Here is a 230,686-nt window from a genome sequence, read left to right as displayed (position 1 = left end):
AAGCCAGCCAGCGCACAACGCGAAGACTCACGCCGATTCAAGCTTCCCTTCCCCGCGCCGATAACAAACAGGTGACGATCCACTTTGAAGGAGCGTTCCCGATTTACCGGCTGTCATGGTTCCAACTACGCGCGCTTCTTTTTTCCTTTCTCAACGCCTGGTCGCTTGCTCTGTCGCGGGATTGGCAACGCTCTGTTCGCCGGCAGCTGTCGCCGGTAACGAGCCGCGCGCGAGCGCAGCTTCGACCCCGGACACAGAGGAGTTGGCGGCGATGCCATTGGAGGCGCTGATGCAGGTCACTGTCAGCACGGCGTCACGTTTCGATCAGTCGGTTACCGACGCACCGGCCGCCGTGGTCGTTCTTACCGCCGAAGACATCAGTCAGTTCGGCTGGCGCACGCTTGCCGACGCGCTCGCGTCGTTGCCGGGCCTGTATGTGACAAATGACCGCTCATATGAATACCTCGGCTCTCGCGGCTTTCAGCGTCCTGGCGATTACAACAGCCGGTTTCTGCTGCTGATCGACGGCATGCGTACGAACGACGGCGTATACGGTCAGGCGCCCATCGGCACGGACTTCCCGCTCGACATGGATCTTGTGAAGCGCATCGAGTATGTGCCGGGCCCCGGTTCGGCTATGTACGGCGCGAACGCGCTTTTCGGCGTGATCAACGTGATCACCAAAACCGGCAGCGATCTGGCGGGCGCGGAAGCCGCCGTCGCGGTGGGGAGCTTCGGCGAGAAAAAGGCGCGTGCGTCATACGGCTGGCATGGTGCGCACGGTGCCGACATTCTTGTTTCCGCGACGTCGTATGGACGCAGCGGTCAGGATCTGTACTACCCGGCATTCGACACGCCCGAGCAGAACAACGGCGTCGCCAACCGGCTCGACTACGACCGCGCGCAGAACTTCCTCGGCAAGGCCGCGTATGGCGATTTCCGCCTCACGTTCATTTACGGAAACCGCACGAAGGGCGTGCCCGATGCGCCGTACGGCGCGGTGTTCAATGCGCCTTTCAGCGTGACGGACACACGAAGCTATCTGGATCTCTCGTACCAGCATTTGCTTGCCGACGGCGTCACGCTGGCATCGCAGGTGTACTGGGGCCGCTACGACTACCGGATGCCGTCGGTCTACGGTCCGCAACCGTATGTGGCCAATGTCGACGGCAGCCACGCGCTCTGGTACGGCGCCGACGTGCACGCGACCGTGTCGTCGATCGACAAACATCGAATCGTGATCGGTACGGACTTCACCCGAGACGCGCGCCTGAACCAGTACAACTACAACGTCGACCCGTATGCGCAATTGCTCGACGACCATCACAGCGGCAACCGCGCCGGTGTCTATATCGAAGACGAAATCACGTTGCCCGCGAATTTCACGCTGAATGCGGGCTTGCGTTACGACCAGCAAACGGCCTCGGGCGGCAACCTGAGTCCGCGCATCGGGCTCATCTACAAGCTGACTCCGCGCGATACGTTCAAGCTGCTGTACGGCGAGGCCTATCGCGCGCCGAACGCATACGAGATGTACTACGCGGTAGGCGGCGCCGACGGCCAGTTGGGTAATTCATCGCTGAAGGCAGAGCACATCGCGACGACCGAACTCGTATATGAAAGAGCCGTGTCCGCGATGGCCCGCGCGACACTCTCGCTGTTCCAGTACAACGCGCGCGAGCTGATCTCGACGACACAGCAGAGCGCCGGTCTTTATATCTTCCGCAACGTCGATCGCGCCACCGCGCGAGGCGCGGAACTCGCCTATGAGCAGCAAATGGCAGGCACGCGGGTGCGCGCCAGCTATTCGTACCAGATAGCTCACGACTCCAACACCGGGGCCGCACTCCAGAATTCGCCGAAGCATCTCGCGAAGGCCAATGTCGCTGTGCCCTTCTTCGCGAATGCGTTGGTATCGGGACTCGAAGTGCAATGCACGTCCACGCGACTGGCCGCGGTCGGCGAAACCGGCGGTTTCTGCCTCGCGAACGTGACGCTAAGTTCGCGCCGGCTGATTCGCGGTGCGGACCTGTCGTTTTCCATCTATAACCTGACCGATAAACGGTACGCCGACCCAGTGGGTCCGGGCTTCACCCAGGAGACAGTTGCGCAGCAAAGCCGGACCTTCGTGTTCAAGGCCGTCTACGGGTTCTGACATGAATCGCGTTCGCATCAGGACCATAGCGGCGTGTTTCGTGTTCGCGTCGCCGCTGATCGTGCAGACATCAGTCGATGCGCAGGTGGACCTGTCCGCGCTCGAGGCGGCCTACATCTTCAACTTCGCGCAGTTCACCGACTGGCCAGCGGGACGTTCGGCGGACAACCTGCTCTCGGTATGCGTGGATCAGGAGAGCCCGCTCGGTCAGGCACTCGCCAAGCTCGACGGCAAGCGTTCGGGCAAACAGGGATGGCGCGTTCGGCCGCTGCCTCGCACGGAAAAAGCCGCCGACTGCCACCTCGTCGTGTTAACCGGAAGCACTCCATTGAGCGCGGCAGTCAAGGCGCTGCTGACATCCGACGCGCCCGTCGTGATCGTGAGCGAGGTCGACACCACCGAGCAGGGCTGGGTGATTCGCCTCGTGCGCGACGGCGATCATCTGAAGTTCGATATCAACGTTAGCGAGGCTTCACGCCGGCACATCACGCTCAGTTCGAAACTCATGCGCCTCGCGAGGACGGTTCTATGAAAAGTTTCTCCGCATGGTCACGGCTTGCATGGCCACGCGAGCATGTGAACCTGGTCGGCGTGGCGATCGCGCTGCTCATTTCGAGTGTCGTGCTGCTGATCTATCAGGCGCTTTCGCTGCGCGCGTCGCTGACCGACGACGTCAGCATGCAGGCATCGGTGCTCGCAGAAAATCTGACCGCCTCGGCCATGTTCGGCGACCGCGAGGCGACGGCCGAAATACTCGGCTCGCTTCGCAAGGTTCCGCATGTCGAGAGCGCAACCGTCTATACGCCAGATGGAGAACTCTTCGTGCGCTATGCGCGCCCCGGGCTCCGCCGCGCTGACTACGAAGAAGGCACGCTCGAGAACGTGGGCAACTCGCGCCGTCTTTCACTCGAAGACATCTTCGTCGCGGCGCCCATCATTCATAACGACCGGTTGCTCGGCAGCATCGTCGTCGTAGCAGCAACCGACGCGATAAAAATGCAGCTTGCCCAGTACGGCTGCTTTCTCATTGGCGCGTCGCTGTGTTCGGTATGGATCGCATCGCTCGTCATGAAGCGTATGCGCGAGCGTGTGTCGCGCGCGGAGAAAGACCTCGAATATCTTGCTTCGACCGATCCGCTGACGGACCTGCCTAACCGCCGCGCGTTCTACGATGAACTGAAGATGCGCCTGCACAAGGCAAGCGCCGCCAACAAACGCGTCGCGCTGATGATGGTGGACCTCGACAACTTCAAGACCGTCAACGATACACTGGGCCATGGCGCGGGCGATGAACTGCTCAAGCAGGTCGCCGAGGCGTTGCGCAACGTCGTCCGGCCTCACGACCTGGTGAGCCGAATCGGCGGCGACGAATTCGCTATCGTGCTCGGGCCCGATGCAAGCCGGGTTCGCGCACGCGCGACTGCGGGCCGCGTCGCACGCAACCTGTCACGCCCATTTGTTCTGCACGGTATTGAGTCGGCCGTATCGGCAAGCGTAGGGTTCAGCGTCTATCCCGAGGACACCGCCGAAATCGCGGAGCTGGTGAGCAATGCGGACATTGCGCTGTATTCGGCGAAAAGCAGGGGCAAGAGCATTGCCGTCGAGTTTCAGAGCGAGATGACAGCCGAGGCGCAACGGCGCGCGCGTATCGAAGCCGAACTGCGCAAGGCGCTCGAACAGGACGGGCTCGACATTGTCTATCAGCCGCAATTCGACTGCCTTTCCGGCCGCCTGCTCGGCGCGGAGGCGCTGGTCCGCTGGACGCATCCGACGGAAGGCCCCATTTTGCCGGCCGAATTCGTTCCGATTGCCGAAAACAGCGATCTGATCGTCGCGCTTGGCCGCTGGGTCTTGTGGCGCGCTTGCCGCGACGCCGCGAACTGGAACGCCGGCACGAATGCAGGCGTGCATGTGGCCGTGAACATTTCCGCACGCCAACTGCGAACCGAGGGCTTCACAGACGAAGTCTGCACCGCGCTGAAGAAAAGCGGCTTGCCCGCTTCGCTGCTCGAACTCGAACTGACCGAGAGCCAGTTGATGTCCAATATGTCGGTGGGCATTCAGGCAATGCAGGAGTTGCGCGCCGCCGGCGTGCGCCTGTCGCTCGACGACTTCGGCACAGGCTACTCGTCGCTGTCATACCTGCAGTCTTTTCCCGTGCACAGCATCAAGATCGACCGCAGTTTCATCTGTCCATTGCCCAATGGCGGTCAGCCCATCGTCACCGCGATTATTTCGATGGCGCATAGCTTCGGCCTGCTGGTCGTCGCGGAAGGCGTCGAGTATCCCGCGCAACTCGAATGGCTTTGCGACGCGCGCTGCGATGTGGTTCAAGGCTTCCTGACGGGCCGTCCGATGCGGCTCGAACAATTGCTCGCGATCATTCGCGCGGAAGAAGAACAGAAAGACACGCGTAGCAGAACACCGGTCGCGCCGCGGCCGCACCGTGTGCCAACCGCTTGAGAGACTGACGGTCCACTTGACCCGCGCCATATATGAAGGTAGCCTACACAGGTTACCTTCATATATCCGTCTGGCTTTCTGCTGGCACACATGGGCAAGAACGATCCGCCGCTCGACTCCGATTCGCTTCACACACTCGCCGAAGATCTGCGGGTGCTGACCGGCAAGCTGCGTCGCCGTCTGCGCGAAGAGGCGCATCTGGGCGACTTCACTCCTTCGCAGATACAGGTTCTCGGCCTGCTTGAGCGCGACGGCCCCGCAACGGTCACCGAACTCGCGCGCACCCAGGGCATGCGTCCGCAATCCATGGGCGAGACGCTTTCTGTTTTGAAAGCCGCAGGCCTCGTGAGCGGCGCCCCCGATCCGAACGACGGCCGGCAAACCGTTCTTTCGCTCACGCCCGCCTTCCGCAAGAAGATCAAGGCAAGTCGCGCCGCACGCGAAGACTGGCTGTTTCGCACTATCCAGACGCGCTTTTCGGCAGCCGAGCAGCAGCAACTTGCCGCTGGCGTCGAATTGCTCAAACGCCTGACCGAATCGTAATTCTCACGCAAACCAGAACTGGAGCTCACATGGCACTGACCACGCTCGACGCAAAGACCGCACTGGTGGTGATCGACTTACAGCAAGGCATCGTCGCAATGCCCACCGCTCATCCCACGGTTGAAGTGGTCGCGCGCGCAGCCCAATTGGCCCACGCGTTTCGCCGCCACGGCCTGCCCGTCGTACTCGTGAACGTGGCGGGCGGCGCGCCGGGTCGCGCGGAGCAGGCGCGTCCTACCGGCAATTTCCCCGCGGGATTTGCCGATCTCGTTCCCGAACTGAACCGGCAGGAGTCAGATCATCTGGTGACGAAACGCACGTGGGGCGCGTTCACGAATACTGATCTCGAAGCGTATCTGCGCGAGCAAGGCGTGACGCAAATCGTGCTGGCGGGTGTGGCGACCAGCGTCGGCGTTGAATCAACCGCGCGTTTCGCACACGAGCTAGGTCTGAACATCGCGTTTGCTGTCGACGCGATGACCGACCTGCACCTGGACGCTCACACGAACAGCCTCACGCGAATCTTCCCGCGGCTCGGCGAAACGGGCACCACGCAGGAAGTGCTCGACATGCTCGAACAAACGCGCGCATGAGTATGCGCTGCAGGCCAGACACCATCCAAACATTCGTAGGAGATAAATTCCGGTGAGCAGTACGTTCCGTTCGCTGCGCAACTTCAATTACCGTGTGTGGGCGAGTGGTGCGATCGTTTCCAATGTCGGTACATGGATGCAGCGCACCGCGCAGGACTGGCTTGTCCTCACGGAGCTTACGCAACACAATGCGACTTCCGTGGGTATCGTGATGTCGCTGCAGTTCGGGCCGCAAATGCTTTTGCTGCCGCTCACCGGCTATGCGGCCGATCATTTCGACCGTCGCAAGCTCCTGTTCGTCACGCAGGCGGCCATGGGCAGTCTCGCGCTTGGCCTTGGGCTGCTTACGATCACCGGTCTCGTGCAACTCTGGCAGGTCTACGTTTTCGCAGGACTGCTCGGCTGCGTAACCGCATTCGATTCGCCCGCGCGTCAGACTTTCGTGTCGGACCTCGTCGGCGAAAGCGATCTTTCCAATGCGGTCGCGCTGAATTCCACGTCGTTCAATGCTGCGCGAATGATTGGTCCGGCGGTGGCGGGGCTGCTGATCGCGTCGGTCGGAACGGGCTGGGTGTTTCTGATCAACGCGCTCTCGTTTATCGCCGTACTCGGCGCGTTGCGCATGTTGCGCGCTCGCGAGCTCCATGCAAAGCCTCGTGCAATGCGCTCGCGCGGCAGCTTCGTGGAAGGTTTCCGCTATGTATGGAAGCGCCCCGATCTGAAGGCGGCGCTGCTCATGCAGTTCCTGATCGGCACGTTCGGACTTAACTTCCCTATTTTTATTTCGACGATGTCCGTCACCGCATTTCATGCGGGCGCGGGCGAATACGGCGTGTTGAGTTCGACCATGGCGATCGGTTCCGTCACCGGCGCGCTGCTTGCCGCGCGCCGCGCGCAACCGCGCATGGCGTTGCTGCTCGGCGCCGCGGCAGTCTTCGGTGTGGGCTGCACGGCAGCTTCGTTGATGCCGAACTATGTGCTCTTTGGCGTGATGCTCGCCTTCATCGGCGTGTCGACGCAAACCTTCAACACGTCCACCAACAGTCTCGTGCAACTCTCCACGGAGCCGGCCATGCGTGGCCGCGTGATCGCGATCCTGCTCGCCATTGCGCTCGGGGGCACTCCGCTTGGCGCGCCCGTGGTCGGCTGGGTCGCAGACCGTTTCGGCCCGCGCTGGGCACTCGGCGTGGGCGCGGCGTCGGGCTTCGCCGCCGCGCTCGTGGGCTTGCTTTACCTCGTCAAATACAGGGGCTTTCGCGTGTATGTCGACGCGGGACGTCTGCACTACAGCATTGACGAGCCACGCCAGGCGCCGCCTTATGTGAGCCCCGCGATAGCCGTACAAAACGCCGTCCTGGATGAAGCTGAAGAAGAGTCTTCATCAGGTGTGTAGCGCGAGTTACTTCGCGACCGGCATCGTGAACTCGGCACCCTTTGCGATGCTGTCCGGCCAGCGCTGCATGATGCTCTTGTAACGTGTATAGAAGCGCACGCCTTCTTCGCCATACGCGTGATGATCGCCGAATAGCGACCTCTTCCACCCACCGAACGAGTGCCACGCCATTGGCACCGGAATGGGCACATTGATGCCGACCATACCCACCTGAATTTGCCTGCCGAAAGCGCGCGCTACGCCGCCGTCCGACGTAAAGAGCGACACGCCGTTACCAAACTCATGCGCGTTGATGAGTTCCACCGCGCTGGCGAAATCGGGCACCCGCACCACGGCAAGCACTGGCCCGAAGATCTCTTCCTTATAGATCTTCATTTGCGTGCCGACATTGTCGAACAGCGTTCCGCCAATGAAGAAGCCTGCTTCGTTCGCGACCGGATGCGCACGGCCGTCCACGATGAGCGTCGCGCCCTCTTCTTCGCCCGATGCGATATAGCCCGCGACTTTTGCCTTGTGCTCGGCGGTCACGAGCGGGCCCATTTCAGCGTCGAGGTTCTCGCCGTTTTTGATCACGAGCGACTTGACGCGCGGCACCAGCTTTTCGATCAGCTTGTCGGCGACGTTACCCACTGCCACCGCCACCGAAATTGCCATGCAACGCTCGCCGGCTGATCCGTATGCCGCGCCGATCAGCGCGTCCACGGCCTGGTCGAGATCGGCGTCGGGCATCACCACGAGGTGATTCTTGGCGCCGCCGAGAGCCTGCACACGCTTGCCGCGCTTCGACGCCTCCGTATGGATGTACTCGGCGATCGGAGTCGAACCGACGAACGACAGTGCGGCGACGTCCGGATGTTCGATGAGTGCATCGACGGCCACCTTGTCGCCGTTGACCACATTGAACACGCCGTCCGGCAAACCGGCTTCTTTCAACAAGTCCGCAATGCGCAGCGACGCCGAAGGATCGCGTTCCGACGGTTTCAGCACGAAGGTGTTGCCGCAAGCCAGCGCCACGGGGAACATCCACATGGGCACCATGACCGGGAAATTGAACGGCGTGATGCCCGCGACCACGCCGAGCGGCTGACGCAGATTCCAGTTGTCGATGCCGCCGCCGATCTGGTCGGTGAAATTGGTCTTCAGCAGATTCGGAATGCCGCACGCGAATTCGACCACTTCGATGCCACGCACGACCTCCCCTTGCGCGTCCGTGAACACCTTGCCGTGCTCGCGCGTAATGAGCATCGCGAGTTCGTCGTGGTGCTTGTTGAGCAGTTCTTTGAACTTGAACAGGATGCGTGCGCGCTTGAGCGGCGCGGTTTCGCTCCACGCGGCGAAGGCGGCTTTCGCGGATTGCACTGCAGCATCCACTTCCTCGATCGACGCAAGCGCGACCGCCCCTGTCACCTGACCCGTCGCGGGATTGAACACTTCCTTGAAGCGGCCGCTGGCAGGGTCGACCGCAACCCCGCCGATATAGTGGCCGATCTGCTGCACCGAAAGTTTCGCTTGTTCGTTTGCTGCGTTCATTGATTACCTCGGATTCGGGATGTGCCGCGGCATACGGACCGGGCGGACAGACGGATTGGAGTCCGTCAACTGTATCCACGCTGCGTCGCATATTCCCGATACAGCAAAACAGAACCGCGCCTCACTGTATTGTTTTTTGCGCGGCAACTGTGCTGGGCGCACTGCGCGTGACCGGCGGCGTTTTGCGTTCTGCGGCATCGCAGCATGCACTTGCCGCGAACTTGGCCCCGTCGTACAAATCCTGGCTTGCATAGTTGGCGCGCCCGACGCCAAATGAGGCAGCCGCAGAAGCTGGTCACCCAAAAATCAGGTGAGGAGGCGCAACATGACAACGAATGTATCGGTGGATGACCGCAAGCATCGCGGGCAGGCGCGCAAGGCAACCGCCAGTGGCTGGATCGGCTCGGCACTCGAATACTACGATTTCTTCATTTACGCGCAGGCAGCGGCGCTGATCTTTCCTCAGCTGTTTTTTCCGTCCGGCAATCCAAAGATCGCGATCGTCGCCTCACTGGCGACTTACGGTGTGGGTTATGTCGCACGGCCAATCGGCGCGTTCGTGCTCGGACATTGGGGCGACACGCATGGCCGCAAGAACGTTCTGCTGCTCTGCATGTTCCTGATGGGCTTTTCGACGATGGCCGTGGGCTTCCTGCCCACCTATCAGCATGTCGGCTTGCTTGCACCGGCGCTGCTCGTCGTGCTTCGTCTGATTCAGGGCTTTGCGGTCGCCGGCGAGATCTCGGGCGCGAGCTCGATGATTCTCGAACATGCGCCATTTGGACGACGCGGCTATTACGCCAGTTTCACGCTGCAAGGCGTGCAGGCCGGACAGATTCTCGCTGCTGCCGTGTTTCTGCCGCTCGCCTATTTCATGGAGGAGAGTTCGTTCAATTCGTGGGGCTGGCGTATTCCATTTCTACTGAGTGCCGTGGTGCTCGTGGCTGGCTATATCATCCGGCGCGAGGTCGAGGAAACTCCCGCTTTCGCTAAAGAAGACGCGAGCGGCGGCGTGCCGAAGTCGCCGATTGCCGAGGCGTTCCGCTACAACTGGGTCGACATGCTGCGTGTGGTGGGCTGCTCGCTGATGAACGTGATTCCCGTGGTTGCGACGATTTTCGGCGCTGCCTATGCGGTGCAGGCCGCGTACGGTATCGGCTTTTCGAAAAGCGTCTATCTATGGATTCCGGTGATCGGCAACATTGTGGCCGTGCTCGTGATCCCGTACGTGGGCAATCTGTCGGACCGGATCGGGCGACGCCTGCCGATCATTGTCGGCGCACTCGGCGCGGGGCTTCTCTCTTTTGCGTACCTCTATGCGATCAGTATCCACAACGTAGCGCTCGCGATCGTCATGTCGATCCTGATGTGGGGCATCGTCTACCAGGGCTATAACGCCACATTCCCTAGTTTCTATCCAGAACTGTTTCCAACCCGCTCGCGCGTCTCCGCGATGGCGATCGGGCAGAACATCGGGACGACGATTACGGCGCTGCTGCCCGCACTATTTGCGTATGTCGCGCCGCCGGGATCGCACAATGTTCCGCTCACGATCGGAGCGATAACGTTCGGCATCACGATCATCGCGGCGGTGACCGCATGGAGCGCGCGGGAGAACTACCGGGTCAAACTGTCCGATCTGGGCCAGCCGGGCGCGGTGCCGCTCGACAAGACCAGCTACGACCGGCTGAGGGCAGAAACAATGGCGGAATCGAAAAAGGCCGTGGCTTCTTAGGCAGAAGAACAATCCGCGTTTAGCGCCATTGCGCAGTCAACTCGTTAGCGAGGACCATTTGCTCGCGCACTCGTTCGATGAAGGCTGCTTCCATACCGCTTTGCGCCTTGAGAAATTTTAGCGCTGCGGAATGTACCGCGCGCATCGACCCGCCGTCTATCGCGCCGATGCGCGCCGCGTTGCGTCGCGTTTCCTCGACCAGATCGCGCGCGCCGCTGAAATCGGGCGACAAGCCGCTCTGCGCCTCGAAGCTCGCTCGCAGACGAGCTGCGTATTCGCGCGACTGCCCAAGCTGGTCCATGTCGATGAGCAGATCGACTCCTTGCCCCATTCGCCACGCGCAAAGAATCCACAGCGCGACGAATGCGCGGTATGCATTATTGCCTTCCGCGCTGCGTGCGTACTGTTCGCAGGCCATGGCGTAGGCGTCGTCGGAAGCCGGCATGGCGGGCGGCAACTTCACATCGCACATGTCGATAACCTGCTTCACCACGGGTTCCGCACGATTCAATCCGAGCACGCGAAAAGGCGCGGCCACAAAAAACGGATTACGCCACTGCTGGTTGAGGAGCCAGCCAGAAGCAAATTGCGAAGCGGGATTGCGCAACACACCGACATGCATTGCATCGGGAAAGGCGTGTCTGAGCCACGGCAACCTTCCTGATGACCGGCAGAACTTGAAGACCGGCACGCTGCCTTGCCGCGTCGAGTGCTCGCACAAGTTGCGTAAATACGCGTGCAGCGCGTGGAATCCGGCATCCGGCAAGTCACCAAAACGGTCAATGCTGAATTGCCTGCTGTAGCCGGCCACGCCGCGCTCGCCTTCTTGCAGAAAGGGCGTGTACTCGTCGAAGTAAGGGGCATCGAGCGGCGGATGTCCAGAGGTCAGCGTGGGACGGCTTGCGGCGACATCTGGGAGACTCAAATCAGCCAGTACGTTGCTGAGCGGCTCGTAAAAGGCGGTTACAACGTTGAGCGCCCGAAGACGGGACCACACCCAGGTGCCTGCGCTCCGCCACCCGGTGTGCAAAAATACGCCCTGTTTCAGGGCACTTTTCGGCGCGGCGTCGACCTCATGTGACAACGGCATCGGTGTTCTCTTTTGGTGGAAGCGATAGGGGATCATCTGCGCATACTGTAGCGTTTAGAGCTGTCGTCTGCGTTACAGAAGCACCACTTTACCTTTCATCCTGCACCGCCACTGGAAGCGTGCGGACAAACGCATTAAGCTCCAGGGTCCAGGACTGAAAACAGCACCTTCATGAACGATTCCGCCGATATACGCTTCCTGCTGACCATACGCGAAAGCGGCAGCCTCGTCGCCGCGGCGCGAAAGTTGGGGCTGTCACCTTCGGCAATTACGCAGCGTCTGCAACAACTGGAGAAGAAGCTCGGTGCTCAACTGCTCAATCGCAGCGCGCGCCGCCTTCAATTTACCGAAGAAGGTACGCTGCTCTGCGAGCGCGGCGCGGAACTGGTTCAGCAGTTCGATACACTATTCGAAGATCTGCAGACGCGCCGCGGCGGCCTGATCGGCACATTGAAAGTCAACGCGCCGCTCGGTTTCGGGCGGCGTTACGTGGCGCCCGCGATTGCCGACTTTCAGCAGCAGCATCCGGATATCGACGTCGCGTTGACGCTGTCGGACCAGCCGCTCATGGAAACGGCTGAACGCTTCGACATCGTCGTGCATATCGGCGACCTGCCGATATCCAACCGCGTGGGTTACACGATCGCCCCGAACGCGCGCTTCGTATGCGCGGCGCCCGCGCTCGTCAAGCGTATCGGCGCGCCCGAATCGCCCAACGACCTCGCCGGGATGCCCTGTATCGTGCTTCGTGAGAATAACGAAGACGTCACCCTCTGGCAGTTCAGCCGAGGCCGCACGCGCCGTAGCGTACGCGTTTCATCGCACTTGAGCTGCAACGACGGCGACGTGATCCGTCATTGGGCATGCGAAGGCCGCGGCGTGATCCTGCGCTCCGAATGGGACGTAGCGGACGACATCGCGAAAGGAAGGCTCGTGCGCCTGCTGCCCGCGTGGAAAACTCCGGACGCGAACGTCATCGCGCTCACCCATCAACGTGCTGGCTTGCCCGCGCGTACACGAACTTTCATGCAGCACTTGCAGGCAAGATTCCGGCCACTGCCGCCGTGGCGAATCTCGCATTAAGCCAGACTGAATCTATGAATTCGATCCGTTGAAGTTTCGCGCCGCATGCCGACTTTATAATTGGCGCCTGGTGTCCCGCTCCCACGGGCTTGAGCCGTATCCTCCAAATCCCGCCCATTTCCCGGTGAAAGCATGAAACTCGAACAGATCGAAACGCCCGCGGCCCTGATCGACATCGGCCGGATGCAAAAGAACATTGCGCGTATGCAGGCGCATATGAACACGCTCGGCGTCGCGTTCCGTCCGCATGTAAAGACCACCAAATGTATCGACGTCGTGCGGGCGCAAATTGCGGCCGGCGCGCGCGGCATCACTGTCTCCACGCTAAAGGAAGCCGAAGCGTTCCATGCGGCCGGCGTGAATGACATTCTTTACGCAGTCAGCATCGCGCCTTCGAAACTGCCGCGAGCCTTGGCGCTGCGCCGCCAGGGCTGCAATCTCAAGCTGGTGGTGGACAACCCGACCGCGGCAGCGGCCATCGCCGCGTTCGGCGATCAACACGGCGCAACGTTCGAGGTATGGATCGAAGTAGACACCGACGGGCACCGCTCCGGCATCACGCCGGAGCACGAGAGCTTGCTCGAGGTCGGCCGGATTCTGCACGAGAACGGCATGACGGTCGGCGGTGTCATGACGCACGCGGGCTCCAGTTACGAACTCGACACGCCAGAAGCGCTTGCCGCGCTGGCGGAACAGGAGCGCGCCGGCTGTGTTCGCGCGGCGCAGCGCTTGCGCGAGGCCGGCATTCCTTGCCCGCAGGTCAGTGTCGGCTCCACGCCCACGGCGCTCGCGGCCACACAGCTGGATGGCGTGACCGAGGTGCGGGCGGGCGTCTATGTATTCTTCGATCTCGTCATGCACAACGTCGGCGTTTGTGCGCTCGAGGACATTGCGCTGAGCGTGCTGGCCACTGTTATCGGTCATCAGCCCGAGAAAGGCTGGGCCATACTCGACGCCGGATGGATGGCTTTTAGCCGCGATCGCGGCACGTCGAAGCAGGCGCACGATTTCGGCTATGGTCAGCCGTGTCTGCTCAACGGCACGCCGCTTGCCGGCTATGTGGTGAGCGGCGCGAACCAGGAACACGGCATTCTTTCACCGATCGAAGAAGACGCGCACGAAGCTAACGGCGACATTACGCAACGCTTTCCGCTCGGCATGAAACTGCGCATTCTGCCCAACCATGCGTGCGCGACGGGCGCGCAGTTCCCCGAGTACTACGCCGTTGCGCCAGACGGCCACAGCACGCCCTGGATGCGTTTTCAGGGCTGGTAAGCAACGCCGCGTGCCCCGCTCAGTCGTCTTCTTCCTCCAGACCGGCCAGCAGATCGTCCACGGCGCGATAAACCCGCTCGACGATCTCCGGCCCCACCTTGCGCTCCAGCTCCCGATAGTGCGCCTCCAGGTCCTTGGAGATCACGCGCACCAGCTCGACGCTCGTGTCGGTTAGCGACACGAGCACGCGGCGCTGATCTTCCGCGAAACGCTCCTTCGTCACCAGTTCCATGCTCTCCATGCGTGCGAGCACGCCTGCCATGCTCGGGCTCGAAATCGTGCAGATGTCGGAGATATGGCGCGGCTCCATCGGGCCGTGCTCGTTGAGCGCGCGAATCACGCGCCATTGCTGCTCAGTCAAACCATGCGCGGTAATCAATGGGCGAAAACGCTCCATCATTTTTTCTCGGGCGCGCAGCAATAGCATCGGCAGATTGCGGTGCAAAACTCGTGTGGAAGCGGACGAAGACATAGTGGACGATGGTTGGAAGCAGCCGTCGAAGCTTAAGGGAAAACCCGCGATCAGCCGACTGGCTATTGACCCTGGATCATATCAAGCGCAATACTACTAACATGTTAGTGTTTATGCCAAGTATCTATCCAAGGGCACTGTCAGGTCATGTTTGTACTTGCCGATCATCTGTTGCACCCTGAAGGCGACGCGCTGCCTCGGGATGTCGACGCGCAAGCCGCAGCGGCGATACTTGCGCGCGGCGTCGCCTGCCGTCCGCCGGTTAGCGGCGCGATTTACGGAACATTGCTCAATGACCGTGCGGCGCTAGAGGCGCTAGGCGATGCAATGCACGCAGCGCCGTACAAATCACCGCCGAAAGCGCCGGTTCTTTATCTGAAGCCGCGCAACACGCTCGCGGGGCATCGCGCGCAAATCGTCATACCCGACGACACACTGGGCGTAGAAATAGGCGCGTCGCTGGGCATCGTGATTGGGCGCACCGCAACGCAGGTTAGCGTGGAGCGCGCGTTCGATTACATCGCGGGCTATACGGTCGTGGCCGATCTCAGCGTGCCGCATGCGAGTGTCTATCGACCGTCGGTGCGCTTTCGCGCCCGCGACGGCTTCTGTGTGGTCGGACCCGCGGTTGTTGCGGCGCGCCATGTTGCGAATCCCGACGATCTGGCCATCGCGGTGTCGTTGAACGGTGCCGGTGCTATCGCGGCCAGTACCGCTTCGTCGGTACGCGGTGTGGCGCGACTGCTTGCCGACGTCACCGAATTCATGACGCTCGCGGCGGGCGACGTCATCACGCTCGGCGTTCCGCATGGCTCGCCCATTGCCCACGTCGGCGACGCGGCGACCCTTTCGATCGGCGCGCTGCCGCCGCTTTACGTGTCGTTCATCGGCCCAAAAGAATTAGACGGAGAACAGCCATGATGCGCGGCCGTGTTGCATACGCCGGAGCGATTCACGAAGCCTATCCGCATCCACAAGGCGTGCTGCTTGCAGACGGCCGCGTGTGTCGCGAAGATCAGGTCGTCTGGCTCGCGCCCATTGAAGTCGGCACCATCTTCGCGCTCGGCTTGAATTACGCCGAGCACGCGAAAGAGTTGCAATTCAACAAGCAGGAAGAGCCGCTCGTTTTCCTCAAGGGACCGGGCACGGTTCTCGGTCATCGGGGCTTTACGCGCCGCCCGGCCGACGTCGCCTTCATGCACTACGAGTGCGAGCTCGCTGTCGTAATAGGCCAGGGAGCGCGCCATGTGACGCGCGACAATGCAATGCGGCACGTTGCCGGCTATACGATCGCCAACGACTACGCGATCCGCGACTACCTCGAAAACTATTACCGCCCCAACCTGCGCGTGAAGAATCGCGACGGCGGCACGGTGCTCGGCCCTTGGTTCGTCGACGCCACCGACATTGAAGACGTCACGCAACTGGAGTTGCGTACGTTCGTCAACGGCACGCTGCAACAGCGCGGCAATACGCGCGATCTCGTGACCGATATTCCCGCGTTGATCGAATATCTCAGCAGCTTCATGACGCTCGCACCCGGCGACGTGATCCTCACAGGTACGCCCGAGGGTATTGTCAATGTGAACGCGGGAGACGAAGTGGTGTGCGAGATAGACGGCCTTGGCCGTCTCGTCAATACGATTGCATCCGACGCGGACTTCGGCCGCGCCTGACCGCCAGAAAAAAGCAAAGGACAACGCAATGCGAATCGAACATTTGATCAACGGCAAAGCTGGCGGCGCGAAAGACTACTTCGAAACGGTCAATCCGGCGACGCAAGAAGTACTTGCGGAAGTGGCCCGTGGCACAGAGGCGGAAGTCGATGCCGCGGTTCGAGCCGCAAAGGAAGCATTCCCCGCATGGGCAGGCAAGCCCGCTGCGGAACGCGCAAAGCTGATTCGCAAGCTCGGCGAACTGATCGCGAAGAACGTGCCCGAGATATCGGAAACCGAAACGAAGGACACAGGCCAGACCATTTCACAGACGCGCAAGCAACTCGTGCCGCGCGCGGCCGACAACTTCAGCTATTTCGCCGAGATGTGCACACGCGTGGACGGCCACACGTACCCTACCGACACGCATCTGAACTACACGCTTTTTCATCCGGTCGGCGTGTGCGCGCTCATTTCACCGTGGAATGTACCGTTCATGACGGCGACATGGAAGGTCGCGCCCTGTCTCGCGTTCGGCAATACCGCAGTTCTGAAGATGAGCGAGCTGTCGCCGCTTACCGCGTCGATGCTCGGCAATCTCGCTCTGGAAGCGGGAATCCCAGCAGGCGTGTTGAACGTCGTGCATGGTTTCGGCAAAGAAACGGGCGAGCCGCTCGTCGCGCATCCGGACGTGCACGCGGTGTCCTTTACCGGATCGACTGCGACGGGCAACCGGATTGTGCAGAGCGCCGGACTCAAGAAGTTTTCAATGGAACTCGGCGGAAAGTCGCCGTTCGTCATTTTCGACGACGCCGATTTCGAACGCGCTCTCGATGCTGCCGTATTCATGATCTTCTCGAACAACGGCGAACGCTGTACGGCCGGCTCGCGGATCCTCGTACAAAAGTCGATTTACGCGAAATTCGCTGAACGCTTTATCGAACGCGCGAAGCGTCTCACGGTTGGCGATCCGCTTGCCGACAGCACGATTATCGGACCGATGATCAGCCAGGGGCACCTGGCGAAAGTGCGCAGCTATATCGAACTCGGACCGAAAGAAGGCGCAACGCTTGCCTGCGGCGGCCTCGACATGCCCGGGTTGCCCCACTCCATGCGTCATGGCAACTTCGTAATGCCCACGGTATTCGTCGATGTCGACAACCGCATGCGTATTGCGCAGGAAGAGATCTTTGGCCCCGTTGCGTGCCTGATCCCATTCGACGACGAAGCCGATGCGATCAGACTCGCTAACGACATTTCATACGGTCTGTCGAGCTACATCTGGACGGAGAACACGGGGCGCGCGCACCGCGTGGCGGCCGCCGTCGAAGCCGGCATGTGCTTCGTCAACAGTCAGAACGTGCGCGACCTGCGCCAGCCGTTCGGCGGCACGAAGGCATCGGGCGTGGGGCGCGAAGGCGGCACGTGGAGTTATGAAGTGTTCCTCGAACCGAAGAACGTTTGCGTGTCGCTCGGCTCGCATCACATTCCACGCTGGGGCGTCTGACACGCCGACGTGTCGAGCGCGAGCCGCATTGCGTTTCGCGACATAAACAAGAGGAGACCGCGATGGGCAAACTCGCGCTGGCAGCAAAAGTGACACACGTGCCGTCGTTATATCTGTCCGAGCTCGACGGTCCGCACAAGGGTTGCCGTCAGCCCGCAATCGACGGCCATCGTGAGATTGGCCGGCGTTGCCGCGAACTGGGCGTGGATACGATCGTAGTGTTCGACGTGCATTGGCTCGTTAATAGCGAGTACCACATCAATTGCGCGCCGAAGTTCGAGGGCATCTACACGAGCAACGAATTACCGCATTTCATCAAGAACATGCCCTACGCTTACCCGGGCAACGTGGACCTCGGCAATCTGATTGCCGAAGTGGCCAACGAAATGGGTGTGAAGAGCCGCGCGCATAGCGAGACCACGCTCGAACTCGAATACGGCACGCTGGTGCCCATGCGCTATATGAATGACGATCAGCACTTCAAGGCGGTGTCGGTAGCCGGCTGGTGCATGTGGCATGACCTTGATACAAGCGCGCGCTTCGGTCTCGCGGTGCGCAAGGCGATCGAAGAGCGTTACGACGGCACGGTCGCGATTCTGGCAAGCGGTTCGCTGAGTCACCATTTCGCCAACAACGGCACCGCCGAGCAGTTCATGCATAAAGTATGGAGTCCGTTCCTCGAACAGATGGACCGCAGGGTTGTCGAGTTGTGGCAAGCCGGTGACTGGAAGACGTTCTGCGAAATGCTGCCGCTTTACAACGAAAAATGCTGGGGCGAAGGCGGCATGCACGATACGGCGATGCTGCTGGGCGCGCTCGGCTGGGACCGCTATGACGGCAAGGTGGAAGTCGTCACGCCATATTTCGGCAGTTCGGGTACGGGACAGATCAATGCGATCTTTCCAGTGACTCCACTGACCGCCTGACTTGCGTAAAGGAGACTGACGTGCCGCATCTAACACTCGAGTACAGCGCGAATCTTGCTGACGCAGAAAGTATTAGCCGCCTGTGCAATACCCTCGCTCAATGTCTTGCTGAACAGCGCGATAACGAACAACGTGTCTTTCCGCTTGGCGGCATTCGCGTCCGCGCGTTGCGGTGTGAACACTATTGCATTGCAGACGGACGCGCCGACGCAGCATTTCTCCACGCAAACCTGAAGATCGCTGCGGGCCGCTCCGATGCCACGAAGAAGGCGACGGGCGATGCGCTATTCGCGCTCATCAAACAGCACTTCGCCAATGAGTTCGAACAAAGCGGGCTAGCGTTATCGCTCGAAATCAACGAATTCAGCGAAGCAGGCACCTGGAAGCATAACAACCTGCACGCGCGGCTCAAAGCGCAGTAGCGAGCCGGAACACACTGACAGCGGCTCAATAGAGAACTCATCATGCTAGACCAACAAACCATTCGCGAGCTCGCCGCACAACTCGACAACGCAGAGAAAACACGCACGCAATTGCGCCACTTTTCCGCGGCTTATCCGCACATGACTGTCGAAGACGGTTACGCGATCCAGCGCGAATGGGTGAACCTCAAGCTCGCCGAAGGACATGTGATCAAGGGGCGCAAGATCGGCCTCACGTCCCGTGCGATGCAGCGTTCTTCTCAGATCGACGAGCCGGACTATGCGCCGCTGCTCGACAGCATGTTTATTGAAAACGGTCAGGACATTCGCGCGGACCGCTTCATTGCGCCGCGCGTCGAAGTGGAACTTGCGTTTGTGCTCAGCAGGCCCCTGAAAGGCCCGGGCGTTACGCTGTTCGACGTGCTCGATGCAACGGCTTATGTGACGCCCGCAGTGGAAATCATCGACGCGCGCATCGAGCAATTCGACCGCGAGACGCGTGCCCCGCGCAAGGTCTACGACACCATTTCCGACTTTGCGGCGAATGCGGGCATCGTGCTGGGCGGGCGTCCGGTGCGTCCGCTCGATGTCGATCTTCGCTGGGTCGGCGCGTTGCTCTACAAAAACGGCGCCGTCGAAGAAAGCGGCCTTGCGGCGGCCGTGCTGAATCATCCGGCTACAGGCGTCGCGTGGCTCGCGAACAAGATCGCCCCTTACGACGAAATGCTGAATGCGAACGACGTGATTCTGAGCGGTTCTTTCACGAGCCCGATTCCCGCCAGAGCAGGCGACACCTTCCACGTCGATTATGGTCCGCTCGGCGGCATCGGTTTGAACTTCATTTGAGCACGCACATGTCCCTGCCGCAGAACACATTCAAACGCGCACTGCGTGAAGGTACGCCGCAATTCGGCTTGTGGGCGGCACTGGCCGACGCCTACGTGACCGAGTTACTCGCCACTGCCGGTTTCGACTGGCTATTGATCGACAACGAGCACGCACCGAACGACGTGCGTAGCACGCTCGCGCAGTTGCAGGCGGTCGCGGCTTATGCGTCGCATCCGGTGGTACGTCCTGTGCGAAGCGATAGCGCGTTGATCAAGCAGCTGCTCGACATCGGCGCCCAAACGCTATTGCTGCCGATGATCGACACCGCAAGTCAGGCGGCCGACGCGGTGGCGGCAACGCGCTATCCGCCGCAAGGCATTCGCGGCGTGGGCAGCGCATTGGCGCGCGCATCGCGCTGGAACCGCATCCCCGACTACCTGACCCGCGCCGCAGACGAACTCTGCGTACTGGTTCAGGTGGAGACCGTGGAAGGCATGAACAACCTGGCGGCGATTGCCGCTGTCGACGGCGTGGATGGCGTGTTTTTCGGACCTGCGGATCTGAGTGCGTCGATAGGCTTCCTCGGCCAACCCGGCGAGGCCAGCGTGCGCGAGGCGATTCGCGGCGGCATCGAAAGCGTACGGCGCGCGGGCAAGGCAGCGGGCGTACTGGCGCCGGATCGGGCGATCGCCGAAGAATATCTTGCGGCCGGCGCGACGTTTGTCGCTGTCGGAACGGACACGGGTTTGCTGAGCCGCGCGGCAGCAGATCTGGCGGCATCGTATAAGAACACTGCGGGATCGTACGTCAGCGCGCGGGGCGGGTACTAAAGAGCCGCAAGCAAGGCCGCAACTAGCACCGTAAGGCAACCGCGTTTCGTCATGCCTCGCGGCTTGACATTTATATACTCCGCGAGGTATATAAGCACTATGGACTCAACATTTGCTGTCATCGCCGAGCCGAGCCGCCGCGCTATCCTCAGTCTGCTTGCCTCTTCGGAGCAATCCGTGGGCGATATCGAGGAACAGCTCAAGCTCTCGCAGCCCTCTGTTTCAAAGCACTTGCGAGTGCTTCGAGACGCCGGCTTCGTTGAGTCGCGTGTCGAGGCGCAGCGGCGTGTGTATCGGATCAAGCCCGAGCCGCTTATGGAAATCGACGCCTGGCTCGCTCCGTTTCGCCGTTTCTGGTCGGTTCATCTCGACGCGCTCGAGCGTCATCTCGATCAGACCCATCCCGCACCGCCCCGCAAGGAGAAGAAACGATGAGCAATCGCGAGTCTTACCGGCCCGGTCCTGCCGCCGGAGCCAAAGTTCAGAAAGACGGAGACAGATGGACACTCGTCCTCGTGCGTGAGTTGCGCCATTCGCCGGACAAAGTGTGGCAAGCGCTGACGGATCCTGCCAGCCTGCGCGAATGGGCACCGTTCGACGCGGACCACAGCCTTGGCTCGGTCGGTCCAGTCAAGCTCTCCACGGTGGGCACGCCCACACCGCAAGTGTCCGAGACTCAAGTGACCCGCGCCGACGCGCCCAACCTGCTCGAGTATCGCTGGGGCGAGAACGATCTTCGCTGGCAACTCGAAGCGCTCGGCGACGGCACGCGTCTCACGCTATGGCACAACATCGATCGCAACTTCATATCGATGGGTGCGGCCGGCTGGCACATCTGCCTCGACGTGCTTGATCGCTTGCTTGCCGACGATCCGATTGGACGCATCGTTGCCGGCGAAGCAATGAAATTCGAGTGGCCGCGCCTGAATACCGAATACGCAAAGCAGTTCGGCCTTTGAACCGGAAAGCCGAGGAGAACGATATGAACCGCTCCGCTTCCACAGAAACCCACTCGGCCTCCGAACTGATCGACAAAAGAATTGCGGACCTCGGAGACTGGCGCGGGACGACCTTGAGCGCGATGCGCAAGCTCATCAAAGAGGCTGATCCGGATGTGGTGGAAGAATGGAAGTGGATGGGCACGCCTGTGTGGTCGCATGACGGAATCATCTGCACGGGCGAGTCTTACAAGTCGGTCGTGAAACTGACCTTCGCGAAGGGGGCATCGCTGGAAGACCCGGCGAAGCTGTTCAACTCCAGCCTCGACGGAAACGTGCGGCGCGCAATCGACATTCATGAGGGTGAAGAACTCGATGCGGATGCGTTCAAGTCCCTCATTCGCGCTGCAATCGCGTTGAACACGTCCAGCAAAAAGGCAAAGCCGAAGCGAGCGAAGTAGTCGCGGCTCCGGGCCGTAGTGCCAGCGAGTCGAGACGCGCTTGCGTCGCTCCTTGTTAATTGCGCACGCCGAATCGCGCCACGCACGCCTGCCTCACTCTTTCGACGACCACGGCCCATTCCTCCGCTCGCTCGCGACGAAATAGCCGCAGCGTGTGCGGATACCACGGCGAATCGCTACGCTCGTGCATCCAGCGCCAGTCGACATCTTTTTCCGGCAGGATCACCCAGCAGGGTTTGCCGAGCGACGCAGCGAGATGCGCGATCGACGTATCCACGCAAATCACCAGATCGAGTTGGCCGACGATCGCAGCGCTGTCGTCCAGATCGGTCACCATCGAGCCGAGGTGAAGCAACGGCTGACCGGCAGGCGGATTTCGTGCTTCGTCCTCGCCCTGCCCCTTTTGCAGACTCACGAAACTCACGCCGTCTACGCTCCACAGCGGCGCAAGCGTAGCGAGTGACGGAATCGAGCGGTTCGCGTCGTTATGATGCTTCGCGTTGCCCTTCCATACGAGGCCGATCCTGCGACCCGGCGGCAGCGCGTCGATAACGGGCTGCCACCGTTCGACGAGCGACGGTTCCAGCGCAAGCCGGACCGGTCGCGGGATGGTGTCGACAGCCGTGCGCAGATGCAGCGGCGCACTCAGCAGACTCGTCCAGCAGTCGTAAGCGGAGGCGCGCGCGACGGCCGTGTCGTGGTCGAGTACGGCATCAACGCCGTCTACGCGAGCCATCAGCCTATGCAGCGCAGGCGCGCAGGCGAACGCGATATGCGCTGCGCCCTGCGCCTTCAGCAAGGCGAAATAACGGCTGAATTGCAGCATATCGCCGAGACCGTCTTCCTGCCAGACGAGCAGCGAACGCCCCGACAGCGCGTCGCCCTGCCACTGCGGACAACTCAGTCTCTGAGCAGAGTGCCGATGCACGAAACCGGCTAGTTGATAACGGCATTCGTATAGCCGCCACCCTTCGTCGAAACGCCCCATGCCGAGTAACAACGTAGCTAGCCCGAAGCGCGCTTCGCCGTAATCCGCACGTAATTCAAGCGCGCGACGATACGCACTCTCTGCTTCGGGCCAGCGCTTCAGCTGTGCGAGCGTAGCGCCCAGGTTGTAATGCGCTTCAGCGAGATCGGGATGAACGGATAGAGCCTGCTCGAAGCACTCAACAGCTTCAGGCAAACAATCGAGCAGGCGCAACACGCAGCCAAGATTGTTGTGCGCGGGCGCGATGCCGGGCCGCAGACGAACCGCTTCCCGGTAAGCCTCTGCGGCCTCGGTCAGACGTTCGAGCTTGAAGAGTGTAATGCCGAGGTTGTAGTACGCCTCGGCGTAATCGGCACGAAGCGCGATTGCCTTGCGGTAGGCCGCCTCCGCCTCGGGCAGCCGCTGCAGATCGGTCAGCGTGGCCCCGAGATTCACGTAGGCTTCCGCGTAATCGGGCCGCATGGTCAACGCAAGCCGGCACGCAAGTTCTGCCTCGGTCAGGCGCTGCGCTGCCTTGAGCGCGCCCGCAAGATTGTTCAATGCCTCTGGATACTGCGGCCTGATCCTGAGCGCCTCGCGATAAGCAGCGTCCGCTTGCGTGACGCGGCCAAGGTCCATCAATACGTTGCCCAGGTTGTTGTGTGCTTCCGCGTGCGCCGGCAATCGGACGAGCGTCTCGCGATAAGCGGCTTCGGCCTCATCCAGGCGTTGCAGTGCGTGCAGGACGACGCCGTGGTTATAGTGCGCTTCCGCATGATCCGGGCGTAGCACGAGCGCCCTGCGGTACGACGCTTCCGCATCCTCGTGGTAGCCCTGTGCATAAAGTACTGCGCCTAGCTGATTGTGGGCATCCGCATGGCCGGGCTGCAGAACGATCAATTGCCGGTAGATTGCCTTTGCCGCGGACAGACGTCCACGCGCCTTCAGCAACGCGCCGAGGCTTTCATATACCTCGACGTAGCCGGGCATCATGCGCAAACACCGGCGCCAATAACGCTCGGCATCGTCCGGCTCGCCGAGACGGCACGAAGAAGCGCCCGCAAGGTTGAGCGCGTCGGCCATTGCGTGAATCGTAGCGTCGTCCAGCGCGCTTTCGTCCCGCTCGATCACCGGCATGACGGTCGATAATGCCGCAGCGAATTGATCCGCGGAATAAAGCGCCATCGCCTGCTGGTTCAGTTCGGTAATAGAAGAGGCAAGCGTCTGCGTGAGATTCATGAGTCGGGTTACGTTGCGGTCTGGCATTCGCGCACGGAGTCGCGCATGTTGCACGAAAGCGAACATGTAGCACGCAGATTAAGCGATGCGGCGCGATTGTAACGGCGCGAAATGAGCGGTTTTACACCGTCAATCCGCTGCTATAGCCGGGATCAGGCAGAAAAAAGCGGCGCGCAATGCTAGAATCGCCCGCGTTTCCTTGCTCATCGCCATGACTCCACGTTCCCGCAACCGTCTGACCGCCTGGCTTGGCCTCATCGCCATGTGGCTCGTCGTGTTTGCGCCAGCCGTGAGTCAGGTACTGGCGTCCAATCGCGCGCAGGAGCCGATCGCCGCGTTGTGCTCGGCGCTGCAAACGGTCCAGCCCGGCGCGGCGAATCAGGCAGCCCATGCCAATGCAATGGCGGTGCATCTCAGTCACGACGACGCCTTCGGCGCTTGCGGGTACTGCCATCTCCTGCAACATCACGTGGCAATGCCCACGGTTGCCGCAACGCCCGCGCCGCTAGCCGTTATGGTTGCGGGCACTGCACCGCCTGTTCTCTCCACCCGCTTTACACCGCTCGGCGCGTTCCCGTCCGGGCGCCCAAGAGCACCCCCTGTCGTTTCCTGATTGTCGTTGTTCCTGATCGCGCATTGACCGCATTCGTCGCATCCGTCGACGGCGCGCGCGATCGTCCGTTCAATGCATCAAGGAAACTGTCATGTTCATCTTCGCGTTGCGAAGGTTGCCCGCTCGCGTCCGCTTCGAGCGTGGCGCCGGCGTCGCCACTCGTGCCGTCCACACCTTTCGGGGTTTCACATTCGCGCGATTGCATTGCGCTTCATTTGCGTCGTATTTGCACGCATTCTTCCCGGCTGCTGTGACGGGCCTGGCAGGTTTCGCGGCGTTGTCAGCGTCACCCGCTCGCGCCGATACAGTCAGCGCCGACACCACGTTGCCCACCGTAAACGTGAGCGCGAATAGCGCCGCCGATCAGAGCGCCGCAACGCGCGCGGTCGATCCGGATCTGCCCGCCACGGTCGAAACGGTTACGCGCGATCAATTCTCCAATTGGAATGTTGTCAACACCGAAGACGTGTTGAAGTACATGCCGAACCTTGCGGTCCGTAAGCGTTTTATCGGCGATCTGAATTCGATCATCGCCGTGCGCGGCACAAGCAACACACAGAGCGCACGCAGTCTCGTCTATGCGGACGGCCTGCTGCTCAGCAATCTGCTCGGCAACAGCTTTTCTTTTCCGCCGCGCTGGTCGATGGTCTCTCCCGACGAGATCCAGCGAGTCGACGTGATTTACGGCCCCTATTCCGCGCTATATCCGGGCAATTCGCTCGGCGCAACGGTGCTGATCAGCACGCGCATGCCGAAGAAGTTCGAAGCCGAGGCCGACGTAAAAGCATTCACCCAGCATTTCAGTCTCTACGGCGTGAATCGCAATTTTAACGGCAGCGAAGCGAGCGCTTCGCTAGGCGACCGGATCGGCAAGTTTTCTTATTCGCTGGGCGTGAACCACCTCGAAAACACGAGCCAGCCGCTGCAATTCGCCACACTCGCCAAATCGGGCACGCCTGCGAGAGCGGGCGACACGCCCGTGACCGGCGCCTATTTCTACAACAACCAGACCAATACGCCGACGGCCATACTCGGCATTAACGGCGAAGGCATTGAACATACGGTGCAAGACCAGTTCAAGCTGAAGATGCAGTACGACTTTACGCCGACACTGCAAGGCGGCTTCACGCTGGGCTATTGGCATCAAACGTATAGCAGTCAGACGTCGAGCTTTCTGCGCGACGCAAACGGCAATCCTGTGTACAGCGGAAAGGTAGCCATTGACGGATACGAGTACACCGTTCCAGCAGCGGCGTTTGCACCGAGCCTCGGACATAGTGAGAACTGGCTGTACGGCGTGTCATTGAAAACGCGCCATGCGACGGGTTGGAATGGCGAGGCGATCGCATCGTATTACGACGTGGGCAATAGCGTCGCGCGTCTCGCCAATTCCGGAGCGCCCGGCAATGGCGCGGGCACTGTCACTTTCGGCGACGGTACCGGCTGGAAAACGCTCGATCTGCGCACCACCTACACACCGGCGTCGACGCAGGCGGGGCTGGCCAATCACGCGCTGAGCTTCGGCTATCACTACGACAATTACTTTCTCGACAACGAAAGCTATTCGACGCTCAACTGGCGCGATGGCGCAGCCGCTACGTTTGCCAACTCGTTCGCCGGCAAGACGCAAACTCAGGCGCTGTACGCACAGGATGCATGGCGCTTCCTGCCGCGCTGGAAATTCGTGTACGGCATACGTTACGAAGACTGGCATGCGTACGACGGATCTCAGTCTCTTTCGGGTACCACAATCGCGCTGGGCGACGCGAATCAGCGGCACTTTTCGCCGAAGGCTTCTCTTTCGTTCGACGTGAGCGACGACCTGACGTTGCGCGCTTCAATTGGCCGCGCGTATCGCTTTCCAACCGTTAGCGAATTGTTCCAGGGGCAAATCAATGGTTCGTCAATCGTCAATAACAATCCGAATCTGAAACCGGAAGACGATCTCTCGAAAGAACTGACAGCCGAATGGGCGCACTGGAATGGCATCTTCCGCTTCTCGCTGTTTCAGGACGATGTGAAGAACACGATCTTCAGCCAGACGGATACGACCGTGATTCCAAACGTGACGAACTTCCAGAACATCGGCAAGGTGCGCTCGCGAGGTGTCGAAACGAGTTATGCGGGCGAGAACGTATTCATGCGTGGACTGGATCTGCTTGCGAGCGTCGCTTATACGCAGTCGAAGATTCTCGCTAACGCACAAAACCCCGCAAGCGTCGGCAAGTACTTTTATCGCATTCCATTGTGGCGCGCGAACATTGCAGCGACCTATCACTTCGACGAGCGTTCGGCATTGACGCTTGCCGCGCGCTACTCAGGCCGCCAATACAACACGCTTACTAACACCGACACGAATCCGGACGTATTCGGCGGTACGAGCTCATACGTAGTGGCGGACGCGAAGTTCACGTTCAAGCCCACGAAGCTAAGCGAAGTGGGCATTGGCGTAGATAACATTTTCGATGAGCGCTACTACGTCTATCACCCGTATCCGGGCCGCACCTTCTACGTGGAAGCGAAGCTGCGCATGTAATGCGCGGCGTCGTGCAAATCCGGAAGAACCAGATCATTTTTTCAGGAGGATTTCATGTCCACCACCATTCAGCAAAATGCTGCATCGGGCACCGCGACCAACAGCAGCGGCTATCGCACGCTGTGGCGATGGCATTTCTATGCCGGAATGTTCGTGATGCCGTTCCTCGTCGTGCTGGCAATAACAGGCACGCTGTACTGCTTTCAACCGCAAATTGAACCGCTGCTTTATCCGCAGCTTCTCGTCATCGAATCTCGAACCGCACCGCGTATGCCAGCCGACGCACTGCTTGCACGAGCGCGGGCTGCGATGCCGACAGGTTCCGTTGCGGTGACCACCGTTATCCCGGACACGCCTGAGCGCAGCATGGAATTCATCTTCCGTCTCGCGGATGGAGAAAAGCAAAGCGTGTATGTGAATCCGTATAACGCAGAAGTACTCGGCACGTTGAGCGTCGAGAATCGCTTCATGCAGATCGACCGCATGCTCCATCGCAAGCTGTTGCTGGGCAAGCCGGGCGAGTTGCTGATGGAACTCGCCGCATGCTGGACTCTCGTGATGATTGGCACCGGCGTTGCATTGTGGTGGCCGCGTGGAGCAACGCGGGCACGCGATGCGCTGGTTCCGCGCTTCACACTGAAAGGCCGCCCGTTGTGGAAAAGCGTTCACGCGGTCATGGGCATCTGGCTCGCACTCGGCGCGCTGGCATTCGTGTTGACGGGTCTTCCGTGGTCCGGCTCGTGGGGCAAGCAGTTGAAGGCACTCGCAAGCGCCGCCAATCTCGGCGCGCCGCCTGGCACCTGGGGCGGCTTGCCGTTGCGCTCCGTGCTGCCCGTCGCGGCGCGCGGCGACGTGACGGCGAACACGTCGACAAACACGACGGCGAACGCGACGGAAACAAAAGCTCATGCAACGCACGCCGGACACGCCGGGCACGACACACAGGCCGCGCAGAATGACTCGATGCCCGGCATGGTCATGGACGACTTGCCATTGCCGCAAACGCCGTGGGCCGTCGGCAATGCGCCTGTGCCCGCTTCCACCAATGCAGGAACAACGCCCCCGCTACCGCTCGGGCGGATCGTCTCGCAAGCGGCGGCGCTCGGCGTGACGAGCGGCTACAACATCGCATTGCCCACCTCGGCAACGGGCGTGTACACCGTCTCGTACTTCCCGGCCGATCCGCAAAAGGAACGCACCATTTATATCGACCAATACAGCGGCACGGTGCTCAAGGACATTCGCTATGCGGACTACGGCGCAATATCGAAAGCGGTTTCCTACGGCACGTCATTGCATATGGGCCGCTATTTCGGCGTTGCCAATCAGATCTTGTGCGCCACGATCTCGCTCGGTCTTGCGATGATGGCCGTAACCGGCTGCGTGATGTGGTGGAAGCGCAGGCCGCAGCGCTCGCTCGGAGCGCCTTCGCGGGAAAGAGCCGCACCGTCGATGCGCGGCTGGAAAACCGGCCTCATCATGCTGGGCATCGTCTTTCCGTTGATGGGGGCCACGCTGATCGTAGTGTGGCTCGGCGACCGCGTACTATTCGGACGTGCTTCGCGGCGCGAGGGAGTTACACCGTATGAGTCGGCGGAACGGTAACACCGTACGCCCGAAAGACTTTCAAGCGCACCGTAAGCGGTTCAGTCCGCCTGAATAACGTCGATGCGCAAAGCCGGCGCGCCTGCTGCAATCGCGAGAAGATGATCGACATTCGGATGCGCGCCCGGCCGGTTGCGCGCGTCGGCGGTATGTTCGCCGAACACCGCGAGACCATGTTCGGCCGCTTTGGCGTCGAGCGTGCCGAATGTCTGCTGCAAATAGTTGTACACCGCGAGCGAGCCCTGCTCGCCAGGCTTGTTCTCGATGCTTGCCACCACCGTGCCTTGCGCGTCGATCAAATCGATGCGCACGATACCGTCGATCGCGGGCATTTGCGCAAGGTTCTCTTTGAATACGTTACTCGCCTGAATCACTGAAACCACTCCTTTTAAGCAGGAAAATTGCCACGAGGGCCGTATCTTATCCGATAGCCCCGTTGCATCGCGCCCGCTCACGGAGTCCAGCGGTAAACGATCATGCTCGACCCGTTGTAGTTGTCTTTTGTGACCACGTACTCACCGCTCGCTCGCATGAACGCGCGAAGCCCGTACATCGAATCGACGTCGTTGCCGACATCCACCGTACCGGGACTGTTGTTGATTAGCGTGGTGTCGAGTTGGCCGGTGGTGAGATTGAACGCGTCGATGTTCGGCACCGTATGCACGTACCCGACGAAAAGATAATTGCCCGCTGCTGTAATCGACTTCGGATTGGCACCGGTGAGTTTGATCACCGGCTGCGGCCGCGTGGTATTGCCCGCACTCCAGCCGTGATAAACCTCGACGCGCGATTGAATCGCCGTCCAGTCCCAACTCCCCGCCACGCCTTGCGCAAGAATCATCGTGTCGCTCTCCGGCAGATAGATGATGCGCGTCAACGGCCGGATACTCAGCGGAATGGAAATCGTGATTGCCGGTCCCCACAACGGTTTGCCGTTTCCGTCGAAACCTGTGAGCGGGTAGTGATAGATATGATTGGTCCTGTCGAGGCCGGCCCACACATCGCCGCGGCTATCGATGCAAAAGCCCCCCGTTATCTTCACCGTCGTGTTGAACGCGGGTCCCGGGATCGATCCGTCAGGTATCGCAATGTAGCCACTCGCCGCGTTGAAATGATAGAAGTTAAAGGTATCGGGATTCTGACCTGACGCAACCAGAATACGGTTTCCGCCCACGCTGACGAGTTGACCGAAGTGCTGCCCGCGCTGGGTGTCGTTAATGTTCAGTCGCGGGTCTGAAGGATAGGTGAACGGATCGACGGTATTCGCAACGAAGGTGCCGCCCGCGCTGCCCGTATAAATGTGCGCGCCGCTGTAAAACCAGGCGCCGTCTGTCGCGGGGTCGGGCGCGGCGACGGCTTCGAAGTTCAGTGCCTGCAGCTTCCATTTCAGATTGCCGCCACTGTCGTATGCATGCAGATCCGTCGGGCCGTTGCGGCCGAGATCCCAGCCGCCTCCCCACGGATTGTTCAGCACATAAAGGGTACCGGCTGCGTCTTTGCCAATGCCCGCCACACGCGTGAAGCGCTTGTCGCCAACCTGTCCTTTGATTCCCGTCGTCGTGTCCAGATAGCCGCCCTGAACGCCGAAGGTGCCGGCCAATGTCGGCGTGCCCGCAACGTTGTATATCTTGATGTTCATGTCGGGTCCTTCGTCGCCGACCATAAGTCGTCCCGTCGACATATCGAAATAAACTGCCGAAGGCCGCGATGCAGCAGGCATCTGGATCGTACTCAAAGGCGCACCGCCCGCACTGAACTCGGCTACCACGCCCGCACTTTTTCGCGCCACCCACAAATTGCCCGCGCTATCGAGCGCAAGCGCGCCTGGAGCGGATACGTTAATGTCCTGCTGCCAGACGCCGTCGGTTGTATAGACGCGGACACGGTTGCCATAAAAGTCGCTGACGTAAAGCAGCGTGCCTGCCGTGGCGAGCCCGGTGATGACATCGGCGTGAGGTATGCCGGTCCACACGCTGACGGGAATACGAAGTTCGAGCGCTTTCGTCGCGCGGTTATAGCGCCCCACGGAGCCGCTGCCAAACGACCTGTTGTACTGCAATGCCGTAAAGATCGACGTCGCATTACCTGTTATCGCGCTGCCCTGAAAGTCGGCGTGGGTGCCGATCGAGCCGATGCTCTGGCCATTCTGATAGATGGCCACACCGCCCTCGTTCTCGTCCCACAGCGACGACGTGTAAATCACCCCTTCAGGTGCAACCCACATCGAGCGCGCGCCGTTGCCTACGTGCGCCGCGAGCGTGCCGTAGGTATTGGCGAGCCAGTCGGTCGTGTATTGCGCATGACACACGCAGGCAAGCGCCATCAGCACGAAGCCGAACAACGCGGCAGCGATCCGCTTTGTGATCATCGACGATTGCCTCCAGCGGTACTTCGTTTGCGTCACCGCGCGCATGACGGCATGCGGCCGTTTCAATTCGGGAGTGCCGGCTTACGCCTCGGAGAGAATCTGCTGGATAACCTGCTCGAAGGTCTCGACAGGTTGGCCGCCGCTCACCAGGTAGCGGCGATTGAAAATGATCGCAGGTACTGACTGGATGCCATGTGACTGGAATTCCTCTTCTTCCGCGCGGACCTCGTCCGCGTAGTCGCCGCTTTGCAGCACGTTGCGCGCCGCATCGGCGTCCAGTCCCACCGCTTGAGCCGCTGCGACGAGTACGTCATGGTTGCTCGGGTCGCGGCCCTCGGAATGATAAGCGCGCAGCAATTCGAGCTTGAGCGGCAACTGCTTGCCTTCGAGACCGGCCCAATGCAACAGGCGGTGCGCATCGAAAGTGTTATAGACAAAAGTGCGCGGTCCGAAATTGAAGCCGACGCTTGCGCCGCGCTCGCGAATCATTTCCTGCGTCTGCGCAATCTGCTCGGGCGTGCGCCCATACTTCTTGCCCAGATAGTCGACGATCGCCTCGCCCTCGGGACCCATTTGTGGGTTCAGTTCGAACGGATGCACGACGATCTGTGCATCTACGGCATCTCCCAGGCGCGCCAATGCGAGTTGCAGCGAGGAAAGGCCGATGGCGCACCAGGGGCATGCGATATCGGAGACGAAATCAATTGTGAGCGGTTGGGACATGGCTTTCCTAAAGGCGATGGGGTAACAGGTCGAGACAGTCGGAAACAGGCATATTGTTACCGATCCCGGCTGTCCACGTCTCCCAGCGCGGCGAGGCGCACCGCTGCACGCGTGCGCTCTATGCGCCTCGGCTCTTTCTGATCAGCAAACCGATGCCGCCAGCGATCCCGATACTGGCCAAAGCGCATAAAACGCCGCGGTGCCGAACCGCTAACATTTCGAGGCTTGCCGGCTTCGACTCGCGGTCAAAACGTCCGTGAGCGCCAAAATCGCCGGGTACTGGATCGAAGAGATTGCTGGGCGCGTCGGGGCTGAGCGGTTCGTCGGTGAGTTGTCCCTCGTAGCCCGCCTTTGCCAGATATCTGTCGAGCAATCCGGGTGCGACGCGGTTTGCAAGAATCGCCTTCGCCGTCGGAAATCCCACCCATACCTGGCGTCGTTTATGCGTTGCGGCGAAATAGATGGCACGTGCGGCCACTTCCGGCTGGAAAATAGGCGCGACCGGTTTTGCCTTCCTGCCCATCTTGTTGAGCGCCCAGTCGAACTGCGGCGTATTCAGTGCCGGTAGATCGACCATGGTCAAATGCACATTGAGCCGGTCGTGGATGATCTCGGAACGCAACGCGTCGGTGAAGCCGCGCACCGCGAACTTCGCTCCGCAATAAATCGACTGCAGCGGCACCGAGCGATACCCAAGCGCAGAACCCACGTTGACGATAGTGCCGCGATTGCGCGTACGCATTCGCGACAGCGCGGCCATCGTGCCATGCACCTGGCCGAGATAGGTTACCTGGGTTCCTCGCTCGAATTCCTGTGCGGTAAGTTTCGACACGGGTGCGAAGACGGTGGCCATTGCAACGTTGACCCATACGTCGATAGGACCGAGTTCCGACTCCGTGCGCGTGGCGGCTTCTTCTACGCGTTCAGCATCGGCGACATCCGTCGGAATGGCTAGTGCGCGAACGCCATAAGCATGCTGGATCTCGTTGGCGGCGCGCGCGAGCCGCGCCGGGTCGCGCGATAACAATGCCACATCGTAGCCGTGCCGCGCGAACTCCTCTGCAGCCGCGCGTCCCACTCCGGCGCCCGCCCCGGTTACGACGACAACTTTGTTCATGGCGATCCCTTGTGCTTCGTGCGCACACCACGTCCGCATAGCAGTGCAGCAAAAAGCGAGCCCACTCGATTCGCATGACATGTTGATTCTTTCTGCATGAAAGAACGCGGAACGCGCTTTGCAACGCTGTCTGGATCTACATCGTGATTACTTTTGTGAGGAGCCATCCATGTCCATCACCGTCGGCGACTTCATTATCGAGCGACTACAGGCGTGGGGCGTGCGCCGTATTTTTGGTTACCCTGGCGACGGCATTAATGGCGTATTCGGCGCGCTGAATCGCGCACAAACGGAGGCCAAAAAGCATCGCAAGACCACCGGTCAGCCGGAGCCGATCGAATTCATTCAGGTCCGTCACGAGGAAATGGCGGCCTTCATGGCATCGGCTCATGCCAAATTCACCGGCGAACTCGGAGTTTGCATCGCGACGTCCGGACCCGGCGCATCGCACCTTGTTACAGGACTCTACGACGCCCGAATGGATCACATGCCAGTGCTCGCGATAACAGGTCAGCAGGCACGTTCAGCACTCGGCGGTCATTATCAGCAGGAAGTCGATCTCGTCTCGCTGTTCAAAGATGTCGCAGGCGCGTTCGTCCAGCAGGCCACGGTGCCCGCGCAAGTGCGCCATCTCGTGGATCGTGCGATACGTACCGCACTTTCCGAGCGCAAGGTGACCGCGCTCGTTCTGCCGAACGACTTGCAGGACTTGCCTTACGAGCCGCCCGCTCGCAAACATGGCACGTTGCATTCGGGTGTCGGCTATCGAGCGCCGCGTCTCGTTCCACAAGCGGAAGATCTGCAACAGGCCGCGGACGTGCTCAACGCCGGCAAGAAAGTCGCGATACTCGTCGGCGCCGGCGCATTGCACGCGACCGATGAACTCATCGCCGTTGCTGAGAAACTCGGCGCGGGTGTCGCGAAGGCGCTCCTCGGCAAAGCCGCGCTGCCCGACGATCTGCCGTGGGTCACCGGCTCCATCGGTCTGCTCGGCACCAAGCCAAGCTACGACCTCATGACCGAGTGCGATACGTTGCTGATGATCGGCTCGGGCTTCCCATACGCAGAGTTCCTGCCGAAGGAAGGCGCGGCGCGCGGTGTGCAGATCGACCTGAAGGCCGACATGCTGAGCCTGCGTTATCCAATGGAAGTGAATCTTGTCGGCGATAGCGTGGAAACGCTGCGCGCGTTGCTGCCGTTGCTCGAACACAAGCAGGATCGCGAGTGGCGCAAAACGATCGAAGGCTGGACTGCCGACTGGTGGAAGACGCTCGACAAGCGCGCACACGAGCCGGGCAAGGACGCGGTCAATCCGCAACGCACCGTGTGGGAACTGTCGCCGCGCGTCCCGTCGAACGCGATTGTGACGAGCGATTCGGGCTCCTGCGCGAACTGGTACGCGCGCGATCTGAAAGTGCAACGCGGCATGATGTGCTCGCTGTCGGGAGGTCTTGCGTCAATGGGCGCGGCCGTGCCGTATGCGATCGCGGCGAAGTTCGCTTATCCAGAGCGCCCAGTGATCGCTCTGGTCGGCGACGGCGCGATGCAAATGAGCAACATGGCTGAACTCATTACCGTTTCGAAGTACTGGAAAGGCTGGGCCGATCCGCGCTGGATCTGCATGGTGCTGAACAACCAGGACCTGAATCAGGTGACGTGGGAACAACGCGTGATGGAAGGCGATCCAAAATTCGAGGCATCACAGGACATTCCCTCCGTGCCGTATCACAAGTTCGCGGAGTTGATCGGCCTGCAAGGCATTTATGTAGACGACGCAGAGCAGATGGGCGCCGCGTGGGACACAGCGCTGGCCGCGGATCGTCCCGTTGTGATCGAGGTGAAGGCGGATCCGAACATTGCGCCGTTGCCGCCGCATATCACGCTGGCGCAGGCCAAGGCATTTGCATCGACCTTGCTGAAGGGCGATCCCGACGAAGGCAATGTGATCGTGCAGACCGCGAAGCAGGTGCTTGGCGCAGTGCTTCCGGGTCACCACGACGAGTAAGCGTGCGGCGCTGGCAATTCGCCGCTTTACATGGCGGACGGTAACTCGCATAGCCGAACATTTCGTAGGGCATGCCGAATGCTGCCCTGAAGAGATCGCCAACTAACTAGATGGAGGACCGCATCATGAAGCTCTATTACTCACCGGGCGCGTGCAGTCTGGCCGATCACATTGCCATGCATGAAGCAGGTATGGATTTCGACCGCGTACGCGTCGACCTGAAAACGAAAACCACGGAGACGGGTCAGAATTTCAACGAAATCAACCCGAAGAGCTATGTCCCGACATTGGAGTTCGACGACGGTCAACGGCTCACGGAAAACGTCGCCATCCTGTCATGGGTCGCACAACGCAAGCCGTCAATGTCACCGTCGGGCGAGCTAGGCGCGACACGTCTGGTCGAGATGCTGGCTTTCATTTCAACAGAGTTGCACAAGCAATTCGGCCGCGTATTCAAACCCGCGTCGAATGAAGAAGCAAGTGCCGCGCGGGAGAAACTGGGCCAACGCTTCCAGCTCGTTTCGACCATGCTGAAGGGCGACTATCTGTTCGGTGCAGAAGCAAGCGTCGCGGACGCGTACCTGTTCACCATGCTTCTATGGGCCAAAGAAGCGAACATCGAAGTGCCGCAAAAACTCGCGGACTTCGCACAACGCATGCGGACGCGGCCTGCTGTACAACTCGCGTTGAAACACGAAGGGATCGAGTAAAGGAGCATGCCCGCGTTAGCCGCGGCCGCCGACGTGGTTTTGCATCGGCGGCTGCGAGCGGTCGCGGCTCGCCGTGATATCTACTCGGCGTTCGAACCGTCGAACTGCACTATCTCGATCCAGTTCGCGCCCTTGCCCACCGGGTATTGCCCCAGCGCGCTCAATGCACCGGTCTTCCGGTCGATCCTGTATGCGCTCAGGCTCGTCGACAACTGTCCGACCGCGAGCAGATAATTGCCCGACGGATCGACGTTGAAGCCGCGCGGCTGCTTTTCGGTAGCGTAAGTGCCGATACGTGTCAGCTTGCCCGACGCCCGCTCCACGCGATAAGCAGCGAGCGTGCTCGAAGTGCGTTCCGACGCGTACACGAAGCGGCCATCCGGCGTGATGTGAACATCGGCGCCCCATGGCTTATCGCCGGAAAAATTGGGCGGCAGAATGGAAATGGTCTGCACCGGTTGAACCGAATCACGCTGATTGTCGAATGCGAGCACATGCAGCTTGCCGTCGAGTTCATCGATCAGATAAACAAACCGGTGATCCGGCGAGAACACGAAATGGCGTGGTCCCGATTTGGCGGCAAGCGAATACGCGGGCGCGGCGTCTTCGGTCAATGAACCCTTCGACGGATCGAACTTCAGGCGCAACCAGGCGTCGGAGCCGAGCACCGACGCGAATACATAACGGTTATCCGGCGCGTTGCGAATAGCATGCGCCATTGGGCCTGTTTCGATGATCTGCTGAACGTCTAGCGCCACACCATTCGAGTCGATGCTGTTCACGGCCAGCAGATTGCCGCCGTAAGAAGCAGAGAACAGGTAACGGCCGCTTGCATCGGTAGACACGTAGGCCATGCTTTCCGCGAGCGGCGCCTTGCCCAGTTCGCTGAGGCGGCCGTTGAGCGGATTGATTGCGAAGCTCACCACGCGATAAGGTTTCGAACGCACACCGGCGTAAAGCCGCAAGTGGTTCGGCGACAAAGCCATTGGCATGACGGTGCCGGCGAGCCCCACCGTCTCCACTGGCTTCAGTGCGCCATTCGCTGTATCGAGGCTGAACACCGAAATGTCCTGACTGTCCGCGTTGGACACGTACGCGTAGGTGGCGGCATGTGTAGCGGCGGACATCGTTACACCGGCTAACAGAATTGCGAATACACGCGAGACGGCTTTAACGCCCATGTTTTATTTTCCGATCGAGTTGGATACGAACATCAACCTAGGTTAGCGGAGGCGGAATGCCGACACTGCATCGGTCATCGACTGGGCCTGATGTTCGAGAGCACTCGCTGCAGCTGCAGCCTCTTCAACGAGGGCCGCATTCTGTTGCGTCACCTGGTCCATCTGGCTCACGGCCTTACCAACCTGCTCGATGCCCGCGGTTTGCTCGACGGTTGCCGACGTGATCTCCGCCATGATGGTCGCAACACCTTGAACCGCTCCGACGATTTCGGTCATCGTGTGGCCGGCCTGCGTGACGAGTTCATTACCGTGCCGCACGTCATCTACCGAAGCGGAAATGAGCGACTTGATTTCCTGCGCGGCACTCGCGCTGCGCTGAGCGAGCGTGCGCACTTCGCCGGCAACGACAGCGAAGCCGCGACCCTGCTCGCCGGCCCGCGCCGACTCCACAGCGGCATTGAGCGCCAGAATGTTGGTCTGAAACGCGATGCTGTCGATCATGCCGGTAATCTCCGCGATCTTCTGCGAGCTAGCGGTGATGGCGGTCATGGTCTGCACCGCGCGCTGCACGACGTCGCCGCCACGCTGCGCCACGTCGGCAGCGCTTGCCGCAAGCGTGCTCGCCTGGCGAGCGTTATCCGCGTTCTGCTTCACGGTGGAGGTCAGCTCCTCCATGCTCGCCGCCGTTTCTTCGAGCGATGCCGACTGCTCCTCGGTGCGGCTCGACAAGTCGAGGTTGCCCGCGGCAATCTCACGCGCGCCGCCGTGAATCGCCTCGCAATTGACGCGAACGTTCGACACTGTTTGCGCGAGCCCGGCCTGCATGCGCGACATCGACATGAACAACTGACCGATTTCGCTCTTGCTGCCTTCAGGAATAGAGGTGGTCAAATCATTGCCGGCAATCCGGTCGAGCAGTCTGGACGCCTGCTGTAACGGGTTGATCACGATCTTACGCAACGCGAAGTGCGTGGCAACGATCAATGCGAGAGCGAGTGCGACGCCCGTGACGACCATCGTGACAATCCAGCCGTATTCCCGTTCGTTTCTCGCCGCGGACTCCTTCGCCAACGCACCGGCAAGGTTCTGAAACTTCTCCACGTTCGCCGAATAGACCTGACCGGCAAGCGTAATGTCGCGGTCGTTGATTGCAACGTAGGCGTCGGTGTCGCCACGCTGGAGTGCGTCGAACGACTTCTTCAGTGTTGCGGCCAGCGCATTCGACGAGTCGACAAGCTGCTGTTTCAGCGCATCGTCCTGTCCCACGAATCGGGACGCCGACGCGAAAGCACGCGTTTCGGCGTCCGCGCGATCGAGGGTTCGCTGCGCGCTAGCGAGCGCAGAATCGCGAGTGGCGAGATGGTTGCGCTCCTTCAGCGCCGCGTAGGCGCGAGTGAGAGCTGCCCGGGTACGGGTGCTGTCTTTGTAGCCGTCGTTGGCGAGTATCTCCTGAGTTGCAATCTCCTGGAGCCGTTGCGCGTTCTCGTTCGAGCGGCCAAGCGCGAAGACACCCACCACGCCGCCAAACGTGATCATCGCGGCAAACAGGACCAGTACTGCGAGTAAGCTTTTTCTTACTGTGAAATCGCGCATGCTTTCCGAACCCGTTCGTTGTCTGTCTCTCTGGTTATTAACGGCAGATGATGCGTGAACTTGAATGTGACCGGCCCCGCGCGGTATGGCATCGGCACCCCACTGCATGCGCCGCCTTGCCCTGTCCGGCCTGACGCCGCTCTTTACTGGCGGACCGACTCTGGCGCACAATCTCAGCCGAAACCGCTGTCCATCGCCATTCCCATGATGCCTATTATTCGCATCGTCGTTCCAATCCGGCAGCGTAGCGACGTGCTGCACCGTGCGTCTTTCTAATTGGACACCTCATGAGCGACAAAACTTCTGGTAAGCGTGAAGATCTGCTGGCAGGCGGCAGCCGTCACCACCAGATCTTTCCCAGGCTGAACGACGCGCAGTTTGCGGTACTGGAAAGATACGGCGAGCGGCGCAAGCTGAGCGCCGGCGAGGTACTGTTCACCGAAGGGGACCGCCACGTTCCGATGTTCGCGATTGTGTCAGGCACCATCGAGGCGACGCGCGGCAGCGGCGAGAACCTGCATTTTCTGGGTACTCACGGGCCCGGCAGCTTTACCGGCGAAGTCGGCACGCTGGCTGGGCGCGGTGCGGTGGCGTCGACACGCGCAACGAGCGATTGCGAGGTGATCGTGATCGACGAGGAATCGCTGCGCGCACTCGTGGTTGCCGAAGCGGAACTGAGCGAGACGATCATGCGCGCCTATATCCTGCGCCGCGTCGCGTACATTCAGGATCAAAGCGGCGGCGTAGTCGTCATCGGCAGTTCCGGCTCTTTTCCGACACTCGTATTGCGGCATTTCCTGAGCCGCAACGCGCAACCGTCGGCGTATTTCGACATTGCCGAGCACGAAGAGGCCAAAGCACTGCTCGATCGCTACGGCGCGACTGAGGAAGATCTCCCGGTACTCGTCACGTTGCAGGGCACTATTCTCAAGCGGCCGACGAATCGCGCCGTGGCGGACGCGATTGGCCTGAGCCCCGACAGATTGAATGGCGAGCGATTCGACGTGGTGGTGGTCGGCGCGGGACCTGCCGGTCTTGCTGCGGCCGTGTACGCCGCATCGGAAGGACTGAGGGTTGCGGTTCTCGACACCAAGGCGCCCGGTGGCCAGGCGGGCACCAGCTCGAAGATCGAAAATTACTTTGGCTTTCCGACGGGCATCTCCGGCCAGGCACTCGCCGGTCGTGGCCTGTCCCAATGCCGGAAGTTCGGTGCGGAAGTCGGTGTGCCGATCGAGGCACTCGGTATCGAATGCGACAAGGGACAACCGTTCCATATCCGCCTGAATTACGACGAGCATGTTTATGCCCGCGCCGTTGTGATCGCAACAGGCGCGCGTTATCGCAAGCCGGAGCTTGAGCGGCTCGAGCATTTCCAGGGTCGGGGCGTCTATTACAGCGCAACGTTCATGGAAGCCGCGTTTTGCGGAAATGAAGAACTCGTCATTGTCGGCGGAGGTAATTCGGCGGGACAGGCAGCGGTCTTTCTCTCCGGATTCGCCCGTCATGTGCATATCGTGATTCGCGGCGAAGGACTCAACGCCAGCATGTCCAGCTACCTGATCCGGCGGATCGAAGCGGCGCCGAACATCACGGTTCACGTGCGAACACAAATCGTCGCGCTAAATGGCGAAGAACATCTCGAGTCGATTCAATGGAACCAGCAGGGGCGAATCGAGGAAAAGGCTATTCGCCATGTATTCCTGTTTCTTGGCGCGCAGCCAAGTACCGGATGGCTTGGCGACTGCGTCGAACTGGACAAAAATGGTTTTGTGCTGACGGGCCCCGATGTCGCTCACAAGTGGACGTCGGAACGTCCCGCGCATTTCCTCGAAACCAGCAGACCCGGCATTTTCGCAGTGGGCGACGTGCGCAGCGGTTCGGTGAAAAGAGTCGCGGCGGCCGTCGGGGAAGGCGCGGCCGCGATTCAGTCCCTACACCAGTACCTTGCGCTCGCACCGTGACATTCAATACTCGACGAGTATGGTGACGCGGCGATTCGCAGCATTGGCCGCCGCGTCGTTGCCGATAACCAGCGGAAAATTGTCGGCGCGGCCAATGGCGGCCATACGGTGCGCTTCAATACCCTTGTCAGCGAAGAAGCGCACGACAGCCCCCGCACGAGCAGAAGACAGTTCCCAATTGGATTCGTACTTCGCCGTCGCTATTGGCAAACTGTCCGTGTGTCCTTCAACCAGAACGTTGTTTCTCGCGCGCTCACGCAGGACCTTGGCGATCTGGTCCAGCACAGCGAACGATTCGGGCAAAAGGCGAGCGTCGCCGGAATTGAACAGTACTTTCGCGTTGATCGCAATTTCAACGCCTTGAGGCGTGTGCGAAATCGTGATCTGACGGTTGCCCTGCAAAGGCTCCAGCAACGAGAGAAGCTGCTTCTTCGCAGCTTCTTTTGCATCCGTTACGGCAACGGGCGGCTGCACGTCGACAGCCTCTTTCACCGGGTGATGTTGCAGCGTTTTTATTTGCAGCTCGCTGTTCTTCGCGAGTTGCAACACATACAGCGCGAGAAAGAGCACCATCAGCGTGGTGATCAAATCGGCGTATGAAAGCAGCCAGCGGTCCGACTGCTCGCCGCTATCGTGACCGTCCTGATGCGCTGTCTTGTCCGTCGGAAGACGCTTGCTGCCAGTCGAAGTGCTCATACACGCGAGTCCGCTATGAATTGATGCTCAGGCATTGCCGAGCCATTAGCCGAGCAGTTCGGCGGATCGTTCGCGCACGTCGCCAGCCAGGCGCGTTTCGATGGTGTGCGGCGATTCCTTTCGCGAGATCGCGAGTAGGCCGTCGAGGTACAAACGCCTGAAACGCAATTCGCTGTCCACCTGAGCGCGGATCTTTCCGTATAGCGGCAGAAACACGAGGTTGGCTACGGCCAGGCCATACAGCGTTGCAACAAACGCGACCGCAATGCCCTGCCCCAGTTGCGACGGTTCCAGCATATGGCCCGTCACCTGAATGAGGCCCAGCACCGCGCCCAGGATGCCAAACGTCGGCGCATAACCGCCCGCCTGCTGCCAGATTCGCGCGGCCGCCATGTGATTGCGCTCATAGGCATCGACCTCGCGTTGCAACGCATCTTCAAGCACTGCGGTCGATACGCCGTTTGCCAGCAGCTCAAGACCTCGTTTGGCAAACGGGCTAATCCCGTTTGCGTCGATCGACTCGAATACCAGCATGCCATTGAGTTTCGCCTGATCGCCCCATTCGAGCAGAACGGAAAGGCTCTCGCGATCCACTTGCCGCGCCTTGACAAAAGCAAAGCGCAATTGCTTCACGCCGTCATAGAAGCCCGCCCACGTGTTCTGGATCATCACGGCCCCGAAGGTGCCGCCAAGCACGATGACAAATGCCTCCAGTTGAAAGAGCGACGTGAAGTTACCGCCCTCGAGCGAGAAGCCCGCGACGATTGCCGTCAGGCCGAACACTACGCCAAATATCGTTAGAAGATCCATACGTCCTCGCCACCGGCTGCAGCAGCCTGCGAATTACAGTTAAACGTTCAAGCGTTGCGCCCGGTGTTGCGGACCGGGCGCCGCAGGCTTCAGGACTCAGCCGGAGCAGTATTTGCCACGGGTGACTTCAGCGCTCGCACCGTATCGAGGAACCGCTGCTCGATTTCGATGATCTCGACCGGGTCGATCTTGATCTCTCGACGCATGACCCACGACACCTCTTTCTTCCGGGCTTCCGTCATCACCGATTGCAGGCGTTCGTCAATCGGCTGTCCCTCAGACGCGGACAGCAGTTTCGCGAGGTCATAGGTATCGAAAGCACTCACCGCTTCGAACAACGTGCGCTGATCGACAAACTCCAGATCGTCGAGCGATTTCAACTCGCCCGCGCCACGCGCGGTGCGGCGCGAGAAGTAGCTGAGACCTTTTTCCTCGACGTAGTTGAGTACCTTGGTCTTGCGGAACGCGAAGATGTCCTCGGCGATCTCCGCGTGAGAGAGCTTGTTCAGAATCACTTTCCGGTCGACGCCGATCAGGGCTTCCAGGTCGTCCAGTTCGATCAGTTCGAGTTCGCTGCTGATCGATACATCCAGATCGTGGTCCGCCACCTGCTGCGCGCGTTCAGTGATTTTCACTGCGTCGAACGTGACGAGCTGCCGGCCCGCCGCGCCGTCACTTGCCGAATAGCGCCCAGACGTATTGTTCAGCCGCTCCGAGCGTCCTCCTTCGATGGATACGAGATTGAGCTTCTCCATGCGCTTGAGCATTGCCATCACATGTGGACGCGAGTGGCCCGCTATCGCGTTGCATTTCTTGATGACTTCGGAAAGCGGAATCGAGATTTCCTCGTTTTGAGGACGGCGCGCGCGTCCATCGAATCTGTCGTTCGGTTCGGCTCCGGCCATCAACGAAAGAACGTGCGCGTAGGAAAGGACGCCGGGTAGAAAATCGGCATGGGTATTCGTCGCGAGAATGTCGTCTTTCTTTTTGACGCGACGGATCATCGTGCGCACGATATGGCGCAGCAGCGGCGAGACGCGCTCGAGTTCTTCTTCGACAATGCCGCCCGCGATGGCGGTAAGTTGGCAGAAGCTCAGTGCCTTCGCGGTGTGGGCTCGCGGCTCGGGCGGCAACAACGCCGCTTCGCCGAAAAACTCGCCCTTGCCGAGCGTAGCCAGAATGACTTTTTTTTCATCGCACTGGGTGGAGATTTCGACTTTGCCATCTGCAATGACGTAGATCACTGCGTCACCCAGGAAGCCTTCTGAATAGATGACTTCGCCCGGAGCCGCCGTGCGCGTCCATGGCGTGCGTTGTTGGTTCAAGATTGGTACCCCCGATGAGCTTTTGGTCCAGCGCGTGCCTTCTTCAAGCACGAGTCAGTTCGACGGTCTGACATATTTCACTAGATAACGACAAGCTCATCCCAATCTTTAATGAGGGCAAACGCGACGGCGATCGCGCAAACGTTTGCCGCTCCTACTCTCAACGCTCAATACGCGCGACTCGATTTGCTATTTCTTCGGTCACGTGCTTGCAAGGTCATCGGGTGGCCGCTTTAACCCTTCGTCGCGCCGAATGTCAAGCCTGCGACAAAGTGTTTCTGCATGGCGAAGAACATTGCGACGGAAGGCAGCGCCGCGAGGATCGAGCCGGCGGAAACGAGGTTCCATGCTGTCGTCCATTGCCCCTTCAGCGCGGCCACACCGACGGTGATCGGCGCGGCGTCGTCGCCTTGCGTCAGGCACAACGCCCAGAAATAGTCGTTCCACACGAAGGTGAAGACGAGAATCGCCAATGCGGCGAGCGCGGGCCGTATCAGCGGAAGGACGATTCTGAAGAACACCGTCCACTCGTTCGCACCCTCGATTCGCGCCGCCTCGACCAGTTCGAACGGCAACTGCTTGATGAAGTTGCGTAAAAAGAGAGCGCAAAAACCTGTCTGGAACGACACATGGAAAAGAATGAGGGCGCTCACCGTGTTGAACACCCCTAGCTGCAACGACAGATCGCGTACCGGGATCATCAATACCTGCACAGGCACGAAGTTGCCCGCGACAAAGGTAGCGAACAGCGAGGAATTGCCGCGAAAGCGGTAGATTGCGAGCGCAAAGCCGGCCATTGCGGCGAGCGCAATGGAACCGATCACCGCGGGCACGGTAATCAGCACGCTGTTCCAGAAGTAATGCAACATTGGCGAAGTGGTCAGCGCCTCGCGATAATTGTCGAACAGCGCAAAATGCTTCGGCCATCCCCAATAGTTGCCCTCGCTGAGTTCTTCGCTCGAACGTATCGATGTGACGAGCACTGCGATCATCGGTAGAAGCCAGATCAGCAATGCGATCGGCAGCGTCAGCTTGTAGACGCGGCGCGTTGCCGGTTTCCACTTGTCGATTGGAATTGGAAACATGGTTGGCTCCTTATTGCTCGGCGCGCAGCATCCGCCGCAAGTGATAAACGATGTACACCAGCATGATGCCGAACAGCACGACGGCCACTGCCGCCGAATAGCCGATGCGGTAGTACTTGATTGCCTGGTCGTACATGTAATAGGCGAGCACGGTCGAACTTTCGAAAGGACCGCCGCCGGTCATCACCGAGATCAGATCGAAACTACGCAATGCGCCGATAATCGTGACGACGATTGCCATAAAGGTGGTGGGCCGCAATTGCGGCAGGATCACATGCCACAGCATCGACCAGCCGCGTGCGCCCTCCATGCGCGCCGCCTCGATCTGTTCCGCGTTGAGCGAAGTGAGCCCTGTCAGATAAAGAATCATGCAATAGGCCGTTTGCGGCCATAGTGCGGCGAACACAATGCCTAGCGTTGCGTAGCGCGGATCGCCGAGTACCGGCACGCCGTGGCCGAGAATTACCGCGAGCAAGCCAAACGTTGGATCGTAGAACCACGAGAAGATCAGCCCGACCACCACACCCGACAATACGAAAGGCGCAAAGAAGAGCGACTTGACGATCCGGATGCCTGCCACTGCCTGGTTCAGGTACAACGCGACGGCGAGTCCCATCGGCGGTGCGAGCAGAAACAGCAGGAGCCAGATAAGGTTGTTCTTTAGCGCCGTATAGAACGTCTGCGTATGGAACAACTCGGTGTAATTGGCGAGGCCGACGAAAGTCGGCTCCGTCATGCCGTCCCAGTTGAAGAAGCTCAGGCGTATCGTCGACAGAATCGGCCAGATCACATAAATGGCCACCATCACACAAGCGGGTGCGAGAAACAGAAAGGCGGCGCGTCGTTGACGTCGTGCGGTAGGCGAAGGACGACGCCCGCGCGCGTGGCCCCGCGTGGTGCTGCCCGGCGCAGGCAGCGGCGAGCCGCCTGGTCCAGCGGGACCGCCCACAGTATGACGAGTGACGGAATGCGACAAAATCATTCTCCTGTCGACCAGAGTTAGTGCTTTAGCACTTACTCTGGTCCCATGCAGAGCGGTCGACCAGAGTCAGTGCTTTAGCACTTACTCTGGTCCCATGCAGAGCGGTCGACCAGAGTCAGTGCTTTAGCACTTACTCTGGTCCCATGCAGAGCGGTCGACCGGAGTCAGTGCTTTAGCACTTACTCTGGTCCCATGCAGAGCGGTCGACCGGAGCTAGTGCTTCAGCACTTACTCCGATCCCATGCAAAGTTGCCGTCCAGACACCCCAAAAGGCCCTCAACGGCCGCCACCGCCCACTACTTCTTGTAAATGCGCTTGCGCGTCTGCTCCAGTTGCGCGAGCACGCTGTCCAGTTTCGACGGATCGGAGACGAACTGCTGCATCCCCTTCATGCCTTCATCGGCCATTTCCTTCGTCATGTCGCGGTCGTAGAACTGCGCAATGCCGCCTTTCGTATTGGCAAGAATCTGGAAGCCGATCTTGGAGATCGGATCTTCCGGCTCCGGCGACTTGCTATTCGCCGACAGCGACCCGAGACCGGCAGCAAGCTTCGCGCCGATTTCAGGCGTTTCGACAAACGCGAGGAACGTGTGAGCGTCCGCCTTGTTCTTCGCCTTCGACGGGATATGCAGCGATTCGACCGGACCGTCTTCGGCGGTCGGCACATTGGCGTCGATGATCGGGAACTGGAAGTAGCCCATCTCCGGTTTCACATTCGGCGGAAAGCCTGCGGTGATGAAGGTGCCCATCAGCATCATCGCGGCCTTGCCCTGGAACAGGAACGGCTGCACTGAGTCCAGATCGTACGACAGGGAGTTGTCGATGAAATAACCCGCGTCGATCAACTGCTTCCACGTCGTATAGACCTTCTTCACACGCGGATCGGTGTATGCAATTTCACCCGCCATCAGCTTCTGATGAAACGCATTGCCATTCAGGCGAAGATCGAGATAATCGAACCAGCCGGCGAGCGTCCATGCATCGCGGCCCGCTACGGCAATCGGCGTAATGCCGGCGGCCTTCAGCTTCTTGCAGTCGTCGAGAAACTGATCCCACGTTTTCGGTTCGCCAGAGATACCGGCTTTCTGGAACAGATCCTTGCGATAGAACATGCCCCACGAGTAATACACCGTAGGCGCCGCATATTGCTTGCCCTTATACGACGACGCTTCCTTCGTCGAGGCATACATGTCGTTCCAGCCGTTCTTCGCCCAGTCTCCGCTCAGGTCCTCAAAAAGACCGCGCTGCGCGTAATACGCCATGCGCTCGCCGTCATGCCAGTTGACGATATCGGGCGCGACAGTGGAGAGCCAACCGGGCAATTGCACTTTGTACGCTTCTTCGTCGATAAACGACACCTTCACGTCGATGCCAGGATGTGCCTTTTTGAATTCATCGACAACAGACTGCCAGACCGCGCGCTGACTCGCCCCCTTGAATGCGATATTCGCGGTCAGCGTGCCGGCCTGAGCAGTGCTGGCAACCGACGTTCCGAGAGCCGCCGCAGCCACCGCGAGTGCCAGCAGAACCTTGCGTGGTTTCATTTTCATGCTACCTGTCTCCTTTATTCCTGATTTTGCATCGTTGTCGTTACTGCACGGAATTCCGGTTTGCACATCGTCCCGCTCCCCGCAACCGTCATCGGGCTCGATACACTGCCACGCCTTGTGGCTCGACAGTACGTGAGCCGATCACAAATGCGTTGTCTGCCGCACCGGTGATCGTGTGTACGGTGTCGCCGTAGTTGAACACATAGGTCAGCGCGCCGCGCCGGCTAATGCGGACGCTCTCGCCGAGCTGCACCGTTTCGACGCCGGCGCGTTGTGCGATCTGCTCGAAGAGCCGGGTCGTCAGCGCGTCATCGAACAAGCTGGCGAGGTAATGGAACGCACCGCTACGCACATACGCCGGTTGCCCGTCGGCGAAACGAGCCAGTACATCGAAAGAATTCGTGTCCTTGCTTTCGATGAAGTCGCGCCAGTGACGCGCGACGCCGTCTTCAACACTCGCGTCTTGCGTACCGGCAAGCCGCACGGGCTCGGTCACGTTAGGCCGCATCGATTCGACGCGCCAGACACGCAGCGGCAACACATCGGCGAGCGCACCCGGCGGCAGATTCGCGGGAATCTGCAAGTCCTGAGTCTTCGAGCCAGTGCGCGGCCCAAGCACGACCTGCGCCCCCGAGCTGGCAAGACGCGCGGCCAGATCCGCCGGCACGACCGGCAACGGCGGCACGACGATCAGGCTGTAGCCGTCGAGCGACGCGTCGACCGGCACGACATCGACATCGAGACCTAACGCACGCAATGCCGAGTAGTACTCGAATGCGAAGCGCGGGTAGTGAAAGTCCGCACCCTGCGGATGGATCTCGAACAGCCACTTTGCTTCATAGTCGTAGACGAGCGCCACTTTCGAACGGATCGCGGCATCGGCATGCGCATTAGCCGCGAGCACCGTGTGAATTTCCGACGCCACCTGTGCCGCCTCGCTACCGCCGACGTCGAGTCGGTTATCCGGCGTGTTCAGGCCCGCATGCATCTGCTCCTGCGCGAACGGCGCCTGACGCCAGCGGAAATACGATACGCAGCCCGCGCCGTGCGCGAACGCTTCCCAGCTCCACAGCCGCACCATGCCCGGCAATGGCGCCGGATTCCACTGCGCCCAGTTCACCGGACCCGGTTGTTGCTCCATCACCCAGAACGGCAGCTTCGACATACCGCGATATACGTCGTGATTGAACGACGCGAAATCCGGATGACCGCTGCGCAGCCAGCGCGCTTTCACATCGGGCGCGAACCATTGTTCTTCCAGCGCGCCGAGCGGATAACTGTCCCAAGCGGCAACGTCGAGATCGGCAGCGACCTTGTAGTGATCGAACTCGGTAAAGAGCTGCATGAAGTTGTGCGCAACCGGCCGCCCTGGCGAATGCGCACGGATGATCTCGACCTGCATGCGGTTATATCGCGCAACTTCGTCGGACGCGAAGCGCCGGTAATCGAGCCGATGCGAAGGATGTGCCTCGGTCACAGTCGCCACCGGAGCGTCGATCTCGTCGAAGCTGCGGTACTCCATGCTCCAGAACACGGTGCCCCACGCGCGGTTTAATTCGTCGATTGTTTTGTAGCGTGCCTTCAGCCACTCGCGAAAGCGCGCCACTGCTGCGGGCGAATAACTCACGACTGTGTGATGACAGCCGAACTCGTTATCGGTCTGCCAGTACGCAACGGCCGGATGTTGGCCGTAACGCTCGGCGATTGCAGTGCAAATCTTCTGCGATGCCGCGAAATACGACGGCGACGAGAAGTCATAGTGACGGCGAGAGCCGAACGCGCGCGGTCGGCCATCTGCGCCAATCGGCAAGATGTCCGGATGGCGGTCGATCAGCCACTTTGGAGGTGTCGCGGTGGGCGTGCACATCACGACTTGCAAGCCTGCGGCGCCGAGTACTTCGATTGCGCGATCGAGCCACGCCCAATCGTATTCGCCAGGCGTCGGCTCGATGCGGCTCCACGCAAACTCGGCGATTCGCACCTGCTCGATTCCGAGTGCTTTCATCCGGCGCGCGTCGTCTTCCCACATCGACTCGGGCCAGTGTTCCGGGTAATAACAGACTCCAAGGCGCATCCGAATGTCCTTTATGCGTAATGTTCGACGGATTCAAGCGAAGGAGCGGCGAAGCCGTCTTCGGTGAACAAATGAGTGGCGTGGCGCGGTACGCGCAGGTTCGCGCGATCGCCAGGCGCGAGTCGCGTATCGCCCGGCGCTTTCGCGATGAGCGCGGCGCCGCCGGGTTGATCGAGGTGCACATAGCTGTGCTCGCCAAGCTGTTCGACGAGCGAGACGGTGCGCGAAAGAATGGCGTCGTCGTGAGACGAGGACGAGTCGACGAATTCAAGGTGCTCAGGACGCACGCCGAGCGTCACCGCTTGCGAGACTTGCAACGCGGCACCATCCACAGGCACGCGGACGTTCTCTTGCGTGTGATCGAGCGTCACTGCAACGCCTTGCGCGTCGACAGAAGCGATACGTCCCGGCAGAAAGTTCATGCGCGGCGATCCGATGAACCCCGCGACGAAGCGGCTCCTGGGACGGTGATACAACTCCAGCGGCGCACCGATCTGCGCGATGCTGCCGTAACGTTCGGTGTCTTTCCCCGCATGCAACAAGACGATCTTGTCCGCGAGGGTCATCGCCTCGATCTGATCGTGCGTCACATACACCACGCTCGCCTTCGCGAACTGCTTGTGCAGCCGCGCGATTTCGATGCGCGTCTGGCCACGCAGCGTTGCGTCGAGATTGGAGAGCGGTTCGTCGAAGAGAAACACGCCGGGTTGGCGCACAATCGCGCGGCCAATTGCAACGCGTTGACGTTGACCGCCGGACAGTGCTTTCGGCCGGCGCTCGAGCAGCGCTTCCAGTTGCAGAATGCGCGCGGCTTCCCGCACCTTGCGGTCGATCTCGTCTTTTGGGGTTTTGGCGAGCTTCAGTCCGAATGCCATGTTCTCGAACACGGTCATGTGCGGAAAGAGCGCGTAGCTCTGAAACACCATCGCCACGCCGCGCTGCGCCGCCGGCACGTCGTTCATGACCTTGCCGCCGATGAACAGGTCGCCGTCGGTGAGATCTTCGAGCCCTGCGATCATGCGCAGCAACGTAGACTTGCCGCAGCCCGAAGGGCCGAGAAAAACGCAGAACTCGTTCTCGCCGATCTCGAGATCGACGTCGCGAATCACCGGCGCACCGTCGCCATACGCTTTCTGCACGCCTCTTAACGAAATGCTCGCCATCGTCTCGACTCCGTGATTTAATCGGCTCGACGGCGGAGATTAAGCGCTTAATCAGCAGGGCCTAAAAAATCGATCGCGTGCGATCGTCCGGCCTTGCCTGTCTCCGCTATCGTTTTGTCTGTGCGACAGATGGTGCCGCGCCTTGCCCGCCGATGCAAATGTCGGGCAGCCATCCCAAATAATGAAGAGACATGCCCACACTTAGCGAAGTCGCGCGTCATGCCGGCGTCACGCCTGCCACCGTATCGAATGTGCTGCGCAATCGCGGGCGCGTCGGCGAGAGCACACGTCAACGCGTTCTCGAAGCCGTCGACGCGCTCGGCTACCGGCCGCACCTCGCCGCCCGCGCGCTCGCCGAAGGGCGCGCCCCGACGCTCGCCTTGATGGTGTCGAGCATCGCCAATCCGTTCTATCCCGAGTTTGCGCTAGCCGTCGAACGCGCGGCGCGAACCAGCGGACATTTCGTGATCATTTGCAATACTAACGAAGATCCGCTAACTGGCCGCGCGTACCTCGACCAGATAGCCGGCACGCTCTCGGAAGGGGTGCTCGTGACCAACGCGAACCTGCAGTTCGCAGACCTTCACGTGACGGAATCGCGCGGCACTCCTGTGGTTTTGTGCATGTGGGAGCGACCCAACGAGCCGCCGGGCCTGCCCTGCGTTGCGGTGGATTTTCGTCTGGCCGGCGAGCTTGCCGGAAAGCATCTGCTCGAATTGGGACATCGGCGGATAGGGGCGATTGTCGGCAGCAAGGCTTCCGGTATTCACGCTGCCCGCTATGAAGGGTTCGTCGACGCGCTGCGTGCGGCCGGGGTCCGCAAAAACCGCGTCAAACATGCTGCGGATACGATCCAGGGTGGCTACAGCGCGGCGCGCGAACTGCTCGAGGCCGATCCGCAACTCACTGCGATTTTCGCGACCAACGACCTGCCGGCGCTCGGCGCGATGCATGCCGCTGCCGACCTCGGCCTCGCCGTACCAGCCGATCTTTCCGTGATGGGCATCACCGACATCCAGCTCGCGCGCGAGTCGCGGCCTGCATTGACCACTGTCGCCGTGCCGACCGTGGAAGTCGCCGGGCTCGCGGTTTCGTTGCTGCGCGAACTCATCGAATCGTCGTATGGACACGCCGGTTCTGGCGAGGCCAATGTGCCGATGCGAATTTCGTCGCCGCCGAAACTCGTGGTGCGTGCGTCGACTGGTATCCCGCGCTCTCGCTGAACGCGAAATTGAAGCGAGAAACCTCGTCGTGGTGAGCCGCTTGGGCGTCCCCTACGCTCTCCTCGACGCAGTCAAAACGCACCACACACCTTTCTACCTGCTTTCACTGAAGCCAGGACTTTCCCCAATCCGGCTGTCCGGACGCTGCGACGCACCATCTCGCCAAAACCCCCGCCGCACAAGGCTTTCCCGGACTCTCCAAGGTGCGTCAAGTTCGGTCCACGTCCAACGGGATTCCTTGACGCGCCTCTCCCCGCCTGCTGTACTAAATCAACCAAAGTGATTTAGGCGGCGTCCACGGTCCTACTTCGACCGCCCGGACGTGCCGCATTCCAGGTTGCGCCCGCGCAGCGTTCGCGTGTGCAACCGCCAGCAGTTCCAAGAACGTCATTGCCAATAACCGGAGGAGCGTCCCATGAATCTGAATTCCCGCAGGCTTCCTGTCGCCAGGAAGATCGTCTCGATGTGCGTCGCGGCGTCGGCGGTCTGGTGCGCGAGCGCAAGTCAGGCAGCCGACCAGCCGGTCGTCGGTCTCATCACCAAGACCGACACCAATCCGTTCTTCGTGAAGATGAAGCAAGGCGCGGAGGCGGCAGCGTCGAAAGACGGCGCCAAGCTGATTACCGCAGCCGGCAGATTCGACGGCGACAACGCGAGCCAGGTGACGGCAATCGAAAACATGATGACGGCTGGCGCGAAGGCGATTCTGATCACGCCAAGCGATACGAAGGCGATCGTGCCGAGCATCAAGAAAGCGCGCGCCGCCGGCGTGATGGTGGTCGCGCTCGACACGCCGACGGACCCGCAAGACGCCACGGACGCCCTCTTCGCGACCGACAACTTCAAAGCCGGCGTGCTGATCGGCAAATACGCGAAGGCGGCGTTGAACGGCAAGCCCGCGAAGATCGCCACCCTCGACCTCGCGCCCGGCGTCTCGGTGGGCGTGCTGCGGCATAACGGCTTTCTGGAAGGGTTCGGCGTAAAGCAAGGCGACCCTTCGATCGTATGCAGCCAGGACACCCGCGGCGATCAGGCGAAAGGCCAGACGGCGATGGAAAACTGCCTGCAGAAATCGCCGGATATCAACGTGGTCTACACGATCAACGAACCGGCGGCTGCGGGCGCGTATCGCGCGCTGAAGGCAGCGGGCAAGGACAAGAGCGTGATGATCGTCTCGATCGACGGCGGCTGTGAGGGTGTGCGCAACGTCAAGGCCGGTTCGATCGCCGCGACCTCGCAGCAGTATCCGCTGAAGATGGCCGCGCTCGGCGTAACGGCAGGCGTCGATTACGCGAAGACCGGCAAGAAGGTTTCGGGCTACCAGGACACGGGCGTGACGCTGATCACGGACAAGCCGATGTCCGGCATCGACAGCAAGGACACGACCTTCGGCCTCGACAACTGCTGGGGCAACAAGTAACACGCACTGTACGGCGGCCCGCTCGCCGGGCCGCCGGATGATTCGCCGCGCGGCGCACGCCACGCTCATGTTTCGAGGACATCCATCATGTCGACTCCTTCCGCTCCCGCGGGCCATCCGCGCCATTTCTCAGACCGTCTGCCGTCGCTTGCCGAAGTCGGGCCGCTCATAGCGCTCGTGCTGGCTTGCGGTTTCTTCATCTCGCAGAGCAGCCGTTTCCTGTCGTTCCAGAACCTCTCGTTGATCCTTCAACAGACGATGGTGGTTGCGGTGATCGCAATCGGCCAGACGCTGATTGTGCTGACGGGCGGCATCGATCTCTCCTGCGGCATGGTGATGGCGTTCGGCTCCATCATCATGACGAAGCTCGCGGTGACGTTGGGCTTGCCGCCCGCACTCGCGATTCTGTGCGGAATCGGCGCGAGCACATTGTTCGGCGTGCTCAACGGTGTACTCATTACGCGCATCAAATTGCCGGCGTTCATCGTCACGCTCGGCACGCTGAACATTGCGTTCGCGCTCACGCAGATCTATTCGAATGCGGAAAGCGTGTCGAATCTGCCGGACGCAATCATGTTCTTCGGCAACACGTTCAAGCTCGGACCCGCCGACGTCACCTACGGCACCGTCCTCACATTGCTGATGTATCTGGCCACGTGGTTCGTGCTGCGCGACACGGTGCCCGGCCGCCATCTGTATGCGCTCGGCAATAACGCCGAGGCCGCGCGGCTGATGGGTTTGTCGTCGCAGAAGATCCTGCTGACCGTCTACACACTGGCCGGCGCCATTTACGGCGTTGCTGCGTTGCTGTCGGTGTCGCGTACCGGCGTGGGCGATCCGCAAGCAGGCCAAACCGAGAACCTCGATAGCATCACGGCGGTAGTGCTCGGCGGCACGAGTCTCTTCGGCGGACGCGGATCGATTTCCGGGACGCTGCTCGGTGCGCTGATTGTCGGCGTGTTCCGCAACGGCTTGACCCTGATCGGCGTTTCTTCGGTCTACCAGGTATTGATCACCGGCATGCTGGTGATTCTCGCGGTGGCCGCGGACAAACTCTCTCATCGCCGCGGTTGAGCATTCAATCGCAACCTTATTGCATGGAGCCTGAGTCAGCGCGTGGCTAACTCAGGCCGACAGGAGCCCGTCATGTCGACAACTACTTCCGCTTCCGCCGCGTTGCCCGTTCTGCAGGCGCGTGGCCTCGTCAAACGTTATGGCAATGTGACCGCGCTCGACGGCTGCGACTTCGAAGTGCTGCCCGGCGAGATTCTCGCAGTGATCGGCGACAACGGCGCTGGGAAATCGTCGTTGATCAAGGCACTTTCCGGCGCGACGGTGCCGGATGAAGGCGAAATTCTGCTCGACGGCAAGCCCGTCAAATTCCGCAGTCCGCTGGATGCACGCGCGCAAGGCATCGAGACCGTGTATCAGGAACTGGCGGTCGCGCCGGCCATGAGCATCGCCGAAAATCTGTTTCTGGCGCGCGAGTTGGTCAAACCCGGCTGGCGCGGTTCGATCTTCAAGATGATCGACAAACGCCGCATGCTTGAAGAAGCGACTGCTCATATGAAGGATCTGCAAATCGGCATTCGCTCGATGCGTCAGGCGGTCGAAACGCTCTCCGGCGGTCAGCGTCAAGGCGTTGCCGTCGCGCGCAGCGCGGCATTCGCGCGGCATGTGGTGATTCTCGACGAGCCGACCGCAGCACTCGGCGTGAAGGAAGGCAACATGGTGCTCGAACTGATTCGCCGCGTGCGCGACCGCGGGCTGCCAGTGATTCTCATCAGCCATAACATGCCGCACGTATTCGAAGTCGCGGACCGCATCCATATTCAGCGGCTCGGCCGCCGCGCCGCGCTCGTCAATACGAAAGACGTGCATATGTCGGAGGCCGTTGCGATCATGACTGGCGCAAAAGAGGCCGACGTCAAGGCGATTGCATGATGCAATCACATCGCTGAGGGGCTCATGAGCATGGATACCACAGGCATGCGCCCGCCCCTCAAACGCACGGTCGGCTCGAATCAGGTCGGCATGCGGCAATTCAACGAGCGCATCGTGTTGCAGACGATCCGTCTGCATGGACCGTTGCCGAAGGCAGACGTGGGTCGTCTCACGCGTCTTTCGATGCAGACCGTGTCGATGATCGTCGATCGTCTGATCGACGATGGTCTGCTGGAAAAGCAGGCTCGAGTGCGCGGCAGAATCGGCCAGCCGTCGGTGCCGATTGCGTTGCGTGCGGACGGCGCGTACACGATCGGCATCAAGGTAGGCCGCCGCAGTCTCGACGTACTGGCGATGGATTTCGCCGGCCGCGTGGTATGTCGCGATGTGTTCGAGTACCCGTACCCTGATCCGCGCACGCTGTTTCCCGCACTCGAAAGCAAACTCGCGCGCGTGAATCAGGCGCTAGGCGCGAACGCCAGCAAAGTGGTCGGCGTGGGCGTGGCTGCGCCGTTGTGGCTCGGCGGCTGGCGCGATTTTCTCGGCGCGCCGCCCGACGCGCTAGACGCATGGCACGAGATCGACTTGCGCTCGCGCATCGCGACCATGACGGGGCTGCCGGTCGAATTCGCGAAGGACACGACAGCCGCGTGCGCTGCAGAACTCGTGATGGGCCAAGGGCGCGGCATTCACAACTTCCTGTATCTGTTCGTCGGCACGTTCATTGGCGGCGGCCTGGTAATCGACGGCCGCCTGCACGGCGGGCCGCACGACAACGCCGGCGCGGTCGGCTCTATTCCGCTGCGCGACGGCGGCGCGCGCAAACCTGCGCGGCAACTGTTGCACGCCGCCTCCGGTTTCGTACTGGAACGCCTGTTGAGCGACGCGGGGAAACCAGCAGCCGCCGCGCACGATCATCGGGCGCTGGCGCCGGAAATGTGGCGGCACACCGAGGAATGGCTCGATACCGCGTGCCCTGCGATCGCCAACGCGCTCACCAGCGCCGCTGCGTTGCTGGACCTCGAAGCGGTGGTGATCGACGGCGAACTGGACCGGCAAATGGTGCGCGAAATCATTCGCCGCACGGAGCGCGTGCTGGACCGATTCGAATGGGAAGGCATGGTGCGCCCGCAACTATTGGAAGGCGCAATTGGTGCCGACGCGCGTGCAATGGGCGGCGCAATTCTGCCGCTCTACGCGCACTTCGCGCCGGTGCACGAACTGTTTCTCAAACCTGCGACAGAAGCCGCATATTGATGTTGACGTACCGCGGCCGCTTCACTGCGCGACAACCTTCTCGACAGAGATAGAAGCGGTCTTTGCAGGCGCAGATTCGAGCAAGGGCTGCAACGCGGGCGCCATCGACTTCAGCAGTTGCACCGAAAGCGCACTCGTGAATTCATAGTGCGCCGCATACGGTTCGTGCACCCACGCGGTCAGCGTGCCGTAAAAGCGGTCGCCAATGGCGAATACGAACGTCGCACTGCGGTTCACCTTGCGCGATTCAATGAGGCGCGCGCCCTTGGCGAATACGTTAAAGCGCTGATCGCCCGTACCTGTCTTGCCGTAGACCTCCATGGTCCGGCCGTCCGGGAATGTCATGCCCTGCGCGAGACGCCGCGCCGTGCCGCCCGTCACGACATCGCGCAACATGCCCTTCACGATCCCCGCAATTTCAGGCGAAAGTTGCTGTTGCGGAGCGACGGACGCACGACGGAAATGCGTTTCGTACGGCGTGTCTTTCGCGAAGTCCAGTTGCGTGAGGTTCTCGGTCGGAACCTTGTTGCCGTCGTTTGCGATCAGGCCGATCAGTTGTGCAAGCGCTGCGGGTCTGTCACCCGATGCACCGATCGCAGCGGCATACGAAGGGGTAAGCGTTGCGAACGGATAGCCGAGCGCCTGCCACGACTTGCCGATTGTGTCGTACGCGCGCAGTTCGACCATGCGTTTGATGCGGCGATCCTGCGTTGCGTGATAGCGCGTCTTGAAGAGCCACGAATAAGTCGACAGACGCACATCGCTGCTGGCGTTCTGAATGTCGCTGAGCGTGGCGTTCGGATGTTCGCGCAGATAGTTGAGCGCCCACAGTTCGAGCGGATGCACACTCGATATATAGCCCCGATCGTTCAGGTTGAAGCGGTCGATTGCGTACTTCGCGTAAAGGTTCGCGAGGTCTTCGTCGTCGAGCACCGAAGCGGCTGGCGTATTTTTCAGCGCGGCGCGCATCTTCTCGTTGAACCATGCGTTGGACTCGTCGGGCGCAACGCTACGCAACACCGTGGCGATCTTGGGCGGCGATTTGCGCACGCCGAGCAGCAACAGCGCCAATGCCTGCTCTCGCGTTTTGCCGTGATACTTCGTGTAGAAACGATTCATGTACACACGGCTTTCCTGATCGGCGAAACGCGTCAAGTACATTTTGCGGATCGCCGGATCGCCGAGCCATTGCGACGATGGCCCCGTGGTTTGCACCATCTCGTAGTGGACGATATCGCGCATCAGCCGCACGAACACCAGATTCACCGAATGCTGGAACGCGCGACGGACAGTAAGAATGCGACCGTTGTCGTCGGATTCGAAGTTGTTGAAGGTTTGCGCGCCACCACCCGTGTAAAAGGTTTCGCCGGGACTCGCGGAGTACTTGCGCTCCACGGCCGCGTCGAGCATGGATTGAAGCGAGCGATCCTTGGTGTGCGAGAGATAGTCCAGCGCCCAGCGTGTCAATTGATCGCTCGGATCGGGCTTGATGGTTTTGAGTTCCGCCGCGCTTCGAGCAGCGTAACGCGCATGCAGCTGGGACACGATCTGCAAATACGTCACTACGGTACGCAGTTTTGCAGTGGATCCGAGGTTCAAACGTGCGCCTGAATTAATGTCGAACGGCTGGTTCACGCTGTCCGTTTGCACACGCACGAGATTCGCTCCGTCACGCCGCTCGAATAGCGTGAAGCTGTAGGCGATTTTCGACGGATCGTCCGATGCGCGCAGCATTTCGAAGCCGACAAGGCCCGCGGCCTTCGCGCCGTCGCGTGTGGCGGCAGCAGCGAGCCGTTCGCTCACGGCCTGCTGCACTGCGTTGTTGAGCGTGCCGGTGGCTTGCAAATCGAGCCGGTCCAGTTCGTAAAAGCTCGGAATGCCGAGCGCTGCGAGCAGGTTCGAGCGCATCGACGTAACTGCTTTGCGCGACACGAACGAGCCGGCGTTTTGAACGGGTTTGCCCGCGCGGTGCAAATCGACCGTGGCAGAAAGCGCCGCGTCGCGCAAAGCGGCGGAAATCACGCCGCCATTCGCGAGCAGCCGCAAATAACTGTCGGTCAATCGTTCGAGCTCGGGGTAACCGCGATGCAGGAAATAGGACGGCGCGCGCTGGGCGATCATCAGAGAAAGCACCTGGCGAAATGCCTCGCCTTGCTGCGGCAGGTTCTCTGTGGTTGCAGGAGCGTTCAGTATGCGGTTCACATCCGCGAAATCGCGTCCGTACCACGCGGCGAGACCGTCGCCCATGCCGCTGATTTCGCCGACGCCGGGTTGCGCCGCAAGCGGCACCGAATTCAGATAGTGCATGACGATCTGCCGACGCGCGGGCATGGTCTGCGGACCGTTCAGATAGGCACGCACCGAAGCGGACGCAATCTGCCTCAGCTTCTCCGGCGGCGTCGCGGTGCGGCCGCCAGCCGAGTGACGGAATTTCTCGATCTGCGTGGCGAGCGTGCTGCCGCCGGGCGCCGCCTGGTGATGGTTGAATACGCGTGCGCCCTGATCGGCCAGCGCGCGGCTAAAGCGGCCCCAGTCGATGGCCGGATTGCGGTTCGGTTGATTCGGATCGAGCAGATAACGGTCTTCAATAAACAGAAGCGAGTTGACGATGACAGGCGGAATCGCCTCGAAGCTGTCGTACACTCGCCCCGGAAAACTCGCGCTAAACAGAGGTGCGCCGGTGCCGTCGAACAGTTGCAAGCCGGCTTGGTCCTTCTCGGCGTACGGCAAGAAAAGGCTTCTATCTGCTATCGAAAGCATGCGCTCTGAATCCCGCGCCTGTGCGGTGACTTCGAAGCCGCGCTGCAGCAAGCGCTGCTGGATTGACGGCAGCAATGCGTAGCCGAGGCGGGTGTCGTACGGACCTTTGTCCGCCTCGGGAAAACGGATGGAATGGCTCGGACCATCGTCTACAGAGAAGGCGATGTCACGCGTGAGTTCGGAGAGGTAATGGGCCTGCAGTCGGGAAGTTTCTATTTCAAGTTCGCACAGGCGCACAACCCACGCCAATCCCAACAACAACGCCGCCGCCAGCGCCCATTTGAACCACTTACGCACCGAAGGGGTGCCGGTGGCGCGAAGCGGAAATCGAACCGATGGCCGATTCATGACTGCTCTCCCCGAATGGGCGCCAGCCTTTTCAATCCGACGCCCTCAAAGCAGTGTAGCGCGGGGGCACACGCGCAATTGGTTCGGATTTACCCCCAGTGTCGCCGCTACAACACCCGTCGCAAGAACATAGCAAAGCGCGAATTGCCGTGCGATATTCGACGTCTTGTCACGCCATGAAAAACCGCTGACTCAGGCAAGTTTTCGCTTCGCAGCTGCATGGGCGAATTTGCGCTCCGGCTTTGGCGCCAAGGTAGACGCCGACCGCGGCGCGCGTTGTGACTGACGGTTTTTTTCCGGCAAGTTCTCCTCTACTTGCATCTGCTGCCGCAGCAATTCCACGAAGCGCTCCGCAGGCGGCGACAGCACGCCGCCTTTACGCGTCACGACGCCGAACGTTTGCGAAGGCGACTTGAACGCAACCGGCACGCGACGCAGCATTTTTTGCCGAATAAACATGTCAGCAATGGCGGTCGGCAACAACGACACCAGATCCGCACTGCTTTGCAGCAGCGCGACGGTCACAAAAGTGGATGCAGTGGAGATCGGGTTATCCGGCATGGCCAGCCCCGCGAGATCCATTTCCCGTTCGAGCAGCGCGTGCAACGGCATATGCGATGGATAAACCACCCAACGGTGATCCGCCAGGTCGCTCAGCTGCACATTCTTTCGCGGCAGCGCCGGATGACCGTACCCGACCACGACGGACAACGGCTCGTCGGCGAGCGGACGATACTGGTATTTCGACGGATCCGCAGCCACGGCGGCTCGGCCGATCACGAGATCCAGGCGGCCGTCGTCGAGTTGAGCGAGCATGCGCGCGCTCGTGTTTTCCACCACTTCGATAGAAAGATTCGGCTGCCGCGCATGCAACTGGTTGATGGCCGGAATCACGCATTCGGGAATCGCGCCCATGATCGCGCCGATCGCAAGGCGCCCGCCGTGCCCCGAGCGAATTTCGGCAACGTCCTGACATAGCGCGGCGAGATCCGTCGCTACGAGGCGCGCGTAGCGGATCACGCAATGCCCGAGCTGGTTCGGGATCATGCCGCTTTTCGTGCGCTCGAAAAGCGGCGCTTCGAACATTGATTCGAGTTCCTGCAACGCTTTGCTTGCGGCCGATTGTGTCATGGACATCATGCCTGCCGCTTTATGCAACGACTTCTGGTCGTCGAGCGCGATCAGCAACTGGAGTTGCTTCATGCGCAGTTTGCCCAGCAGAACATTCAACGTATTTTTCATGAAGACGGCGGGTGAGTCGTAAAAGCGATCACGAGATGGAAACAATTCAATATACCTGCGTGCCGCGCAGTCGTATAGTCGGCGGCAATAAGCACCATGAGACCGCTTAACGCACTTCACGCAGTTGAAGCACTTGAAGCGCGAATCGCGACCGTCAGAGACACTTCCACCGCCTCATCACATTCCAAAGCGCCCATATCATGACTCGACCCGTTAATCCCGCGGCAATGCGCGGCGTGTTCCCCGTTGCGCCCACCATTTTCGACGACGCCGGCCAGCTCGACCTGGAAGGCCAGAAGCGCTGCATTGACTTCATGATCGACGCGGGCTCGAACGGTTTGTGCATTCTCGCGAACTTCTCGGAACAGTTCGCCCTTTCCGACGAAGAGCGCGAGACGCTGATGCACGTCGTGCTCGAACATGTAGCGGGCCGCGTACCCGTTATCGTCACGACCACGCATTTCAGTTCGCACCAATGCGCGGATCGTAGCCGCCGCGCGCAAGCAGCGGGCGCCGCAATGGTCATGATCATGCCGCCCTATCACGGCGCAACGATCCGCATCGGCGAGCGCGGCATTGAAGAGTTCTACCGCACGGTGTCCGACGCGATCGATATCCCGATCATGATTCAGGACGCGCCGGTCAGCGGTACGCCGTTGTCCGCTCCGTTTCTCGCCCGTATGGCCAATGAGATCGAACACGTGTCGTACTTCAAGATCGAAGTGCCGCAAGCGGCGAACAAGCTACGCGAGCTCATTCAGTTGGGCGGCGACGCGATCGTGGGACCGTGGGACGGTGAGGAAGCAATCACGCTGATGGCCGATCTCGATGCAGGCGCAACCGGTTCGATGACGGGCGGCGGCTATGCCGACGGTATCCGGCTGATCGTCGACGCCTATGCTGCAGGCGACACCGAAGCTGCCGCCGCTCACTATCAGCGGTGGCTGCCGCTGATCAACTACGAGAACCGCCAGGGCGGCCTCGCATCGTGCAAGGCGTTGATGAAGGAAGGCGGCGTGATTCGCTCCGACGCGGTACGTCATCCATTGCCGGCAATGCACCCGGCCACGCGTGAGGGACTGCTCAAAATCGCGCGACGGCTCGATCCGCTGGTGCTGCGCTGGGCTCACTAGAAGCGATAGCGGCGCCATAGAAGAAGCGGCGCGGCTGGACGCGGACATGCGATTGCCGCTACGCTAGCCGCCATGGAAAGTTTCTACGAAGCCACTGTTACACGCCCGTCCGCCTATGCGCCGCTCGTCGGCCAACATAGCGCGGACGTTTGCATTGTCGGCGGCGGACTTGCGGGGCTGTCGACGGCGCTAGGGCTCGTTGAGCGAGGCGTGAAGAACGTCGCGGTACTCGAAGCGCGGCAGGTCGGTTACGGCGCATCGGGACGCAACGGCGGCTTTGTGTTCGGTGGCTACAGCCTCGATTGTGCCGACCTGCTGAAAACGCTCGGCGCGTCTCGCGCGCGCGAGCTATATGCGCTTACCACCGACGCCGTCGATCTGATGCGGGCCCGCATCGCGCGTTACCGCATAGATTGCGATGTCACCGACGCCGGCGTAATTCTCGCGAACTGGTTCGACGAACCCGCGCGGCTAGAAGCTCAGCGTCGTCTGATGCTCGAATCATTCGGCGTCGACTGGGAACCGGTGGCAGCCGAACATCTGGCGCGCCAGTTGAAGACGCGCCGCTATCACGGTGGCCTGTTCGAGCGCAACGCGTTTCACTTTCATCCGCTGAAATACGTGCTTGGCGTGGCACAGGCAGCGGTCAGCGCCGGCGTGCGGATTCACGAGCAGTCGCCCGTCGTGCATTTGGAGCGCGACGGTGCGGGCTTCGTCCTTCGTACGCCGCAAGGCGTCATCGACGCGCGGCACGTCGTGATGGCGGGCGGCGGGTACGCGCGCAACATCTACGCGAAGGTGGAGCGCGCGGTACTGCCCATCGCCACCTATGTGATGGCGACCGAGCCCCTCGGCGCGCGGCTGCACGATGCGATCGACACGCGCGCGGCCGTCTACGACACGCGTTTCGCGTTCGACTACTACCGGCCTCTGCCCGACACGCGGATTCTCTGGGGCGGACGCATCTCGGTGCGCGACCGCGCGCCCGAAGTCATCGCCCGATTACTGCGGCGCGATCTGCTGAAGGTGTATCCGCAATTGCACGACGTGCGCGTGGACTACGCGTGGGGCGGTCTCATGAGCTACGCGCGTCACAAGATGCCGCAGATCGGTCGCACCGCGGACGGCGTCTGGCATGCGGTCGGCTTCGGCGGACATGGCATGGCACCTACCACCGTGTCCGGCGAACTGCTGGCCGCGGCGATTGCGGGCGAGCGTGCGGTTCCGGAGGCATTCGCCGCGTTTGGCCTCACACCCGCTTATGGCGCACTCGGTCTCGCCGCCGCTCAACTCACGTACACCGCGATGCAAACGCGCGACGTATTCGCCGCGCGCCGCACGCGGGCGCGCGGCTCCGTCTGAAAACACATCGTGTGGGCTGCGGCCGTGCGGCTTTGTCTGCACAGCTTAAGGCGCCGCCGGTGCGGCGTGCCGAGGCAGCACCGCGTCGATGCGGCCGGCTTCCGCGTATGTGCTCCAAACGCCGCCAGACCGCTGCGATATACCGCCTGTTTCGCGTAAAAACCCCGCGCCAGAGGCCATTTTCGCCATGCTAGAATGCGCGGTCACTGCCGCTCGAATACACAATGAAAAAGGGAAGCAAGGCCGCCGAGCCCGATACCAACGGCATCCCGTCCGACGCGCCGCGCAAAGACGCCCGACGTAGCGACGCCCGCCGCAAGTACGATCCCGAGCAGACGAAGCGCAATATCCTCGACGTCGCGACCCAGGAGTTCTCCGCGATGGGGCTGACGGGTGCGCGCGTCGATGCCATCGCGGAGCGCACCAATACCACCAAGCGCATGCTGTACTACTACTTCGGCAGCAAGGAAGGGTTGTACCAGGCGGTGCTGGAGAAGGTGTACGGCGACATTCGCGAGCTCGAACAGGATCTGCATGTCAGCGAACTCGACCCGGTCGAGGGCATGCGTGCGCTGGTCGAATTTACGTTCGACTATCACGACCGCCAGCGGGATTTCGTGCGCCTCGTCACGATCGAAAACATCAACGGCGCAAAGTATGTCGAGCAGGTCAAAAGCTTCAAAGGCCGCAACGTCACCGTCATTCATACAATCGAAGACCTGCTCGCACGCGGTATCGCGGCGGGCAAGTTTCGCAGCGACGTCGACCCGATCGACCTGCATCTGCTGATCAGTTCACTGTGCTTTCATCGCGTCGGCAATCGTCATACGTTCGGCACGGCATTTGGGCGCGATCCGTCACATCCCAGATTGCGCGCACGTCATCGCGCAATGATCGTCGATGCGGTGCTGCGCTTCGTTCGCAAGGAAAATTGACGAGCCTCTTATGGTCCACTTTCACGGACGAATGAAAAAAGGGACGTGGCCTGCGCCACGTCCCTTTTTTTCGCAGTCGAACGAGTGCTCAATCCACCAGCACGATCCGCTTGATATCGCCGACGATAAAGATGTACGACAGCGCGCCAATCAACGCAATCACGCCGATGAACACGAGCGCGCCGACAAACGACCCGGTCGCCGCGACGATAAAGCCGACCACGAGCGGCGTCACGATGCCGGCCAGATTCGCGGCGAAGTTGAAGATGCCGCCGGTCACGCCGAGCAGTCCTTCGGGCGCGATATCGGACACCAGCGTCCAGCCGAGTGCAGCCATGCCTTGCGCGAAGAATGCGACCGACAGGATTGCGATCACCGCGACGTTACTCTCCACATAATTGGCCAGAATGATCGTCGAGGCCAGCAACAGGCCGGCAATGATCGGCAGCTTGCGCGCGACGTTGGCGGACTTGCCGCGGCGCAGCAACCAGTCGGAGAAGAGCCCGCCGAACATCACGCCAATCGACGCCGCGATGAACGGCATGATCGCGAAAAAGCCGATCTTCAGCCAGCCCATATGACGTTCGGTGGCGAGGTAAGTCGGGAACCACGTGAGAAAGAACACGAGCGTCGAGTTGCCGGCGAACTGACCAAGACAGATACCCGTCAATTGACGATGCTTGAGCAGGCGGCCAATGGTGCGCCATTCAAAGCCGCTTTTCGCAGGCGCCGCAGCAGCGCCATTATCCTTGTGACGGTGCGTGAGACCGCCACCTGCCTCGATATAGTCGAGCTCCGCCTGATTCGCGGACGGATGATCTCGCGGCTCGCGATACATCAGCCACCAGATCACACCGAACACGATACCCACGCCGCCCACCACGTAAAACAGCGAACGCCAGCCGAATGCGCCCATCAGCATGAACAGGAACGGGCTGAAAAACGCGAGGCCGATATATTCGCCGACGGTGTAGGTGCCGGTCGCCATCGCGCGTTCGCTCTGCGGGAACCACGTCGCGACCACGCGGCTATTGGTCGGGAAACACGGCGCTTCCGAGACGCCGAGGCCGAGGCGAAACACGAACAGTCCGGCAATGCCGTGCACGAGCCCTTGCGCGAGCGTGCACAGGGACCAGAAAGTCATCGAGAGGAAGTAAGTGAGCTTGCTGCCGAAGCGGTCCAGGAAGAGGCCGCCAGGAATCTGAGAAGCAACGTAGCTCCACGAGAACACCGAAAACAGCAGCCCCATCATTGCCGCGTTGATGCCGAGTTCTTTGGTCAGCTGCGGCGCGGCAATGCCGAGCACCGTACGGTCGAGATAGTTGATCATCGTGCCGACGGCCAGCAACCCCAGTATCTGGTAACGGGCTTTGGAGCGTCGCGCGGTGCTGGCAGTGGTGCTTGCGCCGGCCTGACGCGTCACGTCGGCCGGTCTGGTTTGAGTCGATTGCGGCATGGGGTTGTAGTCTCCTCTCATTGATCGTCTATCGTCGTTTGCCGGTGTGCGCTACCGGTTAGCGTTCCAGCAACGACTGGAAATGCGTGTAGACGCGTTCGGCGTCCGGTTCGAGCCCGGTGAAAATGCGCATTGCGTCGACGGCCTGGTACACCGCCATGCCGCCGCCGCTCAGCGTGCGGCAGCCGAGCGCTTCAGCTGCCTGCAACAGCGCGGTGCGGATCGGGAAATAGACGATGTCGGCCACCCACAGACCGCTATGCAGCAATTCGGCGGGCAAAGGCAGTCCCGGCAACTTGGCCATGCCGGTCGGCGTTGCGTGAATCAGCCCATTGGCGGCCGCGAGCGTCTCTCCGAGCGACGTGCCAGCAGTGACCGTCCGATCCGCAAAGCGCTTTTGCAACTCGGCAGCGAGCGACGCGGCACGAGCAGCGTCGACGTCGAACAGCCTGAGCGTTTGTGCGCCCATGGCGAGGGCTGCGTGAGCGACAGCAGCGCCCGCGCCGCCCGCGCCCAGTTGCACCACCCGGTCAAGCGACACGTCCGGCAAACCGCGGCGGAACGCGCGGGCAAAACCGGACCAGTCCGTGTTGTGCCCGATCCGTTTGCCGTCCTTGAAAAGCACGGTGTTGACCGCTCCCAGCGCACGGGCGTCGTCGGACAATTCGTCGAGTAGCGGAATGACGGCCTGCTTGCACGGATACGTTATGTTCAAACCGTTGTAGCCCATGCGTTCGGCCGCGACCAGCAGATCGGGCAGCGCTGCTACATCGAGCTTCAACGCTTCCAGATCGATTCGGCGGTACACGTAATGCAAGCCGAGCTTGCTGCCCTCTTCCTCGTGCATCGCGGGACTCAGCGAGCCGCCGATGCCCGATCCGATCAGACCGACCAGATAAGAATTTGCACTGGCCTGTGCGTTCGTTTTTGCATTCGCTTGTTCATTCATTGGCACGTTCATTTCGCCGCCCTATTCTTGAGGATGGTGGCCATTCGCTCCAGCGCGAGCACGTAGCCTTGCGTGCCGCACCCGACGATGATTGCATCCGCCACCGCAGACACATACGAGTGATGACGGAACGGTTCACGTCGATGCACGTTTGAAATATGCACTTCGATGACGGGCTTTTCGATTGCGCTGAGCGCGTCGGCGATGGCCACCGACGTGTGCGTGTATGCAGCGGGATTGATGACGATGCCATCGACCTTGGTGCGCGCTGCGTGTAGCCAGTCGATCAGTTGATGCTCGGCGTTCGACTGGCAGAAGTCGATTGAAAGATCGAGGCGTTCACCGGCATCGCGGCAGAGTTTCGCGACATCGTCGAGCGTTTCGGCACCATAGATGGCCGGCTCGCGGGTGCCGAGCAGGTTGAGGTTGGGCCCATTGAGGACCAGTACGGAAGCAAAACTCATGACATCGATCTCCTGTCGGCGAGAGTTAGCGCTTCAGCGCTTACTCCCGCCCCATGCAAAGCTGTCGACGGGAGTTAGCGCTTTAGCGCTTACTCCAGTCCCATCCTACGCAGTTGCAACAAACTCGAACAATGAAGCGGATTGCGACAAGCGCAAAACGCTCCTCAACGTAAAGCGAAGTGTGCTCGCATGAGCCCTCTCCGTCATTCGGGGTTTATACGAATTTGTACCATCTAGTTAGTTTGTATAGACTATCGAAAAATGCGCTTACTATGGACAGTTGCGGCCTGTCGCTTGCTTCACGAGTAACGAACTAGCCCATTTTGCGCGCCGCAACATGGCAGTGGCCGGGCGCGTTGGCTTCAATGGCGCGCGCTCGCAATCTCCGTCCGACTGTTTTTGCAGGAGCTGTTCATGCAACGTTCGATTGCCACCGTCTCGATCAGCGGCACCCTCGTAGAGAAGCTCACCGCGATCCAGGCGGCCGGTTTCGAGGGCGTCGAGATCTTCGAGAACGACCTGCTCTATTTCGATGGGTCGCCCGCCGACGTGAGGCGTATCGCCGAAGATCTCGGGCTGCAAATCATGCTGTTTCAGCCGTTCCGCGATTTCGACGGCGTAAGCCCTGAGCGTCTCGCGCGCAATCTGGACCGCGCAAAACGCAAATTCGACGTGATGCATGAACTGGGCACGGACCGCATTCTCGTATGCAGCAACGTGTCGCCGGACACCATCTGCGACGATGCGCTAATGACCGACCAGCTCGGCGCGCTCGCGGAAGCTGCAGAGGCGGCGGGCGTCGTCGCTGGTTATGAAGCGCTCGCGTGGGGCCGGCACGTCAAGACGTACCGGCACGCATGGAAACTCGTGAACGCAGTGAATCACCGCAATCTCGGACTCGTACTCGACAGCTTTCACACGTTGTCGCTCAACGATACGGTGGACGCAATCGCCGACATTCCAGGCGAGCGCATCGCGTTCGTGCAGATCGCGGACGCACCCAAGCTCGCCATGGACGTGCTGGAATGGAGCCGCCATTACCGCTGCTTTCCGGGCCAGGGCGATTTCGACGTAGCCAACTTCACCGCGCAGGTCGTTAAGACGGGCTACAAGGGCCCGCTTTCGCTGGAGATTTTCAACGATGGCTTTCGCGCCGCGCCCACCAACATCACGGCTGCGGACGGACATCGCTCGTTGCTGTTCCTGGAGGAACAGACTCGCGCGTTGCTGCAAGCCGCGCGGCAGCCGGTCGGCGAGCTGTACGAATCGCCCGCGGCGCCCGCGCACGTCGGCTATCAGTTTCTGGAATTCGCCGTTGACGACACCACACGCGCGCATCTCGCCGACTGGCTCGGCAAGCTGCGCTTTCGCCAGGCAGGCCAGCATCGTTCGAAAGATGTGACGCTGTATCAGCACGGTGCCGCTTCGATCGTGCTGAACGCGGAACCGGATTCGTTCGCCAATGCGTTCTTCCAGCAGCACGGCTTGTCGCTGTGCGCGTCGGCGTTTCGGGTGAATGACGCGAATCAGGCTTTCGAGCGCGCCGCCGGCTTCGGCTACGCGCCGTTCTCCGGTCAGATCGGCCCTAACGAACGCGTGCTTCCGGCCGTGCAGGCGCCAGACGGCAGCCTGAATTATTTCGTCGACGAAACACCCGATCAGCCCACGTTGTTCGAAGCCGACTTCGTTCTCACGGACGTCAACGGCCCGTTCGAAGTCGGGCCGTTGACCCGCATCGATCACGTGTGCCTCGCCGTGCCGGCGAATTCGCTCGATACGTGGGTGCTGTTTCTGCGCACCGCCTTCGGCTTTCAGGCGGAGCCGGGCGTGCTCGTGCCCGATCCTTACGGCCTTGTTCGCAGCCGCGCGCTGCGCAGCCGCGACGGCTCGGTCCGAGTGGTACTGAACGCTTCAGTCGATCACCACACGGCGGTGGCCGAGGCGCTGCATACCTATCACGGCTCCGGTTTGAATCACGTTGCATTCAGCACGAGCGACATCTTCAGCGCGATTCCGGAATTCGTCGCCGATGGCTTGCCGGTGCTGCGCATCCCGCGTAATTACTACGAGGATCTCGCCGCCCGCTACGAACTGCCCGACGACATGCTGGAAGCGCTGCGCGAGCACAATATCCTTTATGACCGCGATGAACGCGGCGGCGAGTTTTTCCACGCTTACACGGAACAGCTCGATCAGCGCTTCTTCATGGAGATTGTCGAGCGGCGCGGCGGTTACGACGGCTACGGTGCAAGCAACGCGGCGGTGCGGCTCGCCGCGCAAGCGCAGCGGCGCAAGTAGGCGGCGCTCGCCGGCGCCTTGCGTGGACGGGGAACGCCAATCGAGAATTGCCAATTGGGATTCACGGCAAGTCGCGTCGCATCGGTCGCCTTGAGAAACGTGGCGGCGCGGGCACGCGTCGTGCGGCATCCGCGGGGAGTACGCCCTACGCCCGATATAATGGCGCCTTAAGTCGCGGTCCGCGCCGCGCGGCCGCGTCGGTACTCGGGTCGGGCGGTTCAAGCAGGTCGGCTAGGGCGGCGGCTACGCGATAGCAGCGCTCGCGACGCCTCTAGCTCGAACCCGCGCCCACCGTCAGCCGAATGAAACGCCAGGAGAGATATGAAGAAGTTTGCCGTAGTCCTGTCAGTTCCCGTGCTTCTCAGCGCTTGCGCCTACTTTCAGAAGAACCCGGATGCCGGCGAGCCGGTCACGGACACCAATACGCAGCGCTCGGTCAACGATGTCATCGCCTGCCTGACGCAGTTGGCGTCGAATCACAATGCCGCGTTCAAATCCACGTCGATTCCGCAAGGCCAGATGCTGGACTTCGGCGATTCGAACATCATCAAGGTGCGCAGCGACAACGGAGCGACCACTTACCGTTTCTATGCGGGCAAGCGCCACGTGAACAATCTGTGGATCGAAACGGCGGGGAAAACCTGCGCGCCGTAAGCCGGGGTTGCCCTAGCGGGCAAAAAAAGCGGCGCTGTTAAGCGTTGGTAAGGTGCGCCGGTGCCATCTTCGTGTCACGGTGTTACAGGACAATGGGTCTTAAGAATCGTTTAAGACTTCGTCCGCATGATGCCTCGGACACGACCCAGCACGAGGTGCGCACCATGAACCAACCCGAACCGAATACCAACGACACGCCCGCGCCGGCAAGGCGTCCGACCATCCTGCGGCGCCTCCTGAGTCATCACGAACTGGCGACGTTGCTGCTTTTGCTGCACGCGCCCATCGACGCGTCCGCCAAACCCGAGATTCCGCAACTGCACGAAGCCGGCCTGATCGAAACGATCTCGAACGAAGCGGGCGGCTCGCGCATCCGCCTCACCCCTGAAGGCAATGCCGTGCTGCGCGGGCTGGGCGTCAAGTAACGCACGCTTTACGCCTGCCACACGCCGTACCCTGCTTCGCGTAGTCCAATCGCCAGTTCCACTTCCATTTCCTGTGCGCCGCGATACGGCATGGGATTGAACACTTCATACAGCTCGGGTACAAGGCGCAAGCCATAGTCGCGCACATAGCGATTTGCCTGAATGCCGGCTTTATGCCGGTCGAAGCGCAGATCGGGATCGAGCCCGGTCATCCCCACATACACGCATGGCTTGTCGAACCGGTAATCCGGATTCGCGCGGCGAAAGCGCGCCTCGTTCCAGACCTTGTCGTCGAGTACGACGACGTACACATAGTAATGATGCTTACGGCGAACCATATGCCGACGCTCAACTCCGCGAAGTGCCGTGCAGCAGCATCCGGTATTCGGTCGGCGTTACGCCGACGGTCGCCTTGAACTGACGCGTGAAGGCGCTGTGGTCCGTGTAGCCGCACAGTGCGGCGACGTCGGTGACCTTGTCGTGCGAGACCAGCAGTGCAGTGGCGGCATCGAGCCGTGTCTTCAGCAGAACCTGGCGCGGAGTCAGATGAAACACCTTGTGGAAATACCGCTCCAGTTGCGCGACGGACATATCCGCCATCACCGCCAACTGCTTGAGATTCAGCGGCTGCACATAGTTTTCCTGGATGAACTGCACCACCGCGGCCAGCCGGCTATAGGCCGGATGGCTGCTTTCGTCCGCCCGCAGATCGCGTGAAATGCCCGCAAGCCCGACGATCACGCCCGTGGCGTCGCGCAACGGCTGCTTGGTGGTCAGACACCAGCCCGGCTGGCGACCAGGATAAAGGTGCAATTCCAGCTGATCGATCATCTGGTTGCCGACGTGGATCACCCCCTCGTCCTGCGCCGTATAGATGCGGCCGAAGCGGCGCGGGAACACATCCTCCGCGGTTTTGCCCAACAGCGCCGTCTTTTCCTTGAAGCCGCAACGCGAAGCCAGCGTGCGGTTGACCAGCGCATAGCGCGCGTCCGCGTCTTTCACAAAGAAAACGACGTCGGGCAGCGCGTCGAACACGGGCTCCAACTGCCTGAAATGCGACAGCATGCCGGACAACGTTGCTTCGTCAGGTGAAAACTGATGAGCCAGCGTGTTCATCGTGCAGGTCCCGTGGGTCCGAGCCGTTTATAAGAGCGCAGGAGTAAGCGCTGCATGCCGGCAGTTGGCTTGCGGTCGATTCGCGCTGCATGCGCGGTCGATTATAAAGCGGCAGGCTGGCCGACAATATCCGCTCGCCGGCGACGCGCGGTGCGAGTCAGTCCACCTGCGGCGACTGTGCGCTTGCCGCGATCAGCGTGCCGATTTGCGTGCGACTGAATGGCGGACGGGGCGTCGCCGACGGCCAGCCGAAGTAGACACTCGCGGCCGGGTCATCGAGCGCCCTCTTGCTGCGTGCGTACCGCCTGGCCGTCGCGGCAAAGCGTCCGACACGCGAACGCGTGCGCGCGGCCGTCGATCGTCACCCTGCATTCCTGGCACACGCAGGAGACGGTGGCGATCTACAAACTGCTGAAAGCAGGACGGCTTGAAGAAGCGCGGACGAGAGCTAACCGCAAAGTTCAGGCGGCCTGCTGCTGCTCATGTATCGCCTCTTCCTGACGCAGATGCAGCAGCCTGTAGCCGCTCTTATAGACCGGCTGCAAGCGGAACTCGTTTTGCGGCTCGATTTCGAGCAACAGGCGCAGCCGCGACACATGGCTGTCGATCGTGCGCGTGAACTCGCGGAATTCACGGCCCCACACCATCGCGAAGATGTGATCGCGCGACATGACGCGGCCAATGTTCGAGAAGAACAGCGAAGCCAGCCGGTATTGCGTGCCGGATAACGAGACCGGCTGACCGCGCAGCATGACGATCTGCCGATGGGTGTCGAATCGGTACGGGCCCACGTCGAAGCTCGAGGTGCTGAAGCGGTCCGGATAGGCGCGCCGCAGCAACGCCGCGACGCGCTCGCGAAACTCCGCGGGCCGAACCGGGAGCGCGGTGTAGTCGTCGGCGCCGTTGACGAACGCGCGAACCATACTTTCTTCCGACGTGTCTCTCGACACGAAGATCACCGGCACGCGGTCGCCCCCGACCGCCCGCGCCGTCCTCAACACCTCGGTGCCCGACAGACGGGTGCCGTGCCAGTCCAGCACGAGCAGATCCACGGTGGACCGCGCCAGCGTTTTCGACATGGTGAGACCGTCGTCGTAGCCCGCGCAGGTATGGCCGGCACTCGTCAGGATTTTTTCAATCGACTGACGCATGACGGGATCACGTTGAAGAATGGCAATGCGCATGGGATGACTCTTAACAGGTGGCGTGGACGCGATTCTCAAAGGCGCCTCACCCCTATCCCATAGGATCAATCCGAATTTGACGCGCGCTCTGACGAATCGCATCGACGAGTGGCCGACGGACTACAGGCACCTTCGCGCGACACGCAGGGTTCGTCGCAAGATCCGGGAAATTGCAGGACAGGCGGAACTTTTCCCAATCTAATTAAGCACTTCCCGAAGCGGATCGCTTTCATCCTGTAAAATCCCGCGCTGGCTTCTTTCGTCATCGCGCCGCCCTACCCGGGCCGGTGCGCCGGTGTCCCGCGCTCTACCCAGCCGCCGCCACACTTCTCGCCCGACGATCGCCGTTTTTCCACGCGACACGTGGTTTCCAATTCAAGACAACGACAAAGCAATGCAAGCGACAAATCTGGGTGGAGCGCAGGCTGTCACCCCACGCCCTCTTGGGCGCAGCGACTACAAGACACTCGGCCTCGCCGCTCTCGGCGGCGCGCTCGAGTTCTACGACTTCATCATCTTCGTGTTCTTCGCACCGGCAATCGGCCAGTTGTTCTTCCCGGCCGCGATGCCGGACTGGCTGCGGCAGGTGCAGACTTTCGGCATCTTCGCCGCGGGCTACCTCGCGCGGCCGCTCGGCGGCATCATCATGGCGCACTTCGGCGATCTGTTCGGCCGCAAGCGCATGTTCACGCTGAGCGTGCTGCTCATGTCCGTGCCGACGCTGATGATGGGCCTGTTGCCCACCTACGCGAGCATCGGCGTCATGGCGCCGGTCCTGCTGCTGCTATTTCGCGTGATGCAAGGCGCGGCGGTCGGCGGTGAAGTGCCGGGCGCGTGGGTGTTCGTCTCCGAGCACGTGCCGCAGCGGCACATCGGCTATGCGTGCGGTACGCTGACGGCGGGCCTCACGGCCGGCATCCTGCTCGGTTCGCTGATCGCGTCGGCGGTCAATCGCAACTTCGCGCCCGCCGAAATCGCGGATTACGCGTGGCGCATTCCGTTTCTGATCGGCGGCGTGTTCGGCATGTTCTCCGTCTACCTGCGCCGCTGGCTGCACGAGACGCCGGTCTTCGCCGAACTGAAGCAGCGCAAGGCGATTGCCGCCGAAGTGCCGCTCAAGGCCGTGCTGCGCGACCACGGCCGCGCGGTGATCGTCTCGATGCTGCTTACGTGGATGCTGTCCGCCGCTATCGTCGTCGTGATTCTGATGACGCCGACGCTGCTGCAGAAGCAGTTTCACATTGCGCCGGCCACCGCTTTGCTGGCCAACTGCGTGGCGACGCTGTGCCTGACGATCGGCTGTGTGTTGGCGGGCTCGATCGCCGGCCGTATCGGCGCGGGACGCACCATCTTCATCGGCGGCCTTGCGCTGGCCGTGACGTATTACGTGATGTTCCAGCAACTCTCCGTCGATGCCTCGGCGCTCGTGCCGCTGTACGGCGTGACCGGGCTGCTCGTCGGCGTGATCGGCGCGATTCCGTTCGTGATGGTGAAAGCCTTCCCGCCGGTCGTGCGCTTTTCGGGCATCTCGTTCTCGTACAACGTCGCCTATGCGATCTTCGGCGGCCTCACGCCAATCGCCGTGTCGCTGATGATGAAGTCCAACCCGATGGCCGCGCCGCTGTATGTCGGCGCGATCTGCGTGATCGGTGCACTGACCACGCTGTTCATCAAGGATGCGCCGCAAAAGCGCTGATCCAGCGCACGCGGTGGTGAAGAGAATGGCGCGCCTTCGGGTGCGCCGTTTTTATTTGCGGCGGCGTTTTCCTGTCCGCTTGTAGACAGCGCCCGACTCGTCACGCCATTTTGGAGACCACGGCAGCCACAGTTTTCGACCGACATCGACACTTCACGCCGGCCCGAAACATGGTGCGCCACATCGCGCCTACGATATAGCGCATGACCTCCACAAAACGTACCGTTTCGCCCGCCCTCGGCCGCGTGCTCGCGACTGTCAGCGTGGGCTTCGTCGTCACGCAACTCGACGTGACCATCGTCAATATTGCGCTGCCTGAAATCGGCGCGAATCTGCACGCCAATGTCGCGGGCCTTCAATGGGTCGTCGACGCCTACACGCTCGCCTTCGCGGTGCTGATGCTGTCGGCCGGTGCGCTCGGCGACCGCTTCGGCGCGCGTCGGCTGTACGCGGCGGGTATCGTGCTGTTCGCGCTCGCGTCGCTCGCTTGCGGCGTCGCGTCCGGCGCGCCGATGCTGGTCGCCGCGCGAGCGTTGCAAGGCATCGGCGCCGCCGCGATGCTGCCGAACTCGCTCGCCTTGCTGAATCAGTCGTACGGACACGACCCGAAACTGCGGGCTCGCGCCGTCGGGCTGTGGACGGCGGCGGGCGCGATCTCCATCGCGGCCGGCCCGGTAGCAGGCGGGCTGCTGATCGCCGCCTTCGGCTGGCGCAGCATTTTTCTTGTCAATCTGCCGATCTGCGCTGCCGGTTTTCTGGCGACCCTGCTGTGGGTGCCACGCCCCGAAGCCGCTGTCCCGGCAACCGCTCATCCTGAAACAGCCGGCCCTGAAACCGCTCCGCCGACGCCGCGCGGCATCGATCTGAGCGGCCAGACGCTCGCCATTGTCGCGTTGACCGCGTTCGTTGCCGCGGTGATCGAATGGCGGCCACTCGGCTTGAGCCATCCGCTCGTCGCGGGCGGTTTCGTGCTTGCGGCGCTCGCCGGCAGCGCGTTTGTCGCGGTCGAAGCGCGCGCGAGCGCGCCGATGCTGCCGCTTTCGCTCTTCGCCGGGCGCAGCTTCAGCGCGGCCGTGCTGTTCGGCATCTGCGTGAACATGACCTATTACGGGATGGTGTTCGTGCTGAGCCTCTACCTGCAGCGGGTGCGCGGCTATACGGCACTGCAGGCCGGTCTTGCATTTTTGCCGTTGACGGGCGGCTTCCTGATCTCGAACGTCGCAAGCGGCTGGGTGGTGGGCCGCTTCGGCGTGCGTGTACCGATGATCGCCGGCGCGATCACCGCCGGGCTTGGCTACGGCCTGCTGCATCTGGTCGACGCGAGCACGCCGCTGATCGGCCTGCTGTTGCAGTTCCTGCTGATTCCGTCAGGCATGGGACTCGCCGTTCCCGCGATGACGACCGCCGTGCTGGCGTCGGCGCAAGCGTCGCGGGCGGGCACGGCGTCGGCGGTATTGAACACGGCCCGGCAGGCGGGCGGCGCGGTGGGCGTGGCCGCATTCGGCGCGCTCGCCAGCGGGGCGGCGGCCACGCAAATCGTCTCGGGGATGCAAGCGGCGACCGCGATCTCGGTCGGCCTGCTCGCGTTCGCTGGCGTGATCAGCTGCCTCGTGCATCCGCAGCCGCATTCGTCGTCGCAGGCAAGGCGTGAGGCGGATTCTGCGCCAGTCGGCAATCCGCGCTGAGCCTGCGCGTCCGGCCGGACGGCCTTTGCCGACGACACATGAAAAACGACCCCCGCGGCTCGGGCGCCTCGGGGGTCGTCGACAGAATTGTCAGCGGTGAATAAGACCGCGTGCGTAAAGCAGCCAGGCGCGCTACAGCGACGCCTCCTGAATCGTTCCGGTATTGATCGCGGCTTCGATCAGCCCTTCGCTTTGCGCCTTGCTGATTGCGTCGGCGATCAGTTTTTCGGGCTCCTCGATCTCGGCCTTGATTGCGCTCAGGAAGCCGGACGCATCCAGCACCACGAGTGTTTTTGCGGACTCGGCGAGGCTGATGATCACGCGATGCGGCGTGGGCCCTTCTCCAAGACTCGCGCACAACTGCAACACTTTGCCGCCAATGGATTGCTCGAAACTTTGAATCATATTTACTCCCTTGTTTGCAGCCGGAATACGTCAGTCAGGCAAAACCAGCGGGGAATCGCTGAGCGTGGTGCGCTCAAAGACCCAACCCGCTGCGCGGCGCGCGCGCACCGTCGATACTGATACGCCCCGCGCCGGTCACGAACAGCAGCAGAAAACCGCCGGCGATCCCAATGTTTTTCCAGAAATGGATCACCATGTCGCGCTGCAAGGCGGCGTCCGTCACGTTCCAGAAGTCGTGGCCCAGCACCGCCGTAGCCACCGTATAAACCGCCATGATCAGCGCGAGCGGGCGCACCTTGAAGCCGACTATCAGCAGGAGCCCACCCACTGCCTCGACCGCGGTGGCGATCGGCGCGGCGATCTGCACGAAGGGCACGCCCTTGGAGTGCAGGTAGCCGACAAAGCCCGCATAGCCCAGCAGTTTCATCACACCGCCCCATAGAAACAGAACAGCGAGCGCAATGCGTGCGATGAGAATAACGCCGGAATCGACGGGACGCGTCATGGGGGACTCCTGTAGATGAATAAGCAGCAGACCCGACTAAAAGGCCGCAGTTCCCTACTTTGCCTCTGAGCATATGTGCATTGCCCGCGCTTTCCAAGACGGGCAAGCATTTGAACGACCCAAAGCGGCAGACTGGCGACTACGAGCGAGGGGCGTCCGGCGCGAGCAGAACGCCTTTTGTGAAGACGAAGCAGCCATAGCCGCGCTCCTCGCCGGTAGCGATCACGCAATACGCCTTGCGCGCGCGCTCATAAAACGCGAACCGTTCGATGGACGCAAACGGCACGTCGCGCCCTTCGGCGGCATTGACCTCGGCCTGCGCCTCGCGCTGCACGGCGGGCATGGTATGCGGCTCGCCGACCACTTCCATGCGCGACGCGGGTTGGTCGATGAACGTATCGAGCGGCATGACCGAGAGCACGGCGCGGATCGCACGCGGCGAGCTCACGCCGTCGAGACGAAGCAGCTTGCCGAGCACCGAGGAGCGCGCGACGGAGTTGGCCGGAAAGTTGGCGTCGCAAATAACGAGCTCGTCGCCGTGTCCCATTGAGCGCAGGGCATGCAGTACGTCGGCGTTGAGCAGAGGATCGAGATTCTTAAGCACTGTGTCTCCATGCAAGTTGCTTGCGGTTATTCGAATGGCTCGCATTGCGGCAATCGATTGTAGCAAGCAACGTTGCGCGTTTCGGGGAGATTCCAGTGAAGAGTGCACGACGTGCCGCCCACGCCTCGCAGCGCGCCGCCGCAACGCCACCGCAACCATCCGACGGCCGCGAGCAGCATCAGCCCCGCGCCGCCCGCCACTGGTTCGCGCCAGCCGAGTAACGCGGTAAACATGAATGCCCGCGGGCCGGCGAGCAGCGCGAAGCCGGCGATCGCGCCGCGCAGCGCGTCGATGGCGTGTGCGTATCGCGCAAACTTGATGACGGGCTCGTGCATGATCGTCTCCACGTAAAGATGACGGTAGCGACGCAGCGGGCGCCGTGCGATCAGGCGCCCGTGGGCACCTGATCGAGGAAGCCGGTCACTGCCTGCAAACGGCCGTGCGCGTCGACCACGCCGAAGTCGGAGCCGTTGACGATCGCCTCGCCGTCGGGCGTGACGAGTGCCCACGAAAAGCGGAGGCGGTTGCCGAAACCGTCCACGTCGGTCGAGCGGCGAAACGTGTGATGTGCAAAGCGCTCCTGGACCGCGCGGATCATCGCGTCGATGCCGTCGTGGCCGGAGCCGGCCATCAGCGGGTCGCGGTAGTCGGCGTCGGTCGCCCATGTCGCCGCGATCAGCTTGCGACGGCGCTCGCCATCGGTCTCGTTCCATGCGTCGAAATAACGGTCGATCAGATCGGTATGCGCGTTCATCTGCAACTCCTTGATTGGTAATGACTGAGCGCTACGCTCGGCATACACGTCGCATGCGGCGGGCTCGGAGTGAAGATTCGCGGTTAGCGGGCCGCGCGTCGATTACGTCGCAGGTAATCATTGCGCGGCTGGTGCCAGCAGTCCCGACGTTCGTGCGCGGCAATGCGTCGAGCGCATTACCTCGCAGGTAATGGATCGGCGCGGCGCTTTAGCTATCATCGTTGGCATGAACACACTTTCTTCTGCGCAAAGCGCCCCGTCGACACGGCCCGCGACCAGCCGCACCGTCGGCGATCTGCTGCGTGAATGGCGGCAGCGGCGACGGATGAGTCAGTTGCTGCTCGCCGCCGAAGCCGACATCTCGACGCGGCATCTGAGCTTCGTCGAATCGGGCCGCGCAATGCCGAGCCGCGAGATGGTCATGCATCTTGCCGAGCGCCTCGACGTGCCGCTGCGCGCACGGAATGCGTTGCTCGTCGCGGCCGGTTACGCGCCGCTGTTTCGCGAGCGTCCGCTATCGGACCCGCAACTGAGCGCCGCGCGCGAAGCCGTCGAACTGGTGTTGAAGGGCCACGAACCGTATCCGGCGCTCGCCGTCGACCGGCACTGGAACATCGTCGCCAAGAATAACGCGCTCGGGCCGCTCCTGTCGGGCGCGAGTCCCGATCTGCTGAAGCCGCCCGTGAATGCGTTGCGCCTGAGCCTGCATCCGGAAGGCATTGCTTCGTCCATCGTCAACTGGCACGCGTGGCGGGAGCACGTGCTCGCGCGGCTGCAACGGCAGATCGACGTAAGCGCCGACCAAACGCTCAGCGCGTTGCGCGACGAACTGGCGGCCTATCCAACGCCGCCGGGCGCGCAGCCGCCCGAGCCCAGCGAGAGCCCGCTCAACCAGATTGCGGTGCCGCTGCGTCTGCGCACGCCGCTTGGCGTGCTGTCGTTTTTCAGCACGACGACGGTGTTCGGCACGCCGGTGGACGTCACTCTGTCGGAACTGGCGATTGAAGCGTTCTTTCCGGCCGATCCGCAGACCGCAGCCGCATTGCACGGCTTGACCGACAACCGGCGCTCAGACGGCGTGCACGGGGCGACCGCCGGCACGTGAGGGGTTGCGGGCGGCGGCGTCGGCGCCATCGGGCGCGGCAGCGGCAAACAGCGACAAGCAGCGGCAAACGGTGACAAACAGCGACGCGCCCCGCGCCTGCGAGGATATGCACTACGTGCTATCTTTTTCGATCCTCATTGCGCTTTCGCTCCTCTGCCAACAACGCTCGCCAGCCGCCCGCCGGGCCGCCGGCGCGCGTGCGTTGACGGTCAATCTCATCATGTCCGAACTTTCCTCTACTCTTTCTCCCGCGCCACGCCGTTTCGACCTCAACCCGAAACCGCTTGCCGCGGCTCTCCTTCTGATCGCGCTCGGTGCCGTGTATCTGGCTCAGACCGTCAGTGGCCGTCAGGCCGCGCTCTATATAGTCGGTGCCCTGCTCGGCATGTCGCTCTATCACGCGGCGTTCGGTTTCACGTCGGCGTGGCGGGTTTTTATCGCCGACGGCCGCGGCGCCGGGCTTCGCGCGCAAATGCTGATGCTCGCCGTGGGCGTCGTGCTGTTCTTCCCGGTACTCGCGTCGGGGACCTTGTTCGGCCATCCGGTGGTGGGGCTCGTTGCGCCCGCCGGCACGTCCGTCCTCGTCGGGGCCTTCATGTTCGGCATCGGCATGCAGCTGGGTGGCGGCTGCGCGTCCGGCACGCTGTACACCGTCGGCGGCGGCAGCACGCGGATGATCGTCACGCTCGCGGCATTTGTAACAGGCTCGGTGGTGGCGACCGCGCACATGCCGTTCTGGACCGCCCTGCCCGCCTTGAAGCCGCTGTCGATGGTCAACACGCTCGGCGCCGGCGCCGCAATCGCGCTGAACCTGATCATTTTCGCGGCGATCGCGGCGCTGACCGTCATCGTCGAACGGCGGCGGCACGGGCGCCTCGTCAACGAGCCGGCGCGTGCGTCGCGCGCATCGCCTTGGCTGCAAGGGCCGTGGCCGCTCTTTGTCGGCGCGCTCGCGCTTGTGCTGCTCAACTTCGCGACGCTCGCGCTGTCGGGCCGTCCGTGGGGCGTGACCTCGGCGTTCGCGTTGTGGGGCGCCAAGCTTTTTGCCGCGCTGGGCGTGGACGTGGCGAGCTGGCCGTACTGGGCGACCCGCGCGAACGCGGGCGCGCTGGCAGCGCCTGTTACACATGACGTCACCACGGTGATGGACGTCGGCATCATTCTCGGCGCCATGGCCGCTGCCGCGCTCGCCGGCCGCTACGCACCGGTCTGGAAAGTGCCGGCGCGCTCGCTGATCGCGGCAATCGTCGGCGGCCTCCTGCTCGGCTACGGCGCCCGCCTCGCCTATGGTTGTAACATCGGCGCCTACCTCAGCGGCATCGTGTCAGGCAGCCTCCACGGCTGGCTGTGGCTCGTCGCCGCCTTTATTGGAAACGTGCTCGGCACGCGCCTGCGGCCCGCGTTTGGGCTCGAAGTCGAGCGAGTTCGCCCGACGGGCTGCTAATTCTTACCGATCCGGTTACAAACTCGCTGAGTTTGTAACCGGGGCGCCATCTTTTCGTTACAAAATCGGTCCGTCCCTGAAACAGGAAATCGGAAGGTAGTAATTACACGACCCGGCGCGCGCTTTTCGCTTCGTTTCCATTCAGTCTTAATTACCGGTTCTCTCCGAACCGCCTCGGTGTTGCGCGGACGACACGGTCTAATCCCCGCCGTACAAGGGTTTTCATGGATCTGACGAAAGCTCGCCAAGGCGGAAAAGGCGTCCAGCACGGCCCATTACAAGCCCATGAAATTCTTACCGAAATTTCATGTACTTTTTCGAGATATTTTTTTGAGAAGGGATTGATTTCTGGTTTTGCCCTTCATACAATTCGTCCCAAGCTGTTACGAAATGTAACGCGATGTATCAAAAGGTCGCCATGTGTATCAGGGACGACTTGTAGCCGAAGGACAACGTTTTCGGCGAGGCATAAAAGACATAACGGCAAAAAGCCGACATAGTAATTCGGGGCTTCGGAAACAGAGAAAATGGACCGTAGCAGCGAGACGCTGGACTCAATCCGCGAGATTAACCTGTCGTACATCATGCTTGCGCAACGTATGTTGCGTGAGGACAAACCGATCGGAATGTTCCGTCTGGGTTTGTCGTCGGAACTGGCTGATCTGCTTGCCGGGCTGTCGCTCGCACAGATCGTCAAGCTGGCCTCTTCCGATCAGCTGTTGTGTTTCTTCCGCTTCAACGACCACTCGATGCTGTCGGCGTTGACGCAAACGACGAAGCACACCGCAGTTGCACCGACTCACGCGGCGATCCTGCTTGCAGGCCAGCCCGCTGAGCAATTTGCCTAATAGGGTGACTGCGATGCTCAAGCGTAGCCTGACGGAAGATGCACAAGAAGTGTTTCGTGCGATCGCGTTGATCGAACTCGGCGCACGCATGCAGGTGCTCGAGAGCGAGTTGACGCTCTCGCGTGACCGCATGATCCGCCTGTACCGCGAGGTGAAGGGCGTATCGCCGCCCAAGGGCATGCTGCCGTTCTCGGCGGACTGGTACATGACGTGGCTTGCGAACATTCACGCGTCGCTGTTCTACAACACGTACCTGTTCCTGAAGAACGAAGCGCGTTGCTCGCATCTCGATGCACTGACCAAAGGGTATCGGCTGTATCTCGAACACTGCAAGCACAGCGAAACAGAACCGGTGCTCGACCTGACGCGCGCCTGGACGCTGGTGCGTTTCTTCGACGCTGACATCCTGCAGTTGACGAAGTGCTGCCGTTGCACCGGCAAGTTCGTCGCACACAAGCACGACCTGCAGCACAACGTCGTGTGCGGCGCATGCCAGCCGCCGTCGCGTGCCGGCAAGACGAAGAAAGCCGCAGCCGCTCGTCAGGAAGCACTCGAAGCCGCGCAGGTCGCCCAGGCCGCCTGAGCCACGCGGCTTGCCAGATTGAAATTCGATGACGGCTGGTCCGCCCGATTCGAATCCGAAGCCTCAAAGTAAAAGGTCCGCCAATTTGCGCGGACCTTTTTTTGTTCGACGTTCGCGCTCTTCGCGCGGCAACGCGGCGATGCATCAGGCCGCGCCGCACTTCGCCCATTCATTCCCCAACGAGTCCCACCGTCTGCACGACGAGCCACAGGTTCGCCGCGGTAATCACCGCGAATAGCGTCCACGCGACGATCCGCGTGAGCAGCGTATTCGCGAACTCGCCCATCAGCGAGCGGTCGCCGGTCATGCGGATCAGCGGATAAAGCGCGAACGGCAATTGCAGGCTGAGCACGACCTGACTCGCGACGAGCAGCTTGCCCACCGCCCCGTTGCCCATCATCTGCACGCCGATCAGTGCGGGAATCAACGCAAGCGCGCGCGTGATGAAGCGCCGCTGCCAGCACGGGATCTTCAGCTTCAGGAAGCCTTCCATGATGACCTGTCCCGCGACCGTGCCGGTGAAGGTCGAACTTTGTCCCGACGCGAGCAGCGTGATCGCGAACAACACCGCCGCGAAGCCGGTGCCGACAATCGGCGCGAGCAGCTTGTAGGCGTCTTCGATTTCGGTGACCTGATTATGGCCGGTCGCATGAAACGCGGCGGCCGCGAGAATCAGGATCGCCATGTTGATCATTAGCGCCAGCAGCAACGACACGATGGTATCGATGCGCGACATGCCGATCGCGGAGCCGATGCTCGCCGGATCGCGCTTCACCGCTCGCGTTTGCACGATCGACGAATGCAGATACAGGTTATGCGGCATGACCGTCGCGCCGAGAATGCCGATCGCGAGATACACCGGTTCGCGCGAGCTCAACGCCTGCCACGACGGAATCAGTCCTTGCGCGACCGACGGCCAATGCGGCTTTACGAGTGCAAGTTCGACGATATAGCCGACGCCGATCGTCGCGATCAGTCCAAGCATGATCGCTTCCAGATCGCGGAAGTTCTTGCCCTTCAGACCGAGCACGATCAACGTGTCGAACGCGGTCAGCAGCACGCCCGTGGTAAGCGAACATTTGAAGAGCAGATGAAAAGCGAGCGCGCCGCCAAGCACTTCCGCGAGATCGCACGCAACGATCGAAAGCTCGGCAAGAAACCATTGCCCTCGCGCGACCGCGGGCGAATAACGCGCCCTCGACAATTCGGCCAGATCGCGCCCCGTGACGATACCCAGGCGCATGCTCAGACATTGCAACGCCATCGCCGCGAGACTCGACAGCATGACGACGAACAGCAGGCTGTAGCCGTAACGCGAGCCGGCTTCAATGTCGGTCGCCCAGTTGCCCGGGTCCATATAGCCGATGGAAACCAGCAGACCGGGGCCGGCGAACTGCAGGATCTTTTTCCAGAAAGGCGCGCCTTGCGAGACGGCGACCGAGCCTTGCACTTCAGACGGGCAAAACGGCGCTGTTGCCGTGGTCGGTAATTTGAACTGCAATCCGGAGATCTCTTGAGAAGGAATAAACGCGGCGCAGACTGGCTGCACCGCGGACCGCCTCAAGTGTACAAAGAAACTTCTGGCAATGTCCCGCTGAGTGCATAACGGCCGACATCGCGCACGCGATAGTCGAGCGGATCGTGCAGCGTGTGCACGCGGGCGTTGCGCCAGAAACGATCGAGCGCGAGCGGCGCATGTGTGGCGCGCGCGCCGCAGGCGTCGAACAGTTTTTCGCTGACGTCGAGCGCCGCACGATGCGCGACGATTTTCGCCTCTGAAGTAGCGAGCGCAACGTGGGCTCGCACTTCGGCGGAAAGCGACGGGCCTTCGCGCCACGCGGCATCGAGCGCTTGCGCGGCGCGCACGGCCAGCGCTTCGGCGCTCACCGCCTGAATACGCATTTCGCCGAAACGCTGGATCAGATACGGATCGTCGGTGGCTTTCGTCACGCCCGAAGTCATCCACGGCTTGCCGTATTGCGAGACGTACGCACGCGCTTCATCGAGCGCGCCTTGTGCGATGCCGACGAACAGATTGGTCATGACCTGCTGCGAGACGAGCGTGCGCAAACTCGCATACGGCGTGTCGCCACGTTGCAAGACTTCTTCAGGCTCGACCCGGACCTGGACAAACGACACGCTGCCGCTGTCGGTCTGCCGTTGCCCGATCGGATTCCAGTCTTCGTTGACGGTGATGCCCTCGCGCGTGGTCGGCACGACTGCGAACATCGTGCTGCCGGTCTGCGGGTCGTGTCCGGAGACCGTCATCATCTGCGAGCCGCGTGTGCCCGAGCAAAAGCCTTTCTCGCCGTTCAGAACATAGCCGCCGTCGCCGGTTGCGTTGGCAACGAGCCGGGTGTCGAGCGGATTCACCGCGTTGCCCCACCACCAGTGCTCTTTTACCGTACCGCCCAGGTAGCGGGCACGCTGCTCCGCGTTACCCCACACATAGACGCTGACCTCTTGCAAGAACGTGAAGCCGAGCAGATGCGCGAGCGCGCTGTCCACCTGCGCGATCTTGCGAATGGTGTCGTAGATTTCCGGCCACGAAGCGCCCTCGCCGCCGAATTCGCGCGGCACGGCAAGCGTGAGCAGGCCCGCGTCGGCGATCCACTGTTTCTCCTGCGCGGCGTGGCCGCCCGCAAGGTCGCGCTCCGCGGCGCTCGCATGCAGTGCCGCGAGCAGGCCGGCGAGATCGCGCACGGCTGGTGCGGCGGACGCCTCGCGCGTCTGCAGCGCCGCGGTCTGGCGAAAATCGTTCATGCTATTTCCACGTGATGATGTTTTCGAGGCGACCCTGCAGTGCAGGTGGAATGGGCTCGCGAGCGGCTTACGGCGCATCCGGCAGCTTTCATGATAGGCGGTGAGATCCGCGACCGATAGGGCGCGCGTCATTCGTCATGCAAATGCACTGTGTCAGCAGGCCGACGCGAACACGGCAGTCAGTATTTGAACTCACCCCTCACGCGCGCTGCGCGAGTCGCCGCACGAAGCGATCGCCCACCAGTTGCACCATAGTTACGATCGCAATCAGCAACACGATCACCGTCACCATCACCGTCGTATCGAAACGCTGATAGCCGTAGCGGATCGCAAGATCGCCGAGGCCGCCTGCGCCAACCGCACCGGCCATCGCGGAAGATCCGATCATCGCAACTACGGTGATCGTGAAGCCGCCCACGATGCCTGGCAGAGCTTCGGGCAACAGCACGTGCCAGATGATATGCCTGCGTTGCGCGCCCATTGCCTGCGCTGCTTCTATCAGGCCGCGGTCCACTTCGCGCAGGCTCACTTCGGCTACGCGGGCGAGGAACGGAATCGCGGCAATGCTGAGCGGCACGATTGCCGCCCATACGCCGATGGTCGTGCCGATCAGCAAGCGCGTGAGGGGCAGCAGCGCGACCAGCAGAATGATGAACGGCGTCGAGCGAAACGCATTGACGAGCGCGCCGAGCGTGCTGTTCACCGCGCGCTTTTCGAAGATGCCGCCGCGCGTGGTCGTGACCAGCACGAGCGCCAACGGAATGCCGACCAGTGCCGCGATTACTGCGGACACGCCGACCATTACAACCGTATCGCGTATCGCCCCGACGAGTTCCGACAGCCAGAGATCAGACATAACCCAATACCTCGACGTGGTTAGCGTGGCCGCGCGCGCGTTCGACCAACGCGGCGACCTGCGCATGCACCGTGGCGCCTTTTTTCGCACGGACCTGCGCGGATACGATGAGGCGCCCTTGCGCATGCCCTTGAATGCGGTCGATTCCGCCATGCACGAAGCTCACGCCGCCTCCGTCGATGCTCAGCGCGGAAGTCAGACCGGCGAGGTCCGGGTCACGTGCATTGCCGCCAGTAAAGCGCACGTCGAGCAGAACGCGCGCGTCGGCTTGCGCGATCCCGGCAAGCGGCTTCACGCGATCGGCAAGATCCGCAGGCAAGTCGTGAACCAGCGTGCGCAGCAGCGCCCGCGTTGCATCGTGCTGCGGCTCGCCGAACACACGCCACACCGGACCCGTCTCCACTACGCGGCCACGCTCGATCACGGCGACCGTATCGCACACCTCACGAATCACCTGCATTTCATGCGTGATCAGAACGACGGTCAGGTTTAACCGACGGTTGATGTCACGCAGCAGCGCGAGAATCGCTTGTGTCGTTTCTGGATCGAGTGCGGATGTGGCTTCGTCGCACAGCAGAATGTCGGGGTCCGTGACGAGTGCGCGCGCAATGCCAACACGCTGCTTCTGTCCGCCGGACAAGCTCGCTGGATAAGCGTCGCGCTTTGCCGCGAGGCCGACCAGTTCGAGCAACGCATCGACCTTCCTGTCGATCGCCGCTTTCGGTACGCCGGCGATCTTCAACGGCAATGCAATGTTCTCGCGCACGGTCTTCGCGGAGAGCAGATTGAAGTGCTGAAACACCATGCCGATGCGACGGCGCAGCGTCACGAGTCCGCGTTCGTCGAGTTCGCCGACATTGATTCCATTCACGCGCACCGCGCCCGAACTCGGCTTTTCGAGTCCGTTCACGAGCCGCAGCAACGTGGACTTTCCTGCGCCGCTGCGACCGATAATGCCGAACACCTCGCCGCACGCAACGTTCAACGTCACCTCTGCGAGCGCCGCGGTCGGGACACCGCTGGACCCCGCGAATACCTTGCCGACGTGGTCGAATACAACGGCCGACTGCGCCGGCGCCGCGTTCGCACGATGATCGGCCGCGGCAGACGGTGCTTCTTCGATAAACTGCGGCACGTCGAAAAGATTAGCCATCGCTTTGTTCCTCTCAGGCTTCCACGGTTTGTTTGATGCCGCTTTGCGGCGCTCGCCGATGCTGTGCGCCGGCATGCACGTCCGGTAAACGCGCGCGGCCGCCGCCGAACAGCTTCTCCCGCAGCGTAGGCGCGGGATCGTAGTCTTCCTTGTAGACGCCGCGATTCTGCAGCTCCGGCACGACGAGGTCCACGAAGTCCTCGAACGATTCCGGCATCACCGTGCGTGTCAGATTGAATCCGTCGACGCCCGCTTCGTCGACCCATGACACCAGTTCGTCCGCGATCTGCTGCGGCGAGCCCACCACCGGTTTTGCGCGACCGCCGAGCGTCATCTGTTCGAGTACTTTGCGCTTGGTCCAGACGCCGCTCACGCTCTTCTTCGAAATGGCTTCGACCGCCGATTGCATGGATTGCGTCTTTACATACGAGATCGGCTCATCCAGCTCGTATTGCGAAAAGTCGATACCTGTCGAGCTGGAGAAATGCGCGATGCCGCCTTCAGCGCTTGCATAGCGCCGGTACTCTTCGAACTTTTCCTGTGCGGCTCGTTCGGTTTCGCCGACCACCACGGTGATGCCCGCGAAGACCTTGATGTCGTCAGGCGAGCGCCCAAAGCTCACGGCTCGTGCGCGAATGTCGTCGACGATCGAACGCGTCAACTGCTTGTTCTGTCCGCCGACAAACACGCACTCCGCATGGCGCGCCGCGAAATCCACGCCGCGGCTCGACGAGCCGGCCTGATACAACACGGGTGTGCGTTGCGGCGATGGCTCGCTCAAGTGAATCGCGTCGATCGAATAGAAAGGACCGTCGTGTTTCACGCGATGCACCTTGCCCGGTTGCGAGAAGATGCGCGAAGCGCGGTCGCGCACCACCGCGTCGTCTTCCCAGCTTTGCTCCCAGAGCTTGTAGACCACATCCATATAGTCGTCGGCACGGTCATAGCGGTCATCGTGACTGATCTGTTGCGCGAGACCCATGCCGCGAGCGGCGCTATCCAGATAGCCGGTGACGATATTCCAGCCGACCCGCCCTTTGGTCAGATGGTCGAGCGTCGACATGCGCCGCGCGAACAGATACGGCGGCTCATACGTCAGATTCGACGTTACGCCAAAGCCGATATGACGCGTCACATGCGCCATCGCGGGCACGATCAGCGAGGGATCGTTGATTGGAATCTGCACGGCTTCGCGTAACGGCGTGTCGGGGCCGCCCTGATACACGTCGTACACGCCGACAATATCCGCGAGAAAGATCCCGTCGAACTTGCCGCGTTCGAGCGTTTGCGCAAGACTCGTCCAGTAGTCGAGATCGGTGTAATGCGCCGAACGATCTCGTGGATGCGTCCACAAGCCGTGATTGATATGGCCCACTGCATTCATGTTGAATGCGTTCAACAGAATCTTCTTCGGCATCGCGTCACTCCTGTTGTTTCTGATCAGCGCGAGATGCGCCGCTTACCAGGCGACCGCGTACAGAGTGCCGAATGCTTTGTCGAGCGCAGCGCGCACAGCCGGCGAATGCTGATAGATCGAAATGAACTTGCGAATGCGCGGATCGTTCACGCTCTCCGGACGCACGACCCACTGGATTGCGTAGTTCTTGTTCTCCAGACCGTCGAATAGCAGCGCGCTATTCGGGTCCGTCGTACCCGCGAGCTTGATGAAGCTCGGATAGCCTTGTGCAAGATCGACATCGTCGAGCGAACGCGCCAGTTGCGATGCTTCGAGTTGAACAATCTTCAGATGCCGGGGGTTGTCGATAATGTCGAGCGTGGTTGCGCGATAGTCGATTCCGGGCGTCAGCTTGATGAGCCCCGCGCGTTGCAGCAGCAACAAGCCGCGCCCGCCATTGACGGGATCATTGGCGATAGCCACGGTCGCGCCGTCTTTCAACTCGTCGAATCGTTTGACCTTCTTCGAGTACAGACCGATCTTCATGATCGTGCCAGGGGCAATTGCGACAAAGTTATAACCGCCCTGCTTCTTCGCGTTCTCGAGAAACGGAATGTGCTGGAAGTAATTGACGTCGATATCCTTATTTGCGAGTGCGGCGTTCGGCGTGTTCCAGTCTGTGAATTCGATGACCTTCACGTCGAGCCCCTGCTCTTTCGCCTCGCGCACGGCTACTTTGAGTGCCTCGATTTGCGGACTCGTGGCCGTGCCGATTTTTAGTGTCGGCGCGTCCGCTGCGAATGCGTGCATTGCGGGCAGAGCCAGTGCGAAGCCGAAGGCGCTGACAAGCGCGAGCGTCGGCGCGTGAAAAAAACGCCGCACGTTTAAAGCGAAATTGCGCATGGTGGACTCTTGTAGTTGATACGTGATGTGGTTCGCGGCGAGCCTGTTCGACAGCCCGCGTCATGGTGCGAATCATCATAGAGTCCACGATACCTACGGGTCTACGAACGGATTTTCGAATGGAAAGTGCTAAAAAAGATTTGCGCAGAAAAAAGCCGGACCGCGCTCATCGCGCGATCCGGCCTGTTTGCAGCACTCGGGGCCAGCCTCAGCAGTAAAACGTCTAGCGCTTGGCCACCTGCTCGGCAGGCGCCGCTGACGAAGCCGGCGTTGCAGCCGGTGCAGCGGAGCCGACTGCGGTGTCGGACGCAGCCACATCGCCCCACCCGCCGCCGAGGGCGCGAATCAGGTTGACCGTCGCAACAGCCTGCGTGCCCTGCAAGTGGCTCGCCTGCAGTTGCGTATTCAACACCTGCCGCTCGCCGTCGATCACGTCCAGATAGCTGACCGCGCCTTCGGTGTACTGCGTGCGCGACAGACGCGCCGCGCGCTGCGAGGCCTGCACGGCATTGTTCTGCTCGCGCATCTGGTCGTCGAGCAGGCGCAGGTCGGCCAGGTTGTCCTCGACTTCGCGGAACGCGACCAGAACCTGCTGACGATACTGCGCAACGTCCTCGTCGTATTTCGCACGAGCCTGCGCGAGATTCGCCTTACGCCGGCCGCCGTCGAACAGAGGCAATGTCAATGCAGTGCCGGCAAACGGTCCGAGAATGAACGCGCGGCTCGACCACATGAACAGATTGCCCAACGTTGCCGACTCATAGCCAAATGCGCCAGTGATATCGAGCTTCGGGAAAAACGCCGACTTCGCGAGACCGACCCGCGCGTTTGCCGCCGCCATCGCGCGTTCGGCTGCCGACACGTCCGGCCGCCGTTCGAGCAGCGCCGAAGGCAAGCCCGGCGGAACGCGCGCCGCTACCGGTACGAGCGGCGCTTCTGCGAACGAGAAGTCTGCCGGCGGCTTGCCGAGCAGAATCGCGAGACTATGCTCCGACGCCGCGCGCTGACGTGCGACGCCGACGGCATCCGCACGCGCACTCGCAAGTTCGTTGCGGGCGCGAGAAACATCGAGCTCGCTGATGTCGCCTTCCTTGAAACGACGCTCGACGAGCTTCAACGTATCTTCACGCAATGCCACTGTGCGGCGGTACAAGTCCTGATCGGTATCGAGTTCGCGCAACTGGAAATAGTTTTGCGCGACGTCGGCCTGCAACGACAACTGCACCGAGCGGAACAGCGCTTCGCTCTGCTGCTCGTCCGCACGCGACGCATTGACGTTGGAGCCGACGCGCCCGAACAGATCCGCTTCATACGACGCGCCGACCTGCGCGCGCCAGATGGTGCCGGTCGTGCCGCCCGCGCTATCCGGCTGGAATTGCGATGCCGCGGACGCACGTTCGCGAGTCGGGCCGAAGCCCGCATCGATCTTGGGGAACCAGTCCGATTTGGCTGCACGCGTCACCGCACGGGCCTGTTGCACGCGCGCTGCTGCCGCCTTCAGGTCCTGATTCGCGGCGGCCGCCTGCTCTTCGAGCGCGTCGAGTTGCGGGTCGCCGAAAATCTTCCACCATTCGCCGCGATGCGCGTCGTCGGCAGGTTGCGCCGTCTTCCACGTGCCGGCGTCCGGTGCCGATGCAGCGGAGGGCGCCGAAGCCGCTACCGGCGCTTCCTTGAACGCGGTGGGCGTATCCACTTCCGGCCGCTTATAGGTGGGCTCCACCGAGCAGGCGGCGAGCAGTGCAAGCAGCAAACCGCTGGCTGCTGCCCGGCCCCATCCACTCAAACTTTCAAAGCGTTTCATTGTTGTTTTCTCCTCAGGCGTCCGTGACCGGTGCGCCAATGCGCGGCGAATCCTTCTGCGCGACATGAATCGTCCCGCCGGCCAACGTACGCAGCACCACATAGAACACCGGCGTGAGCATCAGCCCGAACAGCGTGACACCGAGCATGCCGAAGAACACCGCGACACCCATTGCGTGACGCATTTCCGAACCGGCTCCGGTCGACAACACGAGCGGCACCACACCCATGATGAACGCGATCGACGTCATCAGAATCGGCCGCAGACGCAGTCGGCTCGCCTCAATCGCCGCCGACAATGGCGTATGTCCATCGTGTTCGAGTTCTCGGGCGAACTCCACGATCAGAATCGCGTTCTTCGCCGACAAGCCCACCAGCACCATCAAGCCGATCTGCGTGAAGATGTTGTTGTCGCCGCCCGTGAGCCACACGCCGGTCAGCGCAGACAGCACGCTCATCGGCACGATCAGGATCACGGCGAGCGGCAGCGTCAGGCTTTCATACAGTGCGGCAAGCACGAGGAACACGAGCAACACGCTGATCGGGAACACCCACAGGCCCGCATTACCGGCGAGAATCTGCTGGTACGTGAGGTCGGTCCATTCGAGCTTCACGCCGCGCGGCAGCACTTCGGCCGCCACGCGCTCAGCCGCGGCTTGCGCCTGACCGGACGAGAATCCCGGCGCCGGTCCACCGTTGATGTCCGCTGCGGTATAGCCGTTGTAACGCACGACCATTTCCGGACCGAACGTCGGCGTGACCGACACGAGCGACGACAACGGCACCATGTCGCCCGCGGCGTTGCGCGTCTTCAGTTGCAGGATGTCGTCGGCGCGTTGACGGAACGGCGCGTCTGCCTGCACCCGCACCTGATACACGCGGCCAAAGCGGTTGAAGTCGTTCACATACAGCGAGCCCAGATAGATCTGCATCGTGTTGAACACGTCAGTAACCGGCACGCCGAGCTGCTTCGCCTTCACACGGTCGAGGTCCACGTTCAATTGCGGAACGTTGATCTGATAGCTGGAGAAGGTCGGACCGAGTTCAGGCGTCTGCGCGGCCTTCTTCACGAATGCCTCTGCTGCCTTGTTCAGTTCCGCGTAACCGAGCGCACCGTGATCCTCCAGTTGCATCTTGAAACCGCCGAGCGTGCCGAGACCGAGCACAGGTGGCGGCGGAAACACCGCGACGAACGAGTCCTTGATCGCGCCATATTGCTGGTTCAACGCGCCGGCAATCGCGCCCGCCGAGAGCTTCTTGTCGCCGCGCTCCTTGAACGGCTTGAGCGTGACGAACACAATGCCCGCGCTAGAACTGTTCGTGAAGCCGTTCACCGACAAACCCGGGAACGCCACTGCGCTTTCCACGCCCTTCTGCTTGAGCGCAATCGCGCTCATATCGCGGATCACTTTTTCCGTACGATCCAGCGATGCGCCATTCGGCAACTGCGCGAACGCAATCAGGTACTCCTTGTCCTGCGCGGGCACGAAGCCGCCCGGCACGACACGCGAGATCAGCACCGTTGCGCCGAGCAGGATCGCGTACACCGCGAGCATTGCACCCTTGCGGCGCAGCACGCCGGTCACGCCGCGGCCGTATGCCGTCGAGCCGCGATGAAACACCTTGTTGAAGCCCTTGAAGAAGCGGCCCAGCACGCGGTTCATCACACGCGTCAGCAGGTCTTCCTTCGCGCCGTGGCCGCGCAGCAGCATGGCGGACAACGCCGGCGACAGCGTCAACGAGTTGAACGCCGAGATCACCGTCGAGATCGCGATGGTCATCGCGAACTGCTTGTAGAACTGACCCGTGAGGCCCGTCATGAACGCGAGCGGCACGAACACGGCGACGAGCGTGAGCGCGATGGCGATAATCGGCCCGCTCACTTCCTGCATCGCCTTATAGGTTGCATCGCGCGCACTGAGCCCGCTTTCGATATTCCGTTCGACGTTCTCCACCACCACGATCGCATCGTCCACCACGATCCCGATCGCGAGCACCATGCCGAACAACGACAACGCATTGATCGAGAAACCGAACGCAAGCAACAGCGAGAACGTACCGACAATGGACACCGGCACGGCGATCAACGGAATGATCGATGCACGCCACGTCTGCAGGAACACGATCACGACGATCACCACCAGCGCGATTGCTTCGAGCAGCGTATGCACGACCGCCTCGATACTCGAGCGCACGAACTGCGTCGGGTCGTAGACGATCTTGTATTCGACGCCCGCGGGCATGTCTTGCGCGAGGTCCTTCATCGCGGAGCGAACTTCGTCGGAAATCGCGAGCGAGTTCGCGCCTGGCGCCTGGTTGATCGCGAGCGCAACCGCCGGCTTGTTGTCGAGCAACGAACGCAGACCGTATTCCGACGCGGCCAGTTCGACACGAGCGATGTCACGCAGATAAGTCACGCCGCCATCGGGCGCGGTTTTCACGATGATGTCGCCGAATTCGCCCTCGGTCTTCAGACGGCCGCGCGCATTGACCGACAACTGCAATTGCGTACCGGGCACCGAAGGCGATGCGCCGATCACACCGGCCGCCACCTGAATGTTCTGCTCGCGAATCGCGTTGACTACTTCGGTCGCCGTCAAACCGCGTTGCGCGACCTTCTGCGGATCGAGCCACACACGCATCGCGTAGTCGCCCGAGCCCCACAATTGAACCTCGCCGACGCCCTGAATACGCGCGAGCCGGTCCTTGACGTTCAGCAGCGCGTAGTTGCGCAGATACGTCATGTCGTAGCGGTTATTCGGCGAGATCAGGTGGACCACCATTGTCAGCGTGGGCGAACTCTTGATCGTCGTCACACCGAGCCGTTGGACGTCTTCCGGCAAACGCGGCAGTGCCTGGTTCACGCGGTTCTGCACCAGTTGCGTTGCGAGGTCCGGGTTCGTGCCGAGCTTGAACGTGACCGTCAGCGTGAGATTGCCGTCGCTATTTGCTTGTGACTGCATATACAGCATGTTCTCGACGCCGTTGATCTGCTCTTCGAGCGGCGAAGCGACGGCTTCCGCGATCACTTTCGGATTTGCGCCAGGATACTGCGCGTGCACCACGACCGACGGCGGGACCACTTCGGGGTACTCGGAGATCGGCAGCTTGAAGAGCGAAATGACGCCCGCCAGCAGAACCAATACCGATAGCACGCCCGCAAAGATCGGCCGATCGATGAAGAATTTGGATATGTTCATTGGAAGCTCTTGATGTTGGAGCAAGCGGTTGGAGCAAGGCGCCGCGCGTTCAATGCCGCGGCGGCGACGCTCACGAATTCTTGTCCGCTTTGGCGCGCGTCTGTGCAAGCGGCGCGCTGTTCGGGTCCTGGTCGGTCGTCATGGGCACCATGTGCGCGCGCACTGCATCGCCCGGACGCACACGCTGAATGCCGTTGACGACGATCCGGTCGCCCGCTTTCAGTCCGCCCTTCACGACGCGCAGGTTGCCCTGCATATCGCCGACGGAAATCTCGCGGTACGCAACGTGATTGTTTTGATCGACCACCAGCACGAACTTCTTGTCCTGGTCGGTGCCCACAGCGGCGTCGTCGATCAGCAGCGCGGGGTGCGGCTCGCTGCCGCCCACTTTCACGCGTGCGTAGAGGCCCGGAATCAATGTGCCGTCCTGGTTATCGAAACGCGCGCGAACGCGAATCGTGCCCGACGACGTATCGAGCCGGTTGTCCACCGACTCGATCACGCCGTTGCGGGAGTAGCCGCTTTCGTCGGCGAGACCGAGTTCGACCGGCACCTTGCCGCCGTCTTTTGCACGACGCAGGTATTGCAGATACGTTTGTTCGTCGGCGTCGAACGATGCGTAGATCGGCGAAACCGACACGAGCGTGGTGAGCGGCGTCGAGCTCGCGCCCGCCGACACCACGTTGCCCACGGTGATTTCCGCACGGGACACACGGCCCGAAACCGGCGCAACAATCTTCGTGTAGCCGAGATTGATGCGCGCGGTTTCGAGCGCGGCTTGCGCGGCCTTCAGGTTCGCGCTCGCTTCGCGCGCGGCATTCTGCTTCTCGTCGTAGTCACGCTTCGCGATTGCGTTGTCGGTGATCAGGCGCTGCGCGCGCTCCCAGTCGCTTTGCGTGTAGCCGGTGCGCGCCTGCGCGGCCGCGAGCTGCGCTTCCGCTCGGGCCACTTCCGCCGCATACGGGCGCGGGTCGATCACGAACAGCGTGTCGCCTTTCTTCACGAGCGCGCCGTCCTTGAAGTTGACCGACACGATCGTGCCAGGCACCTGTGAACGGACGTCCACTTTTTCGACAGCTTCAAGGCGGCCCGAATAGCTCTGCCAGTCAGTAATGGTTTTTTGCACCACAGTGGCGACATCGACTTCCGGCACGATGGTCGGCGCGGCAGGCGAACTGGCGTCGACACGAATCGCGCCGAACGTGCCCAGTCCGGCTACGACGATCACGGCTAGCGCGGCTATCGCCACACGGCGACGGGAAAGAGGAAGAATGGTCATTTGAAGCTCCCGGTATCGTTGATTGAAGTTCTGCTTATTTGTGTTTCATCGATGGGCGCGCGCATCGAAGCGCCACTGAAAAAATCGCACCGCTTCCTGCAAGGCGGGCGGATGATCGGCCAACGCCGCATGCGAGACGGCCGGATAGCGGACCACCTGGGTCAGCACACCTGCGTCGATCAGGCTGCTCGCGTATTTCTCCGCCTCGACGTGCAGCACGTCGTTTTGCGCCGTCGCGATCAGCGTGGCCGGAAGGCCCGCGAGTCGCGACGATTCGAGCGGCGCCGCATACGGATGCATGCGTTGCGACGCTTGCGGCAAGTACGCGCGGTAACAAGCCGCGCACTCTCTTGCCGTAATGTCCGAGCCCAGGCGCTTTTCGTCGCCGAGGCGGGTGAGACTCGGGTCCAGCATCGGCCCGAACAAAGCCTGCGCGGCGATCTGCACGTCGCCGCGATCACGCGCGATGAACGCGAGGCAATTGGCCAATTGACCGCCGGCGTCATGGCCCGCTACGCCAACCTTTCTGCTATTGCCGCCAAAAGCGCGCGCCCGCGTCTGTACCCACAATGCCGCGCGGTGCGCGTCTTCGGGCGCGGCGGGAAACGGAAACGCCGGCGCGAGCGAATAACCGACCGACACCACCAATGCCGGTAAATGTTCTGCGAAATAACGCGAGGCGAAGTCGGCTTGATCGATAGATCCCTTCGTAAAGCCGCCGCCGTGAAAATAAAGCAGTACTGGCAGTGCGGTTTTCTTTCCCTGCCGGTACAAACGCAATGTGATGTCCTGAGCGTGCCCTTCTATCTGCACGTCAGTGACTTCGAGTGCCGTGCTGTCGGCCTCTACCGGTGCACTGCCGGTGGGCTCAAAGGAGTACGGCGGTTTAAATGCTTGCATGTCGAGCCGCGCAATGCGCAAAGAACTTCAATGGTGCGAATTGTGGGTTCGGCAGACTCGTAAATAAATGCCTATAATCCGGCAACACAATTCGGCGCCCCTGAACAATCCATCCGATTGCTCCGCGGATTCGAATCCTGATCAGTACGCCTGCCCCTTCTGGAGGTTTGCAATGGACCGGCTTCAGGCCATGCAAGTGTTCACACGCGTTGTCGACACCAACAGCTTTACCCGTGCGGCGGAAACGCTCGACCTGCCCCGCGCATCGGTTACCACGATCATTCAGAACCTCGAAGCGTTCCTCGGCACACGGCTCATGCACCGCACTACGCGGCGCCTGTCGCTCACGCCGGACGGCGCCGCTTATTACGAGCGCTGCGTGCGCATTCTCGCGGACGTCGAAGAGACCGAGGCCAGTTTTCAGAGCGGCAATAAAAAACCGCACGGCAAGCTGCGCATCGACATGCCGGGCTCGATCGGCCGCTTGCTGGTGATTCCTCAACTATGTGAATTCCACACGCGCTACCCGGACATCGACCTGCAACTCGGCTTGTCGGACAGACAGGTCGACCTTTTGCAGGAAGGCGTGGATTGCGTGGTGCGCGTCGGCGCACTCCAGGATTCTTCGCTGGTGGCGCGGCGTATTGGCCTATTCGAGGGCGTGACGTGCGCAGCCCCGGAATACATTGAACGGGCCGGCATGCCGACTTCGCTCGACGACCTGGAAAATCACAAAGCAGTCAATTACTTCTCCAGCCGTACGGGACGCACGCTCGACTGGGCGTTTATGGTTGATGGCAAAGAGGTTGAAGTAAAAATGAAGGGCATTGTGTCGGTCAACGACGCCGATGCCTACGTGACCTGCGGGCTGGAAGGTTTTGGCCTGATTCAGCCGGCTCGTTTCATGGTGCTGCCGCATCTGCGTTCAGGCCAGCTGGTTGAAGTACTGCCAGAACTCAAGCCTTTGCCGATGCCGATTTCCGCAGTCTATCCGCACAGTCGGCATCTGTCGCCTAAAGTCCGTGTTTTCGTAGACTGGATCGCCGAAGTATTCGATCGCTGCCCATTACTGAGCGGCCGCGGTGCGCTCGATGCAACATGCTCGCAACGCACACTGGAAGAACGCGAATCGGCTCCCGCACTCGACACGCCGATTATTTCCGAATGGGTCGCGTAATTCAATTAGATTGAAGTACAAAATCTGGAACAGTGAATTCCAACCGCGGCGCTAATGCCGCGGTTGTTGTTTGAGCCCGTGTTTATAGGGGTCGTCGCGCGATTGTTCCGAAATCGCGACAATTCATTTCGCGAAAGCGCGATTTATCGAGGCCGGCTCGAAGTCTACATTTCACCCTGTCGCAGCGCCCCTCGTGCTGCAAACGAATCGACAGGAGTGAATCATGAAACGCAATCTTCTCGCAGGTCTTGCTCTCTCGCTGCTCGCCAGCGCGCCGGTATTTGCACAAAGCAACGGCGGCGGCAACGGCATTGGCCACGCCGGTTCTTATCAGACTCAACCCACTTCGACGACGAGCGGAAAAACGCGCGCCGAAGTGCAGGCCGAGCTGGTTGCCGCATATCGTGACGGTTCGTTGCCCGCGCTCAATCGCACGAGCTACCCGAACAAAGGTCTGATCGGCCAGACGCAGGCCGCGCGCATCGCGTTGCAGGAAGGCACGAGCGGCGACGTCACGCGTGTGGCCAATGGCCAGTAACGGGCAATAAGCAAAGCACGAGCGGAGCAACAAGCGGGGCATTGAGCAAAAAGGAAAGCAAACGCCAGAATCGTTAGTTTTCCGGAATAAATGCGAATCGCCACGCTAGCTTTCCAGTTTTCATAAAGGAGCACATCATGACACCATCGGAACTCGATCATTGGGATACGGACGCCGCCGTCTGGACACCGTATCGCGCACCACAACATTGAGTGTCGCGCGCCATTGCAGTGGGGGCCGCATGAAGCGGCCCGCACTGCAATTAGCTGGTTAGCGTTTTGGCACACCCTCGCGCCATTCGCTCCAGTGCGTGACAATGTCCTGAACGAGCGGATTACCCGAGCGGTACAGATTCTCGAGAGCAATCGTGAAGCCGCCTTGCGCGGAGTAGTTCAGCAGATTGTCGGCGCTGGTCTGTCCGTCGTACGGACGGTCGAAATCAGAGCCGGCACGCACCACGGCAACGCGGTTCAAATCCACCTTGTGCACCGAAGCCGCGCGTTTTAGCGCTTCGTACGTGGCATTGTCTTCCTGCTGCGTGGTGCAATACACGCCTTTTTGATCCGTCAGGATCTTGGTCCAGTCGCGAGCCCGTTGCCCGAGCAGCGTGCCCGACCACCAGGTATCGCCGGCGAGCGTATCGCATTGAATGACAGTCGGCGGACGATTAGCCGGCGCGTATGAATACTTCGCCCGCGCGGCCTGCGCCTGCGCGTTGTCCGAAAGCACCACATTGCGCGACAGGGCGAATGCGGTATCGGCGAGTTGCGTATTGAGCTGGAACACTTCGGTCCGGTAATCGAGCGGCGGCTTTTCTGACGGGCTCTTTGTGTTGATGCCGAGATAGCCAGTATTCCAGCCGGCCGGAATCTCGCGCCCGTCGATTTCCCATTGAATGCCGAAGTCGACGAGATATTTGGCCCACGCAGCGGAGCCGACCGTGCCCTGTTGAGGATCGATGCCGGCAATACCCGCCACCATGAAATACGTGTGCCGCAAATCGAATCGCGGTGAGAACGTCAATGCCATGATCGACGCGGCGGCGTTCGTGTGACCCATGCCGGTCGTCATTACGCATACGTCCTGGCGGTTGCAATGTACCGCCGGGTAATCGGGTGACAAACCGTCTACCGGAATATCGCACCATGGCCCGAGCTTATCGAGCCACACCTGGCCCTCCGGACCAAACATCGAAATAATCATCACCTTGACTGGCCGCCCGCGCGAGCCGCCGCCGTCATGCGAGAAAGCGTCGTTGTCGTCCGCGCTTGCCGGCCCGGAAGTAAAGGCTGTGCATGCCGCGAGTGCAATGACCGAGAGAGCGTTAAACGTGCGAGTCAGCATCGTGATCTTCCTTTTGCTTGTGATGCAGTTTGGGAGAGTGCCGCCTTCAAGCCGAAAGAAGTATAGATGCGAAGAAATTATTTTCCACTACATGAAGTGTCGATTGCGTAACTCGCGCAAAGCCCTGCGCGAGTTACGTGCGCGGAAAAAGCACGGTTAGACGCGCGGCACGTCCGGTTCAAAAAATACCCAGCGCACCTGCGGAAATGCGGCCTGCAGATCTGCCTCGATCACGTTGATCGCGTCGACCAGCGCGCGGCCGCTCGCGTAGTCAATCATCTCAGCCTGCACGGCGACCACCACATGGCGTCCCCATTGCAGGGTAATCATGTTGATGATGCTGCGAATCTCACCGCGGGCGCGCAAATGCGCCTCGATTGCGCGGCGCACTTCGGGGCTTGCCGATTCGCCGACGATCATTGACTTCACCTCGCGCGCCACGAGGCCGGCAATCACCATCAGCAGCAAACCAACGGCGATGGAACCCAGCGCGTCATAGACAGGATTGCCGGTCACCAAAGTGAGCAGCACGGCCACGAAGGCCATTCCCAGGCCGGCCAGCGCGGCAATATCCTCGCCCGCGACCACCAGCAACTCAGACTCGCGCGTTTCCCGGAACCAGCGCCAAAGCGACTTCTCGGGGTGCACCTTGCGGATCTCCTTCATCGCGCCCCACAGCGAGAAGGCCTCCAGCACCACGGAGACGCCGAGCACTACGAGCGCGACATACGCATACTGCAGTGGCTCCCGCGCGACCAGGCGATGCACGCCTTCGTACACTGAAAATGCGCCGCCGACGAAGAACAGCAACAGCGCGACCAGCAGCGAATAGAAGTTGATCTCGCGCCCGCCGCCCATCGGATGCAATGGGCTTGCCGGCCGGCGCGCCTGGCGCAAGCCGAAAAGCAGCAGCAGTTGATTACCGCAGTCGGCGGTGGAGTGAATAGCTTCGGCGAACATCGAGCCGGAGCCGGTGAACGACGCAGCGGCGAACTTGCAGACGGCAATGCCAAAGTTGGCGGCAAGCGCATAAATAATGGCTTTCGGCGATTCTTCTTTCATCGTCGTGGAGGGCGTTAGTTGATTTTCAAAAGGCTTTCACTTGCCGGGAATCCGTATTATGGACATGCCGGGCAGCGTGCGTCCAACCGCGGTGCTATGCGCACCGCGTGCGTGGACCTTTGGCCAGCCTTTCTTTACCGCTTCCTCCACGCAATGCTCATGCCCTCTCGAGCACAGCCATTTCCCGAACAATCACCAGCAGCATCGACAGGCTCGCTCCGCCAGTGGCCCTGAGGTCGGCAAGCAGGCGCGCATAACGCTCGAGTTGCGTGGCGCGCTTGTCGCGCCATGCCTGAACCAGCGAGTCCGGCGTGGCTGCATCGTCGGCGCCGGCAAGCGCGCTCATCGTGAGCGCGCGTTTGAGGCGCGCAAGCTCCGCCAATGCGGACGCGCGCGCCAGCATGTCCCAGTGCGACGGCGCGGGCAGCGCAGCCGCGCGTTCGCTGATCCAGTTGTAGTTGAGCAGCGTGCCGAGCGCGAAGTACACACCCGCCACCAGTTCGAGCTTGCGCTCGCACGTGGACGCCACTTCCGCGATGTCGAGCAGCGCGGCCGAAATTTCGCCGCTCGCAATGCGCACCGCGAGTTCACTATCAACCCCGGCGTCGACCAGCACACGCTGGCGTTCAGATAGCGCTTCGAGATCGGCAGCCGGCAGCAAAGCGGGCCACTGCGGCGCGAGACGCTGCGCGGCGTCGCGGCAACGCGCGAGCAGACCGGTCACGTCGTCGCTGTTCACGCCCGGCGACGACAGATGCCGCAGGAACCACAACGCCGATCGTTCGACGAGCCGCGCGACCTCGACAAACATGCGAGCCTGCACGTCGTCGGCGACGCGGTTATCCAGCGCGTCGATGCTGCGCCACACATCGTCGAGATCGAAGACATCGCGAGCCATGATGCAGGCCCGCACGATGTCGCCGGGTTGCGCATCGGTTTCCTCCATCAGCCGATGCACGAACTCGCAGCCCACGCGGTTCACCAACGCGTTGGTTAGATGAGTCGCAAGGATTTCGCGGCGCAGAGGATGACGCTGCATCGGCTCACTGAAGCGCTGTCGCAAAGGCCTCGGAAAATATTCGATCAACATGTCGCTGACAAGCGGGTCTTCGGGCACCGAAGAATCGAGTAGCGCGTCGTACAGCCACATCTTGCTGTACGCGAGCAGCACCGCGCGCTCCGGCGTGGTGAGCCCTTGTTTCGCGGCCTGCCGCTCGGCCACTTCTTCGTCGTTCGGCAGAAACTCGATCGCGCGATTCAGGCGGCCGGCGCGTTCCAGATAGCGCATGAGGCGCGTTTCAGCGTCGAGCAGTTCGACACCATAACGGCCTGCAATCGAGAGCGCCTGAGTCTGGTAATAGTTGTCCGTCAACACGAGCAGGCCGACTTCGTCGGTCATTTCCGCAAGCAACGCGTTGCGTTGCTTGGCGGTCATCTCGCCGTCGGCCACCACGAGTCCCAGCAGAATCTTGATGTTGACTTCATGGTCGGAGCAGTCGACCCCTGCGGAGTTGTCTATTGCATCGGTATTGATGCGGCCGCCGCGCTGCGCGAACTCAATACGGCCGAGTTGCGTGAGCCCCAGGTTGCCGCCTTCGGCTACGACCTTGCAGCGCAGGTCCGCGCCGTTCACCCGGATCGCATCGTTCGCGCGATCACCAACCTGCAGGTGCGTCTCACGTGAGGCCTTCACATACGTGCCTATGCCGCCGTTGTAGAGCAGATCGACGGGCGCCTGCAGAATCGCGCGCATCAGTTCGGCCGGCGAGAGCGCCGCTGCGCTGATGCCGAGTACCGATTGCACGGCCGGCGAAAGGGCAATGGTCTTGGCCGTGCGCGGAAACACACCGCCGCCCGCTGAAATCAGCGAAGGGTCGTAGTCGGCCCAACTCGATCGATCGAGAAGAAAGAGACGTCCGCGCTCGGCAATACTGGCTGCCGGATCGGGATTCGGGTCCAGGAAAATATGCCGATGATCGAACGCGGCCACGAGCCTGATATGCGGCGACAACAGCATGCCATTGCCGAACACGTCGCCGGACATATCGCCGATACCGACCACCGTGAAGTCCATCGTCTGCGTATCGACGCCCATTTCGCGGAAATGCCGCTTGACGGACTCCCAGGCGCCGCGCGCCGTGATCGCCATTTTCTTGTGGTCGTAGCCGACCGAGCCGCCCGACGCAAACGCGTCGTCGAGCCAGAAACCGTATTCCTGCGAGATCGCGTTCGCGTAGTCGGAAAACGTGGCCGTGCCTTTGTCCGCGGCGACCACCAGATACGGATCGTCGGGGTCGTGCCGCACTACGTCGCGCGGCGGCACGACCGTCGTGCCCGCGAGATTGTCGGTCAGATCGAGCAAACCGCGCAGGAACGTTTGATAGCACGCAATGCCTTCGCGCATCCATGCGTCGCGTTCCGATTGCGGCGGCGGGTTCTTCACGACGAAGCCGCCTTTCGAGCCGACCGGCACGATCACGACGTTCTTCACCATTTGTGCCTTCATCAGACCCAGCACTTCAGTGCGGAAATCCTCGCGACGGTCCGACCAGCGCAAGCCGCCGCGCGCCACACGTCCACCGCGCAAATGCACGCCTTCGACGCGCGGCGAGTAGACCCATATCTCGAACATCGGCTTGGGCTCCGGCAAGCCGGGCACCTGCGCCGGATTGAACTTGAACGATAGATACGGCTTGGGCTTTCCGTCAGCATCGAAGACGTAATAGTTGGTGCGCTGCGTGGCCTTGATGACGCCGAGAAACTGCCGCAGTATCCGATCCTCGTCGAGATTGGGCACCTGGTCGAGCGCGCTGTCGATCGTCTTCAGCAAATTCTCCACGCGCGTCTCACGTGTGCCGGCCAATGACGGATCGAAGCGCGCGACGAAGAGTTCGACCAACATGCGCGCAATCGCGGGATTGCCGGTCACCGCGCGTTCGATATACGCATCGCTGAAAGTCGAGCCCACCTGACGCAGATACTTTGCGTACGCACGCAGTATCGTCACTTCGCGCGCGCTCAGTTGCGCGCGTAGAACGAGGCGGTTGAAGTCGTCGCTTTCTATCGCGCCGGTCCACACCTGCTCGAACGCATCTTCGAAAAGATCCTTCACGCGCTCGATATCGAACTCGGCGTCGTCGACCACTTCGAGCCCGAAGTCGTGAATCCAAGCAGGTGTCGCGCCCAGCGCTTCGATCAGATACGGCCGCTCTTCATCGACACGCACGCCCAGGTGTTCGAGCATCGGCAAACTGCGCGACAACGCGATCGGCATTCCCGCTCGATAGACCTTGAAGCGGAATGCGCGCGGCCCGGCTTCGATTGGGCGATACAGGTTCATCGCGAGGCGCTCGCTACCTTGCACGCGCTCGATCAGTTCGATGTCGCGCACCGCCGTGCGCGCGGCGTAGTCGTCGCGATATCCCGGCGGAAACGAATCCGCGTAGTGCTGCAGCAGACGATTGCCCTGCTCTTCACCGAACGCGTCGAGCAGCGCATCGGCGAGATCGTCCTGCCAGCGGCGCGACACCTGCACGAGACGTGCTTCGAGTTCGCGCGTATCGACATCGGGCATGCCGCCCGGCTTTGCGTGCACGACGAAGTGAATGCGCGCAAGCGTCGATTCGGAAAGCAGCGGCGTGAACTCGACGCTCGCTCCGTTGAATGCTTCAGTAAGCAGATTGGCGATACGTTGCCGCAAATCGGTGTTGTACTTGTCACGCGGCACGAACACGAGACACGACACGAAGCGGTCGAAGCGGTCGCGCCGCACAAACAGGCGCGTGCGCTGATGCTCCTGCAAACGGAGCACGCCGAGCGCGATATCGTAGAGCTGGTTCTCGTCGGCCTGAAACAGTTCGTCGCGCGGATACGTTTCCAGCACCGTCACGAGCGATTTCGCCAGATGACCTTTCGGCAAGAATCCGGCCCTCCTCACGATGTTCGCGCACTTGCGCCGAACGATCGGAATCTCGGCCGCCGACACAAAATACGCGGTCGACGTATAGAGGCCGATGAAGCGCCGCTCGCCGACCACCTTGCCGTCAGCACCCGCGAGTTTGATGCCTACATAATCCAGATATCCGGGCCGATGCACGGTTGCCCGCGAATTGGCCTTGGTCAGGAAGATCGGCGAGGCGCTCGAAATGATTTCGGCAGCGGCCGGCGGTAAGACCGTCACCTCTGGCGACGCTGCGGCGCCATCCGTTGCACGCAGTTCATCGCGCATGATGCCGAGGCCCGAGCCGGGCACCGCGCGCAGTCCGTAGCCCGTGCCCTGCTGCACGAGTTCGTAGTCGCGATGGCCGAGAAAGGTGAAATGGTCGGCGACCATCCATTCGAGAAACGCGCGCGCTTCCATCGCATCCGGCCCGCTCTCGCCGACTTTCATGGCCTTGATCGTGGCGCGTGCGAGTTCCACTATCTTCGGCCAGTCTTCAACCGCGGCGCGCACGTCGCGCAGCACTTTCGCGATGTCGTCGCGCAGCGCGTCCAGTTTCGCCGCGTCGCCGCAACGGTCGACTTCGAAGTGAATGAACGAAGCCAATTGCGAGCGCGTGTCGGCAGCTTCTTCCGAGCCCTGCGTCACACGCGCGATGTCGCCGTCGGGTCCACGCCAGATGCGAAACACCGGATGCACGACCGAATGCAACGCGAGACCTTGCCGATTGACCGCCATCGAAACGGAGTCGACCAGAAACGGCATATCGTCGTTGACGATTTCTATTACCGTGTGATCGGAGTGCCAGCCATGCTGCTCGAGAATCGGGTTGTAGACGCGCAGCCTTTCCCTGCCGGGCACAAAGCGTTGCGCGGTCTGCCAGTGGGCAAGCGCGGCGCCGTACAGATCGGGAATGGAGCGGCTTTGCAGATCGTCGACGTCGACGAAATCGTAGTAGTGCCGCAGAAAGGGCTCGACGATGTGAAACGTCGGCTCGGGCAAGCGCGCTCGTGCAAACTCGACGACATCGTTCAGCAAGTGCGTGACGGCTTCTTCGTTCTTTGCTTGCATGATGAACTCCCCGGCTGTCGGCAGTGGCGGGTATCGCCCGGATCGCATGCATCGTCTGAACAAGGATTATGCGCCTGCATGCCGCAATGCGACCCATGCACCGACTTAGGTTATACCCGCTGCCCGGCCTTATGCTGCAAGCGCGCAATCGCCATTTGCCGTACGTGGTCCGCTTCGGCGGCTTCGTGCGCAAGCCATGCACTCACCTGTTCGCCGACCCACGCGGGATCGTCGTGCGGCAGGTCGTGGCCTGCCCATGCATGTTCGCGATGACGCGCGCCCCACGCTGCGGCCAGCTTCGCGGAGCAAACCGGATCGACGAGCCGGTCTTCATGCGAAGACAGAATCAGCAGCGGACAAGCCGGTTTGGCCGCGCCTGCGGTAAAGCGCGCCGCCGCCGATAACTGGCGCAACGCATTGCCGCGGCTCACCGGCGCGCTGCGACGAATCATGCTCCATGATTGCAGATCGGCTTCAAGGGTATCGACGTTGTTGCACGTCAATCGATGAATGACGGACTCAGCGCGCACCGCGTCGTTCCAATGCATGGCGATTGTCAAAAGACCCGGCCATGCGGACGGACGCAGCCGTTCGTGAACGCGGCTGAACGGACGCATGCTCGTGTTGATCAACACAAGGCGCCCGATTTCGTCGGGGTACCGTTGCGCCCAGGCAGTCGCGACCATGCCGCCGAGCGACATCGCCAGCGCGTTGAATGGGCCGCGCGTGGATATATCCGTTGGATCGGCGCCGACCGTGTTCGTGCCGTTCGCCCCTCCTTGCACAGCAGCAATGCGCACGAAGTCGACCATTCCGGCGACCGTCGCTGGCGCGCGCAAGTGTGCAAATTCGCCGTTGCCCGGCAAGTCGATCAAGCTCACGCGAGAAGCGCCCGCGGCTTCACGTAACACATCGGGCAAACGGCCCCAGTGACGTGTCTCGCGTGTCAGTCCGCGCAGCAAGATCCACGTGCTCATGCGCTGTCCGGTCTGTACCAGTGATCGATCGCGCTTTGCAGCAATTGCTCGCGGCGATTGCCTTGCGGCAGCCAGCGCTGCGCCGAAAAAACGGCGCGCGCCAGAAAATCGAGCAGGTTCGCGTGGCGCCGCAGAACACGCGCCGTGCGATGCGCCTTCACCGGATTGAAGATTCCCTGACGCGAGAACAATTGCCGCGGGTTCTTCTTGATCCATAGCCACGAACCGAGTTCGAGCGTCATCGGCAGAAAGACGTTGGGTGCGGGCGCGCGGTCGTACGCGAAGTCCCACAGATCGCCGTGCAGCAGATATTGATGGCTCTGCGGCTCGAACGTATAGCCATGATGCGGATGCGAACGCTCGAACATGGTTTTCAGCACGTACATTTCCGGCAGATGCGGCATCAGCTTGCGCGTGCGCGCATACGGAAACCAGATGCTGTCGTTCCAGCCGTAACCCGAATGGCAATCGAGCGCGATGCTCAAGGGCCGCGCGGCCAGTTCCGTTTCGACTACCTGCAGCAGCGCGGCGGCCTCGGCTTCCATCGGAGCGCCGCGGCGTCCGCGATACCACGGCAGCCACGCGCCGACGCGCTGGCCGCCCGCCAGCAGCGGCACGCGCTCGTCCGCGTTTTGCGGCCCGTTGCGCATGAGGTCGACGCCGTTCGGATTGGCTCGCGTGGCCGCCCACATGCCGCCCGGATTGACGATCGGCACGAAGATAAGGCGAATCGACTGAAGTTGCCGGACCAGCAGTTCGTCCCATTCGAGCCGCGCAAGCAGCGCGCGCATGTAATCGAGCACGAGTTGCGAGCCGATTCGCTCGAGTCCATGAATGCCGCCGAAGAAGCCGATGGCCGGCGCGCGCGGATCGGTCGAACCGATGCTCGCGGTATGCACGCCGAAACGCCGGCCGCGCACCGTCGTCTCGCAGAGCGTGCGGATCGCAAAGGTCGCACTGCCCTGATCGAGGATCGCCTTGAGATCTTCGTACTCGGCAAAGCTGTCGGGAAGGAAGCTCAAAGGCTGCATGGGGCGTCGCGAGGAGTGCTGGGTGTCGGGGACGGCACGGCGAATGAAGCAATATAGCCTGGCCGAAGGTCGGGATGCGTGACGGTTGCGCAGCCGGGAAATGCTGACATACGCGCGTCATATTAACGTCGCATGGACGTCATCATGACGTCATCCGGCGCGCCACAAATCGCCTCCTTTTTCCCCATAAAGCCCCTCCACTTTGGTCGTGCACTCATCCATTTGCGTCTTCTGCTGGAATAATCACGGGCTTGCGGCCGGCAGTCAGGCCAGCCAACCCAGCCCTGTCCTGACCTTCGATGGAAACCCTTGTCGTCTTGCTGGTCCTGCTGTCGGCGCTCCTGCACGCCACGTGGAACGCCTTCCTGCATTTGTCCGAAGACCGTGTGTGGCTGCTCGGCATGATGGCGATTCCGTACATCGCCGTGAGCGCGGTCGGTGTGATCGTCCTGCCATTGCCGGCGCCCGCCGCGTGGCCGTATATCTTTGCGTCGGTGGTCCTGGAGTTCGGCTATCTGCTGGCGCTGATCCGCGCCTATCGAAGCGGCGACTTCGGGCAGATCTATCCGATTGCGCGCGGCCTGTCGCCGATGCTCGTCTTCGTCGGCGCGCTGGTTTTCGCGCATGAATCGCTCAAACCGCTCGCCGCGATAGGCGTCGCGCTGGTGTCGATCGGGATTGTCTCGCTCGCGTTTCGCCGCGGCATGCGCTTCTCCGGCGAGAGCGTGCCGTTCGCGCTGTTGACGGGATTTTTCATCGCGACATATTCGGTCGTCGACGGAATCGGCGCGCGCGTCGCAGGCAATGGCCTTAGCTACATCATGTGGGTCTATCTGATCTGGAACGTGCCGCAGTTTCTGCTCGCATGGCATTGGCGCGGCGGCGCCAAAGGGCTTTTCATCGGCCGCTCGGTGGTGCTCAAAGGCATGGCGTCCGGCGCGCTCGCGCTCGTCGCGTATTGCCTGATCATCGAGGCGTACCGTTACCTGCCCATCGCGATGGTCTCCGCGCTACGCGAGTTGAGCTCGATCTTCGCGGTGTTGATCGGCTGGCTTTTCATGCAGGAAAAGCTCACTGCGCGGCGCATCGTTGCATGCGCACTGGTGACGTTGGGTGCGGTGCTGATCCGGATTTGATGCGCGTGCGGCTGCGCGGCCCTGCGCTGGCGAGTTGCCGCTTCGGAACCGCAAATTCTCAATCTCGAACTTCGCCTGGCGTGCTCACGCAGGCGCCGCCCTTCTCCTCAGCGCCCCCAATTGGCTCCACCGTTTTCATTTAAATGGCTCTGAAGCTAAGAGCCAAATCTAACTATAGTCGCTCCATGTGCCGCGCGACGCGCGGCGTCCGCCGACACAGAGGAGCCACGCGATGAACCTGAAGAACGCAGAATTGAAGAGCCGCAAGGATGTCGCCACGCCGCGCGGCGTCGGCGTGATGTGCGATTTCTATGCAGAGCGTGCGCAGAACGCGGAACTATGGGATGTGGAGGGTCGCCGCTTCATCGACTTCGCTGCGGGAATCGCAGTGTGCAATACCGGCCATCGTCATCCAAAGATCGTCGCCGCCATTCGCGACCAGCTGGACCGTTTCACGCACACGGCGTATCAGATCGTGCCGTATGCGTCGTATGTGGAACTCGCGGAAAAGCTCAACGAGCGCGCGCCCGGCGATCATCCGAAAAAGACCGCGTTTTTCACAACCGGCGCGGAAGCTGTCGAAAACGCGATCAAGATTGCACGCGCCGCCACCGGCCGTCCGGGCGTCATCGCCTTCACCGGCGGCTTTCACGGCCGCACGCTGATGGGCATGGCGCTGACCGGCAAGGTCGCGCCGTACAAGGCGGGCTTCGGTCCGTTCCCGTCCGACGTATTCCACGCTCCGTTCCCCAATCCGCTGCATGGCGTGAGCACGGCCGATTCGCTGAAGGCGATCGAATTTCTCTTCAAGGCCGACATCGATCCAAAACGGGTGGCCGCGATCATCTTCGAACCGGTTCAGGGTGAAGGCGGTTTCTATCCCGCGCCGGCCGAGTTCGTGCGCGCGCTGCGCAAGCTCTGCAACGAGCACGGCATTCTGCTGATAGCCGATGAAGTGCAAACCGGCTTTGCCCGCACCGGCAAGCTGTTCGCAATGCATCACTACGACGTGGTGCCCGATCTGATGACGGTTGCCAAGAGTCTCGCGGGCGGCATGCCGCTATCGGGCGTGATCGGCCGCGCCGACGTCATGGATGCGGCGGCGCCCGGCGGGCTCGGCGGCACCTACGCGGGCAACCCGCTGGCGGTGGCCGCCGCGCTTGCGGTACTCGACATCATTGACGAAGAGAAGCTGTGCGAGCGCGCCACGATCCTCGGCGACCGCGTCAAGGCGAAGCTGATCGCGCTGCAAAACGAGGCGCCGCAAATCGCCGACGTTCGCGGCCCCGGCGGCATGGTGGCCGTCGAGTTCTGCAAACCCGGCAGCACGGAACCCGACGCTGAATTCACGAAACGCGTGCAAACACGCGCGCTCGAACGCGGCTTGCTGCTGCTCGTGTGCGGCGTCTATTCGAACGTGGTGCGCTTCCTGTTCCCGCTGACGATCGAGGACACAGTCTTTGACGAAGCGCTGGCGATTCTCGAAGACGTCATCAAGGACAGCGTAGCTGTCGCAGCTTGAGGAAACGCCCAATGACCACGCTCACTCTCAAAGACCCGGCTCTGCTGAAGTCCCACGCCTATCTCGCGGGCGAATGGCAAGGCGCCGACGACGGCTCTACCTTCGAAGTTGTGAATCCCGCAACCGGCGAAGTCGTCGCGACGGTGCCGCGCATGGGCACCGCGGAAACGCGCCGCGCCATCGACGCCGCCAACGCCGCATGGCCCGCATGGCGCGCGAGCACCGCCAAACAGCGCGCGGTGATCCTGCGCAAATGGCATGACCTGATGCTGGAGAACGCCGACGACCTCGCGCTCATTCTCACCACCGAGCAAGGCAAGCCGCTTGCCGAGGCAAAGGGCGAAATCCAGTACGCGGCCTCGTTCCTCGAATGGTTCGCGGAAGAAGGCAAGCGCGTGAACGGCGACACCATTCCGACTCCCGCAAACGACAAGCGCATTGTCGTGACGAAGGAGCCCGTCGGCGTTTGCGCGGCCATCACGCCGTGGAATTTTCCGGCCGCCATGATCACGCGCAAAGTCGGTCCGGCGCTCGCAGCGGGCTGCCCGATCATCGTCAAGCCGGCTGAAGCGACGCCGCTTTCCGCGCTCGCGCTCGCCGTGCTGGCCGAACGCGCGGGCGTTCCGCGCGGCGTGTTCAACGTGGTGACGGGCGAGCCGAAAGCGATCGGCGCGGAAATGACCGGCAATCCGATCGTGCGCAAGCTGTCGTTCACCGGCTCGACGCCCGTTGGCCGTCTGCTGATGGCGCAGTGTGCGCCAACGGTAAAAAAGGTGTCGCTCGAACTGGGCGGCAACGCGCCGTTCATCGTTTTTGACGACGCCGATCTCGACGCCGCCGTGGCCGGCGCGATTGCATCGAAATATCGGAATAGCGGGCAGACCTGCGTTTGCACGAACCGCTTCTACGTGCACGACAAGGTGTACGACGCGTTCGCCGCGAAGCTGCGCGCCGCCGTCGAGCAACTGACCGTGGGCCGCGGCACTGAGGCAGGCGTCACGCAAGGTCCGCTGATCAACGAGGCGGCGGTGCTCAAGGTGGAGTCGCATATCGAAGACGCGCTCGCCAAAGGCGCGCGCGTCGTGACGGGCGGCAAGCGTCATGCGCTCGGTCACGGCTTCTTCGAGCCGACCATACTCGCGGATGTCACGCCCGACATGAAAGTGGCGCGCGACGAAACCTTCGGTCCGCTTGCGCCGCTGTTCCGTTTTTCATCGGACGAGGAAGTCATCGCGCTCGCGAACGACACCGAGTTCGGCCTCGCATCGTACTTCTATAGCCGCGACATCGGACGCGTCTGGCGTGTCGCCGAAGCGTTGGAATACGGTATGGTCGGCATCAATACAGGACTTATCTCGAACGAAGTCGCTCCGTTCGGCGGCGTCAAGCAGTCCGGCTTGGGGCGCGAAGGCTCGCACTATGGCATCGACGACTACGTGGTCATCAAGTACATGTGCGTCGGTGGCATCTGAATGCAAAAACGGCACGCAAAAGCGTGCCGTTTTTTTTCGCGCGGCGAAAGGCGCCGCGCCGCTGTTCCGTTACTGCCCGACGTAGACCGGAGCCGAATACGAGCTCGACGTCACTTCAGCGCGGTTGCCTGCTTGCGACGAGCCGTTCGTTGCCGAACCGTAGCCGCTCGTTTGAGCCGCACGGTTCTGTGCGGCGACGCGCGCTTCGGCAGCCTGAATATTTGCCGGGTAATCGTAGTCGTTCGACGTTGCCGGGTTATATCCCGCCTTCTCCAGCTGGATCAGTTCGGCGCGGACCTGAGCACGGGTAACCGGCTGGTTCGATTGCGCGAAAGCGGCGAGCGGTGCAGAGATAAGAGCGGCGATAACAGCAGCTTCGATCAGGGATTTCATGATTACTACCTCCAGAGATTGTTTTGTGCTGAGCTGAAGGCGGTTTGTCTTCAGCAGATGGACACAGTTTAGGAGGCCAGGAACCTAGGGTAAACCCCAGATCATAGAATTCACTGTTGTCGTATTTGTGATAATTCGGCAGCGTGCGCGCTGATTAGCGCGTTCTTCGACACGAGACCGCCGGTCACCTGACGGTCACTGCGCGGGCTTGCGCCGAATCGCGCGCGATAGGTCCGCGAGAAGTGCGACGGTGATTCAAACCCGCAAGCGACGCAAATCGACGTAATGGACATGTCGGTCTGCTGCAGCAACTCACGCGCGCGAGCAAGGCGCAACTGCAGATAGAAATGCGTCGGCGTGTCCTTCAGCGACGCGCAGAACAGCCGTTCGAGCTGCCGGCGCGTCACGCCGATCTCCTGGGCGAGCCGGTCGGGCGTCAACGGCTCTTCCATGTGCTGCTCCATCACGCCGATCACCTGAATCAGCTTGCGGTTGTGCACGCCGTAGCGTGCTGCGATCTCCATGCGTTGATGGTCGGAGCGCTGACGGATGCGGCTCACCACGAACTGCTCGGACACCGCCGAAGCCAGCGCCGCGCCGTGCTTGCGGCCGATCAGGTCGAGCGTCATGTCGATCGACGCGGTGCCGCCTGCGCATGTGATACGCCGCGCGCCGATTTCGAAAAGTTCCTGACTGGCATTCAGCGACGGATAACGCTCGCGAAACGCCGACAACGCCTCCCAATGCACGGTCACGTTGTCCTCGCCGCCGAGCAGCCCCGCTTCCGCGAGAACGAAGCTGCCCGTGTCTATCCCGCCGAGCGTCGCGCCGGCCCGGTCCAGGCGCCTGAGCCACTCGGCCAGTTCGCGCGTGTAGCAGGCGAGCGGCTCGAAGCCCGCCACCACGAACAGCAGCCGCGCATCGTTCACTTCGGCGATGGCGGCGTCGGCGTTGATCGAAATGCCGTTGCTGGCTGCGACCGGTGTGCCGTCGAGGCTCACGATGCGCCAGCGGTAGAGCTCGCCGCGAAAGCGATTGGCAACGCGCAACGGCTCGACCGCCGACATGAAGCCGATCGCCGAAAAACCAGGCAGCAGCAGGAACGATATCTCTTCAGGCATTGCGCGGGACCCGGTCAGATGCGAAGACGAAGATGCGAGACGACAGCGGCAAGCGCAAGCCGCCCCGCGGTTCCGGGCGAGCGTAGCAAGCGCGTCGCGGGCGGGCAAGGCGTGCCAAAAATCTCCCAGCCAATTGCTGCGTTGCAACCGCACGGCAACGTCGGCGCATGCTGGTTTTCCCTTGTTGTCGCGTGGAAGCAAGAACGGGTCGCTGACGGTCGCTTTGGCGGCAATATGGGGCATTAACGTTAGGGCATCGAGGCAGGCGATTTCGTGAGATAGCAGCCGTGCCTTGCAGCCTCACCGGTAAGCGGTCCATTCGACAACGCGCGGTTAAACGCGCACAAGCGTCAATAGGGAAACGTCATGGAATTACGCATCAAAATGCGGCTGGCCCGGCTTGCGTACCTCGCCGCCGCCGTTACCGCGCTGCCTGCGTTTGCGCAGGACCCGGCCGCCTGCCGCGCCGTGCATTTCGCGGACATCGGCTGGACTGACATCACGTCGACAACTGCACTCGCGTCCACCGTTTTCGAGGGGCTCGGTTACCAGCCGGTCACCACCGTCGCTTCCGTGCCGATTTCGTTCGCGGGCCTGAAGAGCAAGCAGCTCGATGTGTCGCTCGGCTACTGGTGGCCGGTGCAGGAAAAAGCCATCGCGCCGTTCGTCGAATCGAAATCGATCCAGGTGTTGCAGCCGCCCAATCTGACGGGCGCAAAGGCGACCTTCGCGGTGCCCGCTTATGCGTATGACGCGGGCCTCAAAACATTCGCGGACATCGCCAAACATCGCGATCAGCTCGACGGCAAGATCTACGGCATCGAACCCGGCAGCAGCGCGAATGCAGCCATCCAGAAAATGATCGCGACCAACCAGTTCGGTCTCGGCGGATTCAAGCTGATCGAATCGAGCGAAGCGGGCATGCTCGTTTCCGTGGACCGCGCGATCCGCGACAAGAAATGGGTGGTGTTTCTCGGCTGGGAACCGCATCCGATGAACATTCAGATCGACATGAAATACCTGTCCGGCAGCGAGGGCGTATTCGGTCCGAACGACGGCGAAGCGCGCGTTTATACGCTGACGTCGCCCGATTATCTGACGCGTTGCCCGAACGCCGGCAAGCTCGTGAGCAACCTGCGCTTCTCCACGCAACTGGAGAACCTGGTCATGCAATCGGTGATGAACAAGCAAAAGCCCTCGGATGCCGCGAAGGCTTATCTGAAGAAAAACCCGCAAGTACTCGACGCATGGCTCGCCGGCGTAAAGACCTACGACGGCAAGGACGGTTTGCCCGCGGTCAAGGCCTACCTCGGGCTATGAGTCGGCGCGCGAGTCGTGACACTTTCATTTACAGGACCTGGTAAGCATGAACCATGAAGTCATCGTGACCTGCGCGGTCACCGGCGCGGGCGACACAGTCGGCAAGCATCCCGCCATTCCTGTCACGCCGAGGCAGATCGCCGAGGCCGCGATCGAAGCGGCGAAAGCGGGCGCCACGGTCGCCCATTGCCATGTGCGCGATCCGAAAACCGGACGCGGCAGCCGCGATCCGCAGTTGTATCGCGAGGTAGTCGACCGGATTCGCTCGTCGGGCACGGACGTCATCATCAATCTGACTGCGGGCATGGGCGGCGACCTCGAAATCGGTCCCGGCGAAGACCCGATGCGCTTTGGCGCGAACACGGATCTGGTCGGCGGCCTGACGCGCCTCGCGCACGTCGAAGAGTTGCTGCCGGAAATCTGCACGCTCGATTGCGGCACGCTCAATTTCGGCGATGGCGACTACATCTACGTTTCGACGCCCGCGCAACTGCGTGCCGGAGCAGCGCGCATTCAGGAACTCGGCGTGAAGCCGGAACTGGAAATTTTCGATACCGGCCATTTGTGGTTCGCAAAACAATTGCTGAAGGAAGGCCTGCTCGACGCGCCGCCGCTGTTTCAACTTTGCCTCGGCATTCCGTGGGGCGCGCCCGCGGACACCACGACGATGAAAGCCATGGCCGACAACCTCCCGCCTGGCGCGCAATGGGCGGGTTTCGGCATCGGCCGCATGCAGATGCCGATGGTCGCGCAGGCGATGTTGCTCGGCGGCCATGTGCGAGTCGGTCTCGAAGACAACATCTGGCTCGATAAGGGTGTGCCCGCAACGAACGGCACGCTCGTACAGCGCGCGGTGGAAATCATCGAACGCCTGGGCGGACGTGCGCTGACACCCGCCGAAGGACGACGCAAGCTCGGCCTGCCCGCGCGCGGAGAACGGCAACTCGAACGACGCGTGGTCGGTGAATACGTTTAAGCGTGCGGCGTTGCATGCTCACAAACGGCTAGGGCATCGAAGAACTCATAGGCAAACAAGGAAACGTCAGCAATGGCAGTAATCGTCGATATCAAAACATTTGCCGCGATCGGCGCGGGCGTGATCGGCAGCGGCTGGGTGGCGCGCGCGCTCGCGCACGGGCTCGATGTGATCGCGTGGGACCCCGCACCGGGCGCGGAAAAGCAGTTGCGCGAGAACGTCGCCGATGCGTGGCCCGCGCTAGAACGCGTCGGTCTCGCGGAGGGCGCGTCGCAGTCGAGACTGCGCTTCGTCGATACGATCGAAGCGTGTGTCGCGAACGCGGACTTCATTCAGGAAAGCGCGCCCGAGCGGGAAGAACTGAAGCTCGCGTTGCACGAGCAGATCAGCCGCGCCGCGAAGCCGGACGCGATCATCGCTTCGTCCACTTCGGGGCTATTGCCGAGCGACTTCTACGCGCGGGCTGTGAATCCGCAACGCTGCATCGTCGGGCATCCGTTCAATCCGGTGTACCTGCTGCCGCTCGTCGAGGTGCTCGGCGGCGAGCGGACGGCGCCCGAAACCATCGACGCCGCGCTACACATTTACCGCTCGCTTTCAATGCGCCCGCTGCGGGTTCGGAAGGAAGTGCCCGGCTTTATCGCGGACCGGCTGCTCGAAGCGCTGTGGCGCGAGGCCCTGCATCTGGTCAACGAAGGCGTGGCGACCACCGGCGAGATCGACGACGCCATCCGCTTCGGCGCCGGCATCCGCTGGTCGTTCATGGGCACGTTCCTTACTTACACCCTTGCAGGCGGCGATGCAGGCATGCGCCACTTCATGCAGCAGTTCGGTCCCGCGCTGGAGCTGCCGTGGACTAAACTGGTGGCGCCGAAGCTGACCGGCGAACTGATCGACCGCGTCGTGGACGGCACCGCCGAGCAGGTCGGCCCGCGCTCCATCAAGCAGTTGGAGCGTTATCGCGACGACTGCATCACGAGTGTGCTGGCCGCAATCGGCGAAGCCAAGGCGCGGCACGGATTGACGCCGGCGGATTGACGCGAGTCGCGCAACGCGCGGCACCGCACCGTGCCGCGCCGCTTCCGTCATGTACGCCGCAAAGCGCGATGCAGGCGACGAACCAGACAAGGAGACTCCGCAACATGCTGCAAACCGCTGCCCTGCCCTGCTATCGCGACACGGTGCGCGCTGATTGGGTCGATTACAACGGCCATTTACGCGACGCGTTCTACATGCTGATCTTCAGCTTTGCGACCGACCAGCTGATCGACCAGATCGGTTTGCCGGACGCCGTGCGCAAGGAGCGTGGCCGCTCGATCTACACACTCGAAGCGCACATCAACTATTTGCACGAAATCAAGGAAGGCACGCGCGTGCGGGTCGATATGCGCGTGCTCGGGTGCGACGCCAAACGGCTGCAACTTTACCTGGAGATGTTCGCCGAGGGCAGCGACACGCCGGTCGCGGCGGGTGAGCAGATGCTGTTGCACGTCGACACGAGCGGGCCGCGCTCGGTCGCGTTCGATGCCGACGTGGCCGCTCGCGTGCAGGAATTGGCCGACGCTCATGCCGCGTTGCCGCCCGCGACCTACGCGGGCCGCATGATCGGCCTGCCCGCCGCCGCACAACGTAGCCGGAGCCAACATGCTTGAGCCGCAGATGGCTGAATTTATCGCGCGAGCCGCCGCGGTCTATCCAGGGCATAGCACCTCGTTGACGCCGCGCCAGCAGCGCGAAATCTACGACCGCTATGCGGCTGCGCTCACTCCGCCTTTGCCGGCAGAAGTCGTCACCGAAGACGCGCAATTCCTGTCCGCGGCTGGCCATTCGATTGGGCTAAGGCTGTATCGCAACGGTGAAAATGCGGGCGCGATGCCGCGCGGCACTGTGTTGTACTTCCACGGTGGCGGCTTCGTGCTCGGATCGCTCGACAGTCATCAGGTCATCACGGCGCGCCTTGCGGCGGATACCGGCCTCGATGTAATCGCCGTCGATTACCGGCTCGCGCCCGAACACCGCGCACCGGCCGCGCATGACGACTGCATGGAGGTCACGCTCGCCGCGCTGGAACGGCGGCTGCCCTTCGATTCGCCTGCCGGCGCCACGCTGCAACTCGTGGGAGATAGCGCCGGCGCCACGCTCGCTGCCAGCGTGGCGATGCGATTGCGCGACGAGGGCATCGAAGGAATAAGCGGTCTTGCGCTGATTTATCCGATGCTCGGCACCGACCCGCAGCCGCCCTCACGCGATACCGAAGCGCAAGCGCCCATGCTCACGCTCACCGACGTCCACGCGTTTCGCGACATGTATTGGGGCGAAACGGCGCCATATCCCAAGTGGACCATCCCGCTCGACGCCGCGCGTTATGACGCACTTCCGCCCACGCTTGCGATAGGCGCCGAACACGATCCGCTGAGAGACGACGCGCGTGTGTTCACCGAACGCATTCAGGCTGCCGGCGGAGAAGCGCACCTGTGGATCGGCACAGGACTCATACATGGATGCTGGCGCGCTATCGAATCGAGCCCTGGCGTGCAGGCGATGCATGGCGAAGTCTGCCGCTTTCTGTCCGCAAAAGCCCACGCGGTGTGAACGGCAATCGCCGCGTCATTTATGCGCTTTCGATAAACGCCGTTTGTCAATCGGTCATTAAACCTGAAACGCGCTGCATAGCGGGTTTCCTTCCCGCTGATACCCATTTCCGCATTCGGCATCGCAGTTCGATTTGTTCTGTTGGCTGACCCACTGAATAAAAGAATCGCTGCATCAACACTGTCGTCGGACTGATGGTCCGTTCACCAGGGCCCCGTCGTGCGAGCCGCGCACGAATTGCGGGCTCTTGTTGCGCGCGAATAGCCATATCAGCCATTTCCCCAAGAGAATGGGATGTGCCCGCCGTGCTGGCCGGCATGTGTGGCTGCCACAAGCAGCCGTTCCTGTAAAAGGAAAATCGTATGTTGATGCGAGAAGCTATCCCTCACGCTTTGAATCGTGGCAATGCTCATCTTTCGGACAGCCCGCTGGTAATGGATTCGCCGAAAACCTTTGTCCATTCTTTCGACATCTATCTAAAAGATTCGAATGCGTTCATGAACACGTATTTCGCCCGCTATTTCGAGTGGCAAGGCGTTTGCCGCGAGCGGTGGTTCCACGAGTGCATTCACGACAACCTGCTCGGCTCGGACGGCATGTTCGTGACCAAGCGGGCGCACCAGGAATACGTGCATGAAACCTTTCCGTTCCAGCGGGTCGATTGCTACCTGAACACGGTGCAAGTGAGGCAGTGCTCGGCGTACTTGCTGTTCCGCTTTTGCGTCGATGGACGCAAGGTGTCGCAAGGCTATCAGCAGATTCTGTATGCCGGGCGCGACCGGAAGATCCGCCGCTTTCCGGATGGAATCGTCGACCGTGTGAAGGAGTATGAGTTGCCGTTGTCGGCGCTGACGGAATAAGCCACAGCGCTCAACCGAAGTCTCAACGCCGGCGCGCTTCGCGTACCGGCGACCTGGACAATGCCCTGTCCGCTGCCGAGCCCGGCAGCGGCAGACGCACGATAAATGTAGTGTGCGCACCGCGCACCGACGTGCATTCGATACTGCCGCCCAGCAGCTCCGTCGCGCGGCGGCAGAACGCGAGTCCCATGCCCGCGCCGCTGCCGTGCCGCTTGGTCGAGAAGAATGCGTCGAAGATGTGCGGCAGAACGTCCGGCGCAATGCCTGGGCCCGTGTCGCGAAACTGCAGCATGCAGAAATCCTGGTCTTCCAGCGCGCTGATCGTGATCTGGCCTTCGCCGTTCACATGAATCGCATGCAATGCGTTTTTCAGCAGATTGAACAACACGAAGACCACCACCGTATCGGAGCCGGAAAAGCGCAGCATCGGATCGATCGGCAAGATCGTGATGCGCTCGCGTTCGTCGGCGCGAAACGGGTAGCGTTCCAGCGCGGAGTCCACGCACTGCCGTACCGGATGGGCACTGAAACGGCTGCGGTCGAGCCGGTCAAGCGTGTATGAAGCCAGCGCCATTTCGACCATCGCGCTCGTGCCGGACACCTCGCGTCTGATCGCCGTGGCAAGCTGGCTGATGCGCTCGGACTGGCCGGAATGTTCTTCGTCGTCATACAGGCCGTGCGCGACGGCGAGGCGATAGCCTTTGAAAACATGACTCCAGACGCTCGCGATCTCGTCGGCGTGCATGCCGATCGTGGCCAGCGGGGTGGCGATCTCGTGCGCGATGGTAGCTGCAAGCGCATACGGGTGGATCAGGTGGTAGCGGACAATCGTGATGGCAAGCAGCCCCAGACTCAGCGCGATGAACAACACGCCAGGCGGATAGAACGGGTAGCCATAGTTGACCGCATAGTCGACGGCGGCAAACGAGTAGAGGCCAAGCGCCGCGAGACACAGGTCCAGACGCCGGCGCGCCTGCCCGCCTGCATTTTTTCGCGCGCCAAGCAGAAGCTGGCCGCTGCGCGCGGCAAGCAGCACCGTCTGCACGACATGCAAAGGATGCAGCGGCCCGGCAATCGGATAGTAGCCAAAGAAATAGTGCTGATAACCGGCAACGACTTCATTGCCTGGCAGCAACACCGCGAGCACGAAACACAGACCATACGACGCCAGCAGCAGCGGCCGCTCCCGGCGCCGCGCCGCAACTTCTGTCACGAAGTGATAGAACGTGGTCGGCAGAAAGAGAATGAACAGATAGCCGACGCGAACCAGCAAGCCGGCGACTTCCGTATCTTTGGTCTGGAACAGCAGCGTCCATGTGCCCTGCCATGCGAAAGTCGCCGCGCACATCAGGAGGAAAGGCACCGAGAGCCGCGTCACCCCTTGCGTGATGACCACGTAGAGGCCGAACACGACGAACATGGCCGACACGAAGGCAGTGGGGATGGCGTACATGTTGCTCGACGTGCCGGCAGACGTTAGCGTGCCCGGTCACTCCGCCACTGCGCGAACGTGAGCGGCCTGACGCCGGCCTGGACCACTTCGGGCGTCTCGATCGGGCTCCAGCAGTAAAACGCGTCGCCCCAGCCGGGAATGGGTTGCGGCTTGAGCATTCTGAATTCGACGCCCGAGCGGTAGGCGAGATGCGGCCAGAAAAGCGGCATGACTTCGCGCACTGCCATCTGTTTGAGCAACTCGGCCGGGCCGCTTTCGTCTGCGACGATCTCGCCCTGAGATATCCAGTCGTGCTCCGCCCACGCGACGAAGACACTGCCCCTTCCCTCGCGATCGAACATGAGAATCGCATTCTGCTCGGGCCGCCAGTAATACTCGACGATGCCTTTGTCCTTCACCACTTCGTCCAGCACCTTGCGCGTGCGCGGGTCGCAATACGTCATGCCGTTCTCGCCCAACGCGAGCCAGCCCATTTCGGAGCAGTGGCGGTTCTTCGCGTCTTTGAGGAAGTGGACGAGCCGGTTCGCCGAATCGGCGTCGGTCTTGCGCAGATATAAATCGACAATGCCGGCGTTGAATGCTTTCACTGCGACAGTTTCGTCCGCGACGCCTGTGAGCAGAATCTTCGCGCAATGCAGGTTGGATATGGAGGACAGAAACTCGACACCGCTCACGCCCGGCATGTCGTAGTCCACTACGACGGCTGCCACTTCGGAGAAACGTGTTGCGCGCGCGAGCACATCGCGCTGCGGCGATGACTCGACGAAGCGATCAAAACCGGTCTCGCTCAAGCATGCTGAAGCCGGCGCGAATTCCAGCGAGTTCTCACGCGCATGCTGGCGTATGAACGCAAGCCCCGCTTGCGGACGCGAGAAGAACAGATTGGTGGAAACGTCCGGAAAGAAGCGGCGCAGGGCGTCGAGGTAGTTGTCGTTGTCGTCGACGAAAACAACCGTTGTCGGATAGGAGACGGGTGGTCGAATAAACTTGTTCATGTTTTTAGCGTGGTTCGTCGGGCCGCCGCAGAGCGTTACCGTGACAGGCTCGCCGGCCACCGCATGAGCTCAAGGAACATACCGGCGCGCCGCCATATGCGTACACGCCGGTCAACTATTGCAGGTTGCAGGGCCGGCCCCGTTTCACCATATAGTACAGGGCTCTTGGCGCGAACAGTACAAAGTTACGCGTGGCGCCGGCAGCCTATGCGCGTTGAATCAACCGGATGAGCATGGGTGGAACGAGCCGCCGCGGCCGCGTTGATTGCGGCCGCGGGATGCTCGTGATCAGGGCCGCGAGGCGACTTCGTCGAGATGGTCGAGTAGCGCCGCGGGGTCGTCGTAGACGCGCAGCGCGCCGGAACGCTCCAACTCTTCGGTGCCATAGCCGCCCGACAGCAATCCGACTCCGAGCGCGCGGCAGCGCCGCGCCGCGAGCATGTCCCAGATGCTGTCGCCTACCACGACCGAGTGTTCGATCTCAACGCCAAGGCGTTCGGCCGCGGCGAGGAAAAGGTCGGGGTCGGGCTTCGCATATTTAACGTCGTCGCGCGTCACGACAACCGCTTTTGCCGGATCGACGCCGAGCGCTTCGAGATTCACCGCAGCGGTTTCCATGCGCCCGCTGGTCGCCACCGCCCAGGGCGTGCCCGCTTGCGTCAAGGCATCGAGCAGTTCGCGCGCGCCCGGCAGCGGACATACTTGCGCGCGTAAGTTTTGATAGGCAGCCGCGTGCGCATGACGAAGACGCTCGCTGCGCTCGGCGCTGATCTCTCCGTGGGTCTCACGCAGAAGCTGATTGGTGAACAGCCCGCCGCTCATGCCGATCTTTCGATGAATTCGCCAGACCGACAGGGGAATGCCTTCGCTGTCGAGCGCTTCTTTCCACGCCAGCACGTGTTGATAAACACTGTCGACGAGCGTGCCGTCGAGATCGAATAAAAATGACGTCTGGATTCGCATGGTGGGCTCCTTTCGATGGCTACCCCACCAATATGCCACGGCACACGCCGTCCGGCATCAGCGGGACTTGCTGCGAGTGCCTTTGGCGGACGCCCCGGCGCGCGGCGCATCCTTGCTGGCCGGGACGCCGCCGCTCAATTGCTCCATCCAGGACAGCGCGTCGACATACGACAAAAACTGTTTCAGATAGCCCGGCGACAACTCGCGCATCAGCGACAGCGAACGGTGCACGAGGCTGCTCGAATTGAGCGGACCGGCATTGCCGGGCGCCGGCTGCAGCGACTGCCGCAACTGCTTTTCAGTGCGGACCTTGGCCCAGGTTTCCCTGAAATAGTGGAGAGCGGGAAGCTCCGGGTAGGGGGCCCGTTCGCCTTCAGGGCACCGCGGCTCGTCTTGCATGTAGCCGACGAGTTCGGCAAGCGTGCCGCGTGCAGGTCCATCCGGAGACGACGAATGACCGGCGGTGGCCGCCGCCTGGTCGACTTTGCGCGCATAGATTTCGAGCAGCGCGGCAAGCTTCTCGTCGAGCACGTGGCGCGCAGCGCCGGTGTGCGCGGCGGCACGTCGTTCGAACGCGTCGATGAACGCGAAACGCAGCGGATCGAGGCGGTCGGCGCCGCGCTCGCGCCACGCGTCGAGGGTGGCGCGCGGGGTTTGCACGGCGGAATTCGTCGGCGCGGTCCCGGGTGGGTGGTTTGCCTCGGCCGCGTGCACCGTTTCACTCGTGCATCCGGCCTGCGGCACACCCGGCGTCGGCCTTGCGTCGACGTTCGCGCTGTCACTCATGGGGCTTGCCTGCCGCAGCCGACGGCCTCGGAACCGGCGCTATTTCCACGCGACGGTTGCGCGCCCGTCCTGGTTCGTCGGCATTCGAGCTAACGGGTTGTCCGGAGCCGAACGCCGCCGCGAAAACCGACGACGCCGGCACGCCCGCATCGATCAGCGCGCGGGTCACTGTCAGCGCGCGCTGCGCCGACAATTCCCAGTTGTCCGCGAAACGGCGGTTGCCTTCGCGCAGCCGCTGGTCGTCGGTAAAGCCGCTCACCATCAGGATCTGGTCGTTCGCGCCCAGATACGCGGACAACGGCCCGGCGAGGCTCTTCAACAGATCGCGCCCTTGCGGCTGCAACTGGTCGGAGTTCAGCGCAAACAGCACGTTGCCGCTGATGCCGATACGTCCGTTCACCAGCGTCACGCGGCCCGCCGCGAGCGGCCCCGCCAGCGCCTGTTCGAGCGTCTTGCGGCGCTGCGTTTCAAGCTGACGCTGCTTGACCTCCTGGTCGAGCTTGTTCGACAGTTCGAGCTGCACGCCGATGACAGCCACCAGAATCAGCATGAACGCGCCGAGCAGCACCGACATCAGGTCGCCGAACGCCGCCCAGATCGGCGTGCCCTGCTCCACGCCGCCGTCGATGTCCTCGCTCATCCCGCTCATGCTGCCTCGGCTCCATCCGCGGCGCGCTGGGCAGCGAGCAGCTGCAGATCTTCGACGATCTGCTTTTGCGACATCACGCTCAGATCGACCACTTCGCGTGCTTGCGCGACGTAATACGCAAGCTGCTCGTCGCTGCGAGCGAGCGACTTGTCGAGCGCGGCCTCGATTCTTTCCAGATGCGCGACGAGCTTGTCGTTCGACTCGCCGAAACGCTGAACGGCCGAGCCGAACGCTTCACCGAGGCTCGCCACTTCGACGGCGCCGCCGGTGATCTGCGCGGCAATCGCGCCGATCCGGTCCGCCTCGGTTTCGACCTTGTCGGCGAACCTTGTTCCGACACGCTCGAGAAGATCCGCCGACGTCGCGACGAGCGCATCCACCGCCGTGCGCTGCTCCGTCGATGCATGGTTGACAGCATCGAGCAGCGTTTCGAGCGTCTCCATCAAGCGGCTGCGCTCCTGCAACATGGCGGTGTCGCGCACCATGCTGTCCGAGAGCTTCTGACGCAGTTCCGCGACCACTTCGGCGGCGGCCTTCGGTGCCTCCGACGCTGCCTGCACGAGCCGCGATATTTCGGCGATGGTCTCGCTCGCGTGCGCCTGCGTTTGCGCAGCGATATCGGTCGCGGTCCGCGCGAGCGTGTCGCATATTTCCTGCTGACGGCTCGCCGTGCGCTCGCCTGCCTGCTGCCACTCCTGGCCGAGCGTGGCGGCCATTGAATCGAGCTTGGAGGTCCACGCCGTCAACCGCTCTTCATTACGCTCACCTGCCTGCTGCCACTCCTTGCCGAGCATGGCCGCCATTGAATCGAGCTTCGAGGTCCACGCCGTCAACCGCTCTTCATCACGCTCGCCTGCCTGCTGCCACTCCTTGCCGAGGCTGGCCGCCATCGAATCGAGCTTCGAGGTCCACGCCGTCAACCGCTCTTCGCTGCGCTCGCTCGCCTGCTCCCATTCCTTGCCGAGGCTGGCCGCCATCGAATCGAGTTTCGAGGTCCACGCCGTGAGCCGCTCTTCATTACGCCCGCCTGCCTGCTGCCACTCCTTACCGAGATTGGCCGCCATCGAGGCCAGCGTCGCCGTCCACGCCGCGAGCCGCGCTTCGTCTTGAGAAGCCAGTTCAGTCCGCAGATCCGCATGCGACTGCCCGACGGTCCGCACCAACGACGCCGAACGCTCTTCGAAGTTCGCCGCCGCGGCAGCGAGCGCCTGCTCGTGCCGCACTGCAAGCGTCTCGCCGGCCTGCTCCTGACGCGAAAGCGCTTCCTTCCACGCTTGCGAGACGTTGCCCGCCGCGGCTTCCAGCCGCGCGGACACGCCGTCGACCAGACCGGCCGAGCGCTCGTCGAAAGTCTGTGTAAAGCGCTCCAGCGACGCGCGGAACTGCTGCGTCATGTCCTCGTTCGAACGCTGCTGGCCCGCAAGCGCCTTGCTCCAGATCTCGGCGACCGTCGCAGCGGCTGATTCGAACCCGCTCGACAGGCCATCCAGTTGCTGCTGAACCGCTTGACCCACGCTCGCGTGCAAGGCCGCGGACTCGCGCGCGAGGCCGGCCATCGTTGCCTGCATGACGGGCTCCAGCGCCTCGCCGGCCGCGCGCGTGCTGTCCGCGATACTTCGCTTCAGCGACTGCTCGACCGACGCCGCGAGCTGCGTATAGGCGACCTGTGCATTGCTGTGGAATGCCTCCTGACTCGCAAGCTGGCGCTCGTTGAAAGCGAGGCTGTGCTGCTCCATCGCCGCCATCATGGTTTGCAGGCGATCGACGAGCGTCGGCATCAATTCAGCCTGCGTTTGCAAGAGCCGGAAGCTTTCGTCGCGCTGATGAGCCTGCGAGTAGATGCGCAAGCTCGTCGCAATCTTGACGTCGAGCCGTTGCGCCGCTTCGAGCCGCTCGCGGCGGCAGAGCGCCGACAACAGGCCGAGCATCGCCGAGCTGGCGACGCCCGCGATCGACGTGCCGAATGCGAAGCCGAGCCCCTTGACCGGCGCGGCAAGCGAAGCGCGGATCGCTGCGAGGTCGGTCGCGCTTTCGAGCGCCATGCCCGTGCCTCGCAGCGTCACGACCATGCCCAGCAGTGTGCCGAGCATGCCGAGCAGCACCAGCAAGCCAACCAGGTAAGGCGTCAGTGCAGGCCCCGGCAGCGCAACGCGCTCGCCTTCGATACGCAGTCGCGCCGCGTTACGCAGACCCGGATGCAGCAGTTCGAGCCACGCGCCTAGCTGCGGCGGCGGCTCGGACAAACCGGCCACGGCACGCGCGAGCGTCCCAGTGGCCTGGCTATAGCGACGCAATTCGAGCGCGCCCGCCAGATAGCAGGCGCCGATCAGCAACGTGACCGCCAGCGCCAGCCAGTTCGAACCGACATAGCCGATAGCGATGCCGCACACCGCGGCGAGACCTGCCGCGAACACAACGAATTCAATACGAAATCTGGACATAGTGTCCCAGTTAGCGAGTACGAAGAGCGGCGAGCAGCCCTTCGACCGGTTGTAAACGAACATCCAGCTCAGCAAGCAACACGCTCTGCATGTCCTTGCGGAAAACGTCGAGCCACGCATTGGGCGCGACCCCTTGGGCGGGCGTCGGCGCAGCGTCAAGAGGGGGCGCTTGCGGCTGGAGCTGAGCCTGGACGTGGGCCTTCGCCTCAACGCTGCCCTCAGCGGCACTGCTGCCCGCGGCCGCGGCTGCGGCTGCGGCGCTGCCTGCCGCCGTGCTTGCGGCGCGGCTCGCTGCACTCTCCGCTTGCGTACCGTCGTCCGGCGCCGGCGCCGGCTCCTGGTCTTGCGCCTGCTGCGCGGCCTCGCGAAGCCGCTCGAAGTGCCCGGCGAGCAGCACGGGCACGCTCGCCAGCAGATTCCGCTCACGCTCGCCGAGCGCGCGCTCCATCACGGCGTCCAGCAGCGCAAGGCGGCCCATTGCGGGAGTTTTCGCGGCGAGCAGCGCCCGCAGCCGGCCGCGCAAATTGCCGACACCCGTTTCCATCGACTGCTGCATGGCCTGGTAGCGTTGGCGAAACAATGCGTAGTCCGCCGGCACGGCCTGTGGCTCGACGTACCCGGCACCGCGGCGCCTCGCGACGGCAAAGGCGCTGTCGCCCGTAATGGTCTTGACTAGCGACGCACGCACGCGCGCGCATTCCGCCTCCTCCGCGCTGCCGAACACTCGCGCGGTCGCGGGCACCGAGGGCGGCGCGCCAGTAAGCGCCGAAGACAGCGCAATCGCGTCCGTCCAGCCGAGCCACTGGCTCAGCCTGTCGGACAGCGATTGCCGGGGTTCGGGGACGTCGGCATCGGCGAAACGCGCCAGCAGGCGGATGAGCGCCGGGCCGCTGGGAGCTGTGCGCTGAAGGGCTTGCAACATACCACCGGATGCAAAAAAGTCAGCAGTTTACACGCTGACGCGGACGACGGCTTCCGTCCCCCAAAGATCGGTCCGCAACAGGGACGTGTCGCGGCCCTGCATATTGCGTTCGGTAGAGCTGCGCGTCTGGCCCGCGGCCCCGTGGTCACGCGACGCACGAGCGCAAACGCATTCGTTCAGATAGCCCCCCGGGGACGATGCTCGTCCGTATCGACGCAGCACACGAGCGCATCGGCGTCTTCGTCGCCGACGCTCAGATAGATGTGCCCGACCGAGCTATCGAAGTAAAGACTGTCGCCCGGCATCAGCCTGAACGACTTGCCGTTCTCGAAGCGCAGTTCGAGTTTGCCGCTCAGCAGAAAAACGAATTCTTCGCCCGAGTGCCGGATGTATTCGGGAAAGTCGGACACGGCGCGGGCGTGAATGTGTGCGCGCATCGGCATCATGCGTTTGCCGGTCAGACTGTTCGCCAGCATCCCGTACTCGTAGTTCGGCGTGTCGTAGATCTGCTGCTTGCCAGCCGCCGTAAACGAGGGCTTCATCGCACCGGCGGCCGGCTTGCGACGCCGCCCGAAGATCGCGTCGAATTCGAGTTCCAGCGAATGCGCGAGCGCCGCGAACTTGTCGTAGGTCAGCGCAATGTCGCCGCGTTCCGCCTTCGAGATCGTCGATACCGCAATACCCGAGCGCTCCGACAGTTCGGCCAGCGTCAATCCGCGCGTTTTGCGCGCCTGCCGCAAATGCGCGCCCACCAGCTTGTGATCGAGCAAGGGCGGCGCTTCATGTCCTAACGCCGCCTGTTGTTTCACTGCTACTTTGGCCATCTCACCGGATTCCGCTTGCAAGGAAAATTTCTCGTATGTGAGAAATTTATTTTTTCTCGTATATGATAACTCACGTCGATTCCACCTTTTCTGTGGGAACCCTATCGTGTCTACCCTTGCTCTCAGTAAGCCCGGTTTGACGAAGACCCGCGTCATCACCGCCACGACCATCGGCACCGCGCTCGAGTTCTACGACTTCACGATCTACAGCTTTTTTGCTATTCAGATCGGGCAGTTGTTCTTTCCTGGCGCGTCGCCGGTCAACCAGTTCCTGCTGTCGATCGGCGTATTCGGCGTCGGCTTCGTGGTCCGGCCTTTGGGCGGCGTGGTGATCGGCGCCTATGCGGATCGCGCGGGGCGCAAGAACGCGATGGTCCTGACCATCATGCTAATGGCGCTCAGTTGCGCGATGATCGCGTGCGCGCCGACTTATGCGGTTGCGGGACTCGCCGCGCCGTTGATCGTGCTCGTGGCGCGCCTGATCCAGGGTTTCGCGGCGGGCGGCGAATTCGGGCCTGGCACGACGCTGCTCGTCGAGTACGCGACCGACGACACCCGCGCCTTCTTTGCAAGCTGGAACTTCGCCGCGACCGCTGCAGGGCTCGTGCTCGGTGCGCTCGTCGCAACGCTCGTCAACGTGTTGCTGCCGAAGCAGGCGGTGCTCGAATGGGGCTGGCGTCTCCCGTTCGTGCTAGGCATTGTCGCGGCACCGGCCGGCATGCTGATCCGCAGACGCCTCGAAGAAACGCTCACCGAACGCAAGCCCGGCGAACCCGCGCCGCGCGGCGCGCTGAAGGCCGCGCTGACCACGCACCTCAAGCTCACGATTCTCGGCACCTTCGCCGAATTAGGCGGTTCGGTTTCTGTCTATATCACCGCGTTTTTTCTGCCAAGCCATGCGGTGCGCGCGCTGCACCTTTCTTCCACGTCCGCGGTGATCTCGGGTATTGTCAGTTCGCTCGCGCTCTTCGTTTCGGCACCGCTCGCGGGCATGCTGGCCGATCGCTTCACCCGCAAGCGGGTGCTGGTGATCTCCCGCGTGGCAATGCTCCTGCTCGTGTATCCGGCGTTTGCGTTTCTGAGCGCGCATCCGTCCATGGCAGCGCTTTGCATGGTCTCGGCGCTGCTCGCGGTCTTCGTGTCCGGGCAGATCGTGCCCGTGCTGGTGATGATTCCGGAACTGTTCCCGAAACATGTGCGCGCAACGGGAATTGCGTTGACGTATGTGGTGAGCGCTTCGTTCTTCGGCGGCTTCTCGCCGTTTATTGCAAGCTGGCTGGTCGCGCGCACCGGCAATCCGCTCGCGCCGGCCTGGTATGTGGCCGCTGCCTGCGCGATCTCGCTAGTACCCGTGATCTGGCTCCGAGACCGTACGGGCGAAGCGCTCGGCTGACAATGAACAGGGCAACAAGCAAGAATGCAATGAGCGAACAGGCGACGACTACCGACACCGGATTGCCTGGGTGCAGAGCGGTCGAGTTGCGCCGCATGATTGGCGTGAAGACAATCGCCGGTGGAACTGCTCGACGCGTACCTTATCTTCGCAACCGGTCCGGCTCGAATGGCTCGGGCCTTTCAGCGCTTTAACCGATGACTGCAATCAAATTCGATACCGTAGTGTTAGGCGCAGGCATTGTCGGCGTGTGCGTGGCCGTGCATCTGCAACAACGCGGCCGTCAGGTCGCGCTGGTCGATCGCAAGCCGCCCGGCAACGAGACTTCGTTTGGCAACGCAGGCCTGATCCAGCGTGAAGGCGTCTATCCGTATGCGTTCCCACGCGGACTCGGCGCCCTGCTTCGGTACGCGCGCAACCAGTCGCTCGACGTTCGCTACCATGGCGATGCGCTGTTCCACGCCGCGCCGTTTCTGTGGAGGTACTGGCGCAATTCCGAGCCCGCGAAACACGCTGCAATCGCGAAGTCGTACTCGACGCTCATCGAACACTGCATTAGCGAGCACCGCGAGTTGGCCGCAAACGCAGGCGCGAGTGCATTGCTTCGACCCACCGGCTGGATCAAGGTGTTCCGCAGTAATGCGGCCCAAGACGCGGAAATACGTCTCGCGGAGCAATGGCGCCGCGAATATGGCGTCGAATTCGAAACGCTCGACGCGGCTCGATTGCAGCAGGCCGAACCCGATCTCGACAAGGCATTGCAAGGTGGCTTGCGCTACACGCAAGCCGATTCGGTGAGCGATCCGAACGCACTCGTCACGGCCTACGCAAAGTACTTCGAGACACTCGGCGGACGCATCTTCACCGGCGATGCGAACACGCTTCGCAATGGCTGGGAGGTGACGACTGACGAGGGGACTATCGCGGCCTCCTCGGTGGTCGTCGCACTCGGGCCGTGGTCGGACGTTCTCACTTCGAGGCTCGGGTACTCCCTGCCGCTCGGCGTCAAGCGCGGCTATCACATGCATTATTCGCCAAGGGCTGGAGCACGCCTGAATCATCCGGTGCTCGACGTGGAAAATGGCTACCTGCTTGCGCCAATGGCGCGCGGCATCCGCTTGACGACGGGCGCCGAAATTGCGCTGCGCGACGCGCCGAAAACCCCCACGCAACTCGCCGCTGTCGAACCGATTGCGCGCACGCTGTTCCCACTGGACCAACGTGTCGACGATCAACCGTGGATGGGCGCGCGGCCTTGCACGCCCGACATGATGCCGGTGATCGGGCGCGCTGGAAAACATCAGGGCTTGTGGTTCGCATTCGGCCACGCGCATCACGGACTTACGCTGGGGCCAGTGACAGGCCGCCTCATCGCCGAAATGATGACCGGAGAGCAAACGCTGGTGGACCCGCGGCCGTTCAGAGTTGACCGGTTCTAACGGCGAGCGCGAGCGGCGCCATTGCCGCTCGCCTTTACCGGCGCCGCCACCGCGCCGCCGGACTCAGTGCAGCGGTTGCAAAGCCGCCCAGCGAGTCCAGCCACCTTCGCTCTCAGCCGCGCTAACCCGCAACGCACGCGAGCCGTCGGCAAAAATCAGCGACTCGGTACGGCACGCGTCGCTATCGGGAATATCGCGCAAGCCCACGAAGCCATGCTCGTGTCTGAACGTCAGATTTCCTTCACGCAGTATGCCGAGGTAAGACGGCTCCGGTTCGTCCAATGGCTGAAGTGTGCAACGGTTCAGCAACACAGCAGCGACTTCTGCATCGCACATAGTCTCTCTCCTCATTAGTGCAACACCGCCCGTGCGACGGGCACTCGATCTCGTCGTTTTTATAAAATTGATTCTAGAAGTCATGGTAGAAAACGCTACTTCTTTTAGTTAGGATCACTTATGCACGTGGCAATTCTTCATTCGCACAGGCCGCCGCGACAATGCGGCCGGGCATTCTGCAGCGTTGCATGGACGGCTGAACAGATAGCCTTGCAGCGCGTCGCAACCGATTTCGCGCAACGTAACGGCCTGCGCTTCGGTTTCCACGCCTTCCGCCGTTACGCGCATATTGCACGCGTGCGCCATTGTCACGAGCGCATGCGTAATCGCCACCGAGTCTGCATCGCGCGGCAAACCCGCAACGATTGACCGGTCGATCTTCAGGCTATCCACCGGGAACCGCTTCAGGTATGACATCGATGCGTAACCGGTGCCGAAGTCGTCGATTACCAGCTTGACGCCCAGCTTCGCAAGCGCCGCAGTGGTAGAGCGCACGGCCGCGTCATCCGGCAATTGCATGCCCTCGGTGATTTCGAGTTGCAGCGCCGAAGGCTCGAGACCGCTGTTGTCGAGACATGCAGCGACATGTCGCACCAGACGCTCGCTGAATTGCGACGGTGAAATGTTCACCGAGACAGCGATGTCCGGCGCGATACTCCAGCGCCAGTCCGCAGCCTGTGCGCATGCCATCTCCAACACCCAATCGCCGATGCTTTCCATCAACCCGGCCTGTTCCGCAACGGGAATGAACTCGGCGGGTGGAACGTCGCCAAGTTCGTTGCTCGTCCACCGCGCCAGCGCCTCGACGCCTATCGTCTTGCGTGACGTCGCATCCACTACCGCCTGATAGGCAAGTCTGAATTCGCCGCGGGCAAGTGCATGGTGCAACAGACCTTCGATCGCAAATCGGCGCTGCCCGCCTTCCCGCATCTCGCCGGTGAAGAAGCACAAGGTGCCGCGACCGCATCGCTTCGCGTGGCGCATCGCCGCACCGGCGTCGCGCATCAGGGAAGCCGCATTGCGCGCATCGCCGCCGGAGACCGCAACGCCCACCGATGCACTCACGCGATACTCGCGCCCGGCGATCACAAATGGCTCGCCGAACGACGCGAGCACTTGCCGCGCGAATCGGGTCAGCCTCGACACATCGCCGAACCTATGCATCACGATCACGAACTCGTCGCCGCCGATACGGGCGAGCAACTCGTCCTCAGAGATGGAGCTTGCAAGCCGCTGAGCAACGCGGCGCAGGAGCCGGTCGCCCAGATCGTAGCCGGCAATGTCGTTGATTCTGCTGAAGCCGTCGAGGTTGACGACCAGCATCGCAACGTCTCCCGCCTTCGCAGCCGCAAGCAAATGTCCCGCGCGCCTCGTTGCGCAGGCGCGGTCGTACACGCCCGTGAGCAGATCGAAAGACGATGCGCGCGCAACGTTTCCATGATCTGGACTTTGCGCGATCACCCCCGAATTGTGCGCATGGTGCGACGGTGCGCTGCGAGACGCAGAGCGTGACTTTGCGTGCGAACGGCTCGCCGGCAATACCGAGACTTGCTGAGTCATCGCTACGCTCCTATGATAAGCATTACACATCAACCGGAATTCAGCTTGTTTTATGCATTTACCGAATCTTCATTTACCTTAAGGACTCCGTATATCGAATCTGGTTAAAGCGGGGAGAACAGGCCGGCACTGCAACGCTGTATTCGTGCCTCCAAGATATTCCGGCATAGCACTTCTGAGAATGGGTCGCGTTGGTGAACGCGTAAAGCAACGGCAAACGCTTCGCCACGTCCCGCACAAACCGCTGGACAACATAATGAAAATTCATCAGCTACGCGCGCTCATCGCCATTGCGGATGCGGGCAGTGTCAGGGGCGCCGCGCGAGTGCTCGATTCATCGCCGGCCGCCGTCACGCAATGCATTCAACAACTGGAAGAAGCGGTACGCATGCAACTCGTTGTGCGCACATCTTCCGGCGTGACGCTTACGGCATCAGGACAAACCCTCCTTTTGCACGCGCGCCTCGTGGCCGCGCAAATGAAGCGTGCGCAGCAAGCCATGAATGCAATACGCGGGGAGCCGGGTGGGCGGCTGTCCATCGCCGTGACTGCATGGGTCGCGCTTACCTTTCTGCCGGAAACAGTGGCCCGGTTTCGCGCGAAGATGCCGACCATTCAGCTGGAGCTATTCGAAGGCTTATTGGCGATTGCGACACCGCGCTTACGCGACGGCAGCCTCGACATTTACGTGGGCCGACAGGCACCGGGCGCGACAAGTTGCGACTTCACCTATCAACCGCTATTCGCATCGAGTCGCGCAGTCGTGGCGCGGCACGATCATCCGTGTGCGGAGTGCCGCTCGCTGGCGGAATTGCGCGACGCCGACTGGCTCGTGGCGCTGGACCCTGAAACCGATGCGCAAGCGCCGTATCAGATATTCGGCCGCCGCGCGTTTCCAGAGCCACGCAGTATTCACTATCTGCACTCGCTGACTGTCGCGGTCGCGCTGCTCAAGCGCACTGACATGCTCAGCATTTTTCCCTGGCCTCTTGTCGAGCTTTGTGCGGCGCGTGACGGTCTGTGTGCGATCCCGTTGCGGGACGAACTCGATGAGTCTACCGTCGGCGTCATAGTGCGCACTGGCGAGCCGGCCGATGCCGCGTCGCGATGCTTTATCGATTGCCTGATCGAAACGATTCGCGACGAATCTTGGGCCCGAACGGGCGACATTCGCCGGGCCATGCAATCGGTCGAAGTATTGGTCTAGCGCGTTTGCTGCAGGCTGCGCTTCGTTCTTTCGATCAAACAAAAACGCCGCGGGCCTTACGGCTCGCGGCGTCTGCCAAGCTGAACAGCAACTGGACGATCAGGCGCTAACTGCCACCCGGCGCGGCGACACGGCAGAGACGACAAACGTCACGACAATGTTCACCACCAGTGCGATGAGACCGATATAGATCGGGTACACGGCATCGCCGAGATGCAACGCAAACACCGGCTTGAGCCCCTGCGAAATTGCGAGTGCCGTGCCTAACAAGATACCCACGAGCCAGCCGGCGAACAGCCCCGGCGTATTCAGACGACGCGTGTACAACGAGAACACGATAGCCGGGAAAATCTGCAGGATCCACACGCCGCCGAGCAATTGCAGGTCGATTGCATATTGCGTGGGCAGGAACACGATAAACAGCAGCGCGCCGAACTTCACCACCAACGACACGATCTTCGCATTCGACGCCTCGGCCTCCGGCGTGATGTTCGGCGACACCAGCGGACGCCACAAATTGCGCGTGAACAGATTGGCCGCACCGATCGACATGATCGCTGCCGGAACCAGCGCGCTGATCGCGATCGCCGCCGCGGCGAAACCGACGAACCACGACGGGAACAAGGTGCCAAAGAGGGTCGGCACAATGTCCGACGCCGACTTCACATGCACGCCGGCCGCAATCGCCATATAGCCGAGCAACGCGATCAGACCCAGCAACAACGTATAGGCCGGCAGGAAAATCGCATTCTTGCGGACCGTAGTCGCAGACGAAGAAGACAGCACCGCCGTCATCGTATGCGGATACATGAACGCGGCGAGAGCGGAACCGAGCGCAAGCGATGCATAAGCCGTGAATTGCGTCGGCTTGAGGATGATGCCGGTCGCGCCGCCCTTTGCCTTGAAGTACGTATCGGCTGCGTCGAACACATGCGCGTAGCCGCCGAGCTTCGCGGGAATCAGCCACACCGCCGCAATCACGACGATATAGATCATGATGTCCTTCACGAACGCGATCATCGCCGGCGCACGCAGTCCGCTCGCATACGTATAGAGCGCGAGGATCACGAACGCGACGATCAGCGGCAATTCGCCGGTCACGCCAAGCCCCTTGATCACTACTTGCATGCCGACGAGTTGCAGCGCGATATACGGCATGGTCGCGACAATGCCGGTCAGCGCAACAGCGGCCGGAAACCACTTGCCGCCGTATTCACCGTGCACGTAGTCCGCTGCCGTGATGTGGTTTTTCGCATGCGCGACTTTCCACAGTTTCGGCATGACAGCGAACACGAACGGGTAAACGATGATCGTATACGGCAGCGCGAAGAAACCATAAGCACCGACGGAATACACGAGCGCAGGAACCGCGATCACCGTGTATGCGGTGTAGAAGTCTCCGCCCACCAGGAACCACGAAATCACCGTACCGAACTGCCGGCCACCAAGCCCCCACTCATGCAATTGCGTGAGGTCGCCGCGCTTCCAGCGCGCCGCGAAGAAGCCAATCACCGTAACGAGAACAAAGAAAGCGATGAAGACGGTCATCGCCACCGGATTGACGGGATTCAGATCGTTCATTTGACACCTCGATACACGACGTAAATCAGTAGCGAGGTCAACGGCACCCACAAGAACTGATACCAGTAAAAGAACGGAAAACCGGCGAACGACGGACGCGTGTCGTTATAGAACGGCAACCACAGCAACGCAATGTACGGGAGCAAAAGAATGAGCCATAGCCATGACCGGCCGGCGGTGGGGGAGGTCTCCATGTACTTCTCCTAGATCTATTATTGACACCACGCATCCGGACTTGTGGTCCGGCACGCGGAAAGCCGGCACCGGGCATCTGTTTGCAATACCCCGGGTGCCAAACCGGGTTTGCCCTTGCGCGCTGCTAACGCCTGTCAGCCGCAGCATTAACAGGGCCCGGCTCAAACGTTCATACGAAATGCGCGGCGGCATGAGGGCGAAAAGGGCCCGCAAAGACGCAGAACGCCGCGGGGATGTAGTATTCGCCTTCGTAAGCGTCCTCACAAGCGCGCAACTACGTAAGCCGGCTACGTATTACTACGTAGCCTACCGGCCGTTTTTCCAACGATGAAACTCAAAGCCAAGATTGTTCTGCTGGCGATCGTGCCATTTCTCGCTGCTATTGCCAGCATCGAAATCGGTGTGCGCCGCGAAGCGACCGCGCTTGCGCAAACGCAGCACGCGACGACCCAGGCTGCGTACATGACCAGCAAGGAGATCGAGCTCAAGCATTACGTGGAGTTGGCCACTTCCGCAATCGCACCGCTTTATGAAGCAAGCCAGGACAATGCGCGCGACGATGCACTGCGCCGCACGCGAGCGCTCGACATCCTTGAAAAGATGGATTTCGGCAAAGACGGTTATTTCTTTGTCTACGACATGCACGGCCGCTCGCTGATGCATCCGCGCGAACCGGACCTCGTCGGGCGCGATCTATCGGAATTGCGCGATCCGCAAGGCGTGCCGACCATCCGCAAACTACTCGCCGCGGCTTCGCAAGGCGGCGGCTATGTGCGTTACCTGTGGCATCGTCCGTCGACGGGCAAACTGGCGTCAAAACTCGGCTATGTCGTGCCGCTCGAGCGTTGGGGCTGGATGATCGGCACAGGTATTTATCTCGACGACGTCGACACAACGCTCGCGCATATCGACGAACGGGCGGCGATGAATATCGACCGCACCATGATGTGGATCGACGCGATCGCACTGGCCGGGCTCGCCGCGATTGCACTGTGTGCGCTCGTGCTCAACGTCACCGAATATCGCAGCGCGGACGCGAAACTGAAGCGGCTTGCGCAACAGGTTGTCGAGTCGCAGGAGAACGAACGCGCGCGGCTGTCGCGTGAATTGCACGACGGCATTAGCCAGATGATGGTGTCGGTGAAACTGCTGCTCGAGTCCGCGCTTGCTCGCTTCGAACGCAGCGAAACCCGCGTGCCAGCCGCCGAAGCCGCGCTTTCCACGAGTCTCACGCGTCTCGGCGATACCTTGCGTGAAGTGCGCCGCATTTCTCATGCGCTGCGCCCGTCGATGCTCGACGACCTTGGCGTTGCGGCAGCTATCGAACAACTCACCCGCGAACTGAGCGAACAGTCGGGAATTGAAATCGGCTTCACGCAGATTGCGCACACTCATGCGCCGGCTCTGCCCGATGCGGTCAACACGGTGCTGTTTCGTATCGCACAGGAAGCGCTGACCAACATCGTGCGCCATGCGCACGCGTCGAGCGCGGCGCTCGCATTGGAAATCGCCCACGACGCGGTCACACTGACAATCGCGGACAACGGCTCGGGTTTCGACGTCACGCACGCCTTCGCTGGCCGTCGCTCAGGCGTGGGCCTTCGCAACATGCGCGAGCGCTTAGAAGCACTAGGGGGAACGCTTGCACTCAGTTCCCAGCCCGGCCACACACTAGTCACGGCGCGCGTGCCGCTCGGCGTCGGCACCACGGAGCTTCCTACCCGGAGCCTGCAGGAGACCTCTTTATGAACGACATATCGCACGCAGCGGCCCGCCTTATCCTGGTCGACGATCACCCACTCGTACGCGACGGTCTGCGCGCGCGGCTCGAAGCCGTGCGCAACATCGAGGTTGTCGGCGAAGCGGGCAATGCGCAGGAAGCACTTGCGCTCGCGGAGAGTCATGAACCTCACCTCGTGTTGATGGACGTCGGCATGAACGGAATGAACGGCATTGCGCTCGCCGGCATGTTCCATGAGCGCTTTCCCGCAATTCGAGTATTGATGCTGTCCATGCACGACAACCTCGAATACGTCACGCAGGCCGTGCGTGCAGGCGCGAGCGGTTATGTACTGAAGGACTCACCGGCGACCGAAATCATTCAGGCGATCGGCGCAGTGCTCGACGGCAAGACGTATTTCAGCGCGGGACTCGGCGCCCGGCTGATTCAAGCGTCGGCCATGCAATCGCCGGTCGAGCGGCTTACGCCGCGCGAACGCGATATTCTCGATGCACTCGCCGAGGGCTTGTCGAGCAAGCAGATCGCTCAACGTAGTGATCTGTCGGTGCGTACTGTGGAGACGCATCGTCTGAATTTGAAGCGCAAGCTCGATATCGAAGGTCAGGCCGAATTGATCAAGTTCGCGGTTGAGAACCGGCGCGCGAGCCGCTAATACGAAACGATGTCCCGCTGCACACGGAGTGGAGACAAAGACAATGAGACGATTAATGCGGACGCCGGCCAGTGCATTGCAATGCGCGGCGTTATGTATGTGGGTGACGCTGGCGTCAGCGTTTGTTTCAGTTTCTCCCGGCGCCCATGGCGAGGAACAGCGTATTAATCGCGGACACGATCCGTTCTTTCAGATATCTAAAGCGATTGACGGATGTCCCGTGCCGTTGGGACCGCTCGAAACCGAACAGGAATGGCTGGACGACAGTCATTACCGCATCGAGCGCGGCAACAGTTGCTGGATAGAAGGCCGCTGCCGTTTATCGAACGCCTATTTGTACGATGCTGAAATCGCCGAAGCCGTACAGCGGCGTCTGGCCAATATCAATACCGCTACGCATTGGCGCGAACAGTCGACGTTGTGGCTCACGTTGCAACGCCGTTTCATTTATGTGCAGGGTTGCGTTGCTGCAAGCTTCGACAAGCAGACATTCCTTTCCGAACTCGCGAAAACCGCGGACGTTGAACGCGTGATCGACGACACGACCACTAATCCCCATGCCGCAAGACTGCCGTATAAAACGCTTGCGGACCCGGACCGGCCTGTAGTCGATCCGGGCAACTAGCACGAAGAAAGCTGAGTCGCGCCGCACGCTTTATGGACGCTGCGGTCGATTTGCCTACCGCACCAGCGCAAATGCTTCGCGGCTGGCGATCTCCGCCGCGCCATACACGCCGACCACGGTGTAATCAGAGGCCACACATTCGAACGTCGATTGCTGAAACGTAATGACGAAATGGCGCCTCGTGAGTTCCGGTGACGAAACTGCGGAAAGCTCTTCGACGAGAGACGAATTGATGACTTCGTGGACCGAGAAAGCAGCGAGACCTTGCGAAGCAAGCGGGTGAATCTGCATATCGTGCTCGCCCGGCGGCCCAAGCCGATGAAACGTGGTGTCGGGAAACAGCACCGTGCAGAAAGGGTCGTCGTCCGGATCGAATGGACCAAACCGTTCGAAGTCGGAATTCGCAATGGGATAAGCGAGAATCACACGGCGGTCGCTCGCGACAATGAACGGTTCGGCAGCGTCGTCTGCGGGATGAGGAACTGAGTCCAGCAGGAGAACCTGGTCCTCCTGCTGGGATGATTCGAGCGCGTTGGTCATGTACTTCGTTATTCCAGTACGCTTACGCGCCGGCTTGCACGGTGGAAGCGACCGGTGCGGACGCGCTTACTGTTGCCGTTTCCGCTTTTGCCGCCCTCTTGCGGCCTGGTGCCTTGCTAGCGGCTTTCGTTGCAGCTTTCGTTGCGGCCTTTGCCGCGGCCTTTTTTGCGGTCGCCTTTCGCGCAGTAACTTTCTTCGCGGCTGACTTTTTTACAGCGGCTGTTTTGGCCGTTACCGATTGCGCTCCCGCCTTCGCCTTTTTCGCCACGACTTTTTTCGCGGCGGCCTTTTTACTGACAACGCCGCTCGTGGCTGCCGACTTCGCCTTGCCTGCCGTTTTCTGGCTGGCGGCGCCAGACGCCGGTGCTGCACTGCTGTCTATCAGGAACCTGGTGCGATCTTTAACCGATGCGAGCCATGCGGGCGCAGGGCCACGTCCGCTCCACGTCGCACCAGTGGTGGGATGACGATACTTGGGCGGTTGCGCACCTTTGGGCTGACCTTTGCCTTTCGCGCCACTAGCGACAAGCTTCGTGAATCCGTTCGATTCGCTTGCACCGTCGATCAGAAACACGCTCCGGTCTTTCGCACTGACAATCCAACCCGGCGCGCGACCGTGTCCGGTCCAGGTCGCGCCTGTTTTATGATCGCGATACTTGGGTACTTTCTGGCCGGCAACTGCAAGCTTTGCCTTGCCGCTTCCACTATTGCCATTAACACGATTGGCTTCGCGCCGCGCTTTTGCTTTGGCTTCGATATCTGCGGTGGTCAGGCCGTGCTTGAGCATCAGGTCGCGGATCTGGTCGATTGCGACTTGTGCTTTCCTTGCAATCAGGATGTCAGCTTGCGCCTGGAGCTTCTTAAGCTTTGCCTGGATCTGCTCTAACGTGGGCATTGAATTGCTCCTTATGTGGTAATCGATCGAACTATGCCATGAATAGCGTCAGAAAGGCATAGTCGAGTGGCCGTAAAAACCCGAGTTTATTTCCGCTATGCGTGCCGGAGTACGAAACTTTTCTTCGATGCACTCAATAGACGCCTTTTTCGAGCCTTCGTTCTTTGCCCTCGATCTTTTTTGGTCTCCCTATCGGCTTACTTCTTTCTGCTATTCGCCTTCTCTTTATCTTTCCAATTGTTGCAGCACAGATCATATCGGCGTAAACACAGCAACCTGACGGTCGGCAATGTATCTGACGCCGCGCAAGAAGCGGTACTGCTGGTCGTCGGCGGTGATCCGGTTGAGGCCGATTCTCGTCAACGCCAGGATCTCGTCCGCCTGCTGGGCAGGTATGACGCCTTCGTCCCGCAGATCCTCGAAAGCGCCGGACGGATCGCCGACATAAACGCTGCGTACCTGCGTACCGATCCGCATCAGGACCACGCTCTCCCCCTCGTCGAGCGCGAGTTCCAGGTAGCCGGCCAGTGTTCGCAACGACTCGGGCGTGCAAGTCTGCGACTGATAGATCGCAGCATTCGATGGCGTCATGTCGGTACCCCGTTACCTATATAAAGAAAGAGCCGCCACTATGCGTCGCGGCAGTACTCGCTTCTACTATAGGCAAGCATTCGAATATTCAAAGGCTTCCAGTTCGTTTTTTAACGCCGCTTTGGCCGGTAACCATGCGTTACTTGTCTTGCGGTGCCGTTTTACGCGTGTCCAGCGCGCAGGTCAGCCTCCCAAACGTGAGCTTTAAATAGCGATGCGCGTCAGGCAATCCGCAGGCCATAGGCAGGCAGAATCTCCTGGGTCGTCAAAAAACGGTGCTGTTTGACGGCGTCGTGAAAGAGCCGGTAATCGCTCTTTTCGAATGCCTCGGTCCAGACCGGTTTGTCGCCGGAGTCGTCTTCAGAACGAAGACCGGTGGCTTTGTATTTCCATGAGCCGACGCCTTTGGGGACGTAATCGGGAATGGACTCTCTCAAGCCGGGAATACCGCCGTTTCTGACTACCTCGCAGACAACGCGCAAGCGCTCGTTGTCGTCCATGATCCGGTTCGTATCGAGCAATTCCGTCACGGCCTCTTTGACGTTTTCCGGCAGCCCCGCTTCGTTTTCAAAGTCTTCTCGCCCGGCCACGTACGCGCGCACCGCACGGCACGCCATATCCGCGGCCGCGACGAACTCGGGCAGGTTATGTCTCTGTATCAGCGTGTTGCGGCCGTCAATGTAGTGCCACTTGGCCCACGGCTGATCTGGGTAGTGCAAGGCAGCACCGTGTCCGACCGGCAGTGCGAGCGTAAGAACATCTTCCTCGACGTGCTGGATCAGGTGCTGCATCGCGAGCGTGAGGTTGGCAAGCCAGCCATGACGCGTGCAATCCTGCGCCACGAGTGAATGAACCCGGTTCCCCGGACTTTCGATACCGGCAAATCCCTGATGCGCCCATGTATCGACATACGTATGAAGCGTGACGCCGAGACGATGCAAGCCCATCTCCGCGCCGCGCTGACGGATCGCTCGCCGCACGACCTCGCGCGCGACTGCGCTGTCCGCACGGCACACGGCTTTTTCCTCCAGCGTTGCGCCCACTCCTGCCGGCAGAAAATGGAACGGCGCCCATACGAGCCGGTTCTGGTCGTTCTCGGTGTTGGCGTAGTCGAACGTCTTATGGGCGGTGGCGAAGCGCTCGAACGTTTCTCCGCCCTGGAAACGGAGGATGCCCGGCGTGGTTGCGTCGTCGACATACTGGCAGGCATGGGCGACAGTCAGCGCCTCGCTGGGCGTCATCCCGCCAACTCGGGCAACGATATAGATCACGCCGTAGTGGAAGTCGATGTTCATGGCATACGCTCCTCATGCACGATGAATGACAACAACAGCATTGGTAAACGAGCGAGTGGGCGGTGACTTAAAAGCATGTCGCCGCTTGCCGGTATTCTTTCTTATTGTTCGATGATGTTTTCCTGTCCGCGTGCGCCAACTGGCATTGCCCCAATGCCGTGCCATAAAAAAACCCCGCTGCGTTATCCGTAGCGGGGTCTCTTTTTTCAGCGCATTGTGCGCCGCCTTATTTCACTATGTCGACCAGCTCGACTTCGAACGTCAAGTCGCTGTTCGGCGGAATAACGCCCACACCGCGGCTACCGTAGGCGGTAGCGGCTGGGCAGGTCAATTTGGCCTTGCCGCCCACTTTCATGGTCTGAACGCCCTGCGTCCAGCACGGAATCACACGGTTGAGCGGGAATGTCGCGGCGCCGCCGTGCTTCGCGGAAGCGTCGAATTCAGTGCCATTGGCAAGCGTGCCACGATAGTTGACCTTGACGACATCGGTGGCCGCGGGCTGCGCGCCGGTACCCTGCACGAGGTGCTCGACGATCACGCCTGAAGGCAGCTTCTCCGTAGCCGGAGCGGCGGCCATTGCGGTGGACGAAAGTACAGTGGCAGCGAGCAGAGCAACGATAGATTTCAAAACGAATCTCCAGATGGGTAGTACAGATCATTCTAGCGCAACGACTGCTGCGTGCCGTCAGTCTATCCGCCTTATTGCATGGTCGCGCGCCGGCGCGTCGACATGCGCGGCGAAGTCCGCAAGTGCCGTTTCGCGTTCCCGGACCTCGGCAAGAACCGCGGGGTCGAGTAAAGCACTAATCACTTCTTCCCGCTCGCGACCGGCTTCTGCAATCACGTCGCCATACGGACTCCAGATCGCGCTCGCGCCACACGTATCCCAGCCGCCGGTGGTACCGATATGGTTGGACAAGAGAACATACATTGTGTTGTCGAACGCGCGCGCAGGGAACCAGATACGTGACTGGTGATAGCCGGACTTGACGCTGAATAGTCCGCTGACCAGATAGGCATGCGCACCGTTTACGGCCGCATGACGTGCATGTTCGGGAAAGCCGGAGTCGTAGCACACGCCGAGCGCGAGCCGCCATCCGTCCAGTTCCAGCATGCAGCCTTGCGTGCCTGCGCGGTAGATTTCCGCTTCGCTTTTATACAGATACTGCTTGTGGTAAGGCTCGACGTCTTCGCCGCGACGATCGAACACGAGCGATGAAATGTGCAATTCACCGGCGTCGCGCGTGGCCGCGCCGACAATCGCCGCAATGGCGTGCCGGCGACACGCTTCGCGAATCGGGTCGAGGCGCGAATCCGATTGACCGAATGCGTATTCCGACGGGTCGCCCGCAATCAGGCCGGGTTCATACCCGCTCAAGAACTTCTCGGGAAAAACCACCAGTCTTGCGCCGCGGTCGGCGGCACGACCGGTCAATTCGACCGTCTTTGCTATGTTCGCCGTCACATCCCCGCAAACCGGTTGCGCCTGGGCAGCGGCAATTTGCAATGGCACTCGAGGCAACGACGCGAGCTTGTTATTCACCGTAGACTCCGTTATCAACGCACATGTGAAGCCACGGCATTTAATCACGGACAGTCACAAAGTGGGAGTGCGAGGATATGGTGAACCAGCACGGTACATGCATGGTCCACACAGAAGCTGCATTGCGAAGAATCGCTGCGATGCGAACCCGATGCTAATGAGCGCTTTCGATGAGTGAACCGGCCGATCCCGACAACCGCGAAGTTCCACCGCCTACGGCCATGCCGGAGCGGCGTCGCGCGCCCCGGCCACGACGCATTCCGCGCAGCCGCGAGCAGCAGGCGCGGCTCGACGCGCGTGAGCCGGCATTCGAGCCGCTGCCATTCGCCATCGACGAAGATGCGGCGCGCCGCCCTTTCGCCGACAAGCTTCACGCGTGGTTCGAAGCGCGCGGCTGGCAGCCTTTCGACTTTCAGCGCGAAGTCTGGCGCGAAATGGAACGAGGCGCGAGTGGGTTGCTGCACGCAACCACCGGGGCGGGCAAGACGTGGGCCGTATGGTTCGGCGCGCTTGCCGCCCTTGCGTCGAGCGCGTCGTCCGCACCCACTGTCACCCGGAAACGAGCGGCAGTTACTCAGCCCGAACCACTCACGGTTCTCTGGATCACGCCGATGCGCGCACTCGCGGCCGACACCGCGCGTGCACTGCAAAGCTCGGCAACCGAACTGGCTGTGCCATGGACAGTGGGTCTGCGAACCGGCGACACATCGTCCGCAGAACGTGCGCGGCAGAATCGGCGCATGCCGTCCGTGCTGATCACCACACCCGAGAGCCTGTCGCTCATTCTGACGCGAGCCGACGCACGCGAAGTACTGTCGCACTTAAAGTTCGTGATCGTCGACGAATGGCATGAGTTGCTCGGCAACAAGCGCGGCACGCAGACGCAACTCGCGCTTGCGCGGCTCGCGCACTGGAGACCGGAACTGCAGGTGTGGGGTTTGTCGGCGACACTCGGCAATCTTCCTTTCGCAGCCGAAGTACTCCTCGCGCCTGTCAGAACGCCACGCGTGAGCGTGCACGGCAAGCTGCCCAAAGCATTGATCGTCGATACGGTTATTCCGGAAACCATCGAACGGTTTCCGTGGGGCGGTCATATGGGCATGCGGCAGGTCGAGGCGGTCGCCGATGCCATTGGCGAAGCGCATACGTCGCTCGTATTTACGAACACCCGCTCGCAATGCGAGGTCTGGTATCAGGCACTGCTCGAAGCGCGGCCTGAATGGGCAGGTGCAATTGCATTGCATCACGGCTCGCTCGATCAGGAAGTCCGCGAGTGGGTCGAGCGCGGCTTGAAGAGCGGCTTGTTGAAAGTAGTTGTATGTACATCGAGCCTCGATCTGGGCGTCGACTTTCTGCCGGTGGAGCGTGTATTCCAGATCGGCTCGCCCAAAGGCGTCGCGCGCTTGATGCAGCGTGCCGGCCGCTCCGGCCACGCGCCGCGGCGGCCGTCGCGTGTGACGATCGTGCCCACGCACGCGCTGGAACTCGTCGAAGCGGCTGCGGCGCGGGAAGCGGTTGAAAAGCGGCAAATAGAGGGCCGCGAAACGCCGGAAAAGCCGTTCGACGTCCTGGTTCAACACCTGGTGACCGTGGCAATCGGCGGCGGTTTCGACGCGCGTGAGCTTTACGATGAAATTCGCACCGCGTATGCGTACCGGCATCTCACGCAGAATGAATTCGATTGGGCACTAGGCTTCGTCGAGGGCGGCGGCACCGCGTTGCGAGCGTATCCCGACTACCATCGCGTGGTGCGCGAAAGCGACGGCTTATACCGCGTGCCACGCGAGGACCTCGTGCGACGGCATCGCAACAACGTCGGCACTATCGTCGCAAACGGCACGCTGAATGTCGCTTATCTCGCGGGCGGACGCATCGGCGCAATAGAAGAGTCTTTTGTTTCGCGACTTAAACCGGGCGATATCTTTACCTTTGGCGGACGGGCGCTGGAATTGATTCGGGTGCAGGACATGACCGCATGGGTCAAGCGCGCGACGTCTGGGCGCGGCGCAATGCCCCAATGGGCGGGCAGCCGCATGCCGCTCTCCTCTGAACTCGCCGAGGCGACATTGACAATGCTCGCGCGCGCCGCTGGCGGCATCTATAACGAACCGGAAATGCGCGCGGTTCGACCGCTGCTCGAATTGCAGCAGAGGTGGTCGGCGTTGCCGGAGCCCGGCGTGCTGGTCGCAGAAGTACTGAAATCGCGCGAAGGGCACCACTTTTTCTGTTATCCATTTGCGGGGCGCACGGCGCATATCGGTCTCGGCGCATTGCTCGCGTGGAGAGTGGCGCGAGAGAAACCGGGCACGTTCTCCATTTCAATGAACGACTATGGTTTCGAGCTGTTGTCCGCGCAACCATTCGATTGGGCTGCGGAGCTCGAGAGCGGTTTGCTGTCCCCTGAAGAACTCGACCACGACATACTTGCGAGCCTCAATTCGTCGGAGCTCTCCAAACGGCGTTTCCGCGAAATTGCGCGGGTGTCAGGACTGGTATTCCAGGGACATCCGGGCCAGCAGAAGAGCGCGCGGCAATTGCAGGCTTCCAGCGGCCTGTTTTACGATATCTTCCGCAACCACGACAGCGGCAATTTACTACTCAATCAGGCAGACGCCGAAGTGCTATTGCAAGAACTCGACGCCAAACGCATTCGCTCCGCGCTCGAACGGATGAATGAAAGCCGCCTCGTTCTCACGCGCCCGAAAAAACCAACGCCGTTTGCGTTCCCGCTGATAGTTGGACGCTTACGCGAAAAAGTCAGCACGGAGAAGCTCGCGGATCGCGTCGAGCGAATGCTCGCGGAACTGGAAAAGGCGGCTCGCACATGAAGCCTGCTTCGTTGCAGGTCGACATCGCCGGACACGCGCTCGTGCTGTCGAGCTTGCGCGCCGCGTTCGATCCCGCGCTGCGCTGCCTTTTCGTTGCGGACGCGCATTTCGGCAAGGACGCGGTATTCCGCGCGCGCGGCGTTCCCGTGCCAGTCGGCTCGACTGCCGACAACCTGATGCGCCTTGACATTCTGATCGCCGAATTCGAACCGACCACGCTCGTATTCCTCGGCGATCTGCTGCATGCGCGCGAGGCACACGCCGACGAAATGCTCAATGCGTTGCACGTCTGGCGCGCCCGGCATGCGGCTTTGCGGGTCGTGCTGGTTGAAGGCAATCACGATCGGCATGCGGGCGCCTTGCCCGCTACACTCAATGTCGACTATGTGCAGGAGCCTTGGCGAATAGGACCGTGGGCGTTGTGTCATCACCCACAGAATGTCGAAGGTGCTTATGCACTCGCCGGCCATTTGCATCCCGTCTATCGAATCGCAACACGCAACGACTCGGTTCGCGTGCCGTGCTTTCGTTTCGGCCCGCGACACGGCGTATTGCCCGCGTTCGGCAGCTTTACCGGCGGTGCACGCGAAGACGGCCGCGCCAGTGGCGAAAGAGTCTTTCTCGTGGTTCACGAGAAAGTGATCGAGGTGCCTGGCTGATCATCCGGGCTGCACACGGCTGCGTCGTTTTTGTCATATGTGTCGTAGCGCAACGCTCGCACAACTGCCGACCCAACACTTTCAGACACGACCTTTTCCGCAAGCACATGCACCATTGACCACGCGAGCGCCGCTGTAGTGCCGCCTCGTGTCTGTGGACGCCCGCGCTGCGGGCTTCCGCACGAGCGTCGAGCCGCACGCGGGTTTACGTGCGTTTGACTAAATAAGACAGCCCCGTTTACTGAACGCTGAACCAAGCTGTCAAGATTCTTGCGATCTACCTGGTCAGTCAACGGTGCTCGACGAGCGCCCTCACCAAACCTTGGAGACAAACCATGGCTCACGTGTCGAACAGCGCTATCGAGGAACTGAAAACCGCTATACGCGGGCAGCTGATGCTGCCCGACGATGCCGGTTTTGACGAAGCACGCAGCATCTGGAATGCAATGATCGACCGCCGCCCTGCGATGATCCTGCGCTGCGCCGGTGTCGCCGATGTGCGGCGCGGCATAGCCTTCGCGCGCGAAAACGGTCTGCCGCTTGCGATTCGCGGCGGAGGTCACAACATTGCCGGCAGCGCCGTGTGCGACGACGGTCTCGTGCTGGATTTCTCGCTGATGAAATCCGTGCGAATCGACCCCTTCGCGAAACGCGCGTACGTCGAACCGGGCGCGACGCTCGCCGACTTCGACCATGAAGCGCAGGCCTTCGGACTTGCAACTCCGCTAGGCATCAACTCGACTACGGGCGTCGCAGGCTTGACGCTGGGTGGCGGTTTCGGCTGGCTTAGCCGCAGATACGGCATGACGGTGGACAACCTGATTTCAGCCGACGTCGTCACCGCCGATGGTGAATTGCTGCGCGCCAGCGCCGAATCGAATGAAGACCTGTTCTGGGCGATTCGCGGCGGCGGCGGCAACTTCGGCGTGGTTACGTCATTTGTGTTCGAACTGCATCCGGTAGGACCGATGGTGTTCGGCGGACTCGTCGTATTACCGCTCGATCAGGCGCGGGACGCGCTCGTCAAATATCGCGCAGCAACGCCGGACATGCCGGACGAACTCAGTGTGTGGGCCGTTCTGCGCCTTGCGCCGCCCCTGCCGTTCTTGCCCTCCGACGTGCACGGCAAGCCTGTCATTATCTTCGCGATGTGCTACACGGGCCCGACCGCAAACGGTCCTTCCGCCGTCGCGCCAGTGAAGACCTTCGGCACGCCGGTCGGCGAACATCTCGGCGAAATGCCGTACGCGATGTGGCAAAAGGCGTTCGACCCGTTGCTCGCGCCGGGTTCGCGCAACTACTGGAAGTCCCACAACCTCGCCAGCATCGACGATGGCCTGATCGAGGCACTGCTTCAGTCGATCCAGAATCTGCCGTCTCCGCAGTGCGAAATTTTCTTTGGGCAGATTGGCGCACAAACGCAACGCGTACCGGTGAGCGCGACAGCGTATTCGAGTCGCGATACTCAATACGCGATGAACGTGCATGGCCGCTGGGAAGATCCCGCCGACGACGACCGTTGCATATCCTGGGCGCGGGCATTCTTCGACGCATCGGCGCCGTTCTCGCTCGGCAGCGTCTATGTCAACTTCATGACGCAAGAAGAAGCGGGCCGCGTCGCCGACGCGTATGGTCCGAATTACGAACGGCTTGTAGCCGTGAAAAGCCGTTATGACCCGCACAATATATTTCGTCATAACCAGAACATTCGCCCAGCCGTATAGCGGCGGAACATGAAATTCGACATACCCGCGGCCGCGAACCCCGCGCCACGCGGGCCTCCATGCCGCCCTTGCGCACGCGGCATGCGCAGGCACAGGAAATGCTGCATCATCATGGACACCGGTCTAACGGCCGGCGTCATGGCATTACCGTTTCATCGATAAAGAAAAACCACCTCGATAACGTAAAAGGACAAATAACATGCGCAGACGACAATTCATCACGACGGCCGGCGCGGCTTTCGCTACCGCAGGTCTCGGCCTCGCCGGTTGCACCACCACGTCCTCGTCTTCGAACGCGTCGGCGTCCGCCAACGCCAGCAAGCGCGACACGATCAACGCGGGTGTCGATTCAACGCTGTCGCGTCTGTATGCGAACGTCGGCGGCTCGCGTGAACTCGTGGCGAAAGCGCGCGGGGTGCTGGTGTTTCCGTCGGTGATCTCCGCGGGCTTCTGGGTCGGCGGCCAATATGGCGAAGGCGCGTTGCGCGTGGGTGGCCGCACGAGCGGCTACTACAGCACGGTGGCCGGCTCGTTCGGCTTGCAGATCGGCGCACAGTCGAAAGCGCTCGTCTTCCTCTTCATGACGCAGGAAGCACTCGACAAATTCCTCAATAGCCAGGGCTGGGCAGCCGGTGCAGACGCAACCGTTGCCGTGCTGAAGGTCGGCGCGAACGGCGCGATCGATACGTCGACCGCGACGAGCCCGGTCGAAGCATTCGTTCTGACGAACGGCGGCCTGATGGCCGGCGTATCGCTCGAAGGCACGAAGGTTTCGCGCCTGATCATCTGATCGACGTGAGAAGCCACGCGGCCGCATTGCGGACCGCGTGGCGACGGACTTGCGCTTCCTCCCGCGCGAACCAGCGCGATCCACCGCGAACGCTGAGAGCGTCACCGGTCAAAACCGCTGACCTGCTGTAAAATCCACCCCTTTCGCAAACGCCCGGCCCACGAAACAGCTCAGGCCAGGACGCTCATATTGCCAGGCATCCGCATCTGCAGATGCAACGTTCGCCGCGGCAAACCACCTCGCTCAAGATGAATACCGCTAGCCCTACTCACGGTTGGCCCGCAAGGCTTTCCGGAATCCGCGCCAATGTGCTCGCGGGTCTGACCTCGTCGTTCGCGCTGGTTCCCGAATGCATCGCGTTCGCGCTGGTCGCGCACCTCAATCCGCTCATGGGCTTGTATGGCGCGTTCTTCATCTGCACGATCACTGCGCTTTTCGGCGGCCGTCCGGGAATGATTTCGGGCGCGGCCGGGTCGATGGCGGTTGTTATCGTGGCGCTGGTCGTTCAGCACGGCGCGCAGTATCTGCTCGCGACCGTCATACTCAGCGGCGTTCTGATGGTGTTGTTCGGCGCATTGCGGCTCGGCAAACTGATCCGCATGGTCCCGCATCCGGTCATGCTCGGCTTCGTCAACGGACTGGCAATCGTAATTGCCACCGCGCAACTCGCGCATTTCCGGCAGAGCACGCCGCAAGGCGAAGCATGGCTGCACGGCAGCGCGCTCGCGATGATGTGCGGCCTCGTCGCGCTCACCATGCTGATCGTTTATGTACTGCCGCGCGTCACGCGGGCAGCGCCGCCCGCACTGGTAGCGATCGTAGGCGTCGGCGTATTTGCGCAACTGCTGCATCTGCCTACGCGCACGCTCGGCGATATGGCGCACATCGCGGGCGGGCTGCCGGGTTTCAATCTGCCGGACGTCCCGCTGAACCTGGAGACGCTGCAAGTCGTGCTGCCGTATGCGGTGCTGATCGCAATTGTCGGTCTGCTGGAAACGCTGCTGACATTCAATCTGACCGATGAGATCACCGAAACCCGCGGTCAGCCGAACCGCGAGTGTCTCGCGTTGGGCGCGGCGAATATCGCCTCGGGTCTGTTCGGCGGCATGGGCGGTTGCGCGATGATCGGCCAGACGATGATCAATCTGAATTCGGGGGGACGCTCACGCCTTTCGGGCATTGTCAGCGGCGTAATGATCCTGATGTACATCCTGTTTCTGTCGCCGCTCATCGAACGCATTCCTCTGGCGGCGCTGGTCGGCGTGATGTTCGTGGTCGCGCAGCAGACTTTCGCATGGGGTTCGCTGCGCGTGCTCGGCAAAGTGCCGCGCAACGACGCACTCGTGATCATTGCGGTCACGCTCATCACCGTGTTTTCCGATCTTGCGATTGCCGTGCTGTGCGGCATCGTGATCGCAGCGCTGAACTTCGCGTGGCAGCACGCGCGCGAAATTCACGCGCATATCGAAGACCGCGCCGACAATAGAACCTATGTGCCGCGCGGCACGCTGTTCTTCGCTTCCACCGCGCGTTTTCACGAGTTATTCGATCCGCAGCAAGATCCGGCGGACGTCACGATCGATTGCAGTCATCTACTGCTCGCAGATCATTCCGCGCTCGCAGCGCTGCAAGGTCTTTACGAGCGTTATCGCAAAGCCGGCAAACAACTTAGCGTGAAGAACCTTTCCGAGCATAACCGGCGCTTGCTGAGCCGCGCGGGTGTCGGGTTCGCCTGAGGGTTCGCCTCTGGGGTCTCTTGCCTCGCGCTCATGCGGCGTGCTCCTGCGGCGTGCTCCTGGATAGGCACGCTGACGAGATTCACTCCGCGGGCAACGTCAGGTCGGCCACCTCGCAACGCGGCCACTGACGCAACACGTCGGGCGCCAGCAGAAGCTTCGCCGCGCGGATGCCCGCTCCCATGACGATCTGCGCGCGCTCCATCACGGCGGCATCGACGAGAATGCGCCAGTCCGCCGGCAATCCGAAAGTCGTAATGCCGCCGAACTCCATTGCGCTCAATTCGACCGCCACCTCGCGCTTGGCGAACGACAGCCGCTGCGCGCCGAGCGCCGCCTTCACCGCTCCGTTGACGTCGAGCCGCAACGACCCAAGCGAAACGAGCGCCGCATAGTGCTCGCCGCCGTCTTTTTTATAGCGCACCACGATCGTATTCGCGCAGTCTTCAAGACCAAAACCGTAGCGCGCGCTGAAGGCGGCGGTGTCCGAAGCGTCGTCGGTCACGGAGAAAACCGTTACGCCTTGCGGCGGCAACTGCGCGAGAACATGCGCGGGCAAATGCGCGGGCAAATGCGCGGCGAGTTCTTCTGCGGGGATCACGTCCAACTGCGTTAAGGCTTCGTGCGAATGCATGGCAGTCTATAAAAGTAGATGAGGTAAGCCATCGCATTCTAGCGTCTAGCGGCAATGCGCATCGGCGCGTGGCCGAGCGGCTCGCGGACTAACTCGCTTGCTATAGTCACAGGCACAAGGTTTGCGAAAAACAGCGATACGAGGCTGCGCCGCGCGGGCCGAACGGTTCGGGCGTGCCGGCCGGCGCCCGTACCCATTGAGACTTCGACCATGGACATCGACACGCTTTCCGCCGAGAACCTTCAGCACGCGGCTCGCCAGCAAGCGAACTGGGCAATCGGAGCGCTCAAGCAGTTCTCCGAAGACCGCTGCACGGCAATGGCAGCGAGCATTGCGTTCTACGCCGCGTTTTCCCTCGCGCCGACCCTCGTCATGGTGATCGCCGTGGCGGGCTGGTTCTTCGGCGCCGAGGCCGCGCGCGGTGAGCTGTTCGACCACATCCACGGGCTGCTCGGCGACCAGGCCGCGGCGGGCGTGCAGACCATCGTCGAGAACGCGCACCACAGCGGCAGCGCAGGCGGCGTCGCAGCCATCATCTCGTTCTCGATGCTGGCAATCGGCGCGTCAGCCACTTTCTCGTCGCTCAACAGCGCTCTTAACGTCGTGTGGCCGAACACCGGTCCACGCACATCGAGCGTGATCGCGCTGGTGCGCGTGCGGCTGATCTCGTTCGGCCTGGTGCTCGGCGTCGCCTTTTTGCTGATCGTCTCCCTCGTGCTCGATACGGTGATCACGTTCATCGGCAAATGGCTGTGGGGCGACTCGCCGTATGTCGTGATCGGCAATCTGCTGCAACTCGGCGTGGGTTTGCTGGTGCTTGCGTTTGCGTTCGCCGGCCTGCTCAAATTCCTGCCGGACGCGAAGGTACGTTGGCGCGATGCGCTGGTCGGCGGGGTCGTCGCGGCGGTGCTGTTTTCGGCCGGCAAGAAGCTGTTCGCGCTCTATCTCGCGCACGCCGGCATGGCAAGCTCGTTCGGCGCGGCGGGATCGCTCGCCGTGCTGCTGATGTGGCTGTACTTCTCGGCGGCCGTGCTGCTGCTCGGCGCTGAGTTTTCGGCCGCGCGGGGCCGTCTTAACGACCCGCGCGGCGGCTGGGGCATGCAGGCCGACTCGCCGCCGGGCAGCCGCGCGAAACTCGCATCGGTGTTGGCGGCGTCGACGGTGCCGGCAAACGCGGCCTTGCACGCCGGCGCCGAAGCGTCCGGCAGCGACGTGCCGACGGCTTCGCCCGGCAGCGCCCACGCGGAGACGGGCGCCGGCACGCAGGCGGCTTACGACTTACGCCGCATGCAACTGCGAAAGAAGGCGTCTGCGCGCGCGACCGCGCTGAATGTCGGACGCTCGGTGATATCGGCGGAGGCGCAAGCGACCCATCTCGCCGCAGTCACGTTGCTCGGTGCGAGCCGCAAAGCGGTCGAGGCAGATCGCTACGTGCGCAAGCACCCGTGGAAATCAGTCGCCCTGGCAGCGGCTGCCGGCCTCGCGGCGGCCACCATCGCGCGTCACAACCGGGACGACGACATCGCGCCAAAGTAGCGGAACGGTTGGTCCGACCGTTTTTGCCCCGCAATGGTGCGCATGGATCACAATCGGGCCGGCATGTCCAGTCCGCTTTTCGGCGTAGTCGTTCCGCGCCTGCCTCGACCCGCTCCAAAACCCGTAGTCTCTGTTTAGACGACTTTATTACATTTTACTTACACATAATTGCTGAACGGCCGGTTCCGATACGGTCTCGATCAATGAAACAACAATAATGCGAACACAACGAATCAATATTGCGAAAAAAGAAACAATCCCAAAGCGGCTTTAAATACAAGGCTTTGCGACGATTGTCGGTTTTTGGCGACACTCTTTTTTTTCCAGTTCTTACCGATTGACGCCCTGAGCTATTCTCCTTTCCGCAACAAGTAAACTAATCATCTGCGTGGAGAATTGGATGAAACGAATCGCACTGTCTACCCTCTCGTTGGCGCTCCTCGGCGTTACCGGCGCTGCACACGCTCAAAGCAGCGTGACCCTGTACGGCTTGATCGATGAATCGGTCCAGTACGTTCACAATGCCAACCCGGCTAACAACAACTTGTGGCAGCTCGCAGCGGGTAACCTGCAAGGCAGCCGCTGGGGCATGAAGGGCACGGAAGACCTGGGCGGTGGCCTGAAGGCGATCTTCCAACTGGAAAGCGGCTTCAACCCGAACAACGGCAAGATGGGTTCGTACGGCACGGGCACGAAGCTGTTCGGTCGCCAGGCATACGTCGGTTTGACGCAAGATGCATACGGTACGCTCACGTTGGGTCGCCAGTACGACCCGCTGGTCGACCTGGTTCAGCCGCTGACGGGTGACAACTTCTTCGGCAGCACGTTCACGACGCCGGGCGACGTTGACAACAACGACAACAGCTCGCGTACGAACAACGCAATCAAATACGTTTCTCCGGTGTGGAGCGGCTTCCAGTTCGAAGGCATGTACGCACTGGGTGGCGTTGCAGGCGCAACGGGCGCAGGTCAATCCTGGGCAGGTGCAGCAACGTGGTCGGGCGGCCCCTTCAGCGTTGCAGCTGGCTACTTCCGCATGGAAAACGGCAACACGCTGGCAAGCCGCGGCGTCGTTCCGGGCACCAACCAGGGTGGCACGTGGAACGCGGGCGTGACGTCTGACGCTACGTTCGACGGCTCGAACATCAACGGCGCGTACGCATCGGCCAAGCAGATCGATATCACGTCGGCCGCTGTACAGTACGTGACCGGTCCGTTCACGTTCAACGCTCGCTATAGCTTCGCGCAATACAAGCCGGACGCGTTCTCGGGCTTCGGTGAGCAAGAGAAGTATCACGTTGCAGGCGCGTACGCTGGCTACCAGCTGACGCCGGCAATGCTGCTGGGCCTGGGCTACACCTACACGCACGGCGCGGGCGACACGTCGGCGAACTATCACCAAGTTTCGCTGGGCGGCGACTACTTCCTGTCGAAGCGCACCGACCTGTACCTCGTTGGCGCATACCAGCACGCAAGCGGTCGCCAGCGCGACGCAGCGACCGGTGGCATTGTCGACGCAGGCGCATCGGTTGGCTCGTATGGCTACCAGGCCGGTTCGAGCAGCCAGGAAATCATCAGCCTGGGTATCCGTCACAAGTTCTAATAGAACAGCATGGCATACGGCTCAAGACATCGAGCCGTACCTTGAAGCCAGCCAGAGGCGCAAGCCGAAGGCTGGCTTTTTTCATTGGGCGACGGAAACGGCGCCGGAGTCCAGCATGGATGAGTTCGGCACACGGCGCGGCTCGAAGCCGTCGCGCCGCAGCAGCATCCGGTCAGCCGCGCGTTCTGGGCTTATCTACTTGTGCCAAAGATCTGCTCCACGTCGATTGCGACGCGCACCCATGCGCAAACACGAAACCGCCCAACGGCTACCTGCGCTGCGCCTTGCCCTTCTCCGCCTGCGCCAGTGTCTGCGCGGGCCTTGCGTCGAGATCGTGCTCCACGCCATCAGCACCCACCGGCGCGCGATGCATCACAAGCGCGCGCTCGCGCTGCAGCATCGGCACATTGGGCGATTCGTGCCAGTCGGGATCGGGGATCTCGCCGAACACCTGGCGCAGCCGCTCGCCCCACGTGCGATGAATCATCTCGAAGTAGGCGTTGTCGTGATCGATGGACACGAAACGCGTGACCCGCAGCGAATCTTTCTCATAGACCAGCAGATCGAGCGGCAGCCCGACCGACAGGTTCGAGCGCAACGTCGAGTCCATTGAGATGAGCGCGCACTTCGCGGCTTCGTCGAGCGGCGTGGACGGCGTGAGCACCCGGTCGATAATCGGCTTGCCGTACTTCGCCTCGCCGATCTGGAAATACGGGTTGACCGCCGAGGCCTCGATGAAGTTGCCCGCCGCATAGATCATGAACAGTCGCGGCCGGTTGTTGGCAATCTGCCCGCCGAGAATAAAGCTGCAATTGAAGTCGACGCCGAATTCCTGCAGCGCTTCCGCCTCCCGCTGATGCACGCAACGCACCGCGCGGCCGATCACGCGCGCCGCGTCAGCCATGGTGGGCGCGCTCCAGAGCGTGGGCTGCGACGGATCGCTCGGCTCCGACAGTTCGTGCAACACCGCCTGCGTCAGCGACAGATTGCCCGCGCCGAGCAGCACCAGCATGCGTTCGCCCGGCTGCTCGAACACGGACATCTTGCGGGCGGTGCTGATGTGGTCGACGCCCGCATTGGTCCGCGTGTCCGAAAGGAACACGAGACCCTCGTCGACGGACATCGCTACACAGTAAGTCATAAGAGAGGATACCCGCGAAAAACGACTGAACGGCGCTATTGTAATGCGGCGCAGATGCGCCTCTTCACCGTATTACGGCCTCGGCCGGTTTGTTCTTGATAGTGGCGAACACCGGCACGGCCGGACAGCCGCTGTGGGCGCTACGCGGAACGTCAAGCGGGAAAGCGCGTGCCCTCGACAAGCGCCCGCTCAAAACAGGCTCGCGTGCCCGGCAATTGAGGACCGAACGCGGCCGAAGGCAGCGTACAGCGCCACCTTGCGTGAGTTGCGGCCCTGCCGCAATCTACTGCGACATCTGCGCGCTGACCGTTACCGAGACTTCCAACTCCTCTTCCCTGCCGCCGATCCTCCGGCCGCGCACCGGCGCCGCAGCCTCGTAGTCGCGCGCGACCGCCAGCCTGCAGTAGATTTCGCTGGCGAAGGCCGCATGCGTGACGTCGATCGAGACCCAGCCCGTGCCGTCCACCCACACGTCCACCCATGCATGACTCGCCGCATGCGGCACGTCGCCGGGTTCGATATAGCCGCTCACGTAGCGCGCCGGAACTCCACGCGCGCGGCAACAAGCGAGCATCAGATGCGCATGGTCCTGGCAGACGCCATTGCCGAGCGCGAGCGCCTGCGCCGCCGTGCTGGTGACCTCGGTGATGCCGGGATGGTACTTCACGCGCTCCACGATCCGTTCCGACAGCGCGATCAGATTCGCCGAACTGGTGAGGCTCGGGACCGAGCCCGCCAGTTCGCGGATCGCAGCGTCCGCTTCGGTCAGACGCGTCGCGCACGTGAAGTGCTCGAGCGGAATCGGGCCGACGTCGTCGAGAAGCCGGCCGTCGATCAGCGCAATCGTCTCGACCTCGCCCGACACCTGCAGCCGGATCTCGCTATGCGGCTTGTTGATGACGAGCGTATGCAGCACGTTGCCATAGGCGTCGAAGGCCGGGTCGAGCTTGCCCGGCGTGTCGATGCTCCAACGCCGCACCATCTGGGAAGCGCCGTTGGCCGGAGTCAGGCGCAATTGCTGGATTGAATAATGGACAGTCGCTTCGTAACGATAGGACGTGTCGTGGCGGATCGTCAGGTACATAAGCACTCCGTCAGGCGACTGGCAGCATGAGATAAGTACGCGCGACGAGATTGCCCAGCTCGAACACGCGAGCGAGGAACTGGGTCAGGTAGGCGTGCAGGCCGGCTTCGAAAATCTGCCGGATGTCGGAGTACAGCAGTTCGGCGCGCAGCTTGCCGGCAAAACGCTCGCACTGGTTCGAGCCGGAGGTTCGCAGCATCGCCAGATTCGCGCAGACGCCTTCGAGCGAAGCCAGCAGCGAACGCGGCATCTGCTGGTTCAGGATCATCAGCTCGACCACACGGGCTGGCGTGACGACATCGCGATACACCTTGCGGTAAATTTCCAGCGCGGACACCGAGCTCAGGATCGAAGTCCAGTAATAGAAGTCTTCGAGCTGACGCGCGGCGTCGCGTGAATTCGGTTCGACGTCGGCAAAGCGCACGTCGAGAATTCGCGCGGTGTTGTCGGCGCGCTCGAGAAAAGTACCCAACTGCGTGAAGAAAAACGCGTCGTCCTGCAGCGCCGTGCCAATCGTCACGCCACGCGAAAGATGCGAACGGAACTTCACCCATTCGAACAACGCGCCCGGATTGGCAGCGGCCTGGCCAGACGAAATGCGCTCGTTGAATTCGAGCCACGTATCGTTGATGGTCTCCCACCATTCGGTCGTCAACGTACCGCGCACGGCACGCGCATTTTCGCGCGCCGCCTGCAGGCACGAGTGAATACTCGAGGGGTTGTTCGCGTCCGCCACCATGAAGTCGAGCACGTGTTCGCGCGTCGGCTCGTCGTAGCGTTGTGCGAACGCTGTTTCGAGTTCGGAAATGCGCAGCACCGAACGTTGTGCGCGCGCCTCCTGATCGGGCGTCTGCGGCAGCAGAAGCGCCTTCAGATTGATATCGAGCATGCGGGCGGTGTTCTCCGCGCGCTCCATGTAGCGGGCCATCCAGAAAAGGTGATCGGCGGTGCGGCTTAACATGACGGCGTTCCGTATCTGATGACGCGAAGCTCGATGAAGTGAAAGCTCGCGCTGGTTATCCGTATGCGCCGGCGGCTTAGTGATAAACGCCCCGGCGCGCTGGGTTGCGGGCGCGGTGGTTGCAACCGCGCGGCAACTGCGTCAGTCGACCATCCACGTGTCCTTGGTCCCGCCTCCCTGCGACGAATTGACGACGAGTGAGCCTTCCTGCAACGCGACGCGAGTGAGTCCGCCCGCGACCATCGTGACGGTCTTGCCTGACAGCACGAACGGACGCAGATCGATGTGGCGCGGCGCGATGCCGGCTTCGACGAACGTGGGGCACGCGGACAGCGCCAGCGTGGGCTGAGCGATATAGCCCGCCGGCCGCGCGATCAGACGCTCGCGGAACGCTTCGATCTCGGCCTTCGTGGAAGCAGGTCCGACAAGCATCCCGTAGCCGCCCGCGCCATGCACCTCTTTCACGACCAGTTCCGGCAGATGCGCAAGCGTGTAAGCCAGATCGTCGGGCTTGCGGCACTGGAACGTGGGAACGTTGTTCAGAATCGGCTTCTCGCCCAGATAGAACTCGATCATTTCCGGCACGTACGGATAGATCGATTTGTCGTCGGCGATGCCGGTGCCCATCGCGTTCGCGAGCGCGACCCGTCCCGCGCGATACGCAGTCAGGAGGCCCGGCACGCCCAGCGCCGAATCGTTACGGAACGCGAGCGGGTCGAGAAAATCGTCGTCCACGCGACGATAGATCACGTCCACACGCTTGGGTCCCTGCGTGGTGCGCATGAACACGTAGTTGTCGTCGACGAAGAGATCCTTGCCTTCCACCAGTTCGACACCCATCTGCTGCGCGAGGAACGTGTGCTCGAAATACGCGGAGTTGTACATGCCCGGCGTGAGTACCACCACGACCGGATCGTCGACGCCTTCGGGCGCTACCGAGCGCAGCGTATCGAGCAGCAGATCGGGATAATGCGCGACCGGCGCAATGCGGTTCTGTACGAATAGCTCGGGGAAAAGCCGCATCATCATCTTGCGATTTTCGAGCATGTACGACACACCCGACGGCACCCGCAGATTGTCTTCGAGCACGTAGAACTCGCCCTCGTCGCCAGCGCGCACCACGTCGACACCGGCAATATGCGCGTAAACACCGAGCGGCACATTCACGCCCTGCATTTCCGGCCGATATTGCGCGTTGGTATAAACCTGCTCAGCGGGCACGATGCCCGCGCGCACGATTTTGCGATCGTGGTACACGTCGTGGATGAACAGATTGAGCGCCCGCACCCGCTGACGTAGACCCGCTTCGAGCGTCTTCCATTCGTCGCGCGGAATGATGCGTGGAATCAGGTCGAAGGGAATGAGCCGCTCGGTGCCGGACAGGTCGCCGTTCACCGCAAACGTAATACCGACCCGGCGAAACAGCAGGTCCGCTTCGGCACGCTTGCGTGCGATCGCTTCGTTTCCCTGCTTCGAGAGCCACCGTTCGAAGCGCGCGTAATGTGGCCGCACGGCATCGTCATGATGACGCATCTCGTCATAGCATCGCATGTCACGCCCCGCTCTTGTTGTCGGATAGAAGGCGAATGCGCTGCGCATTCGGTGTTCGATATTCGTTCAAGCAAGCGCTATGCCATTCGGCTTTTAGCGCATGAAACCGCAGACGTGCACACGAACAGCGCATAGCGGGGCAAAGGGTCTCGCTGTCATCGTACTGCGGCAGCACACGATGCGCTAGTACAGTGCACGCACGAATGGCGGATGCACCGCATCGCGCTTTTGGGACCTGCGGCGCGCATCACGAGCGCAAGAACGAGCGCAAACATGGGCGCAAAAAAATCCCCGTGAATTTTCATTCACGGGGATTCATACGACTTGCAGTGCGGAATTGCAGTGCGTGAGCCGCGGAGGTCAACCAACGCGAACGTGGTCAACCGCCTGGGCGACGCGCGATGCGTAATTAGCCTGCTGCAGCGTCCTTCAGCTTCTTCAGCGGGCGTGCCTTGATGCGCACGCTAGCCGGCTTTGCCGGGAACCAGCGCTCTTCGCCCGAGAACGGGTCTTTGCCGAAGCGCTTTTTCTTGGCCGGCACAGCTTGCACGACGATCTTCAGAAGACCCGACAGCGTGAATTCGCCAGCGCCCTTCTTGTGAACAGCGCCGAGGATCGTGTCTTCGAGTGCGGCCAGAACAGCCTTCGCAGCCTTCGGTTCCACAGCGGCGCGTTCAGCAACGTGTGCAGCCAGCGAGGCCTTCGTGAAGGTGTCCTTGATCGGCGACGGTGCGCTGGACGCCTTCACGGCGACCTTCTTAGCTGCGGGAGCTTTCTTCGCAGGGACTTTCTTTGCAGCAACCTTCTTGGTCGGTACCGGGGCAGCAGCCTTCTTGGCCACCTTTTTTGCGGAAGTCGGCATGTTTCTCCTACCTGTTGTGGTCAGTGAATTGCACGAAGCGCATACGGTATGTGCACGCTTCAACGCCGGATTCTACAAGCGCTGATGCGATTTGCGCGACTCTTTTATGTATAACAGCGCAGGTTTGTTGCGCGGCGCAGACTGCGCGACACATTTTGATCCTTGTTTCAGGGGCTAAACTGCTTTGGCGGCTCCTTCAACACGGACACGTAACGTGCGTTACAAGCGGTTTCAGTGCATGTATAGCGGCACATTCTGCACGGCACGATGGATCGAGACGTGCCATCGCCCGGTCATTTTTGGCGCTGCGGGCACCGCGTCTCGACGTTCGCTGGACGGCATTGGCCTTGTCTTCGATTCGCAAAGCGACCGGCAACCGGCGCTTCGGGTAACTCCGCATTGGCCGCGCAACGCGAATCCATGCAACGCCATCGCGTCGCATCGGACGTCTCAGTTGCCAGGCGACGAAGCAAGGCGCGCGAGGATGCCCGCAAGTTTCCCGAGCGACGTATCGATATGTGGCTCGGCGATGTTGCCGTAGCCGAAAATCAGACCGGCCTGCGGTTTGGCGCGCTGATAAAACGGCGCGAGTCCATACAGACCGATCGACGCCTCGCGCGCCGCCGTCACCACGGCCTGCTCCGTCAGCGGCGCTCGCAGGCGCGCCGCTATATGAATGCCCGCCGTCGGCACGATCGGCTCGAACCACGGTGAAAGCCCGCCTTGCAGATGTTCGAGCAGTCGTGCGCGCCGCGCCGCGTACGTCTTGTGCATGCGCCGCAAGTGCTTGGCGAAGTCGCCGTTGAGCATGAACGACGCCAGCGCGGTTTGCGTCAGCGTGCAGCCGTGCCAATCCGCAATCTGACGCGCCTTGTAAAGCGGCCCGTAAAGCGAAGCGGGCGGCACCACGTAGCCGACCCGCAACTCCGGAAAGATAGTTTTCGAAAACGTGCCCACGTATGCAACCAGGCCGGCGCGGTCGAGGCTTTTCAACGGCTCCATCGGCCGGCCTTCGAAACGGTACTCGCAGTCGTAATCGTCTTCGATGATCACCGCGCCGCGTTTCTGCGCCCATTCGAGCAGCTCGACACGGCGCTCGAGACTCATCGGCATACCCAGCGGAAACTGATGCGACGGCGTCACGTAGACAAGCCGCGCGTTGTCCGGCAGTTTGCCGACGATCAAACCTTCACGGTCGACGGGCACATGCGCCACGCGCGCACCGGTCGCCTCGAAACACGCATGCGCCGGCGGATAACCGGGATCTTCGATGGCGGCGACTTCGCCGGGACCGAGCGTCACGCGCGCGAGCAGGTCGAGCGCGTGCTGCGCGCCTTGCGTGACGATCACCTCTTCCCAGTTGCTCGACACCGCCCGATTGAACGCGAGATAGCGCGCGATCGCCAGACGCAACTCCTGTTCGCCGGCTGCGTCGCGATACGTTCCCTGTCCGCGCGCTTGCGTACGCAACGCATGATTCACACAGCGGCGCCAGACGTCGAATGGAAACAGCGTCTTGTCGGTGGCACCGCCTATGAAATCGTACGGCGACGCCACCGATGGCCGCGGCACCGGCAAGCTGTCGGGCATCTGCTCCCACAGCGGTTGCGCGCGCGCGGCGTCCCGCCTGCCCTTCGCACGTTCGCGCGACGAGTCTGCCACGCGCGCATGCGGCGAGCGCTCCACCGGCAAGCGCTCGAGACCGTCGGCGACGAACGTTCCCGAACCGGCTCGCGCGGTGAGATAGCCTTCCGAAAGAAGCCGCTCGAACACGTCAAGCGTTGTCTTGCGCGACACGCCCAACTGCGTCGCGAGATCGCGCGTCGACGGCAGCCGCGTGCCGCCGGCAAGTCGCCCTTCGAGTATGCCGGCTCGCAACTGGCGATAAATCTGTCCGGACAGGTCGTGATGCCCTTCTACGGCGATGTGGATTTCCATTTGACCGGCTACCTGAAATGTCCGCGCCATGATACTTCGGCGAGGCCAGACGGCAGCAAGACGGCAGCCGCAAACTGAGTCCACCGCGTTCCGGCGGACCGGCTTATTCCGTCACCGCGCTGCCGGCCGTAGCAGACTGCGTTGCGCGGTCGCGCGTCTCGTCGCCGGATCGCTGATGTTCACGCGAGAGCTTGCGCATCAGCGGCAACAGCAGTACCGCGACGAGCGCACCGGCGGCGGCAAGCCAGCCGAGACCGGTGAAGAGCTTCGTATAAAGCGGCAATGACACGAGCGGGTCCATGTCGCCGGCCGGCATCTGCGCGAAATTCGCGACCACGCTCCCCAGATACTGCGACACACCGGTCGCAACGAAATACGCGCCCATCATGAAGCCGCCCATACGCGCGGGTACGTAGCGGGCGATCATCGCGAGGCCGAGACCACTCACGAGCAGTTCGCCGAGCGAATACAACCCATAGCCGCCGACCATGAACCACGAGGACACGCGTCCATTGACAGCCGAGTGACCGCTTGCCGCATAGACGAAGAAGCCGGCCGCCACCACCGCGAAGCCGAACGCGTATTTCACTGCGACCGGGACGTCGTTGCCGCTTTTCGCGAGCCGCGTATAAAGCAGCGCAAGCAACGGGCTCAGCAGCATGATCCAGATGGGATTGAGCGCCTGAAATTGCGCCGCGCTCCAGGTAAAGAGCGTCGCGCCGAACAGCGAGAACCGCGGATCGACGTTGCGCAGCGCGAATAGCGTGAGCGACGTAGACATCTGCACATAGAACACGAAGAACAGGATCACCTGAGCGGTGAGGATCAGCGCAGCCACGAGACCCGCGCGCTCCGAGCGTTCGCACTTAACCAGCATGTAGCCAAAAATAGCCAGAATCGCGGCGCCCGCGGCATACACGCAGGCGACTGCGATCGCCTTGTGCTGCAACACGAACATGGTCGCCACGCCCAGTGCGACGCCGCCGACTGCGACCGCGCCGACGCGTCGCCAGCGTACCGGTTCGGCGTCCGGGGCCGAGCCGATATGCGCCAATGTGCGGAACATCACGAAGTAGTTCGCCACCGACAACAGCATGCCCGCGCAGCAGACGCCGAAGGCCGTGTGCCAGCCCCAATGGTCCTTGATCCACGGCGTGGCGAGCATGGACACCGTCGAGCCGATATTGACCGCCATGTAGTAGATCGTGAACGCGCTGTCGATGCGCGCGTCGTCGCCTTCATAGATGCGCCGCACGAGATTCGCCGCGTTCGCCTTGAAAAGGCCGTTACCCACGACGATCACGCCAAGCGACGCGTACATGAACGCAAGCTGGTCGTTGGGCAGCGCCAGCATCAGATAGCCGGCGGCCAGCACTACGGCACCGAAAATCATCGTGCGGCGCGCGCCCAGAATGGTGTCGCCAATCCAGCCGCCAATAGACGGCGACGCGTAGACGAGCGCGGTGAAGGCGCCCCACGTGAGTGTCGCGTGGCTGTCTGCAAAGTGCAGCTTGTCGATCATGAACAGCACGAGCAGCGCAGCCATGCCGTAGTAGCCGAAACGTTCCCACATCTCGATCAGAAAGACGGTCGAAAAAGAACGCGTCTGCGAAATATGCGCACCAGCGCGTCTGGATGCTTCCATCATCTACCTCTTGCTTGAAACAGTTGTGTGCGGTGGCAAGGACTTGCGAGCCGCCGCGAAAAATCGAATTGCGGAGAACGGTCCGGCGTTCATGAGTTGTCGGTCCCGGCGGTGGGAGTTGCATCTCGCCAGCCCATACTTAGGGATTGGAGAGCGCATCGATTCGGCTCGCGCGGTTGCGCGTGTGCGAAAGACTGTCCTTCGTGTCATGCCTTTAACGTCTTGAAATCCAGTTTGCATAGCCATGCACAGCGTCGAAGCCTCGCGCTAACCTGGCGGAAGAGACGCCCGGTTTCCTCGGCCTTATCGGTCAAATTGGCCGGAGGTCGTGTGGCTTCTGGCAACATAGCGTGCTGTCTCGAAAAATGTGGCGCGTATCCAGGCGGGGCTCCAGGCCCGCAGTCCCGCCAAGGCGTCATCAAACCATATTTGCATATATCAAACAAATTTTGACGGGCTAATTTCCTCCTGCTATGGTCACGACAATTCATAAGAGCAATGCGGCACTCGAAATAGGCAGCAAGATCCGCGCGTTGCGGCAACGACTCAAGCGAACGCTGGACGACACGGCAACCGCGGCGGGAATTTCCAAGCCGTTTTTGTCGCAGGTGGAGAGAGGTTTGGCGTCGCCCTCCATCACGTCGCTTGCCGGCATCGCTCACGCGCTCGGAGTGACGGTTCAGTATTTCGTCGACACGCCTAGCGAAGAGCGGTCGGTGAGCCGCGGCGATCAGCTGAAGTTTTTCGGTTTCGCGGACTCGGCCAATCTGTTCGCCCGATTGACCAATGTGACGGGCGGCCGTCAGCTCGAGGCGATCCTCGTGAGAATGCCGCCGGGGCAAAAGCGCTCGGAAGTCACGACGCATGCCGGTGAAGAGTTCATGTATGTGATCGACGGCGAAGTGTCGTTGACGCTGGAAGGCAAGACGTTTGTGCTGCGCGCAGGAGACAGCGCGCATTACGAATCGACGGTGCCGCACAGCTGGGTGAACACCGCTCGCGTGGAGTCGGTGGTCGTCTGGGTCGGCACACCGAGACTGTTTTAAAGAAGCGGGCTCCTTTTCCGGTTCATCCGGCAGGGACAGCCTGCATTACCAAATGTAAGGATTCCTGCATGTCGGACAAACAACAAGGGCCGCCCAGGCCCGAATAAGACAGATAGCCGGGCGCTCCCGCGTCAGCGCGTTTCTCTCTCGACCTTTCCTGCGATTCTGAACCGATGAAAACCCCGTTTGCCTATGCGACGGCGCTGAGTGCGCTCGTCCTTACATTTACCTCGTCCGCGTTTGCCGTCACGGTGCCGCCCGGCGTCACGCTCGCCGCCAGCCAGGAGATCACCCGCCAGGTGCCGGCGGAAACCGAATCGCTCGACCCCGCTCATATCGAATCGTGGACAGGCAACACCATTGCGCTCGACATGTTCGAAGGCCTCACACGCATCGACGCGGCCGGCGCGGTCGTCCCCGGCGTCGCGCAATCGTGGACGCGCACCGGGCCCGACACGTGGGTCTTCAAGCTGCGCCACGACGCGCGCTGGAGCAACGGCCAGCCGGTCACAGCCGCAGATTTCATTTACGCATGGCAACGCGTGCTCGATCCGAAGACAGGCTCTAAATACACGGTGCTGGTCGAATTCGTGAAGAACGCGAAGGCAATTCTCGCAGGTAAGGCGCCGCTCGCGAGCCTCGGCGCGCGAGCCGTCGATCCGTACACGATCGAAGTCACCACTGAAGTGCCTGCGGCCTTCTTCCCGCAGCTTGCCGCGATGCCGACCATGGCGCCGGTCAATCGCGACGTCGTGGCCCGGTTTGGAAACGAGTGGACGCGGCCGGGCAACTTCGTCGGCAACGGTCCTTACATGCTCGCCGACTGGCAACCCAACAACCGTCTCGTCGGCGCGAAGAGCAAGACCTATTGGAACGCGAGCAAGGTCGTGATCACGAAAGTGACCTATTTGCCGATCGAAAACGATGAAACGGCGATGCGCATGTACCAGGCCGGCCAGTTCGATTACACGTATTCGATTCCGTCGGGCATCTATGCACAAGTGAGCAAGCAGTTCGGCCCCGAGCTCAAGACCGGCCTGCAGATCGCCACCTACTACTACAGCCTGAACAACGAAGATCCGATCTTCAAGGACAAGCGCGTGCGTCAGGCGCTTTCGATGGTGCTCGACCGCGACCTGCTGACGCAGCGTCTGACCGCCGACGGCGAGCTGCCGATGTACGGCCTCATCTCCAAGGGTACGCAAGGCGCGGCAGTCTTCAAGCCGGACTGGGCAGGCTGGCCGATGGCAAAGCGCGTCGACTACGCACGCAATCTGCTGAAGAGCGCCGGCTATTCCGACGCGAAGCCGCTCACTTTCACGCTGACGTACAACACGAACGACCTGCACAAGAAGGTCGCGCTTTTCGCGACGTCCGAATGGCGCACCAAGCTCGGCGTGAACACGAAGCTCGAAAACGTCGAATACAAGGTGCTGCTCAAGCAACGGCATGACGGCAAGGTGCAGGCCTCGCGCGACGGCTGGTTCGTCGATTACAACGACGCGATGTCGTACTTCGATCTGATCCGCTGCAATAGCGTGCAGAACGATCAGCGCTACTGCAATCCGCAAGTGGACAAGATCGTCGACGAAGCCAACCAGCAACTCGACGACGCAAAGCGCACCGAGCTTCTCACGAAGGCGCATGACACGGCGATGAACGACTACCCAATGGTGCCGCTCTTCCAGTACTCGGCGGTGCGGCTCGTGAAGCCGTATGTGGGCGGCTATACGTCGACCAACTACGTCGACCAGCGCGCCACACAAGACATGTATCTGATCAAGCACTAAGCGCGGAGCATCGACATGCTGGCCTATACGCTGCGCCGCACGCTCTGGGCGATCCCGACGATCCTCGCCGTGATCACCGCGTGCTATCTGCTGCTGCATCTCACGCCGGGGGGGCCATTCGACACCGAGAAGCAACTCTCGGCGGCCGTGCTCGCGAATCTCAACGCCAGGTATCACCTCGACGAACCCTTGTGGCTGCAGTACTTCCACTACCTCGGTTCGCTGCTGCACGGCGATCTCGGGCCGTCGTTCCGCTACGCCGACTGGTCGGTCAACGACCTGGTGTGGAAAGCGTTGCCGGTGAGCCTCGGCGTGGGCGGCGTGTCGGTGCCGATAGCAGTCGTGATCGGCGTCACGCTAGGCACGCTGGCCGCGGTGCGCCGCGACCGTTTCGTTGATCACGCGGTGATGGTGCTCGGCAACATCGGCAACGTCGTGCCGCCGTTCGTGCTGGGGCCTGTGCTCGTCTGGATCTTCGCGATTCTGCTGAAGACTTCGGAAGGTCACGGCTGGCTGCCTGCGGGCGGCTGGGGCGAGGGTGAATGGCGCTATCGCGTGCTGCCGATCGTGCTGCTCACGTTCATCAACGTGGCTGCAATTGCGCGGGTAATGCGCGGCAGCATGATCGAAGTGCTGTCGGGCAACTTCATTCGCACGGCTCGCGCGAAAGGCTTGCCGGGCCGCACGATCGTGTTGCGTCACGCGCTCAAGCCGGCGCTCATGCCTGTCGTGTCGCTGCTCGGCTCGGTCTGTATTTCGTCGATCACGGCGGCTGTCGTGACCGAGTCGGTATTCGCACTGCCGGGGCTCGGCCAACTGGTGGTGAACGGCGCGATCAATCGCGATTACACGCTCGTGCTCGGCCTCGTCGTGCTGACGACCGCCGTTGCAGTGCTTTTCAATCTGCTGGTCGACCTCGCGTATGCGTGGCTCGACCCGCGTATCCGGTACTGATCATGGCCCGCTCCATTCAATCGACTGCCGCGGCGCTCGATCCGCTCGCGGCCATTGCCAGCGCCCCCCGCTCGCGCGGGCCGCTCGCTACCGCCGCCGCGCGCTTCGTGCGCAACCGCGCGGCGTTCACCGGTTTTGCCGTGCTGTTGCTGATCGTGATCGCATGCGTGGCCGGTCCGTGGCTGCTGCCCAACGGCCCTATCGACAGCGACTGGTCCGCGATCAGCCTGCCGCCCACGCTGCAAAACATGCACTGGTTCGGCACCGACGAGCTCGGCCGCGACCTGCTCGCGCGCACGCTGCAAGGCGGGCGCGTCTCGCTCGAAGTCGGCTTGCTCGGCACGCTCGTGTCGGGACTGATCGGCGTTGCATATGGCGCGACCGCGGGTTATCTCGGCGGCCGCGTCGATGCGGTGATGATGCGCATCGTCGACATGATGTACGCGATTCCCTACATGCTGATCGCCATTCTGATGATGACGATGTTCGGCCGCGCGTTCTATCTCGTCGTGCTGACCATCAGCGCGTTTTCGTGGCTCGACATGGCGCGCGTGGTGCGCGGCCAGACGCTGTCGCTGCGCTCGCGCGAGTTCATCGACGCGGCTAAGGCCATCGGCGTGAGTTCGCGGTCGATCATCGTGCGTCATATCGTGCCGAACCTGTTCGGCGTCGTCGTGGTGTACGCCAGCGTGACGGTGCCCAACATCGTGCTGACGGAGTCGGTTCTGTCGTTCCTCGGTCTCGGCGTACAGGAGCCGATGACAAGCTGGGGCGTGCTGATTCAGGACGGCGCGCAGAAGCTGGAATCCATGCCCTGGCTTCTGCTATGCCCGGCCGTGATGCTGTGCGTGACGCTCTATTGCGTGAATTTTGTCGGCGACGGTTTGCGCGACGCTTTCGATCCGAAGGACCGCTGACATGCCGCTACTCGAAGTCAAAGACCTGAGCGTGCGCTTCACGCGCCGCGAAGGCGCACCCGTCGACGCGGTGCAACGCGTGTCGTTTTCGCTCGAACCAGGCCGCACGCTCGGCATTGTCGGCGAGTCCGGATCGGGCAAGAGCCAGACGGTCATGGCCTTGCTGGGCCTCCTCGCGGGCAACGGCAACGTGTCGGGCGAAGCGCTCTATCGCGGCGAAAACCTGCTTGCGATGAACGAAGCGGCACTGAACAAAATCCGCGGCGATCGCATCGGCATGATCTTTCAGGACCCGATGACCTCGCTCAATCCGTTCCTGACGATCGAACGGCAGATGACCGAAACGCTGCAACTGCATCGCAAGATGTCGCGCCGCGACGCGCGCCGCCGCGCGATCGAAACGCTCGAAGCGGTGCGTATTCCCGATTCCGCACGCCGTATCGGCATGTATCCGCATGAGTTTTCCGGCGGCATGCGGCAACGCGTGATGATCGCAATGGCGCTGCTGTCCGAGCCCGAAATCCTGATCGCCGACGAACCCACCACCGCGCTCGACGTAACCGTGCAGGCGCAGATCATCGAGTTGCTGCGCGAACTGAATCGCGAGCGGGGCACGGCGATCATTCTGATCACGCACGACATGGGCGTCGTCGCGGGCCTCTGCGACGACGTGATGGTGATGTACGCCGGCCAGACCGTCGAGCAGGCGAGCGCCGCATCGCTTTTTGCCGCGCCCACGCATCCGTACACCCGCGGGCTGCTCAACGCATTGCCGCGTCTCACCGACAGCTCTGACGACGACCGTCCGTTGCAAACCATTCCCGGCAATCCGCCGCTGCCTGGCGAAGTCGGCGCGGGTTGCGCGTTTGCGCCGCGTTGTGCGTACTGCAGCGATCAGTGCCGCCAGTCGCGTCCGGCGCTCGTTGCAGCGGACGGCGATCCGCAAGCACTGCGCGCCTGCCACCGTCCGGTCGGAGAAATACTCGAGGCACAACACGTATGAACGCGACTTCCATTGCAAGCGGCGAAGCAACGACCTTGCTCTCAGTCGAGCAACTCAAGGTGCAATTCGGTGTGCCACGCGGTGGCTACCCGTGGTCAGGCAAGACGACATTGCGAGCCGTGGACGGCGTGTCGTTCAGCGTGCGACGCGGTGAGACGATCGGCCTTGTGGGCGAATCCGGTTGCGGCAAGTCGACGCTCGCTCGCGCGATCATCGGGCTCGCGCCAGTCGCAAGCGGCAGTGTGCGTTGGCTCGGCAACGAAACCGTATTGCCCAACGCGCGCCGCGATACGACGCTGCTGCGCCGCGACGTGCAAATGATTTTCCAGGACCCGCTCGCATCGCTGGATCCGCGCATGACGATCGAACAGATCGTCGCCGAACCGTTGCTCACGCACGGCAAGGACATCGCGCGCGCCGACGTGCAGCGCCGCGTACTGACCATGCTGGAGCGGGTCGGCCTGAACGCGCAGCATCTGCGCCGCTATCCGCATGAGTTCTCGGGTGGCCAATGTCAACGCGTGGGCATTGCGCGTGCGTTGATCGGCGAGCCGCAACTGGTGATCTGCGACGAACCGGTGTCCGCACTCGACGTGTCGATCCAGGCGCAGATCGTCAATCTGTTGCGAGATCTGCAACGGGAGTTGTCGCTGTCGCTGCTGTTCGTCGCGCACGATCTCGCGGTGGTCAAGGCAATCAGTCACCGCGTGCTCGTGATGTACCTGGGACGCGTGATGGAGTTCGGCGACAAGCGCGATGTGTACGGCACGCCGCGTCATCCATACACGCGCGCTTTGCTGTCCGCTGTGCCGGTGCCCGATCCGGCGATCGAGCGAGCGCGCCGCCATCTGCTGCTGCGCGGCGAAATCGCTTCGCCGCTGAGCCCACCGTCGGGCTGCGCATTTCGCACACGGTGTCCAGATGCGATCGACGCTTGTGCGGCTCAGATTCCGCAACCCGTGACGCACGGCGCGAACTCGACACGAGTGGCCTGCATCCGCGTCAGCAACGATTAGATTCCGGACGTTTTAACCAGCGGCCCCACATTCACCGGCGCGGCGTTGATGCCACGCCGTGGGATTCGCTCGTCATGTCATCAGCATGACGAGCGATCAGCAAGGACTGGCTAAGCGCCAGCCAGAGTTTCAATAACAACTGTCGAGACATTCCCAATGAAACATAACCCAACAAAAAACCGGTCAAAAAAGTCCGGACTCACTGCCGCGCTTTGCTGTGCAATTACCCTCCCCGCCATGGCCGTTGCCGCGAATGCGTATGCCGACGACGCCATAGCGCAGCCCTCGACCAGCCCGGCTATCGTTCCGCCTGCCGCGCAAACGTTGTCGTCGCCCGCGCAGGTCTCGCAGGCTCAGCCTTCGAACAAGCGCCGCGCGGACCAGGGCGGTCAGATCCGCAACGATCAGCCTGACACGACGAACGCCATCGTCAACGCCGAGGCCTCGCAAATCGTCACGCCGCCCACGCCGCCATCGAGCCAGGCCGCAAGCCAAGGGTTCACCGCGGATAGCCACCTGAACCTGCAATTCCGCAATTACTCCGACTACTTCCAGGCGCCACCCACGACTTACCGTCATGCGTGGGTGCAAGGCATGCAGGTCAACTATGAATCCGGCTTTACGCAAGGTCTGATCGGCTTTGGCGTCGACGCGTCGCTGTTCGCGGCGCTGAAACTCGACGGCGGCAACGGCGCGGGCAACATGGTGCACGTTGGGAAAAGCGGCGGCGGGTCGCAACAACTCGCGTGGGCGTACCCGGGCATGTACGACATCAAAGGACGCATTTCGGAAACGGTCGTGAAATACGGTCTGCAAGACGTGACGAATCCGTTCCTCGAACCGCACGACAACCGCGCGCTGCCGCCGACCTTTCTGGGCGTTTCGCTCGTCAGCAACGATCTTGCTCACACTACGCTCGAGGCCGGCAGCTTCACCAAGGTCGATGCACGCGGTCACACGAATCTCAGCAATCTGACCACATCGTATGGCGGCACGCGAATCGACCGCGTGACCTATCTCGGCGGCACCTGGCACTATGCGAAGAACGGCGAGATGGCTCTGTACGTCGATCAGGCCGACGACGTCTGGCGCCAGTACTACGGCTCGGTCGCGCAGTCGTTCGGCGATCCGACCACGATCAAATGGAGCGGGCTCGCCAACATCTACTCGACGCACGACACAGGCGCGTCGCGTCAGGGGCACATCAACAGCAACGCATACAGCGTGTCCGTGTCCGCGCAACACGGCCCGCACGCGCTGTTGCTCGGTTATCAGCAAGTACTCGGCGACCAGTTCTTCGACTACGTGAACGAAACCAACGGCATCTACCTGACGAACTCGATGGACGTCGACTACAACGCGCCGCATGAACAGTCGCTGCAACTGCGCTATACATTCGACGGAAAATACGCGGGCGTGCCGGGGCTGAAGGCGATGTTCTGGGGCGCGTATGGCTGGGGCGCCGATGGGTCGGCGGGTGCTGCGGAAAACGCGTCGCCGTCAGCCGCGCTGCACGATCTCTACTGGAAGAACGGAGAGCCGGTGCACGGCCATCATCACGAGTTCGGTTTTATTCCGAGCTATACGCTGCAAAGCGGCCGCTTCAAGGACACCAAGGTCACGTTCATCGCGATGTGGCATAACGCCAGCTATCACTACTCGGACGGCAACAACATGGAATACCGTCTCGTCGTGAACGTGCCCGTGAAGGTGTTTTAGGCGCACCGATCTCGTTCGATGCAAGGGCGTAGCGTTGCGCAGTTTGCGCGCGACGCCCTTTTATCGCACGCCTGTGCCGCTTATTCCTGCTCAGAGCCCGCGATGCGCACACTGGTCATGGCGCGCGACAAGCCATGCATGGGCCGGCGCAGCGCGACATCGAACGGATTGGTTTGCGGGCCGATCGCTTCGGCCTGACGGCGCAGCAGTTCGACGACCATCGGCAAGCGGTCGTCGCTCAAGCGCGCCGCGAGCGTACCCACGCTCAATGCCGCGACCGCCACGCCAGTGCGGTCGAGAATCGGCACAGCCACGCCTGCCATGCCGTCGAGCACGCCGCTATTGCGGCCCGCGTATCCCAACTGCCGCACGCGTTCGATCTCGGTGCGCAAGTACACTTCGTCCAGCACTCCGTAACCGCGAATTCGCGGCACATTGAAGCGGATGATTTCCTCGCGCTCCGCCTCGGGCAGGAACGCGAGAATCGCGAGACTGCCCTGCCCCACGCCCAACGCCACGCGCCCGCCAATATCGCCCGTGAACGAGCGGATTGGAAACGGGCCTTCGCAGATGTCGAGACACACCGCGTCGAAACTGCTTTTGACAAGCAGGAAGATCGTGTCGCCAAGACTCGCGCAAAGCCTCAACAACGCGGGGCGGCATAACGTGCGCATGCCACTCGGGTTTCCTGCTTGCGCCGCAAGCGCGAAAAAATTCACGCTGAGGCGATAAAGCTTCGAGTTTTCGTCCTGTTCGACGATGCCTTCGGCGATCAACGCGTGCAGGATGCGATGCACGGTGGCCTGCGTCAAACCCACTGCTTTCGCGAGACGCGTGACGCGACCGCCGTCGGGCTGCGCTTCCGACAATGCGCGAATCACGGCAAAAGCGCGTTCCAGCATGCCCGTGCCGGGAACCGCGCCCGGTTCGGCGGTTTCGGCGGTCTGGCTTCTGGTGTCTCGCTTGGCGGCAGCATTCATCTCTTTTGGCTCGTTTGTATTTCAATGACCGGAATACTATAAAGCGTTTGCGTGATTGATGGAATCGCAGCCGTCCGCCCCGCCTCGCTACACCACCGCAGTTTCATAGGGTTTTTACCACTGCTGTGCAGTGAAACACTCACCGCCGCATTCCGTCTCGACATTCCATTGAACGGAATGTTTATGATTTAAATATCGCCAATCGGAATTTCAAATTGACGCCGCATAATTTGGCTGGCTAGAGTCGGCGTCATCGAGGCATCTAAAGGCCACATCATGTCGTTCCTCACACTTACAGACGTCACGAAATCGTTCGGCGACCTTCAGGCCGTTGCGGACGTCAATCTGTCGGTGGAAAAAGGCGAGTTCGTTTCGCTGCTCGGCCCTTCGGGCTGCGGCAAGACGACGACGCTGCAGATGATCGCCGGCTTCCTCGAAACAACGCGTGGGCGCATCACGCTCGACGGTCGCGACATCACGCATATGAAGCCGAACAAACGCGGCCTCGGCGTGGTGTTCCAGAGCTATGCGCTCTTTCCGCACATGAGCGTGGCGGAGAACGTCGGCTTCGGACTCGAAATGCGCAATGTCGACAAGGCGGAGCGCAACGAACGCGTGCGCGAAGCGCTGTCGCTCGTGCGGCTCGATCAGCTCGCGCACCGCTTCCCGCGCGAGTTGTCGGGCGGGCAGCGGCAGCGCGTGGCGATTGCGCGCGCAATCGTGATCGCACCGCCCGTGCTGCTGCTCGATGAACCGATGTCGAATCTCGACGCCAAGCTGCGTGAAGACATGCAGTTCGAACTGCGCGGCATTCAGCGCAAGATCGGCACGACGACAATCATGGTCACACACGACCAGTCAGAGGCGCTGTCGATCAGCGACCGCGTGGTGGTGATGGAAGCCGGCCGCGTCACGCAGATCGACACGCCATACGAGGCGTACGAGCGCCCGGAGAATCGCTTTGTCTCGCAGTTCATCGGCAAGGCCAACATGTTGCCGGGCACGGTGATCGCGCGCGAGGGCGACGCGATCCGCATCGACCTCGGACACGATCTGTGCGAGACCGGCCGTACCGCGCAATTGCCGATGCGCGAGCGCGTGGTCGGCGTAGGCGACGCGGTCACGCTGTGCATTCGCCCGGAAAAACTCCGGCTCTGTCCGCCGGACGCGGGACGTGTGCCGGCCACGGTCACGAGCCGCTTTTTCCTCGGTAGTCAGTGGTTGTATCGTCTCGACAGCCGGCTCGGCGAAGTGCTGGTGTGCTGCCAGAATGAAGGCAATGAGCCGTTGCCCGAAGGCGCGGCAGTCGGCGTCGACTGGAACAGCGAAGCGATCCGCTTTATCCAGCGGGATGCGCATCATGGATAGCACGCTGCCTGCAACGGAGAACAGCAAGTCCGCCTCCGCAGGCGCGAGGCGTGCGCCGTGGCGCGCATTCTTGCCGCTGTGGCTCATGTGCCTGCCCGCGTTCCTGCTGTTCGTCGCGCTCGTGCTCGTGCCGCTTCTGATGACGCTCGTCTTGAGCTTCTATCGTTTCGATCCGGCAAGCGGCCCGCTCGCCGCGTTCCAGTTCGGCAATTACGCGGAAGTGCTGGGCTCATCGTATTTCCACGCGATCTTTCTGCGCACGTTCGGCATTGCGTTTCTCGTCACGCTGCTGTGCGTCGTGATCGGCACGCCCGAGGCATATGTGCTGTCGCGCATGCGCGATCCGTATCGTTCGATGTTTCTGCTGGTGATTCTCGCGCCGCTGCTCGTCTCGGTCGTCGTGCGTGCGTTCGGCTGGAGCATGCTGCTCAACAGCAACGGTCTCGTGAATCAGGCGTTCGGCCTCTTCGGCCTCGGCCCCTACAAGCTCGAGTACACCACCTTCGCGATCGTCATTGCACTGGTGCACGTCATGCTGCCCTTCATGGTAATTCCCGTGTGGACCGCGTTGCAGAAACTCGATCCGCAAACGGAGAACGCAGCGCTGTCGTTGATGGCGTCGCCCGCAACGACGCTGCGCCGCATCGTGTTGCCGCAACTCACGCCTGGCATTCTGTCGGGCAGCCTGATGGTGTTCGGTTTGTCGGCAAGCGCATTCGCGATTCCCGGACTGCTCGGCGGACGCCGGCTAAAGGTCGCCGCGACCGCCGTCTACGACGAATTCCTCGGCTCGCTGAACTGGCCGCTCGGCGCCACCATCGCGCTGCTGTTGCTGGTTGCGAATCTGATCGTGATGCTCACTTACTACCGGGTTCTGGAACGCAGATACACCAGAAGCCTGGGCTGACACAGCGGTTCATCGCGCGGAAACATCATGAGAAAGAACGGTCCCATTGCGTTGATTTTCCACACGCTCGTCATTGCGTTCGTGCTCGCGCCGCTTGTGATCGTCGTGCTGGTCGCCTTCACGCCCGACGAAACGCTCACGCTGCCCACGCACGGTGTCTCGCTGCGCTGGTTTCGCGCGATTCTCAACTATCCCGACTTCATCTCGGCGTTTTTCAACAGCCTGAAGCTCGCGTTTGCATCGGCGACGCTCTCGCTGATCGTCGCACTGCCCGCCGCGCTCGCCATTGGCCGCGCGCGCTTTCCGGGCCGTGCTTTTCTGAACGGCTTGCTGCTCTCGCCGCTGGTGATTCCCGGTCTTGTACTCGGCATCGCACTACTGCGGTTTTTCGCGCTGATCGGCGCGACTGGCTCGTTCGCGTGGTTGATCCTCGCGCACATGATCATCATTACGCCGTTCGTCATGCGGCTCGTGCTGGCCTCGGTAAGCGGCCTTGACCGCAGCGTCGAACACGCCGCGCATTCGCTCGGAGCCGATTCGTGGACCGCGTTTCGCCGCATCACGTTGCCGATGATTCTGCCCGGCATAACCGGTGGCTGGCTGCTGGCCTTTATCAACAGCTTCGACGAACTGACGATGTCGATCTTCGTAACATCGCCGCAAACCGTCACGCTGCCCGTTCGCATGTATATGTACGCGACAGAATCCATCGATCCGATGATGGCCTCCGTCTCCGCGCTCGTGATCTTCATTACGGCGGGCGCAATGCTGCTGCTCGATCGCGTGTATGGACTCAACCGCATTCTGATCGGCCAGCACTGATGTCTTCTTCTGTTCATGCCCTCATGCAGTCCAATTCCTCGCCGTCCGACGGCGCAGTGCCCACAGGTGAGGCTCAGTTCGTCCGCATCGCCGAAACGCGGCGCGAACCTCTGCACTTTTATCTCGACGGCCGGAAAGTGTCCGCTCTGCAGGGCGATACATTGCTGACCGCCGTGCTGATGCAACAGCGCCGCGTGCGAGACAGCGAATTCAGCGGAGCGCCGCGCGCCGGCTTCTGCCTGATCGGCGCGTGTCAGGACTGCTGGATGCGCACCGAAGACGGCAAGCGTCTGCGCGCTTGCTCGACGCTCGTCACCCCGGGACTGCGGGTGCTGACTCGTATCGAACCGGCAAGCGCCGCAGCGAAAAGCCACAGTGCAGACGCGCAATGAGCGACGATCGCCGCATTGTGATCGTCGGCGCCGGACCGGCCGGCGTGCGCGCTGCCGAAACGCTGGTTGCGGCAGGTATGCGTCCCATCGTGGTAGATGAAAATGCCCGCTGGGGTGGGCAGATCTACCGGCAGCCACCGGAACATGGCGGCTTCCAGCGCTCGAAGAAAACGCTCTACGGTTTCGAGGCGCGCAAAGCCGACGCGTTGCATACGACAATGCAAGCGCTCCTGCCTTACATCGACTATCGGCCCGACACACTCGCGTGGGCTTGCGAAAGCGGTCGACTCGACACACTTCAGGCGGGGCGCGAAATCAGTGTGCCGTTCTCGCATCTGATCATTGCGAGCGGCGCGACGGACCGCGTTTTGCCTGTGCCCGGCTGGACCTTGCCCGGCGTCTATACACTCGGCGCGGCACAGGTCGCGTTAAAGTCGCAAGGCTGTGCAATCGGCCGGCGCGTGGTGCTCACGGGCACAGGGCCATTGCTGTATCTCGTCGCATATCAATACGTCAAAGCGGGCGCGCAAGTCATGGCCGTGCTCGACACGAGCCCGCTCAGCCAACAGGTTTCGGCCGCTTCGAAACTCGCCCGGCTTCCGGCGACATTCGCCAAGGGTTTGTATTACGTCGGCTGGCTCAACGCGCATCGCATACGTATCGAACGGGGCGTGAAGCTTGTTGGTATTCGCGGCACACGCAATGTCGAGGCCATCGAATGGCGCTCCTCCGAAAATAGTTCGGTTACCGAATCAATTGCATGTGACGCGGTGGGCATCAGTTTCGGCTTGAAGCCCGAAACGCAGCTCGCGGATCTCGCCGGTTGCCGTTTCCGGTTCGACGCGCTCAACCGTTGCTGGCTGCCCGAACTCGACTCCGCCGGGCGCAGCTCCGTGAGCGGCCTCTATCTGGCCGGCGACGGCGCAGGCATCGCGGGCGCCGACGCTGCCGAACTCGCGGGACGCCGCGCCGCGCTGGCCTTGCTCGACGACCTCGGCGTCCAACATCCACGCGGACCCGGCATGCTCGATGCCGCATCGATTGAACGCAAGCTGCAACATATCGCCGTTTTCCGCGCGGGCATTGAGACGGCATTCGAACCGCCCCCGAAATGCGCCGCGCAATGGCCCGACGACATGACCGTCTGTCGTTGCGAGGAAGTCGATGCGGGCACGTTACGGCGTTGCATCCGCGGCGGCGAAGCGAACGAGATCAACCGCCTGAAGGCGCTGACGCGCGTCGGCATGGGTCGTTGCCAGGGACGCATGTGCGGCGAAGCCGCGCTTCTAATGCTCGCCGAAGAAACCGGCCGCCCACTCGAAGCAGTTGGCCGCCTGCGCAGCCAGCCGCCAGTCAAACCCATCCCGCTGTCGCCCGCGATGTATGCCGACGATGTCGCTGCGATTCCAGAGGAGGCCCGCGATGAGTGAAGCACCGCACTACGACGTGGCAATCGCGGGCGGCGGTCTCGTCGGTTCGTCGGCGGCACTCGCGCTTGCCAGGCGCGGCTTGCGCGTGGGCCTTTTCGAGCGGCGCTTTTGCGGCGCGCAGGCGAGCGGTGTGAACTACGGCGGCGTACGCTGCCAGGGCCGCCCGGTCGAGCAGATGCCGCTCGCCATGCGCGCGCGTCGTATCTGGGACCGCTTACCGGACCTGATCGGCATCGACGGCGAATTTACGGTATCGGGACATTTACGCCTCGCTCGCAGCGAGAACGACCTTGCCGCGCTTCAGCAATGGGCGGACATGGCGCGCGATTACGGACTCCATGCGCAGTTGCTGAGCGGCGCGCAGTTTCGCGAGCGCTATCCGTGGCTCGGCGCGGCAGCAGTCGGAGGATCGTTATGCGCGAGCGACGGACACGCGAATCCGCGTCTCGTGTCGCCCGCATTTGCACGCGCTGCGCGTGCCGCGGGCGCGGACGTGCGCGAGCAGACCGCATTGAGCGGCATTCATCACGACGGCAAGCGCTTCCATATGCGCGCGGGCGACACGCAGATCAGCGCGGACTGGCTGATCAATTCCGCCGGCGCGTGGGCGAATACGGTGGCGGGCTACTTCGGCGAAAGCGCGCCGATGAAGCCGATCTATCCGAACATGTGGGTCACCGAGCCGCTGCCGCTTTTCATCACGCACAACCTGGGCGTGTATGGCGGCGGCATCTATGCGCGGCAAGTGGCGCGCGGCAATTGCGTGATCGGCGGCGGGCGCGGACATGGCGACGGCGAATACGGTCAACCGTCGACGGAAACCACGCGGGCCGTCATGCGCGACGCGTGCGCGCTGCTGCCCGCGTTGCGCGAGGCGCTACTGATTCGCACATGGAGCGGTGTGGAAGGCGAGACGCCCGACAGCAATCCGATCATCGGGCCGAGCCGAGCAGTGCCGCGTCTGTTGCATGCATTCGGCTTTTCGGGCGGGGGCTTTCTGCTCGCGCCCGGAGTTGGCGAGGTGCTCGCCGATCTCGTTATCGACGGCACCACGGCCACGCCTCTCGACGCTTTTTCGATTGGCCGCTTTGCACAGCTTGCTACTTCATCCGTCGCTTAGATCACGTTTGTGAAACTCAGGAGCCTTTAATGAAATTGTTCAGGACGATCGCGGCATTGGCCGCATTGTGCGCATTCGGCGCGGCAGCACCCGCATGGTCGCAAACGAAGACTATCTACATCGGCATGAATGGCGGCCCGATGGAAAAAGCGTACACGAGCCAGGTGCTGCCCGACTTCGAGAAAGCGAACAATGTGAAAGTAGTCGTGGTGCCGGGCACGTCGTCGGATATTCTCGCTAAGCTGCTCGCAAACAAGGCGAGTCCGCAGATTCACGTAGTGTTTCTCGACGACGGCGTGATGGCGCGCGCCGTCAGCATGGGCGTGTGCAAAAAGCTCGACGACTCGCCGGTGCTCAAAGAACTCTATCCGTTCGCGCGTATGAAGGACGACATGGGCGCGGGCGTGCAACTCGGCATGACCGGTATTGCGTACAACAAGAAGCTGTTCGCTGAAAAAGGCTGGGCGCCGCCTACCTCGTGGATGGATTTCGCCGATCCGAAATACAAGGGCAAGGTGGTGTTCCAATCCGCCTCAAGCAGCACGTTCGGCCTGCACGGTTTCCTCGCGATCAACCGTTTGATGGGTGGCACCGAGCAGAACGTCGAACCGGGCTTCACGAAATGGGCCAGCACGGTTGGCCCCAACGTCGTGGAGTACGTGCCGAACTCGGCGAAGATTTCGGAAATGGTGCAGACCGGCGAGGCCGGCCTCTTTCCGCTGACGCCGACCGCAGTTGGCGATCTGGCCGATAAGGGAATTCCGGTCGGCTATGTGAATCCGAAGGAAGGTCCCGTGCTGCTGCTCGTCGATCTGTGCGTGGTCAATAACAACCCCGATCCGCAACTTGCACAAAAGCTCGCGCAGTTCCTGCTGTCCGCGCCGGCGCAGACGAAAGCCGCTGAAGCCGGCCGCCAGATTCCGACCAACCGTCTCGCGAAAATGACGCCGCCGATGCAGCAAAGCCTCGGCAACGTGGAAGACCTCGTACGCAAAGTCACGGTGGTGGACTGGGACACTATCAATGCGCACCGTGCGCAATGGGACACCCGCTGGAACCGGCAGATCGAACGCTAGGCTTCCCGCTTCGCCTGAATGAAACGCGCGCCACCGTGGTACGGGGCGCGCGTTTTTAACGTCATGTAGGTAGCGGTTCAGAAGATCACCGAGATCGCCACCGCAAGCCAGATTGCCATGACGCCCGCAAGAAACAGATGACGCGCAATGCGTATCCTGACGTCGCTTGTCTCCGGCTCCACGGGGCTCGTGGCCATCCACGGTACAAGCCCGAGGCATCCAAAGCCGATCAGCGCGAGTACGAACACAATAATGTCGGCAACACGCCACCCGGTCGGCTCATACATTCCCCAGTAGCCGAGGAACGCGATACCGATCGAGAAAATCGTAGCCGACGCCGCGCTGAGCGCGGGCACTGATCCGATTGGAGCCGGCATGTTCGCCTCCGGTCATTGAGCGGTTACGGCAACCTCCGGTCACACGACTCGCGACTTGCGACCCAAGGCTTACGACGTGCGCGTTTGCCTCGCTTCATACGTCTTCAGATGGCTATACGCGATGCGCAACAACGTCAAAGCGTGGTCGCCGTTTTGCGCTTCGCCGCCGCGCGAGATCAGATCGCCAAGGATGTGATCCGCCTCAGTGTGCGAGTGATTTTCCACGTCGCGCAACATGGACGCCGTGAGCGGCGACGGTGTGAAGAGCGTTTGCGTTGCGCGCGCATCGAAGTCTGGCGCCATCGTAAAGCTGTTCTGTTCCGCAACCGCGCGACACTCGCCGAGCAGGCCTTCAATAACGCGCTTGCCGTCGGGCGCGGACAGTATGTCGCCGATCGAACCGCGCATCAGACACGTGCTCGCCGCCAGCGTGGCGAGGAACACCCACTTTTCCCACATGCGCAACAGGATGTTCTCGCTAACGGTGACGTCGAAGTTCGCGCCGGCCATTGCATCGGCAATGGCTTGTACGCGTTCCGATACGCCGCCCGCCAGTTCCCCGAACGTAACCGCATGCATCTCGTTCAGGTGCACGATCTGCTGGTCCGCGTTGAGCGTGGCCGCAATCACGCATTGGCCGCCGAGCACTCGCGCTTCGCCGAATTTCTCCGTGAGCACGTCGATATGGCGCATGCCGTTGAGCATCGGCAAGATCAGCGTTGATTCGCCCACGAGCGGAGCAAATGAATCGATTGCGTCGTCGAGACTGTAGGCCTTGCAGCTTAGCAGCACGAGATCGAACGGCTCGGCGTTCACGCCGGCCAGAATCGTTTTGACGTCGTGCTGAGTGAGATCGCCGCGCGGGCTCCTGATCACCAGTCCGTCGCGCTGAAGCCTGTCCGCCCGGCCCGCGCGCACGAGGAACGTGACGTCCTGCCCTGCCGCTGCGAGTCGTCCGCCGAAGTAGCCGCCTACCGCCCCCGCTCCCACCACTAGAATTCGCATCTCTGACCTCTCGAGTGAATGTCGTCGCTCGAAGCAATGTAGCAAAGATCGACGCAACGCATCGGACAAGCGCCCATGCTGGGCGTTCCGGGCCTGACGTGACCCTGCGTTCCTCGTCCGGTCAACGGCGCCGACCGTTTAACCCTTTGCACACACGGTGCTCTCGTACAGCGCGAGCATGCCGGCAACGTCAACGCCGACGCAAACCTGGCAATCCGGCCGCTCGTCCCAGTCCGGCGCGGGCACGGGCATAGTGGACGGCTTCTGAATAGTCTGGCCGACCGCGATGCCGTCCGTCAGCACTCGCACAGGACCGCTGCGCGTGGTGTACAGATGCGGCGCGAGCACATACGCAACGGCCGACGAATCGTGCACATAGATGCCCCGGAGCTGCGCGCTTTGCTGATGAAATGCCTCGTAGTGCCGCGACACGTCCCACACGAACCGGCCTGCCGCGCCGCCACGGTCGCGGATCGACGCCAGATACTCCTGGCTCATGACGGTGCGCTGCGTGACGTCGAGCCCGACAATCGCGACGGGCCACGCCGCGCCGAACACGATGTCGGCGGCATCGGGGTCGCCGAGAATGTTGGCCTCGGCTGCGGGCGTGACGTTGCCGAGCACGCCGTCCGTGCCGAATGCGCCGCCCATGATCACGACCTGCTTGACGAGCGGCGCGATCTGCGGATCTTCCGCAAGCGCCAGCGCAAGATTGGTCAGCGGGCCGACTGCAAGCAACGTGACTTCGCCAGGATGCGCACGCACCGTGTCGATGATGAATCGGTGCGCGGGCCGTGCATCGAGCGGCGCATGTTCGGTGGCGCCCAGCGCGATGTTCCCGAGTCCGTTGTCACCGTGAATCCACGCGAGCGGTTGCGGCGCGGCTCGCTTGAGCGGCGCCGCAGCACCGCGCGCGACCGGCACGCCCGGCGCGAACCGGCCTGCAAGAAAGCGCGCGTTGTGCGTAGTGGTCTCGATCGTGGCGTTGCCGAATACGCTTGTTAGTCCGAGCAGTTCGATATCCGGATGCAGCGCCTGGAACACGAGCGCCATGGCATCGTCCACACCGGGGTCCGTGTCGTAGATCAGCTTGTGCGTGCTCATGGCGTGCTCATAGATAGAACGCGTCCGGCAGTTGTTCGCGCGCGGTCGTGTCGCGCGTTGCGCCGTGGAGATTGCCGAGACGAATCGGCAACTCGGGACCGCCCAGTTCGATGATCACCTGGCGGCACGCGCCGCATGGTGCGATCGGCCCCTCCGTATCGCCGATCACAGCGAGCGCGGCAAACTGGTCGCGCTGATAACCCGCCGCAATCGCGCTGAAAAACGCTGTACGTTCAGCGCAGTTGCACAAACCGTACGACGCATTCTCGACGTTGCAGCCGTCGAACACACGGCCGTCTCTCGTCAGCAACGCCGCGCCGACCTTGAATTTCGAATAGGGCGCATAGGCCTTTTCTCGCGCCACGCCTGCGCGTTCCAACAGCTGTTCCATGTTCATGCAAGACATCCTCGATTCAGTTGAGCGTAATGAACATGCCCGCGATGGTCGCGCTCATCAGATTGGAGAGCGTTGCCGCGAGCACGACACGCAACCCGTAGCGCGCGACCTCGGCGCGGCGTTCCGGCGCGACGGCGCTAAAGCCGCCCGTGAGCACCGCAATCGACGCAAAGTTCGCAAAGCCGCATAACGCGAACGACAGAATAGCAATGGTACGCGGATCGAGCGCATGCAAGCCCGCAGCAGTCACACTCGCCGCATCCTTCAGATACGGCGACAACGATGCGTATGCAACGAACTCGTTGAGAATGATCTTCTGCCCGAGGAAATTGCCGGCAATCGCCGCCTCGTTCCACGGGACGCCGATCAGCCATGCGAGCGGCGCGAACACCACACCGAGGACCGATTGCATCGACAGTTGCGGGTGGCCGAACCAGCCGCCTATGCCGCCAACGAGGCCGTTGAGCAGCGCGATCAGACCGACGAACGCAATCAGCATTGCGCCCACCATGACCGCGATTCTGAGGCCCACGGTCGCGCCCGAGCTAGCGGCCTCGATCACGTTCGCGGGACGCTTTTCGTCGAAATTGAGGTTGTCGAGATGAACGCGGCTCGGCTCGATTGACGGATGAATGATCTTCGCGAACAACAGCCCGCCTGGCACCGCCATGAAAGACGCCGCGAGCAGATATTCGATCCGGACGCCAAGACCCGCATAACCCGCCAGCACCGAGCCGGCAACCGCGGCCATGCCGCTCGACATCACCGCGAACAGTTCGGCGCCTGTCATGTCGCGCGTGAACGGTTTGACGACCGCGGGCATTTCGCTTTGACCGAGAAAGATCGTGGTGACAGCGGAAAACGACTCCAGCTTCGACACGCCGAGCAGCTTCTGAAACACCGTGCCGAGCACGATCACGATCCACCGCATCACGCCCAGGTAGTACAACACGGAAATCAGCGCGGTCACGAAGATAATGGCCGGCAACACCCGCACGGCAAAGACGAAACCACCGTTGCCGAACACCTCGAACATTCTGGACTGCACGAGTCCGCCGAACAGGAACTCGATGCCGGCATTGCCGTAGCCAAGCACGTTATTTACGCCTGCGGCGGCCGCCGCGAGAATCGTCTTGCCAAGCGGCACGAAGAGAATAAATGCGCCGATGCAGACTTGCGCGAGCAATGCGCTACTTACAGTCCGTAAGCGAATAGCGCGCCGATTCGTCGAAAAGATGAAAGCGATGAAGAGCAGTACGGCAATGCCGAGTACGTTGCGTGCGATGAGTGCCATGTCTCAAGTTCTTCATATGAAAGTGGCACTGATGCTAAACGAAACTGTTGCCGGAGAGAATGTTTAAAGCAGGATTTAATGCGATTTGGAAAAGAACACGCGAGCACCCTCCTCCGGTGTCAGGCCGAGATTGAAATAGCCTTCGAGCCGCTCGGCGTCCGCGTCGTTCAGCGTGAAAGACGTGCGAATGAAGCCGGACACGACCGCATGGTCGTACCACACGCTCATCCACATACGCAGCGCCAATACTTTCGGCGATCCCCAACCCCATTCATCGTGGGTCATGATCCTCCCTTCTTCGCGCGTATTGCCGCCTGGCCGGCGGTGGTGGCTACCCTCATGGCGGGCCGCTCGTCAGGCGGGAATACGTGCCACAAACCGTTGCCGTGATGGAAGAAAAAGAGCGTCAACGTGCTCGTCTCACGTTGTGCCTCGACACATATGCAGCGTCTGTTCCCTTGGCCGGCGGAGGGCTGTAACTGGATTCGAGCCGATGCTGCACCGCTCGTGTCCAGCCACTTCTCGACCAGTTCGCGCAACGATCGCTCTGACGCCGCCATAACTCCTCCGCTCATTCGCATGGTGCATCGTAGAACGACGGTGGCAACGCCTCCATCGGCGGCGGCGGAATGTCAGATCAGGAATGCCTGCTTCAGTACTCAGGTTTTCCTGACGCGTGTCCACTATCTATTCGGCGACCAGTCCGTGCCTTATCGCATAGCGAATCAGGTCCGCGTTATTGGCAAGGCCGAGCTTCTGCATGAGTCGCATCTTGTGCGTGCTGATCGTTTTCGCGCTGAGCGCGAAAGCATCGGCAATTTCATTCAGGCTCTTGCCGAGCGCAAGCATTTGCAGAACCTGAAACTCGCGGTCGGAAAGAATTTCGTGCGGCGGCGCGTCGCCCGAATACGTTTCGAAAACGATTCCCTCCACCAGTTTCGGGTCAATGAAGCGTCCGCCTTCGGCGAGCTTATGAATTGCAGCGAGCAGCACGTCGGGATTGCTGTCTTTCGTGACATAACCCGTTGCGCCCGCACGCAGCGCGCGAGAGACCACCTGTGCCTCGTTATGGATGCTCAGCACGAGCACCGGCAGCGACGGACGTTCCGCACGCACGCGCCGGATCAGATCGACACCGCTGATGCCCGGCATCGTCATGTCGAGCAGCAGCAAATCCACCTGACAGGTGCGCAGTTTCTCGATTACTTCAGAACCTTGCGCCGCTTCGCCCGCCACCATAATGTCGGGCGTCGTTTCGATTATCTGCTTGAGACCTCCGCGCACGAGCGGATGGTCGTCGGCAATCAGAAGCCTGATCATGTCTGAACCCCGTCCTGAAGCGGTATATGTATCGAGACCGCAGTGCCCGTTCCCGGCGCACTGTCGATCAGCAGCGAGCCGCCTATCAGACGCGCACGCTCGCTCATGCCGAGCAATCCGTACGAATAGTCGCGACGCACGGCATCCTGATCGAAACCGCAGCCGTCGTCGCTGACATGCAGGTCGAGTGCCGTCGACGTATTCGTCAATGTGACGTCCGCTCGCGTCGCGCATGCATGCCGCGCGACGTTCGTCAGCGAAGCCTGCACGATTCGAAACATTGCGGTTGCGTGTGCATCGGAAAGCACGGGCTCTCTGCCATTCAGACGAAACTGGCAGGCAAGTCCGCTGCGCCGCCCGAAATCGTCGACGAGCCATTCGAGCGCCGATACGATTCCGTAATTGAGCGCTGCCGGCCTCAAATGGCTCGCGACGTTGCGCACCATCCAGATGGTTCTTTCAACGAGCTCGCGCATGTCGTCGGTTCTTTTCGCCACTTCTAGATCGCCGGAGAGTCGCATTTTGAGCAGCGACACGTCCATCTTGAGCGCCGTTAGCAACTGGCCCAATTCGTCGTGAATTTCCATCGCGATACGCTTTCTTTCCTCTTCGCGAATGGCTTCCATGTACGCGGACAGTTCGCGCAACTGCTCGCGCGATTCCACCAGTTCCTGCTCGATCCGCTTGCGTTCCGTAATATCGTTGAGGCCGACGAAAATCGCGGGCGCATCGTCGTAGGTCGCGACACGCGCAGTCGCGATGGCCCAGAACGTCGAGCCGTCCGCACGCTTTAACTGAACTTCGGTGTTGCGAAAGCTTCCTTCGTGACGCAGGTCTTCGACAAGCCGGTCGCGGTCCGCGATATCCGCATACAACTCGGCGATGTTGCCGATATGCGTGGTCACATAATCGATGCCGAAGAGTTCGCGCAATGGCTTGTTCGTGTACAGAACGTGCCCTTCGGGCATCGACGTAATGCAAAGCGGCACCGGACTCGTTTCGACGATCGTTCGAAAACGGAACTCGCTCGCGACGAGCCGCGCTTCTGCACGCCTGCGTTCCTCGATCTGCGACTGCAGCGTCGCATTTGCGCGCCCCAGTTCGTCCGTGCGCTGCGCCACGCTTGCTTCGAGGCCGTCGCGCACGCGCGACAACGCGGCCTCGGCTCGCTGACGCACGAGCACTTCGTCCTGCAATTGCCGGTTCTGCGCAATGAGCTTCTGATGCATGCCTCTGAGCGCAAGATGCGTGCTGATGCGCGCCATCATTTCGTCGACGTGGACGGGTTTCGTCAGGTAGTCGACGCCGCCTGCCGAGAAACCTTCCACCATGTCCTCGCTGCCCGTTAGCGACGTCATGAAGATCACGGCGATATTGCGCGTGCGCTCGTCCGACTTGAGACGCCGGCAGGTTTCGAAGCCGTTTATGCCCGGCATTCTCACGTCGAGAAGAATCAGGTCGGGCTGCGAGAATTGCGCGCGTTGGATCGCCTCCGGGCCGTCTAGCGCGACGAGCACCTTGAAGCCGCGCGCTACCAGACTCTCGACAACGATCGCCAGGTTGGCCGGGTTGTCGTCCGCGATCAGGACCGTGGGCGAGTCGTCAGCGGGAAGCGCCGTGCCGTTCATCCGACCGCCCTGCGTTCGAGTTGCTCCTCGACGAGTTGGAGTAGCGCTTTCGATTGATAGCCTTTCGCGAGGCTTAGAATCCGCGCGGCGAATGCGCGGTAATGTGGATCGTGCGTCGCGACCCGTTCGGCCCACAGCCTTATCTCCTGCATATCGCCGCGGCGCGCGAGCAGGTGTAACTCTTCCAGTTCGTCTTCGGGTACCGCGACAGGATGCCCGGCAGGGGCATCCTGCACGCCGGTTGTAGCGCCCGCGGGCGCGTAGGTCCATTCGAGATCGAGCAGGCGCGCGACATGCGCGAGCAGTTTCCCGAAGTCGATCGGCTTGGGGAGAAACGCATTCGCGCCGGCTTCGAGGCTGCGCTGTTCGTCGGCGCCTGACGGACTCGCGGAAGTCGCGATCACCGGCACTTCCGAAAAACCCTGAATCTGCCGCAACCTGCGCGTGGCTTCGAGTCCATCCATATCGGTCATTACGATGTCTGTCACGATCAGCGCCGGTCGCTCGCTCAACGTTTTCGCGAGTCCCTGGCGGCCGCCTGTTGCTTCAACGATCTCGAACCCGAGCCGGCTGAGGAATTCCACTAGCACCGCGCGGTTCATCGCGACGTCGTCGATCACCAGCACCTTGCGACGCGCTCCCTTGTAACCGGTAGTCATGCGTGTATCGGCAATAACCGGCGCGGCGGGGAACGCGCCTGAGGCCGCCGGCAATTCGAACCAGAATACACTGCCGCGGCCAGGCTGGCTCTGCACGTGAATTTCGCTGCCCATTGCGTGCAGAAACTGCTGACTGATTGTCAGCCCAAGCCCTGTCCCACCCGCGCCGCGCTCCAGGTGCGCAATCTGTTCGAACGGCTCGAAAATGGTCTGAAGTTTATCGGCGTCCATGCCGATGCCTGTATCGCGCACTTCGAAACATACGCTGTTCTTCGCAGTCATTTCGACCAGCAAGCTCACGCTGCCTTGATCCGTGAAGTTGAATGCGTTTGCGAGCAGGTTCAGCAGCACCTGACGCAAGCGCCGTTCGTCCGCGCGAACGGCGTCGGGCACGTCGGGCGCCACCCGCCAGATGAACTCGACATGCTTCTGCGCATTCTTAACTTCGATGATTTCGCGAATCGCATCGAGCGTGCCGGCGAGCGGCACGTCGCCAATCTCGACGCGCAACCGGCCTGCCTCTATCCGCGCGAAATCGAGTGCATCCGCAATCAGTCCGAGCAGGTGTTCGCCGCTGCGTTGAATGACGCCGACGCCGTCGCGTTGTCTCTCGCTCAGGCTCGGGTCGCGCCGCAAGATCTGCGCGTAGCCGAGAATCGCGTTCAGCGGCGTGCGCAACTCGTGACTCATATTGGCCAGGAACTCGCCCTTCGCTCGATTCGCTGCTTCGGCAGCGCGGCGCGCCTCGCGTTCGGCACCGGCCTCCCGTTCGTCGAGATATGCGCGATGCAGCCGGGCGCCCATCGAATTGAACGCCGTCACTACGCGCTCCAGTTCGTCGGGCTCGCGGGGTACACGCCGGTTTAGCTTCAGAGGTTCGGCTGGCTCGCGAAAGTCGTAGCCGTCTACAGTACGAGCAAGCACCGCAAGATGGCGCGTCACGAGCCGATTCAGAATAAAGACGATGAAAAGCGAAACGAGGAAAATGTTGGCGGCTTGAGTGATGAGAATCAGCAACGCCGTGTGCTTCAGATCGTCGTACAGATGGTTCAACGTAGCCTGCACGTATAGCGTGCCGATGCGCTGGTCGTTGCCGAGCACGCGATGCATGAGCGGGTACTCACGCGCTATCGCCGGCCCGCCGGCTGGTCTGCCCGCGCTCACGAGCGTTGGCGCCGAACTGCCGCCCGACTGGCGCACTTCAGCCACACTGATATCTGCCAGACGCAGAATGCCGCCCAGTTCAAGTCGTAACTGCGCCTCGTCGAGCCGCCACAGCGCCTCGCCCAGACTGTCGCGGTAACTTTTGTCGATGTCCGAAAGGCGGTTTTCTATGAGCGCAATGCCCTGGCTGTAATCGCGATGAATCTGCAGCGCGGTGAGCAACAAGGTGAGCACGCAACTAAACAGTATCGCGATGGCAAGAAGCCGGAGCACGATACTGTGCCGTAACCGCCTGAGCGGATACCACCACTCCCCCATGGGGTTGACAGCCATATTGCCCCCGCAAGCATGGTGATGTCGTTACTCGTTCGGTGCTGGCGCAGCGCGCTGCTATGTCAGGCGCCCGCGCCTAAAAGCGGTTGTTACTATCTTATGACGCCATGCGCGCGCGTCGCAATGTACTCTGCTTCGTTGCCTACTCCATTGCTCCATTGCTTGCCGCAGTTCGCGCCAATCCCCATTGGCTCAGGATGACAGCCGGATTTCAATGACGCCTTGCGGCTCGTGAACCGCACGAAGCAGCAGAGCGTCGACGCATTCGGTCAGCTCGCGAAGCATTGCCGTTGCCTCGCCATCCAGTTCCATTGGATGGGACTTTCGTAGTTCCCGCAACGTTTCTCCGACTCGCCTGATCGCCTTGGGTCCGCTATCGACTAGCGGCCAGCAATGCATCAGATAACCCAACGGCGTGATGCTGCGTCGTTCGCACCAGATGTCGAAGAGACGGAAGCAGATCGAGTTGATATGCTCCACCTCGGTTTCACGCTGCGACGGATAGGAAATCATCTCTGTTACCCGGTTAGGCCATTTTGATTCATCCATCATAGAACGATACTCATCGCGCAACAGTCAGGCAGCGCGCATGATCCGTCAAGGGTATCCTGATTCGAGGGTAAGGAAATCCTGACCCCCGCTAACCGGTTCTCGCGAGCGACGCGGCACGCCCTGCTCTCCCCGCTAGGGTGCACTTGCGCGCACGATGGCCGGCCACTGAGCCCAATACTCTTCCGGAATCTTTCGGTCAGCCGCGGACAGATAGCGGTTGTCCAGTTCTATCACCTTCCTGTCGCGCAAATTGGCTTGCGCCAGCGCGCGCTGAATGTACGGGTGCGAATCGAAAAGCCGCATATATGAGCCGTCTTTGTAAGCCGCCATGAAGCCGCGCTCTATTGTCATAGCGAGCCCAAGATCACGGCGAGCCACATAAAAGAGAAAGTCCGACCGGTACTTAAGCAGCAAACGTTTTTCAACCGTCAGGTCGGGGTCCGCCTGCTTGCGCGTTTCGAGTTCGGGGAACGCTTCGATTACGCCTCGCGGGTAATAGTCTATTCGGCCCGCGCGCGTCATTGCGAATAACGTGTCCGTGCTGGACGTCTCCACTTTCAGGCCGGCGTCGAGCAGAATGTCCGTGTCGACCCAGCCGAGCCCTTGGCCCGCCGTCAACCGGCGTAGATCTGCTACGTTGTCGACCTTGTCGAAGTCGGCCTGCCGGTCTTTCCTTATCACAAACACGCGATATCCGATCAAGCCGCGATTCACCGGAATGTGGACCACGTTCAGCCCGGTTTCCGCCCGGCTATCCATGCTGGTCCAAAGAAGATTAATGGAGTCGCCGTCGGCGAGTTCTGCCAGCGCGCGGCCGCGCTCCATGGCCACGTCGGCCTGACGAATCGTATAGGTGACTTTTGCCGATCTCATCGCGAGGTCCAGCACTGCAAGCGCAAATGCCGCATGAACCTCTCCGCCGGTGCGGATTCGCGGATGAACGATCTCGAAGTCAGCAGACGACCCGGCATGCGGCCGGCCAAGCATGCCGGCCGTGCTCAATGCCGCGAGTACAAAGCTCCTGCGCTGCATGATGTTATGGACGTATGGTTCTATGGCGCTCCCGTTGGCACCATCATGTAAGCATCCTGTCACTGCGCTGAAAGCCTGGCAATTAGTAGAAGCAGACGGAACTTGCGCGGTGAGCCTCGCTGCAATGTCGATTCGCAGGCATTCGACTCTCATGGAAAACCCTCGGCGCAAGTCGGTATGCCGAGTCTGCAAACGGTCCGGATAGCTAACTGTAAAGACCGGTTATTGGCACGGCGACGCCAGAACCCGCCGGCGGGTCCTTTATTGCGGCACGAATGATGCTTCGGAAGAACCATCCAGGTTGTTGCAAGGAGCCAACGCCATGACGCTCTGGAGCCTCTTGCGTTCGCCAGCGGAACAGCAGATCGCCGGCATGCCGCTGCCCTGCTCCGTGGCCCTGCCCGACGGTCAGCGCATCGGCGCGCGCGAGCCGCGTCTATCGTTCGAGATACGCGACACGAGGGCGCTACTGCATCTGACTCAGGGAGCGATCGGCCGGCTCGCAGAAGACTACGTGGAAGGCCGGCTCGAAATAGACGGCAGCATGCACGACCTCATGGCTGCGGCGCCGGCCTTGCTGCGCAGCGATCCCACACACGAAACACATGGATGGCTGCTGGACCACGTGAACCGTGCGCGCCGCGCGATCTGGGAGCGCACGCACCATAGCCGCGCCAAAGACGCCGCTCAGATCCAGCATCACTACGACGTCTCCGACGATTTTTACGCGCTGTGGCTCGACCCGCTACGCGTGTACTCATGCGCCTACTTTTCTTCGCCGGATATGTCTCTCGCCGCCGCGCAGCAGGCCAAGCTCGACCACATCTGCAGGAAACTCATGTTGCGCTCCGGCGAGCGCTTTCTCGACGTCGGCGCGGGTTGGGGTGCGCTGTTGCTGTGGGCCGCCGAATACTACGGCGTTGCTGCAACCGGCATTACGCTTTCCAGGAACCAGCACGCGTACGTCAACCGGCTGATCGAGCAAAAGGGACTTCAGGGCCGCGTCACGATGCTGCTGCAGGACTACCGGGACGTCGATGAATCCGCGCCGTTCGACAAGGTCGCGTCGGTCGGCATGTGCGAGCACGTCGGCCGCCTGAACCTGCCGGCGTACTTTGCGAAGATGCGACGTCTGCTCAGACCGGGCGGTCTCATGATGAATCACAGCATTACTGCAGGCGGCGCCGACAACGCGGAAGTCGGCGGCGGTATGGGCGACTTCATCGACAGATACATTTTTCCGGGCGGCCAACTGGTACACGTAAGCGTAATGATGAATGCGATGACGCGCGGCAATCTCGAGCCGGTAGACGCAGAATGCCTGCGTCCGCATTACGCAAAAACGCTATGGCATTGGGCGGATGCACTGGAAGCACATCTCGATCAAGCACGCGAAGTGCTCGGCAAGGACGCGGAGAAAATTATCCGCGCGTACCGGCTGTATCTGGCCGGATCGGCAATGGGATTCGAGCGCGGATGGACGTCGCTGTTTCAGATTCTCGCGTCGCGCCCCGCAGAGTCGGTAAAAGCCGATGATGGTCACGCGGGCCGCATGCCATGGGCTCACAGCGACTATCCGTTCAATCGGACGTACATGTATGCGCGCGACCCTGCTATCGATCGGGTCAACGAGGTCGAACGCGCGAGCGGTGGTCACGAAATTCGTTGAGCCGCTGGTTTCTGTCGGCGGAAATCAGATCCGCATTCAGTTCTTTGACGAAGTGCGGAATCCGATCAAGCTGATCGCAAATCGCAAAGTGCCCTGTTGCGTGAATGCCCTTCGCCGCCAGCGTCACCGCTAAGCGCCGCCGGCGTTTTATATCATATTGGCATATAATTATGACCACACGGTATTCGCGTTGGCGCAGCTTTCGCGGGTATCTTCGCAGCCCAGTACAATCGACTAACTCCTCGTTCGCATTTTGTCCCGCTCCATCGTCCTGCGCTGGCTTTCCAGCTTTATTCCCGTTCCGGTCACCGTCAAATGGCAGGAGCGCGCGCGCTCATGTGTGGGTGCGCTGCTCGGTATCGCGTTCACCGGCGGCTCGATGTATCTGCTGTTGGGACCGGGCGCGAACATTCCTCTGCTGGTTGCGCCGATGGGCGCTTCCGCCGTACTGCTGTTTGCTGTGCCCGCGAGTCCGCTTGCGCAGCCATGGTCGATCATCGGCGGAAATCTCGTTTCTGCGACTATCGGCGTGACGTGCGCGAATGTGATCGGCGATCCCACACTGGCGGCCGCGCTGGCCGTCGCGCTTGCCATTGGCGGTATGTTCGCACTTCGCTGCGTGCACCCGCCGTCGGGTGCCGTCGCGTTGACCGCCGTGCTCGGGGGCCCGGCCATTCATGCGCTCGGCTACCGGTTCGTGCTCGAACCGATCGCGATACAGTCGGCCGCGCTGCTCGCCGCCGCGATCGCCTATCACGCCGCCACCGGCCACCGTTATCCGCATTCGGCACGCGGGGCGCGCATCGCGGCGGGCAGTACCGCAGACGCCGACTCGCGCGCCGGCTTCACACGCGCCGACCTCGAAGCCGTACTCAAGCGCCGCAGTGAAATGCTCGACATCGACCCGGACGACCTGGAATCGCTGCTGCGCGAGACTCAACTTCAGGCCTTCTCACGCAGTTTCAACGAACTGACCTGCGAGAACATCATGTCGCGTCATGTGGTGTCGGTGTCGGCGGGCACCCGCGCGGTCGCTGCATGGGCGCTGTTGAAACGCAACAAGGTGAAAGCGCTTCCGGTGATCGACGCGGATCACGGTCTGATCGGCATCGTCACGCGTGCAGATCTCGTCGATAAAAGAATTTTCGGCCAGTTCGTGCCGTTCATTGCCTATATAGACGGCTGGCTGCGCGGCGATGCGCTGCGTGCGCCAACCGTCGGCAGCGTGATGACCACTGACGTCTGCACCGTCAAGACCAATGCGCCGATTACCGACCTCGTACCGATGTTTGCCAACTTCGGTCACCACCATATTCCTGTGCTGGATACCGCTGGACACGTGGTCGGCATGATTACTCAAGTGGATCTCATCTCCGGGCTCTATCGGCAGACCGTGGTCAAGGCACAGCAGGCCGCGTGATCGCAGCACTGCACTGCTCGCGGTTGCACGCTAAACCGCAACGACAACGGTTGATGGGTAGTTGCGCCCTCAGAATTACATCATTTCGTGATACAATTTTTGCTTATCTACTCTGGCGGTGAGCAATGAAAGAACGGTCTCCAGGATTGCGTAAAGCCGACTTCGAGCAACTGTCGGAGTTTCGCTATCAGATGCGGCGCTTCGAACGGTTCTCCGAACAGGCCGCACAAAGCGAAGGCATTACGCCGCTGCAGTATCTGTTGCTGCTGCATATCAAGGGATATCCGGAGCGCGACTGGGCAACTGTCGGCGAACTCGCGGAGCGGCTTCAGGCTCAGCATCATGGCGTCGTCGCGCTGGTGTCGCGTTGCGAAGCACTCAGTCTGGTGCGCCGTCAAACTAGCGAAACCGACCGCCGCCAGGTTGAAGTACACATCGAAAAAGCAGGCGAAAGAGTGCTTGCGAGACTTGCCGAGCTTCATCGCGCCGAGCTCAGATCGCTCAAGGGCGCCTTCCAGGTTCCTCAGATCGACCTCGACTAATCATGAACACCGACTCCCACAAGCGCGACTTCTCCGCCAACGCGCGACTGCCGGGCATTTTCGCGCTCGCCGCTTGCATCGGAGGAGTCAGCACGCTCGCAGCCTTCGTGTTGCTGAACCTGATTCATCTGTTCACGAACCTGTTTTTCTTCGGCACATTGTCGTTCGCCGAACGTTCGCCCGCCCATAACAACCTCGGTATTTGGGTCATTGGCGTGCCGATAATCGGCGGACTGATCGTCGGACTGATGGCGCGGTTCGGCTCGGAAAAGATTCGCGGGCATGGCATTCCCGAGGCGATCGAGGCGATCCTGTTCGGCAAAAGCCGGATGTCGCCCAAGGTGGCCGTGCTCAAGCCGCTGTCGTCGGGCATCGTGATCGGCAGTGGCGGTCCGTTCGGCGCTGAGGGCCCCATCATCATGACGGGCGGCGCGCTCGGCTCGCTGATTGCGCAATGCTTCAAGGTCACGTCCGCGGAACGCAAGACGCTGCTCGTGGCAGGCGCAGCAGCAGGCATGACTGCCGTGTTCGGCACGCCCGTGGCGGCGGTGCTGCTAGCCGTGGAATTACTGCTCTTCGAATGGCGGCCGCGCAGTTTTCTGCCCGTGGCCGTGGCCTGCGCGGTGGCGGGTTTCGCTCGCGCGGCGTTCTTCGGCACAGGTCCGTTGTTTCCGCTCGAAACAGCCGCGCCAGATGGGTGGTCGCTATTTTCTTGCCTGATTGCAGGGCTTTTGTCCGGCGCGCTCGCGTCGGGACTTTCCGCCGCGCTCTACAAAACCGAAGACCTGTTCGGCAAGCTGCCAATCCACTGGATGTGGTGGCCCGCACTCGGTGGCGTCGTGGTGGGTATCGGCGGGTGGCTGGAGCCGCGAGCGCTTGGTGTAGGTTACGACGTGATCGGCGACCTTCTGCATCAACACATTGCATTGCAGATCGCCATCGTGCTGCTGGCGGTGAAAGCCATCATGTGGGTCGTCGCACTCGGATCGGGTACATCCGGTGGCGTGCTCGCCCCGCTGCTGATGCTCGGCGCGGGACTCGGCACCGTTCTCTCACACTGGCTGCCCGGCAATCAACCTGCACTATGGCCGCTCGTCTGTATGGCCGCAACGCTCGGCGCGACACTCGGTGCGCCGTTGACCGCCATCGTCTTCGCGTTCGGCCTCACGCACGACAGCAACGCGCTATTGCCCTTGCTCACTGCAACGCTAGTCGCTCACGGCTTTGCCACGGTCACCATGCGCCGCTCGATCATGACGGAAAAAATCGCGCGACGCGGCTATCACATCTACCGCGAATACGGCGTGGACCCTCTTGAGCGCCATCATGTGGACGAGGTGATGACAACCTCCGTCGAGTCGATCGAAGCCGACATGACGGTCGGCGCGGCGCTCGACAGATTCTTCGGTGCAAAGCAGACGCGTCGTGCGTACCCGGTGGTGCGTGGCGCCGTGCTAATCGGCGTGGCCGACCGCGCGCTGCTCGAACAGTTTCGCGACGAGGACCCGAACCTGCGGCCCGCCATGAGCGTCGCGGACGTCTTCCTTCAGCGTTCACTGGCGTTCGCGTTGCCCTCGGAGACCTGTCGTCTCGTAGCGACGCGACTGGCAGTGCACGACCTCGAACGATTACCCGTTGTAGCCGATGCAAAGTCGATGCGTCTTGTCGGCATCGTCTCGCGCAGCGATCTCGTCAAGCCATCGCTCAGTCACTTTGAAGAAGAGCACAAGAAAGAGCGGTTCCGTCGTCTGACGCCGGCGCGCGGTAAACGGAGATTTGCGCCCATCGGCAAAGCGGGCTAATTGAAATCAGTTCGCTTCAATGCGAAGCGGACTGCGCCGGATAGACGAGCAAACCGTCGGGCTGCGCGCTCGCACCCGGCGTGATGGTCGCCGGGTTCACGTGATGCGCATCCATGATGTGCATTACCGTTTCACCGTGCATCAGCAGATAGTCCGTAATGATGCGCCGGTGACAACGCCACCACACTGCTTCCGAGCACATGATCGCGCAGCGCCTGCGATGTCCGAGTTCGCGAAGTTCTGCCAGGCCCTTTTGAAAAGGGTCCGTCATCGCGTAATCGGCATAGTTTCGAAACGCGGGGTGCGTCCAGTACCCGTTTGGAGACGGACCCTCATCTTTGAGGCGGCCACGACGCCCTCCGAGTTCTGCCAGATGCAGGTACTTGATATGTGCCGGCGCCAGCGACTCCGGCAGCGTATCGCGGTTGAACTGCGGGTTGGTACGAGAACGTGGAATGCTGCGCACGTCGACTAATGTTTCGACTTCCGAAGTATTCAGCAAATCAATCAGTTCGGACAGCGTGCGCGTGGAGTGCCCAATTGTGAAGAACGGCCGTGCCATCATGACCTCGTCGGCTTCGTCGTGTCATCGGATTGTATCGTTACCAAGGCGTAGGCCAACCGCCTTCCAGCCTGCACTTTCGCCACGCATTCTGCATGCCAGCACAACCTCAACCCGCAGCGCACCGGTCACATAGCAGGTCAATTATTCGACGACACTGCTGTCACCGTTTCAGGAACGTCCCAGCCGCCGCCCAGCGAACGATATAAGGCGACGGCTGCAAGCGCATGCTCGCGCCTTGCCTGGTTCAGCGATTCGGCGTCGCGCAAGTACGCCTCCTGCGCAGCGAGGACATCGAGGAAACTGGACGCACCGCCTTTGTAAAGGTCACTCGACAAACGCAACGCCTGATTCGACGCATCCAGCGCGCCGCCGAGGCGCTCGACTTGTACAGAGCCATTCACCAGTTCGCTGCGCGTGTCTTCGATCTCTTTTAACGCTTGCAGCATCGTCTGCTGCAGGCCAAGTTGCGATTCGCGCATGCGGCTCTCGCTCGCGTCGATATTCGCGGTGATTCGGCCGGCGTTGAAAATCGGGCTTGTCGCGCTCAATGCGGCGCTAAACAGGTTATCGGTCAGCGTGGGCAGTCCGAGATACGAAGAGGCCAGCAAACCATCGGCGAGATTCAGCCTGAACTTGGGGTAGCGCTCGGCTTTCGAAACGCCCACTTCTGCGGCGCGCCGCTCGACGGTGGCATACGCGGTGCGCACGTCGGGCCGCTGCAACAATGCTTCTGATGGCAGCACTTGCGGCACTCGTTGTGCAGGCACGGGAATGTCGCGCGCATCGGCGAGCAACAGGCTATCCACGCTCTCCGGTGTGCGTCCCGAGTAAACAGCGATCAAACTCAGTTGATGCTGCACGGCCGTCTGCATGCGTGGAATCTGCGCCTGCAAGTCCTGCAACTGGTTCTGCGCGCGCGCAACGTCGAGTTGTGACGACAGGCCGTAATGCAGACGCTGCTGCGTGAGCTTCAGCGCACGAGCGCGTATCTGCTCGTTCTCGTTGAGAATCTGCAACTGCGCCTGAGCCCAACGCAGATCGATATAGGCTGCTGCCGCATTGGCGGCGAGCGCAAGCCGTACCTCGTTCAACGCCGACTGCCGGCCCGACACTTGTGCTTGCGCCGCCAGAACGGCCAGACGCTCGCCGCCGAATACATCGGGCGCCCAGCTGGCCGTGAGGCCAGCACCCGCCTGGCGCACGTATCCGAGCGGCGGCGGCGTGTTTTGACGCGAATACGAGGCGTTGGCGCCGGCATTCAACTCAGGGAGCAAAGCAGCGCGATTCTGCGTGACCAGGTCCTGCGCCTGCCTGACGCGCTCCACTGCCGCCTGCACATCGAGATTGCCGGTCAATACCGACTCGACCAGCCGATGCATGACAGGGTCACCAAACTGATCCCACCACACGTTGGCACTCACGCTGTCTTGCGGCGCGTCGACGCTCCACGCTTGCGGCGCGAGCGCGCTCACCGTCTGCGGCAGATCCGCGTGCGTCGCCGGCTGCACGGCGCACGCGGCAAGCGCCAACGTTAGAGCACTTGTCAGTACTTTGAGAGCGGTCGTTTTCATCATCAGGTCCTCAATGAGCATCGGGCGGGGGCGCGGCATTTCCGAATGGGCGCGAGAAAAACACGCTCAACAAGCCCACGACAAAACACAGCGACACGGCGAGAAAAGTGTCGGAGAAGGTAAGCACCAGGGCTTCGCGCATCAGAACCGCATGCAATGCGCCGAGTCCTGCATTGGCTGCATTCAACGCGTTTCCGCCGAGTGCCGCGAAATGCGCGGCTTGCTGTTGCAAGATCGATTCGACTACCGGACGACCCGCCGTCAAGTGTTCGTCGAGCCGCTCGTAGTGCAAATTGAGCCGGTCGTTCAGCATCGTGCTGCTCACTGCTATGCCGATTGCGCCGCCCAGATTACGCATCAGATTGAAGAGGCCGCTCGCGGACCGAAGTCTCGACGGAGGTAGTGAGCCGAGCGCCATAGTGACGATTGGGGGAATGCAGAACTGTTGACCGATGCCCCGCAGCGCCTGCGGAATCAGCAACTCCTGCCAGCCCCATTCATGAGTGAGGGGCACATACAGATAGCAACCAAGGCCGAACAACACGAGACCAAACACCATTAGGAGGCGCATATCGACAAAGCGCGCGAGCGTCGAGTACGCGACGAGCGCCAGCAGCTGGAAACAGCCTACCGACAACAACGCAAGGCCGATCTGCAGCGAGTCGAAACCGCGAACGCGCGACAGGAATACCGGCGTCAGGAAAACGGTGCAGAAGATCCCAATGCCCGTGATAAACGACAGCAAACTGCCGATACCGAAATTGCGAACCGCCAACGCACGCAAATCGACAATCGGTTCCTTTGCGGTAAACGCATGCACCAGGAAAAGAAATCCGCAAATAGCCGATATCCATGTGCATAGAACGATTACGTCGTCGCCGAACCAGTTCTTGCGCGGCCCTTCTTCGAGCACATATTCGAGGCAGCCGAGAAAGCCGGACATGAGCGCTATGCCAAGGTAGTCGCCTTTTTTCAACAGCGACAAATCGGCTTTGTCGACATGCACGTACTTCGGCACCGTCAACGCGACGACAAGACCCGGCGCCAGGTTCAAATAGAACAGCCAATGCCACGACCATTGCGACGTTATCCATCCGCCGATTACAGGCCCCACGGTCGGCGCGAGCGACGCAAGCGCGCCGATCGTGGTCGATGCGATCAGGCGTTGCTTGCCCGGAAACAACACGAACGCCGTCGTGAATACGGTCGGAATCATCGCTGCGCCGAGCGCACCTTGCAGGCCGCGGAACAGGATCATCGAATTGATGTCCCATGCGAGTCCGCACAACATGCTCGTGACAGTGAAGCCAAGTGCCGAGAACGCGAACAGCCAGCGCGTGGAAAACACGCGCGTAAGCCAGCCGGACATCGGAATCACGAGAATTTCAGCGATCAGATACGACGTCTGCACCCACGACAGCTCGTCCTGACTAGCGGACAAGCCGCCGCCGATATCCTTAAGCGACGACGCGACGATCTGGATATCGAGCGTCGCCATGAAAAAGCCGAGGCACATCAGCGCGAACGCAAAAACCTTCGTGCGCGTCGGCTGGTCGGCGGGATTTGCGAAAGCGTCGGTCATGATGGTTTATCCGCGAGCCGGTGCGTTTTGAGCGCCGGCGTGATCGAGGTGGTCCACGTGGTCGAGGTGAACCTTTACCGTCGCCGAGAGACCGGGACGCAGCACGCCTTGCATGTTCTGCGGCACGGCCAGGCGCACTCTCACCGGCACGCGCTGCACGATCTTCGTGAAGTTGCCGGTCGCATTCTCGGCGGGCAGCACACTGAAGGTTGCGCCGGTTGCCGGAGCGAGGCTCTCCACCACGCCGCGAATGCGTGTGCTGGAAGCATCCAGATCGACATCGACCGTGTCGCCGACGCTCATCTTCTTCAGCTGGTCTTCCTTGAAGTTCGCGTCGATCCACAATCCGCTCGCGGGCACCACCGTCAGCAGCGAAACGCCGGTGTTTGCGAGCAGTCCGACGCGCGCGGTGCGGTTGCCCACGTAGCCGTCGATCGGGGAACGAATGGTGGTGTACTCGACGTTCAACGCCGCCACGCGCTGCGCTGCCTCCGCGGTGGCAATGCGGGCCAGTGCGTCGCCGATCTGCGCGTCGAGCACGGCTATTTGCCGCTGCGCCGCGATCAACGACGCGCCGCTGCGATCCACCGCGGCATGCGCCTTGGTGAGATCCGCATTAGCACGCTCCACCACCTGATTCGATACCGCGTCGTCTTTCACGAGTTCGCGATAGCGAGCCTGATCCGCTGCGCTGCGCGTCAGTTCTGCGCCGTTGGCGCGAACTTCCGCCGCCTGTTCGTCGATCGTTGCAAGCTGCAAGGATTTCTTCGCCTGCAGCTCGGTCACGGCGGCCTGGGCGCTGCGGACCTCTGCCGTGGCTTGCGCGAGGCGTGCGTCGTAGTCCCGCGAGTCCAGCTTCACGAGTACTTGCCCCGCACGTACGAACTGGTTGTCCTTCACCAGCACGTCAGCCACGAAGCCATTCACCTTCGGCGCCATGACCGTGACGTCGCCGCCCACGTAGGCATCGTCCGTCGTTTCGACGAAGCGTCCCACGAAGAACCAGTACGACGCGGCGAGCGCCAGCACGGCAAGCACCGTGATGATCGCGAGCAGCATCCACGGAACGCGCCTGGCCGGTTTGCCGGCCTGCGCGGCGCCCGCTGGCGCAACAGTCGAAGGTGTAGTGGACATGATGGTTATATGTGTGCGTATGCACTGGTGAAGTTGAAAAAATAGCGCCGATTGATGGCGCCCGTTCATTGCGTTGATTGCTAGCGGTCGGTCATGGCTCTGTGCTCAATTCACAAGTGGCCGGTGATCGCGAACAATTCGCCGCGCAACGCTTGCGCACGTTGCCCGCCAAAGCTGTGCTCGAATTCAGCCTGCGCGGCGTGCCAGTGCTTACGCCCCGCCTCGAGCCGCGCCTCACCTTCTGGTGTGAGCGTGACCGACAGCGTTCGTGCGTCCGGGCCGTGTGCCTCGCTCAACAGCAGCCCGCTGCGGCGCAGCGGCTGGATCGTGCGGACCAGCGTGGTGCGCTGCATCCGCATGGCTTCAGCCAGTTGCTTCATCGTCATTGGGCCAGTGCGCTTGAGGCGGCCAAGCAAGGAGAACTGTGTGATCGTCAAGCCCACGCTTGCCAGATGGCGGTCGTAGATCTGCGAGACATAACGCGCCGCCTGGCGGATCGCGAAACAATCGTCGTCGAATGGCTCTTCCATCGCTGCAACTCCAATGAGTGCATACGCACACATGTAGATATAAAAAAACTCGCAAACGACAACTATTTGCGAGCCATGCGCCGGCGTTAGCCGGTAATTGTGAACAACTCGGCGCGTAATGCTTTGGCGCGGTCGCGTCCGAACTTCTCTTCGAACTCGCTTTGCGCGGCACGCCATGCGATAGCCGCCTGATCGAAAGTCTTCTCGCCTTTCTCCGTCAGGCTGAACAGATACGTTCTGCCGTCGTGTTCAGCCGATTCAGCAACCACCAGCCCGTCTCGTTGCAGCGGTTTCATGGCGCGCACGAGCGTGGTGCGCTCCATCACCATTGCGTCTGCCAGATCCAGGATCGGCAAGTTCGGCGTGCGCGCGAGTTTCGCGAGAATGGTGAATTGCGCTGCCGTGACCCCCACCGTGCTGAGATGGCGCTCGTACAGCTGCGTGATGTGCCGCGCCGCCTGGCGCAGCGCAAAGCAATTGCATTCGTCGTAAGAGAGAGGACGGTTCATGCTTCGCAGTCTAGGTGTGCATATGCACTTCGTCAAGTACTTTTACGCAGCAGAGGCCCGGTGTTAAAGCGCGAGAACCGTCACGCCCACTTCGACGCGATGCGCGCCCCCACCGAGGATCATGCCGCGCAATAACGACACGTCGCTGTAATCGCGGCCAATAGCGAGCGTGACGTGGTCGGTATCGGCGAGCACGTCGTTGGTTGGGTCAAGGTCGATCCAGCCGCTGCCGGGACAATGCACCGACACCCAGGCATGCGACGCATCCGCGCCGATCAGCCGCGGCTGCCCCGCTGGCGGATCATTACGCAGATAGCCGCTCACGTAGCGCGCGGGCAAACCAAGCGAGCGCAAGCAGCCGATCATCACCTGCGCGAAGTCCTGGCACACGCCGCTCTTCAATTCGAACGCACGCTCGGCGGGCGTATCAAACATGGTCGCCGAAGGCTTGTACGCGAAGTCCTCGTGAATGCGGTGCATCAGATCGATCGCACCAGCGGCAACCGGCGTGCCGGGCGCAAAGCTCGGCAACGCATAATCGCGCAGCGACGGCCGCGGCACGATATTTGGCGACGCGAAACAGAACTCCGCCTCGGCCCGAAACTCTCCGCCCACGCGAAATTCGAGCGCGTCGGCCACTTCTTCCCACGCCGGTGTGGCCTGAGGATCGAGATCGGCCCAGCGCGGCGTGAGCGCCACGGTCGTTTCGCTGACGAGTTGCAGCCGCTCATGCGGCGTGTCGAGCGCGAAATAGAGAACGTCGTTGCCAAACGCATCGATACGGCTATTCAGATACGAAGGCCGCGGTTCGATGCGTTCGTCGTGCGACACGACCCGCTGCCAGGCGCAGACAATAGGCCGGATAGTCGCAAGATGCTGCGCGGTCTCGACATAGGTTGAGTAGTGGTACGTGGTTCGGTGCGAAACCGACAGCACGACGGGCGCGTTTTTCATGACCACACCTGCGAAGCGACCGTGCTGGCGTGGCTGAAATAGCGCGCGCTGATTTCATGCGCCGCCGCGCCGACGAACCCGCCGATCTGATCGCATACCGCAGTCAGACTGCAATATCCGCCTTCCCCGTCAACCTCGCACAGCGACGCAAGCGTGGGCAACGATGCGGCAGGCGGCATCAATTCCGCAAACGGACGATGCCGCGTGCTGCCCGCAGCCACCGCGATTTCGTCGAGCTTCTTGCGCAACCGCTCGTACACACCATAAATTCCGCGCGGATTGGTCGGCTCGATCACAAGCAGATCGAGCAGAGCCGGCACTTCAAAACGTCCCGGATAAAGCGAGCGGTAGGTGAGCGTGCTGTCGAACAATTGCAGCAGCAGATCGAAACCGGCCGGCGTTGCCAGTTGGCCTTTGTCGGCGGCTACGCGCACAAACGTGCTCATGGCCGACACGCGTTCGATATGCCGCCCGACGAACAGGAGCCGCCACGCCTCGTCGCGTGTCATACGGTCGCCCTGTGCGCCGCTGATCGCCGACAATTGCACCGACAGCCGTTCGAGCGCGTTCATCAGCGTGACGCGGTCGTAACGGCTGCTGCCATTCGTAGCACGGCCGTTCAGCGCTGCCGGTGGAGAAGCGTCGCTGATACCGGCAGCCGGCATCAGCGTCTGCAATGCGTCGCGGAAGTCGTTGCGCGCGGCGAGAATGATGCGCCAATGATCGTTCGACAACCGCCCGCGCACTTCGCCGTTCGATCGAGCCTGACAGTTCAGGTTCTGACCGATGCTCGCGGCGCCCGTGCTCCCGCTCAGATTGGCGACCAGCGCGCGCTCGAATGCTTGCGGCGTATGCGGCACGGAGATGTCGCCTGCCTGCAGAAGTCCGCAGTGCAGCGCAAGTTCGACGAGCGTCGGGAGCATCGTGTCGGCATCGCTGCCTTCGAGCGAGCCCAGAATGAAGCGCAGCAAACGCACGTTGTTTTCCGCGCGTTCGCCGTAACGTCCGGCCCAGAAGAGGTTCTCCGCAGCGCGGCTCGACACGGTGCGATGCTTGCGCGCGAGGTCCGCAGGCTGCATCGGCGAAGGCAGCAGCGTAAAGGTCGACGTGGGCTGGCTGGACAGCACCCACGTGTCGACGCTGCTGCCGCCGTACTGCATGGATACCGTGGCCTGCCGCTCGGCGCCCATGCGTGTGAAGCCGCCGGGCATGACGTGCCAGCCGCCGTTTGCATCGGCGATCGCATACGCGCGCAACACGGAAGGACGCCCGCCGATCGTGCCGTCCTCGTAACGCGGCGTGCAGGAAAGACGCTGCGCCTGCTGGATCGTAAAGTTGCCGGGTGTCGCCTCGATACGCTCGCGCCACGCCGACAGCCGCTGCCTGCCCTGCTCGACGCCCGGCGGCGCATCGCGGGCCGCAACCGGCCACGTGGGCACGATGAAGGCTTCTTCGAGATGCGCGAACGCGTGCTCGCGCGCCGCCTGCTCGCCGCACCACCAGGTCGCCACACTCGGTAAAACGAGGTCTTCGTCGAACAGCGTTTCGGCTATGCCGGGCAAAAATCCGTGCACGGCGGGCGACTCGACAAAGCCGGAGCCCGGCACGTTCGAAACGATCACGTTGCCGGCACGCATGACCTGCAGCAGGCCCGGCACGCCGATGGTCGAGTCGGCCCGCAATTCCACGGGATCGCAAAACGCATCGTCCAGACGGCGCAGCACGACATGCACGCGTTCCAGACCGGCGAGCGTCTTCAGATAAAGCATGTCGCCGCGCACCGTGAGGTCCTTGCCTTCCACCAGCGTGACGCCCAGATAGCGCGCGAGAAACACGTGCTCGAAGTAAGTCTCGCTGAAGGGCCCCGGCGTGAGCAACGCAATATGAGGCGAAGCATCGGCGCGAGGCGAATCGTGACGCATGGTCGCCTGCGCCGCCTGAACCAGCGTCGACATCAACTGCGAATACGTGGGCGCGAGGCGGCTCACATGCATCGAACGGAACGGATCGGCAAATAGCGCCGAAACGATCAGCCGGTTTTCCAGCGCATAGCCGAGGCCGGAGGGTGCCTCCGTGCGATGCGCCATCACCGTCCACTCGCCGTTGGGCTCTCGCGAGAGGTCCACTGCGACCACTTGCAGGAACTGCCCGCCAGGCGGCGCATAGCCCTTCACGGGGCGCAGATAGCCGGGATGACCGAACACCAGCGCGGGAGGCAACTGTCCGCGCTGGAGCAAGCTTTGCGACCCATAGATGTCGGCGACGATCGCATTGAGCAGATGCGCGCGCTGTATGACGCCTCGCTCGATATGCGCCCACTCGGCTTCGCTAATTAGAAACGGCAGCAAATCGAGCGCCCACGCGCGCGGCTCGCCGTTATCCGCGTAGACGTTGTAGCTGATGTCGTTGTCGCGGATCTGCTGCGCGACCGAAGCGCGGTGACCTTCGAGCCGCGCGATGCCGTCTTCGCCGAGCCGCTCGAAGAACTGCCGCCAAGGGGCGCGCAGCGCGCCGGACGCGTCGCGCAACTCGTCCCAGTGTCCCTCGTGAGCGGGCAAAAGCCGCAACAGGGACGAAGCGTCCGCACGGGTCGCGGACGTTTCGAAGGGAAAAGTCGATTGAAAAGCCAAGGTCGTGTCGTTATTGAAGGTGAGCTGTCTTACCAGTAGCGCAGATCGAGCGTGAACGGAAATTCGAGGCTGCGTTGCGGCGCATCGACTGCAAGCGGCCCCGGCGTATGGCCCGACGCGAAGAACCGTGCGCGCCGCCGGCTTTCGGCTTCGTAGGCGTTCACGGGGAACGTCTCGTAGTTGCGCCCGCCCGGATGTGCGACATGATACTGGCATCCGCCCACCGAGCGGCCATTCCATGTATCGACCAGATCGAACGTGAGCGGCGCGTCCACGCCGATGGTCGGATGCAACGCCGAAGGCTGCGACCACGCGCGAAACCGCACGCCCGCCACATATTCGCTGACGCGGCCGGTCGGCTGCAACGGCACGGGCACGCCGTTGACCGTCAGCACATGGCGGTTCTCGTTAAGACCCAGCGCGCGCACCTCGAGACGCTCCACCGACGAATCCACATAACGCACGGTGCCGCCCGGCGAGCCCTCCTCGCCCATCACATGCCATGGTTCGAGCGCATTGCGAATGGTCAGCGATACGCCGCTCACCGTGGTCTCGCCGACCAGCGGAAAGCGGAACTCGAAATGCGGTGCGAACCAGCTGTTGTCGAACGCGAAACCCGCGCGGTTCAGTTCGTCCAGCACGTCGTCGAAATCCATCTTCACGAAGGTGCCGAGCAGGAACCGGTCATGCAGTTCCGTGCCCCAGCGCGTGAGCCGCTGCGTGTACGGCGTGTGCCAGAAACGGGCGACGAGCGCGCGCAGCAGCAACTGCTGCACGAGGCTCATGCGCGCGTGCGGCGGCATCTCGAAACCGCGCAATTCGAGCAGGCCGAGGCGCCCGGTCGGTCCATCGGGCGAGTACAGCTTGTCGATGCAAAATTCCGCGCGATGCGTATTGCCCGTTACGTCGATCAGAATGTTGCGCAACGAGCGGTCGATCATCCACGCGGGCAGATTCGCACTGTCGCGCCCGCCGAGCAGATCGATCTGCCGCTGCAATTCGCGCAACGCCACTTCGAGTTCATAGACCTGATCGTTGCGCGCTTCGTCGATGCGCGGCGCCTGGCTCGTCGGGCCAATAAAAAGCCCTGAAAACAGGTACGAAAGCGACGGATGGTTATGCCAGTACGCGATCAGACTCGCGAGCAGATCCGGACGCCGCAGGAACGGACTGTCGGCGGGCGTCGCGCCGCCGAGCACGAGGTGATTGCCGCCGCCGGTGCCGGTGTGGCGCCCGTCGGTCATGAACTTCTCGCTGCTCAGATAGCTCTGCGCCGCCGACTGATAGAGATATTCGGTGTGATCGACCAGTTGATCCCAGTCCGCTGCCGGATGAATGTTCACCTCGATTACGCCGGGGTCGGGCGTGACCTGCAACATCTTCAGGCGAGCATCGCGCGGCGGCGGATAGCCTTCGAGCACGACCTGCATGCGCAATTCGGAAGCCGTCGCTTCGACGGCGGCCAGCAGATCGAGATAGTCGTCCAGTTCGGTGAGCGGCGGCATGAACACGTGCAGGAGCGAGCGGCCGCTGCCGAGCCCAGCGGCTTCCGCCTTGGGACCGGCCGCGCGCTTCGGATCACGCGCCTCGACGCAAATCGCGGTGCGAAGCGTTTCCTTCGACGACTCGCCGCGCGCGGGCGCAACAGACGCGCCGGTATCGCCACGCTGCGGCGCATACGCGAGGACGGCACTGCCGGGCATGCCGCTCAACAGATCGCCCGCCGACGACGACAACGCCGCAGCGCGCCGCGCGTCAGCACCCGTCATTTCGTGCCGCTCGCCGTCGTACTGCATGCGCAACTGCGCGGCCGAACGCAACGGCACCGGCGGCGCGAACGGATCGTGCGCGTGCTGATACGGATAGTCGGTCTTCGACACCCACGGCAGCGAATCGAGCGGCAGGCGATAACCCATCGGCGAATCGCCCGGAATCAGATACATGCGTTCGTCGCGAAAGAACCAGCGGCCGCTGACCCACTTCGGCGCCTCGTGCGGCACATCGCGCTCGCGCGCAAGCGGCAGCACATAGCCGGTCGCGCCGCCGAGACCCGCGTCGAACACGCGGCGCAAACGCACGCGCTCGAGTTCGTCGTCGAGTCGCGCATCGAGTGGATCGACATTGACGGGCAGACGCCGCTCGCGCCACAGGTAGTACCAGACATCTTCGAAGCCGGGCAGGATGCAGTCTTCGTCGAGCGACAGCTTCGTGGCGAGGTGCGTGAGAAAGCGCTGCGCGTCGGCGGCCGTGTAGGTGCCGGGCTCGCGTTCGTCGGCGAAAAGCTCGGGGTTCTGCCAGCACGGCTCGCCGTCGGCACGCCAGTACAGCGACATGGCCCAGCGCGGCAACTGCTCGCCCGGATACCACTTGCCCTGGCCGATATGCAGGAAGCCGTTCGCGCCGTAGCGTGAGCGCAGCTTATCCATCAGCGCGACGGCGTAGCCGCGTTTGGTCGAGCCGAGCGCGTCCGTGTTCCATTCGGCGGCGTCGCGGTCGCGCACCGACACGAACGTCGGCTCGCCGCCCATCGTGAGGCGCACATCCATGTCCATGAGTCGACGGTCGACGTGTGCGCCCATGGCGAGGACGTCGCTCCAGACTTCGTCGCTATAGGGCTTGGTCACACGCGGCGTTTCGAGCACGCGGCTGATCGACATGGTGTGGCTGAACTCGACCTCGGATTCGTCCACCGCGCCCGAAATCGGCGCGGCGCTGCCGGGTTCCGGTGTGCAGGCGACCGGAATGTGACCTTCGCCCGCAAGCAGACCCGAAGTCGGGTCGAGCCCGATCCAGCCGGCGCCTGGCAGATAGACCTCGCACCATGCGTGCAGGTCGGTGAAGTCGACTTCAGTGCCGCTCGGGCCGTCGATCGATTTGATATCGGGCGCAAGCTGCAGCAGATAGCCCGACACGAAGCGCGCCGCAAGGCCCAACTGGCGCAACGTCTCGACTAGCAGCCAGCCCGAATCGCGGCACGATCCGGCGGCGCTCACGAGCGTTTCCTCGGGCGTCTGGACGCCGGGCTCCATCCGGATCAGGTAGCGGATTTCGCGTTGCAGCCGCTGATTCAACGCGACCAGGAAGTCCGCGGTCGCGGTCGGCGCGCGGTCGATACTTTCGACGAACTCAGCGAAGCGCGGTGTCATGGGGCGCTTCACGCGATACGGCGCGAGTTCGAGAGCGAGGTCAGGCGAATAGTCGAACGGAAATTTTTCGGCCGACGGCTCGAGAAAGAAATCGAACGGATTGTAGACGGCCATCTCGGCGACCAGATCGACAGTCACCTTGAACTCACGCGTCTTTTCCGGGAAAACGAGCCGCGCCTGATAGTTGGCGAACGCGTCCTGTTGCCAGTTGATGAAGTGCTGAGCCGGCTCGACCCGCATCGAATAAGAAAGGATCGGAGTCCGGCAATGCGGCGCGGGCTTCAGACGCACGACCTGGGGCGACAGCGCAACCAGCCTGTCGTAACGGTAATGTGTGACGTGGTTCAACGCGACGCGTATGGACACACCGGACTCCTGGTCTGTGGTTGGCAGCCCGCCAAAAGCAAGCTTTATGCCGTTCGTCTGAAAGCCGCATGCGGCCACGGTACTGCTGTTGGCAGCGCCGTGCACCAAATAGAGGCGGCGCCGATGCACGATCATGCCCATACTGTGCGTTAAAGCGGTGACGTCTGGCAAATGCGGCATGAACATTGCGCGACGTCCACGCTCCTTACCGTCACTCACCGCTCAGGCTTCGTCCATGAAAACGTTCCACTGCAATCGCTGCTCGCACCTCGTGTTCTTCGAGAACGTCCTGTGCGAGCGCTGCGAGGCGCTACTCGGCTATGTGCCGGAACTGCGTGAGATCAGCGCTTTCGAAGACGCGGGCGAAGGGCGCTGGCGCAGCCTGCACCCGGAAGCGGACGGCGCGCTTTACCGGCAATGCCATAACTACTCCGTTGAAAACGTCTGTAACTGGATGATCCCCGCCGATTCGGAGGACACGTTATGCCAGTCATGCCAGCTGACACACACCATTCCCAATCTCGGCGAGCCCGATAACCGGCTTTACTGGTATCGGCTGGAAGTGGCGAAACGCAGGCTGCTGTACACGCTGGCCGAATTTGGCCTCGATATCGAATCGCGCCAGGAAGATCCCGAGCACGGTCTCGCGTTCGAATTTCTGGAGGACGGCGGCGACGGTTCACGTGTGATGACCGGGCATGACAACGGACTCATCACGCTGAATATCGCCGAGGCCGACGACGCCCACCGCGAAAAAGTGCGCACCGCAATGGGCGAGCCGTACCGCACGCTGCTCGGCCACTTCCGCCACGAAATCGGCCACTACTACTTCAGTCAACTGGTGGAGAACAACCCGCGTTGGCTCGAACCGTTCCGCAAGCTTTTTGGCGACGAGCGCGCCGATTACGGCGAAGCACTCGACGCGTACTATCGCGACGGCGCGCCGGCCGACTGGCAGGCGTCGTACATCAGCGCGTATGCGACGATGCATCCGTGGGAAGACTGGGCGGAAACGTGGGCGCACTACATGTTGATCGTCGACGTGCTGGACACATCGACCTCGTACGGCGTCGCGCTGCTACCTGACGATCCCAGCGAACCGACGCTGACCGACCGCACGCCGGTTGAAGACGCAAGCTTCGATAATCTGATGAAGCGCTGGTATCCGCTCACCTACGCATTGAACAGCCTGAACCGCAGCCTCGGCATGCCGGACGGTTACCCGTTCACTTTGGCCGTACCGGTAGTGGACAAACTGCGCTTCGTGCATCGCGTGATTGCGGACGCGGGCAATAAATCGTCGACTTCGCAAAGCTCGAAAAGTCCGGCGAAGGAAGCGGCGTCGAAGCAGGCAACGTAAAAGCGTGCGCTGACGCACATTGCGCCGCATTCGGGGCGGCCTCAATACAAGAAAAAGCCGCGAACGGCCCGACGGAATCCGACGGCCATTCGCGGCATTGGCTCTCTGCAACGTCAGTCGCAGAGAAGCGATTCAGCACTCTTGCGCGTTACTTCTTCGGCTGTTGCTGTTGCTGTTGCAAAAGCGAGCGCAATTCCTGCACGTTTTCTTCCACGCGCTTGGCGATCACCGCATACGACTCGGCTTGCGTCTGATACGCCGCCTGTGCGAGCTGCTGCATATCCGCGAGCGACTTGTGCAAGCTTTGCTGAATCAGCTCGGCTGTCTTCGCCGAAGGTGTTGAACCGCTCGCCGCCAGTTGCCCCGTTAGCGACTGCAACTCGGTGAGCGTCGTGCGCAGCATCTCGGCCTGTTTCTGCGCGAGCGACTGCATGCCCTGGAACGCTGTCTGATTCGCCTGAACCAGTGCTTCGACGTCCTTGCGCCGTGCTTCCATGATAGCGGGCACGTCGAACCCGGGCAGCTTGAACTGCTCCAGCATTTTGGTGAAATCGCCAAACGGATTGGCGGTATCAGGTCGGTCCATGCGAAATCCTCCTTTACGGTTGAACAATCGCCACCGGCGCCTCGCCGCAAGATTCACGCGATGCAGGCGCCCGCGGTATCCGGTGCGCCGCGCCCCGCCACAGCGATGCGCGGTTGTGGGGTCGGACGGCACATTGCGTCAATCATGCGCCATCCCACGCTATTGCGCCAGCGCATGCGCCATTCCCGCACGCCGCGCGACGCGAATCGCTCGCCTGGCGAAAGGCATGGGCGCAAGACTTCGTAAGCGTGGAGAAGCCAGTGTGTAACCCGGCCCAACGGCGTCTCGTCTATCGTTAGGATGAGTCGGCGCACTGTCGCGCCGGCGCTCTGTCGATAGGAGCGACCTCATGAAAAAACAGATTTTTGGCGCGGCGGTGGCCGCCGTGCTGACCGTGGCCGCAATGGCCGCCTATGCGGAAGACAGCCTGCCGGCGCCGCCTACCTTTCATCATGGCGAAGCGCCACATAGCGACGGCGCGCGAGAACCGCATGACGCTATGGATCCGATGGGCCCGATGGGCCCGACGGGTCCGATGCCTCCCATCGGCCCCGGTTTCGCCGTGATCAACGACCTCGAACAGTTGCGCCGACTGTACGCGCTGAGCGGACGCCCGGGCGACATCGTCGCCGTGTATCACGACGTGCTCAACAGGACGCAGGACCCGATGCTGCGTCACTACGTGTACGACTCGCTCGCCCGGGAACAGTTGAAGCCCGCCAATCCCGACCAGGCGATCGCCACGTTGCGCACAAGCCTGTCGGAAGACCTCGCCGCAGCCAGCAAGCCGCCGCGCATGCCGTTTGACAACGCGCCGCAGACGAAGCCGCAGTAACACTCGCAGCAACGTGACTCCCACTGGAAGCGCTGCCGCGAACAGGCCCTCGCCGACGTTCGTCGCGCAGCGTTAGTTCTCGCACATTGCCGCTCACTGGCCGCTTTTTCGTCTTCCGTCAGGTGATTACGATAAAGGCTGTCTAAACGCCCGTGCGAGTGAAGCATGCGTTATCCAGTCGATGTGGCCGTTGCCGCCGCTTTGCTTGTGTTCGTGCTCTGCTGCATCGTGACGCTTGCGTTGAACTGAACCCTTCTGCACGTTGCGCCGACCATGTCCGCGCGACGCTTCTCAGCTGTCCGCGGCGCATTGCTCCCACGCAAAAACGCCCGCCTGGCGCGTGACATTGCGCGAAATAATTGTTCGATGGAGTTGGACAAGCGCCTCCCCCATACTTCGTTTCGCTGCCGGTGCGTACGAAACAGAACGCAAGCGATCAAGAGTGCTTTACGTGCGATACCTGTCGCCGATGATCACGATCCCCCGGTTGCCGGTCATCGGAAGACAGGTTCGAACACTACGGCACCGCGTGCCGACAACGAGACAACCATGCTCAATTCAATCAAGCTCATCAAGAAGAACACTGCCCGTGTTGCCTGCATCGCACTTGTCAGCGTCAGCGCGTTGCTGACGGGCTGCGCGGGCGGCAGCGTCACCAATACGAGCGCAGCGACCGCGCAGCCGACGGTGCGTCCGGACAACATCTACGTCTACACGTTCGATACGCAAGCCGACCAGGTGAAGCTCGACGGCGGCATGCTGCAGAAATTGAAGACGCATATTGGCGGTTCATCGGCAGCGCAGGAGCAAGCCAACGACGCAACCGAAGTCCGTGAGCAGGTCGCGAACGAAATCGTGCACCAGTTGCAGTCGATGGGCCTGCGCGCGATCCGCTCCGACATACCCGCGCCCGCCGATCAGAACGTGCTGATGGTGCAAGGCAGCTTCGATAAGATCGACGCGGGAAACCGCCGCCGTCGGACACTGATCGGTCTCGGGGCCGGCAAGAGCGAGGTGAGCAGTTCGGTGCAGATCTTCTATAAGCCCGCAGGCGGCGCGCCGCGGCTCGTGCAAACCTTCGACGCAAGCGCCGACAGCGGTAAGACGCCGGGCATGGCCGAGACGGCGGGCGTGGGCGCGGCGGCGGGAGGTATCGTGACGTCGGCGGCCGTGGGCGGCGGTTTGCACGCGGTCTCCGAAACGAAGCGCGCTGGCGTGTCTGCCGACGCAACGCGGCTGGCCGATGCGGTGGCAAAGCAGATCGCGCAGATCGGCGTGAGCGGCGGCTGGCTTTCGAGCAGCCACGTCAAGGGCTGACGAAGGCAGTGCGGCTCGTGCATCAACCGGGCCGCACGAACTGCATGGGCAGCGCTCTCATCTTTATCGGTCGCGCGTCCTCAGAAACCGCCGCGGCCGCCTTCACCAAAGACAATTAATTTGTCTCTCGCCAGAGAATTCGCATCAGCGCAAGCAAAGCGGTCGGCGCGGTGCCCTTCCGGCAGTAGCCGTCGAAATTGTGACGGCCACGCCCGGTTTCCCGTACATGGTCTTCGTCGAGCGAGGTAAATGCGACAATGCCAAGACTCGGCGTGGGCAGATAGGTGCGCAGCGCGCTTGCCGTTTCATAGCCGTCGCGCTCCGGCATCATGATGTCTAGCACCACCACGTCGGGCACCCAGTCTTTCACGCAGCGCAGCGCCTCATTACAACCAATCGCCGCACGCGCTTCTACACCCTCGTACGAAAGATAGGTAGCAAGCGCTTCCGCGGCGCCCGCGTTGTCGTCGACCACGAGGACGCGCGGCACCTCGTGCAATACCCGCACCTGGCGGGCGCTCCATCTCTGGCAGCTACTCGTTGTCTGGGACATGTGTCACGATTTGCAATAAAAAACTATCGCAGCGCAGCAAGTCGCATTCCACGGCGCGCTTGCAGGAAGGTCGTCGCGTCGCTCTCGTGCGCCGCGCCGCGCAGGCAGGGACAGCGTGCCGCACTTGCCTGTCCCGGCCGGCTCCGCAAGCGAACTTCGGTTGTGCTAGCCGAATGTAAATGCGTATGCGCTCACCCCTGAATCGAGAAACTGGATCTCGAACGTTCGGTCCTGAACCGGCCCGCTTTGCCGCACGAGCTGATAAAGCCGGTCTTCATTGACAACGCCGACGCCGTTCGCGTCCGTGTCCGCGCCATGCGAAGCGCCCGGCGGTTTGCCGTCGATCGTGACTTTGAACCTCACCGGCTTGCCGTCCGCCATCGGCCCCAGCACAAGATGCAGGTCGCGCGCGTGGAACCGGTAGGCGATCTTTCCACCGCTTTTGGCCAATTGCGCGCGCTCGCCGCCGACATTCCACTCGCCGTCGAGGCTCCAGCTTCCGGAAGGCAGTCGTGCGGGCGACGTGTAAGTGCGAAGCACGTCTGGCGCGAGCGTTTCCGGCGACGCAAAACCTTCCGCCTGCCGATAACCGACGTAAGTTTCTCCCGAGCGCAAATCCCGCGGGTCGGCGGCAGCTTCGATTCCCGTCGCCTTCGCCGCACCCGCCGGCGCCGGCAGCTTCGTATGGCCCGCGTCCGCCAGCAATTGACGGATGACTTCTTCCGATTGCTCGTACCCGCCCTCTCCGAAATGGTGATAGCGGATGTCGCCGTGCGCATCGACGATATAAAAGGCCGGCCAATACTGATTGTCGAACGCCTGCCACACGGCGAGCTTGTTATCGATCGCGATCGGATAATCGACACCCAGATCCGCCGCGGCTCGCTTCACGTTCGCAATGTTGTGTTCGAACGCGAATTCCGGTGCGTGCACACCGATGACCACGAGCCCCTGATCGCGATAACGGCTCGACCACGTCTTCAGATACGGCAACGTACGCAGACAGTTGATGCACGAATACGTCCAGAAATTGACGATCACCACTTTGCCGCGCAGATCGGCCGTTTTCAGCGGAAGCGAATTCAGCCAGTCCACCGCGCCCGACAGCGACGGCATTGCGCCTTCGACGGGCAGCGCAAGCGGCGCGGCAACGCGCATCGGATTAGATACTTCGCTGCCTTCAGCGCTCGCGCTGACCTTCAGCAACCCGCCGTGGTCCGGGCGCTGCGCACTCGCCCGAGGCGACCAGCGCTGAACCAGTTTTCCTTCAATGCCGGTGGTATTCAGCGAAGGCACATAGGCCAACGCACGCGTATCCACGCCGAGCGCAATTGCCCCAGCGGAAACGAGCACCGCCACGCCGAGCACCTGGCGCACGCGCTCGCTCACCCCGTACGAGCGCTTGAGCGTGGTGAGCAGCCGCCCGCCGATGGCGAGGACGATGGCAAGCGAAGTCGCCGCGCCCGCTGCGAACGCGAGCAACGGCAAGACACTCGCACCGCCTGGCCGATGCAGGATCACACCGGTCATCACGAGACCGAGAATCGGGCCCGCGCACGGAGCCCACAGCAGCCCGGTCGCGACGCCGAGCAGCACCGACGACACCACGCGCGGTTCGCCGCCGTCGCGGCGCAATGCGCCGTCGAGACGATTGCCGGCACTGACGAGCGGATGCGTGAGCCGCTCGGCCAGCGTCGGGAACAGCAGCGCAGCGCCGAATACGCCAAAGAACGCGAGCGCGATCCACCGGCCGTATTCGTTGACGTGTGCGACCCAGGTGCCGCCGGCCACGGCGAGACTCGCGACGGCCGCGAAGGTCAGCGCCATGCCGGCCAGCAGCGGCAACCCGTGCCGGACGAATGACTGATCGACGCGCGCAAACACGAGGGGCACGACCGGGAGAATGCACGGACTGAGAATGGTGAGCATGCCGCCGGCAAAGGCGAGAAGTATGAGCAGCATAACGATGTCCTTTCGTTCAATGAGTTCGTCGGCCAGGTCAGCAGACCAGCGCGGAACGCTTACATGCATTGAACTACCGGCACGTATCGGGCTTGTGTCGGCGCACGCGGCGAAGTGCAAGCTCATGTATCGGCGGCTGCCTGGATACAGTGCGACACAAAAGTCGTTGAGCCTCGCGGGGCGGGCGTGACTTTGTATCTCAGCGTATCGGGCGGCAGTGCTGACACAAAACATTGCGCACGAGCTTGGGCAGCGACACATGCCAGATACGTCGGCGGCGCCCAATGACGTCATGTCTACCGATCAACCCTTGTGCGCAACCCGCGTCTTCTAAAAGGACATTCGATCATGCACGCCCGACTCAAAACGATCGCCACTGCCGGCTCATTTATCGCGCTTGCGCTGCTTGCCAGTCTGCTTGCGACGCGCGGCAGCGCGCTTACCGCCGCTGAACGCAATCCGCCGGCCGCGCCCCAGATAACCGGCATCGACAAGTGGCTCAACAGCCCGCCGCTCACACTGCCGCAACTGCGCGGCAAGGTCGTGCTGGTCGACTTCTGGACGTATTCATGTATCAACTGCGTCAACACGCTGCCGTACGTGAAGAGCTGGTACAAGCAATACGGCAATCAGGGACTGGAAGTGATCGGCGTTCACACTCCGGAATACCCGTTCGAACGCGACGCCGGGCACGTGAGCGCGGCACTCAAGAAGTTCGACATTCAATATCCGGTGGCGCTCGACAACCAGTACGCGACGTGGAACGCCTTCAATAACCAGTACTGGCCCGCGCTGTATCTGTTCGACAAGACAGGTCACGTCGTCTACAGCCACTTCGGCGAAGGCGATTATGCACAGACGGAGGCAAAGATTCGCGAGTTGCTGGCGCAACCGGGTTGACGTCATGCGGCGCCGCCGCATTCCGGTATTGACGACGCCAGGTCCGCCTGCCAGCATGCGTCAATCTTAACCAACCAGGCTTGGCGACGGCCCATGCGAGCACCCAATCATCTGAATGCACTGCGCGCTTTCGAGGCGGTCGGCCGGCATCTGAGTTATGTCGCCGCTGCGGAAGAACTGCACGTGACGCCCGCCGCGATCGGCCAGATGATTCGCGGGCTGGAGGAAACGTTGGAGATCGAGCTGTTTCATCGCTCGACGTCGGGCGCGTCGCGGCTCATGCTGACCGACGCGGCCCGCGCGGCCATGCCCGAACTGCAGGCGGGTTTTGAATTGCTCGCGACGGCTGTAGAGCGTTTGAAGGCCAGCAAGGAGCGCATCACGGTGACGGTCACCGTGCCGCCAGCTCTCGCCGACAAGTGGTTCCTGCATCGCGTGGAACGATTTCAGCGCAACTATCCGCGCTACGATCTGCGCATCGACCTGTCGCTCAAACTCGTCGACTTCACCGCCGACAGAGTGGATGCCGGCATTCGCTACGGCACCGGCCAGTGGCCGGAGCTTACCGCGACGTTCCTGATGCGCGACGAGTTCTTCCCGGTGTGCAGCCCCGCGCTACTCGCGGGTGAACATCCGCTTAAGACACCCGCCGATCTGAATTACCACCCGTTGATACACGACATATCGATGCGCATGGCTCCCACCTTCCCCACCTGGCGTTCCTGGGTGCAGAAAACGGGTAATGCGGGCGTCGTCGATTGCGACCGCGGGCTGCAAATCAACGACTCGGCCGCAGCGATCCACACCGCAATCTCAGGCAATGGCGTGGCACTCGGCAGAACCTGTCTGGTGGAACGCGACATCGCGGAGGGCCGTCTCGTCCGGCCATTTCCGGAGGCGCAGACTTGCGAACTCGCCTACTACGTGGTCCACCGAAAGGACAACGGCAACGAGCCCGCGGTGGTCGCATTCAAGGAGTGGCTTCTTGCGGAAGCCAGCGCGCGGTAGCCGCGCGGCTCAATCGGTCTTGCCGCTCTCGCCGCTTTTCAGCGCTTTCTGCTTGCGGTATTCCTGAACCGGCAAGCCGCCCCAACCCCAGTTTTCCATGTCCACTTCTTCGATCACGACGAACGTGGCTTCGAGCGGCTTGTTCAGCACGTCGAGCAACACGTGGCTGACACCGCTGATCAAGCGCGCTTTCTCGTCGGCGGTGACCGACGATGCGCCAGGCTTCGTTCCCTCGCGCGTAACCTGAATCGTGACGATAGGCATGTCGCCCTCCATGGTAAAGCGGGCGCCGCCAATCGGCGCCCGGTGATTTTCGATGGGTTTAGTGACCGGCGCTCTGGCCGCCGTCCACGTGCAGGATTTCGCCCGTCACGAACGGCGCCGCGTCGAGATACAGCACGGCCTGAACGATGTCGTCCATTTCGCCCATGTGGCCGACCGGGTGCAGGGCACCAAGCGCTGCGTGCGTTTCGACCGCATGCATCGGTGATTTGATGATGCCCGGCGACACTGCGTTGGCCCGAATCCCCGCTTTTGCATATTCAATGGCGATCGACTTCGTCGCTGAGTTCAGGCCGCCTTTCGTCAACGATGCAAGCACCGAAGGTACGCCGCTAACAGCATGATCCGTGAGGCTCGTCGTAATGGTAACGATGTGCCCGCTTTGGCGCTTTTCCATTTCGGCAATGGCGAGTTGGGTAATGTTGAAAAAGCCGTCGAGGTTCACGCCTTTCACCAATGCGTAGTCTTCTGCCGTATAGCTGGTGAAAGGCTTCGCGAGGAAGACGCCCGCGTTGTTGACGAGCGTATCGATGCGACCGAACCGGGCGACACCTTCTGCGATCACGCGCCGCGCGGTGGCCGGGTCGGCGATGTCGCCGGCGACCGTGGCGATGTTCGGGTCGTCGAACGGGGTAATGCCGCGCGCCGTAGCGACCACGCGATAACCGCGTTGGCGGAAAGCCTTAACCAATTCGGCGCCGATGCCTTGCGACGCGCCCGTCACCACTGCGACTTTTTCCGACGTATTCATGTTGTGCTCCAAAGTATTTAGATTCAGATATGAGAGCGCGCTGCCTGGCGTGCTGCCTGGCCGGGTGCCGCTTGCTGAGCGGGTTTTGCAGTGCGCCCTCGGTGACTGAACTATCGGCTTTGAGCGGCCATTGGACAAACGAGAAGATCTGCTGCGGCGGAAAAGAAAAACTACGGCGGCCGCGCGCGTTTCGATGAGGCGCTAGTCGACATCGGACAGCGCAGACGGGCAAGCCGCCGGATGCCGATGTCGATACCGACGCTGACAGCCTCGGCTCGCGTAGCGGGCAGGCACAAGGGATGCGCAGTGCAATCCAGCGCTGCGGCCCGCCGGGCGGGCTTAGCCGCCGGTTAACCGGAGCCGCGGAGCGTCATCAAGTTCAATGGCGAGGCGTATATGAACAAGATCTCATCCCGCGCGGCGGTGTCGAAAAACCACGGATGGTTGCGTAACGCTTTCACCGTCGGCGTCAACGCAGGCAAGCGTTTCATGTCGGACCGCTGCCCGATGATGGCCGCCAGCGTCGGCTTCTATTCGGCTTTCTCGCTGGCGCCCACGCTCCTCATGGTGCTGGCGGTCGCCGGCTGGTTCTTCGGTGAAGATGCGGCACGCGGACGTCTGTTCGATCAGATGCGCGGCATTCTCGGCAAAGACGCGGCCGAGGCGATGCAGACCATCGTCGAGCACGCGCATCGGGCGAGCGGCGGGGGCATCGCCGCAGTGGTGTCCCTCGTGCTGCTGATCGTCGGCGCATCCGCGACTTTCACTTCATTGAACACCGCGCTCGATGTCGTCCTCGAAGCTGCGAAAGATGCCAAAAGCAAGGGCAGCATCACCTGGCTCGTGCGGACCCGGCTGGTGTCGGTCGGCATGGTGCTCGGCCTCGGCTTTCTGCTCGTCGTATCCCTCGTGCTCGACACCGCGATCACGTATGCAGGCCATGCGTTATTCGGCGATTCGCCATTGGTCGTCGTCACCGCGATCCTGCAAACGGTAATCGGACTTATCGTGCTGGGCGCCGCATTCACCGCGCTTCTCAGATGGATGTCGGACGCGCACGTGGGTTTCATGCACGCCGCGATTGGCGGGATGACGGCGGCAGTTCTGTTCTCGGTAGGCCGGCACCTCTTCGGCCTTTACCTCACGCATGCGGGCACAGCCAGTTCTTTCGGTGCAGCGGGCTCGCTCGCGGTGTTGATGATGTGGCTTTACTTCTCCGCAGCGGTGTTTCTGTTGGGCGCGGAAACGACGGCCGAACTTGCAGGACGCAACGAAGTGAAGGACGAAGAGAAAGACCGGCCGTTGTCGGTGGGTGCGGCACGTTCGCGCGGGTGATGGTGCGGTTGCGTCAGTAATTTACTGCGCCGGTGTGCTGGTGCGCGGATCGCTTGTGCAGCGAAGCGCGTGGCGGCGTGCGTGCCGTTCGCCCAGCGGCCGCAGCGCCCGTAACTACTGCTGCACCCCCCAGCGCCTCACCGTAACCCGCTCCAGCGTATCGAACACCAAATGCTCGACCAGCAGTCCGATCACGATCACCGCGGCGAGCCCCGCGAAAACGCGGTCCGTGTACAACTCGTTGCGGTTCTGAAAGATGTACCAGCCAAGCCCGCCGTTGCCCGAACTCGCGCCGAACACGAGTTCTGCCGCGATCAGCGTGCGCCAGGCAAATGCCCAGCCCACACGCAAGCCCGCGAGAATCGACGGCAATGCGGCCGGCACGAGAATCAGCAATACGTGGCGCATCCCCGTCAGCCCATAGTTGCGTCCGGTCATGCGAAGCGTGGCGGGCACCGATTGAAAGCCGGAATACGTGTTGAGCGCCAGCGGCCACAGCACCGAGTGCACGAGCACGAACAACAGGCTGCCCGTGCCGAGACCGAACCATAACAACGCAATAGGCAACAGCGCGATGGAAGGCAAGGGATTGAACATCGCCGTCAGCATCGACAGTAAATCGCGCCCCACACGTGTGGACACCGCAAGCGATGTCAGCACGAACGCTAGCGCCGCGCCCAGCAGATAACCGCGCAGCAGTACCGACATCGACACGGCCGTCTTTTGCAGCAATTCGCCGGACCACACGCCCTGCACGAAGGCGCTGAACGTCGCGCCGAACGTGGGCAGCAGCAGATCGTTGTTGACCACCCGCGCGGCAATTTCCCATGCAGCGATCAGCACTAGCGCAATCAGTGTTTTGCGCAACCAGCTCTGCGCGAAAATGCGTCTCGTGAGGGGCAACGGCGCCTCAATGACGAGTTCGCCGAGCGGTTCCAGAGGGCGCTCGTATTCTTCGCGAACCGGCGGCAGTAATGTAGCGGGCGAACTCATTGCACGGCCTCCGTCTCGTCGAACAACAGGTGATGGATACGTGCGACGCTGCGCTGGAAATCGCTGCGCCCAAAGCTGTCCTGCGAATACTGATGACTGTTCAATTCCGCACGCACGCGGCCTGGATGCGGCGACAGCAACAGAATGCGGTTGCCCACCACGAGCGCCTCTTCGATTGAATGCGTGACGAAGAGCAGCGTGAAATTCACTTCTTCCCACAGGCGCAGCAGTTCCTCCTGCATTTTGCGGCGCGTCAATGCGTCGAGCGCGGCGAACGGTTCGTCCATCAGCAGCACGCGCGGCTGCATGGCGAGTGCCCGCGCGATGGCCACGCGCTGCTTCATTCCGCCCGACAACGTATGCGGATAAGCGTTCGCAAACGCAGCGAGGCCGACTTTCTCCAGATAATGCAGAGCACGCTCATTGGCCTCCGCGCGAGAAAGCTTCTTCGCAACGCGCAGCGGAAAGGCTACGTTTTGCAGCACTGTCTTCCACGGCGGCAACTGGTCGAACTCCTGGAACACGACAATGCGGTCGGCGCCTGGGCCGCGCACGATCTGACCGTCGAGCGAAATGGTGCCCGACGCCGGCTCGATGAAACCGCCCACCGCCTTGAGCAGCGTCGACTTGCCGCAACCGGACGGTCCGAGCAGCACGAAGCGGTCGCCGCCGAAGACGTCGAAGCTGACCTCGTGCGTCGCGCGGACAATGCGCTCGCGCGTCCGGTATTCCAGGCTGACGTTCTCCACCGCGAGCAGCTTTTCGCTGACGGCGGGCCCGCTGCGCGCCGTGCGCTCGGTGTTGTCTGGAAAGAGAAGCGTAGGATTAGCCACCATCGGATCGCTCCCGAGATATGGATTGCGCGGAACCGTCAGGCACTCGCTGCATTCCGTCGATGTTAAAAACGCGGCGCGTCATGCTCAACTGCCGGCGGCCGTTGCGGGGTCGTCGAAGAAATAGTCTTTCCACGACTTCGGTTCGTTCTTGATCGCACCCACGCGATACATGAATTGCGCGAGCCCCAATGTGTTTTGCGGCGCAATCTTGAACTCCACCTGCGGATTCCTGATGATCTTCAGCAGCAGCGCTCGGTCGATTTTCGATTTGTTCGTGCGCACATAAATGTCGGCCGCAGCTTCCGGATTGGCGGCGATGAACCTGGACGCGTCGGCCAGTGCATCGACAAAAGCGCGGTAAGTCTTTGGATTAGCGTCGCGGAATTTTTCCGTCGCGTAGAGCACCGTTGCCGAACTTGGGCCGCCGAGCACATCGTACGAATTCAGCACGATGTGCGCCTTCGGGTTCGCTGCCAGCTCCTGATCCTGAAACGGCGGATTGCCGAAATGCCCGCTGATTTCGGTGCCGCCCGCAATGATCGCCGCCGCCGCGTCAGGATGTGGCAGTGCCTGTGTGTATTTGTCGAGGCGGTTGTATTCCTTGTCGCCCCACCGCTTCGCCGCGGCATATTGCAACACGCGCGACTGCACCGACACATTCACTGCGGGAACGGCGATCCGGTCTTTAGCGCTGAAATCGGCAATGCTCCTGACGTCCGGATTGTTACTCACCAGGTAGTACGGCAGATTGCCGAGCGAAGCCACGCCCTTCACATTCTGCTTGCCATGCGTGCGGTCCCAGATAGTCAGCAATGGACCCACACCGGCGCCTGCAATGTCCACCGCGCCCGACAGCAATGCGTCGTTGACGGCTGCCCCGCCGGAGAGTTGCACCCAATCCACTTTGATATCGAGACCTTGCTTGCGGCCCTCTTTCTCGATGAACTGCTGATCGCGCGCAACGTTCAAGAGCAGATAGACAATGCCGAATTGCTCGGCGATACGGATCTGTCCTTCGGCTCGCGCAGACGCGGCAGCGCTCATGCCCGCCGCGCCGACAGAGACGGCGATCAACGTGGCAGCGAAACGGCGGGCAAGCAACGACCGCGCGGCGGTCGAATGAAACCTGGCAAACATCGGAACTCCGGTCGGCGAGAGGTGTGAATTGTTTGAGTTGTCTGAGATGTCAGCTATAGCGCTACACTCGGCGCGCGAGGCGTAATCAGAACGGCACATCGCCTTCAATCGTCGTGCGATAAAGCTTGCGGCGCAGATGGTCAGGCGTGCCCGCCGCGAGGTGCATCAACGAGCGGTTGTCCCAGAAGACCATGTCGTGCTCGGCCCAGCGGTGCCGGTACACATGCTCGGCACGCACGCTATGCGCGAAGATTTCATCGAGTAATTGCCTGCTTTCGTCTTCCGGCAAACCAATCACGCGCGTCGTGAAATGTTCGCTCACGAACAGCGCCTTGCGCCCGGTCTCAGGGTGCGTGCGCACAATTGGATGGACCACCGGCTTTACCTGCGCGATCTGCTCGGCAGAGAGATTCGGCCGCCACGGGCTGCGTTTTTGCAACTCGGCGTATTTCGCGAGATAGGTGTGCTCGGCAGACCGGCCTTCTACCGCGTTGCGCAGATGCGCGGGCAATGTGTCCCACGCAAGGTGCATGTTGGCGAACAGCGTGTCGCCGCCTTCGGCCGGCAATTCCTGCGCGTGCAACAACGAGCCGAGGCTCGGTTTTTCCTTATACGACAGGTCCGAATGCCAGTAGTGACCGGCATCGCCAAGGCCGATTGGCTGCCCGTTTTCGACGATATTCGATACCACCAGAACTTCGGGATAGTCAGGCAACTGGAACTGGTGCAGCACGTGAATCTGCAACGGACCAAAGCGGCGGCTAAATGCGATCTGCTCGTCCGGCGTGATGCGCTGATCGCGGAACACCAGCACATGATGGTCGAGATGCGCGCGGTGAATGCGCGCGAAGTTTTGCGGGCTGAGCGGCTTGCTGAGATCGAGCCCGAGCACTTCGGCTCCGACGGGGCCGTCGAAAGCGCGAATCTCGATGTGCTGATCGGCGATGGCGCCGCTGGCGTCGTGTGCGGCGGTGGGAGCAAAGGCTGTCGTCACGGGAAACTCTTCGTCGTATCTGTTCGCGGAGCGCCGTTCCGGCGCAGTCAGATGAATGTACCGGCGCACACGCGCGAGGACAACGAAGCAAATCCGATACGGATATCTGCTGGAGTGATAAACCCGATGTTTCAACGCGCGAGCGCCGCGCGCAAGCCTTTGTTTGCGCGGTGCGTCACAGTCGTCCCGGACGCGGGTCGGACACGAAACCGTCGCGATTGGGCATTGCGACACGCGGCAGCGACGCTGCGTCCAGCCGCGTATCGGCGGGAACGATGCCGTTTTGGTTCAGCAGGAATGCGCTGAGCGCATAGACCTCGTCGGCGGAAAGGGATTCGGGCGCGTTGTAGGGCATCGCGCGGCGGATATAGTCGAAGAGTGTCGTTGCATACGGCCAGTAGCTGCCGACGGTGCGCTTGGGCTTTGCGCTCGACAATGTGCCCTGGCCGCCCACCAGCGGATCGCCGAGACCGCCTTGGCCCTGCGCACCATGGCACGCCGCACATTTCGCGGCGAACACGTGCGCGCCGGTCGCAACGTCGCCGCTGCCCGCCGGCAGGCCGCGGCCATCGGGCGCCACGTCGATGTTCCATGCGGCGATAGCCTGCTCCGTGAGCGGCGCGCCGATATCGTGCGGCACGCTTACATTGCGGGCATCGGGAGCAACCGTTGAACATGCAACGAGCGCCATGATCGACACCAGCGCGACGCACGCTGAACGGACGGAACTACCGGTTGAACGGCGCTCACGCATTGCGCACCTCGCCGCTGGCATCGACGCGCCATTGCTGGATCGCGTTGTAGTGGTACTGCGAATTCAGGCCGCGCGCGGCGACCAGTTCCGCACGCGTGGGCTGCACGTAGCCCGTGGAATCGGTGGCACGAGAAACGATCGCGGACGGCGCGCCGTCCCAGCGCCAATCCGCTTCGAAACGCGTCAGCGCGCGATCGCGTGCGGCGCTCTCCAGACGCGCAAGCCGCCAGGACGCGCCGCCATCGGTCGACACTTCGACCTTGCGAATGGTGCCGCGCCCCGACCACGCAATGCCGCTGATCGGGTAATAACCATGCGTGGTGAGGCGATGCCCCGGCGACGGCCGGGTAATGACAGACTTCGCGTCCATTTCGAACACGAACTGGCGCGCGCTGCCGTCCGCCAGCAGATTCGTGTATTTGGACGTCTCCTCGCGCGTTTGCAGCGGCGCGTCGACCACTTTCAGCCGCCGCAGCCATTTAACGTTCGTATTGCCTTCGAATCCCGGAACGATCAGCCGCAGCGGATAGCCGTTCTCGGGCCGCAAGCGCTCGCCGTTTTGCGCGTAGACCACGAGCGCGCGATCGAGTATGCGATGGAGCGGCAGGCTGCGGGTCATCGCGGCGGCGTCCGCGCCTTCAGCGAGCAGCCATGGGCCGTCTTTGGTCTTGCCTTGCGTCGACACGCCGCCTACCTCTTCCAGCAACGTGGAAAGACGCACGCCCGTCCATTCGCAACACGACAACAGGCCGTGAGTCAGTTGTACGGGCAGACCGCTCGGACCGTTCCACTCGCTGCCGGTGTTGCCCGAACATTCGAGAAAGTGGATTCGCGACTCCGCGGGCAGGCGCAGCAGATCGTCCATTGTGAACAGTTTCGGCGTGCGCACGAGGCCATGAATCGCGAGGCGGTGCTGATCGGAATCGATGTCGGGCACGCCGCCATGATGACGTTCGTAGACGAGCCCGTTTGGCGTAATGGTGCCGAAAAGATCGGCGAGCGGCGTCATCGACGAGGCCGCGCCGGGCAGCGGCCATGCGCGTGCGCTGCGGCGCACCACATCGGCTTCGCGCGGCGACGGCACTCCATAGGGATGATCGAGTATGGGCGCGCCGGGCGTGCGGCTAGACGGTGCGGCTTCGAGCGGCCGCAGCAGTTCGCCGGCGGCCGCAGCTTGCGACGCAACCAGACCGCCTGCTGCGAGACGGCCCAGCAGCCGGCGGCGGCTACGCGATGGCGGCAGATCGGGCGACGTTTTGCTTGGGGTCATTGGGGCAGCGGCGCTTCACGAAGAAGTCGACGATGCTAGCAATGCACGCCGCCGCGGCCAAACGATCAATCGTGATATGCATTGCAGCGAACGCTGCCGTGGCCGCTCTACGCCACCGCGGCAGGCGACGCCATCACGAGATTGCGCAATGTGAGCCTCGCCTCCAGCCCGCCGCCAGCGCGATTATGGAGTTCAAGCGTTGCATCCATGGCGAGCGCCAGTTGGCGCGCAATTGCGAGGCCAAGCCCGGTTCCGCCGGTCTGACGGTTACGCGACGCTTCGAGCCGGTAGAACGGCTGGAATACATCTTCGAGCGAATCGGCCGGAATGCCGGGGCCGCGGTCGAGCACGGCAACGCTCGCCTGGCCACCGGGCAACATCGCCACGTCGATCTCCGCGCTGCCGCCGAACTTCAGAGCGTTGTCCACCAGATTGCCGACGATACGCCGCAGCGCCTGCGGGCGCGTCATGAGCGGCATGCCGAAGCGGCCCTGCAACGACACCGCCTGACCGGCGTCGACATAATCGCAAACCAGACTGTCGAACAGCGCATCCGGATCGATACGGCACGGCAATTCCGTTGCGCCGTGCAAGGTGCGTGCATAGGTGACGCCCTCTTTCACGAGCGCTTCCATTTCCTGCAAATCCTGGCGCAGTTTGATGCCTTCAGATTCAGCGTCCATCATGTCGACGCGCAAACGCATGCGCGTAATCGGCGTTTGCAGATCGTGCGAAATGGCCGCGAGAATCTGCATGCGCTCGGTGACGTACATCGCAATGCGTTCCTGCATCGCATTGAATGCACGCGCCGCGCGCGCGACCTCGGAGGGCCCGCTTTCGCTCAGACGCGCAGCCTTGAGATCCGGGCCGAGCGCGTCGGCGGCGACCGCCAGATCGTGCAGCGGGCGGGTGGCCGTGCGCACAGCCAGCCAGCAGCAGCCAAGCAGCACGACGAGTTGCAGCAGCAGCACGAGTGGCAGCCAGCGCGATAACGGCGCGCCGGACATAGGGCGCATGTCGATGGTGAGCGGCGTGCCGTCGGTGAGCTTCAAGTGAACCTGCAGCCGTTCACGGTCGCCCGGGACCGCATTCACCGTGAGCGGATAATTCGTGCCTATGCCTTCGTCGATAGACCGTGCGACACGCGCCGACAGATTGGCGTCCACCGGTCCACCGCTCACGCCCGGCCCGAGCATGAATTCGTAGCTGCGCCGCGCGAGACGCGGCAACCACTGTGCACGTTCGTTGGCGGGCAGATGGTCGAGCAGCGCGACGGAACTCGCGACCTCACGCTCGATGTAGCCCATCATCACGTTCGTCATGGTCTGGTCGCGCTCGGTCATGGTGAGCCAGAACGACAACGCCTGCGCAGAGGCGAGCCCAAAGAACAGGATCACCGTCAACCTTGCGAAGAGCGTGCGCGGCCAGTGCAGCGACGAAATAAGGCTCATTGCTGATCCTCGATCGCACTGACGGACGCCGAGAACACATAGCCCTCGCTGCGCAGCGTCTTGATGTAACGCGGTTCGCGCGCGACGTCGCGCAAGCGCTGACGCAGGCGGCTCACCATCAGGTCGATCGAGCGGTCGAACTGATCCGCCTGACGGCCTTGCGTCAGATTGAGCAACTGGTCGCGCGTCAACACGCGCTGTGGATTATCCAGAAACACGCGCAGCAGACGGTATTCGGCGCCGCTTAGCGCGACCATCGTGCCCTCGGAGTCGAGCAGATGACGCGCCGTGGTGTCGAGCCGCCAGTCGCCGAATTCCAGCATTTGCGCAGTCTCCGTTACCTGCATGCCGGGCGGCAGCATGCGCGCGCGGCGCAGCACGGCGCGAATGCGCGCGAGCAGTTCGCGCACGGCAAACGGCTTCGGCAGATAGTCGTCGGCGCCCATTTCCAGACCCAGGATGCGGTCCGCTTCCTCGTTGCGCGCTGTCAGCATCAGCACGGGCACCGTGCGGAACTTGCTCGCGCGCAACTCGCGGCACAGGACGAGGCCGTCTTCGCCGGGCATCATCAGATCGAGCACGATCAGGTCCGGCGCGCCTTGATCCAGCACGGCGCGCATCTGTCGTCCGTTGGCGGCAAGCGAAACGCGCATGCCGTTCTTTTCCAGGTAGCCGGCGATCAGTTCGCGGATTCCGCGATCGTCGTCGACGATCAGTACGTGGTCGATCGTGTCCATCAATGGATCATCTCTTTTGACGTTTCACCTGCACCCGGCTCGTACACAGCATTGAACACTGCACCGGATGCGCCCATTCCGCAGCCATGCCGCCCGCGATAAACGCGATGATTGCCAGCAGCCGCCTCATGCGTCCTCCACGACGGAAAGACTGGCGCCGTCGGAAAGACCGGCATCCAGCGTATACGGATCGACGCCTTCCAGGCAACCGATATTGACGCGCCAGAGCTTCGGATCCTTGCGCGTTTGATGAAACGGATAAATACCGCAGTGCTTGCAGAAAAAATGCTTCGCCACGCGCGTGTTGAACTGGTACAGCGTCAGCGCATCCTCGCCTTGCTTGATCGTCAGCTGGTCAGCCGTGAACGGCGGGGTCATCAGCGCGCCCTTGCGCCGGCACAAGCTGCAATTGCAGCGCGCCGCGGGTGCGACAGGCGTGTTCACTTCGAATTTGACGGCCCCGCAGTGGCAGCTTCCTTTCAGCAAATGGGTGTTCATGCGGACTCTCCTGATAGTGCAATGTCTGCTTTATAGCGCGCGGAGAGCGGCGATTTATGTCGCAATGTATCCGGGCTAGCGCCTGACACATAACATTGCACCAAGGCCCGTGGCGGCCCCGCGGCGTCGAGGTTCGGTCAGACAAAAAGCTCATCCACGGGCGCATCCGCGAACAGGTCAGAGAGCCGGGAAATCGCCAGATAGCGTCATGCACTGAATCTCACTGCACAGGCGGCGGCTTTGTATCGCAGTGTATATGCGGCTTTACGCGATACACAGCATTGCAATACGCCGCTTTGCTGACACAAGCCAGATACCCGCCGCCGTTCCAATGCCTCAACGACGGAACACGGGCAGCGCTCCTGACGCAGTCTTGCCGGCATTGCCGGAACTGCGGCGCGCTCCCTGGTCCACGGACGCTTTTTACTTTATCTCTTACGGAGCACGACATGAAAGTATCTACGATCGCTGTGGCTTTGGCTCTTTCCGCCACCACTCTTTCCGCTTTTGCCGCCAATCCTTCCACGGTTGCGATGAGCAATGTGGACACGCAGCAAACGCACCAGTGGGCGCCGACGCAAACTGCGGCGAAAAGCCGTGCCGAAGTGCGTCAGGAACTGGCTCGCGCGACGAAAAGCGGTGAGATCGCGTCACTGAACAAGCTTTATCAGGGCAGCTAAGCGTCAGACTCGAAATCAACGTGTTCCCACCACCTATTAAGCGAACTTCAATCATGAACTCATTAACCAAGGTGCTGTACACCGGCAAGACACATACCACCGGCGGACGCGATGGCGCATCGCGCAGCTCGGACGGCAGGCTCGACGTCAAGCTCGGCTCGCCCGGCGCGTCGGCGACCGGCACGAATCCGGAGCAGATGCTGGCTGCCGGATGGTCCGCGTGCTTCATCGGCGCAATGGGGCTCGCCGCGAAAAAGCTGCAAGTCGCGCTGCCGGCAGACACCGCCGTCGACGCTGAAATCGATCTGGCGATGAACGACAGCGGCTATTTCCTGCAAGCGCGGCTGAACGTCAGCCTGCCCGGAATCGACCGCGAGACCGCGCAGGCGCTTACCGATGCCGCACATCAAACGTGTCCGTATTCGAAGGCGACTCGCGGCAATATCGACGTGGTAATCGCGATCGTTTGAAACTGCCCGAAGTAACGTAGCGCCGCGACGCCGCCACTTTTACGGGTGCGG

Annotated in this window: 202 protein-coding genes and 1 pseudogene (1 of these 203 only partly in view); 93 read left to right on the top strand and 110 right to left on the bottom strand. The window is 61.8% G+C overall.

Features of this window, described 5'->3' with window-relative positions; genetic code table 11:
* From ACTJLB_RS13490 to ACTJLB_RS13460, 7 genes are all read left to right on the top strand, one after another.
* Positions 1 to 290, top strand: the final stretch of a protein-coding gene (locus ACTJLB_RS13490) for a hypothetical protein (protein ID WP_227471156.1). 292 nt of this gene lie to the left of the window's left edge; 290 of the gene's 582 nt are visible here — the last part of the coding sequence; its start codon lies off the left edge, out of view; its stop codon occupies positions 288 to 290.
* Positions 272 to 2,155 (top strand): TonB-dependent receptor plug domain-containing protein, encoded by a 1,884-nt coding sequence (locus ACTJLB_RS13485; RefSeq protein ID WP_440783556.1) that lies wholly within the window; start codon positions 272 to 274, stop codon positions 2,153 to 2,155. Before ACTJLB_RS13490 ends, ACTJLB_RS13485 begins: the two co-directional genes overlap by 19 nt.
* A 1-nt stretch (position 2,156) precedes the next feature.
* Complete coding sequence (locus tag ACTJLB_RS13480) at positions 2,157 to 2,687, top strand: YfiR family protein (protein WP_440783555.1); 531 nt, start codon at positions 2,157 to 2,159, stop codon at positions 2,685 to 2,687.
* Positions 2,684 to 4,618: a putative bifunctional diguanylate cyclase/phosphodiesterase gene (locus tag ACTJLB_RS13475; protein WP_087753817.1), complete on the top strand. Its 1,935-nt coding sequence runs from the start codon at positions 2,684 to 2,686 to the stop codon at positions 4,616 to 4,618. Before ACTJLB_RS13480 ends, ACTJLB_RS13475 begins: the two co-directional genes overlap by 4 nt.
* A 90-nt stretch (positions 4,619 to 4,708) precedes the next feature.
* A complete protein-coding gene (locus tag ACTJLB_RS13470; RefSeq protein ID WP_087753818.1) occupies positions 4,709 to 5,161 on the top strand; it encodes a MarR family winged helix-turn-helix transcriptional regulator in 453 nt (150 codons plus the stop codon).
* A gap of 29 nt (positions 5,162 to 5,190) precedes the next feature.
* Positions 5,191 to 5,754, top strand: coding sequence for an isochorismatase family protein (locus ACTJLB_RS13465; RefSeq protein ID WP_408163241.1), 564 nt, complete (start codon positions 5,191 to 5,193; stop codon positions 5,752 to 5,754).
* 52 nt (positions 5,755 to 5,806) lie between these two features.
* Entirely contained in the window at positions 5,807 to 7,147 is a 1,341-nt protein-coding gene (locus ACTJLB_RS13460; protein WP_440783554.1) for an MFS transporter, read from the top strand.
* Positions 7,148 to 7,153: 6 nt separating this feature from the next.
* On the opposite strand, the gene ACTJLB_RS13455 is transcribed toward ACTJLB_RS13460, so the two are convergent.
* Positions 7,154 to 8,677, bottom strand: a complete 1,524-nt coding sequence (locus ACTJLB_RS13455) for a CoA-acylating methylmalonate-semialdehyde dehydrogenase (protein ID WP_440783553.1) — start codon at positions 8,675 to 8,677, stop codon at positions 7,154 to 7,156.
* A 325-nt stretch (positions 8,678 to 9,002) separates the two neighbouring features.
* Between ACTJLB_RS13455 and ACTJLB_RS13450 the strand changes: the two genes are divergently transcribed.
* Complete coding sequence (locus tag ACTJLB_RS13450) at positions 9,003 to 10,412, top strand: MFS transporter (RefSeq protein ID WP_020068304.1); 1,410 nt, start codon at positions 9,003 to 9,005, stop codon at positions 10,410 to 10,412.
* A 19-nt stretch (positions 10,413 to 10,431) separates the two neighbouring features.
* On the opposite strand, the gene ACTJLB_RS13445 is transcribed toward ACTJLB_RS13450, so the two are convergent.
* Positions 10,432 to 11,502 carry a hypothetical protein gene (locus ACTJLB_RS13445; RefSeq protein WP_440783552.1) on the bottom strand — a complete coding sequence of 357 codons (1,071 nt, stop codon included), beginning with the start codon at positions 11,500 to 11,502 and terminating at the stop codon, positions 10,432 to 10,434.
* Positions 11,503 to 11,673: 171 nt separating this feature from the next.
* Between ACTJLB_RS13445 and ACTJLB_RS13440 the strand changes: the two genes are divergently transcribed.
* Positions 11,674 to 12,585, top strand: coding sequence for a LysR family transcriptional regulator (locus tag ACTJLB_RS13440; protein ID WP_440783551.1), 912 nt, complete (start codon positions 11,674 to 11,676; stop codon positions 12,583 to 12,585).
* Between the two features lie 132 nt (positions 12,586 to 12,717).
* Entirely contained in the window at positions 12,718 to 13,860 is a 1,143-nt protein-coding gene (locus ACTJLB_RS13435) for a DSD1 family PLP-dependent enzyme (RefSeq protein ID WP_440783550.1), read from the top strand.
* A 19-nt stretch (positions 13,861 to 13,879) separates the two neighbouring features.
* Here ACTJLB_RS13435 and hpaR read toward each other — a convergent pair whose 3' ends face one another.
* Positions 13,880 to 14,287 (bottom strand): homoprotocatechuate degradation operon regulator HpaR, encoded by a 408-nt coding sequence (hpaR, locus tag ACTJLB_RS13430; RefSeq protein ID WP_020068300.1) that lies wholly within the window; start codon positions 14,285 to 14,287, stop codon positions 13,880 to 13,882.
* 192 nt (positions 14,288 to 14,479) lie between these two features.
* Here hpaR and ACTJLB_RS13425 point away from each other — a divergent pair, with 192 nt between their 5' ends.
* From ACTJLB_RS13425 to ACTJLB_RS13380, 10 genes are all read left to right on the top strand, one after another.
* Positions 14,480 to 15,253: a fumarylacetoacetate hydrolase family protein gene (locus tag ACTJLB_RS13425; RefSeq protein ID WP_440783549.1), complete on the top strand. Its 774-nt coding sequence runs from the start codon at positions 14,480 to 14,482 to the stop codon at positions 15,251 to 15,253.
* The gene (locus ACTJLB_RS13420; protein ID WP_440783548.1) at positions 15,250 to 16,008 is read left to right on the top strand and encodes a fumarylacetoacetate hydrolase family protein; all 759 of its coding nucleotides are present in this window, start codon (positions 15,250 to 15,252) and stop codon (positions 16,006 to 16,008) included. Before ACTJLB_RS13425 ends, ACTJLB_RS13420 begins: the two co-directional genes overlap by 4 nt.
* Before the next feature lie 28 nt (positions 16,009 to 16,036).
* Positions 16,037 to 17,494 carry a 5-carboxymethyl-2-hydroxymuconate semialdehyde dehydrogenase gene (hpaE, locus tag ACTJLB_RS13415; protein ID WP_440783547.1) on the top strand — a complete coding sequence of 486 codons (1,458 nt, stop codon included), beginning with the start codon at positions 16,037 to 16,039 and terminating at the stop codon, positions 17,492 to 17,494.
* Positions 17,495 to 17,556: 62 nt separating this feature from the next.
* Positions 17,557 to 18,420, top strand: a complete 864-nt coding sequence (gene hpaD / locus ACTJLB_RS13410; RefSeq protein WP_392394546.1) for a 3,4-dihydroxyphenylacetate 2,3-dioxygenase — start codon at positions 17,557 to 17,559, stop codon at positions 18,418 to 18,420.
* A gap of 20 nt (positions 18,421 to 18,440) precedes the next feature.
* A complete protein-coding gene (locus tag ACTJLB_RS13405) occupies positions 18,441 to 18,842 on the top strand; it encodes a 5-carboxymethyl-2-hydroxymuconate Delta-isomerase (protein WP_088173386.1) in 402 nt (133 codons plus the stop codon).
* A 42-nt stretch (positions 18,843 to 18,884) separates the two neighbouring features.
* A complete protein-coding gene (gene hpaH / locus ACTJLB_RS13400; RefSeq protein WP_440783546.1) occupies positions 18,885 to 19,688 on the top strand; it encodes a 2-oxo-hept-4-ene-1,7-dioate hydratase in 804 nt (267 codons plus the stop codon).
* An 8-nt stretch (positions 19,689 to 19,696) separates the two neighbouring features.
* The gene (gene hpaI / locus ACTJLB_RS13395; RefSeq protein ID WP_440783545.1) at positions 19,697 to 20,500 is read left to right on the top strand and encodes a 4-hydroxy-2-oxoheptanedioate aldolase; all 804 of its coding nucleotides are present in this window, start codon (positions 19,697 to 19,699) and stop codon (positions 20,498 to 20,500) included.
* Positions 20,501 to 20,599: 99 nt separating this feature from the next.
* Positions 20,600 to 20,935 carry an ArsR/SmtB family transcription factor gene (locus ACTJLB_RS13390; protein ID WP_020068292.1) on the top strand — a complete coding sequence of 112 codons (336 nt, stop codon included), beginning with the start codon at positions 20,600 to 20,602 and terminating at the stop codon, positions 20,933 to 20,935.
* Positions 20,932 to 21,459 (top strand): SRPBCC family protein, encoded by a 528-nt coding sequence (locus ACTJLB_RS13385; protein ID WP_408418593.1) that lies wholly within the window; start codon positions 20,932 to 20,934, stop codon positions 21,457 to 21,459. The genes ACTJLB_RS13390 and ACTJLB_RS13385 overlap by 4 nt, the downstream gene beginning before the upstream one ends.
* 23 nt (positions 21,460 to 21,482) lie before the next feature.
* Positions 21,483 to 21,899, top strand: coding sequence for a DUF1801 domain-containing protein (locus ACTJLB_RS13380; RefSeq protein ID WP_440783544.1), 417 nt, complete (start codon positions 21,483 to 21,485; stop codon positions 21,897 to 21,899).
* A gap of 55 nt (positions 21,900 to 21,954) precedes the next feature.
* Here ACTJLB_RS13380 and ACTJLB_RS13375 read toward each other — a convergent pair whose 3' ends face one another.
* Complete coding sequence (locus ACTJLB_RS13375) at positions 21,955 to 24,105, bottom strand: tetratricopeptide repeat protein (RefSeq protein ID WP_440783543.1); 2,151 nt, start codon at positions 24,103 to 24,105, stop codon at positions 21,955 to 21,957.
* Between the two features lie 211 nt (positions 24,106 to 24,316).
* Here ACTJLB_RS13375 and ACTJLB_RS13370 point away from each other — a divergent pair, with 211 nt between their 5' ends.
* The 3 genes from ACTJLB_RS13370 (at position 24,317) to ACTJLB_RS13360 (ending at position 28,859) form a co-directional block, all read left to right on the top strand.
* On the top strand, positions 24,317 to 24,718 hold the full coding sequence (locus ACTJLB_RS13370; protein WP_440783542.1) for a DUF2946 domain-containing protein: 402 nt from the start codon (positions 24,317 to 24,319) through the stop codon (positions 24,716 to 24,718).
* Positions 24,719 to 24,809: 91 nt separating this feature from the next.
* Positions 24,810 to 27,254, top strand: coding sequence for a TonB-dependent receptor (locus ACTJLB_RS13365; protein ID WP_440783541.1), 2,445 nt, complete (start codon positions 24,810 to 24,812; stop codon positions 27,252 to 27,254).
* Positions 27,255 to 27,308: 54 nt separating this feature from the next.
* Positions 27,309 to 28,859: a PepSY-associated TM helix domain-containing protein gene (locus ACTJLB_RS13360; RefSeq protein ID WP_440783540.1), complete on the top strand. Its 1,551-nt coding sequence runs from the start codon at positions 27,309 to 27,311 to the stop codon at positions 28,857 to 28,859.
* 41 nt (positions 28,860 to 28,900) lie between these two features.
* Here the strand turns inward: ACTJLB_RS13360 and ACTJLB_RS13355 are convergent, their stop codons facing one another.
* The 4 genes from ACTJLB_RS13355 to ACTJLB_RS13340 form a co-directional block, all read right to left on the bottom strand.
* Positions 28,901 to 29,233 (bottom strand): DUF2322 family protein, encoded by a 333-nt coding sequence (locus tag ACTJLB_RS13355; RefSeq protein ID WP_440783539.1) that lies wholly within the window; start codon positions 29,231 to 29,233, stop codon positions 28,901 to 28,903.
* A 77-nt stretch (positions 29,234 to 29,310) separates the two neighbouring features.
* Positions 29,311 to 31,227, bottom strand: coding sequence for an SMP-30/gluconolactonase/LRE family protein (locus tag ACTJLB_RS13350; protein WP_440783538.1), 1,917 nt, complete (start codon positions 31,225 to 31,227; stop codon positions 29,311 to 29,313).
* Positions 31,228 to 31,308: 81 nt separating this feature from the next.
* Positions 31,309 to 31,950: a DsbA family oxidoreductase gene (locus ACTJLB_RS13345; RefSeq protein ID WP_440783537.1), complete on the bottom strand. Its 642-nt coding sequence runs from the start codon at positions 31,948 to 31,950 to the stop codon at positions 31,309 to 31,311.
* Positions 31,951 to 32,068: 118 nt separating this feature from the next.
* On the bottom strand, positions 32,069 to 33,067 hold the full coding sequence (locus ACTJLB_RS13340; protein ID WP_087753982.1) for an SDR family oxidoreductase: 999 nt from the start codon (positions 33,065 to 33,067) through the stop codon (positions 32,069 to 32,071).
* A gap of 169 nt (positions 33,068 to 33,236) precedes the next feature.
* On the opposite strand from ACTJLB_RS13340, the gene ACTJLB_RS13335 reads away from it, so the two are divergent.
* Both ACTJLB_RS13335 and ACTJLB_RS13330 read left to right on the top strand, forming a co-directional pair.
* Positions 33,237 to 35,072, top strand: a complete 1,836-nt coding sequence (locus ACTJLB_RS13335) for a thiamine pyrophosphate-requiring protein (protein ID WP_440783536.1) — start codon at positions 33,237 to 33,239, stop codon at positions 35,070 to 35,072.
* Positions 35,073 to 35,197: 125 nt separating this feature from the next.
* Positions 35,198 to 35,782, top strand: a complete 585-nt coding sequence (locus ACTJLB_RS13330) for a glutathione binding-like protein (protein WP_440783535.1) — start codon at positions 35,198 to 35,200, stop codon at positions 35,780 to 35,782.
* Positions 35,783 to 35,862: 80 nt separating this feature from the next.
* Here ACTJLB_RS13330 and ACTJLB_RS13325 read toward each other — a convergent pair whose 3' ends face one another.
* A complete protein-coding gene (locus ACTJLB_RS13325; protein WP_440783534.1) occupies positions 35,863 to 36,963 on the bottom strand; it encodes a lactonase family protein in 1,101 nt (366 codons plus the stop codon).
* Positions 36,964 to 37,005: 42 nt separating this feature from the next.
* Positions 37,006 to 38,556, bottom strand: a complete 1,551-nt coding sequence (locus ACTJLB_RS13320) for a methyl-accepting chemotaxis protein (RefSeq protein WP_440783533.1) — start codon at positions 38,554 to 38,556, stop codon at positions 37,006 to 37,008.
* 287 nt (positions 38,557 to 38,843) lie between these two features.
* Here ACTJLB_RS13320 and ACTJLB_RS13315 point away from each other — a divergent pair, with 287 nt between their 5' ends.
* Complete coding sequence (locus ACTJLB_RS13315; protein WP_020068277.1) at positions 38,844 to 40,517, top strand: FAD-dependent oxidoreductase; 1,674 nt, start codon at positions 38,844 to 38,846, stop codon at positions 40,515 to 40,517.
* Positions 40,518 to 40,520: 3 nt separating this feature from the next.
* Here ACTJLB_RS13315 and ACTJLB_RS13310 read toward each other — a convergent pair whose 3' ends face one another.
* The 8 genes from ACTJLB_RS13310 to ACTJLB_RS13275 form a co-directional block, all read right to left on the bottom strand.
* On the bottom strand, positions 40,521 to 41,213 hold the full coding sequence (locus ACTJLB_RS13310) for an OmpA family protein (protein WP_440783532.1): 693 nt from the start codon (positions 41,211 to 41,213) through the stop codon (positions 40,521 to 40,523).
* 45 nt (positions 41,214 to 41,258) lie between these two features.
* Positions 41,259 to 42,023, bottom strand: coding sequence for a flagellar motor protein (locus ACTJLB_RS13305; protein WP_440783531.1), 765 nt, complete (start codon positions 42,021 to 42,023; stop codon positions 41,259 to 41,261).
* Positions 42,024 to 42,112: 89 nt separating this feature from the next.
* Positions 42,113 to 43,348, bottom strand: coding sequence for a Crp/Fnr family transcriptional regulator (locus ACTJLB_RS13300; protein ID WP_027804674.1), 1,236 nt, complete (start codon positions 43,346 to 43,348; stop codon positions 42,113 to 42,115).
* A gap of 233 nt (positions 43,349 to 43,581) precedes the next feature.
* On the bottom strand, positions 43,582 to 44,433 hold the full coding sequence (locus ACTJLB_RS13295; protein ID WP_020068273.1) for a carbohydrate ABC transporter permease: 852 nt from the start codon (positions 44,431 to 44,433) through the stop codon (positions 43,582 to 43,584).
* A 10-nt stretch (positions 44,434 to 44,443) separates the two neighbouring features.
* Entirely contained in the window at positions 44,444 to 45,415 is a 972-nt protein-coding gene (locus tag ACTJLB_RS13290) for a carbohydrate ABC transporter permease (protein ID WP_087753843.1), read from the bottom strand.
* Between the two features lie 296 nt (positions 45,416 to 45,711).
* Positions 45,712 to 46,965 (bottom strand): ABC transporter substrate-binding protein, encoded by a 1,254-nt coding sequence (locus tag ACTJLB_RS13285; protein ID WP_440783530.1) that lies wholly within the window; start codon positions 46,963 to 46,965, stop codon positions 45,712 to 45,714.
* Positions 46,966 to 47,053: 88 nt separating this feature from the next.
* Positions 47,054 to 49,039, bottom strand: coding sequence for a beta-galactosidase (locus ACTJLB_RS13280; protein WP_440783529.1), 1,986 nt, complete (start codon positions 49,037 to 49,039; stop codon positions 47,054 to 47,056).
* An 11-nt stretch (positions 49,040 to 49,050) separates the two neighbouring features.
* Positions 49,051 to 50,202: an ABC transporter ATP-binding protein gene (locus ACTJLB_RS13275; protein WP_440783528.1), complete on the bottom strand. Its 1,152-nt coding sequence runs from the start codon at positions 50,200 to 50,202 to the stop codon at positions 49,051 to 49,053.
* 191 nt (positions 50,203 to 50,393) lie between these two features.
* Here ACTJLB_RS13275 and ACTJLB_RS13270 point away from each other — a divergent pair, with 191 nt between their 5' ends.
* The 5 genes from ACTJLB_RS13270 (at position 50,394) to ACTJLB_RS13250 (ending at position 56,046) form a co-directional block, all read left to right on the top strand.
* On the top strand, positions 50,394 to 51,425 hold the full coding sequence (locus ACTJLB_RS13270) for a LacI family DNA-binding transcriptional regulator (RefSeq protein ID WP_440783527.1): 1,032 nt from the start codon (positions 50,394 to 50,396) through the stop codon (positions 51,423 to 51,425).
* A 415-nt stretch (positions 51,426 to 51,840) separates the two neighbouring features.
* Positions 51,841 to 52,845 (top strand): sugar ABC transporter substrate-binding protein, encoded by a 1,005-nt coding sequence (locus tag ACTJLB_RS13265; protein ID WP_020068267.1) that lies wholly within the window; start codon positions 51,841 to 51,843, stop codon positions 52,843 to 52,845.
* A gap of 87 nt (positions 52,846 to 52,932) precedes the next feature.
* A complete protein-coding gene (locus ACTJLB_RS13260) occupies positions 52,933 to 53,919 on the top strand; it encodes an ABC transporter permease (RefSeq protein ID WP_440783526.1) in 987 nt (328 codons plus the stop codon).
* 72 nt (positions 53,920 to 53,991) lie between these two features.
* A complete protein-coding gene (locus ACTJLB_RS13255; protein WP_020068265.1) occupies positions 53,992 to 54,789 on the top strand; it encodes an ATP-binding cassette domain-containing protein in 798 nt (265 codons plus the stop codon).
* Positions 54,790 to 54,819: 30 nt separating this feature from the next.
* Positions 54,820 to 56,046, top strand: coding sequence for an ROK family transcriptional regulator (locus ACTJLB_RS13250; protein WP_088173618.1), 1,227 nt, complete (start codon positions 54,820 to 54,822; stop codon positions 56,044 to 56,046).
* Between the two features lie 21 nt (positions 56,047 to 56,067).
* On the opposite strand, the gene ACTJLB_RS13245 is transcribed toward ACTJLB_RS13250, so the two are convergent.
* Both ACTJLB_RS13245 and ACTJLB_RS13240 read right to left on the bottom strand, forming a co-directional pair.
* Entirely contained in the window at positions 56,068 to 59,154 is a 3,087-nt protein-coding gene (locus ACTJLB_RS13245; RefSeq protein ID WP_440783525.1) for a transglycosylase domain-containing protein, read from the bottom strand.
* Between the two features lie 192 nt (positions 59,155 to 59,346).
* On the bottom strand, positions 59,347 to 60,396 hold the full coding sequence (locus tag ACTJLB_RS13240; RefSeq protein ID WP_440783524.1) for a LysR family transcriptional regulator: 1,050 nt from the start codon (positions 60,394 to 60,396) through the stop codon (positions 59,347 to 59,349).
* 200 nt (positions 60,397 to 60,596) lie between these two features.
* Here ACTJLB_RS13240 and ACTJLB_RS13235 point away from each other — a divergent pair, with 200 nt between their 5' ends.
* The 3 genes from ACTJLB_RS13235 (at position 60,597) to ACTJLB_RS13225 (ending at position 63,826) form a co-directional block, all read left to right on the top strand.
* Positions 60,597 to 61,529, top strand: coding sequence for a dihydrodipicolinate synthase family protein (locus ACTJLB_RS13235; RefSeq protein ID WP_440783523.1), 933 nt, complete (start codon positions 60,597 to 60,599; stop codon positions 61,527 to 61,529).
* Positions 61,530 to 61,601: 72 nt separating this feature from the next.
* Complete coding sequence (locus tag ACTJLB_RS13230; protein WP_440783522.1) at positions 61,602 to 62,891, top strand: NAD(P)/FAD-dependent oxidoreductase; 1,290 nt, start codon at positions 61,602 to 61,604, stop codon at positions 62,889 to 62,891.
* Between the two features lie 224 nt (positions 62,892 to 63,115).
* Entirely contained in the window at positions 63,116 to 63,826 is a 711-nt protein-coding gene (locus tag ACTJLB_RS13225) for a TetR family transcriptional regulator (RefSeq protein ID WP_020068259.1), read from the top strand.
* An 88-nt stretch (positions 63,827 to 63,914) separates the two neighbouring features.
* Here ACTJLB_RS13225 and ACTJLB_RS13220 read toward each other — a convergent pair whose 3' ends face one another.
* From ACTJLB_RS13220 to aroQ, 3 genes are read right to left on the bottom strand one after another with little or no spacing between them, the layout of a single operon-like run.
* On the bottom strand, positions 63,915 to 65,282 hold the full coding sequence (locus ACTJLB_RS13220; protein ID WP_087753852.1) for an MFS transporter: 1,368 nt from the start codon (positions 65,280 to 65,282) through the stop codon (positions 63,915 to 63,917).
* A 58-nt stretch (positions 65,283 to 65,340) separates the two neighbouring features.
* Positions 65,341 to 66,231 (bottom strand): shikimate dehydrogenase, encoded by an 891-nt coding sequence (locus tag ACTJLB_RS13215; protein ID WP_410800718.1) that lies wholly within the window; start codon positions 66,229 to 66,231, stop codon positions 65,341 to 65,343.
* A gap of 8 nt (positions 66,232 to 66,239) precedes the next feature.
* Entirely contained in the window at positions 66,240 to 66,695 is a 456-nt protein-coding gene (aroQ, locus tag ACTJLB_RS13210; RefSeq protein ID WP_020068256.1) for a type II 3-dehydroquinate dehydratase, read from the bottom strand.
* A 414-nt stretch (positions 66,696 to 67,109) separates the two neighbouring features.
* Here aroQ and ACTJLB_RS13205 point away from each other — a divergent pair, with 414 nt between their 5' ends.
* The 3 genes from ACTJLB_RS13205 to ACTJLB_RS13195 all read left to right on the top strand — a co-directional run bounded on the left by ACTJLB_RS13205 (position 67,110) and on the right by ACTJLB_RS13195 (position 70,072).
* Positions 67,110 to 68,993, top strand: a complete 1,884-nt coding sequence (locus ACTJLB_RS13205; RefSeq protein ID WP_087753854.1) for a bifunctional sugar phosphate isomerase/epimerase/4-hydroxyphenylpyruvate dioxygenase family protein — start codon at positions 67,110 to 67,112, stop codon at positions 68,991 to 68,993.
* Between the two features lie 321 nt (positions 68,994 to 69,314).
* Entirely contained in the window at positions 69,315 to 69,647 is a 333-nt protein-coding gene (locus ACTJLB_RS13200) for a hypothetical protein (RefSeq protein ID WP_020068254.1), read from the top strand.
* A 164-nt stretch (positions 69,648 to 69,811) separates the two neighbouring features.
* On the top strand, positions 69,812 to 70,072 hold the full coding sequence (locus ACTJLB_RS13195) for a hypothetical protein (protein WP_020068253.1): 261 nt from the start codon (positions 69,812 to 69,814) through the stop codon (positions 70,070 to 70,072).
* Positions 70,073 to 70,080: 8 nt separating this feature from the next.
* On the opposite strand, the gene ACTJLB_RS13190 is transcribed toward ACTJLB_RS13195, so the two are convergent.
* The 4 genes and pseudogenes from ACTJLB_RS13190 to ACTJLB_RS13175 form a co-directional block, all read right to left on the bottom strand.
* Positions 70,081 to 70,410 (bottom strand): hypothetical protein, encoded by a 330-nt coding sequence (locus ACTJLB_RS13190; protein WP_087753855.1) that lies wholly within the window; start codon positions 70,408 to 70,410, stop codon positions 70,081 to 70,083.
* Between the two features lie 10 nt (positions 70,411 to 70,420).
* Positions 70,421 to 71,188 (bottom strand): AraC family transcriptional regulator, encoded by a 768-nt coding sequence (locus ACTJLB_RS13185; protein WP_020068251.1) that lies wholly within the window; start codon positions 71,186 to 71,188, stop codon positions 70,421 to 70,423.
* A gap of 272 nt (positions 71,189 to 71,460) precedes the next feature.
* Positions 71,461 to 71,571 (bottom strand): annotated as a pseudogene (locus tag ACTJLB_RS13180) (2Fe-2S iron-sulfur cluster-binding protein); the annotation flags it as partial.
* A gap of 78 nt (positions 71,572 to 71,649) precedes the next feature.
* Entirely contained in the window at positions 71,650 to 72,372 is a 723-nt protein-coding gene (locus ACTJLB_RS13175) for a response regulator transcription factor (RefSeq protein ID WP_027777603.1), read from the bottom strand.
* Between the two features lie 394 nt (positions 72,373 to 72,766).
* Here ACTJLB_RS13175 and ACTJLB_RS13170 point away from each other — a divergent pair, with 394 nt between their 5' ends.
* Complete coding sequence (locus ACTJLB_RS13170) at positions 72,767 to 74,068, top strand: MFS transporter (RefSeq protein WP_020068248.1); 1,302 nt, start codon at positions 72,767 to 72,769, stop codon at positions 74,066 to 74,068.
* Positions 74,069 to 74,271: 203 nt separating this feature from the next.
* Positions 74,272 to 75,753, top strand: coding sequence for an MFS transporter (locus tag ACTJLB_RS13165; RefSeq protein ID WP_440783521.1), 1,482 nt, complete (start codon positions 74,272 to 74,274; stop codon positions 75,751 to 75,753).
* Between the two features lie 132 nt (positions 75,754 to 75,885).
* Here the strand turns inward: ACTJLB_RS13165 and ACTJLB_RS13160 are convergent, their stop codons facing one another.
* The 5 genes from ACTJLB_RS13160 to ACTJLB_RS13140 all read right to left on the bottom strand — a co-directional run bounded on the left by ACTJLB_RS13160 (position 75,886) and on the right by ACTJLB_RS13140 (position 78,021).
* On the bottom strand, positions 75,886 to 76,158 hold the full coding sequence (locus ACTJLB_RS13160) for a hypothetical protein (protein ID WP_020068246.1): 273 nt from the start codon (positions 76,156 to 76,158) through the stop codon (positions 75,886 to 75,888).
* A 73-nt stretch (positions 76,159 to 76,231) separates the two neighbouring features.
* The gene (locus ACTJLB_RS13155) at positions 76,232 to 76,663 is read right to left on the bottom strand and encodes a DoxX family protein (protein WP_020068245.1); all 432 of its coding nucleotides are present in this window, start codon (positions 76,661 to 76,663) and stop codon (positions 76,232 to 76,234) included.
* 139 nt (positions 76,664 to 76,802) lie between these two features.
* Complete coding sequence (locus ACTJLB_RS13150; protein WP_440783520.1) at positions 76,803 to 77,267, bottom strand: RbsD/FucU family protein; 465 nt, start codon at positions 77,265 to 77,267, stop codon at positions 76,803 to 76,805.
* A 26-nt stretch (positions 77,268 to 77,293) separates the two neighbouring features.
* Complete coding sequence (locus tag ACTJLB_RS13145) at positions 77,294 to 77,602, bottom strand: hypothetical protein (protein ID WP_440783519.1); 309 nt, start codon at positions 77,600 to 77,602, stop codon at positions 77,294 to 77,296.
* Positions 77,603 to 77,652: 50 nt separating this feature from the next.
* On the bottom strand, positions 77,653 to 78,021 hold the full coding sequence (locus ACTJLB_RS13140; protein WP_440783518.1) for a nuclear transport factor 2 family protein: 369 nt from the start codon (positions 78,019 to 78,021) through the stop codon (positions 77,653 to 77,655).
* Positions 78,022 to 78,247: 226 nt separating this feature from the next.
* Here ACTJLB_RS13140 and ACTJLB_RS13135 point away from each other — a divergent pair, with 226 nt between their 5' ends.
* From ACTJLB_RS13135 to flhC, 4 genes are all read left to right on the top strand, one after another.
* Positions 78,248 to 79,126: a helix-turn-helix domain-containing protein gene (locus tag ACTJLB_RS13135; RefSeq protein ID WP_440783517.1), complete on the top strand. Its 879-nt coding sequence runs from the start codon at positions 78,248 to 78,250 to the stop codon at positions 79,124 to 79,126.
* Between the two features lie 220 nt (positions 79,127 to 79,346).
* Positions 79,347 to 80,570 carry a YeeE/YedE family protein gene (locus ACTJLB_RS13130; RefSeq protein ID WP_440783516.1) on the top strand — a complete coding sequence of 408 codons (1,224 nt, stop codon included), beginning with the start codon at positions 79,347 to 79,349 and terminating at the stop codon, positions 80,568 to 80,570.
* Positions 80,571 to 81,097: 527 nt separating this feature from the next.
* Entirely contained in the window at positions 81,098 to 81,418 is a 321-nt protein-coding gene (gene flhD / locus ACTJLB_RS13125) for a flagellar transcriptional regulator FlhD (RefSeq protein WP_020068239.1), read from the top strand.
* A gap of 13 nt (positions 81,419 to 81,431) precedes the next feature.
* A complete protein-coding gene (flhC, locus tag ACTJLB_RS13120) occupies positions 81,432 to 82,001 on the top strand; it encodes a flagellar transcriptional regulator FlhC (protein ID WP_020068238.1) in 570 nt (189 codons plus the stop codon).
* A 169-nt stretch (positions 82,002 to 82,170) separates the two neighbouring features.
* On the opposite strand, the gene ACTJLB_RS13115 is transcribed toward flhC, so the two are convergent.
* The 10 genes from ACTJLB_RS13115 to ACTJLB_RS13070 all read right to left on the bottom strand — a co-directional run bounded on the left by ACTJLB_RS13115 (position 82,171) and on the right by ACTJLB_RS13070 (position 96,251).
* On the bottom strand, positions 82,171 to 83,502 hold the full coding sequence (locus ACTJLB_RS13115) for an Nramp family divalent metal transporter (protein WP_088173355.1): 1,332 nt from the start codon (positions 83,500 to 83,502) through the stop codon (positions 82,171 to 82,173).
* Positions 83,503 to 83,561: 59 nt separating this feature from the next.
* A complete protein-coding gene (locus ACTJLB_RS13110) occupies positions 83,562 to 84,764 on the bottom strand; it encodes an acyl-CoA dehydrogenase family protein (protein WP_440783515.1) in 1,203 nt (400 codons plus the stop codon).
* A 199-nt stretch (positions 84,765 to 84,963) separates the two neighbouring features.
* On the bottom strand, positions 84,964 to 85,620 hold the full coding sequence (locus ACTJLB_RS13105) for a methionine ABC transporter permease (protein ID WP_408129920.1): 657 nt from the start codon (positions 85,618 to 85,620) through the stop codon (positions 84,964 to 84,966).
* The gene (locus ACTJLB_RS13100) at positions 85,613 to 86,773 is read right to left on the bottom strand and encodes a methionine ABC transporter ATP-binding protein (RefSeq protein ID WP_440783514.1); all 1,161 of its coding nucleotides are present in this window, start codon (positions 86,771 to 86,773) and stop codon (positions 85,613 to 85,615) included. The genes ACTJLB_RS13105 and ACTJLB_RS13100 overlap by 8 nt, the downstream gene beginning before the upstream one ends.
* Before the next feature lie 13 nt (positions 86,774 to 86,786).
* Positions 86,787 to 88,190 (bottom strand): LLM class flavin-dependent oxidoreductase, encoded by a 1,404-nt coding sequence (locus ACTJLB_RS13095; protein ID WP_440783513.1) that lies wholly within the window; start codon positions 88,188 to 88,190, stop codon positions 86,787 to 86,789.
* A gap of 42 nt (positions 88,191 to 88,232) precedes the next feature.
* Positions 88,233 to 89,072, bottom strand: coding sequence for a MetQ/NlpA family ABC transporter substrate-binding protein (locus tag ACTJLB_RS13090; protein ID WP_440783512.1), 840 nt, complete (start codon positions 89,070 to 89,072; stop codon positions 88,233 to 88,235).
* A 223-nt stretch (positions 89,073 to 89,295) separates the two neighbouring features.
* A complete protein-coding gene (locus tag ACTJLB_RS13085) occupies positions 89,296 to 90,873 on the bottom strand; it encodes an efflux transporter outer membrane subunit (protein ID WP_440783511.1) in 1,578 nt (525 codons plus the stop codon).
* 13 nt (positions 90,874 to 90,886) lie between these two features.
* On the bottom strand, positions 90,887 to 94,072 hold the full coding sequence (locus ACTJLB_RS13080) for an efflux RND transporter permease subunit (protein ID WP_020068230.1): 3,186 nt from the start codon (positions 94,070 to 94,072) through the stop codon (positions 90,887 to 90,889).
* Between the two features lie 70 nt (positions 94,073 to 94,142).
* On the bottom strand, positions 94,143 to 95,351 hold the full coding sequence (locus ACTJLB_RS13075; protein WP_020068229.1) for an efflux RND transporter periplasmic adaptor subunit: 1,209 nt from the start codon (positions 95,349 to 95,351) through the stop codon (positions 94,143 to 94,145).
* A 45-nt stretch (positions 95,352 to 95,396) separates the two neighbouring features.
* Entirely contained in the window at positions 95,397 to 96,251 is an 855-nt protein-coding gene (locus ACTJLB_RS13070) for an alpha/beta hydrolase (protein ID WP_027777587.1), read from the bottom strand.
* 172 nt (positions 96,252 to 96,423) lie between these two features.
* Between ACTJLB_RS13070 and ACTJLB_RS13065 the strand changes: the two genes are divergently transcribed.
* On the top strand, positions 96,424 to 97,428 hold the full coding sequence (locus ACTJLB_RS13065) for a LysR family transcriptional regulator (protein ID WP_020068227.1): 1,005 nt from the start codon (positions 96,424 to 96,426) through the stop codon (positions 97,426 to 97,428).
* Positions 97,429 to 97,651: 223 nt separating this feature from the next.
* A complete protein-coding gene (locus tag ACTJLB_RS13060) occupies positions 97,652 to 97,966 on the top strand; it encodes a DUF4148 domain-containing protein (protein WP_020068226.1) in 315 nt (104 codons plus the stop codon).
* Positions 97,967 to 98,236: 270 nt separating this feature from the next.
* Here ACTJLB_RS13060 and ACTJLB_RS13055 read toward each other — a convergent pair whose 3' ends face one another.
* From ACTJLB_RS13055 to ACTJLB_RS13035, 5 genes are all read right to left on the bottom strand, one after another.
* Positions 98,237 to 99,310 (bottom strand): purine-nucleoside phosphorylase, encoded by a 1,074-nt coding sequence (locus ACTJLB_RS13055; RefSeq protein ID WP_440783510.1) that lies wholly within the window; start codon positions 99,308 to 99,310, stop codon positions 98,237 to 98,239.
* A gap of 156 nt (positions 99,311 to 99,466) precedes the next feature.
* Positions 99,467 to 100,372, bottom strand: a complete 906-nt coding sequence (locus tag ACTJLB_RS13050; RefSeq protein WP_088173348.1) for a cation diffusion facilitator family transporter — start codon at positions 100,370 to 100,372, stop codon at positions 99,467 to 99,469.
* Positions 100,373 to 100,529: 157 nt separating this feature from the next.
* Entirely contained in the window at positions 100,530 to 105,383 is a 4,854-nt protein-coding gene (locus tag ACTJLB_RS13045) for an NAD-glutamate dehydrogenase (protein WP_440783509.1), read from the bottom strand.
* A gap of 110 nt (positions 105,384 to 105,493) precedes the next feature.
* Complete coding sequence (locus ACTJLB_RS13040) at positions 105,494 to 106,360, bottom strand: alpha/beta fold hydrolase (RefSeq protein ID WP_440783508.1); 867 nt, start codon at positions 106,358 to 106,360, stop codon at positions 105,494 to 105,496.
* Positions 106,357 to 107,391 (bottom strand): M14 family zinc carboxypeptidase, encoded by a 1,035-nt coding sequence (locus tag ACTJLB_RS13035; protein ID WP_440783507.1) that lies wholly within the window; start codon positions 107,389 to 107,391, stop codon positions 106,357 to 106,359. The genes ACTJLB_RS13040 and ACTJLB_RS13035 overlap by 4 nt, the downstream gene beginning before the upstream one ends.
* A 299-nt stretch (positions 107,392 to 107,690) precedes the next feature.
* On the opposite strand from ACTJLB_RS13035, the gene ACTJLB_RS13030 reads away from it, so the two are divergent.
* The 3 genes from ACTJLB_RS13030 to gabD all read left to right on the top strand — a co-directional run bounded on the left by ACTJLB_RS13030 (position 107,691) and on the right by gabD (position 111,521).
* Positions 107,691 to 108,527, top strand: coding sequence for a DMT family transporter (locus ACTJLB_RS13030; protein ID WP_087753876.1), 837 nt, complete (start codon positions 107,691 to 107,693; stop codon positions 108,525 to 108,527).
* A 232-nt stretch (positions 108,528 to 108,759) separates the two neighbouring features.
* The gene (locus ACTJLB_RS13025; RefSeq protein WP_440783506.1) at positions 108,760 to 110,049 is read left to right on the top strand and encodes a 4-aminobutyrate--2-oxoglutarate transaminase; all 1,290 of its coding nucleotides are present in this window, start codon (positions 108,760 to 108,762) and stop codon (positions 110,047 to 110,049) included.
* Between the two features lie 11 nt (positions 110,050 to 110,060).
* Entirely contained in the window at positions 110,061 to 111,521 is a 1,461-nt protein-coding gene (gene gabD, locus ACTJLB_RS13020) for an NADP-dependent succinate-semialdehyde dehydrogenase (protein WP_087753879.1), read from the top strand.
* 69 nt (positions 111,522 to 111,590) lie between these two features.
* Here the strand turns inward: gabD and ACTJLB_RS13015 are convergent, their stop codons facing one another.
* Both ACTJLB_RS13015 and ACTJLB_RS13010 read right to left on the bottom strand, forming a co-directional pair.
* Entirely contained in the window at positions 111,591 to 111,914 is a 324-nt protein-coding gene (locus tag ACTJLB_RS13015) for a DUF4148 domain-containing protein (RefSeq protein WP_020068216.1), read from the bottom strand.
* Positions 111,915 to 112,024: 110 nt separating this feature from the next.
* Positions 112,025 to 113,035 (bottom strand): GlxA family transcriptional regulator, encoded by a 1,011-nt coding sequence (locus ACTJLB_RS13010; protein ID WP_440783505.1) that lies wholly within the window; start codon positions 113,033 to 113,035, stop codon positions 112,025 to 112,027.
* 366 nt (positions 113,036 to 113,401) lie between these two features.
* On the opposite strand from ACTJLB_RS13010, the gene ACTJLB_RS13005 reads away from it, so the two are divergent.
* The 6 genes from ACTJLB_RS13005 (at position 113,402) to ACTJLB_RS12980 (ending at position 118,783) form a co-directional block, all read left to right on the top strand.
* Positions 113,402 to 114,355 carry a choline ABC transporter substrate-binding protein gene (locus ACTJLB_RS13005; RefSeq protein ID WP_440783504.1) on the top strand — a complete coding sequence of 318 codons (954 nt, stop codon included), beginning with the start codon at positions 113,402 to 113,404 and terminating at the stop codon, positions 114,353 to 114,355.
* Between the two features lie 46 nt (positions 114,356 to 114,401).
* Positions 114,402 to 115,331, top strand: a complete 930-nt coding sequence (locus ACTJLB_RS13000; protein WP_440783503.1) for a 3-keto-5-aminohexanoate cleavage protein — start codon at positions 114,402 to 114,404, stop codon at positions 115,329 to 115,331.
* 72 nt (positions 115,332 to 115,403) lie between these two features.
* The gene (locus tag ACTJLB_RS12995) at positions 115,404 to 116,369 is read left to right on the top strand and encodes an L-carnitine dehydrogenase (RefSeq protein ID WP_440783502.1); all 966 of its coding nucleotides are present in this window, start codon (positions 115,404 to 115,406) and stop codon (positions 116,367 to 116,369) included.
* Positions 116,370 to 116,473: 104 nt separating this feature from the next.
* Positions 116,474 to 116,983 carry a thioesterase family protein gene (locus ACTJLB_RS12990; RefSeq protein WP_440783501.1) on the top strand — a complete coding sequence of 170 codons (510 nt, stop codon included), beginning with the start codon at positions 116,474 to 116,476 and terminating at the stop codon, positions 116,981 to 116,983.
* Complete coding sequence (locus ACTJLB_RS12985; RefSeq protein ID WP_440783500.1) at positions 116,976 to 117,923, top strand: alpha/beta hydrolase; 948 nt, start codon at positions 116,976 to 116,978, stop codon at positions 117,921 to 117,923. Before ACTJLB_RS12990 ends, ACTJLB_RS12985 begins: the two co-directional genes overlap by 8 nt.
* Positions 117,924 to 118,285: 362 nt before the next feature.
* A complete protein-coding gene (locus ACTJLB_RS12980) occupies positions 118,286 to 118,783 on the top strand; it encodes an acyl-CoA thioesterase (protein WP_020068209.1) in 498 nt (165 codons plus the stop codon).
* 22 nt (positions 118,784 to 118,805) lie between these two features.
* On the opposite strand, the gene ACTJLB_RS12975 is transcribed toward ACTJLB_RS12980, so the two are convergent.
* From ACTJLB_RS12975 to ACTJLB_RS12940, 8 genes are all read right to left on the bottom strand, one after another.
* Complete coding sequence (locus ACTJLB_RS12975) at positions 118,806 to 120,236, bottom strand: sensor histidine kinase (RefSeq protein ID WP_088173615.1); 1,431 nt, start codon at positions 120,234 to 120,236, stop codon at positions 118,806 to 118,808.
* A 23-nt stretch (positions 120,237 to 120,259) separates the two neighbouring features.
* Positions 120,260 to 121,231 (bottom strand): response regulator, encoded by a 972-nt coding sequence (locus tag ACTJLB_RS12970; RefSeq protein WP_027804665.1) that lies wholly within the window; start codon positions 121,229 to 121,231, stop codon positions 120,260 to 120,262.
* A 288-nt stretch (positions 121,232 to 121,519) separates the two neighbouring features.
* On the bottom strand, positions 121,520 to 122,194 hold the full coding sequence (locus ACTJLB_RS12965; RefSeq protein ID WP_020068206.1) for an HAD family hydrolase: 675 nt from the start codon (positions 122,192 to 122,194) through the stop codon (positions 121,520 to 121,522).
* Between the two features lie 57 nt (positions 122,195 to 122,251).
* Positions 122,252 to 122,980, bottom strand: coding sequence for a DUF2894 domain-containing protein (locus ACTJLB_RS12960; protein ID WP_440783499.1), 729 nt, complete (start codon positions 122,978 to 122,980; stop codon positions 122,252 to 122,254).
* Positions 122,973 to 123,620: an OmpA family protein gene (locus ACTJLB_RS12955; protein WP_087753987.1), complete on the bottom strand. Its 648-nt coding sequence runs from the start codon at positions 123,618 to 123,620 to the stop codon at positions 122,973 to 122,975. The genes ACTJLB_RS12960 and ACTJLB_RS12955 overlap by 8 nt, the downstream gene beginning before the upstream one ends.
* Positions 123,621 to 123,625: 5 nt before the next feature.
* The gene (locus ACTJLB_RS12950) at positions 123,626 to 126,070 is read right to left on the bottom strand and encodes a DUF802 domain-containing protein (protein ID WP_440783498.1); all 2,445 of its coding nucleotides are present in this window, start codon (positions 126,068 to 126,070) and stop codon (positions 123,626 to 123,628) included.
* Between the two features lie 10 nt (positions 126,071 to 126,080).
* A complete protein-coding gene (locus ACTJLB_RS12945) occupies positions 126,081 to 126,992 on the bottom strand; it encodes a DUF3348 domain-containing protein (RefSeq protein WP_440783497.1) in 912 nt (303 codons plus the stop codon).
* A 176-nt stretch (positions 126,993 to 127,168) separates the two neighbouring features.
* Positions 127,169 to 127,816 (bottom strand): helix-turn-helix domain-containing protein, encoded by a 648-nt coding sequence (locus ACTJLB_RS12940; protein WP_440783496.1) that lies wholly within the window; start codon positions 127,814 to 127,816, stop codon positions 127,169 to 127,171.
* Between the two features lie 106 nt (positions 127,817 to 127,922).
* Here ACTJLB_RS12940 and ACTJLB_RS12935 point away from each other — a divergent pair, with 106 nt between their 5' ends.
* Positions 127,923 to 129,209, top strand: coding sequence for an MFS transporter (locus ACTJLB_RS12935; protein ID WP_088173336.1), 1,287 nt, complete (start codon positions 127,923 to 127,925; stop codon positions 129,207 to 129,209).
* Positions 129,210 to 129,415: 206 nt separating this feature from the next.
* Positions 129,416 to 130,648, top strand: coding sequence for an NAD(P)/FAD-dependent oxidoreductase (locus ACTJLB_RS12930; protein WP_408418717.1), 1,233 nt, complete (start codon positions 129,416 to 129,418; stop codon positions 130,646 to 130,648).
* Positions 130,649 to 130,711: 63 nt separating this feature from the next.
* Here ACTJLB_RS12930 and ACTJLB_RS12925 read toward each other — a convergent pair whose 3' ends face one another.
* Both ACTJLB_RS12925 and ACTJLB_RS12920 read right to left on the bottom strand, forming a co-directional pair.
* Positions 130,712 to 130,984, bottom strand: a complete 273-nt coding sequence (locus ACTJLB_RS12925) for a hypothetical protein (RefSeq protein WP_087753893.1) — start codon at positions 130,982 to 130,984, stop codon at positions 130,712 to 130,714.
* Between the two features lie 114 nt (positions 130,985 to 131,098).
* On the bottom strand, positions 131,099 to 132,544 hold the full coding sequence (locus ACTJLB_RS12920; RefSeq protein WP_440783495.1) for a putative bifunctional diguanylate cyclase/phosphodiesterase: 1,446 nt from the start codon (positions 132,542 to 132,544) through the stop codon (positions 131,099 to 131,101).
* Between the two features lie 256 nt (positions 132,545 to 132,800).
* Between ACTJLB_RS12920 and ACTJLB_RS12915 the strand changes: the two genes are divergently transcribed.
* On the top strand, positions 132,801 to 133,751 hold the full coding sequence (locus ACTJLB_RS12915; RefSeq protein WP_087753896.1) for a LysR substrate-binding domain-containing protein: 951 nt from the start codon (positions 132,801 to 132,803) through the stop codon (positions 133,749 to 133,751).
* A 99-nt stretch (positions 133,752 to 133,850) separates the two neighbouring features.
* On the opposite strand, the gene mctP is transcribed toward ACTJLB_RS12915, so the two are convergent.
* Both mctP and ACTJLB_RS12905 read right to left on the bottom strand, forming a co-directional pair.
* A complete protein-coding gene (gene mctP / locus ACTJLB_RS12910; RefSeq protein ID WP_088173334.1) occupies positions 133,851 to 135,332 on the bottom strand; it encodes a monocarboxylate uptake permease MctP in 1,482 nt (493 codons plus the stop codon).
* On the bottom strand, positions 135,329 to 135,526 hold the full coding sequence (locus ACTJLB_RS12905; RefSeq protein WP_020068194.1) for a DUF3311 domain-containing protein: 198 nt from the start codon (positions 135,524 to 135,526) through the stop codon (positions 135,329 to 135,331). The genes mctP and ACTJLB_RS12905 overlap by 4 nt, the downstream gene beginning before the upstream one ends.
* Positions 135,527 to 135,854: 328 nt before the next feature.
* Between ACTJLB_RS12905 and ACTJLB_RS12900 the strand changes: the two genes are divergently transcribed.
* The 3 genes from ACTJLB_RS12900 to ACTJLB_RS12890 all read left to right on the top strand — a co-directional run bounded on the left by ACTJLB_RS12900 (position 135,855) and on the right by ACTJLB_RS12890 (position 138,545).
* Positions 135,855 to 137,276 carry a cache domain-containing protein gene (locus tag ACTJLB_RS12900; RefSeq protein WP_440783494.1) on the top strand — a complete coding sequence of 474 codons (1,422 nt, stop codon included), beginning with the start codon at positions 135,855 to 135,857 and terminating at the stop codon, positions 137,274 to 137,276.
* Entirely contained in the window at positions 137,273 to 137,920 is a 648-nt protein-coding gene (locus tag ACTJLB_RS12895) for a response regulator (RefSeq protein ID WP_440783493.1), read from the top strand. Before ACTJLB_RS12900 ends, ACTJLB_RS12895 begins: the two co-directional genes overlap by 4 nt.
* 97 nt (positions 137,921 to 138,017) lie before the next feature.
* Positions 138,018 to 138,545, top strand: coding sequence for a hypothetical protein (locus ACTJLB_RS12890; RefSeq protein WP_440783492.1), 528 nt, complete (start codon positions 138,018 to 138,020; stop codon positions 138,543 to 138,545).
* Positions 138,546 to 138,599: 54 nt separating this feature from the next.
* On the opposite strand, the gene ACTJLB_RS12885 is transcribed toward ACTJLB_RS12890, so the two are convergent.
* From ACTJLB_RS12885 to ACTJLB_RS12860, 6 genes are all read right to left on the bottom strand, one after another.
* Complete coding sequence (locus ACTJLB_RS12885; protein WP_440783491.1) at positions 138,600 to 139,085, bottom strand: hypothetical protein; 486 nt, start codon at positions 139,083 to 139,085, stop codon at positions 138,600 to 138,602.
* 22 nt (positions 139,086 to 139,107) lie between these two features.
* Positions 139,108 to 139,980: an H-NS family nucleoid-associated regulatory protein gene (locus ACTJLB_RS12880; RefSeq protein WP_440783490.1), complete on the bottom strand. Its 873-nt coding sequence runs from the start codon at positions 139,978 to 139,980 to the stop codon at positions 139,108 to 139,110.
* 252 nt (positions 139,981 to 140,232) lie between these two features.
* Positions 140,233 to 140,571: a hypothetical protein gene (locus ACTJLB_RS12875; protein ID WP_020068188.1), complete on the bottom strand. Its 339-nt coding sequence runs from the start codon at positions 140,569 to 140,571 to the stop codon at positions 140,233 to 140,235.
* 221 nt (positions 140,572 to 140,792) lie between these two features.
* Positions 140,793 to 141,866 (bottom strand): DUF6765 family protein, encoded by a 1,074-nt coding sequence (locus ACTJLB_RS12870; RefSeq protein ID WP_440783489.1) that lies wholly within the window; start codon positions 141,864 to 141,866, stop codon positions 140,793 to 140,795.
* A gap of 226 nt (positions 141,867 to 142,092) precedes the next feature.
* Entirely contained in the window at positions 142,093 to 142,494 is a 402-nt protein-coding gene (locus ACTJLB_RS12865; RefSeq protein ID WP_020068186.1) for an FKBP-type peptidyl-prolyl cis-trans isomerase, read from the bottom strand.
* A gap of 57 nt (positions 142,495 to 142,551) precedes the next feature.
* Positions 142,552 to 143,409, bottom strand: a complete 858-nt coding sequence (locus tag ACTJLB_RS12860) for a carbon-nitrogen hydrolase family protein (RefSeq protein WP_440783488.1) — start codon at positions 143,407 to 143,409, stop codon at positions 142,552 to 142,554.
* Between the two features lie 170 nt (positions 143,410 to 143,579).
* Here ACTJLB_RS12860 and ACTJLB_RS12855 point away from each other — a divergent pair, with 170 nt between their 5' ends.
* The 5 genes from ACTJLB_RS12855 (at position 143,580) to ACTJLB_RS12835 (ending at position 151,146) form a co-directional block, all read left to right on the top strand.
* Complete coding sequence (locus ACTJLB_RS12855; protein ID WP_440783487.1) at positions 143,580 to 146,237, top strand: ligase-associated DNA damage response DEXH box helicase; 2,658 nt, start codon at positions 143,580 to 143,582, stop codon at positions 146,235 to 146,237.
* The gene (gene pdeM / locus ACTJLB_RS12850; RefSeq protein ID WP_288830256.1) at positions 146,234 to 146,896 is read left to right on the top strand and encodes a ligase-associated DNA damage response endonuclease PdeM; all 663 of its coding nucleotides are present in this window, start codon (positions 146,234 to 146,236) and stop codon (positions 146,894 to 146,896) included. Before ACTJLB_RS12855 ends, pdeM begins: the two co-directional genes overlap by 4 nt.
* Positions 146,897 to 147,231: 335 nt before the next feature.
* Positions 147,232 to 148,620, top strand: coding sequence for an FAD-binding oxidoreductase (locus ACTJLB_RS12845; protein WP_440783486.1), 1,389 nt, complete (start codon positions 147,232 to 147,234; stop codon positions 148,618 to 148,620).
* A 199-nt stretch (positions 148,621 to 148,819) separates the two neighbouring features.
* Positions 148,820 to 149,410 (top strand): BPSL1445 family SYLF domain-containing lipoprotein, encoded by a 591-nt coding sequence (locus ACTJLB_RS12840; RefSeq protein WP_020068181.1) that lies wholly within the window; start codon positions 148,820 to 148,822, stop codon positions 149,408 to 149,410.
* Between the two features lie 248 nt (positions 149,411 to 149,658).
* The gene (locus ACTJLB_RS12835) at positions 149,659 to 151,146 is read left to right on the top strand and encodes a SulP family inorganic anion transporter (RefSeq protein WP_440783610.1); all 1,488 of its coding nucleotides are present in this window, start codon (positions 149,659 to 149,661) and stop codon (positions 151,144 to 151,146) included.
* 82 nt (positions 151,147 to 151,228) lie between these two features.
* On the opposite strand, the gene ACTJLB_RS12830 is transcribed toward ACTJLB_RS12835, so the two are convergent.
* Complete coding sequence (locus ACTJLB_RS12830; protein ID WP_440783485.1) at positions 151,229 to 151,780, bottom strand: YbaK/EbsC family protein; 552 nt, start codon at positions 151,778 to 151,780, stop codon at positions 151,229 to 151,231.
* A 210-nt stretch (positions 151,781 to 151,990) separates the two neighbouring features.
* On the opposite strand from ACTJLB_RS12830, the gene ACTJLB_RS12825 reads away from it, so the two are divergent.
* Both ACTJLB_RS12825 and ACTJLB_RS12820 read left to right on the top strand, forming a co-directional pair.
* Positions 151,991 to 153,316, top strand: a complete 1,326-nt coding sequence (locus ACTJLB_RS12825; RefSeq protein WP_440783484.1) for a YihY/virulence factor BrkB family protein — start codon at positions 151,991 to 151,993, stop codon at positions 153,314 to 153,316.
* 400 nt (positions 153,317 to 153,716) lie between these two features.
* Positions 153,717 to 154,919, top strand: coding sequence for a porin (locus tag ACTJLB_RS12820; protein ID WP_020068177.1), 1,203 nt, complete (start codon positions 153,717 to 153,719; stop codon positions 154,917 to 154,919).
* A 268-nt stretch (positions 154,920 to 155,187) separates the two neighbouring features.
* On the opposite strand, the gene ACTJLB_RS12815 is transcribed toward ACTJLB_RS12820, so the two are convergent.
* The 7 genes from ACTJLB_RS12815 to ACTJLB_RS12785 form a co-directional block, all read right to left on the bottom strand.
* Positions 155,188 to 156,060: a proteasome-type protease gene (locus tag ACTJLB_RS12815; RefSeq protein ID WP_131318853.1), complete on the bottom strand. Its 873-nt coding sequence runs from the start codon at positions 156,058 to 156,060 to the stop codon at positions 155,188 to 155,190.
* A gap of 283 nt (positions 156,061 to 156,343) precedes the next feature.
* Positions 156,344 to 157,144 (bottom strand): transglutaminase family protein, encoded by an 801-nt coding sequence (locus tag ACTJLB_RS12810; protein WP_088173324.1) that lies wholly within the window; start codon positions 157,142 to 157,144, stop codon positions 156,344 to 156,346.
* Positions 157,145 to 157,154: 10 nt separating this feature from the next.
* Entirely contained in the window at positions 157,155 to 158,105 is a 951-nt protein-coding gene (locus ACTJLB_RS12805) for an alpha-E domain-containing protein (RefSeq protein WP_020068174.1), read from the bottom strand.
* A gap of 141 nt (positions 158,106 to 158,246) precedes the next feature.
* Positions 158,247 to 159,656, bottom strand: coding sequence for a circularly permuted type 2 ATP-grasp protein (locus ACTJLB_RS12800; protein WP_027777539.1), 1,410 nt, complete (start codon positions 159,654 to 159,656; stop codon positions 158,247 to 158,249).
* Positions 159,657 to 160,065: 409 nt separating this feature from the next.
* Positions 160,066 to 160,518, bottom strand: a complete 453-nt coding sequence (locus ACTJLB_RS12795) for an HU family DNA-binding protein (RefSeq protein ID WP_020068172.1) — start codon at positions 160,516 to 160,518, stop codon at positions 160,066 to 160,068.
* A 450-nt stretch (positions 160,519 to 160,968) separates the two neighbouring features.
* Complete coding sequence (gene pdxR / locus ACTJLB_RS12790; RefSeq protein ID WP_087753915.1) at positions 160,969 to 162,456, bottom strand: MocR-like pyridoxine biosynthesis transcription factor PdxR; 1,488 nt, start codon at positions 162,454 to 162,456, stop codon at positions 160,969 to 160,971.
* Between the two features lie 103 nt (positions 162,457 to 162,559).
* Positions 162,560 to 164,104 (bottom strand): peptide MFS transporter, encoded by a 1,545-nt coding sequence (locus tag ACTJLB_RS12785; protein ID WP_440783483.1) that lies wholly within the window; start codon positions 164,102 to 164,104, stop codon positions 162,560 to 162,562.
* A gap of 470 nt (positions 164,105 to 164,574) precedes the next feature.
* Here ACTJLB_RS12785 and ACTJLB_RS12780 point away from each other — a divergent pair, with 470 nt between their 5' ends.
* The 7 genes from ACTJLB_RS12780 (at position 164,575) to ACTJLB_RS12750 (ending at position 172,546) form a co-directional block, all read left to right on the top strand.
* Positions 164,575 to 165,147 (top strand): cupin domain-containing protein, encoded by a 573-nt coding sequence (locus ACTJLB_RS12780; protein WP_020068169.1) that lies wholly within the window; start codon positions 164,575 to 164,577, stop codon positions 165,145 to 165,147.
* A 173-nt stretch (positions 165,148 to 165,320) separates the two neighbouring features.
* On the top strand, positions 165,321 to 166,937 hold the full coding sequence (locus ACTJLB_RS12775; RefSeq protein WP_020068168.1) for a peptide ABC transporter substrate-binding protein: 1,617 nt from the start codon (positions 165,321 to 165,323) through the stop codon (positions 166,935 to 166,937).
* A gap of 15 nt (positions 166,938 to 166,952) precedes the next feature.
* Positions 166,953 to 167,891 carry an ABC transporter permease subunit gene (locus ACTJLB_RS12770; protein ID WP_020068167.1) on the top strand — a complete coding sequence of 313 codons (939 nt, stop codon included), beginning with the start codon at positions 166,953 to 166,955 and terminating at the stop codon, positions 167,889 to 167,891.
* 2 nt (positions 167,892 to 167,893) lie between these two features.
* Entirely contained in the window at positions 167,894 to 168,808 is a 915-nt protein-coding gene (locus ACTJLB_RS12765; protein ID WP_027777533.1) for an ABC transporter permease, read from the top strand.
* Position 168,809: 1 nt separating this feature from the next.
* Entirely contained in the window at positions 168,810 to 169,811 is a 1,002-nt protein-coding gene (locus ACTJLB_RS12760) for an ABC transporter ATP-binding protein (RefSeq protein WP_088173320.1), read from the top strand.
* Positions 169,808 to 170,827, top strand: coding sequence for an ABC transporter ATP-binding protein (locus tag ACTJLB_RS12755; protein ID WP_087753919.1), 1,020 nt, complete (start codon positions 169,808 to 169,810; stop codon positions 170,825 to 170,827). Before ACTJLB_RS12760 ends, ACTJLB_RS12755 begins: the two co-directional genes overlap by 4 nt.
* A gap of 156 nt (positions 170,828 to 170,983) precedes the next feature.
* Positions 170,984 to 172,546 (top strand): OprD family outer membrane porin, encoded by a 1,563-nt coding sequence (locus tag ACTJLB_RS12750; RefSeq protein ID WP_440783482.1) that lies wholly within the window; start codon positions 170,984 to 170,986, stop codon positions 172,544 to 172,546.
* An 80-nt stretch (positions 172,547 to 172,626) separates the two neighbouring features.
* Here ACTJLB_RS12750 and ACTJLB_RS12745 read toward each other — a convergent pair whose 3' ends face one another.
* Entirely contained in the window at positions 172,627 to 173,526 is a 900-nt protein-coding gene (locus ACTJLB_RS12745) for an IclR family transcriptional regulator (RefSeq protein WP_408129955.1), read from the bottom strand.
* A gap of 276 nt (positions 173,527 to 173,802) precedes the next feature.
* On the opposite strand from ACTJLB_RS12745, the gene ACTJLB_RS12740 reads away from it, so the two are divergent.
* From ACTJLB_RS12740 to ACTJLB_RS12710, 7 genes are read left to right on the top strand one after another with little or no spacing between them, the layout of a single operon-like run.
* Entirely contained in the window at positions 173,803 to 174,894 is a 1,092-nt protein-coding gene (locus tag ACTJLB_RS12740; RefSeq protein WP_440783480.1) for an ABC transporter ATP-binding protein, read from the top strand.
* A complete protein-coding gene (locus tag ACTJLB_RS12735) occupies positions 174,887 to 175,801 on the top strand; it encodes an ABC transporter permease (RefSeq protein ID WP_440783478.1) in 915 nt (304 codons plus the stop codon). The genes ACTJLB_RS12740 and ACTJLB_RS12735 overlap by 8 nt, the downstream gene beginning before the upstream one ends.
* A 27-nt stretch (positions 175,802 to 175,828) precedes the next feature.
* Positions 175,829 to 176,623 carry an ABC transporter permease gene (locus ACTJLB_RS12730; protein WP_131318868.1) on the top strand — a complete coding sequence of 265 codons (795 nt, stop codon included), beginning with the start codon at positions 175,829 to 175,831 and terminating at the stop codon, positions 176,621 to 176,623.
* Positions 176,624 to 176,646: 23 nt separating this feature from the next.
* Positions 176,647 to 177,015: a (2Fe-2S)-binding protein gene (locus ACTJLB_RS12725; RefSeq protein WP_440783476.1), complete on the top strand. Its 369-nt coding sequence runs from the start codon at positions 176,647 to 176,649 to the stop codon at positions 177,013 to 177,015.
* Entirely contained in the window at positions 177,012 to 178,445 is a 1,434-nt protein-coding gene (locus ACTJLB_RS12720; protein WP_440783474.1) for an FAD-dependent oxidoreductase, read from the top strand. The genes ACTJLB_RS12725 and ACTJLB_RS12720 overlap by 4 nt, the downstream gene beginning before the upstream one ends.
* Positions 178,438 to 179,565, top strand: a complete 1,128-nt coding sequence (locus ACTJLB_RS12715; protein WP_440783472.1) for an NAD(P)/FAD-dependent oxidoreductase — start codon at positions 178,438 to 178,440, stop codon at positions 179,563 to 179,565. The genes ACTJLB_RS12720 and ACTJLB_RS12715 overlap by 8 nt, the downstream gene beginning before the upstream one ends.
* A 29-nt stretch (positions 179,566 to 179,594) precedes the next feature.
* Entirely contained in the window at positions 179,595 to 180,641 is a 1,047-nt protein-coding gene (locus tag ACTJLB_RS12710; RefSeq protein WP_020068155.1) for an ABC transporter substrate-binding protein, read from the top strand.
* A gap of 77 nt (positions 180,642 to 180,718) precedes the next feature.
* On the opposite strand, the gene ACTJLB_RS12705 is transcribed toward ACTJLB_RS12710, so the two are convergent.
* The 11 genes from ACTJLB_RS12705 to ACTJLB_RS12655 form a co-directional block, all read right to left on the bottom strand.
* Complete coding sequence (locus ACTJLB_RS12705; protein WP_088173314.1) at positions 180,719 to 181,018, bottom strand: hypothetical protein; 300 nt, start codon at positions 181,016 to 181,018, stop codon at positions 180,719 to 180,721.
* Positions 181,019 to 181,087: 69 nt separating this feature from the next.
* Complete coding sequence (gene panE, locus ACTJLB_RS12700) at positions 181,088 to 182,023, bottom strand: 2-dehydropantoate 2-reductase (RefSeq protein WP_020068153.1); 936 nt, start codon at positions 182,021 to 182,023, stop codon at positions 181,088 to 181,090.
* A 138-nt stretch (positions 182,024 to 182,161) separates the two neighbouring features.
* Complete coding sequence (locus ACTJLB_RS12695; protein ID WP_440783470.1) at positions 182,162 to 183,127, bottom strand: nucleoside hydrolase; 966 nt, start codon at positions 183,125 to 183,127, stop codon at positions 182,162 to 182,164.
* Positions 183,128 to 183,134: 7 nt separating this feature from the next.
* On the bottom strand, positions 183,135 to 183,524 hold the full coding sequence (locus ACTJLB_RS12690) for a cytidine deaminase (RefSeq protein ID WP_110404271.1): 390 nt from the start codon (positions 183,522 to 183,524) through the stop codon (positions 183,135 to 183,137).
* Positions 183,525 to 183,540: 16 nt separating this feature from the next.
* A complete protein-coding gene (locus tag ACTJLB_RS12685; protein WP_440783468.1) occupies positions 183,541 to 184,818 on the bottom strand; it encodes a NupC/NupG family nucleoside CNT transporter in 1,278 nt (425 codons plus the stop codon).
* Between the two features lie 75 nt (positions 184,819 to 184,893).
* Positions 184,894 to 185,103: a hypothetical protein gene (locus ACTJLB_RS12680; RefSeq protein ID WP_087753931.1), complete on the bottom strand. Its 210-nt coding sequence runs from the start codon at positions 185,101 to 185,103 to the stop codon at positions 184,894 to 184,896.
* Positions 185,104 to 185,505: 402 nt separating this feature from the next.
* On the bottom strand, positions 185,506 to 186,138 hold the full coding sequence (locus ACTJLB_RS12675) for a response regulator (protein WP_020068147.1): 633 nt from the start codon (positions 186,136 to 186,138) through the stop codon (positions 185,506 to 185,508).
* The gene (locus ACTJLB_RS12670) at positions 186,135 to 187,766 is read right to left on the bottom strand and encodes a hybrid sensor histidine kinase/response regulator (RefSeq protein ID WP_087753932.1); all 1,632 of its coding nucleotides are present in this window, start codon (positions 187,764 to 187,766) and stop codon (positions 186,135 to 186,137) included. The genes ACTJLB_RS12675 and ACTJLB_RS12670 overlap by 4 nt, the downstream gene beginning before the upstream one ends.
* Complete coding sequence (locus ACTJLB_RS12665; protein WP_392394619.1) at positions 187,763 to 189,922, bottom strand: hybrid sensor histidine kinase/response regulator; 2,160 nt, start codon at positions 189,920 to 189,922, stop codon at positions 187,763 to 187,765. The genes ACTJLB_RS12670 and ACTJLB_RS12665 overlap by 4 nt, the downstream gene beginning before the upstream one ends.
* A gap of 192 nt (positions 189,923 to 190,114) precedes the next feature.
* Positions 190,115 to 190,435, bottom strand: a complete 321-nt coding sequence (locus ACTJLB_RS12660) for a hypothetical protein (RefSeq protein WP_027777513.1) — start codon at positions 190,433 to 190,435, stop codon at positions 190,115 to 190,117.
* Positions 190,436 to 190,606: 171 nt separating this feature from the next.
* Positions 190,607 to 191,506, bottom strand: a complete 900-nt coding sequence (locus tag ACTJLB_RS12655) for a hypothetical protein (RefSeq protein ID WP_440783465.1) — start codon at positions 191,504 to 191,506, stop codon at positions 190,607 to 190,609.
* Positions 191,507 to 191,828: 322 nt separating this feature from the next.
* Between ACTJLB_RS12655 and ACTJLB_RS12650 the strand changes: the two genes are divergently transcribed.
* The 4 genes from ACTJLB_RS12650 (at position 191,829) to ACTJLB_RS12635 (ending at position 196,939) form a co-directional block, all read left to right on the top strand.
* Entirely contained in the window at positions 191,829 to 193,175 is a 1,347-nt protein-coding gene (locus ACTJLB_RS12650) for a class I SAM-dependent methyltransferase (RefSeq protein ID WP_440783463.1), read from the top strand.
* 253 nt (positions 193,176 to 193,428) lie between these two features.
* Entirely contained in the window at positions 193,429 to 194,595 is a 1,167-nt protein-coding gene (locus ACTJLB_RS12645; protein WP_440783461.1) for an HPP family protein, read from the top strand.
* 125 nt (positions 194,596 to 194,720) lie between these two features.
* On the top strand, positions 194,721 to 195,137 hold the full coding sequence (locus tag ACTJLB_RS12640) for a MarR family winged helix-turn-helix transcriptional regulator (RefSeq protein WP_027804649.1): 417 nt from the start codon (positions 194,721 to 194,723) through the stop codon (positions 195,135 to 195,137).
* A gap of 2 nt (positions 195,138 to 195,139) precedes the next feature.
* Positions 195,140 to 196,939: a chloride channel protein gene (locus tag ACTJLB_RS12635; RefSeq protein ID WP_440783459.1), complete on the top strand. Its 1,800-nt coding sequence runs from the start codon at positions 195,140 to 195,142 to the stop codon at positions 196,937 to 196,939.
* A gap of 16 nt (positions 196,940 to 196,955) precedes the next feature.
* On the opposite strand, the gene ACTJLB_RS12630 is transcribed toward ACTJLB_RS12635, so the two are convergent.
* From ACTJLB_RS12630 to ACTJLB_RS12590, 9 genes are all read right to left on the bottom strand, one after another.
* Entirely contained in the window at positions 196,956 to 197,501 is a 546-nt protein-coding gene (locus tag ACTJLB_RS12630; protein ID WP_087753939.1) for a DUF488 domain-containing protein, read from the bottom strand.
* 140 nt (positions 197,502 to 197,641) lie between these two features.
* On the bottom strand, positions 197,642 to 199,075 hold the full coding sequence (locus ACTJLB_RS12625) for an efflux transporter outer membrane subunit (RefSeq protein WP_088175902.1): 1,434 nt from the start codon (positions 199,073 to 199,075) through the stop codon (positions 197,642 to 197,644).
* A gap of 10 nt (positions 199,076 to 199,085) precedes the next feature.
* Positions 199,086 to 200,657: a DHA2 family efflux MFS transporter permease subunit gene (locus ACTJLB_RS12620; RefSeq protein ID WP_020068135.1), complete on the bottom strand. Its 1,572-nt coding sequence runs from the start codon at positions 200,655 to 200,657 to the stop codon at positions 199,086 to 199,088.
* Between the two features lie 6 nt (positions 200,658 to 200,663).
* The gene (locus ACTJLB_RS12615; protein ID WP_440783458.1) at positions 200,664 to 201,791 is read right to left on the bottom strand and encodes an HlyD family secretion protein; all 1,128 of its coding nucleotides are present in this window, start codon (positions 201,789 to 201,791) and stop codon (positions 200,664 to 200,666) included.
* A 110-nt stretch (positions 201,792 to 201,901) separates the two neighbouring features.
* On the bottom strand, positions 201,902 to 202,321 hold the full coding sequence (locus ACTJLB_RS12610) for a MarR family winged helix-turn-helix transcriptional regulator (RefSeq protein ID WP_440783456.1): 420 nt from the start codon (positions 202,319 to 202,321) through the stop codon (positions 201,902 to 201,904).
* Positions 202,322 to 202,407: 86 nt separating this feature from the next.
* Positions 202,408 to 202,830, bottom strand: coding sequence for a MarR family winged helix-turn-helix transcriptional regulator (locus ACTJLB_RS12605; RefSeq protein ID WP_027777502.1), 423 nt, complete (start codon positions 202,828 to 202,830; stop codon positions 202,408 to 202,410).
* A 63-nt stretch (positions 202,831 to 202,893) separates the two neighbouring features.
* Positions 202,894 to 203,784, bottom strand: coding sequence for a transglutaminase family protein (locus tag ACTJLB_RS12600; protein WP_088175792.1), 891 nt, complete (start codon positions 203,782 to 203,784; stop codon positions 202,894 to 202,896).
* Complete coding sequence (locus ACTJLB_RS12595) at positions 203,781 to 206,414, bottom strand: circularly permuted type 2 ATP-grasp protein (RefSeq protein ID WP_440783454.1); 2,634 nt, start codon at positions 206,412 to 206,414, stop codon at positions 203,781 to 203,783. Before ACTJLB_RS12595 ends, ACTJLB_RS12600 begins: the two co-directional genes overlap by 4 nt.
* Positions 206,415 to 206,443: 29 nt before the next feature.
* The gene (locus tag ACTJLB_RS12590; RefSeq protein ID WP_440783453.1) at positions 206,444 to 209,926 is read right to left on the bottom strand and encodes a DUF2126 domain-containing protein; all 3,483 of its coding nucleotides are present in this window, start codon (positions 209,924 to 209,926) and stop codon (positions 206,444 to 206,446) included.
* 235 nt (positions 209,927 to 210,161) lie between these two features.
* Between ACTJLB_RS12590 and ACTJLB_RS12585 the strand changes: the two genes are divergently transcribed.
* Positions 210,162 to 211,286 (top strand): zinc-binding metallopeptidase family protein, encoded by a 1,125-nt coding sequence (locus tag ACTJLB_RS12585; protein ID WP_088175794.1) that lies wholly within the window; start codon positions 210,162 to 210,164, stop codon positions 211,284 to 211,286.
* 148 nt (positions 211,287 to 211,434) lie between these two features.
* Here the strand turns inward: ACTJLB_RS12585 and ACTJLB_RS12580 are convergent, their stop codons facing one another.
* Positions 211,435 to 211,872: a phasin family protein gene (locus ACTJLB_RS12580; RefSeq protein WP_020068127.1), complete on the bottom strand. Its 438-nt coding sequence runs from the start codon at positions 211,870 to 211,872 to the stop codon at positions 211,435 to 211,437.
* A 349-nt stretch (positions 211,873 to 212,221) separates the two neighbouring features.
* On the opposite strand from ACTJLB_RS12580, the gene ACTJLB_RS12575 reads away from it, so the two are divergent.
* Together ACTJLB_RS12575 and ACTJLB_RS12570 are read left to right on the top strand one after the other, a co-directional pair.
* On the top strand, positions 212,222 to 212,707 hold the full coding sequence (locus tag ACTJLB_RS12575) for a hypothetical protein (protein WP_440783451.1): 486 nt from the start codon (positions 212,222 to 212,224) through the stop codon (positions 212,705 to 212,707).
* A gap of 549 nt (positions 212,708 to 213,256) precedes the next feature.
* On the top strand, positions 213,257 to 214,024 hold the full coding sequence (locus ACTJLB_RS12570) for a DUF4410 domain-containing protein (RefSeq protein WP_131318893.1): 768 nt from the start codon (positions 213,257 to 213,259) through the stop codon (positions 214,022 to 214,024).
* A 115-nt stretch (positions 214,025 to 214,139) separates the two neighbouring features.
* Here the strand turns inward: ACTJLB_RS12570 and ACTJLB_RS12565 are convergent, their stop codons facing one another.
* Positions 214,140 to 214,577 (bottom strand): response regulator, encoded by a 438-nt coding sequence (locus tag ACTJLB_RS12565; protein ID WP_193610990.1) that lies wholly within the window; start codon positions 214,575 to 214,577, stop codon positions 214,140 to 214,142.
* A gap of 165 nt (positions 214,578 to 214,742) precedes the next feature.
* Entirely contained in the window at positions 214,743 to 216,539 is a 1,797-nt protein-coding gene (locus ACTJLB_RS12560; protein WP_440783449.1) for a cytochrome c biogenesis protein DipZ, read from the bottom strand.
* A gap of 348 nt (positions 216,540 to 216,887) precedes the next feature.
* On the opposite strand from ACTJLB_RS12560, the gene ACTJLB_RS12555 reads away from it, so the two are divergent.
* Together ACTJLB_RS12555 and ACTJLB_RS12550 are read left to right on the top strand one after the other, a co-directional pair.
* A complete protein-coding gene (locus ACTJLB_RS12555) occupies positions 216,888 to 217,439 on the top strand; it encodes a thioredoxin family protein (protein WP_020068121.1) in 552 nt (183 codons plus the stop codon).
* A gap of 93 nt (positions 217,440 to 217,532) precedes the next feature.
* Entirely contained in the window at positions 217,533 to 218,447 is a 915-nt protein-coding gene (locus ACTJLB_RS12550) for a LysR substrate-binding domain-containing protein (protein WP_020068120.1), read from the top strand.
* A gap of 9 nt (positions 218,448 to 218,456) precedes the next feature.
* On the opposite strand, the gene ACTJLB_RS12545 is transcribed toward ACTJLB_RS12550, so the two are convergent.
* Together ACTJLB_RS12545 and ACTJLB_RS12540 are read right to left on the bottom strand one after the other, a co-directional pair.
* Entirely contained in the window at positions 218,457 to 218,711 is a 255-nt protein-coding gene (locus ACTJLB_RS12545; protein ID WP_027777491.1) for a tautomerase family protein, read from the bottom strand.
* Positions 218,712 to 218,769: 58 nt separating this feature from the next.
* Positions 218,770 to 219,480 (bottom strand): SDR family NAD(P)-dependent oxidoreductase, encoded by a 711-nt coding sequence (locus ACTJLB_RS12540; protein WP_027777490.1) that lies wholly within the window; start codon positions 219,478 to 219,480, stop codon positions 218,770 to 218,772.
* Positions 219,481 to 219,876: 396 nt separating this feature from the next.
* Here ACTJLB_RS12540 and ACTJLB_RS12535 point away from each other — a divergent pair, with 396 nt between their 5' ends.
* Positions 219,877 to 220,815, top strand: coding sequence for a YihY/virulence factor BrkB family protein (locus tag ACTJLB_RS12535; protein WP_440783446.1), 939 nt, complete (start codon positions 219,877 to 219,879; stop codon positions 220,813 to 220,815).
* A 114-nt stretch (positions 220,816 to 220,929) separates the two neighbouring features.
* Here the strand turns inward: ACTJLB_RS12535 and ACTJLB_RS12530 are convergent, their stop codons facing one another.
* The 9 genes from ACTJLB_RS12530 to ACTJLB_RS12490 all read right to left on the bottom strand — a co-directional run bounded on the left by ACTJLB_RS12530 (position 220,930) and on the right by ACTJLB_RS12490 (position 229,485).
* Positions 220,930 to 221,808, bottom strand: coding sequence for an ABC transporter permease (locus tag ACTJLB_RS12530; RefSeq protein ID WP_087753952.1), 879 nt, complete (start codon positions 221,806 to 221,808; stop codon positions 220,930 to 220,932).
* Complete coding sequence (locus ACTJLB_RS12525; protein ID WP_204523043.1) at positions 221,805 to 222,644, bottom strand: ABC transporter ATP-binding protein; 840 nt, start codon at positions 222,642 to 222,644, stop codon at positions 221,805 to 221,807. The genes ACTJLB_RS12530 and ACTJLB_RS12525 overlap by 4 nt, the downstream gene beginning before the upstream one ends.
* A gap of 84 nt (positions 222,645 to 222,728) precedes the next feature.
* Positions 222,729 to 223,781 carry an ABC transporter substrate-binding protein gene (locus ACTJLB_RS12520; RefSeq protein ID WP_440783444.1) on the bottom strand — a complete coding sequence of 351 codons (1,053 nt, stop codon included), beginning with the start codon at positions 223,779 to 223,781 and terminating at the stop codon, positions 222,729 to 222,731.
* 85 nt (positions 223,782 to 223,866) lie between these two features.
* A complete protein-coding gene (locus tag ACTJLB_RS12515; protein WP_440783443.1) occupies positions 223,867 to 224,775 on the bottom strand; it encodes a TauD/TfdA dioxygenase family protein in 909 nt (302 codons plus the stop codon).
* 175 nt (positions 224,776 to 224,950) lie between these two features.
* Positions 224,951 to 225,529, bottom strand: a complete 579-nt coding sequence (locus ACTJLB_RS12510; RefSeq protein ID WP_440783442.1) for a c-type cytochrome — start codon at positions 225,527 to 225,529, stop codon at positions 224,951 to 224,953.
* The gene (soxC, locus tag ACTJLB_RS12505; RefSeq protein ID WP_440783441.1) at positions 225,522 to 226,799 is read right to left on the bottom strand and encodes a sulfite dehydrogenase; all 1,278 of its coding nucleotides are present in this window, start codon (positions 226,797 to 226,799) and stop codon (positions 225,522 to 225,524) included. The genes ACTJLB_RS12510 and soxC overlap by 8 nt, the downstream gene beginning before the upstream one ends.
* A gap of 107 nt (positions 226,800 to 226,906) precedes the next feature.
* Positions 226,907 to 228,250, bottom strand: coding sequence for an ATP-binding protein (locus ACTJLB_RS12500; protein ID WP_027777482.1), 1,344 nt, complete (start codon positions 228,248 to 228,250; stop codon positions 226,907 to 226,909).
* A complete protein-coding gene (locus tag ACTJLB_RS12495; RefSeq protein ID WP_020068109.1) occupies positions 228,247 to 228,987 on the bottom strand; it encodes a response regulator in 741 nt (246 codons plus the stop codon). Before ACTJLB_RS12495 ends, ACTJLB_RS12500 begins: the two co-directional genes overlap by 4 nt.
* Before the next feature lie 126 nt (positions 228,988 to 229,113).
* Entirely contained in the window at positions 229,114 to 229,485 is a 372-nt protein-coding gene (locus tag ACTJLB_RS12490; protein WP_020068107.1) for a GFA family protein, read from the bottom strand.
* A 449-nt stretch (positions 229,486 to 229,934) separates the two neighbouring features.
* Between ACTJLB_RS12490 and ACTJLB_RS12485 the strand changes: the two genes are divergently transcribed.
* Together ACTJLB_RS12485 and ACTJLB_RS12480 are read left to right on the top strand one after the other, a co-directional pair.
* Positions 229,935 to 230,165, top strand: coding sequence for a DUF4148 domain-containing protein (locus ACTJLB_RS12485; protein WP_288828819.1), 231 nt, complete (start codon positions 229,935 to 229,937; stop codon positions 230,163 to 230,165).
* A gap of 53 nt (positions 230,166 to 230,218) precedes the next feature.
* On the top strand, positions 230,219 to 230,635 hold the full coding sequence (locus tag ACTJLB_RS12480; RefSeq protein WP_440783439.1) for an organic hydroperoxide resistance protein: 417 nt from the start codon (positions 230,219 to 230,221) through the stop codon (positions 230,633 to 230,635).
* The last annotated feature ends 51 nt before the right edge of the window (positions 230,636 to 230,686 follow it).

The organism is Paraburkholderia sp. 22098, assembly GCF_052045935.1.
GTDB classification, from domain to species: domain Bacteria; phylum Pseudomonadota; class Gammaproteobacteria; order Burkholderiales; family Burkholderiaceae; genus Paraburkholderia; species Paraburkholderia caledonica.
This window is presented reverse-complemented; position numbering and strand designations above follow the sequence as displayed.

Bases quoted from the DNA above. Each gene is read 5' to 3' on its own strand.
- ACTJLB_RS13030 (WP_087753876.1), top strand. From the start codon at position 107,691: ATGGAAACCCTTGTCGTCTTGCTGGTCCTGCTGTCGGCGCTCCTGCAC.
- ACTJLB_RS12610 (WP_440783456.1), bottom strand. From the start codon at position 202,321: ATGGAAGAGCCATTCGACGACGATTGTTTCGCGATCCGCCAGGCGGCG.
- ACTJLB_RS13140 (WP_440783518.1), bottom strand. From the start codon at position 78,021: ATGAACGCGCATACCGATCTGATCGACCGTTATTTCGACGCATGGAAC.
- ACTJLB_RS13265 (WP_020068267.1), top strand. From the start codon at position 51,841: ATGAATCTGAATTCCCGCAGGCTTCCTGTCGCCAGGAAGATCGTCTCG.
- ACTJLB_RS12655 (WP_440783465.1), bottom strand. From the start codon at position 191,506: ATGCAGCGCAGGAGCTTTGTACTCGCGGCATTGAGCACGGCCGGCATG.
- ACTJLB_RS12750 (WP_440783482.1), top strand. From the start codon at position 170,984: ATGAAACATAACCCAACAAAAAACCGGTCAAAAAAGTCCGGACTCACT.
- flhD (WP_020068239.1), top strand. From the start codon at position 81,098: ATGGACCGTAGCAGCGAGACGCTGGACTCAATCCGCGAGATTAACCTG.
- ACTJLB_RS12615 (WP_440783458.1), bottom strand. From the start codon at position 201,791: ATGTCCACTACACCTTCGACTGTTGCGCCAGCGGGCGCCGCGCAGGCC.
- ACTJLB_RS13165 (WP_440783521.1), top strand. From the start codon at position 74,272: ATGACCTCCACAAAACGTACCGTTTCGCCCGCCCTCGGCCGCGTGCTC.
- ACTJLB_RS12775 (WP_020068168.1), top strand. From the start codon at position 165,321: ATGAAAACCCCGTTTGCCTATGCGACGGCGCTGAGTGCGCTCGTCCTT.
- aroQ (WP_020068256.1), bottom strand. From the start codon at position 66,695: ATGAGTTTTGCTTCCGTACTGGTCCTCAATGGGCCCAACCTCAACCTG.
- ACTJLB_RS12730 (WP_131318868.1), top strand. From the start codon at position 175,829: ATGAGAAAGAACGGTCCCATTGCGTTGATTTTCCACACGCTCGTCATT.
- pdxR (WP_087753915.1), bottom strand. From the start codon at position 162,456: ATGGAAATCCACATCGCCGTAGAAGGGCATCACGACCTGTCCGGACAG.
- ACTJLB_RS12740 (WP_440783480.1), top strand. From the start codon at position 173,803: ATGTCGTTCCTCACACTTACAGACGTCACGAAATCGTTCGGCGACCTT.
- ACTJLB_RS13025 (WP_440783506.1), top strand. From the start codon at position 108,760: ATGAACCTGAAGAACGCAGAATTGAAGAGCCGCAAGGATGTCGCCACG.
- ACTJLB_RS12710 (WP_020068155.1), top strand. From the start codon at position 179,595: ATGAAATTGTTCAGGACGATCGCGGCATTGGCCGCATTGTGCGCATTC.
- ACTJLB_RS12920 (WP_440783495.1), bottom strand. From the start codon at position 132,544: ATGACTCAGCAAGTCTCGGTATTGCCGGCGAGCCGTTCGCACGCAAAG.
- ACTJLB_RS12820 (WP_020068177.1), top strand. From the start codon at position 153,717: ATGAAACGAATCGCACTGTCTACCCTCTCGTTGGCGCTCCTCGGCGTT.
- ACTJLB_RS13325 (WP_440783534.1), bottom strand. From the start codon at position 36,963: ATGGGCGTTAAAGCCGTCTCGCGTGTATTCGCAATTCTGTTAGCCGGT.
- ACTJLB_RS13045 (WP_440783509.1), bottom strand. From the start codon at position 105,383: ATGCAAGCAAAGAACGAAGAAGCCGTCACGCACTTGCTGAACGATGTC.
- ACTJLB_RS12955 (WP_087753987.1), bottom strand. From the start codon at position 123,620: ATGAGCGAGGACATCGACGGCGGCGTGGAGCAGGGCACGCCGATCTGG.
- ACTJLB_RS12480 (WP_440783439.1), top strand. From the start codon at position 230,219: ATGAACTCATTAACCAAGGTGCTGTACACCGGCAAGACACATACCACC.
- ACTJLB_RS12485 (WP_288828819.1), top strand. From the start codon at position 229,935: ATGAAAGTATCTACGATCGCTGTGGCTTTGGCTCTTTCCGCCACCACT.
- ACTJLB_RS12550 (WP_020068120.1), top strand. From the start codon at position 217,533: ATGCGAGCACCCAATCATCTGAATGCACTGCGCGCTTTCGAGGCGGTC.
- ACTJLB_RS13365 (WP_440783541.1), top strand. From the start codon at position 24,810: ATGTTCATCTTCGCGTTGCGAAGGTTGCCCGCTCGCGTCCGCTTCGAG.
- ACTJLB_RS13060 (WP_020068226.1), top strand. From the start codon at position 97,652: ATGAAACGCAATCTTCTCGCAGGTCTTGCTCTCTCGCTGCTCGCCAGC.
- ACTJLB_RS13155 (WP_020068245.1), bottom strand. From the start codon at position 76,663: ATGACGCGTCCCGTCGATTCCGGCGTTATTCTCATCGCACGCATTGCG.
- ACTJLB_RS12870 (WP_440783489.1), bottom strand. From the start codon at position 141,866: ATGAACATCGACTTCCACTACGGCGTGATCTATATCGTTGCCCGAGTT.
- ACTJLB_RS12560 (WP_440783449.1), bottom strand. From the start codon at position 216,539: ATGCTGCTCATACTTCTCGCCTTTGCCGGCGGCATGCTCACCATTCTC.
- ACTJLB_RS12960 (WP_440783499.1), bottom strand. From the start codon at position 122,980: ATGAGTGACAGCGCGAACGTCGACGCAAGGCCGACGCCGGGTGTGCCG.
- ACTJLB_RS12495 (WP_020068109.1), bottom strand. From the start codon at position 228,987: ATGGACACGATCGACCACGTACTGATCGTCGACGACGATCGCGGAATC.
- ACTJLB_RS13090 (WP_440783512.1), bottom strand. From the start codon at position 89,072: ATGCGCAATTTCGCTTTAAACGTGCGGCGTTTTTTTCACGCGCCGACG.
- ACTJLB_RS13005 (WP_440783504.1), top strand. From the start codon at position 113,402: ATGGAATTACGCATCAAAATGCGGCTGGCCCGGCTTGCGTACCTCGCC.
- ACTJLB_RS13145 (WP_440783519.1), bottom strand. From the start codon at position 77,602: ATGCACGAGCCCGTCATCAAGTTTGCGCGATACGCACACGCCATCGAC.
- hpaI (WP_440783545.1), top strand. From the start codon at position 19,697: ATGTCCCTGCCGCAGAACACATTCAAACGCGCACTGCGTGAAGGTACG.
- pdeM (WP_288830256.1), top strand. From the start codon at position 146,234: ATGAAGCCTGCTTCGTTGCAGGTCGACATCGCCGGACACGCGCTCGTG.
- ACTJLB_RS12580 (WP_020068127.1), bottom strand. From the start codon at position 211,872: ATGGACCGACCTGATACCGCCAATCCGTTTGGCGATTTCACCAAAATG.
- ACTJLB_RS13240 (WP_440783524.1), bottom strand. From the start codon at position 60,396: ATGAAAAATACGTTGAATGTTCTGCTGGGCAAACTGCGCATGAAGCAA.
- ACTJLB_RS12675 (WP_020068147.1), bottom strand. From the start codon at position 186,138: ATGATCAGGCTTCTGATTGCCGACGACCATCCGCTCGTGCGCGGAGGT.
- ACTJLB_RS12725 (WP_440783476.1), top strand. From the start codon at position 176,647: ATGCAGTCCAATTCCTCGCCGTCCGACGGCGCAGTGCCCACAGGTGAG.
- flhC (WP_020068238.1), top strand. From the start codon at position 81,432: ATGCTCAAGCGTAGCCTGACGGAAGATGCACAAGAAGTGTTTCGTGCG.
- ACTJLB_RS12745 (WP_408129955.1), bottom strand. From the start codon at position 173,526: ATGAATGCTGCCGCCAAGCGAGACACCAGAAGCCAGACCGCCGAAACC.
- ACTJLB_RS12625 (WP_088175902.1), bottom strand. From the start codon at position 199,075: ATGAAAACGACCGCTCTCAAAGTACTGACAAGTGCTCTAACGTTGGCG.
- ACTJLB_RS13455 (WP_440783553.1), bottom strand. From the start codon at position 8,677: ATGAACGCAGCAAACGAACAAGCGAAACTTTCGGTGCAGCAGATCGGC.
- ACTJLB_RS12895 (WP_440783493.1), top strand. From the start codon at position 137,273: ATGAACGACATATCGCACGCAGCGGCCCGCCTTATCCTGGTCGACGAT.
- ACTJLB_RS13270 (WP_440783527.1), top strand. From the start codon at position 50,394: ATGCCCACACTTAGCGAAGTCGCGCGTCATGCCGGCGTCACGCCTGCC.
- ACTJLB_RS13195 (WP_020068253.1), top strand. From the start codon at position 69,812: ATGAACCAACCCGAACCGAATACCAACGACACGCCCGCGCCGGCAAGG.
- ACTJLB_RS12575 (WP_440783451.1), top strand. From the start codon at position 212,222: ATGAAAAAACAGATTTTTGGCGCGGCGGTGGCCGCCGTGCTGACCGTG.
- ACTJLB_RS12800 (WP_027777539.1), bottom strand. From the start codon at position 159,656: ATGCGATGCTATGACGAGATGCGTCATCATGACGATGCCGTGCGGCCA.
- ACTJLB_RS13255 (WP_020068265.1), top strand. From the start codon at position 53,992: ATGTCGACAACTACTTCCGCTTCCGCCGCGTTGCCCGTTCTGCAGGCG.
- ACTJLB_RS12565 (WP_193610990.1), bottom strand. From the start codon at position 214,577: ATGTCCCAGACAACGAGTAGCTGCCAGAGATGGAGCGCCCGCCAGGTG.
- ACTJLB_RS12995 (WP_440783502.1), top strand. From the start codon at position 115,404: ATGGCAGTAATCGTCGATATCAAAACATTTGCCGCGATCGGCGCGGGC.
- ACTJLB_RS12890 (WP_440783492.1), top strand. From the start codon at position 138,018: ATGTGGGTGACGCTGGCGTCAGCGTTTGTTTCAGTTTCTCCCGGCGCC.
- ACTJLB_RS12490 (WP_020068107.1), bottom strand. From the start codon at position 229,485: ATGAACACCCATTTGCTGAAAGGAAGCTGCCACTGCGGGGCCGTCAAA.
- ACTJLB_RS12830 (WP_440783485.1), bottom strand. From the start codon at position 151,780: ATGCATTCGCACGAAGCCTTAACGCAGTTGGACGTGATCCCCGCAGAA.
- ACTJLB_RS13105 (WP_408129920.1), bottom strand. From the start codon at position 85,620: ATGTCTGATCTCTGGCTGTCGGAACTCGTCGGGGCGATACGCGATACG.
- ACTJLB_RS12680 (WP_087753931.1), bottom strand. From the start codon at position 185,103: ATGACCCACGATGAATGGGGTTGGGGATCGCCGAAAGTATTGGCGCTG.
- ACTJLB_RS13485 (WP_440783556.1), top strand. From the start codon at position 272: ATGCCATTGGAGGCGCTGATGCAGGTCACTGTCAGCACGGCGTCACGT.
- ACTJLB_RS12705 (WP_088173314.1), bottom strand. From the start codon at position 181,018: ATGCCGGCTCCAATCGGATCAGTGCCCGCGCTCAGCGCGGCGTCGGCT.
- ACTJLB_RS13015 (WP_020068216.1), bottom strand. From the start codon at position 111,914: ATGAAATCCCTGATCGAAGCTGCTGTTATCGCCGCTCTTATCTCTGCA.
- ACTJLB_RS12530 (WP_087753952.1), bottom strand. From the start codon at position 221,808: ATGAGTTCGCCCGCTACATTACTGCCGCCGGTTCGCGAAGAATACGAG.
- ACTJLB_RS12620 (WP_020068135.1), bottom strand. From the start codon at position 200,657: ATGACCGACGCTTTCGCAAATCCCGCCGACCAGCCGACGCGCACGAAG.
- ACTJLB_RS12970 (WP_027804665.1), bottom strand. From the start codon at position 121,231: ATGAACAAGTTTATTCGACCACCCGTCTCCTATCCGACAACGGTTGTT.
- ACTJLB_RS13480 (WP_440783555.1), top strand. From the start codon at position 2,157: ATGAATCGCGTTCGCATCAGGACCATAGCGGCGTGTTTCGTGTTCGCG.
- ACTJLB_RS12785 (WP_440783483.1), bottom strand. From the start codon at position 164,104: ATGATGGAAGCATCCAGACGCGCTGGTGCGCATATTTCGCAGACGCGT.
- ACTJLB_RS12845 (WP_440783486.1), top strand. From the start codon at position 147,232: ATGGCTCACGTGTCGAACAGCGCTATCGAGGAACTGAAAACCGCTATA.
- ACTJLB_RS12780 (WP_020068169.1), top strand. From the start codon at position 164,575: ATGGTCACGACAATTCATAAGAGCAATGCGGCACTCGAAATAGGCAGC.
- ACTJLB_RS13350 (WP_440783538.1), bottom strand. From the start codon at position 31,227: ATGATCACAAAGCGGATCGCTGCCGCGTTGTTCGGCTTCGTGCTGATG.
- ACTJLB_RS13065 (WP_020068227.1), top strand. From the start codon at position 96,424: ATGGACCGGCTTCAGGCCATGCAAGTGTTCACACGCGTTGTCGACACC.
- ACTJLB_RS12555 (WP_020068121.1), top strand. From the start codon at position 216,888: ATGCACGCCCGACTCAAAACGATCGCCACTGCCGGCTCATTTATCGCG.
- ACTJLB_RS12770 (WP_020068167.1), top strand. From the start codon at position 166,953: ATGCTGGCCTATACGCTGCGCCGCACGCTCTGGGCGATCCCGACGATC.
- ACTJLB_RS12520 (WP_440783444.1), bottom strand. From the start codon at position 223,781: ATGTTTGCCAGGTTTCATTCGACCGCCGCGCGGTCGTTGCTTGCCCGC.
- ACTJLB_RS13390 (WP_020068292.1), top strand. From the start codon at position 20,600: ATGGACTCAACATTTGCTGTCATCGCCGAGCCGAGCCGCCGCGCTATC.
- ACTJLB_RS13450 (WP_020068304.1), top strand. From the start codon at position 9,003: ATGACAACGAATGTATCGGTGGATGACCGCAAGCATCGCGGGCAGGCG.
- ACTJLB_RS13370 (WP_440783542.1), top strand. From the start codon at position 24,317: ATGACTCCACGTTCCCGCAACCGTCTGACCGCCTGGCTTGGCCTCATC.
- ACTJLB_RS12985 (WP_440783500.1), top strand. From the start codon at position 116,976: ATGCTTGAGCCGCAGATGGCTGAATTTATCGCGCGAGCCGCCGCGGTC.
- ACTJLB_RS13010 (WP_440783505.1), bottom strand. From the start codon at position 113,035: ATGCCTGAAGAGATATCGTTCCTGCTGCTGCCTGGTTTTTCGGCGATC.
- ACTJLB_RS13375 (WP_440783543.1), bottom strand. From the start codon at position 24,105: ATGAATCTCACGCAGACGCTTGCCTCTTCTATTACCGAACTGAACCAG.
- ACTJLB_RS12795 (WP_020068172.1), bottom strand. From the start codon at position 160,518: ATGCCGACTTCCGCAAAAAAGGTGGCCAAGAAGGCTGCTGCCCCGGTA.
- ACTJLB_RS12755 (WP_087753919.1), top strand. From the start codon at position 169,808: ATGAACGCGACTTCCATTGCAAGCGGCGAAGCAACGACCTTGCTCTCA.
- ACTJLB_RS13465 (WP_408163241.1), top strand. From the start codon at position 5,191: ATGGCACTGACCACGCTCGACGCAAAGACCGCACTGGTGGTGATCGAC.
- ACTJLB_RS13275 (WP_440783528.1), bottom strand. From the start codon at position 50,202: ATGGCGAGCATTTCGTTAAGAGGCGTGCAGAAAGCGTATGGCGACGGT.
- ACTJLB_RS12685 (WP_440783468.1), bottom strand. From the start codon at position 184,818: ATGGCACTCATCGCACGCAACGTACTCGGCATTGCCGTACTGCTCTTC.
- ACTJLB_RS12600 (WP_088175792.1), bottom strand. From the start codon at position 203,784: ATGAAAAACGCGCCCGTCGTGCTGTCGGTTTCGCACCGAACCACGTAC.
- ACTJLB_RS12585 (WP_088175794.1), top strand. From the start codon at position 210,162: ATGAAAACGTTCCACTGCAATCGCTGCTCGCACCTCGTGTTCTTCGAG.
- ACTJLB_RS12975 (WP_088173615.1), bottom strand. From the start codon at position 120,236: ATGTACGCCATCCCCACTGCCTTCGTGTCGGCCATGTTCGTCGTGTTC.
- hpaR (WP_020068300.1), bottom strand. From the start codon at position 14,287: ATGCTATTGCTGCGCGCCCGAGAAAAAATGATGGAGCGTTTTCGCCCA.
- ACTJLB_RS12835 (WP_440783610.1), top strand. From the start codon at position 149,659: ATGAATACCGCTAGCCCTACTCACGGTTGGCCCGCAAGGCTTTCCGGA.
- ACTJLB_RS13345 (WP_440783537.1), bottom strand. From the start codon at position 31,950: ATGTCCCAACCGCTCACAATTGATTTCGTCTCCGATATCGCATGCCCC.
- ACTJLB_RS13290 (WP_087753843.1), bottom strand. From the start codon at position 45,415: ATGATTTTGTCGCATTCCGTCACTCGTCATACTGTGGGCGGTCCCGCT.
- ACTJLB_RS12885 (WP_440783491.1), bottom strand. From the start codon at position 139,085: ATGACCAACGCGCTCGAATCATCCCAGCAGGAGGACCAGGTTCTCCTG.
- ACTJLB_RS13260 (WP_440783526.1), top strand. From the start codon at position 52,933: ATGTCGACTCCTTCCGCTCCCGCGGGCCATCCGCGCCATTTCTCAGAC.
- ACTJLB_RS12950 (WP_440783498.1), bottom strand. From the start codon at position 126,070: ATGTCCAGATTTCGTATTGAATTCGTTGTGTTCGCGGCAGGTCTCGCC.
- ACTJLB_RS13280 (WP_440783529.1), bottom strand. From the start codon at position 49,039: ATGCGCCTTGGAGTCTGTTATTACCCGGAACACTGGCCCGAGTCGATG.
- ACTJLB_RS12650 (WP_440783463.1), top strand. From the start codon at position 191,829: ATGACGCTCTGGAGCCTCTTGCGTTCGCCAGCGGAACAGCAGATCGCC.
- ACTJLB_RS13170 (WP_020068248.1), top strand. From the start codon at position 72,767: ATGCAAGCGACAAATCTGGGTGGAGCGCAGGCTGTCACCCCACGCCCT.
- ACTJLB_RS12690 (WP_110404271.1), bottom strand. From the start codon at position 183,524: ATGAACATGGAACAGCTGTTGGAACGCGCAGGCGTGGCGCGAGAAAAG.
- ACTJLB_RS13295 (WP_020068273.1), bottom strand. From the start codon at position 44,433: ATGTTTCCAATTCCAATCGACAAGTGGAAACCGGCAACGCGCCGCGTC.
- ACTJLB_RS12840 (WP_020068181.1), top strand. From the start codon at position 148,820: ATGCGCAGACGACAATTCATCACGACGGCCGGCGCGGCTTTCGCTACC.
- ACTJLB_RS13080 (WP_020068230.1), bottom strand. From the start codon at position 94,072: ATGAACATATCCAAATTCTTCATCGATCGGCCGATCTTTGCGGGCGTG.
- ACTJLB_RS12900 (WP_440783494.1), top strand. From the start codon at position 135,855: ATGAAACTCAAAGCCAAGATTGTTCTGCTGGCGATCGTGCCATTTCTC.
- ACTJLB_RS13100 (WP_440783514.1), bottom strand. From the start codon at position 86,773: ATGGCTAATCTTTTCGACGTGCCGCAGTTTATCGAAGAAGCACCGTCT.
- ACTJLB_RS13050 (WP_088173348.1), bottom strand. From the start codon at position 100,372: ATGAAAGAAGAATCGCCGAAAGCCATTATTTATGCGCTTGCCGCCAAC.
- ACTJLB_RS13225 (WP_020068259.1), top strand. From the start codon at position 63,116: ATGAAAAAGGGAAGCAAGGCCGCCGAGCCCGATACCAACGGCATCCCG.
- ACTJLB_RS12660 (WP_027777513.1), bottom strand. From the start codon at position 190,435: ATGATTTCCTATCCGTCGCAGCGTGAAACCGAGGTGGAGCATATCAAC.
- ACTJLB_RS13055 (WP_440783510.1), bottom strand. From the start codon at position 99,310: ATGCTGACTCGCACGTTTAACGCTCTCTCGGTCATTGCACTCGCGGCA.
- ACTJLB_RS12940 (WP_440783496.1), bottom strand. From the start codon at position 127,816: ATGGCCAAAGTAGCAGTGAAACAACAGGCGGCGTTAGGACATGAAGCG.
- ACTJLB_RS13070 (WP_027777587.1), bottom strand. From the start codon at position 96,251: ATGCAAGCATTTAAACCGCCGTACTCCTTTGAGCCCACCGGCAGTGCA.
- ACTJLB_RS13245 (WP_440783525.1), bottom strand. From the start codon at position 59,154: ATGAATCGGCCATCGGTTCGATTTCCGCTTCGCGCCACCGGCACCCCT.
- ACTJLB_RS13320 (WP_440783533.1), bottom strand. From the start codon at position 38,556: ATGCGCGATTTCACAGTAAGAAAAAGCTTACTCGCAGTACTGGTCCTG.
- ACTJLB_RS12500 (WP_027777482.1), bottom strand. From the start codon at position 228,250: ATGAGCCTTATTTCGTCGCTGCACTGGCCGCGCACGCTCTTCGCAAGG.
- mctP (WP_088173334.1), bottom strand. From the start codon at position 135,332: ATGAACGATCTGAATCCCGTCAATCCGGTGGCGATGACCGTCTTCATC.
- ACTJLB_RS13230 (WP_440783522.1), top strand. From the start codon at position 61,602: ATGGAAAGTTTCTACGAAGCCACTGTTACACGCCCGTCCGCCTATGCG.
- ACTJLB_RS12825 (WP_440783484.1), top strand. From the start codon at position 151,991: ATGGACATCGACACGCTTTCCGCCGAGAACCTTCAGCACGCGGCTCGC.
- ACTJLB_RS12670 (WP_087753932.1), bottom strand. From the start codon at position 187,766: ATGAACGGCACGGCGCTTCCCGCTGACGACTCGCCCACGGTCCTGATC.
- ACTJLB_RS12720 (WP_440783474.1), top strand. From the start codon at position 177,012: ATGAGCGACGATCGCCGCATTGTGATCGTCGGCGCCGGACCGGCCGGC.
- ACTJLB_RS12640 (WP_027804649.1), top strand. From the start codon at position 194,721: ATGAAAGAACGGTCTCCAGGATTGCGTAAAGCCGACTTCGAGCAACTG.
- ACTJLB_RS13435 (WP_440783550.1), top strand. From the start codon at position 12,718: ATGAAACTCGAACAGATCGAAACGCCCGCGGCCCTGATCGACATCGGC.
- ACTJLB_RS12605 (WP_027777502.1), bottom strand. From the start codon at position 202,830: ATGAACCGTCCTCTCTCTTACGACGAATGCAATTGCTTTGCGCTGCGC.
- hpaE (WP_440783547.1), top strand. From the start codon at position 16,037: ATGCGAATCGAACATTTGATCAACGGCAAAGCTGGCGGCGCGAAAGAC.
- ACTJLB_RS13285 (WP_440783530.1), bottom strand. From the start codon at position 46,965: ATGAAAATGAAACCACGCAAGGTTCTGCTGGCACTCGCGGTGGCTGCG.
- ACTJLB_RS13130 (WP_440783516.1), top strand. From the start codon at position 79,347: ATGTCCGAACTTTCCTCTACTCTTTCTCCCGCGCCACGCCGTTTCGAC.
- ACTJLB_RS13340 (WP_087753982.1), bottom strand. From the start codon at position 33,067: ATGAACAAAGTTGTCGTCGTAACCGGGGCGGGCGCCGGAGTGGGACGC.
- ACTJLB_RS13315 (WP_020068277.1), top strand. From the start codon at position 38,844: ATGAGCGACAAAACTTCTGGTAAGCGTGAAGATCTGCTGGCAGGCGGC.
- ACTJLB_RS12805 (WP_020068174.1), bottom strand. From the start codon at position 158,105: ATGTTAAGCCGCACCGCCGATCACCTTTTCTGGATGGCCCGCTACATG.
- ACTJLB_RS13000 (WP_440783503.1), top strand. From the start codon at position 114,402: ATGAACCATGAAGTCATCGTGACCTGCGCGGTCACCGGCGCGGGCGAC.
- ACTJLB_RS12665 (WP_392394619.1), bottom strand. From the start codon at position 189,922: ATGGCTGTCAACCCCATGGGGGAGTGGTGGTATCCGCTCAGGCGGTTA.
- ACTJLB_RS12980 (WP_020068209.1), top strand. From the start codon at position 118,286: ATGTTGATGCGAGAAGCTATCCCTCACGCTTTGAATCGTGGCAATGCT.
- ACTJLB_RS12695 (WP_440783470.1), bottom strand. From the start codon at position 183,127: ATGAGCACGCACAAGCTGATCTACGACACGGACCCCGGTGTGGACGAT.
- ACTJLB_RS13250 (WP_088173618.1), top strand. From the start codon at position 54,820: ATGGATACCACAGGCATGCGCCCGCCCCTCAAACGCACGGTCGGCTCG.
- ACTJLB_RS13310 (WP_440783532.1), bottom strand. From the start codon at position 41,213: ATGAGCACTTCGACTGGCAGCAAGCGTCTTCCGACGGACAAGACAGCG.
- ACTJLB_RS12535 (WP_440783446.1), top strand. From the start codon at position 219,877: ATGAACAAGATCTCATCCCGCGCGGCGGTGTCGAAAAACCACGGATGG.
- ACTJLB_RS12810 (WP_088173324.1), bottom strand. From the start codon at position 157,144: ATGTACCTGACGATCCGCCACGACACGTCCTATCGTTACGAAGCGACT.
- ACTJLB_RS13305 (WP_440783531.1), bottom strand. From the start codon at position 42,023: ATGGATCTTCTAACGATATTTGGCGTAGTGTTCGGCCTGACGGCAATC.
- ACTJLB_RS12760 (WP_088173320.1), top strand. From the start codon at position 168,810: ATGCCGCTACTCGAAGTCAAAGACCTGAGCGTGCGCTTCACGCGCCGC.
- ACTJLB_RS13335 (WP_440783536.1), top strand. From the start codon at position 33,237: ATGTCCATCACCGTCGGCGACTTCATTATCGAGCGACTACAGGCGTGG.
- ACTJLB_RS13475 (WP_087753817.1), top strand. From the start codon at position 2,684: ATGAAAAGTTTCTCCGCATGGTCACGGCTTGCATGGCCACGCGAGCAT.
- ACTJLB_RS12945 (WP_440783497.1), bottom strand. From the start codon at position 126,992: ATGTTGCAAGCCCTTCAGCGCACAGCTCCCAGCGGCCCGGCGCTCATC.
- ACTJLB_RS13235 (WP_440783523.1), top strand. From the start codon at position 60,597: ATGACTCGACCCGTTAATCCCGCGGCAATGCGCGGCGTGTTCCCCGTT.
- ACTJLB_RS12905 (WP_020068194.1), bottom strand. From the start codon at position 135,526: ATGGAGACCTCCCCCACCGCCGGCCGGTCATGGCTATGGCTCATTCTT.
- ACTJLB_RS12635 (WP_440783459.1), top strand. From the start codon at position 195,140: ATGAACACCGACTCCCACAAGCGCGACTTCTCCGCCAACGCGCGACTG.
- ACTJLB_RS12915 (WP_087753896.1), top strand. From the start codon at position 132,801: ATGAAAATTCATCAGCTACGCGCGCTCATCGCCATTGCGGATGCGGGC.
- ACTJLB_RS12735 (WP_440783478.1), top strand. From the start codon at position 174,887: ATGGATAGCACGCTGCCTGCAACGGAGAACAGCAAGTCCGCCTCCGCA.
- ACTJLB_RS13040 (WP_440783508.1), bottom strand. From the start codon at position 106,360: ATGAGCACGTGGATCTTGCTGCGCGGACTGACACGCGAGACACGTCAC.
- ACTJLB_RS12570 (WP_131318893.1), top strand. From the start codon at position 213,257: ATGCTCAATTCAATCAAGCTCATCAAGAAGAACACTGCCCGTGTTGCC.
- ACTJLB_RS13470 (WP_087753818.1), top strand. From the start codon at position 4,709: ATGGGCAAGAACGATCCGCCGCTCGACTCCGATTCGCTTCACACACTC.
- ACTJLB_RS13075 (WP_020068229.1), bottom strand. From the start codon at position 95,351: ATGACCATTCTTCCTCTTTCCCGTCGCCGTGTGGCGATAGCCGCGCTA.
- ACTJLB_RS13215 (WP_410800718.1), bottom strand. From the start codon at position 66,231: ATGAATGAACAAGCGAATGCAAAAACGAACGCACAGGCCAGTGCAAAT.
- ACTJLB_RS13135 (WP_440783517.1), top strand. From the start codon at position 78,248: ATGAACACACTTTCTTCTGCGCAAAGCGCCCCGTCGACACGGCCCGCG.
- ACTJLB_RS12715 (WP_440783472.1), top strand. From the start codon at position 178,438: ATGAGTGAAGCACCGCACTACGACGTGGCAATCGCGGGCGGCGGTCTC.
- ACTJLB_RS12815 (WP_131318853.1), bottom strand. From the start codon at position 156,060: ATGACTTACTGTGTAGCGATGTCCGTCGACGAGGGTCTCGTGTTCCTT.
- ACTJLB_RS13220 (WP_087753852.1), bottom strand. From the start codon at position 65,282: ATGCCGCAATCGACTCAAACCAGACCGGCCGACGTGACGCGTCAGGCC.
- ACTJLB_RS12880 (WP_440783490.1), bottom strand. From the start codon at position 139,980: ATGCCCACGTTAGAGCAGATCCAGGCAAAGCTTAAGAAGCTCCAGGCG.
- ACTJLB_RS12630 (WP_087753939.1), bottom strand. From the start codon at position 197,501: ATGGCACGGCCGTTCTTCACAATTGGGCACTCCACGCGCACGCTGTCC.
- ACTJLB_RS13360 (WP_440783540.1), top strand. From the start codon at position 27,309: ATGTCCACCACCATTCAGCAAAATGCTGCATCGGGCACCGCGACCAAC.
- ACTJLB_RS13445 (WP_440783552.1), bottom strand. From the start codon at position 11,502: ATGCCGTTGTCACATGAGGTCGACGCCGCGCCGAAAAGTGCCCTGAAA.
- ACTJLB_RS12540 (WP_027777490.1), bottom strand. From the start codon at position 219,480: ATGAATACGTCGGAAAAAGTCGCAGTGGTGACGGGCGCGTCGCAAGGC.
- ACTJLB_RS12765 (WP_027777533.1), top strand. From the start codon at position 167,894: ATGGCCCGCTCCATTCAATCGACTGCCGCGGCGCTCGATCCGCTCGCG.
- ACTJLB_RS12965 (WP_020068206.1), bottom strand. From the start codon at position 122,194: ATGCGAATCCAGACGTCATTTTTATTCGATCTCGACGGCACGCTCGTC.
- ACTJLB_RS13420 (WP_440783548.1), top strand. From the start codon at position 15,250: ATGATGCGCGGCCGTGTTGCATACGCCGGAGCGATTCACGAAGCCTAT.
- ACTJLB_RS12925 (WP_087753893.1), bottom strand. From the start codon at position 130,984: ATGTGCGATGCAGAAGTCGCTGCTGTGTTGCTGAACCGTTGCACACTT.
- ACTJLB_RS13160 (WP_020068246.1), bottom strand. From the start codon at position 76,158: ATGATTCAAAGTTTCGAGCAATCCATTGGCGGCAAAGTGTTGCAGTTG.
- ACTJLB_RS13425 (WP_440783549.1), top strand. From the start codon at position 14,480: ATGTTTGTACTTGCCGATCATCTGTTGCACCCTGAAGGCGACGCGCTG.
- ACTJLB_RS13175 (WP_027777603.1), bottom strand. From the start codon at position 72,372: ATGCGCATTGCCATTCTTCAACGTGATCCCGTCATGCGTCAGTCGATT.
- ACTJLB_RS13330 (WP_440783535.1), top strand. From the start codon at position 35,198: ATGAAGCTCTATTACTCACCGGGCGCGTGCAGTCTGGCCGATCACATT.
- soxC (WP_440783441.1), bottom strand. From the start codon at position 226,799: ATGACCCCAAGCAAAACGTCGCCCGATCTGCCGCCATCGCGTAGCCGC.
- ACTJLB_RS13380 (WP_440783544.1), top strand. From the start codon at position 21,483: ATGAACCGCTCCGCTTCCACAGAAACCCACTCGGCCTCCGAACTGATC.
- ACTJLB_RS13185 (WP_020068251.1), bottom strand. From the start codon at position 71,188: ATGAACACGCTGGCTCATCAGTTTTCACCTGACGAAGCAACGTTGTCC.
- ACTJLB_RS13110 (WP_440783515.1), bottom strand. From the start codon at position 84,764: ATGAACGATTTTCGCCAGACCGCGGCGCTGCAGACGCGCGAGGCGTCC.
- ACTJLB_RS13385 (WP_408418593.1), top strand. From the start codon at position 20,932: ATGAGCAATCGCGAGTCTTACCGGCCCGGTCCTGCCGCCGGAGCCAAA.
- ACTJLB_RS12510 (WP_440783442.1), bottom strand. From the start codon at position 225,529: ATGCGTGAGCGCCGTTCAACCGGTAGTTCCGTCCGTTCAGCGTGCGTC.
- ACTJLB_RS13190 (WP_087753855.1), bottom strand. From the start codon at position 70,410: ATGGTTCGCCGTAAGCATCATTACTATGTGTACGTCGTCGTACTCGAC.
- ACTJLB_RS13085 (WP_440783511.1), bottom strand. From the start codon at position 90,873: ATGAAACGCTTTGAAAGTTTGAGTGGATGGGGCCGGGCAGCAGCCAGC.
- ACTJLB_RS13440 (WP_440783551.1), top strand. From the start codon at position 11,674: ATGAACGATTCCGCCGATATACGCTTCCTGCTGACCATACGCGAAAGC.
- ACTJLB_RS13205 (WP_087753854.1), top strand. From the start codon at position 67,110: ATGCAACGTTCGATTGCCACCGTCTCGATCAGCGGCACCCTCGTAGAG.
- gabD (WP_087753879.1), top strand. From the start codon at position 110,061: ATGACCACGCTCACTCTCAAAGACCCGGCTCTGCTGAAGTCCCACGCC.
- ACTJLB_RS12875 (WP_020068188.1), bottom strand. From the start codon at position 140,571: ATGACGCCATCGAATGCTGCGATCTATCAGTCGCAGACTTGCACGCCC.
- ACTJLB_RS13035 (WP_440783507.1), bottom strand. From the start codon at position 107,391: ATGCAGCCTTTGAGCTTCCTTCCCGACAGCTTTGCCGAGTACGAAGAT.
- hpaH (WP_440783546.1), top strand. From the start codon at position 18,885: ATGCTAGACCAACAAACCATTCGCGAGCTCGCCGCACAACTCGACAAC.
- ACTJLB_RS12545 (WP_027777491.1), bottom strand. From the start codon at position 218,711: ATGCCTATCGTCACGATTCAGGTTACGCGCGAGGGAACGAAGCCTGGC.
- ACTJLB_RS12990 (WP_440783501.1), top strand. From the start codon at position 116,474: ATGCTGCAAACCGCTGCCCTGCCCTGCTATCGCGACACGGTGCGCGCT.
- hpaD (WP_392394546.1), top strand. From the start codon at position 17,557: ATGGGCAAACTCGCGCTGGCAGCAAAAGTGACACACGTGCCGTCGTTA.
- ACTJLB_RS13095 (WP_440783513.1), bottom strand. From the start codon at position 88,190: ATGCCGAAGAAGATTCTGTTGAACGCATTCAACATGAATGCAGTGGGC.
- ACTJLB_RS12855 (WP_440783487.1), top strand. From the start codon at position 143,580: ATGAGTGAACCGGCCGATCCCGACAACCGCGAAGTTCCACCGCCTACG.
- ACTJLB_RS13200 (WP_020068254.1), top strand. From the start codon at position 69,315: ATGAAGAAGTTTGCCGTAGTCCTGTCAGTTCCCGTGCTTCTCAGCGCT.
- panE (WP_020068153.1), bottom strand. From the start codon at position 182,023: ATGCGAATTCTAGTGGTGGGAGCGGGGGCGGTAGGCGGCTACTTCGGC.
- ACTJLB_RS12525 (WP_204523043.1), bottom strand. From the start codon at position 222,644: ATGGTGGCTAATCCTACGCTTCTCTTTCCAGACAACACCGAGCGCACG.